200 protein-coding genes, 5 tRNA genes, 3 rRNA genes, 4 pseudogenes and 1 riboswitch (2 of these 213 only partly in view) are annotated in these 230,686 nt (G+C 44.6%); of the genes and pseudogenes, 83 read left to right on the plus strand and 129 right to left on the minus strand.

All coding sequences use genetic code 11. The features are described from left to right. The 5 genes from vsple_RS16245 to vsple_RS16265 all read right to left on the minus strand — a co-directional run. On the minus strand, positions 1 to 379 hold the start of the coding sequence (locus vsple_RS16245) for a hypothetical protein (RefSeq protein ID WP_261883866.1). 599 nt of this gene lie to the left of the window's left edge; the window shows 379 of its 978 coding nt (coding positions 1–379); it begins with the start codon at positions 377 to 379; its stop codon lies off the left edge, out of view. A 138-nt stretch (positions 380 to 517) separates the two neighbouring features. Beyond that, positions 518 to 652, minus strand: a complete 135-nt coding sequence (locus tag vsple_RS16250; protein ID WP_261883867.1) for a hypothetical protein — start codon at positions 650 to 652, stop codon at positions 518 to 520. Between the two features lie 106 nt (positions 653 to 758). Further along, positions 759 to 1,655, minus strand: coding sequence for a YjjW family glycine radical enzyme activase (locus vsple_RS16255; protein ID WP_261883868.1), 897 nt, complete (start codon positions 1,653 to 1,655; stop codon positions 759 to 761). 22 nt (positions 1,656 to 1,677) lie between these two features. Then, positions 1,678 to 3,237 (minus strand): YjjI family glycine radical enzyme, encoded by a 1,560-nt coding sequence (locus vsple_RS16260; protein WP_261883869.1) that lies wholly within the window; start codon positions 3,235 to 3,237, stop codon positions 1,678 to 1,680. Between the two features lie 188 nt (positions 3,238 to 3,425). Then, positions 3,426 to 4,025: a class I SAM-dependent DNA methyltransferase gene (locus tag vsple_RS16265; protein WP_150868751.1), complete on the minus strand. Its 600-nt coding sequence runs from the start codon at positions 4,023 to 4,025 to the stop codon at positions 3,426 to 3,428. Between the two features lie 162 nt (positions 4,026 to 4,187). On the opposite strand from vsple_RS16265, the gene vsple_RS16270 reads away from it, so the two are divergent. Both vsple_RS16270 and vsple_RS16275 read left to right on the plus strand, forming a co-directional pair. Beyond that, positions 4,188 to 5,066 (plus strand): LysR family transcriptional regulator, encoded by an 879-nt coding sequence (locus vsple_RS16270; RefSeq protein WP_255232572.1) that lies wholly within the window; start codon positions 4,188 to 4,190, stop codon positions 5,064 to 5,066. 336 nt (positions 5,067 to 5,402) lie between these two features. Continuing rightward, positions 5,403 to 6,299, plus strand: a complete 897-nt coding sequence (locus tag vsple_RS16275) for a cation diffusion facilitator family transporter (RefSeq protein WP_255232571.1) — start codon at positions 5,403 to 5,405, stop codon at positions 6,297 to 6,299. Positions 6,300 to 6,317: 18 nt separating this feature from the next. Here the strand turns inward: vsple_RS16275 and yddG are convergent, their stop codons facing one another. Together yddG and yjjG are read right to left on the minus strand one after the other, a co-directional pair. Continuing rightward, positions 6,318 to 7,259 (minus strand): aromatic amino acid DMT transporter YddG, encoded by a 942-nt coding sequence (gene yddG / locus vsple_RS16280; protein WP_261883870.1) that lies wholly within the window; start codon positions 7,257 to 7,259, stop codon positions 6,318 to 6,320. Between the two features lie 36 nt (positions 7,260 to 7,295). Next, positions 7,296 to 7,973, minus strand: a complete 678-nt coding sequence (yjjG, locus tag vsple_RS16285) for a pyrimidine 5'-nucleotidase (protein ID WP_255232569.1) — start codon at positions 7,971 to 7,973, stop codon at positions 7,296 to 7,298. A gap of 191 nt (positions 7,974 to 8,164) precedes the next feature. Between yjjG and vsple_RS16290 the strand changes: the two genes are divergently transcribed. From vsple_RS16290 to vsple_RS16300, 3 genes are all read left to right on the plus strand, one after another. Further along, complete coding sequence (locus vsple_RS16290) at positions 8,165 to 8,326, plus strand: hypothetical protein (RefSeq protein WP_255232568.1); 162 nt, start codon at positions 8,165 to 8,167, stop codon at positions 8,324 to 8,326. Positions 8,327 to 8,579: 253 nt separating this feature from the next. After that, entirely contained in the window at positions 8,580 to 9,728 is a 1,149-nt protein-coding gene (gene yiaY, locus vsple_RS16295; RefSeq protein ID WP_261883871.1) for an L-threonine dehydrogenase, read from the plus strand. A gap of 423 nt (positions 9,729 to 10,151) precedes the next feature. Continuing rightward, on the plus strand, positions 10,152 to 13,688 hold the full coding sequence (locus vsple_RS16300) for a hypothetical protein (protein ID WP_261883872.1): 3,537 nt from the start codon (positions 10,152 to 10,154) through the stop codon (positions 13,686 to 13,688). A gap of 105 nt (positions 13,689 to 13,793) precedes the next feature. Here vsple_RS16300 and vsple_RS16305 read toward each other — a convergent pair whose 3' ends face one another. The 3 genes from vsple_RS16305 to vsple_RS16315 all read right to left on the minus strand — a co-directional run bounded on the left by vsple_RS16305 (position 13,794) and on the right by vsple_RS16315 (position 15,098). Further along, positions 13,794 to 14,117 (minus strand): serine protease, encoded by a 324-nt coding sequence (locus vsple_RS16305; RefSeq protein WP_261883873.1) that lies wholly within the window; start codon positions 14,115 to 14,117, stop codon positions 13,794 to 13,796. After that, complete coding sequence (locus vsple_RS16310) at positions 14,104 to 14,427, minus strand: hypothetical protein (protein WP_261883874.1); 324 nt, start codon at positions 14,425 to 14,427, stop codon at positions 14,104 to 14,106. Before vsple_RS16310 ends, vsple_RS16305 begins: the two co-directional genes overlap by 14 nt. A gap of 236 nt (positions 14,428 to 14,663) precedes the next feature. After that, the gene (locus vsple_RS16315; protein WP_255232564.1) at positions 14,664 to 15,098 is read right to left on the minus strand and encodes a YccF domain-containing protein; all 435 of its coding nucleotides are present in this window, start codon (positions 15,096 to 15,098) and stop codon (positions 14,664 to 14,666) included. 586 nt (positions 15,099 to 15,684) lie between these two features. On the opposite strand from vsple_RS16315, the gene vsple_RS16320 reads away from it, so the two are divergent. Both vsple_RS16320 and vsple_RS16325 read left to right on the plus strand, forming a co-directional pair. Continuing rightward, the gene (locus tag vsple_RS16320) at positions 15,685 to 16,299 is read left to right on the plus strand and encodes an NAD(P)H-dependent oxidoreductase (RefSeq protein WP_255232563.1); all 615 of its coding nucleotides are present in this window, start codon (positions 15,685 to 15,687) and stop codon (positions 16,297 to 16,299) included. Positions 16,300 to 16,302: 3 nt separating this feature from the next. After that, on the plus strand, positions 16,303 to 18,228 hold the full coding sequence (locus vsple_RS16325) for a monovalent cation:proton antiporter-2 (CPA2) family protein (protein ID WP_261883875.1): 1,926 nt from the start codon (positions 16,303 to 16,305) through the stop codon (positions 18,226 to 18,228). A gap of 109 nt (positions 18,229 to 18,337) precedes the next feature. On the opposite strand, the gene vsple_RS16330 is transcribed toward vsple_RS16325, so the two are convergent. Next, positions 18,338 to 18,718, minus strand: a complete 381-nt coding sequence (locus tag vsple_RS16330) for a hypothetical protein (protein WP_261883876.1) — start codon at positions 18,716 to 18,718, stop codon at positions 18,338 to 18,340. A gap of 234 nt (positions 18,719 to 18,952) precedes the next feature. On the opposite strand from vsple_RS16330, the gene vsple_RS16335 reads away from it, so the two are divergent. Then, a complete protein-coding gene (locus vsple_RS16335; protein ID WP_261883877.1) occupies positions 18,953 to 19,750 on the plus strand; it encodes a hypothetical protein in 798 nt (265 codons plus the stop codon). A gap of 109 nt (positions 19,751 to 19,859) precedes the next feature. Here vsple_RS16335 and vsple_RS16340 read toward each other — a convergent pair whose 3' ends face one another. The 4 genes from vsple_RS16340 to vsple_RS16355 form a co-directional block, all read right to left on the minus strand. Beyond that, positions 19,860 to 21,398, minus strand: a complete 1,539-nt coding sequence (locus tag vsple_RS16340; RefSeq protein WP_255232559.1) for a bifunctional GNAT family N-acetyltransferase/carbon-nitrogen hydrolase family protein — start codon at positions 21,396 to 21,398, stop codon at positions 19,860 to 19,862. A gap of 261 nt (positions 21,399 to 21,659) precedes the next feature. Next, on the minus strand, positions 21,660 to 22,691 hold the full coding sequence (gene tdh / locus vsple_RS16345; RefSeq protein ID WP_032550347.1) for an L-threonine 3-dehydrogenase: 1,032 nt from the start codon (positions 22,689 to 22,691) through the stop codon (positions 21,660 to 21,662). A gap of 82 nt (positions 22,692 to 22,773) precedes the next feature. Continuing rightward, a complete protein-coding gene (locus vsple_RS16350) occupies positions 22,774 to 23,967 on the minus strand; it encodes a glycine C-acetyltransferase (RefSeq protein ID WP_261883878.1) in 1,194 nt (397 codons plus the stop codon). A 234-nt stretch (positions 23,968 to 24,201) separates the two neighbouring features. Beyond that, positions 24,202 to 25,446: an MDR family MFS transporter gene (locus vsple_RS16355; RefSeq protein WP_261883879.1), complete on the minus strand. Its 1,245-nt coding sequence runs from the start codon at positions 25,444 to 25,446 to the stop codon at positions 24,202 to 24,204. A 240-nt stretch (positions 25,447 to 25,686) separates the two neighbouring features. Here vsple_RS16355 and vsple_RS16360 point away from each other — a divergent pair, with 240 nt between their 5' ends. Together vsple_RS16360 and gloA2 are read left to right on the plus strand one after the other, a co-directional pair. Next, the gene (locus vsple_RS16360; RefSeq protein ID WP_255232556.1) at positions 25,687 to 26,625 is read left to right on the plus strand and encodes a LysR family transcriptional regulator; all 939 of its coding nucleotides are present in this window, start codon (positions 25,687 to 25,689) and stop codon (positions 26,623 to 26,625) included. Further along, a complete protein-coding gene (gloA2, locus tag vsple_RS16365; RefSeq protein ID WP_261883880.1) occupies positions 26,619 to 27,002 on the plus strand; it encodes an SMU1112c/YaeR family gloxylase I-like metalloprotein in 384 nt (127 codons plus the stop codon). Before vsple_RS16360 ends, gloA2 begins: the two co-directional genes overlap by 7 nt. Positions 27,003 to 27,087: 85 nt before the next feature. Here gloA2 and vsple_RS16370 read toward each other — a convergent pair whose 3' ends face one another. From vsple_RS16370 to vsple_RS16390, 5 genes are all read right to left on the minus strand, one after another. Beyond that, the gene (locus vsple_RS16370) at positions 27,088 to 28,512 is read right to left on the minus strand and encodes a PepSY-associated TM helix domain-containing protein (RefSeq protein WP_261883881.1); all 1,425 of its coding nucleotides are present in this window, start codon (positions 28,510 to 28,512) and stop codon (positions 27,088 to 27,090) included. Between the two features lie 113 nt (positions 28,513 to 28,625). Next, a complete protein-coding gene (locus tag vsple_RS16375) occupies positions 28,626 to 28,976 on the minus strand; it encodes a hypothetical protein (protein WP_032550338.1) in 351 nt (116 codons plus the stop codon). Positions 28,977 to 29,207: 231 nt separating this feature from the next. Then, positions 29,208 to 29,603 (minus strand): cytochrome b562, encoded by a 396-nt coding sequence (locus vsple_RS16380; RefSeq protein WP_261883882.1) that lies wholly within the window; start codon positions 29,601 to 29,603, stop codon positions 29,208 to 29,210. A 130-nt stretch (positions 29,604 to 29,733) separates the two neighbouring features. Next, complete coding sequence (locus vsple_RS16385; RefSeq protein WP_261883883.1) at positions 29,734 to 30,480, minus strand: phosphatase; 747 nt, start codon at positions 30,478 to 30,480, stop codon at positions 29,734 to 29,736. A gap of 252 nt (positions 30,481 to 30,732) precedes the next feature. Continuing rightward, on the minus strand, positions 30,733 to 31,707 hold the full coding sequence (locus tag vsple_RS16390; protein ID WP_261883884.1) for a DMT family transporter: 975 nt from the start codon (positions 31,705 to 31,707) through the stop codon (positions 30,733 to 30,735). Between the two features lie 91 nt (positions 31,708 to 31,798). Here vsple_RS16390 and vsple_RS16395 point away from each other — a divergent pair, with 91 nt between their 5' ends. Beyond that, positions 31,799 to 32,704 (plus strand): LysR substrate-binding domain-containing protein, encoded by a 906-nt coding sequence (locus vsple_RS16395; protein WP_261883885.1) that lies wholly within the window; start codon positions 31,799 to 31,801, stop codon positions 32,702 to 32,704. Positions 32,705 to 32,724: 20 nt separating this feature from the next. Continuing rightward, positions 32,725 to 33,045, plus strand: coding sequence for a heavy metal-binding domain-containing protein (locus vsple_RS16400; RefSeq protein WP_261883886.1), 321 nt, complete (start codon positions 32,725 to 32,727; stop codon positions 33,043 to 33,045). Between the two features lie 47 nt (positions 33,046 to 33,092). Here vsple_RS16400 and vsple_RS16405 read toward each other — a convergent pair whose 3' ends face one another. From vsple_RS16405 to vsple_RS16425, 5 genes are all read right to left on the minus strand, one after another. Further along, positions 33,093 to 33,935 carry a tetratricopeptide repeat protein gene (locus vsple_RS16405; protein WP_255232548.1) on the minus strand — a complete coding sequence of 281 codons (843 nt, stop codon included), beginning with the start codon at positions 33,933 to 33,935 and terminating at the stop codon, positions 33,093 to 33,095. A 206-nt stretch (positions 33,936 to 34,141) separates the two neighbouring features. Then, positions 34,142 to 34,564: a hypothetical protein gene (locus vsple_RS16410; RefSeq protein ID WP_261883887.1), complete on the minus strand. Its 423-nt coding sequence runs from the start codon at positions 34,562 to 34,564 to the stop codon at positions 34,142 to 34,144. 51 nt (positions 34,565 to 34,615) lie between these two features. Further along, on the minus strand, positions 34,616 to 34,900 hold the full coding sequence (locus vsple_RS16415; protein ID WP_261883888.1) for a hypothetical protein: 285 nt from the start codon (positions 34,898 to 34,900) through the stop codon (positions 34,616 to 34,618). Between the two features lie 285 nt (positions 34,901 to 35,185). Further along, positions 35,186 to 36,970 (minus strand): ABC transporter ATP-binding protein, encoded by a 1,785-nt coding sequence (locus vsple_RS16420; RefSeq protein WP_261883889.1) that lies wholly within the window; start codon positions 36,968 to 36,970, stop codon positions 35,186 to 35,188. Further along, a complete protein-coding gene (locus vsple_RS16425; RefSeq protein WP_261883890.1) occupies positions 36,964 to 38,727 on the minus strand; it encodes an ABC transporter ATP-binding protein in 1,764 nt (587 codons plus the stop codon). Before vsple_RS16425 ends, vsple_RS16420 begins: the two co-directional genes overlap by 7 nt. A gap of 324 nt (positions 38,728 to 39,051) precedes the next feature. Between vsple_RS16425 and vsple_RS16430 the strand changes: the two genes are divergently transcribed. After that, positions 39,052 to 39,924 carry an aspartoacylase gene (locus vsple_RS16430; RefSeq protein WP_261883891.1) on the plus strand — a complete coding sequence of 291 codons (873 nt, stop codon included), beginning with the start codon at positions 39,052 to 39,054 and terminating at the stop codon, positions 39,922 to 39,924. Between the two features lie 152 nt (positions 39,925 to 40,076). On the opposite strand, the gene vsple_RS16435 is transcribed toward vsple_RS16430, so the two are convergent. From vsple_RS16435 to vsple_RS16445, 3 genes are read right to left on the minus strand one after another with little or no spacing between them, the layout of a single operon-like run. Further along, a complete protein-coding gene (locus tag vsple_RS16435; protein ID WP_261883892.1) occupies positions 40,077 to 41,075 on the minus strand; it encodes a CobW family GTP-binding protein in 999 nt (332 codons plus the stop codon). Next, positions 41,065 to 41,625, minus strand: coding sequence for an LbetaH domain-containing protein (locus vsple_RS16440; protein ID WP_261883893.1), 561 nt, complete (start codon positions 41,623 to 41,625; stop codon positions 41,065 to 41,067). The genes vsple_RS16435 and vsple_RS16440 overlap by 11 nt, the downstream gene beginning before the upstream one ends. A 36-nt stretch (positions 41,626 to 41,661) precedes the next feature. Further along, positions 41,662 to 42,996 carry a dihydroorotase gene (locus vsple_RS16445; protein WP_261883894.1) on the minus strand — a complete coding sequence of 445 codons (1,335 nt, stop codon included), beginning with the start codon at positions 42,994 to 42,996 and terminating at the stop codon, positions 41,662 to 41,664. Positions 42,997 to 43,383: 387 nt separating this feature from the next. Between vsple_RS16445 and vsple_RS16450 the strand changes: the two genes are divergently transcribed. Further along, on the plus strand, positions 43,384 to 44,391 hold the full coding sequence (locus tag vsple_RS16450; protein ID WP_420833823.1) for a polysaccharide lyase family 7 protein: 1,008 nt from the start codon (positions 43,384 to 43,386) through the stop codon (positions 44,389 to 44,391). Positions 44,392 to 44,485: 94 nt separating this feature from the next. Here vsple_RS16450 and vsple_RS16455 read toward each other — a convergent pair whose 3' ends face one another. From vsple_RS16455 to vsple_RS16465, 3 genes are all read right to left on the minus strand, one after another. After that, positions 44,486 to 45,946 (minus strand): sucrose-6-phosphate hydrolase, encoded by a 1,461-nt coding sequence (locus vsple_RS16455; RefSeq protein WP_261883896.1) that lies wholly within the window; start codon positions 45,944 to 45,946, stop codon positions 44,486 to 44,488. Positions 45,947 to 45,969: 23 nt separating this feature from the next. Further along, complete coding sequence (locus vsple_RS16460) at positions 45,970 to 46,902, minus strand: aminoimidazole riboside kinase (RefSeq protein WP_261884043.1); 933 nt, start codon at positions 46,900 to 46,902, stop codon at positions 45,970 to 45,972. Positions 46,903 to 47,072: 170 nt separating this feature from the next. Continuing rightward, positions 47,073 to 48,512, minus strand: a complete 1,440-nt coding sequence (locus vsple_RS16465; protein ID WP_261883897.1) for a sucrose-specific PTS transporter subunit IIBC — start codon at positions 48,510 to 48,512, stop codon at positions 47,073 to 47,075. Positions 48,513 to 48,746: 234 nt separating this feature from the next. Between vsple_RS16465 and vsple_RS16470 the strand changes: the two genes are divergently transcribed. Continuing rightward, positions 48,747 to 49,733, plus strand: a complete 987-nt coding sequence (locus vsple_RS16470; RefSeq protein ID WP_261883898.1) for a LacI family DNA-binding transcriptional regulator — start codon at positions 48,747 to 48,749, stop codon at positions 49,731 to 49,733. A gap of 102 nt (positions 49,734 to 49,835) precedes the next feature. On the opposite strand, the gene vsple_RS16475 is transcribed toward vsple_RS16470, so the two are convergent. The 3 genes from vsple_RS16475 to vsple_RS16485 all read right to left on the minus strand — a co-directional run bounded on the left by vsple_RS16475 (position 49,836) and on the right by vsple_RS16485 (position 52,970). Beyond that, complete coding sequence (locus tag vsple_RS16475; protein ID WP_261883899.1) at positions 49,836 to 51,209, minus strand: carbohydrate porin; 1,374 nt, start codon at positions 51,207 to 51,209, stop codon at positions 49,836 to 49,838. A gap of 412 nt (positions 51,210 to 51,621) precedes the next feature. After that, complete coding sequence (locus tag vsple_RS16480) at positions 51,622 to 52,128, minus strand: DUF2059 domain-containing protein (protein ID WP_261883900.1); 507 nt, start codon at positions 52,126 to 52,128, stop codon at positions 51,622 to 51,624. 323 nt (positions 52,129 to 52,451) lie between these two features. Beyond that, on the minus strand, positions 52,452 to 52,970 hold the full coding sequence (locus vsple_RS16485; protein ID WP_261883901.1) for an NUDIX hydrolase: 519 nt from the start codon (positions 52,968 to 52,970) through the stop codon (positions 52,452 to 52,454). A gap of 249 nt (positions 52,971 to 53,219) precedes the next feature. Here vsple_RS16485 and vsple_RS16490 point away from each other — a divergent pair, with 249 nt between their 5' ends. Further along, a complete protein-coding gene (locus tag vsple_RS16490) occupies positions 53,220 to 53,474 on the plus strand; it encodes a putative hemolysin (protein ID WP_255232542.1) in 255 nt (84 codons plus the stop codon). Between the two features lie 11 nt (positions 53,475 to 53,485). Here the strand turns inward: vsple_RS16490 and vsple_RS16495 are convergent, their stop codons facing one another. Continuing rightward, positions 53,486 to 54,358, minus strand: a complete 873-nt coding sequence (locus vsple_RS16495; RefSeq protein ID WP_261883902.1) for a YdcF family protein — start codon at positions 54,356 to 54,358, stop codon at positions 53,486 to 53,488. Positions 54,359 to 54,665: 307 nt separating this feature from the next. Between vsple_RS16495 and vsple_RS16500 the strand changes: the two genes are divergently transcribed. Then, positions 54,666 to 56,036, plus strand: a complete 1,371-nt coding sequence (locus tag vsple_RS16500; protein ID WP_255232540.1) for an L-serine ammonia-lyase — start codon at positions 54,666 to 54,668, stop codon at positions 56,034 to 56,036. Positions 56,037 to 56,269: 233 nt separating this feature from the next. Then, positions 56,270 to 57,055, plus strand: coding sequence for a siderophore-interacting protein (locus vsple_RS16505; protein WP_255232539.1), 786 nt, complete (start codon positions 56,270 to 56,272; stop codon positions 57,053 to 57,055). A gap of 91 nt (positions 57,056 to 57,146) precedes the next feature. Here vsple_RS16505 and gntR read toward each other — a convergent pair whose 3' ends face one another. The 10 genes from gntR to vsple_RS16555 form a co-directional block, all read right to left on the minus strand. Continuing rightward, positions 57,147 to 58,148: a gluconate operon transcriptional repressor GntR gene (gntR, locus tag vsple_RS16510; protein WP_255232538.1), complete on the minus strand. Its 1,002-nt coding sequence runs from the start codon at positions 58,146 to 58,148 to the stop codon at positions 57,147 to 57,149. A gap of 145 nt (positions 58,149 to 58,293) precedes the next feature. Next, a complete protein-coding gene (gndA, locus tag vsple_RS16515) occupies positions 58,294 to 59,817 on the minus strand; it encodes an NADP-dependent phosphogluconate dehydrogenase (protein ID WP_261883903.1) in 1,524 nt (507 codons plus the stop codon). Further along, the gene (locus vsple_RS16520; RefSeq protein WP_261883904.1) at positions 59,817 to 60,323 is read right to left on the minus strand and encodes a gluconokinase; all 507 of its coding nucleotides are present in this window, start codon (positions 60,321 to 60,323) and stop codon (positions 59,817 to 59,819) included. The genes gndA and vsple_RS16520 overlap by 1 nt, the downstream gene beginning before the upstream one ends. Before the next feature lie 85 nt (positions 60,324 to 60,408). Then, on the minus strand, positions 60,409 to 61,731 hold the full coding sequence (locus vsple_RS16525) for a TRAP transporter large permease (protein WP_261883905.1): 1,323 nt from the start codon (positions 61,729 to 61,731) through the stop codon (positions 60,409 to 60,411). Continuing rightward, positions 61,724 to 62,281, minus strand: coding sequence for a TRAP transporter small permease subunit (locus vsple_RS16530; RefSeq protein ID WP_261883906.1), 558 nt, complete (start codon positions 62,279 to 62,281; stop codon positions 61,724 to 61,726). The genes vsple_RS16525 and vsple_RS16530 overlap by 8 nt, the downstream gene beginning before the upstream one ends. A gap of 84 nt (positions 62,282 to 62,365) precedes the next feature. Next, a complete protein-coding gene (locus tag vsple_RS16535) occupies positions 62,366 to 63,382 on the minus strand; it encodes a TRAP transporter substrate-binding protein (RefSeq protein WP_255232533.1) in 1,017 nt (338 codons plus the stop codon). Positions 63,383 to 63,584: 202 nt separating this feature from the next. Beyond that, positions 63,585 to 64,487 (minus strand): EamA family transporter, encoded by a 903-nt coding sequence (locus vsple_RS16540; RefSeq protein ID WP_261883907.1) that lies wholly within the window; start codon positions 64,485 to 64,487, stop codon positions 63,585 to 63,587. 104 nt (positions 64,488 to 64,591) lie between these two features. After that, on the minus strand, positions 64,592 to 65,296 hold the full coding sequence (gene phnR, locus vsple_RS16545) for a phosphonate utilization transcriptional regulator PhnR (protein WP_032550290.1): 705 nt from the start codon (positions 65,294 to 65,296) through the stop codon (positions 64,592 to 64,594). Between the two features lie 77 nt (positions 65,297 to 65,373). Further along, a complete protein-coding gene (locus vsple_RS16550; RefSeq protein WP_261883908.1) occupies positions 65,374 to 67,083 on the minus strand; it encodes a putative 2-aminoethylphosphonate ABC transporter permease subunit in 1,710 nt (569 codons plus the stop codon). A gap of 20 nt (positions 67,084 to 67,103) precedes the next feature. Then, positions 67,104 to 68,213, minus strand: coding sequence for a putative 2-aminoethylphosphonate ABC transporter ATP-binding protein (locus vsple_RS16555; RefSeq protein WP_261883909.1), 1,110 nt, complete (start codon positions 68,211 to 68,213; stop codon positions 67,104 to 67,106). 389 nt (positions 68,214 to 68,602) lie between these two features. Between vsple_RS16555 and vsple_RS16560 the strand changes: the two genes are divergently transcribed. Then, positions 68,603 to 70,786, plus strand: coding sequence for a TonB-dependent receptor domain-containing protein (locus tag vsple_RS16560; protein ID WP_261883910.1), 2,184 nt, complete (start codon positions 68,603 to 68,605; stop codon positions 70,784 to 70,786). A 122-nt stretch (positions 70,787 to 70,908) separates the two neighbouring features. Here the strand turns inward: vsple_RS16560 and vsple_RS16565 are convergent, their stop codons facing one another. Together vsple_RS16565 and vsple_RS16570 are read right to left on the minus strand one after the other, a co-directional pair. Continuing rightward, positions 70,909 to 72,330, minus strand: coding sequence for an FAD-dependent oxidoreductase (locus tag vsple_RS16565; protein WP_261883911.1), 1,422 nt, complete (start codon positions 72,328 to 72,330; stop codon positions 70,909 to 70,911). 142 nt (positions 72,331 to 72,472) lie between these two features. Then, positions 72,473 to 73,483, minus strand: a complete 1,011-nt coding sequence (locus tag vsple_RS16570) for a putative 2-aminoethylphosphonate ABC transporter substrate-binding protein (RefSeq protein ID WP_084181834.1) — start codon at positions 73,481 to 73,483, stop codon at positions 72,473 to 72,475. A 299-nt stretch (positions 73,484 to 73,782) separates the two neighbouring features. On the opposite strand from vsple_RS16570, the gene phnW reads away from it, so the two are divergent. The 4 genes from phnW (at position 73,783) to vsple_RS16590 (ending at position 78,662) form a co-directional block, all read left to right on the plus strand. Then, positions 73,783 to 74,889: a 2-aminoethylphosphonate--pyruvate transaminase gene (gene phnW, locus vsple_RS16575; protein WP_261883912.1), complete on the plus strand. Its 1,107-nt coding sequence runs from the start codon at positions 73,783 to 73,785 to the stop codon at positions 74,887 to 74,889. Then, entirely contained in the window at positions 74,886 to 76,292 is a 1,407-nt protein-coding gene (locus vsple_RS16580; RefSeq protein ID WP_261883913.1) for an aspartate aminotransferase family protein, read from the plus strand. Before phnW ends, vsple_RS16580 begins: the two co-directional genes overlap by 4 nt. 75 nt (positions 76,293 to 76,367) lie before the next feature. Beyond that, the gene (gene phnX / locus vsple_RS16585; RefSeq protein ID WP_261883914.1) at positions 76,368 to 77,186 is read left to right on the plus strand and encodes a phosphonoacetaldehyde hydrolase; all 819 of its coding nucleotides are present in this window, start codon (positions 76,368 to 76,370) and stop codon (positions 77,184 to 77,186) included. Positions 77,187 to 77,591: 405 nt separating this feature from the next. Then, the gene (locus tag vsple_RS16590; protein WP_261883915.1) at positions 77,592 to 78,662 is read left to right on the plus strand and encodes an OmpA family protein; all 1,071 of its coding nucleotides are present in this window, start codon (positions 77,592 to 77,594) and stop codon (positions 78,660 to 78,662) included. 89 nt (positions 78,663 to 78,751) lie between these two features. Here vsple_RS16590 and vsple_RS16595 read toward each other — a convergent pair whose 3' ends face one another. After that, positions 78,752 to 79,150: an OsmC family protein gene (locus vsple_RS16595; protein WP_261883916.1), complete on the minus strand. Its 399-nt coding sequence runs from the start codon at positions 79,148 to 79,150 to the stop codon at positions 78,752 to 78,754. A 219-nt stretch (positions 79,151 to 79,369) separates the two neighbouring features. On the opposite strand from vsple_RS16595, the gene msrB reads away from it, so the two are divergent. Then, a complete protein-coding gene (msrB, locus tag vsple_RS16600; RefSeq protein WP_261883917.1) occupies positions 79,370 to 80,512 on the plus strand; it encodes a peptide-methionine (R)-S-oxide reductase MsrB in 1,143 nt (380 codons plus the stop codon). 64 nt (positions 80,513 to 80,576) lie between these two features. On the opposite strand, the gene vsple_RS16605 is transcribed toward msrB, so the two are convergent. Then, positions 80,577 to 81,944: a TrkH family potassium uptake protein gene (locus tag vsple_RS16605; protein ID WP_261883918.1), complete on the minus strand. Its 1,368-nt coding sequence runs from the start codon at positions 81,942 to 81,944 to the stop codon at positions 80,577 to 80,579. Between the two features lie 8 nt (positions 81,945 to 81,952). Continuing rightward, entirely contained in the window at positions 81,953 to 82,612 is a 660-nt protein-coding gene (locus vsple_RS16610) for a potassium channel family protein (protein ID WP_261883919.1), read from the minus strand. Positions 82,613 to 82,878: 266 nt separating this feature from the next. Between vsple_RS16610 and vsple_RS16615 the strand changes: the two genes are divergently transcribed. Then, positions 82,879 to 83,994: a mechanosensitive ion channel family protein gene (locus tag vsple_RS16615; RefSeq protein ID WP_261883920.1), complete on the plus strand. Its 1,116-nt coding sequence runs from the start codon at positions 82,879 to 82,881 to the stop codon at positions 83,992 to 83,994. A gap of 190 nt (positions 83,995 to 84,184) precedes the next feature. Here the strand turns inward: vsple_RS16615 and aroG are convergent, their stop codons facing one another. Both aroG and vsple_RS16625 read right to left on the minus strand, forming a co-directional pair. Beyond that, positions 84,185 to 85,237 carry a 3-deoxy-7-phosphoheptulonate synthase AroG gene (gene aroG / locus vsple_RS16620; protein ID WP_255232518.1) on the minus strand — a complete coding sequence of 351 codons (1,053 nt, stop codon included), beginning with the start codon at positions 85,235 to 85,237 and terminating at the stop codon, positions 84,185 to 84,187. Positions 85,238 to 85,699: 462 nt separating this feature from the next. Next, positions 85,700 to 86,737, minus strand: a complete 1,038-nt coding sequence (locus vsple_RS16625) for a helix-turn-helix domain-containing protein (RefSeq protein WP_261883921.1) — start codon at positions 86,735 to 86,737, stop codon at positions 85,700 to 85,702. Between the two features lie 187 nt (positions 86,738 to 86,924). Between vsple_RS16625 and vsple_RS16630 the strand changes: the two genes are divergently transcribed. Together vsple_RS16630 and vsple_RS16635 are read left to right on the plus strand one after the other, a co-directional pair. Further along, the gene (locus tag vsple_RS16630; protein ID WP_261883922.1) at positions 86,925 to 87,260 is read left to right on the plus strand and encodes a DUF805 domain-containing protein; all 336 of its coding nucleotides are present in this window, start codon (positions 86,925 to 86,927) and stop codon (positions 87,258 to 87,260) included. Continuing rightward, entirely contained in the window at positions 87,257 to 87,757 is a 501-nt protein-coding gene (locus tag vsple_RS16635) for a hypothetical protein (RefSeq protein ID WP_261883923.1), read from the plus strand. Before vsple_RS16630 ends, vsple_RS16635 begins: the two co-directional genes overlap by 4 nt. A gap of 771 nt (positions 87,758 to 88,528) precedes the next feature. Here vsple_RS16635 and vsple_RS16640 read toward each other — a convergent pair. The 8 genes from vsple_RS16640 to vsple_RS16675 all read right to left on the minus strand — a co-directional run bounded on the left by vsple_RS16640 (position 88,529) and on the right by vsple_RS16675 (position 94,274). Continuing rightward, positions 88,529 to 89,266: an SDR family NAD(P)-dependent oxidoreductase gene (locus vsple_RS16640; protein WP_261883924.1), complete on the minus strand. Its 738-nt coding sequence runs from the start codon at positions 89,264 to 89,266 to the stop codon at positions 88,529 to 88,531. A gap of 176 nt (positions 89,267 to 89,442) precedes the next feature. Continuing rightward, positions 89,443 to 89,676 (minus strand): hypothetical protein, encoded by a 234-nt coding sequence (locus vsple_RS16645; protein ID WP_261883925.1) that lies wholly within the window; start codon positions 89,674 to 89,676, stop codon positions 89,443 to 89,445. Between the two features lie 41 nt (positions 89,677 to 89,717). Then, the gene (locus vsple_RS16650) at positions 89,718 to 89,933 is read right to left on the minus strand and encodes a DUF3820 family protein (protein ID WP_255232512.1); all 216 of its coding nucleotides are present in this window, start codon (positions 89,931 to 89,933) and stop codon (positions 89,718 to 89,720) included. A 134-nt stretch (positions 89,934 to 90,067) separates the two neighbouring features. Beyond that, the gene (locus tag vsple_RS16655) at positions 90,068 to 90,418 is read right to left on the minus strand and encodes a helix-turn-helix domain-containing protein (protein ID WP_255232511.1); all 351 of its coding nucleotides are present in this window, start codon (positions 90,416 to 90,418) and stop codon (positions 90,068 to 90,070) included. A 412-nt stretch (positions 90,419 to 90,830) separates the two neighbouring features. After that, a complete protein-coding gene (gene cyoE, locus vsple_RS16660) occupies positions 90,831 to 91,754 on the minus strand; it encodes a heme o synthase (RefSeq protein ID WP_261883926.1) in 924 nt (307 codons plus the stop codon). Beyond that, positions 91,747 to 92,796, minus strand: coding sequence for a COX15/CtaA family protein (locus tag vsple_RS16665; RefSeq protein ID WP_261883927.1), 1,050 nt, complete (start codon positions 92,794 to 92,796; stop codon positions 91,747 to 91,749). Before vsple_RS16665 ends, cyoE begins: the two co-directional genes overlap by 8 nt. Before the next feature lie 52 nt (positions 92,797 to 92,848). Next, the gene (locus tag vsple_RS16670) at positions 92,849 to 93,421 is read right to left on the minus strand and encodes a hypothetical protein (RefSeq protein ID WP_261883928.1); all 573 of its coding nucleotides are present in this window, start codon (positions 93,419 to 93,421) and stop codon (positions 92,849 to 92,851) included. Further along, the gene (locus vsple_RS16675; RefSeq protein ID WP_261883929.1) at positions 93,411 to 94,274 is read right to left on the minus strand and encodes an SURF1 family protein; all 864 of its coding nucleotides are present in this window, start codon (positions 94,272 to 94,274) and stop codon (positions 93,411 to 93,413) included. The genes vsple_RS16670 and vsple_RS16675 overlap by 11 nt, the downstream gene beginning before the upstream one ends. On the opposite strand from vsple_RS16675, the gene vsple_RS16680 reads away from it, so the two are divergent. Continuing rightward, positions 94,273 to 94,503: a DUF2909 domain-containing protein gene (locus tag vsple_RS16680; RefSeq protein WP_261883930.1), complete on the plus strand. Its 231-nt coding sequence runs from the start codon at positions 94,273 to 94,275 to the stop codon at positions 94,501 to 94,503. The genes vsple_RS16675 and vsple_RS16680 overlap by 2 nt on opposite strands. Positions 94,504 to 94,529: 26 nt before the next feature. Here vsple_RS16680 and vsple_RS16685 read toward each other — a convergent pair whose 3' ends face one another. The 4 genes from vsple_RS16685 to coxB are packed head-to-tail and all read right to left on the minus strand — an operon-like array spanning position 94,530 to position 98,885. Further along, positions 94,530 to 95,414: a cytochrome c oxidase subunit 3 gene (locus tag vsple_RS16685; protein WP_261883931.1), complete on the minus strand. Its 885-nt coding sequence runs from the start codon at positions 95,412 to 95,414 to the stop codon at positions 94,530 to 94,532. Positions 95,415 to 95,453: 39 nt separating this feature from the next. Then, entirely contained in the window at positions 95,454 to 96,059 is a 606-nt protein-coding gene (locus vsple_RS16690) for a cytochrome c oxidase assembly protein (RefSeq protein WP_261883932.1), read from the minus strand. Between the two features lie 7 nt (positions 96,060 to 96,066). Further along, complete coding sequence (ctaD, locus tag vsple_RS16695) at positions 96,067 to 97,713, minus strand: cytochrome c oxidase subunit I (RefSeq protein WP_150868644.1); 1,647 nt, start codon at positions 97,711 to 97,713, stop codon at positions 96,067 to 96,069. Beyond that, a complete protein-coding gene (gene coxB / locus vsple_RS16700) occupies positions 97,710 to 98,885 on the minus strand; it encodes a cytochrome c oxidase subunit II (protein WP_476723332.1) in 1,176 nt (391 codons plus the stop codon). The genes ctaD and coxB overlap by 4 nt, the downstream gene beginning before the upstream one ends. A 437-nt stretch (positions 98,886 to 99,322) precedes the next feature. Between coxB and vsple_RS16705 the strand changes: the two genes are divergently transcribed. Further along, positions 99,323 to 101,029: a phospho-sugar mutase gene (locus vsple_RS16705; RefSeq protein ID WP_261884044.1), complete on the plus strand. Its 1,707-nt coding sequence runs from the start codon at positions 99,323 to 99,325 to the stop codon at positions 101,027 to 101,029. 109 nt (positions 101,030 to 101,138) lie between these two features. Here the strand turns inward: vsple_RS16705 and vsple_RS16710 are convergent, their stop codons facing one another. The 4 genes from vsple_RS16710 to yegD all read right to left on the minus strand — a co-directional run bounded on the left by vsple_RS16710 (position 101,139) and on the right by yegD (position 105,807). After that, positions 101,139 to 101,768, minus strand: a complete 630-nt coding sequence (locus vsple_RS16710) for a LysE family translocator (RefSeq protein WP_261883934.1) — start codon at positions 101,766 to 101,768, stop codon at positions 101,139 to 101,141. A gap of 226 nt (positions 101,769 to 101,994) precedes the next feature. Next, positions 101,995 to 102,627, minus strand: a complete 633-nt coding sequence (locus vsple_RS16715; RefSeq protein ID WP_261883935.1) for a fumarylacetoacetate hydrolase family protein — start codon at positions 102,625 to 102,627, stop codon at positions 101,995 to 101,997. A gap of 259 nt (positions 102,628 to 102,886) precedes the next feature. Next, positions 102,887 to 103,951, minus strand: coding sequence for a porin (locus vsple_RS16720; protein ID WP_261883936.1), 1,065 nt, complete (start codon positions 103,949 to 103,951; stop codon positions 102,887 to 102,889). 503 nt (positions 103,952 to 104,454) lie between these two features. Continuing rightward, positions 104,455 to 105,807, minus strand: coding sequence for a molecular chaperone (yegD, locus tag vsple_RS16725; RefSeq protein WP_261883937.1), 1,353 nt, complete (start codon positions 105,805 to 105,807; stop codon positions 104,455 to 104,457). A gap of 136 nt (positions 105,808 to 105,943) precedes the next feature. Between yegD and vsple_RS16730 the strand changes: the two genes are divergently transcribed. Further along, on the plus strand, positions 105,944 to 106,252 hold the full coding sequence (locus vsple_RS16730) for a DUF1289 domain-containing protein (RefSeq protein ID WP_261883938.1): 309 nt from the start codon (positions 105,944 to 105,946) through the stop codon (positions 106,250 to 106,252). Between the two features lie 78 nt (positions 106,253 to 106,330). Here vsple_RS16730 and vsple_RS16735 read toward each other — a convergent pair whose 3' ends face one another. Continuing rightward, complete coding sequence (locus vsple_RS16735) at positions 106,331 to 106,675, minus strand: HopJ type III effector protein (protein ID WP_255232497.1); 345 nt, start codon at positions 106,673 to 106,675, stop codon at positions 106,331 to 106,333. A gap of 245 nt (positions 106,676 to 106,920) precedes the next feature. On the opposite strand from vsple_RS16735, the gene vsple_RS16740 reads away from it, so the two are divergent. Then, positions 106,921 to 107,580, plus strand: coding sequence for a PilZ domain-containing protein (locus vsple_RS16740; protein WP_261883939.1), 660 nt, complete (start codon positions 106,921 to 106,923; stop codon positions 107,578 to 107,580). A 54-nt stretch (positions 107,581 to 107,634) separates the two neighbouring features. On the opposite strand, the gene luxQ is transcribed toward vsple_RS16740, so the two are convergent. The 5 genes from luxQ to vsple_RS16765 form a co-directional block, all read right to left on the minus strand. Beyond that, positions 107,635 to 110,217 (minus strand): quorum-sensing autoinducer 2 sensor kinase/phosphatase LuxQ, encoded by a 2,583-nt coding sequence (luxQ, locus tag vsple_RS16745; protein WP_261883940.1) that lies wholly within the window; start codon positions 110,215 to 110,217, stop codon positions 107,635 to 107,637. Continuing rightward, positions 110,217 to 111,311, minus strand: a complete 1,095-nt coding sequence (locus vsple_RS16750) for a substrate-binding domain-containing protein (RefSeq protein WP_255232494.1) — start codon at positions 111,309 to 111,311, stop codon at positions 110,217 to 110,219. The genes luxQ and vsple_RS16750 overlap by 1 nt, the downstream gene beginning before the upstream one ends. A 249-nt stretch (positions 111,312 to 111,560) precedes the next feature. Next, positions 111,561 to 111,884: a GIY-YIG nuclease family protein gene (locus vsple_RS16755; protein ID WP_261883941.1), complete on the minus strand. Its 324-nt coding sequence runs from the start codon at positions 111,882 to 111,884 to the stop codon at positions 111,561 to 111,563. Next, positions 111,885 to 112,538 carry a YceH family protein gene (locus vsple_RS16760; protein WP_261883942.1) on the minus strand — a complete coding sequence of 218 codons (654 nt, stop codon included), beginning with the start codon at positions 112,536 to 112,538 and terminating at the stop codon, positions 111,885 to 111,887. 60 nt (positions 112,539 to 112,598) lie between these two features. Then, positions 112,599 to 112,799, minus strand: coding sequence for a hypothetical protein (locus vsple_RS16765; RefSeq protein WP_255232491.1), 201 nt, complete (start codon positions 112,797 to 112,799; stop codon positions 112,599 to 112,601). 195 nt (positions 112,800 to 112,994) lie between these two features. Between vsple_RS16765 and vsple_RS16770 the strand changes: the two genes are divergently transcribed. Beyond that, positions 112,995 to 113,309 (plus strand): DUF496 family protein, encoded by a 315-nt coding sequence (locus vsple_RS16770; protein ID WP_032550242.1) that lies wholly within the window; start codon positions 112,995 to 112,997, stop codon positions 113,307 to 113,309. A gap of 133 nt (positions 113,310 to 113,442) precedes the next feature. On the opposite strand, the gene vsple_RS16775 is transcribed toward vsple_RS16770, so the two are convergent. After that, the gene (locus vsple_RS16775; RefSeq protein WP_261884045.1) at positions 113,443 to 116,010 is read right to left on the minus strand and encodes a hybrid sensor histidine kinase/response regulator; all 2,568 of its coding nucleotides are present in this window, start codon (positions 116,008 to 116,010) and stop codon (positions 113,443 to 113,445) included. Positions 116,011 to 116,799: 789 nt separating this feature from the next. On the opposite strand from vsple_RS16775, the gene vsple_RS16780 reads away from it, so the two are divergent. Further along, a complete protein-coding gene (locus vsple_RS16780; RefSeq protein ID WP_255232490.1) occupies positions 116,800 to 118,236 on the plus strand; it encodes a glyceraldehyde-3-phosphate dehydrogenase in 1,437 nt (478 codons plus the stop codon). A 203-nt stretch (positions 118,237 to 118,439) separates the two neighbouring features. On the opposite strand, the gene vsple_RS16785 is transcribed toward vsple_RS16780, so the two are convergent. Both vsple_RS16785 and hcp read right to left on the minus strand, forming a co-directional pair. Further along, the gene (locus tag vsple_RS16785; protein WP_261883943.1) at positions 118,440 to 119,489 is read right to left on the minus strand and encodes an FAD-binding oxidoreductase; all 1,050 of its coding nucleotides are present in this window, start codon (positions 119,487 to 119,489) and stop codon (positions 118,440 to 118,442) included. 94 nt (positions 119,490 to 119,583) lie between these two features. Beyond that, a complete protein-coding gene (gene hcp, locus vsple_RS16790) occupies positions 119,584 to 121,245 on the minus strand; it encodes a hydroxylamine reductase (RefSeq protein WP_261883944.1) in 1,662 nt (553 codons plus the stop codon). A gap of 279 nt (positions 121,246 to 121,524) precedes the next feature. Between hcp and vsple_RS16795 the strand changes: the two genes are divergently transcribed. Then, entirely contained in the window at positions 121,525 to 121,755 is a 231-nt protein-coding gene (locus vsple_RS16795; protein WP_261883945.1) for a hypothetical protein, read from the plus strand. A gap of 89 nt (positions 121,756 to 121,844) precedes the next feature. Continuing rightward, positions 121,845 to 123,026 (plus strand): alpha/beta hydrolase, encoded by a 1,182-nt coding sequence (locus vsple_RS16800; RefSeq protein WP_261883946.1) that lies wholly within the window; start codon positions 121,845 to 121,847, stop codon positions 123,024 to 123,026. Positions 123,027 to 123,130: 104 nt separating this feature from the next. On the opposite strand, the gene vsple_RS16805 is transcribed toward vsple_RS16800, so the two are convergent. Continuing rightward, positions 123,131 to 123,745 (minus strand): LysE family translocator, encoded by a 615-nt coding sequence (locus tag vsple_RS16805; RefSeq protein ID WP_261883947.1) that lies wholly within the window; start codon positions 123,743 to 123,745, stop codon positions 123,131 to 123,133. 87 nt (positions 123,746 to 123,832) lie between these two features. Continuing rightward, on the minus strand, positions 123,833 to 124,780 hold the full coding sequence (locus vsple_RS16810; protein WP_261883948.1) for a LysR family transcriptional regulator: 948 nt from the start codon (positions 124,778 to 124,780) through the stop codon (positions 123,833 to 123,835). A 306-nt stretch (positions 124,781 to 125,086) separates the two neighbouring features. Here vsple_RS16810 and yjeH point away from each other — a divergent pair, with 306 nt between their 5' ends. Further along, positions 125,087 to 126,346: an L-methionine/branched-chain amino acid transporter gene (gene yjeH, locus vsple_RS16815; RefSeq protein WP_261883949.1), complete on the plus strand. Its 1,260-nt coding sequence runs from the start codon at positions 125,087 to 125,089 to the stop codon at positions 126,344 to 126,346. Between the two features lie 35 nt (positions 126,347 to 126,381). Here the strand turns inward: yjeH and pdxR are convergent, their stop codons facing one another. Continuing rightward, entirely contained in the window at positions 126,382 to 127,827 is a 1,446-nt protein-coding gene (gene pdxR, locus vsple_RS16820; protein WP_261883950.1) for a MocR-like pyridoxine biosynthesis transcription factor PdxR, read from the minus strand. 90 nt (positions 127,828 to 127,917) lie between these two features. Here pdxR and vsple_RS16825 point away from each other — a divergent pair, with 90 nt between their 5' ends. Then, complete coding sequence (locus vsple_RS16825) at positions 127,918 to 128,598, plus strand: pyridoxamine 5'-phosphate oxidase family protein (protein ID WP_261883951.1); 681 nt, start codon at positions 127,918 to 127,920, stop codon at positions 128,596 to 128,598. 12 nt (positions 128,599 to 128,610) lie between these two features. On the opposite strand, the gene vsple_RS16830 is transcribed toward vsple_RS16825, so the two are convergent. Further along, entirely contained in the window at positions 128,611 to 129,618 is a 1,008-nt protein-coding gene (locus vsple_RS16830; RefSeq protein WP_261883952.1) for an AraC family transcriptional regulator, read from the minus strand. Between the two features lie 156 nt (positions 129,619 to 129,774). Between vsple_RS16830 and vsple_RS16835 the strand changes: the two genes are divergently transcribed. The 6 genes from vsple_RS16835 (at position 129,775) to vsple_RS16860 (ending at position 136,353) form a co-directional block, all read left to right on the plus strand. Further along, positions 129,775 to 130,125, plus strand: coding sequence for an MFS transporter (locus vsple_RS16835; protein ID WP_261883953.1), 351 nt, complete (start codon positions 129,775 to 129,777; stop codon positions 130,123 to 130,125). Beyond that, a complete protein-coding gene (locus tag vsple_RS16840; RefSeq protein ID WP_261883954.1) occupies positions 130,119 to 131,342 on the plus strand; it encodes an HlyD family secretion protein in 1,224 nt (407 codons plus the stop codon). The genes vsple_RS16835 and vsple_RS16840 overlap by 7 nt, the downstream gene beginning before the upstream one ends. A gap of 607 nt (positions 131,343 to 131,949) precedes the next feature. Continuing rightward, on the plus strand, positions 131,950 to 133,188 hold the full coding sequence (codB, locus tag vsple_RS16845) for a cytosine permease (protein WP_261883955.1): 1,239 nt from the start codon (positions 131,950 to 131,952) through the stop codon (positions 133,186 to 133,188). Between the two features lie 9 nt (positions 133,189 to 133,197). Continuing rightward, a complete protein-coding gene (locus tag vsple_RS16850; protein ID WP_261883956.1) occupies positions 133,198 to 134,475 on the plus strand; it encodes a cytosine deaminase in 1,278 nt (425 codons plus the stop codon). A gap of 355 nt (positions 134,476 to 134,830) precedes the next feature. Further along, positions 134,831 to 135,043, plus strand: a complete 213-nt coding sequence (cspE, locus tag vsple_RS16855; RefSeq protein ID WP_004740083.1) for a transcription antiterminator/RNA stability regulator CspE — start codon at positions 134,831 to 134,833, stop codon at positions 135,041 to 135,043. A gap of 293 nt (positions 135,044 to 135,336) precedes the next feature. Beyond that, positions 135,337 to 136,353: a GGDEF domain-containing protein gene (locus vsple_RS16860; RefSeq protein ID WP_261883957.1), complete on the plus strand. Its 1,017-nt coding sequence runs from the start codon at positions 135,337 to 135,339 to the stop codon at positions 136,351 to 136,353. 182 nt (positions 136,354 to 136,535) lie between these two features. Here the strand turns inward: vsple_RS16860 and vsple_RS16865 are convergent, their stop codons facing one another. Then, positions 136,536 to 137,129: an aldolase/citrate lyase/malate synthase family protein gene (locus vsple_RS16865; protein ID WP_261883958.1), complete on the minus strand. Its 594-nt coding sequence runs from the start codon at positions 137,127 to 137,129 to the stop codon at positions 136,536 to 136,538. Positions 137,130 to 137,299: 170 nt separating this feature from the next. On the opposite strand from vsple_RS16865, the gene vsple_RS16870 reads away from it, so the two are divergent. Continuing rightward, the gene (locus tag vsple_RS16870; RefSeq protein WP_255232474.1) at positions 137,300 to 138,832 is read left to right on the plus strand and encodes a DUF3612 domain-containing protein; all 1,533 of its coding nucleotides are present in this window, start codon (positions 137,300 to 137,302) and stop codon (positions 138,830 to 138,832) included. A 476-nt stretch (positions 138,833 to 139,308) separates the two neighbouring features. Here vsple_RS16870 and vsple_RS16875 read toward each other — a convergent pair whose 3' ends face one another. Next, positions 139,309 to 140,907: a DEAD/DEAH box helicase gene (locus vsple_RS16875; protein ID WP_261883959.1), complete on the minus strand. Its 1,599-nt coding sequence runs from the start codon at positions 140,905 to 140,907 to the stop codon at positions 139,309 to 139,311. A 150-nt stretch (positions 140,908 to 141,057) separates the two neighbouring features. Further along, entirely contained in the window at positions 141,058 to 142,410 is a 1,353-nt protein-coding gene (locus vsple_RS16880) for a sensor domain-containing diguanylate cyclase (RefSeq protein ID WP_261883960.1), read from the minus strand. 313 nt (positions 142,411 to 142,723) lie between these two features. Here vsple_RS16880 and vsple_RS16885 point away from each other — a divergent pair, with 313 nt between their 5' ends. Then, positions 142,724 to 143,869 (plus strand): DUF3541 domain-containing protein, encoded by a 1,146-nt coding sequence (locus vsple_RS16885; RefSeq protein WP_261883961.1) that lies wholly within the window; start codon positions 142,724 to 142,726, stop codon positions 143,867 to 143,869. Positions 143,870 to 143,979: 110 nt separating this feature from the next. Here the strand turns inward: vsple_RS16885 and vsple_RS16890 are convergent, their stop codons facing one another. The 4 genes from vsple_RS16890 to vsple_RS16905 form a co-directional block, all read right to left on the minus strand. Then, the gene (locus vsple_RS16890) at positions 143,980 to 144,588 is read right to left on the minus strand and encodes a class I SAM-dependent methyltransferase (RefSeq protein ID WP_261883962.1); all 609 of its coding nucleotides are present in this window, start codon (positions 144,586 to 144,588) and stop codon (positions 143,980 to 143,982) included. After that, positions 144,588 to 144,860, minus strand: coding sequence for a hypothetical protein (locus tag vsple_RS16895; RefSeq protein ID WP_255232469.1), 273 nt, complete (start codon positions 144,858 to 144,860; stop codon positions 144,588 to 144,590). Before vsple_RS16895 ends, vsple_RS16890 begins: the two co-directional genes overlap by 1 nt. Before the next feature lie 252 nt (positions 144,861 to 145,112). Continuing rightward, complete coding sequence (locus tag vsple_RS16900; protein ID WP_261883963.1) at positions 145,113 to 146,321, minus strand: NupC/NupG family nucleoside CNT transporter; 1,209 nt, start codon at positions 146,319 to 146,321, stop codon at positions 145,113 to 145,115. 360 nt (positions 146,322 to 146,681) lie between these two features. Continuing rightward, the gene (locus tag vsple_RS16905) at positions 146,682 to 147,962 is read right to left on the minus strand and encodes an HD-GYP domain-containing protein (protein WP_261883964.1); all 1,281 of its coding nucleotides are present in this window, start codon (positions 147,960 to 147,962) and stop codon (positions 146,682 to 146,684) included. A 224-nt stretch (positions 147,963 to 148,186) separates the two neighbouring features. Between vsple_RS16905 and vsple_RS16910 the strand changes: the two genes are divergently transcribed. After that, on the plus strand, positions 148,187 to 148,717 hold the full coding sequence (locus tag vsple_RS16910) for a GNAT family N-acetyltransferase (RefSeq protein WP_261883965.1): 531 nt from the start codon (positions 148,187 to 148,189) through the stop codon (positions 148,715 to 148,717). 163 nt (positions 148,718 to 148,880) lie between these two features. Here the strand turns inward: vsple_RS16910 and vsple_RS16915 are convergent, their stop codons facing one another. Together vsple_RS16915 and vsple_RS16920 are read right to left on the minus strand one after the other, a co-directional pair. Further along, complete coding sequence (locus vsple_RS16915) at positions 148,881 to 150,206, minus strand: sensor histidine kinase (protein WP_261884046.1); 1,326 nt, start codon at positions 150,204 to 150,206, stop codon at positions 148,881 to 148,883. A gap of 31 nt (positions 150,207 to 150,237) precedes the next feature. Next, positions 150,238 to 150,924 (minus strand): response regulator transcription factor, encoded by a 687-nt coding sequence (locus vsple_RS16920; RefSeq protein WP_255232464.1) that lies wholly within the window; start codon positions 150,922 to 150,924, stop codon positions 150,238 to 150,240. Positions 150,925 to 151,584: 660 nt separating this feature from the next. Here vsple_RS16920 and vsple_RS16925 point away from each other — a divergent pair. The 6 genes from vsple_RS16925 (at position 151,585) to vsple_RS16950 (ending at position 157,200) form a co-directional block, all read left to right on the plus strand. Next, complete coding sequence (locus vsple_RS16925) at positions 151,585 to 153,531, plus strand: putative bifunctional diguanylate cyclase/phosphodiesterase (protein ID WP_261883966.1); 1,947 nt, start codon at positions 151,585 to 151,587, stop codon at positions 153,529 to 153,531. 93 nt (positions 153,532 to 153,624) lie between these two features. Next, positions 153,625 to 153,996 carry a GntR family transcriptional regulator gene (locus vsple_RS16930; protein WP_261883967.1) on the plus strand — a complete coding sequence of 124 codons (372 nt, stop codon included), beginning with the start codon at positions 153,625 to 153,627 and terminating at the stop codon, positions 153,994 to 153,996. Then, complete coding sequence (locus vsple_RS16935) at positions 153,993 to 154,847, plus strand: ABC transporter ATP-binding protein (protein WP_261883968.1); 855 nt, start codon at positions 153,993 to 153,995, stop codon at positions 154,845 to 154,847. The genes vsple_RS16930 and vsple_RS16935 overlap by 4 nt, the downstream gene beginning before the upstream one ends. Next, on the plus strand, positions 154,848 to 155,705 hold the full coding sequence (locus vsple_RS16940; protein ID WP_261883969.1) for a hypothetical protein: 858 nt from the start codon (positions 154,848 to 154,850) through the stop codon (positions 155,703 to 155,705). 753 nt (positions 155,706 to 156,458) lie between these two features. Next, positions 156,459 to 156,905, plus strand: a complete 447-nt coding sequence (locus vsple_RS16945; RefSeq protein WP_261883970.1) for a hypothetical protein — start codon at positions 156,459 to 156,461, stop codon at positions 156,903 to 156,905. A gap of 7 nt (positions 156,906 to 156,912) precedes the next feature. Next, positions 156,913 to 157,200, plus strand: a complete 288-nt coding sequence (locus vsple_RS16950; RefSeq protein WP_261883971.1) for a putative quinol monooxygenase — start codon at positions 156,913 to 156,915, stop codon at positions 157,198 to 157,200. A gap of 50 nt (positions 157,201 to 157,250) precedes the next feature. On the opposite strand, the gene vsple_RS16955 is transcribed toward vsple_RS16950, so the two are convergent. Further along, entirely contained in the window at positions 157,251 to 157,703 is a 453-nt protein-coding gene (locus vsple_RS16955) for an NUDIX hydrolase (RefSeq protein ID WP_261883972.1), read from the minus strand. A gap of 458 nt (positions 157,704 to 158,161) precedes the next feature. Between vsple_RS16955 and vsple_RS16960 the strand changes: the two genes are divergently transcribed. Together vsple_RS16960 and vsple_RS16965 are read left to right on the plus strand one after the other, a co-directional pair. Then, a complete protein-coding gene (locus tag vsple_RS16960) occupies positions 158,162 to 159,874 on the plus strand; it encodes an RluA family pseudouridine synthase (protein WP_261883973.1) in 1,713 nt (570 codons plus the stop codon). After that, positions 159,871 to 160,170 (plus strand): annotated as a pseudogene (locus vsple_RS16965) (hypothetical protein); the annotation flags it as partial. The gene vsple_RS16960 and the pseudogene vsple_RS16965, both read left to right, overlap by 4 nt. Positions 160,171 to 160,262: 92 nt before the next feature. On the opposite strand, the gene vsple_RS16970 reads toward vsple_RS16965, so the two are convergent. From vsple_RS16970 to vsple_RS16980, 3 genes are all read right to left on the minus strand, one after another. Further along, positions 160,263 to 161,636, minus strand: a complete 1,374-nt coding sequence (locus vsple_RS16970; protein WP_261883974.1) for a Na+/H+ antiporter NhaC family protein — start codon at positions 161,634 to 161,636, stop codon at positions 160,263 to 160,265. 148 nt (positions 161,637 to 161,784) lie between these two features. Next, a complete protein-coding gene (locus tag vsple_RS16975; RefSeq protein ID WP_261883975.1) occupies positions 161,785 to 162,549 on the minus strand; it encodes a hydratase in 765 nt (254 codons plus the stop codon). Between the two features lie 222 nt (positions 162,550 to 162,771). After that, on the minus strand, positions 162,772 to 164,529 hold the full coding sequence (locus tag vsple_RS16980) for an SgrR family transcriptional regulator (protein WP_261883976.1): 1,758 nt from the start codon (positions 164,527 to 164,529) through the stop codon (positions 162,772 to 162,774). Positions 164,530 to 165,132: 603 nt separating this feature from the next. Here vsple_RS16980 and rimK point away from each other — a divergent pair. Then, complete coding sequence (gene rimK / locus vsple_RS16985) at positions 165,133 to 166,038, plus strand: 30S ribosomal protein S6--L-glutamate ligase (RefSeq protein ID WP_032550186.1); 906 nt, start codon at positions 165,133 to 165,135, stop codon at positions 166,036 to 166,038. Positions 166,039 to 166,100: 62 nt separating this feature from the next. After that, positions 166,101 to 166,526, plus strand: a complete 426-nt coding sequence (locus tag vsple_RS16990; RefSeq protein WP_255232451.1) for an ATP-dependent zinc protease family protein — start codon at positions 166,101 to 166,103, stop codon at positions 166,524 to 166,526. 124 nt (positions 166,527 to 166,650) lie between these two features. Here the strand turns inward: vsple_RS16990 and vsple_RS16995 are convergent, their stop codons facing one another. Then, positions 166,651 to 167,421 (minus strand): MBL fold metallo-hydrolase, encoded by a 771-nt coding sequence (locus vsple_RS16995; protein ID WP_255232450.1) that lies wholly within the window; start codon positions 167,419 to 167,421, stop codon positions 166,651 to 166,653. A 291-nt stretch (positions 167,422 to 167,712) separates the two neighbouring features. Between vsple_RS16995 and vsple_RS17000 the strand changes: the two genes are divergently transcribed. Together vsple_RS17000 and vsple_RS17005 are read left to right on the plus strand one after the other, a co-directional pair. Then, entirely contained in the window at positions 167,713 to 168,315 is a 603-nt protein-coding gene (locus vsple_RS17000; RefSeq protein WP_261883977.1) for a 2OG-Fe(II) oxygenase, read from the plus strand. 191 nt (positions 168,316 to 168,506) lie between these two features. Then, positions 168,507 to 169,223, plus strand: coding sequence for a glycerophosphodiester phosphodiesterase family protein (locus vsple_RS17005; protein ID WP_261883978.1), 717 nt, complete (start codon positions 168,507 to 168,509; stop codon positions 169,221 to 169,223). 33 nt (positions 169,224 to 169,256) lie between these two features. On the opposite strand, the pseudogene vsple_RS17010 reads toward vsple_RS17005, so the two are convergent. Both vsple_RS17010 and vsple_RS17015 read right to left on the minus strand, forming a co-directional pair. Continuing rightward, positions 169,257 to 169,676 (minus strand): annotated as a pseudogene (locus tag vsple_RS17010) (L,D-transpeptidase family protein); the annotation flags it as partial. Between the two features lie 119 nt (positions 169,677 to 169,795). Beyond that, positions 169,796 to 170,278: a GNAT family N-acetyltransferase gene (locus vsple_RS17015; protein ID WP_261883979.1), complete on the minus strand. Its 483-nt coding sequence runs from the start codon at positions 170,276 to 170,278 to the stop codon at positions 169,796 to 169,798. A gap of 495 nt (positions 170,279 to 170,773) precedes the next feature. Here vsple_RS17015 and vsple_RS17020 point away from each other — a divergent pair, with 495 nt between their 5' ends. The 3 genes from vsple_RS17020 to grxB all read left to right on the plus strand — a co-directional run bounded on the left by vsple_RS17020 (position 170,774) and on the right by grxB (position 172,962). Continuing rightward, positions 170,774 to 171,757 (plus strand): Gfo/Idh/MocA family protein, encoded by a 984-nt coding sequence (locus tag vsple_RS17020; RefSeq protein WP_261883980.1) that lies wholly within the window; start codon positions 170,774 to 170,776, stop codon positions 171,755 to 171,757. 158 nt (positions 171,758 to 171,915) lie between these two features. Continuing rightward, entirely contained in the window at positions 171,916 to 172,074 is a 159-nt protein-coding gene (locus vsple_RS17025) for a hypothetical protein (protein ID WP_261883981.1), read from the plus strand. Positions 172,075 to 172,329: 255 nt separating this feature from the next. Beyond that, positions 172,330 to 172,962, plus strand: coding sequence for a glutaredoxin 2 (gene grxB, locus vsple_RS17030; protein WP_261883982.1), 633 nt, complete (start codon positions 172,330 to 172,332; stop codon positions 172,960 to 172,962). Positions 172,963 to 173,093: 131 nt separating this feature from the next. Here grxB and ppsR read toward each other — a convergent pair whose 3' ends face one another. Continuing rightward, positions 173,094 to 173,927, minus strand: coding sequence for a posphoenolpyruvate synthetase regulatory kinase/phosphorylase PpsR (gene ppsR / locus vsple_RS17035; protein ID WP_255232443.1), 834 nt, complete (start codon positions 173,925 to 173,927; stop codon positions 173,094 to 173,096). Positions 173,928 to 174,105: 178 nt separating this feature from the next. On the opposite strand from ppsR, the gene ppsA reads away from it, so the two are divergent. From ppsA to vsple_RS17050, 3 genes are all read left to right on the plus strand, one after another. Next, positions 174,106 to 176,478 carry a phosphoenolpyruvate synthase gene (gene ppsA / locus vsple_RS17040; protein WP_032550171.1) on the plus strand — a complete coding sequence of 791 codons (2,373 nt, stop codon included), beginning with the start codon at positions 174,106 to 174,108 and terminating at the stop codon, positions 176,476 to 176,478. Positions 176,479 to 176,716: 238 nt separating this feature from the next. Continuing rightward, positions 176,717 to 178,051: an MATE family efflux transporter gene (locus vsple_RS17045; protein ID WP_261883983.1), complete on the plus strand. Its 1,335-nt coding sequence runs from the start codon at positions 176,717 to 176,719 to the stop codon at positions 178,049 to 178,051. A 225-nt stretch (positions 178,052 to 178,276) separates the two neighbouring features. After that, positions 178,277 to 180,322 (plus strand): hybrid sensor histidine kinase/response regulator, encoded by a 2,046-nt coding sequence (locus vsple_RS17050; RefSeq protein ID WP_261883984.1) that lies wholly within the window; start codon positions 178,277 to 178,279, stop codon positions 180,320 to 180,322. Positions 180,323 to 180,629: 307 nt separating this feature from the next. Here vsple_RS17050 and vsple_RS17055 read toward each other — a convergent pair. The 10 genes from vsple_RS17055 to vsple_RS17100 all read right to left on the minus strand — a co-directional run bounded on the left by vsple_RS17055 (position 180,630) and on the right by vsple_RS17100 (position 188,549). Continuing rightward, a protein-coding gene (locus tag vsple_RS17055) for an IS630 family transposase (RefSeq protein ID WP_420833782.1) occupies positions 180,630 to 181,653 on the minus strand; the annotation gives its coding sequence in 2 pieces (ribosomal slippage) (positions 180,630 to 181,200 and positions 181,199 to 181,653; 1,026 coding nt in all). Positions 181,654 to 181,744: 91 nt separating this feature from the next. Continuing rightward, positions 181,745 to 181,835 (minus strand) — tRNA-Ser (locus vsple_RS17060). Between the two features lie 71 nt (positions 181,836 to 181,906). Beyond that, a 5S ribosomal RNA gene (gene rrf, locus vsple_RS17065) occupies positions 181,907 to 182,022 on the minus strand. A gap of 119 nt (positions 182,023 to 182,141) precedes the next feature. Further along, positions 182,142 to 185,032 (minus strand): 23S ribosomal RNA (locus tag vsple_RS17070). Positions 185,033 to 185,444: 412 nt separating this feature from the next. Next, a tRNA-Val gene (locus tag vsple_RS17075) sits at positions 185,445 to 185,520 on the minus strand. Between the two features lie 41 nt (positions 185,521 to 185,561). After that, a tRNA-Ala gene (locus vsple_RS17080) sits at positions 185,562 to 185,637 on the minus strand. A 48-nt stretch (positions 185,638 to 185,685) separates the two neighbouring features. After that, positions 185,686 to 185,761 (minus strand) — tRNA-Lys (locus vsple_RS17085). Positions 185,762 to 185,763: 2 nt separating this feature from the next. Further along, a tRNA-Glu gene (locus tag vsple_RS17090) sits at positions 185,764 to 185,839 on the minus strand. 122 nt (positions 185,840 to 185,961) lie between these two features. Then, a 16S ribosomal RNA gene (locus vsple_RS17095) occupies positions 185,962 to 187,516 on the minus strand. The 16S, 23S and 5S rRNA genes sit together here with 5 tRNA genes alongside, the layout of an rRNA operon. A 508-nt stretch (positions 187,517 to 188,024) precedes the next feature. Then, positions 188,025 to 188,549 carry a DUF3087 domain-containing protein gene (locus vsple_RS17100; protein ID WP_261883985.1) on the minus strand — a complete coding sequence of 175 codons (525 nt, stop codon included), beginning with the start codon at positions 188,547 to 188,549 and terminating at the stop codon, positions 188,025 to 188,027. A gap of 242 nt (positions 188,550 to 188,791) precedes the next feature. On the opposite strand from vsple_RS17100, the gene trmY reads away from it, so the two are divergent. Further along, positions 188,792 to 189,391, plus strand: coding sequence for a tRNA (pseudouridine(54)-N(1))-methyltransferase TrmY (gene trmY, locus vsple_RS17105; protein WP_261883986.1), 600 nt, complete (start codon positions 188,792 to 188,794; stop codon positions 189,389 to 189,391). Between the two features lie 156 nt (positions 189,392 to 189,547). Next, the gene (locus tag vsple_RS17110) at positions 189,548 to 189,859 is read left to right on the plus strand and encodes an ArsR/SmtB family transcription factor (RefSeq protein WP_255232437.1); all 312 of its coding nucleotides are present in this window, start codon (positions 189,548 to 189,550) and stop codon (positions 189,857 to 189,859) included. A gap of 104 nt (positions 189,860 to 189,963) precedes the next feature. On the opposite strand, the gene vsple_RS17115 is transcribed toward vsple_RS17110, so the two are convergent. Beyond that, the gene (locus vsple_RS17115; protein WP_255232436.1) at positions 189,964 to 190,584 is read right to left on the minus strand and encodes a YitT family protein; all 621 of its coding nucleotides are present in this window, start codon (positions 190,582 to 190,584) and stop codon (positions 189,964 to 189,966) included. 353 nt (positions 190,585 to 190,937) lie between these two features. On the opposite strand from vsple_RS17115, the gene vsple_RS17120 reads away from it, so the two are divergent. From vsple_RS17120 to vsple_RS17140, 5 genes are all read left to right on the plus strand, one after another. Continuing rightward, positions 190,938 to 191,159, plus strand: a complete 222-nt coding sequence (locus vsple_RS17120) for a hypothetical protein (protein ID WP_172974291.1) — start codon at positions 190,938 to 190,940, stop codon at positions 191,157 to 191,159. Positions 191,160 to 191,174: 15 nt separating this feature from the next. Further along, positions 191,175 to 192,395 (plus strand): MFS transporter, encoded by a 1,221-nt coding sequence (locus vsple_RS17125; protein ID WP_261883987.1) that lies wholly within the window; start codon positions 191,175 to 191,177, stop codon positions 192,393 to 192,395. 152 nt (positions 192,396 to 192,547) lie between these two features. Beyond that, on the plus strand, positions 192,548 to 193,273 hold the full coding sequence (locus vsple_RS17130; RefSeq protein ID WP_255232433.1) for a sulfite exporter TauE/SafE family protein: 726 nt from the start codon (positions 192,548 to 192,550) through the stop codon (positions 193,271 to 193,273). 186 nt (positions 193,274 to 193,459) lie between these two features. Then, positions 193,460 to 193,626, plus strand: a riboswitch (FMN riboswitch). A gap of 147 nt (positions 193,627 to 193,773) precedes the next feature. Then, entirely contained in the window at positions 193,774 to 194,430 is a 657-nt protein-coding gene (ribB, locus tag vsple_RS17135; RefSeq protein ID WP_150868561.1) for a 3,4-dihydroxy-2-butanone-4-phosphate synthase, read from the plus strand. A 251-nt stretch (positions 194,431 to 194,681) separates the two neighbouring features. Next, a complete protein-coding gene (locus vsple_RS17140) occupies positions 194,682 to 195,530 on the plus strand; it encodes a hypothetical protein (protein ID WP_261883988.1) in 849 nt (282 codons plus the stop codon). A gap of 133 nt (positions 195,531 to 195,663) precedes the next feature. Here the strand turns inward: vsple_RS17140 and vsple_RS17145 are convergent, their stop codons facing one another. Continuing rightward, positions 195,664 to 196,557 (minus strand): LysR family transcriptional regulator, encoded by an 894-nt coding sequence (locus tag vsple_RS17145; protein ID WP_261883989.1) that lies wholly within the window; start codon positions 196,555 to 196,557, stop codon positions 195,664 to 195,666. A 154-nt stretch (positions 196,558 to 196,711) separates the two neighbouring features. On the opposite strand from vsple_RS17145, the gene vsple_RS17150 reads away from it, so the two are divergent. Continuing rightward, positions 196,712 to 197,344: an NAD(P)-dependent oxidoreductase gene (locus vsple_RS17150; protein ID WP_261883990.1), complete on the plus strand. Its 633-nt coding sequence runs from the start codon at positions 196,712 to 196,714 to the stop codon at positions 197,342 to 197,344. 122 nt (positions 197,345 to 197,466) lie between these two features. Here vsple_RS17150 and vsple_RS17155 read toward each other — a convergent pair whose 3' ends face one another. From vsple_RS17155 to vsple_RS17165, 3 genes and pseudogenes are all read right to left on the minus strand, one after another. Then, positions 197,467 to 198,117 carry a cupin domain-containing protein gene (locus vsple_RS17155; RefSeq protein ID WP_261883991.1) on the minus strand — a complete coding sequence of 217 codons (651 nt, stop codon included), beginning with the start codon at positions 198,115 to 198,117 and terminating at the stop codon, positions 197,467 to 197,469. Positions 198,118 to 198,255: 138 nt separating this feature from the next. After that, positions 198,256 to 198,345: pseudogene (locus vsple_RS17160) on the minus strand (sugar dehydrogenase); the annotation flags it as partial. Positions 198,346 to 198,422: 77 nt separating this feature from the next. Then, a complete protein-coding gene (locus tag vsple_RS17165; RefSeq protein ID WP_261883992.1) occupies positions 198,423 to 199,328 on the minus strand; it encodes a LysR family transcriptional regulator in 906 nt (301 codons plus the stop codon). A gap of 198 nt (positions 199,329 to 199,526) precedes the next feature. Here vsple_RS17165 and vsple_RS17170 point away from each other — a divergent pair, with 198 nt between their 5' ends. After that, a complete protein-coding gene (locus vsple_RS17170) occupies positions 199,527 to 200,246 on the plus strand; it encodes an SDR family oxidoreductase (protein ID WP_032553424.1) in 720 nt (239 codons plus the stop codon). Between the two features lie 102 nt (positions 200,247 to 200,348). Here vsple_RS17170 and vsple_RS17175 read toward each other — a convergent pair whose 3' ends face one another. From vsple_RS17175 to ompW, 3 genes are all read right to left on the minus strand, one after another. Further along, positions 200,349 to 202,262 carry a TRAP transporter permease gene (locus vsple_RS17175; RefSeq protein ID WP_261883993.1) on the minus strand — a complete coding sequence of 638 codons (1,914 nt, stop codon included), beginning with the start codon at positions 202,260 to 202,262 and terminating at the stop codon, positions 200,349 to 200,351. Between the two features lie 74 nt (positions 202,263 to 202,336). Further along, positions 202,337 to 203,269, minus strand: a complete 933-nt coding sequence (locus vsple_RS17180) for a TAXI family TRAP transporter solute-binding subunit (RefSeq protein ID WP_261883994.1) — start codon at positions 203,267 to 203,269, stop codon at positions 202,337 to 202,339. A 398-nt stretch (positions 203,270 to 203,667) separates the two neighbouring features. Further along, positions 203,668 to 204,297, minus strand: a complete 630-nt coding sequence (gene ompW / locus vsple_RS17185) for an outer membrane protein OmpW (RefSeq protein ID WP_255232427.1) — start codon at positions 204,295 to 204,297, stop codon at positions 203,668 to 203,670. A 398-nt stretch (positions 204,298 to 204,695) separates the two neighbouring features. On the opposite strand from ompW, the gene glgC reads away from it, so the two are divergent. The 3 genes from glgC to vsple_RS17200 all read left to right on the plus strand — a co-directional run bounded on the left by glgC (position 204,696) and on the right by vsple_RS17200 (position 207,231). Further along, the gene (gene glgC, locus vsple_RS17190; protein ID WP_261883995.1) at positions 204,696 to 205,913 is read left to right on the plus strand and encodes a glucose-1-phosphate adenylyltransferase; all 1,218 of its coding nucleotides are present in this window, start codon (positions 204,696 to 204,698) and stop codon (positions 205,911 to 205,913) included. Positions 205,914 to 206,358: 445 nt separating this feature from the next. Next, positions 206,359 to 206,715: a ribosome hibernation-promoting factor, HPF/YfiA family gene (gene hpf, locus vsple_RS17195; protein ID WP_032553431.1), complete on the plus strand. Its 357-nt coding sequence runs from the start codon at positions 206,359 to 206,361 to the stop codon at positions 206,713 to 206,715. A gap of 360 nt (positions 206,716 to 207,075) precedes the next feature. Next, on the plus strand, positions 207,076 to 207,231 hold the full coding sequence (locus tag vsple_RS17200) for a DUF3012 domain-containing protein (protein ID WP_150868545.1): 156 nt from the start codon (positions 207,076 to 207,078) through the stop codon (positions 207,229 to 207,231). Between the two features lie 196 nt (positions 207,232 to 207,427). Here the strand turns inward: vsple_RS17200 and phnE (vsple_RS17205) are convergent, their stop codons facing one another. From phnE (vsple_RS17205) to vsple_RS17235, 7 genes are all read right to left on the minus strand, one after another. Further along, positions 207,428 to 208,231: a phosphonate ABC transporter, permease protein PhnE gene (phnE, locus tag vsple_RS17205; protein WP_032553432.1), complete on the minus strand. Its 804-nt coding sequence runs from the start codon at positions 208,229 to 208,231 to the stop codon at positions 207,428 to 207,430. Next, a complete protein-coding gene (gene phnE / locus vsple_RS17210; protein WP_261883996.1) occupies positions 208,231 to 209,037 on the minus strand; it encodes a phosphonate ABC transporter, permease protein PhnE in 807 nt (268 codons plus the stop codon). The genes phnE (vsple_RS17205) and phnE (vsple_RS17210) overlap by 1 nt, the downstream gene beginning before the upstream one ends. Continuing rightward, complete coding sequence (gene phnC, locus vsple_RS17215; protein ID WP_152470206.1) at positions 209,025 to 209,795, minus strand: phosphonate ABC transporter ATP-binding protein; 771 nt, start codon at positions 209,793 to 209,795, stop codon at positions 209,025 to 209,027. Before phnC ends, phnE (vsple_RS17210) begins: the two co-directional genes overlap by 13 nt. Positions 209,796 to 209,900: 105 nt before the next feature. Then, complete coding sequence (gene phnD / locus vsple_RS17220; protein WP_261883997.1) at positions 209,901 to 210,941, minus strand: phosphate/phosphite/phosphonate ABC transporter substrate-binding protein; 1,041 nt, start codon at positions 210,939 to 210,941, stop codon at positions 209,901 to 209,903. Between the two features lie 280 nt (positions 210,942 to 211,221). Further along, positions 211,222 to 212,442 (minus strand): glycerophosphodiester phosphodiesterase family protein, encoded by a 1,221-nt coding sequence (locus tag vsple_RS17225; RefSeq protein WP_255232423.1) that lies wholly within the window; start codon positions 212,440 to 212,442, stop codon positions 211,222 to 211,224. Positions 212,443 to 212,746: 304 nt separating this feature from the next. Then, entirely contained in the window at positions 212,747 to 214,099 is a 1,353-nt protein-coding gene (locus vsple_RS17230) for a sigma-54-dependent transcriptional regulator (RefSeq protein ID WP_261883998.1), read from the minus strand. Beyond that, entirely contained in the window at positions 214,096 to 216,006 is a 1,911-nt protein-coding gene (locus vsple_RS17235; protein WP_420833818.1) for a sensor histidine kinase, read from the minus strand. The genes vsple_RS17230 and vsple_RS17235 overlap by 4 nt, the downstream gene beginning before the upstream one ends. Before the next feature lie 470 nt (positions 216,007 to 216,476). Between vsple_RS17235 and vsple_RS17240 the strand changes: the two are divergent. Then, positions 216,477 to 218,538, plus strand: a pseudogene (locus vsple_RS17240) (alpha-amylase family glycosyl hydrolase). A 156-nt stretch (positions 218,539 to 218,694) separates the two neighbouring features. Here vsple_RS17240 and vsple_RS17245 read toward each other — a convergent pair. Together vsple_RS17245 and vsple_RS17250 are read right to left on the minus strand one after the other, a co-directional pair. After that, entirely contained in the window at positions 218,695 to 219,537 is an 843-nt protein-coding gene (locus vsple_RS17245; RefSeq protein ID WP_261884000.1) for an SGNH/GDSL hydrolase family protein, read from the minus strand. 98 nt (positions 219,538 to 219,635) lie between these two features. Next, on the minus strand, positions 219,636 to 220,148 hold the full coding sequence (locus tag vsple_RS17250; RefSeq protein ID WP_255232420.1) for an RNA methyltransferase: 513 nt from the start codon (positions 220,146 to 220,148) through the stop codon (positions 219,636 to 219,638). Between the two features lie 349 nt (positions 220,149 to 220,497). On the opposite strand from vsple_RS17250, the gene vsple_RS17255 reads away from it, so the two are divergent. Then, positions 220,498 to 222,159, plus strand: coding sequence for a methyl-accepting chemotaxis protein (locus tag vsple_RS17255; RefSeq protein WP_261884001.1), 1,662 nt, complete (start codon positions 220,498 to 220,500; stop codon positions 222,157 to 222,159). A 131-nt stretch (positions 222,160 to 222,290) separates the two neighbouring features. Here vsple_RS17255 and vsple_RS17260 read toward each other — a convergent pair whose 3' ends face one another. Then, complete coding sequence (locus tag vsple_RS17260) at positions 222,291 to 223,160, minus strand: LysR family transcriptional regulator (protein WP_255232418.1); 870 nt, start codon at positions 223,158 to 223,160, stop codon at positions 222,291 to 222,293. Positions 223,161 to 223,434: 274 nt separating this feature from the next. Between vsple_RS17260 and vsple_RS17265 the strand changes: the two genes are divergently transcribed. Further along, positions 223,435 to 223,782, plus strand: coding sequence for a DUF3316 domain-containing protein (locus tag vsple_RS17265; protein ID WP_255232417.1), 348 nt, complete (start codon positions 223,435 to 223,437; stop codon positions 223,780 to 223,782). A 411-nt stretch (positions 223,783 to 224,193) separates the two neighbouring features. Next, entirely contained in the window at positions 224,194 to 224,622 is a 429-nt protein-coding gene (locus vsple_RS17270) for a DUF3010 family protein (RefSeq protein WP_255232415.1), read from the plus strand. A gap of 96 nt (positions 224,623 to 224,718) precedes the next feature. Here the strand turns inward: vsple_RS17270 and vsple_RS17275 are convergent, their stop codons facing one another. Beyond that, a complete protein-coding gene (locus tag vsple_RS17275; protein WP_261884002.1) occupies positions 224,719 to 225,621 on the minus strand; it encodes a DMT family transporter in 903 nt (300 codons plus the stop codon). A 118-nt stretch (positions 225,622 to 225,739) separates the two neighbouring features. Here vsple_RS17275 and vsple_RS17280 point away from each other — a divergent pair, with 118 nt between their 5' ends. After that, positions 225,740 to 227,164, plus strand: a complete 1,425-nt coding sequence (locus vsple_RS17280; protein WP_261884003.1) for an aminotransferase-like domain-containing protein — start codon at positions 225,740 to 225,742, stop codon at positions 227,162 to 227,164. 132 nt (positions 227,165 to 227,296) lie between these two features. On the opposite strand, the gene vsple_RS17285 is transcribed toward vsple_RS17280, so the two are convergent. Then, positions 227,297 to 229,276, minus strand: a complete 1,980-nt coding sequence (locus tag vsple_RS17285) for a methyl-accepting chemotaxis protein (protein ID WP_261884004.1) — start codon at positions 229,274 to 229,276, stop codon at positions 227,297 to 227,299. Between the two features lie 340 nt (positions 229,277 to 229,616). Between vsple_RS17285 and vsple_RS17290 the strand changes: the two genes are divergently transcribed. After that, positions 229,617 to 229,790 carry a hypothetical protein gene (locus tag vsple_RS17290; RefSeq protein WP_255232411.1) on the plus strand — a complete coding sequence of 58 codons (174 nt, stop codon included), beginning with the start codon at positions 229,617 to 229,619 and terminating at the stop codon, positions 229,788 to 229,790. A 91-nt stretch (positions 229,791 to 229,881) separates the two neighbouring features. Next, positions 229,882 to 230,469, plus strand: a complete 588-nt coding sequence (locus vsple_RS17295; RefSeq protein ID WP_261883175.1) for a TetR/AcrR family transcriptional regulator — start codon at positions 229,882 to 229,884, stop codon at positions 230,467 to 230,469. On the opposite strand, the gene vsple_RS17300 is transcribed toward vsple_RS17295, so the two are convergent. Then, positions 230,462 to 230,686, minus strand: the end of a protein-coding gene (locus tag vsple_RS17300; protein WP_261883176.1) for a putative bifunctional diguanylate cyclase/phosphodiesterase. It continues 1,302 nt past the right edge of the window; only the last 225 of its 1,527 coding nucleotides appear in the window; its start codon lies off the right edge, out of view; it ends in the stop codon at positions 230,462 to 230,464. The genes vsple_RS17295 and vsple_RS17300 overlap by 8 nt on opposite strands.

The following is a 230,686-nucleotide window of genomic DNA, read 5'->3' on the forward strand; positions in this document are numbered from 1 at the left end:
CTGATACTAGGGTAATAGAGTAAGTGAACTTAAGTGTTTTCCCTTCGGGGTCATGTGAGGATAAACGCGCAGAGAACAAGCTACTACTTTTTTCAGAGATAAAATAGTTAACACCTTTCCTTATTGCTTTTGCAGAAATATTACGATTTTCTCCCATAGAATTTTCGATGAGGCGACCAGTTAGTAAGTTTGCAATAGCATGAGAATTCAGCGACAAGTATGTACACTCGTTGTTCTCTGTACATGAAGCTATTGTGGTCGCTGGATAGTAATTCATTACGGATACTTCTCCTGAATTTACTACCTTATACTCTGTTGCGTTTACTTTAAGCGCAACTAATCCAAGTAAAATTAACCTTATTACATTGTTTTTTGTCAAAGTTTTCTCCACACATTAGCTGCATAACAGCCATATTAGACAGAATAATTCTGCACTTAAATATAGAATTAATCTGTTTAGTATCTCAATGACGTAAACGATACATCTTTTTTACTATAACTAACAATTATTTAATATCTACAGCTCTCTACCGGCATCCCAAAATACAGATTTTTCTGTAAAACATGAAATTGATGCGCCATATATATCAACCTGCTGCACAAATAAGTGTTGGGCAATTTGCCAACAAGCTGTTGCCAAAATAGTTCCCATGATAGCCTCATGTGCTCTCAAAGAGTTTTGGGGAAAATAAGTTTAAATCTTTGTTGCCACTCACATTAAAGAGAAACGCGTTGTTAGAGTGCTGAACCAAGTGGGTTTAGGTATAGACTTGCGGTCTCAGCATTGGTCGCTGAACATAAGCAAATAACTGGTCATGAAACTCATTCATTTGCTGCTTAGTGCATTTTGACCAGTTTAAGGCTTCCCCTATCACACCGTGATGCTGAAACGCATTGAGACGAATCGCAACGCTTTCTGGCAATGAGCTAAGGTAACGCCCTACTTGCTCGACTTCCGTATCTAAATCGCTTTTTCCAGGAATATGCAGTAAACGAACTTCATGCAGCTTTTGATGTTCCGCTAAGAAGTTGATTGAAGCGAGCACGCGGTGATTTTCGCGTCCCACTAACCATTGATGGGTTTCATTTTGCCATGATTTTAGATCGATCATTGCGCCATCAAGGTACGGTAGAACCCTATTCCAACCTTCTGGTGAAAGTGAACCATTACTATCAATAAAACAGGTTAAATGACAAAGCTGAGGATCCGTTTTGATTGCTTTAAAGAGTTCGATAATGAACGGCAGCTGCATTGTCGCTTCACCACCCGAGATGGTAACTCCACTCAGAAAGAACTGATTTTCTCTGACGATTTCAAGAACATCAGAAACTGTCATCAGTGATATTTTCGGGCTCGACTTATGACTGCACACATCAATGCACTTATCACAATGTGTACATTTTTCAGGGTGCCAAGTAACCCTTCCAGAATTGCTATTTAGAGTTAGCGCTTCACTTGGGCATTCAGGAACACAATCACTACAATGGTTGCAGTGATTGATGGTGTGAGGGTTGTGACAGGTGATGCAATCAAAGTTGCACCCTTGCAGAAACAACACCAAGCGATTTCCCGGCCCGTCAACACAAGAAAAGGTCAGCACACGGCTGACCTTCGCTTGTTTTTCTGCCTTTATATTGTTAGTAACCCTAGCCATGTGAGTCGTTAGATCAGAAAATTTATTGTTCGTAGGTAGGTGACATTTCTAAGCTCGCCACACGTGGTTTGCGCTCCAAAATGCCGGTATTTTTTGCCGCCTCTGCGCCCAAGAACGTGGTATTAGTACGAGAACCCTCATCGTCATATTTTGCGATATCAGAGAGCTTAATCATGTACCCCGTCACGCGCACCAAATCGTTAGACGCTACGTTTGCAGTAAACTCACGATAACCCGCTTGAATCGCACCTTTACATAGGTTAAACATCGCCTCAGGGTTGGATTTCACGGTCTCATCAATCGTTAAGATGTCGCTAATGCCTGATGTGTAGAACTTATGATGACCTGCCGTCGCTCGTACGTAAGAGACTGGGTCTGGCTCAGTTCCGTAAGGAATACGCACACCTGGGGTGACATCTTTATCAAGACTAATACCGCCTTGTGCGTGCAGCAGTGCTTTACCGTTTAATCCATATTGAACCGGTGAGGATTCAACAATCTCTGCAAGCTTTTTAGATATGGTGTGACCAAGCGTGTTAGCCGCTTCGTCGTGCCCGTACTTAGCTTCAACCCCCTCTTTCTCCATCAGGATGTTGACGGCTTCTGCCATGCCGTAGATGCCAAACATAGGTGCGAATCGCGCTTCCTCAATCAAGCCCTCTTTTGTTAAGAAGCCTTCAAAGAAATTCGACTCTTCATGAAGGAAACGACTGCGCGCATCCATCAGCTCAACCATAACGTTGGCGTATGTTGGCAGCACTTTCTGTAGAAAGTCAGCGCTGTCTTTAGACTTTAGCGCGACCTCTTTTAAGTTCATGCGAACCAAGGTATTTGAACCACCAGCAAGAGGCAGAGAGTTATAGCAACTCACAATGCCAAAGCGCTTATCACCATAAGCACTCGCATGTGCTGGATAGTTCGCGATATGAGGTTTACTGCATTCACAGATGTTGCTCGCTGCTTGACGTAATAGATCGTCAGGTGTCACTGCAGGGTCGTACATAAAGGTTAAGTTAGGCGCGATTTGCTTAAGCTCAGCGTCTACTCGCAAAATAGTGCGACAGATGATGTTATCTGCTGGGCCGATATTCACATGCATGAACGCATCTGGAAGCGTGCGGTCCAGCATAATCCAGAACAGTTTTAGTTTTTGGTAGATTTGTTCGTCTGTCAGATCGCCAACGAAAGGCATTAACACATCATCCAGTTGACCAAGGTATACAGGGATAGAGGTCACGGATGGCACATGGTGATAGATGATCGTCAACATGTTGAGCGCTTCATCTAAATTGGTCGCCGCGCTAAGTTCTAAATACTCTGAGCCTTGATGTAAGTATTTAGAATAGTCAGGTAAGACGTAGCGCGGCTTAAACGGCGCATGGCCTTCAAACATGTCACACAGCACCCCGTCTTTGAGTGCTTGCTCAGCTTCTTGGCTGATTGGCATATACGGTAGGCTTGCTTCCGCTTCTAGCGCTAAATAGCTCGACTTCTGCTTAGGTGATAAGTTGGCATCCGAAATAATATTGTGGAAACGTTGCTGAAGTTCAGGCATTGGTGATGACGTTGTTTGGTGGCTCATGATAAAACCCTTTATATTTATATGGTCTTATTTTAAAAGTGTAATCATTTTTCCACTATTGAAATTTAATCAATTAAACATTTCCATTATGGAAATACCTATCATCAATGTAACACCCAAAAGAAAACCCACACTGCAAAACAGCATGGGTTTATTCTATCTATTTAGTATCAATACGTTAGCGGGATTTAGTACGGATGGTAAGACTGCTTACGACCTACACCCATTAGCACTTTCAACTCACCCTGAGGGGTATCAATCGAGAATGGTACTGAAACTTCTACGTTTGAGAAACCTGCCGCCATTAACACGTTCTCTGAGCGGCTCAGTGTTAAACCAGACGCTTCGTCATCGCTCTCTACACACCAATCCCAGTGAACAAACAGTCCATCTTCTTCTAACAGTGTGTAAATCAAACTCACCGTATCTTGCAGATTCGGGATAAAGCCACACACAGACGAAGCGACTACGACATCAAATTGCTTTCGAAATGCAGGGTGTTGAGCTGCTAAACCACGAGAAAGAATATCAACAACGGGCTCTACGTTAGGTAGCTCTTTTTTGTCGAGTTCTTCAATCATGGCTTCAGAGAAATCTAAAGCAATAATCTCTTTTGCAAAAGGGGACACTTTTTGGCTAAGCAGACCTGTGCCACAACCAAAATCAAGGACACGGGTTCCGTCTAGATCAACGAGCTGGCTTAACTGGTCAAATACGGCTTTTGCGAATTCAGCCGTTGCAGGTTCTTTATCCCAGTCTTTTGCGTACTCGTCCCATTGTTTCGCCATCATGGCCTCCATCTTTACTTCTTGTACGTTCGGAACCCTCTCAGATTAAACTAAATTGACCCGTTCGTCATAGAGTTATCATGCAATGATGGACTATTTCTAAGAGAATCAGCACAATATTCACATATAAACCTTACGATCCTCGCTCATTCTGGAAAATCTATGAACTTGTCTCAAATCCAAGCGTTTTGTTCCGTTGCAGACCTCGGCTCAGTATCAGAAGCTGCGCGCCAGCTCGAATGCAACCGAACCAAGCTCAGCATGTCGATCAAAGCTCTTGAGAAAGAACTGGATATCGAGCTATTCGTTCGCAGTGGCAACCATGTTGAGCTGTCAGAAGCGGGAAAAGCGATCTACAAGGATTGTGAAGGCATGTTGGTCACAGCTGCGCGTATAAAGCAGACTTGTTTGCATGTTTCGGGTGAGTTTAACGCCGAGATTTGGATAGCCCGTGATGATTCATTGCCCGATGAGATGTGGCAAGACCTATCGCATAAACTGAACAATCGCTACCCTTCCACCTCATTCAATATTGTTTTAGCGTCTAGTGGCGATTTGGCCAACCTTGTTGAAACCCAGCAGGTTGACTTCGCCTTTGGTGTCGACTACGAGAGTTTTGATGATCCTAGGATCCTCTACAACCCTCTCGGGAAGATTCGGATGATGTCGGTTTGCCAGAAAGGACATGCACTGAGCCAGATGCGTCGAGTCTCTGACGAAGTGCTACGTAACTCGATGCAGGCGACCATGGTATACCTCAACGAGAAAGACAACCCAGTACTTGATCCGTTCTCACGCCGTTACATTGGCTTTTCAAGCTTCGATTACATGCTCGATACCATTATGCGTGAAGACGCGTGGGGCGTAATGCCAGAACCTTTGATTCGTCACCTACTCCGCGAGCAAAAGCTTGCCGTGATTAAGCATACTTACGGTTTAACTCAAGAAGATTACTGTATGTTTACTGCTGCAGGTATGGCCGAGCACCCGGGCATGAATTGGTTAGCGGATAAGATCAGTGACTATCTGTTCGATTTTTAGATACTGGATGATACCTCCAGCCCTCTACCTATTGTCTATTTGATGTCGGTGAGCACCTTTAACAGTGAGTGCTCATCACCACCATCAATATGAGCGTTTTAGCTATTTACTACACCTGATATTTAAAGCGCATCTACCTTCACGATTTCTCAAACTCTCTTTAATCAATGTCAGTCAGTGTCAAAAAAAATGACAGACAAAACCACTCATAAGACATTGATTTAATTGAATAATTAATTAAAGCCGCATTTTCCACCTCAGGCAATGATAGATTGAGTTTGTAAAACTCGTTCAGTATTAGAACAATGGAGGTATCGAAAACACTTGGAAATTATTATGTGTGACAGGACAAACCAAAACGAAAATCGAGTATTAATGTTCTCAGCCCTTCTTGCATCTGGCTTTGCATTGGGAGGCTTAGCACTAGGCTTAATTGTTGGTTCCCTCGTCATCGTGTTCGACGGTGTTTATTCATTAGTAAGTTTACTGTTAACTTTATTGTCACTAGCAGCATCGAAGTACATTAATCGCCCGTCGGACTCTAACTTCCCATTTGGTCGAGCGATTATTGAACCCATCGTTATCGCGTTTAAAGCCACGGTTATTCTACTCGTCGTCGGTTATTCGCTTTACTCTGCCGTTGGCGCACTCATGACTGGTGGTCGTGAAGTCGACGCTTCAATTGCAACTGTTTTTGGTGCGTTGAATGTACTGGGTTGTGGTTATGCATGGTGGTACATCGCCAATAAAAGTAAATCATTCTCTTCTGGTCTCATTGAAGCAGAATCGAAGCAGTGGCAAATGGATACCTTGTTGAGTGTGGCTGTTACCGCAGGTTTCATTGCAGCCTGGTTAATCACCTTGTCGCCTTACACTGAACTTGCAGTGTACGCGGACCCGATGATGATGGTTCTGATGTCGTTCTACTTCATCAAAGTACCGTTCGATATGCTTAAGCAAGCAATGCGCGAACTGCTGATGATGTCGGCGAACAAAGAGATCTGTGAAAAGGTTGATGAGAACGTCATCGCAGTCGATAAGGAAGCGCAACAAGATCTTGAGTTGAAAGGCGTAACCAAGGTAGGTCAAGAACTGCGTATCAACGTAGATATACATCCTAACAACCAAGGCATCATTGCGGTCAATGATATTGAAAAGACGCGCCGCTTACTGAAGCGACGCTTATCGAAGATGCCTTATGAGCTAAAACTCAATTTGAGTATTGCTAGTTAGATTGGGAATAGTTCAAAACTAAATTTTCGCTTGCTCGATATCACCACTTTCTGATTCAGCCGACGCTTTGTGTGTCGGCTTTTCTCTTGTGACCCACCAGCACGCCAAGGAGCCGATGGTCACCATGCACACGCCTTGCAAGAAAGTGACCGTAAGCGAAAGGCCAAGTAGCATTGAAGAGAATAGAGTTGAAAAGATTGGCGTAAAATAAGACATAGTTGCAAGAAACACCATGTTGCCACCCAGTATCGCGGTGTTCCACAGCGCATAACCCGCTCCCATTGCCGCACCCGCCAACACAAGATCGATAGCCGCACTTGTTGTCATCACCATCGCTGGTTCGTCACTCAGTGCATATTTAATCCATAGCGTGACAGCCGTTGCAATGAAGAACAGCACGATAGCATTCTGACCTTTAGCCACACGCTGCGTATAGTTGCAATACACTGCCCAAATAATCGCCCCAAAGAAAGCCATAGAATAAGTCAGTGGGTTAGTCGCAACGTTTGCAGCAATCTGCTGTACCGAAAGCCCTTGATCGCCACTGATACTCCATGCCACACCATAGAAAGCAAGGAGGATACTCGGGTAAACCAATAAGTTAGTCTTCTTTTTGCTGAGTAAAACGGCAAGCAGTACTGTTAGTGCAGGCCATAAGTAGTTGATAACCGCCATTTCGATAGCTTGATGACGGCTATTTGCCATACCAAGTGCAAGCGCTAAAAATATCTCGTAACAGACGAAAAGTGAGCCGCCGATCAGCAAATACGATTTTGAAAAACGCGAGATTTTCGGTAAACCCATAGTAAACACTAACAGGATCGAGCTCACCGTATAGAGGCTAGCGGCGCCTCCAATCGGTCCTAATTGTTCAGAAACACTGCGTGAAAGCGCGATTAAGCAACTCCACAATAGAATGGCCATGACGCCATAACAACTGTAACGATGACTCTTTAACACTTGATTGCCTTTTTAAAAACCAGCTTAAACAATGACCTATTTGGAGAGTAATAGAGCCTTTAATTCACCTAATGATGCGACTTGATAGTGTGGTTCAATGCCACTTGGTCGTGGTTTACTGTCAACGTTGAGCCAGCAAGTGTCAATACCAAAATCGATGCCGCCAAGAATGTCTGAGTGAGGGTTATCACCCACCATCAACATACGATCTTTGGCAGGAGCGCCACTAATGCGATGTGCATGGTCAAAGATAGCGAAATCTGGCTTAGCGACGCCAACCTCTTCTGAAATCACCACATGGTCAAAATAGTCCGTCATCCCCGTTCGCTCTAAGCGAATAGATTGCAGCTCAGTAAAGCCGTTGGTGATGATGCCCATTTTAACTTTGCCTTGCAGTGCTTCCATTAACTCTTTCGCTCCTGGCAGCAAAGTACAGATATCGGCCATTGCATTCAGGAACGCAGTATTGAGTGCTGCCGTCGTCGTATCGAGTCGCTTCGCCCACGACTCAAAACGCGTGTGCTTGAGCTGATCTGCAGTGATTTTTCCATCTTGATAATCGACCCATAGCGGTAAATTCACCTCTTGGTACGCTGCGTAATCTTGATCATCAAACTCGACGCCAAATCGAGAGAACATCAGCTTCATTCCTTTAAAAGAGTCAAAGTGAAAGAGCGTTTCATCCGCATCAAAAAATATCCAGTCGTACTTCATTACCTATCCTAGTTGGGTCTAATTGTTCTTAAGAGGCAACGCCTCATCTTACACACTTTCAACATAACTGTGAGCTTGTAGAAAGTTCTGACTTTTTATAGAAGCCACGCATCAACTTATGATGTATCGCAAATTTTGCCACATATTAAACTAATAACATACAAGAAACACATCTCAATACCGGAGGTATTATGAAGCACTTCTTACCATCGTCTGTCATGCTCACACCATTTGTTGTTAAAAACTATGATGCTTTCATTGGTGAAAAATCTACACCAGAAACCGAGCAAGAAATCATAGACAACGAAAAAGCTATTGATGAAACCATCGATAAAGAGAAAACAAAAAGCTAATTATATTAGAATCTTATGTGTAGATTTCACATCAACAATATTCATTCTCATTTAGATGGCGCACTTTCGACGTCATCTATAACTATTGAAATTATCATTAGAAACTAATTAACCGTTTGCTTGTTGAAGCACGTCACAATCCCTAACCACAAAGTGGTAGTCAAGTGCGAAAATTGACCCAGATCAATTATTTCGTTGGTCTTTATCGCCAACATAGAACTCAGCAATAATCATAATTAAACTGGAGCAACTCATGGCTAGCGCATTTTTTATCCCTACAATCAACTTCATGGGCACAGGCTGTTTAAAAGACGCAGCAGACAGCATTCAATCACAAGGTTTTAAAAAAGGTCTGATCGTTACAGACAAGATTTTGAACCAGATCGGTGTTGTTAAACAGGTACAAAACCTACTTGAAGAACGTGGTGTCAACACTGTTGTGTTCGATGGCACTCAACCGAACCCAACAACGGCTAACGTAACAGACGGCCTAGAACTACTAACAAACAACGAATGTGACTTCGTCGTTTCTTTAGGTGGTGGTTCTCCACACGATTGTGCGAAAGGTATTGCACTAGTTGCAGCTAACGGTGGCAAAATTGCAGACTACGAAGGCGTAGACCAATCAGAAAAACCTATGATGCCACTGATCGCTATCAACACAACGGCTGGCACGGCTTCAGAAATGACTCGCTTCTGCATCATCACAGATGAAGCTCGCCACATTAAAATGGCAATCGTAGATAAACACACTACGCCACTTATCTCTGTAAACGATCCTGAACTAATGCTTGCTAAACCAGCATCGCTAACAGCTGCAACAGGTATGGATGCACTGACTCACGCGATTGAAGCGTACGTATCTATCGCGGCAACGCCAATTACAGATGCAGTAGCAATCAAAGCGATTGAGCTTATCCAAGCGCATCTACGTAACGCAGTTAGCAACGGTGATGATATCGAGGCTCGCGAGCAAATGGCTTACGCTCAGTTCATGGCGGGCATGGCGTTTAACAACGCATCTCTAGGCTATGTACACGCAATGGCGCACCAACTGGGCGGTTTCTACGACCTTCCACACGGTGTATGTAACGCGATTCTTCTTCCACACGTTCAACGCTACAACGCGCAAGTATGTCCAGAGCGTCTACGTGACGTGGCTAAAGCGATGGGCGTTAATGTTGAAGGAATGACGGCAGAGCAAGGCGCTGAAGCGGCTATCGCTTCTATCGTGACTTTAGCGGCTGATGTTGGTATTCCTGCAGGTATTGCTCAACTGGGTGCAAAACTTGAAGACATCCCAACCCTGTCAGACAATGCGTTGAAAGATGCGTGTGGTTTCACTAACCCGAAACAAGCAACGCACGAAGAAATTTCGGCCATTTTTGAAGCGGCAATGTAACCCTTCCGTTTTTAGAGCCTTAAACCTTAAATGTTAGTTTGAAAGTGGACTTGCCGTTGGTGGGTCCACTTTTTTATCGAGCAAAGTCACAATAATTTTCAGTAAAGTCGCCAAAATCCTCAGCAAAAACCAGCCTCACAGAGTGAAACAGATCACATATTGAAACAATCGCTCAAATTGTTTTCAGACACCAAAGAAGACATTACCCATCCTCACACCCACTCATAGAGCCCGTCATTCTATAAATTACCCGTTATTTGTCTTAGTGTTATTAACAACAAGATCAATAAACACAATGAATGCATACCAAACCTTGTTATTCATATGAGAAAACTGAGCATTTTGCCTGCCTTGCACAACTGAATTTCATTTCCTAGTTTTCATATGCAACAACTCTATACAACGTCAGTTTAGGATAAACTAATGAAAAAGAACCCACTCACTATTGTGCTGGGGCTGACTGCTAGTGTGGGTCTGGTCGGTTGTTTTGACGATTCCGATTCAGACTCCTCTAGCGGTTCCACTTCCAGTACATCTTACAGCGTCACGGCCATTGATGGATATTTGAATGGTGCCCAAGTTTGGCTAGACCTAAATGCAAACTTCCAGTTGGATTCTAATGAACCTTCTGCCACCACGGGAGAAGGAGGCAAAACTAGCCTAGATGTTACTGGTATTGCTAATCCAGAAACTTACCCTCTTGTCGTTAGGTCGATAAAAGGACAAACCATTGATGAAGATACTGGCAATACCGTCGCATCTGACTATGTGATGTCAGCTCCTGCCGGAGAGCAAGAAGTTACTCCACTCTCCACTTTAGTCCATGTCCAACTTGAATCAGGGCAAGCCTCCAGCAAAGAAGAAGCGATTACAAATGTCGCACAAGAAATGGGGTTAGACGCTGGAGAAGTTCTTGGTGACTACAAAGAAAAAAATAACGAGAAAGCCGCCTTTGGTGCAAGAAGCCTAGTTGCATCAGGTAAATTACCTGAAAGCCCAGAAGAACTCGAATCTGCTGCCAAAGATGATGATGGCAGTAACGATCTTTTAGCGGCCATCAGCATTGTAAACTCCAAAATCAAGGAAATTGTAGAAGACAATGAAGCAGATTTAGACTCCATTGTCTTTAATAAATCGGGGGTGGCGGACAAAGATACCGACAAAGACGGCGTGGCTGATGCGGATGACGCTTTTCCAAATGATGGTACAGAATGGCTAGACAGTGATAACGATAACATTGGTGATAATGCTGATACCGATGACGACGGAGATGGTGTTTCCGATACGGAAGATGAAATGCCATTAGATCCGAGCGAGACCAAAGATTCAGATTCTGACGGCAAAGGTGACAATGCCGATTTAGATGACGATAACGACGGAGTTCCAGACACAGAAGACGCATTCGACTTCGACCCAACAGAGACAGTCGACACTGATAATGACGGTATCGGCAACAATGCTGATGAGGACGACGATGGTGATGAAGTCAATGACGAAGAAGACGCATTTCCACTTGACCCATCTGAGAGTGTTGACACCGACAAGGATGGAACTGGTAACAACGCTGATACTGATGATGATGATGATGGCGTTTCCGACGAAGAAGATGACTTCCCACTAGATGAAAACGAAACTCTCGACACTGACAAAGATGGCATTGGTAATAATGCAGACCCTGATGACGATAATGATGGGGTCGACGATGAAAACGACCTAAATCCAACTGATCCAACGGTGGGGTTATCCGATACAGCAAAAGCCATCGAGTTTATAAAATCTGAAAGTGCTATTTATTCTCTTTGGGAGGATGATTACAGCAAAATCACCCAACTGTTTATCGACACCTTTACTCCAAATGGTGATGTTGCTCCATTAACCCAAATCCAACGTGTTAAATCTGACGGAACGCTAATAGCAGTGCCTAGTGATTCTGAGTCCGACACACAACTCACTGAACAGGGTTGGACCTCTATCCCCGAAGAGTACGTGTTGGATATCAGCGATAGCAAAATCATGGCTTACCCGGTAGATCAGCCGACGTTGACTTACCGTGCAACAGCTATCTATAAAGATCTATCCGGCGTCTCTGTTTCCTCTTACAACCTTGGTTTAGAGTTGCTGGAAGACAGTCAAGATAGCTACCCTGACGGTTCAACCGCCATAGTTCTTAACTTCACTCCGGTCAACGACGCGTACTATCTGTGGACAGACTGGACACCGTGGATTTTTGACGGCCTCGATGGCAAAGACAATGCAACATTAGACGAGTTAATCGTCGACACGAGCGTTGGTGAAGTTGGTCAGACATCAATGTACTACGGTGTATCAATTGGATGGGATGTGAGTGCCGAACTCGTCTCTGATAATACCGTCAACTTCTATTCTTTAAATTGGAATGATGGAGAAGCGGTAAGGGTATCGTCAGCCACTTGGTCTCGTTCAACGATGAACAATGAAGACATTATTGTGTTTACGGTTCCCGAGGAGGCAATCACTGAGTGGGGCGAAAGCTTTGATCAAGACTCTCCGCATGTCTTATTTAGTGTTGTTGACGGACAACTCCATCAGGGATCACTTGAAAAGGCAGGAGAGCCAGAAGTTGATGAAAGCATCTTCATAAATACCACCACGAGAGATGCCGTCTTGAGTATTGTTGATGTACCTGTTTCCACATGTAGTACTGGCGATGACGAAGACGATACAGCGACAACAAAAGAGTTTGAAGCCGCAGTTTCAGCTTGTGGAGGAAAAATCACCATCACGGAGCAGATGATTGTCGACCAAAACTTCCATCGTGTTAAAGGCAACGGTGATACCCGTGACTACTTCTTTAACGCTGATGGGACGGTAGATGTCTCTAAAAATGGTGAATACGGATATACAGACAATTGGGCGATTGACAATGGTGAAGTTGTTGTCACTTATACTGAGGAAGACTATAGCTCATCATGGACTTGGGCATTAGTTGAGCAATCACAATCTGTGTGGTCGTTGAAATTCTATGAATCCGAGGTTCAAGGTGAGCAGTCGAAGCAACTGATTTGGTCTGATACGGTCGAGCTTATACAAGGTAATGTTAGCTGCAGCTTCCCTGAAAACGCCAACGCATCATTGGATAGTTTTAAAAATGACCTCTCAGATTATTTAGCTTGTTCTGGCGAGCCATCAACCTCTGAGCTATCTGGTCTGCAACTTGGCCGAGTGAAAAGTAATGGTGAAACTCGCGGATATCAATTTAGAGACGATGGTACGGCCATAAATTACCGAAACGGAATACCTAGACATCGGGTATGGGAGTTTGATACCGATAACAACATGTATGTAGTCTACTATGACGAGGAAAAAACAGAGTTAGCTGAGTACATTACTGTTTTGTACAACAGCGAGGGTTCGGTCAGTCTCGCTTTCTATGAGCCAGACGCATCTGAGTCTTGGGCTTCAACCTACGAAGACATATCGACTAGCAACGGCATTTTCCATTGCGATGTAGGCAATACTGATTTGAATATCGAAGATAACGTACCAAATTATGGTTCTTTCCAAGACTACAAAGACAGTGTGGAGTCTTGTATCGGCCAAAGCGACTCTAACGCAGCGTTTAGTACAGAGTACTTCGATAGAACAATCAGCTTCACAAGCAGTTCAGATGACGATGGAGAGTTCGAAACTTTCGTATTTGAAGTAAATGGCACGGGCTCTTATATCGTTTCGCATGTCACTGAGGGTGACAAAGAAAACTTCACCATGACTTGGACTGTTAATGATGACACAAACTTGGTGGATGTGGTTATCGATGCAGGAGAAATAACCGCAAGAGATACTCTGGCGATTGTTGACAGCAATAGTGTCGAGTTTTCCATCAAAGGTTTCTCAAGAGCAAGCGATTGGGATGGCGTGGAAGATGACGACGGGGGGGACATTTGGTCCCGAGTTTTCACCGCGAGTCAACCCGATGACTGATTAGCGAAACTCACCGAGTAAATCAATGCCCCCTTATCTTTATAGAGTCAGTGAAGGGGGCATTATAGTTTCAACCTTCATAGTAGCCACTTTGTAGAAGCGTTCTTAATCAAAAAATGATTTTCCTGTAACTTCGGTTAACCAATCACTGACAGCGAGCAGAGGTACAAACACCGAAGGCTGATGATATTCAAAATCGTGCCACCTTACTGTCTCTGGAATGTAGCCATGATTAACACCAACGAGTTCACCAGATTGGTTATACACTCCACCGCCAGACATTCCAACACGAACTCGTCCAGTCGTTGCCGACATTGTGCATCCCTGCCAAGTAGCAATATTGATTTCACCTATGTAGTGGCCCGCGTTGAAGGTCGGCCCGCGCGTCATCGGGTAGCCAACGTGAGTAACAGGTTCACCTATAAACACAACACCGAGTTTTGATGTCTTGGTGCCTGGGGCGTTTGATTAACGCGACATCACATTCAGGATGATAAATCACGTCAAGACCCAACTTATCTAATAGGTGTTTATTGTGTTTAGCCGTTAACTCCCACTCCTCATCTAATCTAACCGTACTTGCTTCAGTGGTTTGAATAAACGGGATACCATAAATAATCTTCTGATTTTGTTCAATAAATCCCTCTTGATGGGGAGTGCTAACAGAAGATAAACCATTACTACAGCCAACCGACGCACTACATAAAAACAACATGAGTACGTTCGATTTTGTAGGCATATCGCCCTCCTTCCCTTCGTGCTATCGAAATTCAAGGGTGCAGACCTACTAATGCTAGACGAGTAATAATACGGTAACTAAACAACAAAACACTGATAAACATAAGACACACAAACTGCGCGCATATTGAGAATTCAAGGAGTAATGAGGATTAACTTAGAAGAAGTGAAGAGATTTAAAAACCAAAAGAGCATGCTTAATCGCGCGCTCTTTTCCAATCAAAACCGAATGAAACTTTAGCCTTTGTAGTTCCTTACACGAGCGGCTTCTGCCTCTCGCTTATCAACGACGGTTTTGCCTATAGGCGCTAGGGAGATCACGGCTAATTTGAGGTGCTGAATGGCGAATGGAATACCGATAATAGTAACAAAGCACGCCACAGCAGATAGCACATGTCCAATCGCTAGCCACACACCTGCGAATACGAACCAGATAATGTTGCCCAACATACCCAGTGGACTGGTACCGATATCACCCTCGTTAGTCAGTTCATCACGTGAGATAGCTTCTTGACCGAATGGAAAAAATGAGAAATTGCCCATTACGAAGCACGCCCTGCCCCAAGGGATACCGACAATAGTGATGAATGCCAGCAGTCCGAAGAACCACCACGCCAATCCCATAAATACGCCGCCGAACAAAAACCAAATGATATTGCCGATTGTTTTCATTAAGTGCACTCCAGAAATATTAGGTACGGCATTACACTGTGTAAGCCGTGGTTAGGGTTATTATTTCAAATCAAAGATGAACCGCCAATGAACCTTTGATATTAAAGATCATTTGATACTCACCACGATTCTCTTACACAAATCCTAGCAAGTGTTAGCTTCTTTGTTACTATAGCGGCAAGTTAGTTAACGAATAGACTGTTCAGGTTTAAAAGTAAGCGCAAAGGTCAAGCTTTATGAGCAACAACGAGCAACCAAAAAAGAAAATGAAAAACTGGGTACCTATCGTTTTTTTCGCCGTACTCAGCACCATTCCAGTGTTTATGTTTTTAGTTGATGTCTACATAAACCAATACATGTAGACAAACAGCAGCAATGGAAAGGCAGTGGTCGATAGCCACTGCTTTTTTGTTTTAAATTCCTATTGAACAACTCTTATCACTCAACATACGACAAAACCAAAAAACATCTCTGCTAATTTTCCTAACGTTATCTTGATTCAAATCCCAGCTATTTCATTGTTCTTCAATTCCTCTTCTATTATTGTAACGAGTAGATATTGTTCGAAATATATAAAGAGGGCCATATGCCGAAGAATCGAGTTCTGGTGTTGTTTGCGCACCCATCTCAACACCGCTCAGAAGCGAACAAACCACTGTTTAACCAAGCCAAGAAAATTGAAAACGTCACATGTGTCGATCTTTACGCTGAATACCCAACCTTTAATATCAATATTGATCGTGAACAGAAACGCCTTCTTGAGCATGACATTATTATCTTTCAATTCCCTCTCTACTGGTATTCGACCCCAGCCATTCTTAAAGAGTGGCAAGACTTAGTTCTAGAGTACGGTTTTGCTTACGGCGCAGATGGCCATGAACTAGAAGGTAAGAAGTTTCTCTGTAGCATTACTGCAGGCGGCAAAGAAGATGCCTATCAAACCGACGGCTACAACCACTTTACGATACGCGAGCTACTTCATCCTCTTGAGCAAACTGCATCTTTATGTGGCATGGATTACTTAGCACCATACGCTCTATTTGGCTCACGTACCGCGTTGGAAGAGAATCGTATCGTTGGCCACGTTGAACGCTATAAATTCTTATTGGAGTCATTGGTTGCCGGCAACATCGATTATAGGAAAGCGAGAAAAGCTGCCAAGTTAAACCACTACCTCGACGAAATCATCAACAAGGACTAAAGAATGACAGGATATTTTCTACAAGCCTTTATCTACTTAGTCGCCGCCGTGATCGCGGTTCCGATTGCCAAACGCCTAGGCTTAGGCTCCGTATTGGGTTACCTAATTGCTGGTGTGGTGATCGGCCCTATTATTGGCCTTGTTGGTGAAGAGACAACCACCATCCAACACTTTGCCGAATTTGGCGTGGTAATGATGTTGTTTTTAGTCGGTTTGGAGCTTGAGCCCAAAATGCTGTGGGCGATGCGCAATCGTCTAATGGGGTTAGGCGGCTTGCAGGTTGGCGGGACAGCAGCGATTGTCATGGGCATCGCACTTGTATTTGAACAGCCTTGGACCATTGCATTAACCATCGGTCTGATCTTTGCGCTCTCTTCTACTGCTATTGTTCTGCAAACCTTTAATGAGAAGAGGCTGTCAAAAACCGAAGGGGGCCAAAATGCCTTTTCGGTGTTGCTATTCCAAGATATCGCCGTTATTCCGATGTTGGCTTTTATCCCACTCTTGGCACTGCCAGAACTGGTTGAAGCGGCGCAAAATGCAGTGTCGGCTGCAGCTGGTCACCATGATGAACTCAGTTTAGTCGCAGGGCTGCCGGGCTGGGCATATGGGCTTGTGATTACCACCTCTATCGCACTAGTGGTGGTCGGTGGACACTTCTTGAGTCGCCCGCTTTTCCGCTTCGTTGCAAGCTCTGGATTACGTGAAATTTTTACAGCAACCGCTCTCATGCTGGTGATTGGTATCGCAGCATTAATGAGTCTGGTTGGCCTATCGCCTGCATTAGGTACTTTCCTTGCAGGTGTGGTACTTGCTAACAGTGAATTCCGTCATGAACTGGAGTCCAATATAGACCCGTTTAAAGGGCTACTACTTGGCCTTTTCTTTATTACGGTAGGCGCGGGAATCAACTTCGATGTTCTGTTTAATGATTTCATCCTAGTCATCGGCTTGACTCTGGGCGTCATGCTATTGAAAGCAGCGGTGCTATTTGTCTTGGCACTGATTTTCAAGATTAAGAACAGCGACCGCTGGCTATTTACACTGAGCTTGGCGCAAGCCGGTGAATTTGGTTTTGTACTATTGAGTTTCTCTGCTCAAAACCATGTATTGCCACCTGACATCGTGCAAATCCTGTCTCTGGTTGTCGCGTTATCGATGTTCCTAACGCCAGGCCTCTTTATCTTGTTCGACAAAGTGATCCTTCCTCGTTACGAACAGAAATCTAACGATAGAGAAGAAGATACTATTGAAGAGAAAGGCACAGTGATCATCGCGGGTATTGGTCGTTTCGGTCAGATCGTGAACCGTCTGCTGGTGTCGAATGGCGTAAATACAGTAGTACTAGATCACCAAGCCAACCAAGTGGATGTGCTGCGATCAATCAACATCAAATCGTACTTCGGTGATGCGACTCGACCAGATTTACTGCACACTGCAGGAATTGAAGATGCGGCGCTCTTTGTGGTAGCTATCGACAATCAAGATGCCAGTGTCGAGCTGGTGAAATATGTCAAACACACCTATCCGAAAGTAAAGATACTGGCGCGCGCCTACGACCGTGGACACGGTTATCGTTTGAGAGAAGTGGGAGCCGATTATATAGAGTCAGAGACGTATCACTCTGCCTTAGAGATGGGTGCCGAGGCACTTCGCTCACTAGGTCACCATCAATTCTTTGTTGAGCAGCAAAAATCGACTTATATGAGAGTGGAGAACCGCAAATCAGAGAAGCTATATCAAGCTTGGGCTGCGGCTGAAGATAACCCTCGTTACGACAACAACTATCGTCAAATATTCATTCATCTAGAAGAAGCAATGAAAGAAGATATGAAGAAAGACCGTTCAGACAAACACACTCGCTCTGAACGTGGTTGGACACCACCACCGAAAGGTTATGCGGACGACTTTGAGGAAGAAGAGACATAAAGTATTCCCAACACAAATCAAAACGCGGCTCAATTAGCCGCGTTTTTCATTTCGATCAGAAGCCATATACCGGAGTTACGAGATACCTCGGCAAGTACTTATCAACTCACTACTTCAGGTTCTCAAGCCCAGATGTATCAACACCTTTAACCGCGTCACGTGCAACTTGGTCAAAGTCATCTGATTTCCCCTTGGGCGGTGGAGAGGAAAGTATTCCTTTAGAAATGGAATCATTCTGGCTTTGCAGTGATTTTCCTTCTTTCTCACCCGCTAACCAACCCCGTCTGTAATCATCATCGGTGTCATATCGTGCGTTATCTTTCACGTACGATTCAAAGTCGTTTCCACCTTCGTACAACCCACTATGGCGTCCATCATGGAAGCCTTGAATATACGAATCACTGCGGCCTTGTTGCTGGAGGTCGCGATCTGTCGTACCACAACCAAACAAGATAAAAGGTACCAGTAAAATGAATATTCGTTTGATCATATTGATCACCCTCCTCTAACACTCAACCTAGAGATCATGTCATTACACATGAGCTCTCGCCTATTAGTAACCCTAGCACAAAACGACTAATCTAGACTTAGAGGTGAATTTTATTGGCTCTCGGTTACTAAAACATGAACACCTCAAAACAAGGTGTCACCTTTTTCGCAGCAATTTTGATCCATAATCTAACTCCACATTTGCTAACAACTTACTCTTATAGGCGGATAAATAATGAACAAAGGTCTACTTTTGACACTGGCCATCCCTTTGATCCTTACAGGTTGCGGTTCAGATAGTGATTCGCCAGAACCAAAACTCACCCAACAACAAAAAGAGAGCCTAAAAAATTCCGTTGAGATTTTAGAAAAGAAGGCAAATCAAGAGCTAGAAGCATCTGATGATCTCTCACCTCAAACTGACTATGCCCAGTTACTTGTAGATGCAGGGTTGCCACCGATGACAGCCAATAGTTTGTGTTTACCTAATGAAGTGGTTGCTATTCAAGATGACGGGGTAGTGTTAACCATCAACTCAGAATGCTCAGTTGATAGCGATGTGTTACATAGTACCTATGTTGTATCATCAAACAACGACCAAGCTGAAAAAACGCTATTTCAAGCGAATACATCTATCGACCTAAATAGTCACAACGTTGACCTTCTACTTTCAGCCCAAAATAACAACGTTTCTGATGCTTCAACACACGAACTACTTCATCGAGACTTTGGGTTTGGTAGCCCGTCTGATTCAAATGCTGAATCAACTTATCGCCTAGACGTAATGCCTAACGGACTTGTTAACTTAAGCATAGAATTTGAGTTTATGGCCCCTGTCGACCAAGAAAGACTTGTACAGATCAGTGAACCGGGAGAAGCGACGAGTTTCTATCAAATAATGATGCTCGAACCGAGTGATGAAAATACGAGTGGCAATACTCAATATGATCTACCAACACAAATGGCGATCAACTCGTACTATCCCACTTTCAAATCCATTCTGTCGACTTTCTCAAGCGGCTTGGGCTCTTAAATCATGTTAAAGCGCCAAACCGCGTAAGTCGTTACCGCTCAACCAAAGCACTGAATCAGGCACACCTCCCCTAGTTAGCTTTTTCAGTGCTTTTTCTTGAACCTCACATTCAGGCTTTGTTTGTTTTAGTAAATCCACCGTACAAGTCGAGTCGGCGATGGCGTAAGTTAGTGACTGAGCCTTCGGTATTAAGCTGTTTAAGCTTAGTTAAATCAACATCCGCAAAAATGATCATTTCGGTATTGGCGCTGGCTTCTGTCAAGGTTGCATCGTGTGGGAAGTAAATGTCAGAAGGCGAGAACACCGCTGACTGTGCATATTGAATATCCACGTTATCGACTCGCGGGAGGTTGCCCACACTGCCACCAATCGCCACATAACACTCGTTCTCAATGGCCCGCGCTTGAGAACAAATACGCACGCGCTGATATCCATTTTTAGTATCAGTCCAAAACGGCACAAACAGTATTTGCACGCCTTGATCGGCCATCATTCGGCCCAACTCTGGAAACTCACTGTCGTAACAAATGAGTATTCCCACTTTACCTGCATCTGTATCAAATACCTGTACCTTATCGCCACCGTCAATCACCCAATCTTTTTGCTCATGAGGGGTGATATGTACTTTGTATTGAGCATTAATGCTTCCATCACGCTGCAATAGATAAGCGACATTATAAAGCTTACCATCCTCTTCAATAATCGGCATACTTCCGGCAATGATATTGATGTTGTAAGTCACGGCTAATTGAGAGAAACGAGACTTGATCTCTTCAGTGAAACTTGCCAGAAAACGGATCGCCTCAACCGAGCTTTGTTCCTTTTTTAGTCCCATAAGCGGGGCGTTGAAAAATTCAGGGAAAAGCGCAAAATCGGCTTGATAGTTGGCAAGAGAGGAGATAAAAAACTCAGCTTGATCGAGCAAATCTTCTAAATCGTTCATGGCACGCATTTGCCATTGCACCACACCTATGCGAATGAGATTCTTCTCGACATCGTGAACCGATTGTATGTCTTCCTCGTAGAAAAAATTGTCCCATTCCAAGAGTGTGGCATACCCTTTAGAGGCATCATCCTCAGGCAGATAACCGCGCATAATTCGTTTCACATCGAAGTCGTTGGCTAGCTGAAACGACAAAATAGGATCGTGCAATTCGCGGCGCTTTACCTTATCGATGTATTCCGCCACACTCAACTCATCCGCGTACTTATGGTACTCAGGGATTCGCCCGCCCGCTAATATCGCTTTAAAGTTTTTGCTTCGGCACAACTCTTTTCGGGCGTTGTACAAACGACGTCCCAAACGCAACCCTCGATAATCCGGATGCACAAATACATCCAAACCATACATAGCATCACCGTTTGCTTTATTCTGGATCACGTTGTTTTCACTAATGATGTCCGTGTAAAGGTGAGGAAGCGAAATGCGGTTGTAGTTGACTTTAATCGTCAAGGCAGCGCCGATGATCTTGCCGTTATCTTCAATGCAAATTTGCCCATCAGGAAACTGATTAATCAGATCCAGAATGGTCATGCGTGGCCACGCCCCCCCTACATCTGGGAAAACGAGGTTCATGAGTGCTGCAAGCTCGGTATAATCCGATGGCTCAATTGTACGTAGAGAAAGCTGATGTGAGTTGGTATCCATATCCGACGGTCCATGTGTCCTTTTTTGAACGATAGAAATTAGGATGCCACATTTTGATTCATACATACACCTCACCGATGTAAGGCGATAACGTTATTGTGTTATTTTTCAATATCAGCGAGGGCTAAAAACTAAAAAAGCCACTTTATATACTAAAGTGGCTTAGTTTGATTACCGTGATGGGACAAGGCTAATCTTTGATGATGGAGAAGTTACCTTCTAACACATCAACATGATTGGCTTCTTACAAGAAATCCAACCCTACTCCCAATCAAGGATTACTTTACCCGACATACCAGAGCGCATCATGTCGAAGCCTGCTTGGAAGTCGTCCACTTTGTAGTGGTGCGTGATGATTGGTGTTAGATCTAGACCAGACTGGATCAGTGAAGCCATCTTGTACCAAGTTTCGAACATCTCACGACCGTAGATACCTTTGATAACCAAGCCTTTAAAGATTACTTGGTTCCAGTCTACTGCCATGTCTGATGGTGGAATACCTAGTAGAGAAATCTTACCGCCGTGGTTCATGTTAGTCAGCATGCTGTTGAACGCAGATGGTACGCCAGACATTTCTAGACCTACGTCGAAGCCTTCTGTCATGCCTAGATCCGCCATCACGTCTTCAAGCTTCTCTTCCATCACGTTTACCGCGCGCGTTACACCCATCTTCTTAGCTAAGTCTAGGCGGTATTCGTTTACGTCAGTGATCACAACGTGACGAGCACCCACGTGCTTAGCAACTGCTGCAGCCATGATACCGATTGGACCAGCACCAGTGATTAGCACGTCTTCACCTACCAGGTCGAAAGAAAGCGCTGTGTGTACTGCGTTACCAAACGGGTCGAAGATAGATGCTAGATCGTCAGAGATCTCTGCTGGGATCTTAAACGCGTTGAACGCTGGAATCACAAGGTATTCAGAGAACGCACCCGTGCGGTTAACACCAACACCTGTTGTGTTACGACAAAGGTGAGTACGACCACCACGACAGTTACGACAGTGACCACATGTGATGTGACCTTCGCCAGATACACGGTCGCCGATTTCAAAACCACGAACTTCTTGGCCGATGCCAACAACTTCACCCACGTATTCGTGACCTACAACCATAGGCACTGGAATTGTGTTTTGTGACCACTCATCCCAGTTGTAGATGTGTACGTCTGTACCACAGATTGCGGTTTTCTTAATACGGATAAGAAGATCATTATGACCCATTTCAGGTTTTTCAACCTCGGTCATCCAAATGCCTTCTTCAGGCTTAAGCTTAGAAAGTGCTTTAATTTTCATAATGTTACCTAGTTCATCTCGCCTAACTATAAGGCGAGAATCAAAAAACTTTTTTATCTATATTCTGAGTAAAACCTCAGAATTAGATGATTTCCATCTCTTTACCCACTTCGATGAATGCATCGATAGCGCGATCTAGTTGCTCACGTGAGTGTGCAGCAGACATTTGAGTACGGATACGCGCTTGACCTTTTGGTACTACAGGGAAAGAGAAACCTACAACGTAGATGCCTTTCTCTAAAGCACGCTCAGCAAAATCAGCCGCTACTTTCGCATCACCTAGCATGATTGGAATGATTGCGTGGTCAGCACCACCCATAGTGAAACCTGCGTCTTCCATACGAGTACGGAAGTGTGCAGCGTTTTCCCATAGACGGTCGCGAAGCTCGCCGCTCTCTTTTAAAAGATCAAGAACACGGATAGACGCGTTAACGATCGCAGGAGCCACTGAGTTAGAGAATAGGTATGGACGAGAACGCTGACGTAGCCAGTCGATCACTTCTTTCTTACCAGATGTGTAGCCGCCTGAAGCGCCACCCATTGCTTTACCTAGCGTACCTGTGATGATGTCGATACGATCAACAACGTTATGGAACTCGTGAGTACCAGCGCCGTTTTCGCCCATGAAGCCAACTGCGTGAGAATCATCAACCATCACTAGCGCATCGTACTTGTCTGCTAGGTCACAGATAGCGGGAAGGTTTGCTACTACGCCGTCCATAGAGAATACGCCGTCAGTTACGATTAGCGTGTGACGAGCGCCTGCTTCTTTAGCAGCGATAAGTTGCTGCTCTAGCTCTTCCATGTTGTTGTTCGCGTAACGGAAGCGCATTGCTTTACATAGGCGGACACCATCAATGATTGAAGCGTGGTTTAGAGCATCAGAGATGATTGCATCTTCTTTGCCTAGGATAGTTTCGAAAAGACCTGCGTTCGCATCGAAACAAGATGTGTAAAGAATCGTGTCCTCTTTACCAAGGAATGTAGACAGTTTGTCTTCTAGCTTTTTGTGGATGTCTTGAGTACCACAGATGAAACGTACAGACGCCATACCAAAGCCGTGTTGATCCATACCTGCTTTACCAGCTTCGATAAGCTCAGGGTGGTTAGCTAGACCTAAGTAGTTGTTTGCACAGAAGTTAAGCACTTCTTCGCCTGTTGAAATTTTAACAGCTGCTTGCTGCTGAGAAGTGATTACACGCTCAGACTTGTAAAGACCTTCAGCCTTTACTTCTTCAATTTGTTTTTCAATCTGTTGGTAGAATGCAGAAGACATTGTCTAATTCCTTCCTAGTTATTATTCACAGCGCATTCGCTGCTTATTTATAGGGGAAGTGTAAACGGTGACAGGAGCGCCATTTACACTGTAAAACTAATGCCTATATTCTAGTAGAACATCTCGGTATCGATTATCCCTCTAGTTGGAAAAACATTAATGAATCTGAGGCATCAATAAAATACCTTAACTATGAAGATAGTCACAATTCTGTGTTCGTGATTTCGGCATCGGTTAACTCTGGGTAACCGGCGCTCTTTCGACACTGTCTTCGGTATGCTCAGCCAGCCAGTACAACCAAATCATCACCAAACATAGGATAAAGCAGAGCACAAATAGCCAGTAAGCGCTGAGCACCTCTATCACCACACCGCCAAGCAGCGGTGCAATAGCGAAGCCAAGAGAATAAAGAGCAGCCGCACCGAAGTAAGAACCTCTTAGATGTGGTGGTGCCATTCTATCGATTTGTACATTAAGGGTTGGGAAAGCAATTACTTCTCCTAGGCTTAATATAAAGCAAGCCATTCCCCAGCCTAGAGGCCAATCATTTGGTGTAAAAAGAAAGCCAATTTGAGCAATCGCCATCAAAATCATGCCAATTCGGGTTCTTACGAACAGAGGCACGTGCTCGAGCCATTTAAGCATTGGGAATTGAAACACAATAATCGTCAGCGTATTCACCAACACTAACCCAGCAATAAGTTGCGCGGCATCAGTGATGGAAGAGCGCACGATGACTTGAGGAATTGACGACTCAACCTGCGCGTAAACAAACATCATGATGAAGTTGGCGACCATCAGTTTTACAAAAATATTGTCTTTACGAATCACATTAAGCGTCGCGGCAAAATTAGGCAGTTGAGAGGGATCTGGCTTGGTAAAAGTACCTTTGCGTTCGATTCCTAACAGCAGCCAGAAACCGTAAACGACATAAGTACCACCAGCAACAAAGAACAGGTTCTGTGGCTGAGAAAGCGCCAAAGTGATACCAATTAGTGGGCCAAGTGCGCCACCCAAATTAAGTAAGAAGTAACGAATGTTCAGTGCTAGCTCACGATCTTTCAAATCTTTGAGGTTATCGCCTATGACTGCCTTAGCTGGAGCTTCGATCATTGGACGCATTAGACCTGTCATCATGATCAGCACATAGAACTGCCACACTTCACTCGCCAATGCGATACCGGTGTAGGATATCGAGGCAATCCAACTGCCTAACACCATTACCCATTTGCGCCCTAGCTTATCCGAAAGGTAGCCCGAGTAGAGCCCTGTTCCCGCCCCAACAACAGCGGACACCGCAAGCATGGTGCCGACTTCAATTGCAGACGCACCGTAATCTTCATAGAGAAAAACAATCAGAAAAGGCCATGCCATAAAGTAGCTTGTTCGGGCGAGTAACGTTCCAGTCAGAACTGTCCATACTGAAAAGTTAAACCGTTTTATACGCTGCTTTTCAAACAAGCTTTCCGATCTATCCATGAATATCTTTCCTTTAACCAACTGATTTAATTATGACTATTCAGCCAGTATATGTATTTGATTGAATAAATACATAGGCAGGAATTGTTTTTATAAAACACGGAATCTTGTGCTTAATCTTCCATCATTATTTGATACAAGCCACACAAAACACTGCGCTTAATATTGAATGGAGTTTGACGTATGATGCTGATTGTCAATTTCTAGAAATATCAGCCCACTGGCCGAGTACCTAACGTTATGATCAACCCAAAACTGATAGCCCTGCTTCCTGATCTTGCCTCCTTTATTTTGGTGGTTAATGAGGGCAGTTTTACCGCCGCAGCTAAACAACTTGGTGTGACGCCATCGGCGCTGAGCAAGCTCATCACCCGTTTGGAAAAAGCCCTGTCAGTGAAGCTATTTGAGCGTACTACGCGAAGCCTTATCATTACCCAGGCTGGTCAACTGGTGTACGACCAGAGTGTAGTGATGATTAATGCGGCACAACAAGCGGTTGAGCTCTCGACATCTGATCATACTGAGCCCGCAGGTTCTCTGATTGTGGCAGCGCCCGAAGCTTTCTTAAACTCAGTTTTACAGCCCTTTGTTGTCCCTTTCCTAAACCAATACCCAGAGATTCAGCTCAAACTGCGCGCTGCCGATGGTGATATCGACATTCTGCGTCAGGGGATTGATATCGCGTTTCGCCTCACTGATAAACCCGATGAGAGCTTGGTGCTTAAGGAGCTCGGAAAAACCAACCTCGTGTTGTGCGCAAGCCCAGATTACCTTGCGAATAAGGGAACGCCGTCACACCCGACCGATCTTAGCCAACATGACTGTCTGTACCTTGCAGAGACCGACAAAGACCATATTTGGGATTTCCTTAAAGATGATGAGTTCCACACGGTATCGGTCAGCGGACGTTACGCAGTAAACCACTCGCAAATGCGTTTAAAGGGTGTGCAGGAAGGCTTAGGAATCGGGATCTTCCACGACTTCGTGATTCAGGATGCGCTCGCTGAAGGGAGCGTCGTTCAAGTCCTCAATGACTGGACAATCAAAAGTAACTACCACGGCGCAATCGCAATGCAGTTTGCTCAAACGAAATACATGCCAGCGCGACTTCGCGTTTTCATTGATTACGCCATGAAACACTTAAGCGACAAACTGGCAGGAGAAACAAAACAGTGCTGAAAGGAATCCACCATGCGGCAATTATCTGCTCTGATTATCAAGTCTCGAAACGCTTCTATACCGAGACTCTAAAACTGGAAATTGTTGCCGAGAACTATCGAGAAGCACGCCAATCTTACAAACTCGACTTAGCATTACCGAATGGTGCACAAATTGAACTGTTCAGCTTTCCCAATGCTCCCGAAAGGCCAAGCTTTCCAGAAGCTCAAGGGTTAAGACATTTAGCTTTTTGTGTCGATGACGTTCAACAAATGAAAGGCTACCTAGAAAGTAAAGGCGTGGAAGTCGAACCGATTCGAGTGGATGAGTTCACCGGTCGAGAGTTTACCTTTTTCGCAGACCCCGACGGATTGCCTCTGGAACTTTATCAGGCGTAAAAAACCAACAAATACATAGCATTATCCGTTTAAATCAATATACCGCCCCTCGATAAGCAGTACGCATCGAGGGGCGGCGTTCCATCTAGCTCAGAGCCATCCTTAATCTTTCAACACGAGAGAATAGCAGCCAGTCAAGTAACATCGCGACGACTATCGTTGCTCCGGCTAACGGGAACAGTACAGAGATAAGAACGACAGTCATCAAGCCTACTTTCCAAATACCTGCGTCTTCAAACTTAGGCGGCACTCCCAACTTTCCTTTACCCGCGGGACGGCGAACCCACCACATCACCGCGCCAGTGATTGACACTGTGATAAAGGTTAAGCAGAACAGAACGTTCAGAATTTTGTTAACGACGCTGATGTCACCTTGGTGAAGAGAGATACCAACAGCGAGCGTCTTTGCCATCACGTTGTAATCGTTCCACGTCACCTCTCCGAGAATACGGCCTGAGTACTGGTCTAAGTGAGTGGTTCGGTCTGTTCTCGGGTCGACAATATCGCCACCCATGGTATTAGCGGTGATGGTATACACCCCTGTTTCTGAGCGCGGGAAATTGACGCGATAATAGGTAAAGCCCAATCTAGATGCAGTTTGCATGACCTCCTCAAGTGAGATGCTCTCTGTGGAGACATCATGGTGACTATGCTCGTCTGTCATTGCGGAGTGATCGTGCGATTCCGGGAGTGGCGTTTGCTCTAAATTCCAAGGTAATTCTTCTTCAGAACCATGGTTCAGAGAAGCATGCGTTTTATCCGACAGCGGTACATCATCCCACATTTGCGCAGGAAAACTGCTCCAAGCCTGAACCATTTTACCGCCCCAAAAACCAGCCCAAGCAAGACCGGAGAGAAGGAACAGCAACAGAACCAGAGACAGAGTACCACCAAGGTTCGCGTGTATATCACGCATCAGAATACGAGTTCCAGATGAGAAACGAATCTTTAAGAATCCAGCTTTAGTTGCATTGTCACGCGGTAGCCATAAATAGATACCCGAGACTAAAAGAAGGATAGAGAGACTCGTTGCCACCTCGATCAAATAGTCGCCCCAATCCCCTACTAGCAAGGTGCCATGTATTTCATTTGCGAGCTGATACCAACTATCGCTGCGTGGGATCTCACCAATGACGTCCCCAGAGTATGGATCGACAGTGGCGAAAACCGAGCGGCCGTCTGACAAGTTGACCGAGAAACGATTTGGTAAGCTTTCAGACTTTGCGGTAATGAACTGAGTGACTGTTCCATCAGGGTATTGCGCTTTGACCGCATTTAACTGGTCGCTAATCGTTACCATAGCGTCACTGGCACGGCTTTGAACGATAAGTGCTTCTGGATAAAGTGCACTTTCAAGCTCGTCATCAAGTAGCATCACCAGCCCGGTTATACTCAGCATCAACATAAATGGGATTACGAATAGGCCCGCGTAGAAGTGCCATCGCCAAGTGAGAAAATAGAGGGTTTTACTTCGAGCCTGAGTAGCAGGTTGAGATTCAATTCTCGACATTGATATTTCCTTTTGCACACACCAAAGCACCTTCTAAGGTCATCAGAAAGTGGGAAAGGGTGTGAGCAGATTAACTTTACTTAATTATATTGTTTTGGTTTTTGTTGTTTGAGTTAGGAAATAGCTTGAGGTGGGCCTCTAGGAGAATGTCTCTTAAAAGCCTCGCTTAGAGCCAAAAAAGCGTAGCTGTCTGAGACAATCAAACTCAGTCGAGTTGTTAGTAGTGCAGTTGGAATTTCATCATGATGGAAACTAGAAAAGTGGCTAAAGGGACACGGCTTACCATTGTGTGTTTGCGGCTCACCTTCTTCAACTTGTACTAGCTCAAACCCATTTACGGTACATAACGTCGCCCACACTCCCGCGCTGTTACCGTGAGCATTGATAACAGGCATCAGTGTAATGAGCGTCCAGCTTAAAGCGGTAGCCCATAGCATGGAGTAATTGAACGACGTTTGACGCATCTAGTACGAATCTATAAATAGGGTTTATAAATTTCTAACATTATGAATCAGCTAACTAGGCGTTTAAACGGATTAATTAACATTATGTTAAAAACCTAAGCTAACGCACATTATTGATATTATTCACATAGTCAGTTTGCTCGAAATAAAAACGCCACACCAACAAAAGCCGGTGTGGCGTTAGAGTTCTGAATGACCTAAAGGACACTCTCATAACGGAGCATCAAAAGGTTAACCGAATAGCTTGCTCCAGATGCTTGGGTTACGCTTCTCGTGGTATTGCTCACGTAGGCCATCAATCGTGCGTAGCTCTTGCTTCGCTTCTTCGAATTGGCCTTGTTCTAGTTTCTGTTCAATCGAGTCAATGGATGCTTGGATCTTAGAGAAACCTTCCATGAAGTTTTGCTCTTTCTCCGCAGGGTAAGAACCCGTTTGCAGCTCAGCAACCAAAGTATCTAGACGTACCATTGGTTTTTGCATCTCTTCAATGCTTTGAGCTTCTGCAGCTTGTTTGAACGCAAGCTTCATCTCTTGCATGTTTTTCTTAAGATCTACGCTTGCAAACGCTGATGCCGACATCACCGAGGCCGCAATCAGGCCAGATAAAAGAATTGAGCGAGTTTTCATTGTTTCTCCAGTTGAAGATACACCTTTTTGTTTACGGTGCTTATGACTTTATTTGTGAGCGCTAGTTTATACAAAAATGTCGCACACACAAAAAATGATTGTGACGAAATGCAAACCCGCCGACATTCTCTTAAACAAGACCTGAATATTCAGGGATCTCATCGCGCCCACGCAGTGCTAAAAAGCGCAGAAACTGGCTAGGCGAATGCGTAATCACTTGCTCAGGCGGCATACCGACTTCATCAAGCAGTTGAGAAACGAGGTCTAAGCCCCCGACATCCGCACAAAAGTGTGCATCACTACCGGTTGTGATGTATGCCCCTTTTGCCTTGGCAATTTTGGCGATTTCATAACAACGCTCAACACTACCAATACGGCTATTGCCTTTCAGCGTAGTGTTATTGATCTCGATAGCGACATTGTGCTCAACCGCACAATCAATCACGGCTTCAAAATCAAAGTCAAAGTTCGGATTACCTAAATGTCCAAGCGCATCAATACGGCCAGCCTTGATCACGTTAATCAGCGCCAAAGTATGAGCCGCTTTATCTGCAGGCGGGAAAACAGGTTCATGAAAGCTTGCGATAGCCCAATCGAGGTTCTTGTCTACACTCGGGTGTACGTCAATCTCACCCTCCGTGTTCATGATGTTCGATTCAACGCCGCGAATAATGGCGACGCCTTCGATAAAACGAGGGAGTATGCGTTGATTACTGAAAAACCAGTAGTGTGGCGCGCCCGGCATAGACTCTGAGTGATCCGTTGTACAAAACATCGCAAGGCCTCGATCACTGGCAGCTTTAGCATTCTCAATCAAGGTGCTGTATGCATGACCACTGGCGTATGTATGAGTGTGGGTATCAACTTGTAATTTCATCTCTGCGCTTTCACTCCGAACTTTTATCTTGATGCTGTAACCAGTCTATCAGCTCAAAGTGACAATTAGCATACCGAAGACGCCTAAGTTCAGTCATTTTTTGCAACCTTTACGGCTTCATGATCTCCAAACTCGTCGCTTAATTGGTTACTACCAACAAGGTAAAAACATAACACCTAGACTTTTCCCCCGAACAACACTTTTTAGCTGGAACAATACTAGCCGTTGATACGCTAGCACATATCGAGAATTTTACGGTCTGCATTCATTCACCGCTTTAGGGTTTTCCGTATCTAACGTAAGAGCAAGCTTGTGCTTTCGGTGAGACAAGAAAGTATTGACCATGCTAGCAAAAATAATCAGCCCAATACCAAATAGCTTTTGATTCGAAAATGTGTCGTCGAACAACAGAGCTTGCCAAATCGCACTGAACAAGAGTGTGGTGAAAATCAGCGGAGCCAATTGAGAGCCACTGCTTACCAGACGATAGGCTTTGGCGCGACATATTTGTGTGTTGATGGTGAACCCCGCAAACATCGCCAACACCAACCCTACCCAATAATAATTCGATAGCGTAAACCCTTCTCCCACATTGGTAATGAGTGGCTGATCGAGCGATACAGTATCCAGCAAGCTATAAATCATGATCGGTGAAGCCAACAGAGCGGCGATCAAGAAGGTCCACGCATTCATCTCTGCAGCTGATAATTCCCCCTTAGATGCTCGATACAAACTCACTTGTGAGCCTGAGTTAAAGAATCCTGCCATTAAGCCAATTAAGATCGCGGGTTTAAAGTCGAACTCCGAGAGATTTCCCGCCATCAGTACAACACCGGTAAACGTCATCCCTAAACAAACTAAAGTCCTTGGGTTGAATTTCACGCCAAATATTAATTTTTCTAACACTGGGATAAACAAAGGGCCAGTGCTAAACAAAACGATACTCTCAACCAAAGTTAAGCTCTGCAGTGATGATAAAAAACAGAGCTGACAAGCCGTCATGCACAAAGCTCTAGAGACAATGGGCTTGAGTAACGTGCGACTAGGTTTACGCAATCGTACGAAAACTAAGAAAGACAATAAAATCAGACTAGGAAAGAAGAATCTAGAAAAAACGAGCAAGGTTACTGGCATGATCTCAGCGAGGTATTTCGCTGCAAGCCCGCCAACTGACAGACTAAATGTAGACACCACCATAAACAGGGTGGCCTTGGTAATATCAGACATAATTATCACCTCCTATGCGCTTTATTTTAGAAGGCTGACACAACAAAAAATAGCGAGTAATATTAACCATAACTGTAAGGAAAACTTACTTATGAAAAAACTCGTTCCATTAAAATCAATCTACGCTTTTGTCGCTGTTGCAGAGACAGGTAGCATGACCGAGGCAGCTAAAGCTCTGTTTGTTAGCCACTCTGCAGTGAGCCAAGCGATCAAGTCGTTAGAGCAGCAAGTTAATAAACCTCTATTCCAGCGTGTTGGACGACGTGTCGTTCTCAACACTGATGGTAAGCGCTACTATCGAAAAGTCGCGCCCGCGCTTGAACAAATTGTCGATGCGACAGATCAGCTAGCCAACACACCTAAAGAGAACAGATTGACCGTCAATATGGTCAACTCCTTGGCGCTACACTGGTGGATACCCCGGGTTCCTATGTTGCAACACAATTCACCGAGCCTAGATATTCGACTCTCCAACCGAATTGGTTATTTCGACCTCGAGCAAGAGGGAGTCGATATTGCCTTGGTACATGGAAAACCGAGAGAGTGGCAAGATTACTACTGTGAAAAACTTGGAGATGATGAGCTGGTGCTAGTAGCCAGCCCTAATTTAGTCAGTGAACAGGGTTCGCAATCGATGGAAGATCTGATCAAAACCTACCCCGTCATTGGCGTTTTTAACCCACGTAGAGAGCACGATTGGCAAGTATGGTGCGATGCACACAGACTGCCCATGCCACTCTTCAGTACTAACCTCTCCTTCGATGTGTCGATTCAGGCGGTACAAGCCGCGACACGCTCTCTTGGTATACTTGTCACTCACCGACTATTTGTGCGTGACGATATAAAGCATGGAGCCTTAGTCGAAATTAGCGCACCCGTTTCAAACCCGCATCAGGACTATTATTTTGTTTGTTCCGATAACAAACTTAAAAATGAAAGTGTGCTAAAACTAAGAGCATGGTTAAGGGAGCAATTTAGCTCTAATCACACAGATTAAACCGATAAGGAAACTGCATTATGATCGTGACAACAACTCAGTCAATTGAAGGAAAACGCATCGTCGCATACAAAGGGGTGATTGCCGGAGAAGCCATCCTCGGTGTTAACGTGTTTAAAGATATGTTTTCAGGCATTCGAGACTTCGTAGGTGGTCGCTCTGGCACTTATGAAAAAGAGCTCGAAAAAGCGCGCTCTTATGCGTTCCAAGAACTAGAACTAAAAGCCCAAGAGCTGGGTGCAAACGCTGTTGTCGGTGTCGACATTGATTACGAAGTGTTAGGTCAAGGCAACGGCATGCTCATGGTTTCAGCCAGCGGTACCGCTGTCGTCGTCGATTAATACAACAAAGCCCTTTGATAACATCACCAAAGGGCTAGTTTACAGCACTATTGCTCTTCACGTAGCGCTTCAAACCCTTCCAAACCTCGCAACATTTCAAAGTCGGTTTCATCCGAGATAAGGTCACGCATTGAAGCACTCGCTTCTATTGAACGTTTAAGATCTTCAATAGCTTGGACTTCAGAACCTAAACGCGCGTATGCACAAGCACGTTGGTATAGCGCGTGCGCGTTTTGGTGGTCCACTTCTAATACACGGTTACACAAGCTCATTGCCCAATGGAATTCTTGCATCTCCATCGCTGCATCCGCTTTATAAGTCAGAGCTTCTAAGTCACCAGGACGAATCTTAAGAATATCATCATAGATCTCAAGTTTCTGCTCAGGAGTCTGCTGGTTCTGGGCTCTCAACCAAAGGTTGTGTACTTCATTGATGATCTCAATCTCGCGATTGTTTTCAGAGATAATGCGAGTTTTACGTTTTAAGTCTCTCTCGAGTGCGACAAACTTCTTCTCGTACTCTTGAGCAATCTTATCCAACCGTTGATCGGCCATCTCTTTAGTGTTGTGTTTGATTTCTTTGAGCGATTGCCAACCAATCAAAGCGATCAAAGAAGCAACACCCGCGATGATATAGAAGAAATAAGTTACGGTGACGTTTGCATAGTTGAGCGACTTGTCCGCCACCTCTAGCTCACGATCGGTGATTTGAATGGTCATTCTGCGCTCAAGGTCTTGCTGGTCAATTCGCAGAGACTTGAGTTCGTCTAAGATGTAACGTTCCATCAACGGTCTATCTAGGTACTCCTGTTCAGAGTATCGTGTCTCTTCAGACGCAGAACTCATCATAGGCAAAATAGCCATTATCACTAACCAAACCACTCTTAGCATTGCTTATTCCTTTATACATCTTGATATTAGGTCACTCTATATGGAAATGGTGTAATTCGCTAGTCGAGAAGCCAAGTCAATCTAATTTTTAACATACGCCTTAAGCCGCTCAGAAAATAGCCTCTCTCTTAGATTTCAGGTACAAAAAAACCACGCCTCCGTGGTTTTCTTTAACTTCAATTCGCGTAAGTAGACTTAAAACAGAGTTAAGCGAGTTTGTGTAACCAAGCTTCGCATTTAGCGACAAACTCAGATAAGTAGAGCTCTGGGTTACCTAACTTTTCTCCACACTTGACGTTCGCGCCAGTAGCACGCCAGTAGTTTCGCGAAATAAGGTTACGATTAAAAACAAAATCACTCACTTCTGCCTTCGTAAGCGGTATTTTGTTGCCAAATACTTGATAATAAAGATCGAGAACTAATGACAAGTCACTGCTGCTGCCTTTCAAAAAAGTATCGGCATTAAGTTCAATCGCTTGGCGTTCATGATCATTGCTATCACTGGTAACCAATTTAGCAATCACGGTATAAAGTGAGAACTCAACCTTTTGCGCTGCAAGCAGTGCTGCACCCAATAAGGCATGCTCGTTAGACAGATGTTCAGTTGATGAAGTAGTCGCTGTTGTCACTGTGTTAACCTCAAATAATGATAAAAGTCCTGCTTTGTCGTTCAAAAAGACTTAAGCACTCTTGCTCCAATTGACTGCACCCTCTGACTCGGTACGATCAGCGTCAAACACAATATAATCCGATGCACCTTCTGCTTTCACAATCTCAACTTTACCCTTAAAGCCAACTTGAGAGAGCTTCATAGCTAAGTGCTCAGGAGCAGTATCAAACACTACCTTCATAAACGGCAGTTGCTCAGCATGAACAAAACCATGTTCATTAAACAATTCCATTGCTTGAACTAAATGATCTGAATCGGTCAACTCAATAATTTCTACAACTTCTTCCAACAACATTTTCTATTCCATATTCGCCAGAAAGTGACTGACACGAGCATTCGGTTGTCGCTCGTATACATTTCAGTGTTTTAAAAACACTCCTTTAGTAGTATCGAGAGAATAACATATTTCCCGAAGTAAAATATGTTTATTTCGGCCATTTCCTTGATACAAAACTGGGTGCTTTTTCTTGCTTGTTAATGATAAATCTATCGTTTAACGACCATCAGCTCAACTATTTAACCATAAGTAATGCTCTGCAATCCTTTAGGTTGATTGCATTTTTATAATGTTGGGGAACTATTACGCTCCAACCACTTGTTGATCGCTGGTTTCTACGATGGACTCATTGAGTAGCCCTGCATATACACCATTGTGGTCAACCAATTGTCTGTGATTACCTCGTTCAACGATCTGACCCTTCTCTAACACCAAAATTATGTCGGAGTGACGAACGGTACTCAGGCGGTGTGCAATGGCAATCACTGTCTTCTCTTTGAACAGCTTTTGCATTGCTTTTTGGATCAGATTTTCCGTTATCGAATCAACCGAGCTGGTTGCTTCATCGAGCATCATTACCTGCCCACCTTGCGCTACCGCACGAGCAAATGAGAGCAATTGTGTCTGACCCACAGACAGATTCGAGCCGTTCTTATCAAGCTGGAAATCATACCCATCAGGCAACTGCTGAATGAACTGGTCCGCATACACATAACGCGCAGCTTGCTCAACTTGTTCACGCGAAACATGTGCTTTACCTAGAGCGATATTGAAATGAACACTCTCTTCAAAAAGATGTACGTCTTGCATCATCAATGAAAACAGGTGCGCTGAGTCTTCCATTGAAATATCTGACAACTCGATGCCGTTAAGCAGAATGCTGCCTTCATAATTCTGATAGGTTTTCGAAATCAAACGCATGATCGTCGACTTACCAGAACCTGTCGAACCTACTAACGCAATCTGATGGCCTTTCTCTAAAACGAAAGAGACATCCTTGAGTACATATGGTGCGTCCGGCTTGTAACGGAAGCTGACATTCTTAAATTCCAAACTCACAAAGTCACGTAGTTGCTCTTCAACTTGATGTGACGGCAGCAGTTTGCTCCCCTGCTCCTCTGTCGGCTCAACAAACAGCTCTTCAATGTGGTCAAAGGCTGCAAACGAGCTCTGAATTGAGGCGATTTGCGAGGTAAAGTCACGAATCGGAACAAACACTTTCTCTAAAGTATTGATGAAAGCGATCAATACACCCAGAGTCAAGCTGCCTTGTAGAACTTGCTCTGAGCCAAACCAAATCATCAATGCAATGGTTATCGAGGTGACACCGGAGATCACCGAGAATAGAATCGCATCGTACTTATTGATCTTCTTCTGCGCTCTCAAAAACTCGTCGGTATAGCCTTTGAATCTTTTCTCGACGGCTTCTTCAGCACGATACAGCTGAACGGTTTTCATGCCTAACAAGGCTTCTTGTAGAAAACCAATTCCGCGTGCCAATGTCGAACGGGTAATCAGATGCATCTGACGCAGCTTGTTTCGGACAAACACCGTCAAGTACATCACCGGTGGCATCACCACTAATACGATCAGGGTGAGCTTCCAATCGATGTAAAACATCATCCCAATCAGAGCGAGCGTATTCAGCGTGTCTTTTACCAAACCGACCACAGATTGAATGAAGGTTTCACCAATGGTTTCAAGGTCACTGGTTAGACGTGATAGCGTGATGCCAATCGGAGTGTTATCAAAGTAGCTACGTGGAAGCTTGAGAACACGAGCAAACAGCACCGAGCGCATATCTGTGATGGTCAGCTGCCCTGTTTTTCTAAGGTTGTACGAGTATGTCGTATCAACCACATAGCTGACGATAAGTACTACTACCAGGTAGAACACATATTCCAGCAAGCCATCGATATTACCATTACTCAATTGAACGTCGATGACTTGAATGATCAGCCACGGAAACAGCAAACTCGTCATAATGGTGAGCGGCAGCATCGCAATACCGATAAATGCGGTGCGCTTGTACTTCTTCGCAAACTGCAGGAAGTGTTTGAGATATTGAATATCAACGCCTTTTAACATACCGCTGCCTCCGCTTCATTTTGCTGTAATTGCCAGGTCTCATAGTAGTAAGGACATGTTTTTAGCAGAGTTGAATGATCGCCTTTAGCAATCACTTTTCCTTGATTTAAGACGATGATCTCATCCATATACTCTAATGCGTTGACACGATGTGAAACCACCAGCACCGATTGATTCTCTAAGCGTTTAAACAACCCTTCTAGAATCTTTCTTTCGGTTTCATAATCAACAGCTGAGAGGACGTTATCCATGATGATCAAGTCTGCAGGTTCTAATAGTGCTCGCGCAATACTCAATCGTTGCTTCTGCCCGCCAGATAGCATGATGCCCTTCTCTCCCACCAAGGTTTGGTCGCCCATTTCAAGACGTGCCACATCATTCGCAAGCTGGCTAAGGTTCAACACTTCATCCACTTGTTCTTTAACAATATCGGCCTGAGTGCTGCCAAATCGAATGTTCTCTTCTACGGTTGCTGAAAACAGGTATGGGTCTTGAGTCACGGTTTTAACGTAGCGGCGCAAATCGTTGCGCGAAAACTCAGTGATGTCTTTATCACCCAGAAACACGCTCCCCGCTGTCACATCTAAATGATGATTCAAGCAGTTAACCAGTGTCGTTTTACCTGATCCAATACTACCGAGTACCCCTACTTTTTTACCTGCCGGAATATCAAAGCTGATGTCATTCAACACTAAACGCTCTTCACCTTCGTATTGAAAACTGAGGTTTCTTACTGACAGCGTTTGGCCTTTCAGTGCTGCAACTTCATCGGTAGTTAACGTCGTTTCATCCCGTTCAGGCACCTTCGCATTCAAAATGGTTTGTGCACTGGTGATGCCCACAATGCCACGCTGGTAAATGGTCGCAATACGCCCTAGCTGCATCAGTGGCATGGCTAACAGTACCGAATAAGTTAAGAAAGCAGTGATTTCACCTAGCGTAAGTTCTTGATTAACTAACATGTAGCCACCTAAACCAAGAATCAGGATCTTCATTAGGTCATTGGCATAATCTAAAACAGGCATAAAGAATACTTGGATGCGTGTGATCTTCATTCTGCACTGCAACAACATCTGATTAAGCTTCTCAGTCTCTGCTCTCACCCACGGTGACATTTGTTGACTCTTTATCAAATCGATGCCCGATAGGTAACTCATCAACTGTGCAGACAAGTTCTGTAATCGCTTCATATGCTCCATATGCAGTGATTTCATTCTCACAAAACCCACGCGGAAAACAACAAACGCGATAATAATCGGAATCACTGAATACATCGTAAGTTCGGGAGAAATGCGCCACATCCACAACGGCGTTAAAGACAACGCTAATAACGCGTTGAAAAACTGCAAAAATCCAACACCAAACAACAAACGTACACCTTGCAAGTCGTTGTTAATGATTGAGATTAAACGTCCAGAGGCAAACTGAGAGTGGAAACTGTTTGGTAACCGATTGAGCTTTTCTAGCAGTGTGTTTTTGAGAGAAGCTTCGGTTATTCGCCCTGGATTAAGCGCATAGATACGCGACCAAGTCCGCACAATGATCATCGACACCGACATCACCACTATGATCGCAATATACGTTTTCAACTGATCATGACCTGCCACCGACGCATCATCGATAAGATCAATCGCTAACTGGATGTAGCGAGGGATCTCGACCTGCAGCCAGTTAACGAGGAATATGAAAATAATCGCAAGCAGGTAAGACTTACGATTCAAACGCAGGTAGTGCGCGAAAAACTGAGACTTAGTCATATAGGTCTTTCTTTGAGCCTTTTGGGGAGCGTTATCAACCAGTGTCGATGAGGGTTAACATTTACAGTACAAAGGTAACCCAAAAGCAACTAGTTGACAAGGTCAACTATAATTGAAATCCAAAATAGGCTAAAGATGATGCAAGTTCTGCTTTTCATCGCGACATGTTCAGCAATGACGTTAAGCAGCTGCCAACAAGCGTTGAACTCATACAAAAGACTCAGTTGTTATGATATAGCATTACCAAACATTATTATCCCACAGTGCTGGCCTATCTTGGTCAATACTGTTTTCAAACGCAGTAACATTTGGAACATCACGCTCATGGACAAACTAAATCGCGTTCTACTGGTTGCGGGTACACATGGCAACGAGTTAACAGGAATCTATCTACAAAAGCTCATCAAAGACCGTTTATATAACGCAGATCGTGCGACATTTTCGGTGTTATCGATGACAGGAAACCCAGAAGCCGTTAAAAAGAACGTGCGTTTCATTGACGACGACCTCAATCGTCAGTTTGCAGTAAAGAACAGCGATGACAGCGAAGCGAATGCTGAACAAACACTTGCGCAGAAAATCACTTCGATGCATTCAGACAACAATAAGCAACTGATTGTTGATCTTCACAACACCACCAGCAACATGGGGGCAACCTTAATCTTGCTTTCAAACGACCCTTTCTATGAAAAGATGGGCGCGTATGTGAAACAACGTATGCCAGAATCTAATATTCTGTTTGAAGATCGCAAACCTTGGCAGGATCAACCATACCTTTGCACCACAGGTCAGCATGGCATCATGATTGAAGTTGGCGCTCAAGCACATGGCTCGTTAACCTACAACTCATTAGAGCTAATGAAACAGATGCTTACCTTGGTACTAGACTATGTCGAAAAACATAATTTGGATCAGGTTGGAGAAGTCGAAAATTACGATGCCTATTACTATCTCGAAGAAGTTCAAATCCCACTCGATCACGACGGCATGCGCGCAGCAACGGTACACCCAACAATATGCGGGCGTGACTTTGAAGTAGTTAAGCAAGGTGACCCGATACTGGCTACCTTCTTCGGATACGATGTTCTTTGGGAGAGCGAAAAAGAGGTCTACCCGCACTTTATTAACGAAAGTGCCTATAGCGCAGCGAACATCGCAATGGCATTGGCGGAAAAGAAAAAGGTCATTGTGGCCTAATATGTACCAACCACACGATACTCTGACGAATACCGTTGCTGGCCAGCCTCAAGCTCGAACCTTCTAAAGACAAAGCCCCTAAAACACAATGAAGCATTTAAGGGGCTCATTTTTAACCACCTCACAATAGGCAGTTTGGCAAACTATTGGCTCTAAGCACTCAAGCAGCTCAGCAATTTGCTCTCTAATTCTGTATCAATTTCTGTCGCTATCACCTCTATACGGCTTTCGCTGCAATCATCCAGCTCGGTCTCCGTTAGGCCATCTGCTGTTTGGTTATAACCAAAAATGCCGTCTTGGGTGATAAACACAGCTTTCATACGCTCTGCATCGATCGTCAATAACAGTTTAGCTACGGCTTGGCGCTCAAATACCTTGTCTGCAGAGAAACGCCATCCCTCACTGTGAAAACCTTCACCACTGTTGCTGGCTTTAATAACACCCTCTTCTGGCATTGGTAGTTCCGATGCTAATGTCTTACTGTGGCCGTGATGATGGTGATGTTGATGAGTATGTGCTTGAGTATCGCCATCAAATTCATGCTGAGCAATCTCACCGTGCTCCGCAAAAACGACTCTGGTGTTAGGTTTTGCCACCTTAGCGACATATGCCTCTAGCTTCTCTTTATCGCCGTCTTGGTAGAGGTCAATTTTATTACCGACAACGGTATCAGCGATGGCAATTTGCTGATTGAAGGTATCGTGCTCGGTGTAACGAGGATCTACAAGTTTACGTGCATCAACCAAGGTAATGTTCTTTTTAAGCGATAGCACTGTGCGATAGTGCTCAGATGATAAGACCTGCAATACTTCTTTTGGATGACCCAAACCAGTCGGTTCAATCAGTAGGCGATCAGGCTTGGCTTCAGTGAGCAGTTGATTAAGCGCTATCTGCATAGGTAAACCAGCCGCACAGCACATACACCCACCTGGGACTTCACGAATAAACACCGATTGAGCGTCAGGCTTCTGTCCCTGTATCAGTCTGCCATCCACACCTATCTCACCAAACTCATTAACCAGCACAGCCCATTTCTCACCTTCCGATTTGTGCTTCATTAAGTTAAGAATGGCAGAGGTTTTTCCCACCCCAAGGAAGCCGGTAATAATATTGGTGGGCACTCCAGAAATAGAAGCTTGTTTAGAGCTCATTGGCGATTCTCCTATAGCCTTGAACAAGAGTGTGATTCGCTGATACAACCGATTCAGAAAACGCCGAATACTCTGGCGGCACTTTAGAGATACTATTTAAGTCAAATTCAGCACCAATATTGGTCATCGGAGGCACATGGAAACTCTCTGGAAGGTCTCTTCCATCAACCACACAGTTATGGCGGATCACACAGCCTTTACCAATAACAGTATTGAATACCACGGAGTTGAAGCCAATAAAAACGTCGTCGCTCACTTCACAAGGTCCGTGAATAATTGAGCGGTGGGCAATAGAAGAGCGTTCGCCAATGGTGACCGCCGCACCTGCTTTCGAATGAATCACCACCCCATCTTGGATGTTGGTATCGCGCTTAATAACAATTGCTTCCATATCGCCCTCTTCATTCACCTCGTCAGCACGAATAACAGCGTATGGGCCAATAAATACATTCTCTTCGATAATAACCTTACCGCAGATGATGGCTGTAGGATCGATAAATGCCTTTTCAGAGACTTGCGGCATATGACCGCTTGGATTTTTTCTTAACATACTACTTACTCACAACAACAGGTTTTGAAACTTAAACTATTTCTCAAATGCTAGGCGCATCGCTTTAACTGGTTGGTCAGTCACGGTTTGGTTCTCATACACAAGTTGACCATTGACCCAAGTGCCATCAATACGTGAAGAGAAAGTATGTCCAGCGAAAGGTGTCCAACCACAATGATATAAGCTGTTTTCGTGAGTCACTTCTGTAGAAGATTCTGTATCGACTAGCACCAAGTCGGCAAAGTACCCCTCTCGGATGAATCCACGATCTTTAATACCATAACGGATAGATGGGTTGTGAGCCGTTTTTTGAACGACCTGTACAATCGTCATACGCTCGCTATTGACGTGATCGAACAGAGTCAACAATGCGTGCTGTACAAGCGGTAAACCCGCTGGCGCTTGTTCATAAGGGACCTGTTTTTCTTCCCAAGTGTGAGGCGCGTGATCAGTCGCAATAATGTCGATTTGTCCCGTTTGAAGAGCCGCTAAGATCGCGTCTCGGTCGCTAGGGCATTTCACAGCAGGGTTACATTTGATCTGGTTACCTAAGGTTGCGTAATCTTCGTTGCTGAACCAAAGGTGGTGCACACACGCTTCAGCAGTGATGCTCTTGCTCTCAATCGGTCCTTTGTCAAACAGAGCGAGCTCTTTCTCAGTCGTAATGTGTAAAACATGCAGCTGACTGTTGTGCTTCTTAGCTAAACCAACCGCATAAGAAGAAGATGCATAACACGCCTCGTCATCTCTTAGCACTGGATGATCGTCAATTTCCAGAGTTTCTTTTGACTGCTTAAGTCTATCTAGGTTTTGCTGGATTACCGGACCACTCTCACAGTGGGTGACGATAAGCACAGGGGAATCACGGAAGATCGCTTCTAGAGCATCCGGATCTTCAACCAATAAGTTGCCCGTCGATGCCCCCATAAATACTTTCACGCCACAGTGAATCGCTGGATCTAATCGCTTGATCTGCTCTAAGTTGTTCTCTGTTGCACCCAAGTAGAAGGAGTAGTTTGCTAACGAGCGCTCTTCTGCGATAGCGAATTTTTTCTCCAGCGCTTCAATCGTCGTCGTCGCTGGGTTTACATTCGGCATCTCCATGTAACTGGTGATACCTCCAGCTACCGCAGCGCGGGATTCTGATGCAATGGAGCCTTTATTGGTTAAGCCTGGTTCGCGAAAGTGCACTTGATCATCAATCATTCCCGGAATAAGAAAACGACCTTTTGCGTCAACAATCGAGTCATCAGGATGCGCCTCAATCTCCTTTGCAATCCTATCAATGCGTTGACCAACAATTCTCACGTCAGTCTCAATGACCACCCCTTCATTCACCACTAGTGCATTTTTGAACAACGTTACAGACATAGTATTTAACAAGCTCCTTTTCTTTGTTAAAGGTTGGGTTGCAGTGACCACTAGACTATTGATACCCCTCTCCGAGACAACAAAGGTGCTAACGCTCAAAATTGAGCTACGTTATAACATAACAATATGTGAGTTGTAACTCTTTGCACGGTTTATTGATGAACGTGTTAGTGAGCTTTAACAGTAATCCCAATCGAGAGTACTCACAGTCAGACATCTCTCACAGTGAGTACATCAATTTCAAAAAAATATGTGATCTTATTTACACATAGGACGATCAAGTCTTTTTCTTAACTCAATGATAACTATTATGTATGACAATATTACATAATAAGAGTACCAATAATGAACAAAAGAACCCTAATTGCCGCATCTATCCTACTATCTATGCCTTTAACCTCTATGGCTGAAATAGTTAACAATGGCGTATCCCATGCTGTCCCTGCCGATAAGTTTGATATGCGAAACTGGAAGATCACGATCCCTTCTGACATCAATGAAGACGGGCGCATCGACGAGATCGAGGGTGTCGCCATGCTAAGCTACTCTCATGAGGACTTTTTCTTCCTAAACGAAGATGGGCACCTTGTATTTGAGGTACATAACAAGGCGATCACGACTAAAAATTCGAAGAACGCACGCTCTGAACTACGCCAAATGCCGCGCGGCGCTAACTTCGACAACATCCTTACTGACGGCAAACTAAATCAATGGGCGCTGTCGAGCCATCCTCAAGCAGATCAATACAGCGCCGTTGGCGGAACGCTCGAAGCGACCCTCAAAGTCGATCATGTCTCAGTCAATGCTAAACACCCAGAGAAATACCCGGCACACTCTGTCGTCGTGGGACAGATTCACGCGAAAAAACACGACGAGCTCATTAAAGCAAAAACAGGCTATGGACACGGTAACGAACCATTAAAAATCTTCTATAAAAAATTTCCGGGCCATGAGTACGGCTCGGTATTCTGGAACTACGAGCGTAACTTAGCTAAGAAAGATCCAAACCGTGAGGATATCGCTTACCCAGTTTGGGGCAACACTTGGGAAAATCAGCAAGAACCAGGCAAGGCAGGCATCAAGTTAGGTGAAGAATTTAGCTACCGTGTCGAAGTCAAAGAGACCATGATGTATCTAACTTTTGAGACCGCACGTCATGACACGGTGAAATACGAAATTGACCTGAGTAAAGGTATCGACGACAAGGATTTTCCAACCGGTTATGCAGAAGATGACTTCTACTTCAAAGCAGGCGCGTACGGTCAGTGTAGCGTGAACGATTCTCACCCAATTTGGGGGCCAGGCTGCGCGGGTACGGGTGACTTCGCAACGGATAAGAAGAATGGTGACTACAACAGCGTGACATTCTCAGCGTTGAAGTTAAACGGAAAGTAACGCTCTGTTTAATACCATTGGACAAAAATGACCTTCAAGCACAACGGCTTGAAGGTCGTTCTCCATACGATTATATTCGCGAATACTGAAGGCTCTAGTCGATTCTTTCTTGATCGAACAACCCGGTCACAGGTTGCATAGAGTAGTAACAAGCTCGCTTTATACCTTGTTCAGTGACCAACTGTAGATCATCAATGAAGAAGCGACTGGTCATGGTATGTTTACCACCATTGATGAAAATTTCCATCACTGAATTATCAACGTAGACATCAATCACTTGTCTTTTGCTCAATCTCGGTGCTTTTCGCACATCTCCAAATTCTTGAGCATAGTTCTGAGACATTTGGCTACGGTCCAGAGTAAACTCATTTTCGTCGGCACTAAAGGTTACCTTGTCGCCACGCTCATTTCTTAACTCTAAAGCAAACCCATCACTTTCGAATTCCAAACGAAGCATAAAGCTTGTTTGATTCAACACATGTGTTCCAGAGAAGACTTCTCCCTCCCCTTTCAACTCATCGAGTTCAGTGAGAGGTGATTGAACTAGGTAACCCTCTTTCAAACGCAACTCACGTGGTAGTGAAAGCATACCTGCCCACTGATTCTCAACCGATGGAGTATCAATATCAGGTAAACCAACCCAAGCAATCAAAATACGGCGACCTTGTTCGTCCAAGTAAGTCTGGGGAGCATAGAAATCAAAGCCATAATCAGGTTGAATGATATCTTGGTGGCCCTCAAGCTCCATTGAATCTAGGTTTAATTTGTCGCCAACGATGTAAGCGACCGAGTAGATGTTTTTAAAATCATAGGCATTGGAGGATGACACACCTTGCGGAGAAAACAGCATGATTGATTTATCACCAATTTCAAAAAAATCTGGGCATTCCCACATGTAACCGAAATCTTGGTAACGGGTTTTGATCGGCCCTTTATGCTGCCAAGTTTTTAAATCTAGACTTTGATATAACACCATTGAGCCGCGTTTATCTGGTGTTTGAGCACCCACAACCATGAAATACTGGTCATCTTTTTTCCATACTTTAGGGTCACGAAAATGCTCTGTATAATGCTCATTTTCGATAATAACGCCCTGCTTCTCAATGCAACCTGTTGTTGTCATAGTTGCAAAACACTGAGTCGACTCTCGAACCCAATTTTGGTCGCGTTTGTTGCCGGTAAAGAAAAGCAATACTTGCTCATTATCAACAAGCGCCCCACCTGAATAGAGCCCGTGAGAGTCGTAATCGTCACCGGGCTTTAGCCCAACTCCATGATCGGTGAAATGTATAAAGTCTTTGGTAGAGACGTGGTACCAGTATTTCATACCATGTACTGGACCCACCGGAGTCCATTGATAGAAGATATGGTGTTCATTATTAAAATAACAGAGTCCATTTGGATCGTTAAGTAACCCAAACTTTGGCGCTATGTGGTAACTAGGAAAACCCGGGTCAGCGATTCGAGCGCTCTTCATTTCAGCCACTTCTTGCGATGTGAGTTGTTCTAAGCGGCGATATCTTTGTTCTAAAGTCCAATTACTATTTACGTTCATGCGTTGCTCTCAATTCTCGTTGACTACGATTGTTCGCAGTGGATGAACTGAATAAGTTCTTCTTGGGTAGGGAGTGCAGTCATGGCACCTTTTTGCGTTGTTGCAAGTGCACCGCAGCCATTTGCCCACTCGATCGCTTTATCGATCGTGGCGAGATTATCCCAATGTTGCTGTTGAGAAAGTCTTGCGAGCAGGCCTCCGACGAAGGCGTCACCAGCACCAGTCGTATCAATTGGTTGTACGACTTGACCTGTTACTCGTTTTCCTGAACCTTCAAAGATTCGCCACACTCCCTTGGCACCTTGCGTAACCAAAATGAGCGTGTTGTCAAAATCAGCGATAGCATTTAGACCTTGTTCAACCGATTGAGAACCAGTCAAAAGCACTAATTCCTCTTCAGAGAACTTGACGACATCAGCCAGTGCCACAGCTTTCATTACAGTACTTTTTATTTCAGACGGATTCGCCCATACCTCTTCGCGCAAGTTTGGGTCGAAACTCACATAGCCACCGATACGTTTGATCCTATCAATTGCTTCAAATGTACTGCTTCTGCTTGGTTCATTAGCCAGAGAAATAGAACAAACATGTAACCAATCACCTTTTTGGAAGCTTGGAATATCGTCATTAATCATAAACTGATCGGCACTTGGCTTAACCATAAAGGTAAAGCTACGCTCACCATCATCATCCAAATCAACCACCACCGTTGATGTTCTGTGCGTCGGGTCCTGAACCAAAAAATCGGCGTTTACTTTTTCGTTGGTCAGAGTTGCTTTCATAAAACGACCGAAAGGGTCATCTCCTACCCGACCAAAGAAGGCACTTTTGCCAGACAGACGAGAAACGGCAACCGCGACATTAGCAGGCGCACCACCTGGACATTTCAATAGTGTCGAGTCGGAGTCGGGAATTAAGTCAACAACGGCATCGCCTGTTACCCATACTTGATTCATCATGCTTACCTTAAAACAAACATATTGATAATTGAGCGGCCATGATCAGTTGCTCCTATCAATGAAAAAAAATACAAAAAAGGCTAGCCAAAATAACGCTCTTGGCTAGCTCCCCAACAATTTAGGAAAAAGGTGGAATTGGGGGAATCCCACCTTTAAGGAGTTCAAATTTAAGCCGTCACCTTACGCTTTTGCTTTACTTGTTCACGCATACCAAGAACCACTGTCAGTACAAACGCCGTAATAAACGCGATGATCATACCAACGATGTAGTAACCAATATGCTCAGGAGAAATTGAGATAATACCCGGTAAGCCCGCTGCACCTAATGCCTGCGCTTTCACGTTGAACATTGTAATAAAGGCACTCGATAGAGCAGCAGCACACACAGCGGCGATGAACGGGTAACGCAGTTTTAGGTTTACCCCAAACATAGCAGGCTCGGTAATACCTAGTAGGCCAGTAACACCAGATGGAATCGCAATCCCTTTCATCTTTTTGTCTTTGCTCATGACGCCAACCGCAAGCGCTGCTGCACCTTGAGATACGTTTGACATAGCTGCAATTGGGAAGATAAATGTACCACCGGTGATTGCTATATCGGCTAGTAACTGTGTTTCAATCGCGATAAAGCTGTGGTGCATACCCGTAATAACGAACGGCGCGTAAATCAAACCAAATACCGCACCTCCAACAAAGCCAGCCGAGTTGTAAAGCCAGTTTAGCCCATCACCTAATAGGAAGCCGATATCACGCGTGAATGGACCAACAACGGTGAACGTCAGTAGACCCGCAATAAAAATAGCCAATAGCGGTGTTAAAAGGTTATCCAGCACCGAAGGAATCACCTTTCGTAATCCTAGTTCGACCTTAGCCAGAATGAACGCTGAAACAAGAACCGGAAGTACTGAACCTTGATAGCCAACCTTCTGGATTTCAAAACCCATGATGTTCCAAACAGGAATATTCCCGGATACAGCAGCACCGCCGAAACCCCAGCCATTCAGCAGCTCAGGGTGTACCATCAACATACCTAATGCAGCTCCTAGATATGGATTACCACCAAACTTCTTACTTGCCGAGAACGCTAATAGAATAGGTAAATAAACAAAAGGCGCATTAGCGAAAGTATTGATCATATTCGCAAGGTCAGTTAGCCCAGGATTAGCATCAATTAAAGATTGCCCATCAATAAACAAACCTTGTGCTGTCAATAAGTTATAGATACCCATCAACAAACCACCAGCAACAATTGCTGGAATAATCGGAACGAAAATATCAGAGAGTCCTTTTACTGCTCTTTGAACAATATTCTGTTTGTTGGCACCCGCAGATGCGACATCATTGGTCGACATCTCACTCATGCCCGTCAACTTAGCCAACTCGGCGTAAACTTGGTTAACAATTCCCGAACCGAAAATGATTTGGTATTGACCTGCTACTTTGAACTGACCTTTTACCCCTTCAAGATTATCGATAGCTTGCTCATCGATTTTTGTTTCATCTGCTACAGCTAGGCGTAAACGCGTTGCACAGTGTGCGAGAGCGGTAATATTGCTCTTGCCACCTAGTAAAGTGATTAGCTCTTTTGCTACTGCTGGATAATTCATTTCATACCCCATTGGATTACTAATTTGAGCCTTGTGATATTTTCGGGAACGTTTGCAAAAAGAATTTTTGCTGATTAGTAACAAATGATCAAAGATATCTCCTCAAGAGTGTGAGAAAGATCTTCAAATTATCTCCCCAAATGACTCAGGCAGGGTTAAAATCCCTATTAACCTAAGCAACGAGTCTCATCTCTTTGCAAACAATCCCAAAAAATAGATGAATGGATAGTGTGAATGGCAAGTCTGCACGATGTTGCACTTCTAGCTGGCGTCTCAAAGTCGACAGTTTCACGTGTTATTAATGATGAATATGGCGTAAAAGAAGCGACGAAGATCAAAGTGCGCAAAGCCGTAGAAGAGTGTGGCTATGTTCCGAATCAAGTCGCTAAAGACCTTAAATCTCGCAAAACAAACCTTGTTGGAGTCATTGTTCCACGCGTTTCTTCTCACGCAACATCACAGGGCGTTGACGGCTTAACGGCGGTGCTTGAACAAGCCGGCAAGCATGTTTTGTTGGCCAGTACTCATCAAGCGCATCAAAAAGAGTTGGAGTACATCCATATCTTCAATCAAAAGCGAGTGGAAGGGATCATTCTATACGCCACTCACTTAGATAAAACGCTAGTAAAAGCAATTCAAGGCTCAGCTGTTCCAGTGGTGTTGGTTGGTCAAGATGGTTCAATGTTCAACATACCTAGCATCGTTCATGACGATACTCGTGTTGGCTTTGAAGCTGGAAATAGACTGGTTGATAAAGGGTGTCAAACACTAGGCTTTATTGGCGTTCAAGGCGACGATATTGCCGTTGATAAGCAAAGATCCCAAGGTTTTAAAGATGCCCTCAAACACAATGACCTTGAGTTAAAATTCCATGCCCGAGGCGATTTTACGATTGAGTCAGGTTACGACCTAGCCAAGGAACACCTCAAGAAGTTCCCGAAATTAGACGGACTATTTTGTGCAACTGACCGTATAGCGATTGGTGCCATGAGGGCCATTCAAGAAGCCAAACTTGAGCCTGGGAAAGATATTTTCGTACTTGGTGTTGGTGACGATGAACTCGCGTCAGTCTGTACTCCTACCCTGTCTACATTCAATTATGCTTTTGATAAAGCAGGAGAAAATGGCGCAAAACTGCTGTTAGAGAGAATTTCAAATAAAGGATTCGAGATGAGTAAGATGGTGCTTACCTTTCAAAGTATTGATAGGCAGTCTTGCTAGTAAATTTAACAAAGGTTGAACCCAAAAACGCTATTCTTTTTATTTATAAAAAATGCCAACCTCTACGGTTGGCACTTTTACCTTAATCATTAATCGCTACTATTAGAACCAAGTTTCCATCTGAAGTGCGAACAACACTTCACCACCATCCCCCATCGTTGATGCATCTGGTTCCTGACTGATCGCATAACCATTTAGCTCATCACTCCAGTCAACATAGCTCACAGCAAAACGTAGTTCGGGACGATCAAAAAAGCCAGTACTGGTTGAAAGCTTCAAAGTCGGAGCAATGGTCGCTTTGTAAAACCCACCACTCGCTTGTTCGACAGAATTATCAAGATCCATAAATTGGTATGAACCCTCATACACCATTTCAAAGTTCTCATTAAACTCTTGAGCCAATCTAACGTTGAGTGATGCCCATGTATATTCATCATTTTTCTCTAAGCGATCTTGACTGCGTTCAGCCATAAACGCTGGAGCAATGCGCCAATTATCAGCAAAGCGTGTGACACCATAACTGAATAGGCGTACGGCTTTCGCATCATCTAACAGATCGCCATTTGACCCGATGCCCTTCAACTCAGCACCCAAACCGCTACCAACAATGAAGCCAGTTTTTGAGAAGCCTTCGCTCATTCCATAGAAGGTCTCTGCGTGAAAAGCGAGCATTGCGTGCTCACCGTGATCAGCGGCGCCATCAGTACGATCACTGTTGTCTGCCGAGGTCATTGCACTCAACATAAATTGCCACTGCCCAATACGATTGTTCATTGTCGCAATGTAGTTTTCAACATCAGTTGATGAACTATCTATCTCGCCAAAATCACGACCATAAATCGAAAAGTTAGTCTTCCAACTCTCATTCAATTGAACGTCGTAAACACCTGCACCAGTACCCGATAGGAATACGATATCAGAGTCAAAGAAGTGAATATCAAAGTTATCTCTGTCGAATCGCTTACCCGCCCAGAACGTCGCCTCAGAAAATGCCTCTGAGTCAGAGAACATCGCTAAGTTGTTCAATTCAGAATAAACCTGACGTACGTTCAATTGGCTTTCGGTGGCCGTCCATTCATTATTTGTTTCAGTGCTATCCGCAAGCATGATTCTAAATAACGCACTTGAACCATCCTCAGCAAAGCGCTTGTGAATCAAGTTCGCTTCTACGTAGTGGTCGTCCTCAACTCCCAAGCGACCTATTGGTGCACCAATAGCTCCTGCTGCTGTCATGTATGGTCCTGTACCTGTCGCGCCATTTAAATCATCATTAATTAACAGTCCAGAGCGTGCATAGCCGTGAAACTCAAATGTCGACGCCTTCTCATCGGCTGCCACTGCGACCTGTTCAGTTTGTTCGATTCTTTTCTCTAACTCGTTGATTCGCTGTTCTAATTCAGAGACCTCTGTTGATGCCATCGCTGGTAAAGCTATCAAGCTGATTGCTACAGCCATTGCTAAATTATGTTTTTTCATATCCTTTGTCCCACGTAATAATATTAAGAATAGTTGCAAACGTTCCCAATAAAATTTTCAGGCTATTTACGAATAGAAAACGGATGATATTCCGATGTTTTGTTGCATATTAATAATAAAAAACATCAGAATTGTAACCTTGAGACGGATAGTATCTGACATTATCGGGAACGTTACCGAAAATGTCAGATTCTGTTATACGCATCACGATAAAGATAAGAAAAGAAAATGTGATTGATAGCAAGCGCACAAAAAACCTTGGCACAGAAATTCGATACAAGGAAAAAGATTTGCTTTCTAGTCAGCGGCACTGTAGAGCACCAAATCCATATGACCTCCTAGCTATTTCCAACGTAGTTGTAATACTCACCAATAGTTTTGTTCCTTGGCGATCAATTCACCGCTGAGGTTATTATTGAGTCTGCTGTTCTTGCTTGCGGTGCTCTTGCAGTTTCTTGTGAAACTCTTCAGTAAGTGCTTGAATTTCAGGCATCATTCGCTGTGCCATCTTTTGACTCGTGACCATGGATTCTTGCATGACCACCGGCATCTTGTTGAGAATACTTTGTCCCATTTCAGAGCGATAGAAGTCTAGCATTGCGCTGATCTCTTCCTCAGAAAAGTGTTGGTTATAGATGTCCAACATCATTGGTTCAAACTGCTCCCAACTTAGCTGCTCTTGCATCACTACACCCACTTTTTGGTGATACTCGTCAAACAGTGGTCTCTCTGATTCTTTAATTTCTAACTGTTGGTGCATGTTGTTGATCATGTTCTGAACTTGAATGTGCATTGAATCTAACAACTCGTTCATATTCATGACTTCAATTAACGCATCCACTTTTTCTTGCTTTGAAGACTCACTTGCTGATAAAGGCAATGGTAACAACAACATTAACGCAATAACGACTTTCTTCATTTTGTTCTCTCTCATATGCAATAACGCATAACCCTAACGGTATTAACCAAAACTTCTTTACGAAAACCACCCAATGTTTACCGGATGATTATCACTTAATTCATTGACATAAAAGGCAATGTTGAGAACTTATATCATTTATCGTTATAAGATCGAGCGAATATCGCTAAACATTACAAATATGCGACATGAGGAGTAATAGAACAGAGGTTGAAGAAGTTCAGGAGATAGGTTGGAAGACAATAAGAGGAGTCGGAACGTAAGCTAAAAAGTAGTGATATTTGGGGCAGCACTATAACAGCTACCCCAAGTAAGCTTGTGAATTACAGCATATCTTTAGCAACCAAATGCAGTAGAAAGGTCTCACGCTCAATACTCATGCCTTTCTTAGGGCTTTCTGCCATGGTTTTTTCGTTATGAGCGATAGCGTCATGGATGTTGATCCAAACCGGCTTCATTCCGTTCTTCACTTCATAATCTTCGTACGCTGTATCACCCAATTCGCTATCAATTTTACAGGTGTAGCAGTAAGAGATCATATGCATGATGTCGGCATCATCTTTATACCAAGGACGAAACTCTTCAAAAATACCAAATGGCTTAATACCATGAATATTCTGAGCACCTGTCTCTTCTTGCAGCTCACGAACCATGCCCGCGATAACGTCCTCACCTTCATCTAGGCCGCCCCCAGGAATGGTGTAGTCGTGGTAACGCTCTGTATATAGCATCAGAATCTTCTCACCATCCAGCACAATAGCGCGAGCAGCGTTACGCTTGTACACGGTTTGGTCGTCTAAGTGCTCAATGTCAGGATGAATCGTTGTTTTTAGGTGTCTCATTATCGTTATAGCTCTGCAAAATTTGGCGGCATGATATCACAATCAGGTATGGATTGAATTTCGCCCTAATTCATAGGAGTCAGTCCAAAAGAAATAGTTGGTATTTCAAGCTTGATCCAACACTCAAAATAGATCGAAACTTGTCGAATTATCATACCAATTCAATCTGTTGCTTCAAAAATCACGGATTTTTCCTGATTCTAAAATATACTCATTAAAAGAGCTTCCTAACCTTGCTAAGGAGATAGCATGAAAATAATTGGCTTGATGGCAATGTTCACTTTGGTTTTAGGGGGTTGTGCAAGCGAGTACGACCAGTACAGTGAGTCAGAACGTGTTTCAATGGCTAACCCAGCTGCTGTGTATTGTGTTCAGCAAGGGGCTGAGCTTGATAGAGTAACAGAAAATGCTCAGCGCACGACTTACTGTGTCTTTGAAAATGGCGACCGTATTGAACAGTGGGAATATTACCGCCAACATCATGAGCAAGAAACAGAAAGCTAGCCTCTCTATCTCTAGTGGCCTGAGCGCCACCAGCGAGTATCCAGGTCTTGTTCTGGATCCAAGTAACGATTCAGCAAAGTCAGATTTGTATCCAGCAACGCGAGATACTCTCTGACTTTTTCTTTGTCTGTCCCTACTGGAGTCTGCCTAATACAGTTTTGCAACAGAGGTAATAGCGAATGCAGCAAGCTAAACTGAGCAGTCGCTGAAAGTTGTACAGCTTTGTCGATCGCTTCTAGCCCTAACTGAGCAGGTGCTTTGCGGGTCTGCTCTTGTTGCCCAACAAAGCGACCTGCGACTATACCTTCAAGATAGACACGGTACGTCGTTAAGCTATCAATTAATAGAAATAGCTGTGCTTGAACTGTCGTATGCGGGTATGCCACCACAACATGCTGTTCAATATTTCGATCAATCTTCAGAGCTACCCCCAATTGACCACAGCGCTCTTCGAGCACTTTAAGTAGCCCTTGTTCATCCATTAACGATTGAATCTCAAAAATGCGCTGCAAGTGATAGTCATTGGACACAAATACCACATTCAGTTGCTGGCTATTTTCCAACAAGCCGCTTTCAATAAGCTCCAACGCCAAATTGTGGATGTTTTCTATCGTATTGGTTGATTTTTTCTCTAATAACCGAGCTTGGATGCTCAAAGGTGATTCAAGCTGACTCTCGAGTTGCAAGAAGTACTCATACATCACTTCGGCTTCAGACAGAGCTTGTCCCGGTGTGACACCACCACAAAACGCGACCGCCACTTTGTCATTTGAGCGACTTGCCAAATAATCGATGGCAGCTTCAACTCTACTCCGCCCTTCTGCAGTCAATTCATTCTTATTTAGCCGTTTACCCAGAATAACTACAAGGTTTTTAATGCTCATTTAATGTACAAGTCTCGTTTTCGCAATTAGATAGAGTGAATTATGTATACAATAGTTGTTAACAAAAGTATTTTTAAATTCTCATGAGTTGCTCGCAATAACGCTCACTATTGATGACAACTTTATAGGTAGCAAATCGTGTGGTCGCATTAAGAACATTTTTCTGAGTATCGCATCCATACGTATTCAATGCCCATGAGTATAAAACAGAACAATGTCATTCATACACTATGCTCAAGAGAAGCGAGGTATGTAAAAACAGTTACACCAGAGTTCGCACCAAGCGAACCCTTCACAGGAAGTTATTATGCTGTCTATTTTTGATATCTACAAAATTGGTGTTGGCCCATCCAGCTCGCACACCAATGGACCAATGATCGCAGGGTTTCAGTTTACTCAAAAAATCGCCTCTAAACTGGAAGAAGTGGCGAGAGTGCAAATTGACCTTTATGGCTCTCTTTCTCTAACGGGTAAGGGGCACCACACCGATCGCGCTACGATTTTGGGACTACTGGGTAATAAGCCAGATACGATTAAGATCAGCAGTGCCAATCAAGCAATGCAAAAAGCCATTGAAGACAAGAGCCTGGCCCTTAGCGGTCACCATAATGTTCATTTCGACGTTGAGACAGATATGCTGTTTCACAACACCAACTTACCCCTACATGAAAATGGCATGACCATCTCTGCATTCAACGCAGACGGTGCGCTGATCGATATGGAAACCTACTACTCGATTGGTGGTGGCTTCATTGCCACAGAAGACGAGCTCCAAAACGGTAAGAAAGAGCAAGAAACTCATGTCGAATTTCCGTTTAGCTCTGCTGATGAACTGCTTGCCCTAGCCGAACAGAACGGTCTTAGCTTAGGCGGTTTGGTACTGCGTAATGAGACCTCATTCCAAGACATGGAAGCGATCAATCAGCGCACAGAGCAGATTTGGAAAGTGATGTCACTCTGTATGGAGCGTGGTTTTGAAACGGAGGGGATTCTTGACGGTGGCCTTGAGGTGACTCGACGTGCCCCTGCTCTATTGAAAAAACTGGAAGCCAATGCCGCGATTGAAAACGATCCGATGGAGATCATGGATTGGATTAACTTATTTGCTTTCGCGGTAAGCGAAGAGAATGCTGCAGGCGGACAAGTCGTTACCTCACCAACAAACGGCGCTGCTGGTGTTATTCCAGCGGTTCTGATGTACTACCATCGTTTCATCAAAGAGCTCGATACTAAACAGCTCAAAGACTTCCTTGCAGTATCCGGTGCGATTGGCATCTTGTACAAAACCAACGCGTCCATCTCTGGTGCTGAAGTAGGCTGTCAAGGCGAAGTCGGTGTCTCCTCTTCAATGGCGGCGGCAGGTCTTACTGCACTGCGTGGTGGTAGCAACGAGCAAATCTGTATTGCGGCTGAAATCGCGATGGAGCATTCACTAGGTATGACCTGTGACCCAATTGGTGGCTTAGTACAAGTGCCATGTATTGAACGTAATGCAATGGGTGCCATGAAAGCCATCAACGCGTCTCGAATGGCATTGAAGCGCACCAGCAAGTGTTTAATCTCTTTGGACAAGGTAATCGAAACCATGTATCAAACGGGTAAAGATATGAACAAGAAGTATCGTGAAACGTCTTTGGGCGGTCTTGCTGTGATCCATATGGCGCCACCTTGTGAATAAATAGCGTTGATGGTCAGCCTCATTCATTTGAAATGAAGCCACGCCTCATAACGGAAGTTAATACAAAGCCAGCCTCCGCGCTGGTTTTTTTGTGCTTGGCCTACCGAACATAAGAAAATACAAGGTTATGCTAAAAGTGCATGATGTAAATTCATGTAAATGATAACCATTTCTATTGAGTCATTTGGTGAAGGCTACTATGATAGTTAGCTTATAGAGAAAGAGAGTTCATTATGAGTAAGCCTAGTCCTATCCAAGTTACTGTTACAAGTACCCAAACCATCACACCCAACATGCAGCGCATCACCTTAAGCGGCGACGGGCTCAGTCGCTTTCCTAATGATTGTGAAGGCGGTTACATCAAGTTGATGTTTAATGAGTTGGGTGGAACAGATTTGACGACTCTTGAGCAGGGCAAACGCCCAACCATGCGAACTTACACGATTCGCGAATTCAACCCTGACGTGCCATCAATTGAAGTCGACTTTGTTCGCCACAACACCGTTGACCTACAGTGTGGTTTCGCTGCGCGCTGGGCAATGAACGTTGAAGAGGGTGAAACTATCACCATTGGTGGTCCGGGCCTTATCCAAGGCTTAAATAAGGACGCTGATTGGTTTTTCTTGGCCGCTGATATGACATCACTACCTGCTCTTTCTGCAAAAGTAAAAAGCCTACCGCGTGACGCAAAAGGTTACGCTGTTATTCAAATCGCCTCAGAGCAGGACAAGCAACCATTGGACGCACCAAGTCAGCTTGAGGTCATCTGGTTGATAGAATCGGAGCAAGCGTCATCACTGTCCGATAAGGTTCAAGAACTCACTTGGCTTGAAGGTACTGCTGCAGTATGGACAGCGTGTGAATTTGAGAACATGCGCGCGCTGCGTCAATACTTTCGTAACGAGAAAGAAGTGGCTAAAGAGAACATCTATATCAGCAGCTATTGGAAACGTGGCGTGAGTGAAGATGGCCATAAAGTGTTAAAGCAAGAAGACGCGAAAGCGCAAGCCGAAGCTTAAAATCCGATTTTAGCAACTGGTAGCCTGAATATGAAAAACACCCTTAACCGAGAACGGTAAGGGCGTTTTTTTTAATGATTAGAATAAGCAGCTAGATACTTTCACCAAGCTCAATCGCATAGCCCAGATCCAATTTAGCCGTCCAATCGGTTCTGCCTTTTAAACGCGAAACTATTTGTTCAGCTGCGACCTTCCCTATCTGCTCCCTCGGGGTTATTACCGTAGCCAAGCGCGGTGTCATGGTCATCGTAATATCGTGGCCGTGGAAACCCGCTATCGCCATCTGTTCAGGCACCTGAATACCACGACGGACACATTCGTAAAAGGCACCGATGGCCAAGTCATCGTTGGTGCAGAAGATACCGTTAGCCTCAGGGTGCGTTTCTAGCAGCTCACCGAGCAGCTTTGCACCCAATGTAAATGAAGATGCCTCTTCGGTTTGAATAGTCAACGGCGTGAGTGCGTGCTCTTCCATCGCATGCTCATAACCCGCCATCTTTAAACGAGTACGTTCATCCATTCGAGCCGCAAGATACGCAATGTTTTGACGGCCTCGGGTGATCATCACTTTGGTCATCTCTCTCGCGGCATCAAAGTTATCAAAACCTACGGCTTGCTCGATGCGCGGTGACACAGAGTCCATAATCTCGATAACGGGAATTGACGCAGTTTGCAGCATCTTACGAGCTCGATCTGTATGAACATTTTCAGAGAGGATGATCGCATCCACATTGTAAGACAATAGCGATGCAATACTCTGCTCTTCAAGTTCCTCGCTATAACCATAGTGAGCAATCATGGTTTGATAGCCCGCAGGCGCGGTGACTTGTTCTATCCCACGAATGACCTCGGCAAAAACTTGGTTTGTTAACGACGGGACCAGCACACCGATGGCATTACTCTTTGCGTTTGAGAGGATATCGGGGGCGCGGTTTGGGATGTAACCCAGCTCTTCAACCGCTGAATTGATTTTGTCTCGTAGTGCTTCAGAAACCTGTGAAGGGTCTCTTAAACAGCGACTTACGGTCATCTTGGTGACGCCAACTAAATTGGCAACATCTTGTAACGTAGGACGTTTTTTCTTATTTGACATAGTAAGTAGTTATTATTGTTATTGATTATGTTACTGGTAACAGTGTATCCAACTGACTTAAGATTTGAAGCCTTATCTAACGAAATATTGATACAGTCCCACAAACAAAAACGTCCCCATAATGAGGACGTTTAAATGCTTAGGGCTAAGCTTCAATTTCTACGCGAGGCGTATCACTCCAAGTGATATGAAACTTATTTTGCTCATCTCTATCAATGCGCGAATAGGTGTGAGAGCCAAAGTAATCACGCTGTGCTTGAAGCAGATTGGCCGGTAGCACTTCACAGCGAAGTGAATCGAAATAGCCCAACGCGGAAGTAATTGCTGGCATTGGAACGCCTGTTAATGCCGAATTTGCAACGACTGCGCGCCAGCCACAAGAACGCTCATGAACCTCTTCAACAAAACGGTTTGCAAACAGCAAGTTGCTCAGTTCTGCATCGCTTTGGTATGCCTTAGTGATATCCTGTAAGAACGCAGCTCGAATAATACAGCCTGCGCGCCAAATCTTGGCAATATGAGCAAAATCGAGGTTCCAACCCTCTTTGATTGAGGTTGCTTTCATTAAGTCAAAGCCTTGCGCATAAACCGAAAGCTTAGCGCAGTACAGTGCATCATGTAGCTCATCGATGGTCTCTTGTTTGGCCTTGCCGCAGTTTGGTTGGACGTGCGTTCGCAACACCTTCACACCTTGTACTCGTACCGCTTTCTGGCTACTTTGAGCGCGAGCGAATACAGCTTGAGCAATGGTTGGCGCTGGCGCCCCTTCTTTAAGACTATTTACTGCAGTCCAAAGCCCCGTGCCTTTCTGCCCGGCTTTATCAAGCACCACTTCAACAAACGGCTTCTGTGTTGTTGGATCTAACGTCTGTAAAATATCAGCACTGATCTCCATCAGATAGCTGTTGAGTACACCTTGGTTCCACTTAGCAAAGACTTCACCAATCTCTTGCGCTGACATAGCCAACACATCAGACATAAAGTGGTAGACCTCACAAATGAGCTGCATGTCCGCATACTCAATGCCGTTATGCACCATTTTCACATAGTGACCAGCACCGGCAGGGCCTAGATAGGCCGCGCAAGGTTCGCCCTTATCGAATTGACCAACAGGCAAGCCATTGCCGTCAACCTTGGCTGAAATAGCTTCCCACATTGGTTGAACGTAATTCCAAGCCTCTCTATCACCGCTAGCCATCAGTGCAGGGCCTGTACGCGCCCCTACTTCTCCACCGGATACCGCCGTTGAGAAGAATCGTAATTTGCCACGATACTTCAACTCACGCGCTTCTGTATCGGTCCAAAGGCTGTTACCCGTATCAATAACAATATCGTTTTGCTCGAGGCCAGCTGCTAGCAGATCGTCAATCACTGCCTCAACAATCCTGCCAGCAGGGACAGACAAGGCAATAACGCGTGGCTTAACCAGAGAATCAAGAACTTGGTTCAGGTCAGCAGCTTTAAAGAAGCTACCTTTATCAGCTTTTTGCGCGAGTGCTTTTGCTTCTGATTCAGCACGCTCACGATGTGCTTCGCTGATATCAAAGCCAATCACGTCAAAGCCTTGATCAAGTAGGTTCAACGCCAGGCTTTTGCCCATAACACCAAGGCCAATCATCGCAATGTTGGATTGAGATTTACTTGACTGAGAAAGTTCTGAAGTGCTCATTAGTTGTTCTCCTCAAGCTGCTTAATTGCTTGTAGCGCATCAGCAACAACACCTTGGACATCTTGCGAAATATCGATAAACAGCGCCTCACTTTGTTGTGGCTCAACCAATGCTTCAAACTGGCTCTTTAACATCGCTTCGCCATTAAAGTAGTGGTTTTCACGCGACTGATGACGATTCCAAATAGTGTCAAATGAGCCTTGTAAGTAGATGATCACTAACTCTTGATTGTTGTTTCGTAGAATGTCGCGGTACGCTGGTTTTAGCGCTGAACAGGCAATCACTGCTGCTTCATTCTCAACGTAAACCTTGTTTAGAGTTTCCAACCAACCTTGGCGGTCATCGTCGTTTAAAGGAATGCCTTCTGCCATCTTGTCCACATTTGATTGTGGGTGGTAATCATCACCATCATGAAAAGGCAGATTTAGAGCGTTGGCAATTTCGCTACCAATCAAGCTTTTACCGCAGCCTGAAACGCCCATTACTAAGATTTTTTTCGCTTTCATTGGGCAATACTATCCTTAGCCTCCAACTCACACTGGAGGCTGTCTATATAATCTGAGGGTTCTTTAGGTTTTTAAAAGAGGTGGATTATTTCCACCACATCGCGAGCTCAGGGAATGCAATCACCATCCCTAAAACCAGAACCTGTAGGCCGATGAATGGCAGTAGTGAACTGAAGATCTCGCCTAGGCTGATGTCTTTTGGTGCCACCGATTTCAGGTAGAAGGCTGCTGGGCCAAACGGAGGTGATAGGAATGACACCTGCATGTTTAGACAGAACACCACACCGAACCATACTGGGTCGTAACCAAGACTTGTGATGATTGGTACGAATATAGGCATAGTTAGAAGCGCTACACCAACCCAGTCAAGGAACATACCTAGAACCAATAGAATAACCATCATGATAAGCAGTGTTGCAAGCGGGCTACCGCCACTTAGGCTTAGAATCACCTCTTCAACAAAGTCGATACCGCCCATTAGGTTGTATATACCAACCAGCGCGCTTGCACCGATACCGATCCACATGATCATGCCGCAGGTACGCATAGTTGCGATGGCACTCTCTTTGAGCATATTGAAGTTGAGCTCACCACGAATCGCAGCGGAAATCATGATACCCACAACACCCAGAGCCGACGCTTCTGTTACTGACGCGATACCTGTGTAGATACTGCCCAAAACGGTTGCTACTGAAAGCAGTGGGAAGAACAGTGCTTTGAAGTAGCTCGGTTGATTTGCCATGTCTTCTTCGATCTCTTCATCACTTGGAATTGGAGCCAACGAAGGATTTAACTTACAACGAATGAGAACATAACCGATGTAGCAGCCCGCTAGGATAAACGCCGGAAGGAATGACGCTTTAAACAAGTCACCAATCGAGACACTCGCCGTCATACCGTAGATGATAAGTACGATAGATGGAGGCAGCATGGTACCTAGCGCACCACCCGCACAAGTTGTACCGATAGCTAACTTGCGGTCATAACCAAGGCGTAGCATTTGTGGCAATGCCAAAATACCCAACAGCACTGTCTCACCACCGATAACACCTGACATTGAAGCAAGCAGTACCGCAACCAAGAGGGTCTGGACGGCAACACCACCACGAACTCTTCGGCCTACCGACTTCATTGCATCAAATAAGTCGCGTGCAATGCCTGAACGGTCAAGCAGCGCGGCCATCAATACAAACATCGGAACCGCGAGGAAAACGTAACCTGACGCAAAACTGTAAGTACGGCTAGCAATTAGAGGCAGTGCGTCTGGGCCAAACCAAAACAGTGTGAAAAAGATGGCTACGAAGCCTGTTACGAATGCCAGCTGCATACCCGTCAGTAACAAACCGATCATCATAACCAGCATGAGGACACTGCCCCATGCGATGCCAATAGAGGATAGATCAAACATCGTCTTTCTTCCCTAGCCCTACAATCTCTTGGATTAGGTGCAATACAAACTGGACAACAAGAACACAAAGACAAACAAAGATGATGCCTTTAAGAAGCGCTGGGTACGGAGCATTCAGTACCGAGCCTGATGTTTCAAGACGAAGGTCACCCCAGGGTGTAAACCAAGACTCTTGAACCATGAAATAAGAGGCGTAAGCCAACATACCAGCGAACGCTAAACCCACTACGTGGTGCACTAGGTTGAGGTATTTTCGAGTTTGAGAAGAAACTGCATCGTAAATAAGAACAACTCGAACATGTTTGTTAGCAGCAAAGGCGTAAATACCGCCCACGATAAATAGCGAGCCACCAACGAAAGAAGCGGTTTCGTGCACCCAAGTCGTTGGGGCATCAAACGCGTAACGCATCACCACTTCATAAAAAGAAATCAATACTGTGAAGATGAACAAACCACTTAGAACATTGCTGACCTTGATGATCGCGCGGTCGAGAATGTTTCTTGGTTGCTCTTCTTGCTCTTGGGGCGCATGAGGCGTTTTATCTGTCATAACGTATTACTCAAAAAAGCGGAGGGCAATTGCCCTCCAAAAGAGAAGCTAAAATAGCTATTTAGCCTAGATAATCGTTGTGAATTAAAGTAGACCGTTTGCCTCTAGGAAGCCAGTTACAGAGTCGTAGACTTTCTGTGCATTTGGAGAACGTTCAGCAAATACTTTCCATTGACCTTTTGCGATTTCACGGAACTTCTTGCGCTCTTCATCAGACCAGTTATGAATCGTGATTTCTGGGTTTGCTTGCGCTTCTTTCACTGCTGCTTGGTCAGCCATTTTCAACTGAGTTGTCATGTCGTAAGAGAAGTCACGAACAGACGTTTGTAGAATGGTTTGTAGGTCCGCAGGCATCTTGTCCCACTTCTTCTGAGAGATAGAGATATCGATCAGAGGCAGTGAGTGGAAGCCCGGTTGAACTGGGTGTGTCGCAATGTCATTCATGCCCGCTTTTTGGTTGGTAGAGAATACCGTGTAGTCAGCCGCATCAATAACGCCTTTGCTCAAACCAGTAAATACCTCAGAACCTGGTAAGTTAACGGGTGTCGCACCTGCCGCTGCAAATACTTGTTGTACTAGACCTTCAGGAGCACGCAGTTTAAGACCTTTAAGATCATCAACACCGTCTACTGGTACTTTCGAGATGAACGATTCCACACCCGTAGTTGAAGCACCAACAAACTTAACGCCGTAAGGAGCGTAAAGTTCAGTCATTAACTCGTTACCACCACCGTAGTTCATGTATTGCAGCAGTTGTGTTGTATCAGACCAAGCACCAACCATGTTACCGATAAGACCAAATGCTGGATCTTTACCTGAGAAGTAACCTGTCGCCGTTACTTGACCATCAAGGATACCCATTTTGATCGCGCCTAGTGTCTCTGTGTGTTTAACCACAGCACCTACTGGCAGAAGATCGATATCGATACGACCATTAGACATTGTCTCAACACGCTCAGCCCAGTTCTGTTGAACTTTGAAGTTCAAGTCACCAGATGGATCTGAAGATTGGATTTTCAGTTTGAAGTCTGCAGCCATTGCAGAAGTCGCGAATAGACCTGTTAGGGAGGCAGCAATCAGCGTTTTAGTCATAGCTTTCATTCGGGGTATCCTTATGGGTTTCACTTAATCCGGTTTGTTATTTTATGTTACCGGTAACGTTGAGTGCGATGTTACCGGTAACTTTACCGAACTGTCTATGAGAGAGATCACATCTTTAACATCAGTAAAACGTTTGCTATCAATAAGGAAATTACGTGTAAAACGTGACAGTTCAAGAATGACTGACTATGTAATAGTCATTCTAAAACAATGAGATAACTAATCCTGACAGAATAAATAGAACACCTACACCACGAGTTATGTGCCACTTTTCCTTTAAAAAGTAGATCCCCATCACAACACCAAAGATGATACTTACCTGCCTTAAAGCCACAACCAAGCTGACATTTTCAGTCATGGTCATTGCGAACAGAACCAACCCATAAGTCGCGGCCATCATGACTCCAGCCGTTGCGGCTTTTTTGCGAATGCGCCATGCGTTTGCAAATTCAATACGCTGATTAGAAAGCAATAACCACATACTGAGCGGCAAAGCTATCGCCCAGAACTGCATACCTAGGTAAAAGACAGATGCATCTCTATTCGTAACATTATTGGATGCTAAGTTACCGAGCAGTAATAAGGCTTCTTTATCGATGATTGAATAGCCCGTTGTGCCAATCGCTGCGATCAGTGCCCAAAGTACCCCAAGATTGAAATAGGCTCGTGGTCTTAGATCGTTAAAACTCTTAAGGGGTACAACGAGACAGCCCAAGGTAATAAGCGTAAATCCAAACCACTGGTTGTACGTCAACGAATATCCCAACAGCAAAGTGCCAAATCCCACCATCAATACAGGCAGAGCACGAGCCATTGGATATATCACACCGATATCAGCTTGTTTATAAGCAACCCCCAACCCCACTAAGTAGATCACCTGACAGATTCCACTCAGCAGTAACAATTGCCAAAACGGTAGACAGATATTAGAGAAGCCGACCGTGTTGATATACCAAATCAGGTAAGGGGTGAGCAAGCTGGCAGCAGCAAAGCTCGAGGCTAAGAAAAAAGCCGATCCAGAGCTCTGGTTTGATTTGCCCAGCACATTCCAGCCTGCATGAAGTAGCGCTGAAATTATCACTAAGACAATGGCGGACAGTTCCATGTTCGTTCCAATTTTGAGGATAAAAAGGCCTCTAATGTAGAGACCTGATTAGGGGGTTAGCTTAATTAACCGACGTGTACCGAGACCTTCTATCAGCTCACCGTCTAGCGTTCTAGATGAGCTACGGATTCGATACTGATGGCATCATGTCGCCAATATTCAATGTCGCAGTCAATTAACTCACCATCTTGGTTATAATTGATCCTCTCAACCACCATCGCCGGTGAGCCCGACGTCGCTCGAAGTGCCTGAGCCGTCTCTCCCAGCAGTGAAGTCGTACTCACTCGATAACGGATCGTCTGGTAGACAACGCCAAAGTGCTCTCGATAAATATCGGTAAGTGATTTAGAGAGATCATGCTCCAACAAGTTTGGGAACAACTCAGGGCGAATATAGTTGGTCACATACACCACTGGCCTGTCTTCGAGATAACGAACTCGGTCAACTCGGTAAACATCAGAGAAAGGAGCCAACTTTAACAATCGAGTCGCCTCTTTCGTCGCCAATATGCCTTTAGCTGCAATCAATTCCGTCTTAGGCTGACGATTTTGCGACAACGCCATGTTGGTAAAGTTAAGTGTTTGAGTCGGATCGTAACGCAGTGGCTCCGGTGAAATAAACCAACCTCTGCGATCTTCTCGATAAATGCGCCCTTCCGCTTCTAATGAAGACAAGGCTTCACGCAAGGTAACGCGAGTCGTATCGAAAGACTCCGCCAACTTACGCTCTGCAGGCAGCTTCTGTCTTGGAGAAAGCATCCCAGACTCAATCTGCTCAACAATGACATCTTTAATTTTTACGTACTGCACCCATTTTCCTTTTAATTATTCTATCTGGTGGCCGCTCCATGGCCCCGCATATAAATTCTTATTCGCCAAGCCGCGAATTATCGCTTACGCCACGCCTGTGTGCGCTTTTCAAACAGCTTATTGATAACCAAGTGAACCACTTTAGCACTCGCTGCCGACAGCATAATCATCACCGCCATCGCTGCAGCTGCTCCAGTCTGTCCAGCATCATCCATGTTGAGAACCGAAACTGAGGCTGGAATGGTATCCGTTGAATATAAGAATACTACCGCAGAAGTCGTAGTTAGTGCATTAATAAACAAGTAAGTCGCGATGTCTAATATAGCGGGCAAGCATACCGGCACCGTTACTTTAAAGAACAGCTTGTATTGAGGAAGGTTGACCGAGGCAGCTGTCGCTTCAATCTCTGTGGGGAGCTGTTTCAATGCCGTAAGAGCTGTCATATGACCGACCGTGTAATAGTGCACTACGGTATTGATCACAAGGAATGTCATCGTGCCATACAGGAAGTTCAGCGGATTGTTCAGGTCATTAAAGTAAAAGATATAACCTAAGCCTAGAACCATGCCTGGAACCGCCATCGGAACTACGCTCAACATCTGCATGACTTGGCGAATTGGAGCAAATGCGCGGCCTTTCTCTATGCCGTATGCACCAAGGAAAATCAGTACGGTACCAATGACCGCCGCCCAAGCACCCAATGTTAACGAGTTGAAAAACGGCGTCCAACCATAAGTACTCATTTCAGCGAAGTTATAGTTGTTAAGCGTCAGTGCTTTGTTCCAAGGCCAAAAAGTCACCATAGAGCCGTAGATCGCCATACCTAAGACAACCACGACAGCAGCTGAAATCATCAAACAATAGATAAAGCAAACACTGTCTCGAACCATACTAGGCTTTGGCTGATAGGCGACAGAACGTGTATCGAATAGACTTTTCTGTTTCTTTTGCACCCAGCGATCCACACCAAATGCCAAAGCCGCTGGCAGGAGTAACAAGATACTGGTAACAGCGCCCATAGAGAAGTTCTGCTGACCAACCACCTGCTTAAAGATGTCAGTAGAAAGAACGTTGTAGCTGCCACCAATTACTTTCGGCACACCGAAATCACACACCACGAGTGTAAAGACGACGATCAATGTACTGATCAAACCGTATTTGGCTGCGGGCAGAGTCACCACAAAAAAAGTTTTTAGAGGAGAAGTATTAAGCGCTCGTGCTGCTTCGTACAAGCGAGCATCTGACGTGCGCAATGAGGTAGTCAAAATCATTAATGCGTGAGGGAAGGTCCAAAAAATCAAACCTAATGAGATTCCTATCAAGCCATAGACTGAGTGTCCACCAAGCATTTCTTTTGCGATACCCTGATTACCGAACAGAAAGATTAAGCTTATCGCAGGGAGCAATGAAGGCGCTAAAATCGGCGCAGAACCAAGGACTTGGAACAACCCTTTCATCGGCATACAAGATCGCGTTAGAGCATAAGCATAACCAAATGCGAGTACACCTACGACAACCGTCACCAACACTCCAAGAGTAAATGTGTTACCCACCGATTGCCAAAGGCTTGCTGAAGAGAAATACGTCGCGAAGTTTTGCAGGCCAACAAACTCCCCTTCGCCATTCTGAACACTTTTTTTAAGCATCGCCCATAATGGCATCAAGATGAAAAGCACCATCACCACAGACAAAAACGCGAGTAAGCTAAATAAGATGACATTGTCTTTACTTACCCGCGCAAGAAGCGGTGTTACGCTCTGCTGAATTCGTTGTTTAGATTGCATCATTTGTGTCGATTCCATGACAGTTACGCTGCCTCATCTTTAGATATAAGACGCTCATTGCTTGGATACGCGCGCAGCCCATCCTGATCGAGCGCCACATAACGAATGTCTCCACGACGCAGCTTCATGTCACTAAAGGTTTTGACTGGCACATCAACCACAATCTGCTTCGCTCTTGGGTCATGCTGAAGTTCACACTCAACGCGATAAAATGCGCCCAAAAATTCGCTCGACACAATACGAACAGGAAGAGATTCACTAAAACGATCGACAAAGTGGAGCTGCTCGGGTCGTACAGCAATATCAAATCGCTCACCAACCTTGGTATCTCGATTATCTAACTTTGGCAAGGTTAGAATGGACTCTGCAATACGCATCTTAGAATCTGCAATCACTGAAGTTTCAATGAAATTCATACAGCCAACAAACTCAGCGACAAATCGAGTCGCGGGCTTTTGGTAGATCTCTTGTGGCGCGCCAACTTGCTCAATAACACCATGATTCATCACCACAATGCGATCAGCCATAGTTAACGCTTCATCTTGGTCGTGCGTCACCATGATAGTGGTAATACCGAGTTTTCTTTGTAACTGGCAAATCTCGTCTCGTAGGTGTGTTCTTACTTTGGCATCCAACGCCGAAAGTGGCTCATCAAGCAGCAGAAGCCCCGGAGAGAGCGCTAACGCACGAGCAAGCGCCACACGCTGTTGCTGGCCACCAGATAATTGGTTTGGGTATTTCTGCCCAGATCCAGGCAAACCAATGGTCTCTAGCCAGCTCTCAACCGCTTCCAACGCCTCTTTGTTCGACATACCTTGATTTTTTAAGCCAATCGCAATGTTCTCTTCAACGGTCAGATTAGGAAAAAGCGCATAAGACTGAAATACAATGCCGAAATCACGTTTCTCAGGTGGAAGAAAGGTTGTATCAACTTGGTTCTGCTCAATACGCCCAGAGGTTGGAAGATCTAAGCCCGCAATGGCACGTAAAAGGGTCGTTTTTCCACAACCAGACGGTCCCAAGAAGCAGACAAACTCCCCTTTTTCGATCGACAAGGAGATATTTTTCAACGCCGTAAATTGACCAAACTGTTTTACAACGTTTTCTATATTCAGATAGGTTGAATTGCTCATTTTCTGCAGCACTCTTTAAATGGTATATACCAAATCTAAACTCTGAATATTTCAGTTGAGTGACAAATTTATAGAAGCTAAATGACAGTTATATTGCGTTTGTATAACGGTTCGGTTTCGTGTTCGAAAAGCATTGGAGGTTTACGAAAAACACTTCCCGTGACAGATACCAAAGGTTACTTCTACTGTGTACATACAGGCTCAACGCCTTAGAACAATTTAGATGGATTAACTAAATAGAAATCACATAGCTAGGCAATAATTCCACATTTTTATCCATTGGCAGCAATACAAACCAAACATTAATGATAACCAATATCATTAATGTTTGTGTAATTGATAAATATTCATATAATCCTCACTCCAAGAAACTACTATAAGTCATTGTTATGAGTATTTACTCTAGCCCCATTTTTAAGTTAAGCCTGCTCTCAATTGCTGTCTTTCAATCGTTTAACGCAGTTTCGTCTGAAGCTGCAGATGAGTCTGTTGAAGTGATTGGTGTTCAATATGCCAAACCCATTACCGTATCGGAACCAGGACAAACCACCATCGACTGGCAAGAAGTAGAAGAACAGCAATATTCTAACTTTGCGTCTCTTGTCGACTCTGTGCCCGGTGCACACCTCGACGGAGGTGCACGTTCCGGTGGTGAGCGTATCAATATCCGTGGTTTTTCTGACCCAAGCGATATAGCCGTATTCGTTGATGGCGCACCGATCGGTTTTCAACAATACCGCTACGGCACATTTTTCTTCGACCCATTTTTGATTGGCGAAGCGGAAATTATTAAAGGTGCACATGACTATCGAGCACTCAACGGTAAGTTTGGTGGCACTATTCACATCAAAACCAAAACGGTTGATGACTTGCTAACACCGGGAGAAAACTTCGGCTTCCGTGCCAATCAGAGATACAACACCAACGGCGACTCGATGGCATACAACCTGAGCGTCTATGGTAAAAGCGACACTGGGTTTTACTATATCGCTAATGGCTCGGTGACAGACTCTGACGATATCCATGTCGGTGGCTCAGATAGTGGCTTGGATTATTCTGGGTATGAGCAAGAAAACATGTTGTTAAAGTTCGGGTACGAAAACAACAACCATCAATTTGAACTAAGCCACACTCGCTATAAAGACGAAGGGCGTAAACCGTGGGCTAACCGACGCGGCGAGATGCCAACGATTAATCAAAGAGCCATAGAAAAATATGGTTCACTAGAGGCGGCAAAATACGCATATACAGTCTACAACGAATACACCGACAACACGACGACAGCTTCATATCATTACTCACCATCTAGCCCTTACATTGATTTCAACATTAAGGCTGCAAGGTCTGAGAATGATCGTCATTGGGTACGTCCAGATATTGCCTTTGAGAAGATGTGGGTATCCGTTGCAAGTTACGGGCACGAATCTTGGCTTAGCTACAAGCGAGATTTTGTCGATATCTATAACACCGCGATTCTTGGTAACCACACTTTAGTCACGGGTCTCCAGTATCAAAAAACGGAACGTGATTCATTGGTTTTCAATGCGTCAAATGACCATAAACCAGGAAAAAACTATGGTTGGTACACACCGTATTATGAACCTTCTGGTACGCAAAAAACCTATGCGGTCTATATTGCAGACCACTTCCAAGCGACACCTAACTTTACCATCACTCCGTCTTTAAGATATGAGTATATCGTCAGTGAAGGTAAAGGTAATGCGGCACCAGATTACAACGATCCAGCTACAGGGCACGACTACAGTGAAACAACACATGAAGGTTTCAGCCCTCGTATCGACCTTGACTACGAAGCAACAGATCGCACGCGTTTAAATTTCTCATACGCTTATGCTCTAAAAGCGCCAACAATAGACAACTTGTATTCGGTACAATTTGCTCGTGCAAAAGCACCATCGACATCTCGCAACCTTGAGGTATCACGAATCCATGCTTACCAAGCCAGTGTAATCAACATCACTGACGGGCTATTAAACGATAGTGATTCTATCGGCACTGAATTCACGATTTTCTACAATGATGTGAGTGATCACGTACACAACCGAGTGGGCGCTAATTTAGATAAGGAAACGGATGAAAATCAAAGTTGGTTTACTAACCTAGATGGCTACCGTAATCACGGCTTCGAACTCATCAGCCAATATCGTATTGCTGATTTCTTTAGCGACTTTTCAGTGGCTTACGTTCGTGGCAAATACAAAGGAAGTTTATCTGATTCGACAGGCAGTGATGAAGATTTCCCAAGTACACCGCCACTCAACATAAACCTTGGTTTAGGCTATGAATGGAGTGAAGGCTTAACGACTGGTTGGAAGGTTCGTTGGTACGACGCTCAAACGAAAACGGGCGAGACCAAAACCTACAGCTACCCAGCGAGCCAGCAATATACACTTCAAGACATTTATGCGACTTGGGAAGTTCAACAAGTCAAAGGGCTCTCGTTCGGTGCAATTGTGACTAACTTGACGGATCGCTACTACGAAGCTTATCTATCTAAAGGGATACCTTCGCCGGGTCGAGAAATTAAGTTAAGTGCCGCTTACCAGTTCTAAGCAAGCATTTAGTTCATTTGAGACGACGGTCATTTACTGAATGTCGGCCAATATTTGGTGCTAGCCAAAGGTAACCAACAGAGCGTTTGGTTACCTTTGGCTGGGTCAATTTTTGGTGTTTATTAACCCGCAATTTTATCCGCTTTGCCAGCAGCACCAGCCAACTTGGAAAGTTGCTTGTCTACCCACATCGGCTTTTGGCCTGCATCTTCAGCGTTCTCTTTGCGACGCACCGCATCACGCACCATCATCGCTCCGAGCCAACGAAATGGCTCTGGTGGAAAATGACCGAGCGGGCCTTTTGTCATGCCGCTTCTTGTCCATTCATTGTCCAATCCCAAAACCATCGACGAAAGAATCTTACCTCCCATACGAGTTTGAGCAACACCGTTACCTGAGTAACCGAGCCCATAAAAGATGTTCGATTGATTTTCAATGTTGCCGAAGAAAGGTAATCCGGTAACGGAACGATCAGACCCGCCAGACCAACTGTAAGCAAAGTCTTGCTGCTCAAGCTTTGGAAATAGGTTATTAAATGACTCTTTCAGCAGTGGCAGATACTGCGTCTTCTGGTTGAACATGTTATCAACCTGATTGGCAAACGAGAACTTGTTACCTCCTTTACCAAGCATCAGCCGGCCATCTCGAGTATCTCGGTAATAGTGAACAAAGATTCTCGAATCAACCACCGCTGCACCTTGCTCTGGGCCATATGCTGCAAGCTTTTCTGGGATTGAATCAGTAATAACCATGTCCGAAGAGACAACCACAATACTTCTTTTGAAGGCTTTGAAGTGATCAAGCATCCATGCATTTAATGCCAGCACCACTTTTTTGGCCGTAATGGTTGCCGCAGGTGTGACGACCTTAGCTGGCTCCCCGTACTTCAATTCAAGCATCGGGGAATTTTCGTACACTTCAACACCTAATTTAATAGCAACGCGGCGAAGACCTCGTGCTAATAGCGCGGGTTGAACACTACCAGCCGCTTCAGAGTAGTAACCTTCAATGTGACGCTCAGATCCAGCTTGACGACTTAGGTTGTCGCCACACTCCTGCCAGCTATTAATTCCTTGCTTTTTTAGCTCATTGACGACGGGCGCCATGCCGCCTTTTTGAGCTTGGTTGGTCGCCGTGTAATAAGTGCCACTGCGATAGAGGTGGGCGTCAATATCATGCTCTTGGCAAAACGCTTCAATCTCAAAAATGACCTTTTCTGATTGCTCCACCAGCCATGTCGCGTGTTGCTCTCCATAAAGTCGTTTGAGTGTTGGGTACTTAGTCGACCAAGTGAGCATACACCCACCATTGGCACCCGACGCGCCACTGCCGCACAAACCTTTATCAATAACCACGACACGCTTTTGTGGCTGCTGCTGTTTGATCAAAATGGCGGTCCATAAGCCTGTGTAGCCTCCACCAACGATAGCAATGTCTGTTTCAAGATCTTGGGTCAATGTTTTCCCTGCATCAGTCGGTGGAAAGTCTTGACCAAACTCCTGCTGCAGCGCCTGTTTGAACCAGTATGAGTAGTGTTTTGACATAAAAGAGTTACCTAGCGAAATCGACACCAAAATGCACGGTGTGATTAATATTGAGAGTTATTAGAGAGCGAGCATTAAAGGGCTGCTCTGATTGATCAAAAAAAGGAAGACCTAAGCCTTCCTTTGATTGAGAGGGGTAAGACTAAGATTTTGGTTCAGACTTTGCGTCAAACTTATCAGACCAAGTTTTCAATACGTCTGCACGCTCACTACCCATACGAGCAAAGTCCATCTTCGCCATGTTCTTTTCAACATTTGGGAAGTTTTTCACTGTCGCCGTTACGTCTTTATGACCAACGACTGGGTACATCTCAATGTAGAGTTCATTTGCTGCTTTAGAAATCGACCAGTCCACAACACGTTTTGCCGCTTCTGATGATTTAACAAGACCAACCGCTTCAGATTCCCAGCCGATGCCTGCAGGGGTGATTACGGCCAATGGAGCACCTTGCGTTTTCAACTTAGCGCCACGGCTTGCCATAGAAATACCGATAGCGACTTCGCCCATACCCGCCTGCACACATGGCTTAGAGCCAGAATGCGTGTAGTGTGCAATGTTCTTATCCAACTTTTGCATATAATTCCAGGCTTGGTCTTCGCCCATGTTCTGTAGCCATGCTGAAACTTGCATGTAACCCGTACCAGAAGATGCAGGGTTTGGCATTGCAATGTGACCTTTGTAGATAGGCTTGGTGAGATCTTCCCAAGATTGAGGAGCAGGCAGGTTCAACTGTTTTGCAACAGCTTCATTAAAACAAACCGCGTTGAAAAATGCGTCGTTACCGTACCAAGCTTGAGAAGATTGAGGATCATTCAGATTTGAGCGAAGTGCGTCAACACCTTGAGGCGTATAAGGTTGAAGAATGCCCTCTTCTTTCAACAATGCCATTGATGAACCCGCAAGCCCCCATACAACTTCTGCTCTTGGGTTGTTTTTCTCAGCCAATAGCTTAGCCGTCATAATACCCGTTGAGTCACGTACCCATTTGATGCGAATGTCTGGGTTTTCGCTCTCAAATGCATTCTTGTACTTCGCCAAAATATCTGTTTCAAACGCTGTATAAACCGTCACTTCCTCGGCCGCAAATGCGTTGGTAGCCAGCAGTGACACAAGTGCAGCAAGTGATCCTTTCATAAAACGGTTTTTCATCATGTTCTCCAGTTGAACTGTCTAGCAAGAGTGGAGGCAGCCAAATCGACTTACCCTCTCTCATTTCCATTAGTGAGCACAAACCAATTTGGTATGTACCAGATGACAAGTATTAACCTATTCGAGTTTTATGACGATTAAATGAACAAGAAATGGCATTTTTAAGATCTCTGTTCATGAAGCGTTCACCATGAATTTTGAATATGAAGCTTTTGTGAATCTGGCGCTTTTGCTCTTTACCTCCATCAGATTCGATTGCTAGAGTAACTGCAAATATTGGTATAGTCCAAATGGAAATAAAGATGAAAAACGAATACTTGCTCTTAACCCCTGGCCCTCTTTCCACTTCTGAATCAGTTCGCCAAGCGATGCTAAAAGATTGGTGTACATGGGACGATGAATACAACAAAGACATCGTACAGGTCATCCGCCACAAGCTGGTTCAGCTTGCAACGCAACAAACAGGCTATACAAGTGTATTAATGCAAGGCAGTGGCACTGCTTCTGTTGAAGCGACGATTGGCAGTGTAATCGACACAGGAGGCAAATTACTGGTAGTCGATAACGGTGCTTATGGCGCTCGCATCACACAAATAGCGCAGTATTTACATATTCCATGCTATGTCGTTTCACCAGGCGAAACATCACAACCTGACTTGAACGAAATGGAAACGGCATTGGCATTGGATCCGACCATTACCCATGTTGCAATTGTCCATTGCGAGACCACAACAGGGATGTTGAACCCAGTTAAAGAGATTGCTCAACTGGCTAAGCAACATGGCAAAGTCGTAATTCTCGACGCCATGTCGAGCTTCGGTGGTATCCCAATGGATATCGCTGACCTGGGCATCGACTTTATGATCAGCTCAGCGAATAAGTGTATTCAAGGTGTGCCAGGGTTTGGTTTTGTGATCGCTAAACAAGACGAGCTTGAGAAGTGTAAAGGACAGGCTCGTTCGTTGAGCTTAGACCTATATGACCAATGGCACTGTATGGAAGTGAACCATGGAAAGTGGCGATTTACTTCACCAACACACACCGTGCGCGCTTTTTATCAAGCACTTATCGAGCTTGAACAAGAAGGCGGTATTGCCGCGCGATTCCAACGCTATTCAACCAACCAGAAGACACTGGTGGTAGGAATGCGCTCTCTGGGGTTCGAACCGTTACTCAGCGATGATCTCCACTCTCCGATCATCACCTCTTTCTATTCTCCTACTCATAGCGATTACCAATTCAAAGAGTTCTATGAGCGCCTTAAAGAGCAAGGCTTCGTTATCTATCCGGGTAAGGTGTCCAATGCTGACTGTTTCCGCATTGGCAACATTGGTGAGGTTTACCCCGCTGACATTGAGCGTCTAATCGGCGCGATCAGCAAAGCAATGTATTGGGAAGTGAACGCATGATGCAGTGTGAATCAAAAGAGAACCTCTCTCACACTCACTTTCGCAGTGAAGGAGATGTCAATACCACGCCAGCGCGACGGGAGTGGAACGCATCTCTAAACGATAAAGCCACTCAAGCGCTTTTGAAGAGAGATTCAGAGGTGTTTCTTCACCAAGCTATGTCGACGCCGTGCTTAGACACCTTGCAACATGCAGAAGGTATCTACATAGAAGATGTAACAGGTAAAAAGTATATGGACTTTCATGGGAACAATGTCCATCAACTGGGATACGGTCACCCTGAAGTCATCAAGAAAGTAACCGAACAAATGGCGTCACTACCATTTTCGCCACGACGCTTTACCAACGAGACCGCCATCGAGTGCGCAGAAAAGCTAACGCAAATCTGTGGTGGCGATCTTAATCGAGTGTTGTTCGCACCCGGTGGCACCTCTGTGATCGGAATGGCACTGAAGCTAGCAAGGCACGTAACCAACAACTTTAAAGTCGTTTCATTATGGGACTCTTTTCATGGAGCCTCTCTTGACGCCATCTCTGTGGGTGGAGAAGCATGTTTTCGTGAAGGTATGGGGCCGCTTATGGCTGGCGTCGAGCGCATTCCACCAGCGGTGTCGTACCGAGGAGCTTTCCCAATGCGCGATGGCGACCAAAACTCAGATGTCCATTACGCCGACTACCTTGAGTATGTGATTGAGAAAGAGGGAGGCATTGGCGCATTCATTGCTGAAGCGGTTCGAAATACCGATGTACAAGTGCCAAGCAGAGCTTATTGGAAACGAATCAGAGAGATCTGCGATAAACACAACGTGCTACTGATTATTGATGATATTCCTAACGGTATGGGACGCAGTGGCGAATGGTTCACCCACCAAGCTTATGACATCGAGCCAGATATTCTCTGTATTGGCAAAGGCTTTGGCGGCGGTTTGGTTCCTATTGCAGCAATGGTGACCAAAGACAAGTACAACACAGCAGCTCAAGTCTCGCTTGGACATTACACTCACGAAAAAAGCCCAATCGGGTGCGCTGCTGCACTGGCAACCATGCAGGTCATCGAACAGCACAACCTTTTACAAAAAGTGAAAGACGACAGTGAATTCGTAAAACAGCGACTGCTTGATATGAAAGCACGTTACCCCGTGATCGGCGATGTACGCGGAATTGGCCTTTTGTGGGGAGTCGATCTTGTTACTGATCCACTCACCAAGACTCGTGCATATGACGAAGCTGAAGCGCTGCTCTATCAATGTTTAAACCAAGGTCTGAGCTTTAAAGTTTCACAAGGCAACGTCGCACAACTTAGTCCTCCATTGATCATCGGACGCAGCGACCTCAATGCCGCTCTCGATATCTTTGAAGCGGCTATCGATCATGTATGCCGAGACTTCGGATACCCAATTTAACCTCATTGAACATTAATCATCATCTTAGCAATAGCCTTAAACGTTAATAACAAGGCTCATTAAGGACAGACTATCATGACCAAACCATCCGTAATCCAAGCAGTAATTTTTGACTGGGCTGGCACTATCGTAGACTTCGGCTCATTCGCTCCAACCAGCATTTTTGTAGAAGCGTTCAAACAAGGCTTTGATTTTCATATTTCGCTTGAGGAAGCTCGTGAACCTATGGGACTCGGTAAATGGGACCACATTCAAGCTGTGGGTCAATTACCTTCTGTGAAGGCTCGCTGGAATGAACAGTTCGGTAGAGAGATGAGCTCAGAAGATATTGATGCTATATATGCGGCATTCATGCCGTTACAGAAAGCGAAAGTTGCCGACCACGCCGAGCCGATCTTAAATGCCATCGAAGTGGTTAATAACTTGAAATCGCGAGGCGTGAAAATTGGCTCATGTTCTGGTTACCCGCGCCAAGTGATGGACGTCCTTATCCCAGTAGCAGCCGATTATGGCTATCATCCGGACTGTGTGGTTGCCACTGATGACCTTCCACAAGGTGGGCGCCCTGCACCATTCATGGCACTCAAAAATGTGATTGACCTTGGTGTGACCAATGTTGCCGCGTGTATCAAAGTCGATGATGCCGCCCCGGGGATAGACGAGGGCCACAATGCAGGCATGTGGACTATTGGCCTTCTTTTATCCGGAAATGAAGCAGGCCTAACCTTTGAAGAGTACCAACAAGCAGATGAGGCAACGCTTGATGCTGCTCGTACTAAAGCAAAACTAAAACTCGGCAAGTCTAGACCACATTATCTCATTGACACGATTGCCGATCTTCCGAACGTTATCGAACATATTGAAGCTCGAATCTTACGTGGAGAGCGCCCTTAGTTCTGTCTTGCGAAAACCATCCGTTGCATACTCGCCAACACATTCCCGAAGTCAATTTTTTGACTTCGGGAATGTTCATTTTATAAGCATGAAGTGGCGCAAGCTTTTGAACTCTTTTTAAGAATAAAATTTGTAAAATCAAAACCTTGAGCTATATCTTTATGAGTAACAAACTATTTATTATTGATACCTTAACAATTACAAATTAGTTAAATGCATAATTTTTAACAATTTTGTTGACTCTCATGTGCAATAAGATTAACAATAGATTTACCGCTCATATAGATAGATTCCAACTGGATCAGCGCCTCCAGTTTTCGTCTGCAAGCAGTGTGTCACAAACAGTCGATGACGATTTAATGGCAGATTCAGGTAAGAATAAAATTCAATCACAAGGATAATATTATGAAAAGACTGTCAAAAATTATGTGTGCACTTATCGCAACCTCTGGTCTTGCGGCAGCGCCATCTATCGCAGCAACAACTTACGTTGGTGCTAAAGTTGGTCTTGGTTGGTTAGACAGCGCTTGTGTAGATGGCCTTGAGTGCGATGATGATGCAGTTGGAGCCGGTATTTACTCTGGTTACAACTTCACAGATCGTTTTGGTGTTGAACTAAGTTCAGACTTCCTTGGTGACTACAAAACAAGTTTTGCTAGTAGTGGTACAGCTGCACAATTTAGTGATCCTCTAATCGCTATTTCTCTAACGCCTATGTACCGCTTCCCAGTAGAGCAAGAATTTGACTTCTTTGTGAAGGGCGGCCCAGCATACATTTCTCACGGTGGTGAAGACGCTTTCATTTTATCTCTAGGAGCCGGCGTAGAGAAACAATTCTCAGACACATGGGCTGTAAGGGTTGAATACCAATACTTTGATGATTTCGACGACAATTATATCCAAGATCTTAATGCAAACCTGCTATCTGTTGGTTTCAGCTACAACTTTGGCACAGGTGCAACAACAGCTTCTGCGGCAGCCGCAGCAGCTACCGCTGCAGTAGTAACGCAAGCGCCTTCTGAGCCAATCGTTGAAGAAGTGGTAGTAGAAGAGAAGACAACTGTTGTTGTCACAAAAGAGCAAACAGAGAGCTTCTCTCAAGAGATGTTCGCGACTAACAGCACTGAGCTATCAGCAGACGGTAAAGCGGCACTTGGTCCTCTAATTGCAGTACTACAAGCTCACCCAGAATCTAATGTCGAAATTGTTGGTCACACTGACTCAACAGGCGCAGCAGAGTACAACATGATGGTATCGAAGAAACGTGCCGCATCAGTTGCCGCGTACTTCGAAGAGCAAGGCATTGACGCTAGCCGTATCACAGCGACAGGTGAAGGTGAAGAAAACCCTGTAGCATCAAACGACACTGCGGAAGGTCGTGCCATGAACCGACGTGTAGAGGCGACTATCCCTGCCTTTGAATACACTGAAGAAGTTCAGGTTGAAGAAGTAATCGTTGAAGAAGCGACTCAATAGTTTTTAGCTATACAACTTCAAGTCACTGACGTAATCACTCTTTAAATTTAAGGCCATGTATCTCAGATACGTGGCCTTTCTTTTTGTTGTTAAACGATTTCCCAGCTGTGGGTCATTTCAACGCCCGCACCCAACATCAAACAAACTGAGCAGTATTTTTCTAATGAATCTGCACATACTTGAGCAACAAGCTCTTCATCTAAGTTGTCACCAGACACTTCAAAGTGAATGTTGATTGCAGTAAAGATCTTTGGCGCGGTTTCACGACGCTCTGTCGAAAGCTTTGCGTTGCAGCCTGTAATCGCTTGTCCTGCTTCTTTAAGGCCATCGACTACGTCAACAGAGCTACACCCCCCAGCCGCCATTAATACCATTTCCATTGGGCTAGGCGCCGTTGCACCCCCGCTTCCATCCATAACAATCGAATGCCCTGATTGAGATTGACCTAAAAACTTAAAGCCTTCTACCCATTTAACTTCTGCGTTCATGTTTTTCCTTAAGCGAGCGACAAGCACTCATCATGGTTATAAAACTATATAGGCGTCACCCTACTACTGGTCGTTTCGAAGAGCAAGTTGCGCTGTACCAACATGACCAACTTAACCTTCAAAGTATTTTTTTAATCAATAATGTAATTTTTTTCATCAAAGTCCTGTCTCTATACGTACATTCAGCAACGAATGAACAAACGTCAAGATGAGGTATCTATGAAGAAATTATCTAAAATATTGGTTTCACTCGTGGTCGCACTGCCACTGATTTCGTTACTTGTTAGCCAAACAGGCACAGCCAATACAATGGATAAAGCGGCACACTCAGGTAAAACCGAAGTGGCGACTTTAGCTGGGGGGTGCTTTTGGTGTACTGAGTCTGATCTTGAAAAGCTTGATGGCGTGATCGATGTTGTCTCGGGTTATTCAGGTGGTAAGCTGGAAAACCCAACATACAAGCAAGTCGCGTCAGGAAAGACTGAACACATCGAGGTTATCAAAGTGGTTTATGACCCGAGTGTGGTTAACTACGAGCAAGTGCTCGATCAGTTTTTTCGTCATATCGACCCAACCGACGACAAAGGCTCGTTTGTAGACCGAGGTCCCCAATACCGTCCAGCCGTGTTCTATCATAACGCTAAGCAGAAAGAGATCGCCCAAAACTTCATGAATGAAATAGAAGAAGCAAACCTCTTTGGTGCTCCTCTAAAAACTGAGTTAATTGAGTTTAAGAAGTTCTGGCCGGCGGAAGATTATCATCAAGATTACTATAAGAAGAGCAAGGTTCGTTACAACTACTATCGCTATGCCTCTGGTCGTGATCAGTACTTAGACAAAATCTTTGGTGATGATCGCCAAGAAAATCCGCAGACAATTCGTCAACTCTTAGATGGTAAAAAGCAAGCTGCAAACGTGAAAGTTTACACTAAGCCTTCACAATCCGAGATAAAACAGAAGCTGACTTCGCTTCAATACAACGTGACTCAAAAAGATGCAACGGAGCGCCCTTTCGATAACAAATATTGGGATAACAAAGAAGAAGGTATCTACGTTGATATCGTCACTGGTGAGCCGCTTTTCTCATCGAAAGACAAATATAAGTCAGGGACAGGTTGGCCTAGTTTTACACAACCGATCAATGATAACTACATTGTGACAACAACCGATTACAAACTGATTTATCCACGAACTGAAGTGCGCAGCCGTTTTGGTGATTCCCACCTTGGTCATGTGTTTAAAGATGGTCCAAAACCAACAGGGTTGCGTTACTGTATGAATTCTGCAGCTATGCGATTCATTCCAGTCGAGAAATTGGTTGAAGAGGGGTACGAGGATTACCTAGAGCTGTTTGAAGGCTAAATGCGAAAGTCAGACCAAAGCCAGCTTAGGTTACCATCAAGCTGGCTTTATCATTTCTATCTAACTAGCCCGTCAATACTGTATCTTCTGGATATTTTACCAACGAGGGTTCTGGTCTCGCCAACATGTAAGCCAGAGTTAAAGGCCCTATTCTGCCAATAATCATGACGACCACCATGATGTATTTACCCGGTTCTGATAAGTTCGCTGTTAGCCCTGCGGTTAGACCAACAGTCGCAAAGGCTGAAATCACTTCAAACACGACACGGTCAAATGGGGCTTTCTCCGTCAGCATCAACAAAAACATCGCGGTTGTTAACATGGCTCCACTGACCACTATGATGGCTAAAGATTTAGTGACCGCTTGCCACGACACGGTTCGTTTAAACATTACGACATGCTTTTTCTGGCGTAAAAAGCTCCACGTAGCCACAAAAGCCACTGCGAATGTTGAGACCTTAATCCCTCCCCCTGTTGAGGTTGAACCGGCACCGATTAGCATTAAAACGATCATAACGAGCAAAGCGGGATGCGTATAGTGTGTAAGATCAACACTATTAAACCCTGCAGTACGAGCACTAGCTGATTGAAAAAACGCGGCTAACCATTGACCATTTGTAGTGAGTCCTTGCATCGTTTCACTGTTATTTCGCTCTAACAACCAGAACAATAGAGTTCCAACTAAAAGCAGTGTCGGCGTTGCTGTTAACATGATTTTGGTATGTAGGTGCAAGTGATTGAAACCGCGACGCCAATTTGTCGCTAAATCACCGACCACAGTAAATCCCAACCCTCCGAAAATAAATAACCCTGCCAGAGTGAAAATTACCAAAGGATCATCAACGAACGTCATCATGCTATCTGAAAAGAGCGCAAAGCCGGCGTTATTAAAAGCTGAGATTGCATGAAACAGAGCGTAGAAACTCCCGGTCTCCCACCCGTATTCAGGAACCCACCGAAAACAGAGCAGAGTAAAACCGATAAATTCAGCGATTAACGCAAACGCAATGATCTTTTTAACCAAGTCTCTCAGGTTAACTCGCCTGTCTTGCCCTAATGCCTCTTTCGCGAGCGCTTGCTGCTTCAAACTCAGTCGCACTCCAAACATATATAGGAGTACCGCAGATAAGGTCATTTGCCCAAGGCCACCGACCTGCATTAGAAACATTAATAGGACTTTACCCGCCAAGGTAAAGTGGGTCCCAGTATCCACAACCCCCAAACCGGTTACGCTTATGGCAGAGGTCGCAGTAAATAGGGCATCAGTGAAAGAAAGACCCGTAACCGAAAATACGGGCAAAGTGAGAAGAATCGCAGAAGGAACAAGAACCCCAAGAAAACTGGTGAGGATGATCTTGGGTTCAGATCCTTTCTTTGGCTTGTTGTCTGGCTTTAAGGTGTAGAATAGCCCCTTTCTTTGAACTGAGTACATAGGTCGCCTTATGAGAGTGATTTAATTCGATTCGCCAATAACTCTTTAGGACCAGCAATAATCACTACATCACCAATCTCTAAACTGATGTCCAACTCTGGCGCTTTAACCAAGTTGGGACCACGTTTGAAGCCCAGTACATGCACATCACTCTGCTGACACAGTTTAAGATCAGAAAGGGGTCGCCCAAGAAGATTATGCCCTATCACAATTTCAGTCAGTGCAAGTTCACTGCCTAAGTCGATAAACTCTAAGACGCGTCTATCAAGCATCTTTCTCGCGACTCGGATACCCATATCGCGCTCGGGAAGAATGATATGATCCGCTCCGATCTTGGATAGAATTTTAGCGTGAAACTTATCGTTCGCCTTCACCCATACCGCTTTAGAACCGGCCTCTTTGACAACCAATGTGGTAAGAATGCTCGCATTCACATCAGAACCGATTGAAACCATGACCATATCGTACTCATCTAATCGTAGCTCCTTTACGGTCTGTTCACCGGTGCAGTTCGCGACAATGCCTTGAGATACAAAGTTGGCTGCTTCTTTAACCCGCTCTTCGTTAATATCCACCGCTAACACCTGCGCACCGGAACTTTGAAGTTCTTTGCATACAGAGAGCCCAAAACGACCCAATCCAATCACAGCAAACTGTCTATCTGTCATAATTTCCTCTATCCTCACAGCCTGAGGCTAAGTAACAACTCTTCATTAGTCCCGCGGATGACTAAAGATATTCATCATCCCACTTAGAAGTTTCCTAATCTCTTGATTTTAAAGGTAGAGAACAAATTCGATTTCTGCTAATTTCAGGCCCATTATTTTCTGTCATAGCACACAATTGCATAAAGCTCCCCAAACGTAGTTATTTCATATCTTTTAGGGACAACACTTGCTATGACGTCAGCGTTATCATCGAGTGAATTCAAAACATGAACGAATTAATTCAACAAGTTCAGACCTACGTAAATGCAAACCATCATGAATGGAGTAGCAGTGTCTTATTTATCACTATTGCTAGCTTTTTTGCATGGGCAGCCTGGCGAATCCTTCACGGTCGATTGGAAGTATTAACCAAGAAAACCTCTTTCTACTGGGATGATTTATTGCTTGATGCATTGAAAACACCAGTCAGTACCTTGCTTTGGTGCTGGCCGGGCACGGTTTCTCTTGGGCTAATTCTCCAAGGAGAGTTCGGTGGTGAGATCAACTGGCTTAGAACCCTCAAGCACATATTACTTATCTGTACCTTCGTTTGGTTCACGCTCCGAATGATCACTAACAGTGAGGATTACATCCTCGCTCAGAATAAACGTGACGAGACAACCGTTCAGGCTGTAGCCAAAGTATTCCGGCTTTTCTTTATGGTGATGGGAGCACTCACCATCATGCAGAGCTTTGGTCTAAGCCTTTCTGGTCTGCTTACTTTTGGTGGTGTGGGTGGCTTAATCGTCGGTTTGGCTGCCAAAGATCTACTTTCAAACTTCTTTGGTGGAATGATGATCTACTTCGACCGCCCATTCAAAGTGGGTGATTGGATTCGCTCTCCAGACCGTAAAATCGAAGGAACAGTAGAGCGTATTGGTTGGCGTATGACCATCATCAGAACCTTCAGTAAACGACCAATCTATGTTCCAAACTCAGTATTCAGTAATATTGTGGTAGAAAACCCATCGCGAATGCTCAATCGTCGTATCCATGAAACGATCGGACTGCGTTATGAAGATGCGGATAAAATGCAGTCGATTGTAGATGAAGTGAAAACAATGCTAGAGAACCATCCAGATATTGATTCGAATCAGACGCTGATCGTTAACTTCGATAAGTTTGGTGCTTCATCCCTTAATTTCTTTATTTATACCTTCACAAAAACGGTCAACTGGATTCGTTTCCATGAGGTAAAACAGGATGTGTTACTGAAAGTGCTCGAGATAGTGCACGCTCATCAAGCTGATGTCGCGTTCCCAACACAAACCATTCATCTTCAGCAAGGTAATTCGTTACTACCAGAGCAAGCAGCCTCAATCACACCAGAGGGCAGCCTTTAAAAACCACGAGAGCCATACATGATGTATGGCTCAATACTATCTGAATCTCTTTACAACTTCTGAACGCTACATGTTAGATACGTTTTAGTGATTCGCTCTCCATAAGAAAAGAGTCGCTCGAACTCTTCTCTTCGAAACAAAAAAACCTTGCTGCAGAACAACAAGGTTTTTATTCATCAGTTACGCTAAATTACTGGTTGCGACGACTTTCGACAGCATCCGCCAACTGACGTAGAACCGTTTCAGTGTCTTCCCAACCGATACATGCATCAGTGATTGATTGACCGTAAGTCTCAACCTTACCATCAACAAGATCTTGACGCCCTTCAACTAAGTGTGACTCAATCATTACACCGAAGACAGCTTTATCACCACCAGCGATTTGTGCACTCACGTCGTCTGAAACGTTCAATTGACGTTTAAACTGTTTAGAACTGTTTGCGTGGCTAAAATCAATCATTACTTTTTGTGGCAAGCCTGATGCTTCAAGCTCTTGTTTGATCTTAGCAACGTGCTCTGCACTGTAGTTTGGCTCTTTACCGCCACGCAAAATAATATGACAGTCTGGGTTACCAGCCGTTTCTACGATCGCAGAGTGGCCGTACTTAGTTACTGACAAGAAGTGGTGAGACGAACTCGCCGAGCGAATTGCATCCGTTGCAATTTTAATGTTGCCATCCGTACCATTCTTAAAACCCACTGGGCAAGACAGACCTGAAGCCAGCTCACGGTGTACCTGAGATTCCGTAGTACGAGCGCCAATAGCACCCCAGCTGATCAAATCCGCAACGTATTGTGGGGTGATCATATCTAAGAACTCACTAGCCGTTGGCATACCCATGTCGGTTAGATCGAGCAGTAGTTTGCGCCCCATACGTAAGCCATCGTTTAGCTTGAATGTATCATCCATGTACGGGTCGTTGATTAGACCTTTCCAACCTACAGTAGTACGTGGCTTCTCAAAGTAAACACGCATTACGATTTCTAGACGATCGCCTAGTTCATCACGCAGCACTTTCAAACGCTTACCATACTCAAGTGCAGCTTCTGGATCGTGAATAGAACACGGACCGACGATCACCAGCAGGCGGTCATCTTTGTCTTCCAAAATATTGTGAATCGCTTTACGGCTTTCAAAAGTTGTAGAAGAAGCAACTTCTGTCGCAGGGAACTTCTCTAGTACTGCAACAGGGGGTAATAACTCTTTTACTCTATTAATTCGTACATCATCTGTTTGAAACATTGCTTACTTCTTCCTATTTCTATCCTTGAGCTGAGAGTGCTTATTGTTTGTACAATTTTCACATCAGCACTTATCGTCTTGTTCCCTGTAACTTATCTAGGAAAAACGAGAGTTTCAATCACTAATTTAAAATAAAGGCAATTTTTTTTGTGTTTTACATAAAAAACACTTCGTAAAATAAAATTTACACCAAATAAAATCATCAAAATTACAAACAGTTAGGGTCATGTTGGCTTTATTTTTTCGCGATTCAAATAAAAAAACAGCTGACATTTTGCCTGCTGTTTTACGCTTTACATTCTGTTCCGAAGCTTACAACACAGCCCCGCCCCTTAATTTTCAATGACAAACAGAGCTCCAATGGGTCTTTAAGTACCCCATTTGAGACGTGAGGCGCAGTACATAAAATACGCCTCACGCCTTTAGTTCACTTTTGGAACTTTCCAAATTAGCGAACCATACTTAGAGCGTTGAAGCTGTTCGTTTACGGTATTCGCTTGGAGTCATTCCCACGACTCTTGAAAACTCGCGATTAAAGTTAGATTTGGTCTGAAAACCTGAGTTCATAAATATTTGTGTAATAGTATCTTGTGATGTATCCAAGGAGAGCTTGGCATGCTCTATGCGATACTCATTTATGATCTTAGAAATGTTCTTTTCATGTACCTGATTAACGGCAATTGAGATTTGCTTTGCTGGTATACCTAACTTTCGTGTTAGTTTTGAAAGGGTTAGCTCCGGGTCTAAGTAAAGTTTGTTTTCGCGGATTTTGGAGTCTAGTAGAGAAGTGATCTCTTGCGCCCTCTCACTGGTCATTACTTGAGAACTATTTGTCTCGTCATTAGAGCTGATTTGTTTAGATTTTGACTCTTCTGGAACGGGTGTATTAATACCCACGACAACCACAGCTATCGATAACACGGGTAGAAGAATCAAATGTGCCGCAGTAAGGATATACCGTGAAAATCCACCTTGATTAAAAATAAAATCCAACGACATAAGCGTGTCCACACACGCTGAAAATATCAGCATCCATCCCGCAATATTCTCTGCTTTCTTTACTCCTTCCCAGTTCCCTAACGAGACATTAATCAGTGCTGTTTCTTTTGACGAGAAGCGGATTAGTGCAACTCCATAGAAAGCGTAAATTAGAGTAAGTAGAGCATCTAGTGGAAGAGCCAACCAAGATTGGGATACCGCGCTGATAACAACGAACAATGGCGCAACAAAATGCTTAGTAGGCAAAATACCTAAATCACGATTGGCATGTGCGAACGCATACCACGCTGCAACAGGAATAATAGAGGCAAGAATAGGTTGTGCGATGGCGAAAATGCCAAGCCCAAACGTCCAACGTAAACCAACCATTGAGGTTGTCAAAGCGCATAACCCTAAAAAAATGCTAGCGACTTTGGCCTGCTGAGAAAGCTGGCTATAGAGTGATATCGCGAGTAATCCAAGTAACATGGAAACAACAAACGGTACGGGGATAGCAAGCATAGCAAGTCCTAGATTGATAAATGAGTTCTCACCTTCAGTAAGATCAAGGATAACTCGATGAAATGTAATTGAAAATGCAACATAGACCAAAATAGGTTTAAGAACGACCTAAAACCTGTTTTGAGACGAATACATCGCTTGTTCCGAGGGAAAATATCATCGTCAATCAAACATTGAGGTGATATTTATGAATTACTACTTTTTAGCTTGGAAGCGAAGTTTAGACTTTTCTGGTTGTTCGTCGCGCAAAGAATGTTGGATGTTTCTTTTAATACACACATTGGTAGCGATAGGATGCATTGCGGCAGATATAGCTTTGAATATGACAACATGGTTCGACTCGATTTATAGCGTTATAAGCTTCATCCCTATGCTTTCAATCATTATTCGTAGGCTGCACGACATCAACAAACCCGGTTATTGGGTTCTGGTCTTTTTCATACCGATAATAGGACCGTTTTGGTTAATATATTTATTAGCTCAAACGACCAATACTTTCGTCGACGGGGAGAATTTGGCATGAAGAACGGAATCATTCTACCTATTCTTTTATCGGTTTTTGTTTCTACATATAGCTGGGCCGAAACTCTATCTCCCACAGGCGCTTTGGGGACTCTGTCAGTCGATAAAATGACTCAAGGACAACTCTTTTGGCTTAAGGGTCGAGTTGGAGGCGCAATCTACTCATTTACTCGTCAGGATGGAAAGGCTTGTACTTTAAAAGTACCAATTGCTGTGGGTCGTATCTCTGAGTCAAATTTTGGTATCAGTGAAACTGAAGGTCTAAACATCGTTGTTATGAGCCAACGCCTTAATAACGCTCTTCTTCAGGGAAAGCGAATAAGTAGTGAAGAGTGGCATTTCACCACTAAAGCGTATAGTGAAGACATCGATGGGTTCATTGTCAATGGAATCGGCTCTGAGGAGGGATTCGTTTTAAACTCCAAGCGAAGGTGGATTTCTTGGTTTCTAGGAGACAGCCAAAACCTTGATTGTCATTCATCTAGCTCGAGTCAATAAAAGAAATGGGGGCAGATTTAGCGCTCTGACAAACGGCTTTGTCATCTTGCTGGCTGCCTTTAGTTGGTTGATGAAGGTAACCCCCTTAATGGCCCATCTTCGACCAGTTGATGGTGTTTTAGGACTTAAACACTGTCTATCCCCTCAATTTTAGTGCCAGTCAGGTCCTCACCTGGCCTCCAAGCTCCAGCTCGGAAAGCTTTTTTGTCGTAGAAAAACAATACAGCTGGATTCTGGAAATGAGGCATAATTCACACATGAGTCTAATTTCTTTAGCTTAATTTTGGACATAAACGCGCTAGATTAATGATCTCTAAAGTGCTTATCAGAGATTAGATAAAGTATCTTGAAACCTTAAACACTTGTTATGAATAAGACGCTTACAACTCACATGTTAATAGATGATAGTGGGCGCTCAGGACGCTGTGATGACTTACCACAAAGCTTACACTTAAAGACTTCTTCATATTTTATATAGCCAATAGATAACATTATCTGGGGTGGGAATGCAGCCTTTCCAATCACAGTTCAATTAGCAATCAATACATTAATGAGAGGTATTGGACATTAGATTGCAAAATAACGCATAGTTTTTTAACAGCTTACTTCGACACTCCTTCGGATAACTACAGGTAAGGCAAACGTACAATCACAGATTGTGAGTGAATTTTCGCGCTGAGAAGGAATGGCGCGTTTTCGTTTTTCATACCCCGTCAGCGAGACGTTGGAAGATTAACCGACTTATCTTAAGCCCTAAACGCTCGTAGGCCATCATGCCAGCGATAACCCACCATCAACGACCAAGGTGTGACCGACGATGTAACTGGCTTTATCTGATAATAGAAACTCAATGGCATTGACGATTTCTTCAACTTCCCCAAATCGATTGATTGGTACTAATTCAGAAACATCCGCACGGATGTTAGCGTTTTCGAGTTGCTTTTCTTCCCATCGGGGAGTCCACGTCACACCGGGAGCAACCGCATTGATTCGAATTCCAGACTTGATGCTCTCTAGAGCGACTGATCTCGTTAACCCTTCAAGTGCATGTTTCGCAGCACTGTACATTGACGCATTAGGTGTTGGTCTAAGACCGTTGATAGAACTTACATTTACGATGGATGCTCCTGCTTCCATTAGTTTCAGTTCAGACCTTAAACACAAAGCTTGGCATAAAAAGTCCACATGAAGTGTTTCTTTGAGAAGTTGAACATCGACTTGAGGTAGGAAACCCCTAGAGACAAGAGCTGGTGAAGCGTTATTGACTGCTACATCTAACTTTCCGTATTGAGCTTCAATGTAGGCAAATAAATCATTTAATTGTTGCTCATCTGCAATATCAACCGACTGGTAATCAACTGAGTCTAGCTCCGGATGCTTTTGCACGACATCAAGCCAAACATCCTTAGAGCGCGAACACGTGATAACTTGGTATCCCTGCGCCACCAGTCGAATGACTGAATACAAACCGATACCTTTTGAGCCTCCGGTGACCAGTGCAATTTTCATTTTAGGACTCCTTTCCTATTTAGGTGCGTTGACGCTGTGCCGCAAACATTTATGCGAATTGAAACCAGAAGTTCAAGTAATAGCGACGTCGCGTCTTTGTGGCGACCCACATTGCATTGTTAAGAGACATCGCATAGAAATACGAAGCACAAGTCGCTCCGTAATAGTGATTTCGATTAACGCCCAGTCTTCTTTACAAGTTGTTGCATTGCCTCGGCAAACGTTGTTGTTCTGCCTTTTGCTTGAACCTGCACTACCTTAAATCCCATTTTTTCTAAGGTTCGGCGCTCTGACAAAACGGCTTTGTCATCTTGCTGGCTACCTTTAGCCGGTTGATGAAGGTAACACCCTTCTAGTGGGCCATCTTCAACCAGTTGATGGTGTTTTAGCGCTTCAATATCTAGGTTCATAGTCAATCTTTCGTGTATCAATGATGAGTTTGCGTAACAGGTTACATGCGCTTTAAGGGCTTAACAACACTGTCTAGCCCCTCAATTTTGAGTGCCAGACAGAGCTTCAACAGATCTCCAAGCTCCCCATTCGGGAAGCCTTTTTTGTCGAACCACAACAAATACTCTTCAGGTAAATCAATGAGTACACGTCCTGCGTACTTCCCAAATGGCATCTGTACCCGCGCCAGTTTCAACAGATTCTCTTTGTCTAACATGCTTTCTCTTGTTTAGGGTTGATTCTTATTCTGCAGAGTAACACCTAAACGTTCCACTCAGTAGCAAATGGTGCCACCAAGGGAGTCAATTAATATCGATAACGCTTGTCACGAATTTACAATCCGTGTCTAAGTTAACTTGGCTTTACGGTATGTGCATATTCTACAACGACTTGATTCCCTTCTATGTAAGCGTTTTGGATCTCACCATCAACACTCATTCGGCTTTGTAAGTAGATGATTTTAGGCCCGTCACTGCCCTCTTTGAGTGATGGCAAAATATTCTTAGGTTCAAGGTGCAACAAACGACAAAACTGGCTTACAAAAGACATCGTTAGTGGGGTTTCACCTCTTAGGACTCGTGAGAAAGCGAGTTGATTCATGCCCAGCTTTTTTGAAAACTCCATTTGGGTAAGACGCATACGCGACTTCTGTGACATCCAAGTTTGATAAAGCGCGTCTCTATCTAGGTCGGTAAATTCCATTAGGTTCCCTTTGTATAATTCAGACCTATTAATTGTGCGATTTTCTATAAAAATAATGTCAACGTAAGGTTAGTGAAAACCAAAGGTTTGGTTGTGTTATGAACCCAATTTTGTACTAATTTGGGTAGGTAATAGAACCATAACCTCAATTCAAAGGTTACGTAGACACCCACTGTGTATTCACACCGGGTGTATCAGTGTTATTGGTAAACATTAAGCGTTGAAGCAATGTTGTTTAACCATTGGTACTTATACCAATCGTAGTAATTAATTGCTCACCCTAGCTTGTTAAAACGCTCGATAACTGCGTTAGAATTTTTGATTGTAGAATAACTACTTATCGAAAAATTCTGCCTTGCTCTCAAGCCTTTTTCCTGCGCTATTTTTGATCACTTACTTACTGTGATTGGTATTACAACAAATAGTGGTCAAGTAGTAACGCGGCAAACAACACCATTAGGTGATAGATAGAGAATTTGAAGGTTTGCATCGCGCTCGCGGCATTGCTGCGATACTTCAGAACCCAAGCGTGGTAAACAAAACCGCCATTGAGCACTAAAGATGCGCTGAGGTATATCCAGCTACTCATGCCCACCAACACAGGGAGAATACACACCACGCTAAGTAAAAGCGTGTAGAGAAGGATTGATGTCTTGGTGTACTCAATGCCATGAGTAACCGGCAACATCGGAATATTTACCTTAGCGTACTCATCTCTACGGTGAATCGCCAACGCCCAAAAGTGAGGCGGTGTCCAAATAAAGATAATCATCACCAACAGCCAAGCATGAGAGTGCAGCTCGTTAGTGACAGCCGTCCAACCGAGCAAAGGTGGCATAGCTCCAGCAATACCAGCGATAACAATATTTTGAGGCGTCGCGCGCTTGAGATACATAGTGTAAACCACCGCGTAACCTAACAAGCTTGCGAAGGTTAACCATGCTGTAAGTGCGTTCACCCACACAACTAATGCGACAAAGCCAATAACACCGATCGACGCTGCAAACATAAATACACGAGCACTGCTTAGCTCTCCTGACGGTAATGGTCTTCGACTTGTCCGGCTCATCTGCCCATCAATTCTTCGGTCGATCAAATGATTGAATGCCGCAGCGGACCCAGCCATTAACCCGATGCCGAGCATCCCGACCACAGTTTGTTGAAATGGTAGGCCGTTGGGCACAGCAAGACACATCCCAACCAACGCCGTGAGTAGCATCAATGCGACAACCTTAGGCTTAGTCAAAGTAAGATAGACTCTCCATGCTGCTTTTTCTCGTGTAGCTGTGTTAGACGATGGTACAAATTGATTATGAGTATCCGTTCCACTAGCCATGCTTGCCTCCGCCTAATGCGCTTCCCTTCAATAAAAAGTCTCTTGTCTGGCGCTGCCAAACCAAAAAGTTGGTCACGACCAATGTAACCAGCAATAGTGCCGCGACCAGATTGTGCATTACTGCCACTGAGATAGGTAAATGGAACCAGACGTTACTGATACCGAGCCCCACCTGACATAACAGTACAAATGCTAAAATAACGCCGAGCTTTCTTTGTCCATGCCCCGCTTGAGACCAGAGCTGATAAACCGTAATTAACACCACTAATACCGCGGCCATAGCGCCAAATCGGTGCATGACATGTATGGTCAAGCGAGCTGGGTATTCCAATACACCAAACTCGTAGTTGTCGTGCCCGCTTTGCCAAAGGTCAAACGCCTTATCAAAGTCTAAATAAGCCAGCCAGTTACCTTCACAAATTGGCAGTTGCGTACACACTAGTGCTGCGTAGTTTGATGAAGTCCAACCTCCTAGTAAGATCTGTCCGACCACAACCACAAGGCTGACGCTCGCCCAAAACCTTAACCACAATGATTTAAATGGTGCGAAGCCCTGCCCTATGTTGTTTAAACGGCAATACAACAAGCTGAGCAAAGATAAAAGCGTGAAGCCTCCCATCAAATGCGCCATTACGACGACTGGCATTAGCTTTAGTGTCACCGTCCACATCCCAAGCAGAGCTTGAAAGATAACGGTAGCGGCAATAAGCAACGGCAACCCTATCGGGGTTAAGCGCTTAGAGACACTCCAAGCAACGATTGCAAAAATAAACAGCCCAAGCGTTCCGGCAAAGTAACGATGTACCATCTCAATCCATGCTTTATCCGCTTCTAAAACTCGTTCTGGGTAGGACAAATTTGCATTCGCGACCGCCGACTCACCCGATGGAACGACAAGCTTGCCATAACAACCCGGCCAATCTGGGCAACCTAGTCCTGCATCAGACAAACGAGTATATGCGCCCAACACAATCACGATGAGCGTTAGAATCAGGCTCACTTTAACCAGTAACAGCAATGTTCTAGGGGTTGAATTCATCATCAATACCGATCTCCCTATCCGTTGTGAAACAACTCGCTACTCTTATAGAAACTCACCCGACCCGAGACAGCTTCAGTAGCTTTCTCAAATCATGAATTAGGCCTTTTGACTGAGGTACTAGCTCTTCTGACTGAGCAACACTCTCATACACCATGACGAGCTGCCCCAGAGGGTCGATGACAACAATAGAAGCTTCACCAAGCCTATTAGTAAGCTGTTGATTGCTAATCACTTGTGTGAAAGCCTCTTGGTCAACCGTATTGTTGCCTTCATAACTCATAGCGAAGATCACTGGTGTCACACGTTCACGATTTTTACCCAAGGCTAAATAGCTCTGTTTAATGTAATGAAGCTGCTGCTCGCATAATTGGTTGCAATTTTGAGGGGCGACATAGCCAATCAGCCATCCCTGATTTGGATCTTCAAAATCTATAGAGAGATCACTGAGCGTCACTCTAGGTTCAATAAGTAAACCAGTGTTGGTTGCCCCTTCGTTGTACCAGTGTTGGTCTAAAACGGTTTTCGCAATAATGGCTGGCAAAGCAAAAATAATCACAAGCCCGACAAGTAGCCATCGTCCTTTGCGGCGTCTTTCCTCAAATGCCATTTGCTCATCACTGTTCATCGTGATTCTCCCTTTTGTCGCGCTTGCTAAAAAAACGGTAACCTATGAGCAACATCAATCCCGACAATACAGCCGCCATAGCAAACCACTGCACTGAATAACCAAAGTGTTTTTCCGACTTCATCGCTGTTGGCCGCCAAAGCAGTTCATAAGGCCAAGTTTCCTCCTGAAACGGTTGAAACAAAACAGGCAGAATATCTGTAGCGGTATAGTCGGATATCGCTGTGATATTCAAGTTTTGAATACGCTTCGGCTTGGTCTCTTCTAAAGCCAAATCAGAACTTAGTGGGTTAGTAGAACGAACATACAAACGACCTGAAACTTGTTGAGGTATCGAAGGCAGTTCAATTACCGGAAGCTCACTACGCTTTTTGCCAGCTTTGACAAACCCTAAATCTACTAACATGTGCTTTGGCTCAGCGAACCCAACGACAGGCATTAACTGATACAAGATGTATCCAACACTGCCTTGATGCGTTTGATTATCCAGTAAGAACATCAACCCGTGATCTTCGGCAAAGTTCACCGTTACTTTGGTACCATTCAGCATTTTTAAGTATTCACTGCCTTCAGATTTGCTGCTTAAAGCCGTTGTAGAAGCAGCATCGCGCTCAATACTATTTGCCCAATTTCCCCAGTCCGTTAACACAGAAACCAGTGGCTTACTTGGCTGAGTTGCTCTCATTGCCAAGTGTTGTTCCAGCTGCTGCTTCTCCAACCCACGCTCTCTTTGCCATAACCCCAACTTGATTAATAAGCTGACAGAAACCAAAGTTAAAAGAGCAACCACCCACACGCCGATATTTCGACGTTGATTGTTTTGATGATTTGCTTCGTTAGGGGTTAACACCATGGTTTCATCGACATCCGTAATCTTGTTTAAAGTCCTTCTGGTCGCCCTTCTGTTTGTTATTGCTTTCAACCTGATGAAAGCGTTATTTCAGTTTTCATCGAGCAAACACAATGGCAAACAGCTGAGTCATTTCCTCGGGCGACGTGTGTTTTTTTCTGCCATTGTAGTGATCCTATTGCTACTCGCGATGGCGACTGGTTTTATTACGCCTAATCCGCGCCCTTACTAGTTGCTCCAATGCCATTTTTAGAGCAATCACAACACGTAAACGAAGATAAATAGACCTAACCAAACCACATCTACAAAGTGCCAATACCAACTTCCCGCTTGGAAGGCAAAGTGGTCTTTAGGCGTAAAATGATCTTTGGCTACACGCCCTAATAACACGATCAAAAAGATGGTTCCTAAACAGACATGCAATCCATGAAAACCAGTTAGTAAAAAGAAAGTGTTACCGTAGATGCCTGATTGCAAAGTCAAATTCATCTCTTGGTAGGCGTGGATATATTCTTCTACTTGAAAGAAAAGAAAGAAGCCTGCGAGCACTATCGTAATTTCCAACCAAACCGTTAGCGCCATACGTTGGTTCTTTTCAAGGCTGAGATGCGCCATGTGCAGTGTCACGGACGAGAGCAATAAGATGACGGTATTTTTCAGTGGTAACCCCTGCCAAGACATCGCTTGCGTAGTGACACCATCTGGCGTTGTAGTTAGTGGCCACATCGATTGGAACATCGGCCACAACACCTCATGTGTCATTTCATTATTCCCAGCACCACCTAGCCAAGGGACAGAGATCATTCGTGCATAGAAAAGTGCGCCAAAGAAGGCACCGAAAAACATCACTTCAGAAAAAATAAACCAGCTCATACCTTGTCGGAAAGAACGGGAAATTTGCTCGGAATAGAGGCCGCTTAACGACTCGGTAATCACATTACTGAACCACCCTGCCAACATGTATAGCAGCACCGCAAAGCCAAGTACCAAAGTCACTTTGCCAAATACTCCATCCACTGCGTCAGTTCCCATATTTTGCACCGTTAAGCCTGAGCCCAACGCAACAAGAAACAGAGCGACAGCGCCAACTAAAGGCCAGTGACTCTGATGCGGAACAAAGTAGATTTCCTTTTTAGAACTCATTGCTCAACTCCTTTTGTTGATACAGGTTCTTGCGACGGCTCAGTTTTTCGCGACTACATCCTGCTCTGATGACGTCCCATTAGTAATGTTAAATAAGGTATAAGAGAGTGTGAGTGTGTGAATAGAATCTGGGATATTAGGCTCGATATAGAATATTAGCCCCATCTCGGTACTCTGCTTAGCGTTCAGCGGTTGCTGATTAAAGCAAAAACACTCCATTTTATTAAAGTAAGTGGCACCATTGCCCGGAGACACCGACGGCACCGCTTGACCAACCAAATTCAGCCCAGACATATTGGTGGCGATGTAGTTAGTCTGAATGACTTCGCCAGGGTGAACATCAAGCACTCGCTTCTCTGGCTCAAATTGCCACGGCATATCCGGCTTTATGTGCGACATAAACTCTACCCTTACAGTGCGACTGTAATCGGGCTGCATACCTTGAGGCTGAACTGCAGACACAGTATTAGTCTTGCCATTGATACCCAAAGCTTCACACATCACGTCGTACAGAGGCACCAAAGCAAACCCAAAGCCAAACATACCAATCACACTCAATACCAAATAGGCCGTCAGTTTCTTGGTTGACCGCTTGGTAGTGTTATTTTGAGCTTGTGTATGTTCGTTTCGCGATTGTTTGTTCATACTCACCTCAATCCACTTTCGGTGGGTGTGTAAAGGTATGATGCGGTGCCGGACTTGGGACAGTCCACTCTAACCCTTCCGCTCTCTCCCAAGGTTTGCTCTCTGCTGGCTCTCCACCTTTGATGCATTTGATGACCAGCCATAGGAAAATCAATTGCGATAAACCGAAAGCAAAACCACCAATCGATACCACCTGATTCACATCAGCAAACTGAATCGCATAGTCAGGAATACGACGTGGCATCCCTGCTAAACCAAGGAAATGCATTGGGAAGAACAGAACATTCACGGAAATAACCGACGTCCAGAAGTGCCACAAACTCAATTTGTGGTCATACATGTTGCCCGTCCATTTGGGCAGCCAATAGTACGCTGCCGCCATGATGGAGAACACCGCGCCAGTCACCAGAACATAATGAAAGTGCGCGACCACAAAGTAGGTATCGTGATATTGGAAGTCTGCCGGAACAATCGCCAGCATCAATCCAGAGAAGCCACCGATCGTGAAGAGCACTATAAAGGCGATAGCAAATAGCATCGGGGTTTCAAAGGTCAGCGCCCCTCGCCACATGGTCGCTACCCAGTTAAAGACCTTCACACCTGTGGGCACCGCAATCAGCATAGTGCAATACATAAAGAACAGCTCGGCGAAGACTGGCATCCCGGTAGTGAACATATGGTGTGCCCATACCAAGAAAGACAAGATTGCAATACTGCACGTTGCATAAACCATTGAGTGGTAGCCAAATAAACGCTTACCACTGAAAGCCGGAATAATCGCAGAAACGATACCAAACGATGGCAAGATCATGATGTACACCTCTGGGTGCCCAAAGAACCAGAAGATGTGTTGGAACATCACAGGGTCTCCCCCACCAGCCGCATCAAAGAAGCTCGTCCCGAAGTACTTATCGGTTAGCACCATAGTTACTGCGCCTGCAAGTACCGGCATCACCGCGATTAACAAAAACGCAGTAATCAACCATGTCCAAACGAACATTGGCAGCTTGAACCAAGTCATACCCGGCGCTCGCATATTGACGATGGTAACAATGACGTTGATAGCGCCCATGATCGAGCTGATACCCATGATATGGACGGAGAAAACAAACAGCGCCGTACTATCAGGCCCATAAGTTGTCGATAGAGGCGCGTAGAAAGTCCAACCAAAGCTCGGTCCACCGCCTTCAGTAAACAATGATCCAATTAAAATGAGGAAAGCAAAAGGAAGGATCCAAAAACTGAGATTGTTCATACGAGGCAGAGCCATATCTGGCGCACCGATCATCATCGGTATCATCCAGTTAGCAAGGCCAGTAAACGCGGGCATAACAGCACCAAACACCATGATCAACCCATGTACGGTTGTCATCTGATTGAAAAAATCAGGCTCGACCAGCTGCAGCCCAGGCTGAAACAGTTCAGCTCGGATGACCATGGCCATCGCGCCACCCGTCAGGAACATGGCAAAACTGAACCATAGATAGAGTGTGCCTATATCTTTATGATTAGTGGAGTAGAGCCAGCGAGCCCAGCCCTTAGGCGCTTCGTGATGGTCATGCTCAGGCACGTCGATTAGGTCATCAGCAGTATGACTGGCCGCTAAATCTTCAGCCGGAGCAGACTTCACCGGCTTGTTAATTGGTGAACTCATATCGCCTCCTTGCTATTCGGCGTTGCATTCGAGTTGGTGGCTGCATCCTCACCCCCACCTTCAACTTGCTGCTTGTAAGTGTTGATGTCTGATGCTTGAACAACGTCACCCGTATCGTTACCCCATGCATTTCTTTGGTAGGTAATCACAGCGGCGATCTCTTTTTCTGTGAGTTGGTTGTCAAAAGCCTGCATCGCGGTTCCAGAACGGCCATAGACGATAACATCGATGTGTTCCGATACATCTCCAAGTGCCACTGGACTGCCCTTAATCGCAGGGAACGCACCCGGAATCCCCTCGCCGTTTGCTTGGTGACAAACAGCGCAGCGAGATGCATAAACTTGCTCACCAATCGCATTCAATTCTTCTAAAGAAAGTGACGCATCTAATGCTTCCTTCGCAGCTTGAGCCTCAGCAATCGCAAGCACTTTCTGATCAGCCAGCCACACATCGAATTCATCTTCTTCCATGGCTTGAACTACAATCGGCATAAAGCCGTGAGCACGACCACATAACTCGGCACATTGACCACGATAAACACCGGGCTCATCTATTTTTGTCCAAGCTTCGTTGATAAAGCCCGGAATGGTGTCTTTTTTCACTGCAAATGCTGGCACCCACCAGGAGTGAATCACATCGTCCGAGGTCATTAAGAATCGGACTTTACGATTGATCGGCAGCACGAGTGGTTTGTCTACCTCGAGCAAATAGTGCGCGCCTTTCGTTTCAATACCTTCTATCTCTTTGTCACTGGTCGCCAGTAAGCTGAAATACTCGACATCTTCCCCGAAATAGCTGTAGTGCCACTTCCACTGCGAACCCGTAATCTTGACTGTGAGATCCGATTGAGAGGTATCTTCCATCGCAATCAAGGTTTTAGTGGCAGGGATCGCCATTGCGATAAGGATAATGATAGGAATGATGGTCCAGATGATTTCTACTTTGGTGCTCTCGTGAAAATGGGCGGCAACGGCTCCCTTCGATTTCCTATGCCTCAATATCGAATAAAACATGACACCAAACACAACAAAAGCGATCGCACAACATATGTAGAAGATCAGCATGTGCAGCTCGTAGACTTTGCCACTGATCTCCGTTACCCCTTGCGTCATGTTGTACTCGCTCGTTGCTTGAGCAAGCGGGACCATTAGCAGTGAAGCACCACTGACCATTAGCAGTACATACCTCAGAAATAATCGTTTCAAAAGATCTCTCCTCTATCCATCCGTATTGGATATGTGCGAGCTATCAAACGGCAACCGCCGTCTAAAAAATGAAAGACTTGGAAAAAACCGACAAACAACCTTTACAAGCAGGTTGCTAACACCGTTCTACGACCCGTTAACAGCCACGAGCAAACTCGATAAAAGGTTCAAAAACAGCGAAGTTGTTACTTTTTGTTATATTTATGTAAAAGGCTAGTTATCGATACTCAAATATTCAAGGTCATATGAGTTACAAAATGCTCAATTATTTAATTTGTGCCTTAACAAAAAAATCGAACCTTTATCACTGTTTGCACAAGTTTTACGATTGCCTTCAAGGTAATGCGAATGAATATCAATTAGATTGATTGCAACGCCGATTTAAAACGAGAAGGTTAATGAATATGCAAGATGCCATGAACTGGTTGGCGCGAGACCCAGATCCAAGAACTCGCGAAGAACTTCAACAACTGATTGACGAGAAGAATCACGATGAAATTGATGATCGATTCAGTCAAAGACTGGAGTTTGGTACAGCGGGGTTACGCGGCAAAGTGGGTTGCGGCCCTAACAGAATGAATCGTTTGGTGATTCAAGAAACAGCAACAGGTTTAGGCCACTACTTAGCTGACCATGTCCCGCAAGCACTGCAGCGTGGCGTTGTTATTGGTTATGATGGACGACTGGATTCAAAGCAGTTTGCTGCCGATACTGCATCTGTTTTGTGCGCGCTTGGCTTTAAGGTTTACCTGACGAGTAAAGTAGCAGCAACGCCTATCGTCGCCTTTGGTATTGAACGTTTTGGGGCGGCAGCGGGTATCGTTGTTACCGCAAGTCACAATCCACCGGAGTATAATGGCTTCAAAGTGTACTGGGAGAATGGTGCACAAATCATCCCACCGCACGACAGTGGTATTGCTGCAGAAATCGATATCGCAGCAACCAAACCCATCCCGCTAATGAGCTTGAGTGATGCAGAGAAAGAAGAGAAGCTGGTTTGGCTAACAGAAGAGTACTACCAAGCTTATCGACAAGCTGTAAATCAAGCGTCTTTCGTCAGCAAACAAGGTTCCGATCTAGAAACAGTTATCGCCTACACCGCGATGCACGGCGTCGGTGCACAAATGGCAGAAGACCTTCTCCACGACAATGGGTTCCATAGGGTCTTCAGTGTTGCTGAACAACGTGAACCGGATGGGCATTTCCCAACAGTTAATTTCCCTAACCCAGAAGAGAAAGGGGCTATGGATCTGGTTGTCCAATTAGCAGAGAGTGTCGACGCAGACATCGCTTGCGCTAACGACCCAGATGCAGACAGATTTGCCGTGGCGGTTAAGCTTCCTGACGGTGGCTACAAGATGCTGACAGGTGACCAAGTTGGTGTACTCTTCGCACACTATTTGTCAGCCAAAGCACGCACGAAAACGCAACTGATTGGGAACAGTATCGTCTCTTCAACCCTGCTAGAAAAAGTCGCAAACTCGAACGGAGCGAAATACTTCCAAACCTTAACAGGCTTCAAATGGCTGACTAACGTCGGTATGCAGTTAGAAGATGAACACAATGAATTTCTGTTTGCCTATGAAGAGGCACTTGGCTACACCATAGGGACTTTAGTCCGCGATAAGGATGGCTTGTCCGCTCTGGTAGTATTTGCTCAACTCGTTGAGGAGCTCAAATCACAAGGCAAAACCGTGTGGGATCTGCTGGCTGATATCTACATGCAACACGGCCTTTATACTAATGCTCAGCGCAGCATTGCGCTTGACCCAACCGCCCCTTCGATTGGCTCTAAATTGAGAAGCCAGCAGCCAACCTCCATCAATGGGATTGCGATAAGAGTTATTGAAGATCTTCAATCATCTATACGTGTTACGGTTGGTGGCGCTACGGAAGCGATCAACCTCCCTGCAAGTGATGTCCTTATTTATCACCTTGAAGATGGTTCCCGTATTATTGTTCGACCTTCAGGCACAGAACCTAAAGTGAAGGTGTACTATGAAACGGTCACTGCTTATGAGCAGGGTGAAAGCTACTCTGAAGCGATTCAACGTGGTGAGGCATATATGAGCCAGCTTATCGAACAGCATCAGAGCGAACTCAACCAATAGTGCTTTGAAGCCCGCGTGTTAGAGAGAAATGAGACTCTCGGTCACTGCTATTTCGATACAAAAATGGACGCTTGAGCGTCCATTTTTATTCCATTGAATTGATTTTCGCTTAACCAAAAAATGAGGAAAGCATCCACAGTGACAAGATCACAAACACACCACCCATCACTTTTTGCTGATACGTTCTAAACTTCGCATTTTCCAGCAATGGTTTACCCAAAGTTCCTGCCAACGCAACCAGCAAGAAATTAAAGGTTAAACCTAATAAGTTAAGCAGCAAGCCTAACACCAGCATTTGTTCACCCGATGTCGCTTCAATGTTAGTTGAAACGAACTGAGGGAGAAACATCACAAAAAACACCAATGCTTTTGGATTGAGCAAATTACTGATCAACGCTCTTTGGTAGTACGCTTTAGCTGCCGAATTATCACTCAGCGCAGGAGCATCACCTTGATCAGAGCGAAGACAGTCCCATCCCATTTTGAGCAGATAAGCTCCGCCTAACAGATGCAATGCTTTTAGAGCAAGCGGGCTCATTGCTATCAACGCCGATACGCCCATCGCCGCTAAAACAGTAAGAATGATCCCTGAAGTCGCGTTACCTAAACTCGCAAACAAGCCTACTTTGCGCCCGTAGCTCATACTAGAGCTGGCGATCAGTAACATGTCAGGGCCAGGAAGAAGAAGCAGTGCAACAACGGCAGTTAAGTAAACAGGAAGTATGGCTAAATCGATCATTAAATTGTGCGTTGATATAAAAAAGACGGCGAATTTTATACCAACCAGACAGTTTACACTAGATGCAATTTACTGAAACATTGCTAATTTGACGAATAAAAAACCACTACAAAGCAATTAATCAACCTAACCCTCTAGTCTAGCTCCGGTAACTGGAAAGACATTCGTTTTCGGCAACCCTAAATTCAGAGTCACTGATTCATTCGATATCTTACTTAGCTATCCGTTACTTAGCCACCCACTCTATCTCGACCAAAGTCTGCTCACCACATTTCAAGCGCCCCAAAAATAGGTCACCCTGATGAACCTCACCCACACCTTTTGGCGTGCCGGTCATAACCACATCACCATCAAGCAGCGTGGTGTACGAACTCAGCTCCTCAAGGATAGTTTGCGGTGGATAAAGCATCTGTGAAACGTGCCCTTTCTGAACTCGAACGCAGTTAATAAAGAGTTCTAAGTGAAGGTCCGATAAATTCAGTCCTTCTGTCGAGACAAAACGGCTGAGCACAGCAGAACCATCGAATGCTTTAGCTCGCTCCCAAGGCAAACCCTTCCCTTTGAGGTAGCTCTGCAACTCGCGCTTAGTCAAGTCCAGACCTAAACCGACAGCAACATATCGCCCTTGCTCGACAATAAAACAGATCTCCGCTTCATAGTGAAGCGCTTCTTGATGGAAAGAGGTTAAGGTCGAGGTCACACAGGTACTTGGTTTATTAAAGACCACCATATGTTCAGGAATGGCGTTGTTCAACTCTTCAATGTGATCAACATAGTTACGACCTACGCAAAGAACTTTGCTTGGTGCTGCGGTAATTTTGGAGTCCTGCCACTGCGGTTCTACGTGAGTGTTGCTCATTGTCTTTCCTTGACCATTAATCGAGCAAAGAGTTTAACTGATCAATGATTGAGAATCTTTGACAACCTAACACCTTGTTTCAAATATCTGATCTTTAGCGCAGTCTAGATAGGATGGATAGAAGAGAAGTTTTTGGAATACAAAATAAAGCAGCCCCTTCAAACCTTTCGGTTAAAAGGGGCCTAGCCAGTGTTTAGGACAGTATCCTAAGAGGGGAAATACTCTTGGGAGTAAACACTATGCTAAATTATGGTTTGGCTTATAGGTAGTAACGAGCACCAAGTAGCCACTGGTCATCAGCTTTTGCTTTGTAAGTACCAGAGCCTTGTAGATCGAACTGGTAGCCAGCAAAACCAACGAACTGAGACGTGAAGTTGTATTCAGCTTGTACAGCAGTTGTGCTAAATACAGTTTCGTTTAGCTTCTCGTCTTCTACCGCTTCGTAGTTAACGCTTAGGTTTAGGCTGTTAGATAGCGCGTAAGCCGCAAGTAGTTCAACCGCAGTTGTCTCTTCTAAAGGACCCGCAGAAGTCTTGTTCATGTAGTTGTTCATTGCGTAAACACCAGCTAGGTATAGACCTGAACCGTATGAGCCGTAAGTTGCACTTACAACGTTAGAATCTGCAGTCTTTGAACCAGAGATGCCTTCAAAGTTCACGTCACCAGTGTTGTATGCGTAGTTCACTGAGAAATCAGCGATGTTGTAGTTTAGAGCGATTTGAGCGCGGTTGCCGTACTCGTTATCTAAAGTAACAGCGTCGCCGTATTTAACTGAGTCAGCTTTGCGACCTTGCCATGCAACACCAAGACCTAGTGAACCAGCATCACCAAAATCTAGTGCGTTAGAGTAGCTAACCATCTCTTCACCACGACCTGTACCTAGGTTACCGTGATCGTCGTAGATGAAGTCGTTTGCAAATGCGATTGGCATATCTGCAACACCCGCTACGCTGTAATATGGTGCCCACTGAGTACCAACAGCTGCGCGACCAAAGTCATCATGAGTTAGACCAACGTAACCAAGACGAGTAGAAAATGCATTATCGCCACCGTCAAGCATGTTAAGCGCCCACTCACCTTTAGCGTCAGCAGTAAAGCCATTGCCTAGATCGTGAGTTGCATTGAAGTTGATGCGTGGAGATACAGTTTCAACGCCAATATCGTCGCTGCCGATGCGATCGCCACTGTTTACGTCGCCAACAGCAACTGATACGTGACCACCAACAGAGAATGTTGTGCCATCTTCGTTGTAAAGTTCTACTGCAACTGCCTGAGTACCAAATACAGCGCCAGAAACAGCAAGCGCTAAAAGTTTCTTATTCATTGTCATGTCCATTTGTAACTTAAGGGTGTTTACTCACTAACAACCTCTAGATAAAACCCGAAGTTGTTACCTTCATTTAACAAGTGAGGCAACCGTAAGCGATGAATGACAAAAAAGTTGCATTAAAATATATAAAATAAAACAAAGAGAACTATAGAAAACAAAAAAACATTTAAAAACAACACATTAAAAAGAAAAACAACCCGAAGAGCTAAAAAACATTTATAGTTATAAAAATACATATGCGACTTGAAATTCATTAATATTAAATAAAAAGTCACAATAAATTTTACGCTGTCAACCTCACTTTCCACCGAGAAATACTTAGTAACATTATGTAACATGACGAATTTTTTAGCGGCACGTAATTTATTGGCTCACTATATCAATCAAAAGTGACTACCATGTTTGAATATCAACCAGAAGCAATACAACGCGAATAAAAAAAGCAACCTCTGGTAAAGGTTGCTTTTTCGCTCTCAATCCGACTAGTTTTTTGTCGCTTATTTAAAGCAGGTCTCTGCCCAACGCGCTAGCCCTGCAGTAACAGAACCAAAGTAGTTACCACATACAAGGGGTACATTCGGCACGGCTTGTTCTACGGCTTGACGAAGAATCGGAGAGCGTGCAGAACCACCTGTCATGTAGATAACGTCTGGCCTTTTCTGCCCTTGTTGTATCGCTTCCTTAACCAATTCAATCATCTTGGCTTTTGGTGCATCAATTGCTTCAACCATTTGTTGAACTGAGATATCCACTTCAACCAATTCAGACGCGACCTGAATTGCAGTTCGATACTCACTACTGTTGGCAAGGGCAATCTTTGCTTCTTCGGCACGCCTTACAATGCTGTAGCCTAAGGTGTCGTGATACACACGCATTAATCTATCCAGCTTTGCTGGCTCAGCCGCCTCTTTGCGCAACAATTTCAAAGAAGAAAGATTTTCTCGAGAATAGAAGTTCTTCTGAGCCTCAACATTGTTGATCGCAATTGGGTTCCAGAACTGCGTTAATGGCATATCGATCCCTGAGATACTTTTACTCGTCATCCCAAAAGGGTGCATCAAACGTTTAAAGGCAAGATAGATATCTAAATCATTCCCCCCCACTCGTTGACCGCTATGAGCCAACAAACTTGCACTTCGATCCGCGTTTCCAGCCCATGTCGGCCCCATTTCAAGCAGTGAACAGTCGGTAGTACCGCCACCAATATCGACCACAAGAACGGTTTGGTTCTGAGTGAGCGTACTTTCGTATTCAAGCCCTGCCGCCACGGGTTCAAACTGAAAGGCGATATCTGAGAAACCCGCACGCATAGCCGCTCGAGTTAGAATACGCTCAGCTTGTTGGTTCGCCTCTTCACCACCACGGCCATGAAAGTTGATTGGACGGCCGATAACCGCTTGTTCAATCGCACACTGCGTAGAGCGTTCAGCTTGTTGTTTAATGTTCGCCATCATGGCGCACACCAAATCCTCAAAAAAACTTACTTGAACGTCATGTAAACCGCTCGCGCCCAAAAACGACTTGGGGGACTTTACGTAGTAGACATCTCGAGGGTCTTCAAGATACAAGTCCAGCGCTGCCTGCCCAAACGCCATATCTTCCGGCACCAAGTCAATACTCTCCTCGCGGTTAGCCGCAATCGCACGACGCAGTACCTGCTCGCCAATCGCATCACTTGGTTTGATGTTTAGGTGACGGAACAAATGTTCAGAGACACTCTCGCGTGTTGGGGCGAAAACCGTCGAGGGAATATAGTGGTTGTCACCTTCAAGAGGCAATAGGCGAGGTGCCCCCTCGATCATTGCAGCAACTGAGCAGTTTGCCGTTCCATAGTCAAATCCGATGAACATCAATCATATCCCCCAAGCTAGAAAAGGGGCGAGATGCTACCTGAAATGCCTTTCGATCGCTAGGTTAAACAGAACTATTCTTAACTTCTATGCTCAGTATGTTACATTGCCACGCAAATGGCTCAGGAATTAAAAAATGAAAACACCTTGTATCGCAGCTTGTAAAAATAATGGCGGTATTTGCGGCGGCTGCCATCGCACCATCAATGAGATCATCGGCTGGAAAAACCTTTCCGATGAACAAAGAGAGCAAGTGATGCAGAACCTTTCGGCTGAAGGGGCAACACACCAATGTCCTCAGTGTAACGAAACAGCGCAATGCGATATCAGCGCGGGTAAAGAGACATGTTGGTGTTTTGAACTAGAGAAGAGAGATACAAGCAGTGTGACCAAGCAAGGCTTATGTATGTGTCGCAAATGTCTCTCTGCATTACCTATCGAGTGACATCAAGCATGACTTATCTATATGACAAGAGGGCCCAATGCGCCCTCTTGTTTTTTGTCTCAATCGAATAGTAAATTGCTATTTTTTAGCCAATGCTGGTGCGGAAAAACGAATACCCTGCCAACCATGTTTAATAAAATTACGAATGTTTTGGTGATCATCGTTTTCAGGAAACTCAAGAACATCATGACGGTAGTACTGACCAAAGCAGGTCAAGGTTTGCTGCTCAGATAGCCCTTCCAATTGACCAAACGCAAAGATTTTACACGAGCCGTTGTTCTGCCCGGCTGCATTCACCACATCTCCGTTGGCAAATTCACGTTCTGTGAACAAGTAGCCATTTTCAATAACTTGCATTGTATCTTCAAACTGAACGCTTTCTGGCTCGTTGTCTAGTTTAGCCAAAAAAGTTGATAGTTCCATTGCTCTTTTCTCCATTTAAATCATTCTTTGGCAGTGTACCGAGTTTGATTGCAGCTGCAAGATGACAGCGTCCAGTTGAGCATAAAATAAACACAGTTTTCTGAACTTGCTGACTTACGCGTAAAACCATATGACCTGATTTTCGGTATCTAAATATCATCAATTAATATAATGAAACTAATGACATAAAACGATCAGAGCGTTATATTGCTTCAATAATTGTTTAACACTGCTTATATGGAAATATGCCAAAAGATACCAACCAAGAACTGTTTAGATATCTGAAATCAGGCACACGTACGGCAGGTGTCCTTGAATTTGGCCCACAAGATTCTATCCAAGTAAGTACTCTTTATATCGGTCACAAGGAAGATCAATACTTGGTGCTTGAGTTGTCTCAAAAATCGACCGAAGCTTTAACCCTCAGAAAACTAAATAATGTTGATATTATTATTAGAGCAATTACTGACACTGAGTTAGGCCATATTGTGGCCTTTAAGACCAGTATTATCTCCCATATCACTCAGCCAGCTCATCTCATTTTTCTGAGACCACCTTCCAACTTCGCAACGAAACCAATTCGCGAACATGAGCGCTATAAGATAAACCTTAGCTGTGAAGTCTCCCTCGATACACTAAATCTTGATGCTACGCTTATCGATTTTTCTATTTCCGGATGTGGCGTGTACGTATCGCAGCAATCCGACATCAATATTGATATGAAGATTAAAGTATCCTCAATATTAGATGAACACCTACCAGAGAGCTTGGTGTATAAAGTAGTGAGTAAAAAGCGGCATGGTCAAGGTTGGCTTCTTGGCATTAAATTCCCAGATCATCTTGATCTCGACGAAGAGCTAAAAAAGCTTTTACTAGAGTTGGCGTTCAATGCAGGCAACCTCTAACGTAATTTGTGATAAAAAAGGCGCATAATGCGCCTTTCTTCTTATTCACTGAGCTTATACATTACCAGCAACACGTCGATCTGGCAGGTAATGCTCCTTGAAATGGAGGAAAGCTCGATGCAGTGACTCTTCTTTGATTGGTTTCACAATCACATAGTTCGCTCCGGCTTCCATAAATCGATCTCGCGTAGAAATTTGCGCATCCGCCGTACAAGCATAGATTGGGGTTTGCAAATTCAACTCCTCTCTGAGCTTAATCGTAGTCTCTACTCCATCCAAATTGGGAAGTTGGTTGTCCATTAAGATCAGGTCATAGGGTTGAAGTTCAGCATACGCCACAGCCTCTAGACCATCTTTGGCCCACGTCACCGACATCCCATATTTTTTGCAAAAGGCTTGTGCAATGAAAGCGTTGGTATGATTATCTTCGACCAACAGTACCTTTAATGCTGTGTCAAAGAGATCCCTTGGTGCTACAGACTCACCCTGTAAAGGGCCTGCGATGGGTTCAGTTCGGTAAGTCACTGGGATATCAATAACAAACTCAGATCCAGCATTTTTACGACTTCTGACTTTGATATCACCTTCGAGCATGTCCACTAAATTCTTAACAATCGCCAAGCCAAGTCCAGTACCGCCATATTCACGTGTAGTGGTTTCCTCCGCTTGAACAAAAGGTTCAAACACCTCATCTAGCTTCTCTGGTTCAATACCGATTCCACTGTCTTTTACAGTCACAACCAGCCCGGCTTGATTGGTGTTAATGGTGGTTTCTAAATCAAATAACACCGATATCCCACCAGAGTGCGTGAACTTCAGAGCATTACTTAGTAGATTAAACATGATCTGATTCAGGCGAACCTGATCCGTGTAGATCTCAAGCCCTTCAGGAAGTCGACTTTCGATATCAAAACTGATTGACTTCTCGACGCAGAGCGGTCTGTATATGCTATCTAACGTATTGATGAGCTCTGAGAGGCGGAACTCTTTCTTCTGGATATTGAATTGACCTTGTTCGATCTTCGAAAAATCTAGAATGTCATTAAGTACAGCAAGTAGATGTTCCGCACTGTTACATAAAACATCGACTTTTTCTCTATTGCCTTCGCCAGTCATCGAGCGCTTTAAGAGTTGCGACACACCCAAAATACCGTTGAGTGGTGTTCTAATTTCGTGGCTCATTTTAGCAAGAAAATCCGCGCGAACATTGGCGAGGTGCTCAGCTTCTTCGCGTGCGCGATCGGCTTGACGCTCAGCCTCTACCAGTTTAGTGATGTCTTGCCCCTGAACAACCACGCCGGTAATGCCATGCTCAACACGTATCGCTGACATGTTCCAACGGAATACCTTGTCACCAATAGGCACATTAATACCGGTTAGCTTCGCGCCCTGCAGAACCATCAGTACATTGGGCTTTATATTTCTCTCGAACTCCTTGGCGAGCTCGCCTTTAAAATCGTCATCTGCGAACATCGCCATACGAGCAGCAGGATTCATCTGAATTAGAGTGCCCTTTTCAGACCAAACCAAAATGGGCGAGTGCGCAAAATTGAACAAGTCTTGGAATTTTTGACTCTGCTCTGCGAGCCGCTCAAAGGTGTCTTCTAAGGTGCAACCAATATGATGAAATTCATAAATATTTGAGCCATCGAATCTATTTCTCTCGTGGTTGTCACTCGCTGAACGAGTAAATTCCATCAGTTTATTCAGCTCTTTAGACACGCGTTTGTGGATCCACCCTCTTGCAAAAAATGACATAGCAATCAAAACAATCACCACTGCCGCGATAGCACGCTCATAATTTTTTTCTAGCGCAACAAAATTACTGTTCTTCTGCACAGCACGAATCGTAAGAGGTGTATCAACGGAATTGATCTTGATGCGTGCAACAGTCACGAAGTGTGCAGGTATCTGTTCGTGAAAACCGTCAGAGATAACATCGCTAAGGGAGTAAGGTTCATCACCGCTGAATGTCGATGTGACAGGGTCGCCATGAGCTTCAATGACGATATTCTCGCTGTTGCTTCCCTGTTGAATAGACTCGGCTAAGGAAAAATTATTGTCCAATACAATGGTGATATAGAGTTGCCCAAGTACCTCACCGGTTTTGTTATCGACAATAGGGTTTCTTCGCGCTAACAGATGTCGTTTGCCAATATCGGTATCTAAATCCAGGAAGTGCCAGTTACTACTAAACGCAACCTGAGAGGATATGTACTCTAAACTGCTCTCGTCAAAACCATAAAACTGACCATTGCCGTCTTCCCAAGCCACACCATCATGCGTAGTAACAAAACGCATATCTGGTGCGTGGTTGGGCTCTCGTTGGTCAATACCAAAGAAAAAATAGCTTAGCTCTTCTTTATTACCGCTCTCGAAGTACTCTTTGAGCGTGGCACTGTGAGAGCTACTATCTTGGTGGATTTGAAGGACTGACAAGCGGTAATCAAACATGTTCTGTATCAAGCTCGATGTTTGCTGAACCGTTCGTTTAGTTTCTTGCTTTACAATACTACTACTGGTTTCATAGTTATGAATCAGCACACCAATTGCCATCACACCGATCACCAGAATAATAATTCGAGTGATGAGTTTAGCGAGTGTATTACGTGGCGTGTTGGCGTAGCTTTTCTTCATTATTTTCCTGAGTATCTAAAAGCACGCTGTTTAAGCGACTCTATATGTTCTTGGCTATCTTCTTTGGTCACAACCTCAAAGTCTCCAGAGTAGACGGTAGGTACAGCAAAACCCTCTAAATCCCACTTAATCGCTTCTGCCATCGCGATACCAGTGTCGTCATTCATTCGCATCACAGTAACATCTAGATCACCACGAGCCAACGCTTCCAATTCTGCAGAACCGCCGCCCCAGCCATTGAGTTTAATATCCAAACCAGATTCACGAATGGCTTTAGCGGCACCTAATGCGACATCGGTAGCACATGCATAGATAAAATCGAGATCCTGATTGCGCTCAATGCTGATCTTGGCCGCTTTATAGCCGCTCTCCATATCAGATTTGGTATAAAAGGAGGATTTGAGTTTGAAGTCTGTCTCTTCGCTGATTTCGTGTATAAAAGTATCACCACGAGCATCACTGATGTAGCCTTCTGAACGATAGAGGACCGAATATTCACTCTCATCTCTAGAGTGAGTTTTAAAATAGTCCGCCAACTTTAGGCTACCCGTAGCATGATCGAACCCGACATACATAAACGGCTGTCGCTCTTGCCAAGCTCGAACTGGTGTTGTGATATTTTGCAAAATCAGCTTGGTATTGGTTGAGCTCAAAACATGCTCAATAAATTTACGATGGCGAGTTGTATCAAGTGTGAAAATCAGATAATCGGTCTTATTCTCTATCGCTTCTTGAAGAGAAATACTTTGCTGCGTCAAATCTGCATTGACACGCGTAAATACTTGGTTGATTTGGTAGTTGATTCTAAGCTTATCCAAACGCTTTTCGAACGCTTGAATATTTCTTACCCAGTAATCTGAGATCTGTTGACCAGGATAGACAACCGATATGGTGATAGGATCAAGCTGTTTAGCCTGCAAAGGAACAGGCGGACTCAACACAGCTTGGTTCATCTGTTCAGTGAGTGCTTTTTGTGCTGGAAACTTATCCAAAAATTCTTGGTATTCCCAATAACCGTTGAGCACGTGAGTGCCGTGAGAAAAGGCTGGCCCTGACAATAGCGAAGCCCCTAGCAACATAAGTGAACGTTTCATTATTTTCTCATTTTTTATGAGCTACTTTGGCTCATTTGTACCTAGCTTGACGTCATATCGCCGTATGACTTTCAATACATTATGTAGGACAACCGTGAAAAATGATAGGTTCAAACAATAGTTAGAACACCATTCCCATCAACAAAATATGAACTTAATTTTGAAATGATAAAGCGGATTCAGGGTCAACCAAAAACACATTCAAGCAAGTAATACAGAGAAAATAAAGCTTCCATAGAACGAAATCAACTAAGATTTGAACGATGGTTCAAAATAAACAACTTTCTCATCCTTAATGTCGACGAATAACCGCTGTTTAACCAAAGACTCTTTGCGCAGCTTAGAGAGTTGCTTAATAGCGTATTCAATTCGAAGCGCTGAACTTTTTGAATCGACGATATGGGTCCATTCCAGAGACAAAGGACCTTTTCCTTTGAGAGCTTTCGCGCCTTTACCTTGCTGATGCTGGTCAAAACGACGAGTCAGATTGTTAGTGATACCACAATAGAGGGCGTCATGACGAGTGCGGATCAGATAAACAACCCAATCCGCATCGGAATTTTTATCTGTCATCTAAATCAGAGATTCAACCAGAGCCTTTAACTCGGCTAGCTCTTTTTTCAAGCTCTCCACCTCGGCCTCTAGCGCTTCAACGCGTTCGTTACTAGAACCCGATACCATCGCTGGCGCAGCGGATGCCAATGCTTCTACATCAACTTCACCGCTCAGCAAGTGTTGATAACGAGACTCACGTTTGCCAGCTTCACGAGGCAGCTTAACCACAAGAGCGCCCTCTTCACGAGCCGCTAACTTGTCTAAAACCGCTTCTACCTCTTTTACGTCCGTGAAATTCGCCAAACGACCAGTGCGCGTTCTTAGCTCGCCAGGGGTCTGAGCACCGCGTAATAACATGCAGCAGATAATTGCGCGTTCTTGATCTGTAAATTGCAGATCACCAAACTCGGTATTACAAAAACGATGTTGGTACTTACTCACACGGCTATTAAAGCCACTTTCATCACTCACCAAACGGCGTGAAATGAGCCCATCAACAGCGTCAAGTACATCCGATTCAGACAAAGAGAGAACAGGCTCACGATTGCTCTTTTGGTTGCACGCGGTTGTTAAACTATTGAGAGTAAGAGGATAGTGATCAGGGGTCGTCACCTCTTTTTCAATCAAACAACCAATAATACGAGCTTCTATTGCGGAAAGTTGTGTGTTCATTATTTTTCCTTTTTATTATTTTCAACTCCGTCTGTACACATTCAAAGCTAACCTAACCGGCTAGTGCTCAGACAGAATCGGGACTCTTCGTTTTCGGCCTTGTTCATCAATCACCATGATCTTAGAACGATTTAATTCAATTTCCACCACCTCTAGGTTGGTACGCTCTTTTACATAGGCGGTTCGAAGCTTGTCTTGGTCACTACAAACTTCTTGAGAAATCACTTTCGACTCCTCACTATTGGGTTCTGATTGGTTCATCTCACATTTCATATAATGCTTACGTCTAAGCAAGATACTATCGTGAACTGTCAGAGAAAAACAATCAGCTGAGCAGCAGAGTGCTGAATTATTAAACAACCTTACTTTTGCTTTGATCTAAAGACTGTTACAACCGCATTCGATGTGCTTTAATCAGAATCAGACAACGTATATGACGATTAGGAAAAGGAATCTATGAGTAGCGTATTTGAAATTGTTAACCAGGCACGTCGTAAGAACAAACTTAAGCGTGAACTTCTAGACAACGAAAAGAAAGTTCGTGATAACCGCAAACGTGTAGATCTTCTAGACAACCTACTAGACTACATCAAGCCAGAAATGTCTCACGATGAAATCTTAGGTATCATCAAAAACATGAAAGCGGACTACGAAGATCGTGTTGATGACCACATCATCAAGAGTGCTGAAATCTCTAAAGCTCGTCGCGACATCAGCCGCCGCATCCGTGAACTCACGGAAGAAGACAAGCAGACTCAAGGCAAAAAATAGTCCCTTGTTGTCCAACGAATGATAGTAACCCACTTTAATAAGTGGGTTTTTTAACTCTAAATTGAATGGCGATGTACAGATAACTGTTGCCCTATATCCATGAATAGCACAGTACGTACAGGGACGATTGTCATTAAACGATTCCCAAGCTATCGAAAAGTTCATACAGCTGGTGAGATTTGTAAGGCTTGGGAAGATAAGCATTCATGCCTGCTTCAAAGCAGTCTTTAATATCTTCATCGAGCACGCTCGCCGTTAGTGCGATAATAGGTAGTGATGAGATCCCCAGCTCTTTCTCCCAAGCTCGAATTGCCTTAGTGGCAGTGATGCCATCCATTACTGGCATCATACAATCCATAAGTACTGCATCAAACTGTGCGCCTTGAGTAACCACGTCCACGGCTTCTTGACCGTTACTTGTGATCGTATATTCATAGCCTGCTTTTTCTAGAAAGAAACTCGCTATTTTCTGATTCATTAAGTTATCTTCTACAATTAATATCCGACGATTGAGTTGATGGACATCCTCAGATTTCGTTGGCTTTTCGCTCACTTGATTTGCTCCAGTATCGAGCGCCAAGAGACTATTCGAAAAACGCTTACCTAAGAAAGGAACAGTATGTGTCGAATGAACAGGTTCTGTGATTTGATTGGTTTTAAACAGATGATGCTGACAAACAATCACTTTAGATAGTGGGTAGCGCTGCTTCAAAGACGCGAGATCTTGTTCCATCGATTTATGTAACGTATGACAATAGAGCAAGACGTGACAGTCGAGCTGAGCATTGGATATATCGTCGATAGACGGAACAACTTCAGGCTGAATGCCAAAACGTTCGCACTCTTTGCTCAACTGAGCCACGTAGTTGAACCCATTGGAAACAATTACAGCATTCTTCAAGTTATCAAATGTTTTGGGTTTACTCTCTACGATATCGACGTAAAAACTGAAGCTAAAAATTGACCCTTCACCCTTTACAGAATGTGCCGTGATACGTCCGTCCATCAAATCAACTAGTTGTCGACAAATTGCTAAGCCGAGCCCGGTGCCCCCAAACTGACGCGTGATGCTACCGTCTTCCTGTGTGAAAGGTTCAAATATTGAATCAATTTTACTCTCTTCAATGCCTATCCCGGTATCGGCAACATGACACTCGATCATGCCTCGGCTCATTGAACCCGGTGTGAAGGTTACTGTCGTACTTATCGCGCCAGAATCAGTAAACTTGATCGCATTCGACAGCAAATTAGTCAGAACTTGGCGCAATCTATGTTCATCAAACAGCAGCTGATGTGGGGTATTCGCATCAATGTTAATATCGAGTTCAACATTCTTACTGATTGCTTTGGATAATATGACGCTAACAGAGTCGTAAACCACTTCACGTAGGTCTGCCGCCTGAGGTGAAAGTAACAAGTTACCTGATTCAATCTTAGACAAATCGAGAATGTCATTAAGTAACACGAGCAGGGTATGAGAAGAGGACTCAATATCTGAAAGTACTTCTTGTTGATTTGCATTCAATTGGCTTTGTGAAAGGATTTCAGCCATACCGATAATGCCATTGAGGGGCGTTCTTATTTCATGAGACATATTCGCCAAAAAAGCACTCTTAGCTCGATTAGCTGAAATAGCGTCCTCTTTAGCTTCAACCAAATCTCGGTAGTGTTGTTGATTGTCACTCATGATCTCATTGACCTTTTCTGCAAATTGCGTCAATTCATCATGCCCTTCTGTCTCAATAGGCTTATGCTCCCCAGTCCCGCGATTTTGATCAGACATTCCATCTAGGATATAGGAGAGGTTTCGATTGAGACGCAGTGACGTGGTCGATGTCAGCCAAAAAACCAAGGTCGCAAGTGTAATAACCAACATCGTTGTCAGCGTGGTACTAATCTTCTGTGCTTCAATGCGCGAAGCCAGCTCTGCTTGCAGCTCAGCGGTATAACTATCCACCACTTGTAAAGTCACGATATGGCGCTGCTCTAACCCAGAGACATACTGTTTGACCTCTTGCGAGTTGAACTGCCGTTTGAAGATTCGCTCGCGAAAATCAACGCTATCTTGATAGTCTTGGCTCGTAAACACATCCAGTAACTGCCCCAACCGAGTCGATGAATCACTCCTTCTCAACAGGGCATTTAAATACAGTGATTGACGGTGAATGGTACTCAAATAAAGGTCGAGGTTGCCGTCTCTTAGGTCGGGATAGAGATAAAGTTTATAACCCACCCACGCTTCTTTCTGTGTCCAAAACACAAAATTGTTGAGGTCGCTGAAAATCTTACCTGCCGTATTGATACTGTCATCGGCAATAAAGATATCCACATCGTTCAGCTCGACCAATATTTCTTGTAATACGTCAAAAGCCCAGATGCCAAGAGACGGTTTTTGCTCAATAGAGGGATTCGATAGTTGTTGTAAGATCTGGTCGAGATCATCGAGCTCGTCAATAATGTCCCACTGTGCTGATAACTCTTCGAGTTGCTTATTATACTGGAGAATGCTCCCAAACTGCTTGGCAGCTGACGCGTATGCACTTTTTCTGATGGGAGAAGAATTGGGCAGGCGCAATAGACGATAAATATCTCCAGACAGCGCACTAAAGGACTGTAGCGCCTCGATCTTCACTCGAGTCGCCTCCAAGTTCGTCACCTGCTCTCTGTTGTTCAAGGCTTCGTTAATCGTAAAACCGAACATAAAGAGAATCGAAATAGATGACAGAAGAATCAATCGCCACCTAATTGATATATTTATCATTTTAAATCCAGTTACTCCCTTTCATGCAACTCATTAGGTGCTTTGTTTAATAATAGGACACTCACGGAATTTAATTTATCAAATATGCAACTTGTACTCGCTGATTCCTTAGCTGTCATTTATAAATTATGTCAAATTTATAGATTTCATCGCAATTGATCACCTTTTAGGTTGCTATTATGAATATTGTTAGTATCGAAATTGAGAACGGTAAGGCGTCAGGAGCCGATTCATATAGGAAAATAGTCGAATGTTTTTCTTTCAGAATATACAAAATTCATTCGAAATAGGTTGATAGAGAAAGGCAATAGACGTAGGTGGATACATTTCCACCAAGATGTTAACTCATTTCATTTATACACATAGTTAGATCACACTTTACACATCAACAAAGCAACCGTTTGCATCTTGTTTTTGATCTGAGTATTTTTTGACGAAAAATAAGTGCTACAAATCGACAAAGTCAATAGTGTTGCATATCACAAAACTCGACGTTATAACCAAAAATTCTAGGTATATCAGCCAATATAGCTGGATTTAATTTTACTAGCAGAATAACAGACCGTACCTTACAATCCCGCCACATAAAAATCACAACTTAAATACAAGCCCATACGTGCCATTAAAAGTGACAATTTAAGATCACAGCACAACGGTTTATCCCCAAGCAGGTAAGCACCCTACACTCGCCAAGCCTGCAAAACTTAACGTGAAAGGTCCCAAGTAAAGATGAGCCCTGAAAAGCACCTCCTAGACTGGCAAACTAGTCAAACTATTGCTGAATCTATCGCCCCAACTCTTGGTCAGCTATATCGTCAAAAAGGCGTTGAAGTCATTCTTTTCGGAAAGACGTTAGTTAACGCAACAACCATTGACATCATCAAAGCTCACCGACTTTCAAAACACTACACAGGCTCCCCGCTTACCCCTTCACAGACACAACCAATCATTCAGCACCTACTATCAATGCGCCTGTCTCCTTGCCGCGTTGATGTTGGCCGCCTAGCGTATGAATACTGGGAAAACCACGATGATGTAACGGCACTGGATGACTTCCTTCAAACGGCTCTTATTGAGTCTCTAGAAGGCGAAGCGATGACTAAGCCTCGCGATGTTGTGTTGTACGGTTTTGGTCGCATCGGTCGACTACTGACTCGTATTCTTGTTGAAAAAAGTGGTCCAGGTTACCCTCTTCGTTTACGTGCTATCGTGGTTCGTGGCGGTAAAGATGGTGACCTAGAGAAGCGTGCAAGCCTACTGCGTCGTGACTCAGTACACGGTCAATTCAACGGCAGCATCGTTGTTGATAGCGAGCGCAAAGCGATCATTGTTAACGGTAACTTTATTCAAGTAATTTACGCGAACAAGCCTGAAGATGTCGATTACACAGCTTACGGTATCAACAACGCACTGGTTGTTGATAACACAGGTGTATGGCGTGACGCTGAAGGTCTTGGTAAGCACGTAGCTTGTAACGGTGCAAGCAAAGTACTGCTTACAGCGCCAGGTAAAGGCGACATCAAAAATGTTGTATTTGGTGTTAACGAAGACGTTATCAAGCCAGAAGATACGATTATCTCTGCAGCAAGCTGTACGACTAACGCAATCACTCCTGTACTTAAAGCCGTACACGATAAGTTTGGCGTAACATCAGGTCACATTGAGACTGTTCACTCATTCACAAACGACCAAAACCTGATTGATAACTTCCACTCAGGCGATCGTCGTGGCCGTGCTGCTTCACTAAACATGGTTCTAACGTCAACAGGGGCTGCGAAAGCTGTAGCGAAAGCGATGCCAGAGATGGCTGGTAAGCTAACAGGCAACGCAATTCGCGTACCGACACCAAACGTATCCATGGCGGTAGCAAACCTAAACCTTGAAACAGGTACAACAAAAGAAGAGCTAAACACATACCTACGTGAAATGGCACTTTCTTCTCCGCTTTCAGCTCAGATCGACTACACAGACTCAACGGAAATTGTTTCTACTGACTTAGTCGGCTCTCGTCACCCGGGCGTTGTTGACGGCGTTGCTACAATTGCACAAGACAACCGCGCAGTTCTATACATTTGGTACGATAATGAGTTCGGTTACAGCTGCCAAGTCGTTCACTGTATGGAACAGATGATGGGCGTACGCTACAAAACTTACCCAGCGGTTTAATCCTCTAGGTATAACAAGCTCCACAACATAATAATCATATAAGCGAAGTTCGTATGAGCTTCGCTCCCCCCCTTTCCTCGAGAACTTTACGGTCAATTCTAGGAAAGTTGCCACTTGGTTCTGCTCTCTCTAACTGAACTAAGTGGCCTTTTTCATTCTAGTAATTCGTCTCATTGAATGCGCAGAGCAGATCAAACAGAAAATTACCCAAGTTCGACTTCCAGTTCGCTATCAATAGTGCTTGAACATGCCAACACATAGCCTTGCTCTATCTCCTCTGATGTCAGAGTTTCTTGGCTACTGGATCTGACACTGCCTTTGGTCACTTTGCATTTACATGATCCGCAAATACCACTGCGACATGCAATGATGATTGGAACGCCCGCTTTCTCTAGTGAGTCGGCTAACGGAGTTCCTAATTCTGCTTCAACCTTGGCACCAAACGCCGGCACAAATACTTCAACAGGTCCGCTCGTTTCATCGACTTCTACTTGATTTGCTGTCTCCAGCTTTGAGGTTGGTGTGAAGCTCTCTTGGTAAAAGTTCGCCATGTTAAATTCAAGTTCAGTTAGGTAACGTTCTACGTCTTCCATGAATCCAACTGGCCCGCATAAGTAGACGGTTCTTTCTAGAATGTCAGGAGATAGGCGAACCAGCCAACTCTTATCTAAACGCCCTTGAGGTGCCGTGGTTCCTTGATTATCTTTTAGCAATAGCTTGAGGTTGAAATTCTCATGCATTTCATCCAACTGATTAAGCTCTTCAAAATATATGGTTTCTTGCTTGCTGCGTGCCATGTGGATGAAATCAATGTCAATCGCAGGATCATGTTTTAACCAGTACTTCACCATCGAGATAACTGGTGTAATACCGCAGCCCGCGCTTACCAAAGTAACCTTCTTAGTCGTGCTAGGCTTGCAATCAATGCAGTTAAACTCACCCGCAGGCTTCAGTACCGTGACTTCATCACCTTCGTCCAGTTCATCCACAATAAAGTTTGACACTAACCCGCCATCGACACGTTTGACTGTCAGTTTCAAACGGTTGTCATCCGTATCTGAGGCAATCGAATAAGCTCGATAGTCCATTTTCTGTGGCATGTTCAAGCCTAGAGTGATGAATTGACCCGGCTTGAAGTTGAAATGGAGATCTTGCGGAATTGAGCCCAGCTCAAAGCTAACCGTATCTGGTGTTTCATGCCATTTTTTAAGACAAACCAAAGAGATTGAATCGCTATCAGACCACGCGTACATAGTAATACTCACTTTTTATAATTTGGGATGAACGACAAAAGCCTCGGGCCTTAAATAGATTCAGTCTATTAGGCACGAGGCTTAGTTAGCGAGATTAAGCCGCTAAGATTGTTTTAAGATCTTGTTCAGGCGTAGAAATAGCACGCATGTCGAACTCGTCTTGAATGATCTTCAACAGGTTCTCGGTTAGGAACGCAGGTGCGGTTGGACCTGTGTAAATACCTTTCACACCCAGTGCAAACAGAGTAAGCAAGATCACAATTGCTTTTTGCTCAAACCAAGAAAGGACCAGAGTCAATGGAAGCTCATTGATCCCACAATCAAACTCTTGAGACAGAGCTAAAGCAAGCTGAATTGCAGAGTATGCGTCATTACATTGGCCAACATCGAGAAGACGTGGAATACCGTTAATGTCGCCAAATTGGTTCTTGTTGAAACGGAACTTACCACAAGCCAAAGTCAGAATAACCGAATCGTCAGGAGCTTGAGCAGTAAAGTCTGTGTAATAGCTACGTTCCGCTTTATCACCATCACAACCACCCACTAGGAAGAAATGTTTGATGTTGCCCTCTTTCACTTGCTCAACCACCGCTGGAGCCGCTTCCATAAGTGCATTGCGACCAAAGCCTACAGTGATCATCTGTTCGATCTCGTCGTGCTTGAAGCCCTCTTGTGCTAATGCACAATCGATAACGGCGCTGAAGTCATCACCTTCAAGATGCGCGACACCCGGCCACCCCACGATACTACGGGTAAATAAGCGATCGGCATAAGCACCAACATCTGGGTTAAGCAGACAGTTAGACGTCATCACGATCGCACCTGGGAAATTAGCGAACTCTTTTTGCTGGTTTTGCCATGCACTACCGTAGTTACCTGCTAAATGCGGGTATTTGCTGAGTTCAGGGTAACCGTGAGCAGGAAGCATTTCGCCGTTAGTGTAGACATTAATGCCCTTACCTTCTGTCTGTTGCAGGATCTTTTCTAGGTCGTGTAGATCATGACCAGAAACAAGAATGCAATGACCTTTCTTCGTTTTAACATTAACGGCTGTTGGCTGTGGGTGACCAAAAGTATCCGTCTCGCCTTTGTCCAACATCTCCATGACTTTGTAGTTCATCAAGCCGATCTGCATTGATGTATCAAGCAGCTGTTTCAGATCCGTAGGATCTGTACCCAAGAACGCCATGATTTGGTGGTATTCAGCATGAATGTCTTGGTTTGTTTGACCAAGAACACGTGCGTGTTCCATGTATGCTGCCGCGCCTTTTAAGCCGTATAGACAAAGTAAACGCAAGCCAATCACGTCCTCATGTTGAGAATCATGACCACGGTTAACCGCAGCTTGTGGTGCAAGTGCAAGCAACTGACTGCTATCTGTTGGAAGATCAAATTGAGCGGCTGGTGACAGTGCTGGAATTTCAAAACCAACCACCAGCGCAGCAGCACGAACTTGTTGCTCTAAACGCTGCTTATATTCGTGTGACTGTTGAGCAAATTCAATGATTCGCTCAGGGTCAAAGTTCACGTTAGTTAATGTCGCGAAAAACGCTTTTGGTGCCCACTCATCGATTTCCGTATCAATGATGTTGCAAGCGCGGCCTAAATTGGCCCAAAAAGAAACCCCTTGCAGTGAGTACACCAACACATCTTGCAGATCAGAAACTTCAGAAGTTTTACCACACATACCTTGTGCGAATGAGCAGCCTTTAACGGTTGGCGTTTGAATAGTTTGTTCACATTGAATACAGAACATATTGGGCTCCAGTCATAGTCGTTTGTTGTAAGTTCTTGGCTCACAATGATTTATTTTTCCTACTCCCTAGAGCACCTTCCATGCCAACTTTTAACTTACTGTTTTATATAACAAAAAACACAAAGCCATATTTGAAGTGCGTATTTATGACTACAAGATTCTACTGAAAATAAACACACTCAGGTCAATATGACTTCCAAAGATTTTTTTGAACACCGTTCATGTTTCGTTCAGAAAAGCTTTGTTAGAGTGACAACATAGAAAAAGAGGAAATGAATTATGAAAAATATCTTAGTTACTGTTGCAGCGCTCTTCACTGGTCTTATCGCACTATTCACCAGCTTGCTACTTGCTATCCCTCTAACGATTGCAGCTCTAATCACAGGGAAAAAAATTCAGAAGCAAATGACCCAACATGGCTTTACATCACGTATGAATAACCACTTCTCTCCGAATCGAGATGCTGGTGTTATCGAAGGCGAGTATGAAGACTTGTCGAACAAACGATAAGCGCAAGATTCGTTAGCATGAGCACAACACAGTGGGCTTGGTGCTCACTGTACAAGCAACATCAAATAAACCCGATTACTAAGTGCAACATGAAGAATATCATTACATTAAGCTTGCTAACGCTAACATTGATGGGTACATACGGCTGCTCCAACGAACCTATTATCCCCGCATATCAAGCGTCTGGTGAACTCCCTGATTATCAGCAAGATAGCTTCGAGCGCTACAAAGCAGAAACACAACAGTGGTTAGCTTCACACCGTATTTTTGTCTCAAATGATCACTTAAAAGAGATTGAGCTAAACTCTCCGACCGAATACCGGCCAGACGCTCCAAACGGCGAAGCTGTTCTGCTTGTGCACGGCCTTGGTGATTCTCCGTACTCATTCCATGATGTGGCCACTTACCTTGCTCAACAAGGCTACCTGGTGCGTACTGTATTGCTGCCAGGCCACGGCAGTCGTGTTGCAGATCTAATGCTGCCTAGTATTGAGGACTGGCAAGGCGTTGTGGATCATCACACCAAACTGCTTCAACAAGAGTTTGACTCTGTCTGGCTCGGAGGTTACTCAACCGGTGCCAATCTCGTCACCTCACAAGCGATAAAGGACCATACGATTTCCGGTCTACTTTTGTTCTCTCCGGCGTTCCAACCGAACTCTTCGGTCGTACAATTTGCTGAGCTAGCAAGCTACTTTGTCACATGGGCGGATCAAGATCCTGAGGACAATATGCTGCGTTACAACTCGTTACCAATGAACGGCGCATCGGTTTACTACCAAACTTCTGTCAACGTGCGCAATGACCTCCAACAAGGGCAATACGACAAACCAGTATTTGTGTTAATGAGCGAAGGTGACAGTGTGATTGACACTCAATATGTGGAGAGTGTCTTTAGCCAATTGATGCCTAATCCAAGCAACGTGATGATCTGGCAAGGGGAGCGTGATTTAAGTGATCCAAGGGCTGTGCGTTATACCATGAAACTAACAGATCAACGTATCTCTAACGGCTCTCATATGGGGCTTCTCTTCTCTCCACAAAATCCTTATTACGGAGTCAATGGTAGCGAAAAGATCTGCTCTAATGGTCAAGTTGAGGGACGAGAAGAAGAGTGCCAAGCCGGTCAAGAAACTTGGTATTCCGCTTGGGGTTATCAAGAGCCGGATAAGAACCACGCTCGCTTAACTTTCAACCCATATTTTGAAGACAATATGCACAAGCTTAGTGAAGTGATGGCGTCTGGTAACGTTATGGCAAACTCAAAGTAGTTTTATAGCCAGTTATCCTAGTTAACAATCCAGTTATCCTAGTCAATAGTAAAAAGGCTCACCACGAAACACGGTGAGCCTTTTTGGTTTCTACAACGTGTTTGCTAGATTGTCCACACCACACGTGCCGCCAATAGGATCAATACCACACCCGATAGCCTATCTATCAACTGGGCTTGAGAACGGATGCGGTCAACAATCAGCGGGCTCGATAATACCAGTGTAATGAAGGTGTACCATAGGCCGTCCACAATCAACGGTGTCGACACAATGATGACCTTGTTCATCAGCTCATTACCTAAAGCGACAAACTGGCTGAACAGAGCGATAAAGAACAACGCGATCTTTGGGCTAAGAATTGAGATAAGAAAGGCCTCACGAGCAGACTGCATGTAAGTGACAGGCTCCCCACCTTCTAATTTTTCCGCAACACCCCCTTTCGAGCGAAGCGCATTAACTCCAAGATATGCCAAGTAAGCGGCACCGGCTAAGCTAATGCCTTTAAACAGCATTGGCGACTGTTCTAACACGACCGCCAAACCGATAATAGTGGCAAACGCATAGATACCTATCCCTGCTGCATGTGCCCAAGCCGCGATCAGACCATTCATTCGTCCACCAGCTAAGCTGTGTTTTGCAATCATTGCCAAACTTGGTCCCGGAGACATCGCACCCAATAAGCAGATAGCTAATAAAGAAAACCAAATCGTTATTGTCATTATTCCATTCCTACACTCAATTACTGCGAGCAGACTATCCTCGCTGACTATGTTGTCACCTTAATTTGAACAAGATATAAATTGAAATCAAAGATAATCATCATTGCTATGATTTGAAATCATACTGATATTGTAACTGGATTTCTGCATAGCAAGATACGCCTTCTCACGTACCCACTTATGAGCAGAATCATTATCAAATTTAGGGTGCCACATCAGCCAATAGGTATGGCTATCGGTCTCAAAAGGTAAGGAGCGGTAAGTCAATGGTTGATGACGAGCTAAGTTATAAGCAATATGCTCTGGCACAATCATCAGATAATCATCTTGGTTTAGTACGTTACACGCGGCTGAGAAAAACGGTACTTTCAAAGCCACTCTTCGAGTACGCCCTAGCTGCTTTAAAGCGATATCAGCTTGAGTGTCTTTGTCTCCACCTCCCGTCACTTTAATATGTGCAAAGTTAACAAGATCATCGATACTCAATTTTTTTTGCTGCGCCAGTGGGTGTGAGCTTCTCATCAGACATACCGATTTGTCTTCACCAAGCTTCATGCTTGAAACATGCTCAGGTTTTTTTGGAAACATGCTAGATGCCAAATGAATGCCCATGTCATGAAGGCGTTCAAGGTAACTGGGATCCCACAACCGGTAAGCGAGATTGATATGCGGCGCAACTTCAGAAACATCGGCAACAATATTAGGCAGTATGTACTGAGCAACATAATCACTCGACGCCAGAACTAACTCCCCTTTCCACTCTTTAGGATCAAAAGGCTGATCATCAAGAAGGTGGTCAAATTCACCTAGCAACGCATCCAATTTATCTTTGAGCAACAAAGCGCGTGAAGTCGGAATGAGTTTATTGCCATCTCTGACCAATAAGGGATCATTACACAGCTCTCTCAATTGTGAGAGCTGACGGCTAACCGCTGATTGAGTGATATGGAGTCGCTCCGCAGCTCGACTAACATGGCACTCTTCAAGCAAAACATGCAGTGAACGCAGCAGATTAAGATTAATATTGCCTAGCATGCGAGCCTTACTGAGCTGCGCCCATCATTGTTTAGAATATCGACGATTTGACGATCAAACTTATCCATTATGCTTACGACTTCCATTGCTATCGTTATTTCAGCGTTCTAATTTGACACAAATTTCGACGTTAGAACAGCCGACACTTTCACCTCTAAGATACAAAACACCGTTAAAATGACACCAAGTTAAGACGTTTCTCTAGCTGCATTCTCAGTAATGAAAGGGTATGCTTTTGCACTAAAACATAGCGCTAGCGAATCCCAATAAGCACGTTAGCGAGAAAAAGAGCTTCAAGGACGGCGCATGACACAACTCAAACAAGAAATTACCCTGCTTTCCGGTATCGGGCAGCTTTCCACTACCCTACTCGGAACTGGGTTGTTTATGATCCCTGCAATAGCAGCAGGTATCGCAGGACAACTATCGCTACTGGCTTGGTTACTGCTATTTATTGCCATTTGCCCAATTGCCCTCACTTTCGCCGCACTTGGAAAACGCTACCCCAATGCCGGGGGGACTGCCTATTTTGTGCGTCAAGCGTTTGGGCAACGTATGGAGACGGCGGTCGCTTGGTTATTTGTAAGTGTCATTCCTGTGGGCATCCCTGCGGCGATCGCTTTGGCCGGTGGTTTTGCTCAACAACTACTTCCCGTACCGCTAAACGCACCACTCAGTGCCCAGTTTTTGACTGTCGTACTGCTGATCATTGTCAACCTTTTAGGCAGTAAGTCCTCAGGTCGGCTACAAACTGTCATTGCACTCTCTATTCTTGCGCTCGTTGGTGCTTTTATTTGGAAAGCAGATATCGGTATGGCTGACGTCGCGATTCCAAATGTCGATTCAAATTCAATGTGGGCTATCGGGTCTGCCTTGGCCGTGATGTTTTGGTGTTTTGTCGGCATTGAAGCATTTGCGCATATGGGAGAAGAGTTTAAGAATCCGCAACGCGACTTTCCCCTAGCCATTATCGCAGGTTGCTTTGTCGCAGGTTTGGTTTACTGGGCATGTTCAGTGGTGATTTTAAAATTGGGCGCATATGGTTCCGCTGAATTTGATGCGACGGCGATTCCTTGGGTCACAGAGCAACTGTTTGGTAATGGACTCAAAACTGTGATCAGCATTCTCGGCTTCTTTGCCTGTTTTGCCAGCCTCAATCTGTATACGCAGAGTCTATCACGCATGATTTGGGCGCAAGCTCGTCAACACAATCCACTTGGTAAAATGGCTCAACTCAATACTCGCGGCGCTCCACTTTATCCAACCATTGTTATCGGTGTTGTCGCACTGCTGTCCTGCGTGATTGGTGAGCTATCTTCGTTAGATCTTGAGTTTTTCCTCAAACTTGCCAACGGGATCTTTGTGTTGGTTTACCTATTGGCAATGCTCGCAGCCTGTCGCTTGCTGTCAGGTTCGGGCCAATACATCGCAATCTTATCGCTGCTATTGTGTACCTTAGTTTTCATCTGCCTAAGTTGGTCAATGCTCTATGCATGCTTCGTGTTTGTTGCACTGTTGTTACCTTGGCGTCGTTGGCTAGGTCGACCTCGCGTGTCGTTAGAGTAATCACCGGCTCGTAGCCAGAGATATTTTCTGCGCCATTACTCACGATAAAAAATTTGAGCAATGGCGCGCATTTTCTGAGGTATTCGCTCCAAAGGAACATTTCCAAAGCCCAAAATTACAGCGCGCCAGTCACGGTCACTGTTTTTCGTGTATTCGTAAAAGCTAAACGGACGCACGACAATGTTTTCTTTCTCCGCCCTTTCACTCCAATCTCGTTCCGAAATCCCGTCATACCACTTCACCGTCACATGCAGACCAGCCGCTTGGCTTATCACTTCAAGATCTTGACCAAACTCATTCTCCAACGCTGCTAACATCGCTTCATGCTTCTGTTTGTAAAGGCGTCGCATTTTTCTAATGTGTCTTAATAGATCACCTTCATTGATAAAGTCTGCCAACGCTTCCTGTGTATGCGTGGGTGAGTCGCCAGTAATAGCGTCTTTAATTTCTAAACAACGAGGGACCAACTGTTTGGGTACTACCATGTAGCCAATTCTCAAACCGTTGAACATCACTTTGCTGAGCGAACCCACGTAAATCACCCGTTCGTCTTGCTCTAGCTTGCCTGCTAAGCCTTGCATACTGGTGTAAGGACGGTGTGCAAACTGAAATTCACTATCGTAGTCATCTTCAATGATCCAAGCCCGATTCTGTTTTGCCCAATCAATGATCTTCAGTCTCTGCTCTATGGTAAGCGTAGTACCCATTGGGTACTGATTACTTGGTGTGACATAGAGTGCTTGAGCTTTACTCGCCAGTACTTTGTCCAAACACAACCCCTGCTTCTCACGCACCGGAACAGGCTGCATCCTGAGTTGTAAAAGGTCGATTATTTTATGTACTTGACGGTATCCAGGCTCCTCCATCAAGACCCCATCTCCCGCCTTAAGTGTCGCCATCAACGCGATTGAAAGCGCCTGTTGTGCACCAACCGTAATAATGATTCGACTGGAATCACAATGAACAGATCGGCTACTCGCCAAGTAATGACTCAAGGCCTTACGAAGTGCAATCGATCCTTGAACCTGTTGATTTCCCGCAAGGTTTAATCGCGTCACATGCCTCTGCAATAAGCGCTGCCATTTAGCGAATGGAAAAGCTTGAAGATCGGGAACGCCGGGAGCAAAGCCATGATTCACATCAAAAGCCGGCTTTCCATTCACGTCATGTGATTCTTTGCTTACCGTTTCCGATGGAGCATCTAACGCCCCTAGATAGTATTCGGGCTGTTCTATCGAAACAAAATAGCCTGCTCCTTTTCGGCTCTCTATATAACCTTCACTCATTAATTGCTCGTAAGCAAAAATCACTGTGTTACGGCTGACATCAATCTCCAGAGCTAACTTGCGAGTAGAGGGAAGTTTATTCCCTTTGCTCCAAAAACCACGCACGATCTTTTCCCGGATAGCATGAAATAAGGCGTTCTGACGTGTTGTTGTACTGAGATCTAATGACAGGTCTCCGATATCTATTGGCTGCATAACTGGATCTAAACACTCTTTAAAAGTGGCTCTATTTATGTATCCAGTTAACCGTTAGATTGAATAAAAAGCAATCATGGAGATGTCATTATGTTATCGAGAACCAACAGAACAACGATTAAGAAAGGAACTCACAAAGCAGAGTTCGAACAGCACAAGCTATACGACATCATTGATGAAAGCCTCATTGCCCACATCGCCTTAGACGGAGATCAAGGTCCGGTAGTGATCCCTATGTTGGCATGGCGTGTTGACAACCATGTCTACATCCACGGCGCAAAAAACAGCCGTCTACTAAAAGGGCTAAAAACAGGGGCTCAGACTTGCCTAACCTTCACCCTGTTTGACGGCTGGGTATTAGCACGTTCGGCTTTTCATCACAGTGCTCACTATCGTTCTGCGGTGGTATTTGGATCATTTGAAATCATTGACGACGCCGACGAGAAAGACAGACTACTCAATCATTTCATTGAACAGATAGCGCCAGGTCGAACAAAAGAAGTGCGTCTGAGTAGCCCGAGAGAACTTGCGGCCACAGAGCTACTCGCCATTCCGTTGACAGAGGCCTCGGTTAAAATTGGTAAGCACGGCGTTAACGACGATGAAGCTGACCTCGACATTCCCGTTTGGGCAGGAGTACTGCCTTATAGAACCGTCGTAGGTCCACTCGAAACCGTACCTGAACTAGAAGGTAAGATAGATCTGCCGGACTATTCAGCAGCCTACGGCTCTCGTTGGAGTAATGCGCCGAACAGCAGTAACAGCAAGTAGCACTGAAGCCACTTAGAAATGAGCTCGAAAACGATCGCGATACTGCCTGGGTGTTAAGCCTCTATGTTTTTTAAACATGCGGTTAAAGCTCGCTGTATTGGTGTAGCCAAGGCGTGTCGCGATCTCATTGATGGGTGTGGAATACCGCAATAGTTCAACCGCCACGTTACTCAACACATAACCGGTAATGGTTGAGAACGTGACGCCTAGACGATTCAATCGCCTCTGAAATTGCTGCTCAGATAACCCAAGCAAGGAAGAAACCTTGGCAAGCGTTGGTAAACCAAAATGCCGACTGTAATTGATCATTTCGTAAATCACCTTATGCTCATCTTCAGCATCAGGCATATTTAGGTAATTATCCAAATCATGGTAATTCATGGCTAAGTTAGCACGCCCGGTAGAGCGAACTTGATTGACAGATAACCTCAGATTACTAGGCAACCACACTTCGGTTCTCGGTTGTCCCCATTGAATTGGGCAATCGAAGTAAGCTTGATAAACCTCGACATTTTTACGATGGCCAGCAATACACACTGCCGCAGGCTTGAAATCGTGACCAAGATACATGCGCAATATCTTCGTCATGAAAATAGCGACTCGAATGGAGTCGTGAACCTTACCCTTATCACTGTATGCCGGGTTCTCGTAACACCATTTAATCAGAGGTCCTACTTCCGCTCCATAGAGATACGCACCAGACTGTAAACAATGAAGGCTTAGATTTATTCTGCGAATAGTCGAAGCCAAATCATGCCCAGAGAAGAACCAATTCGCCAGTGGTCCCGCCTTCTCAATATCAACCTTTTGTCCTATTTGTAAAATGATGTCTGGGTTTTGTGTCCGTTGCTCTAAGTTGTGATACCACTCATCCACTTCTCTCACTGGTATCAGGTTCATCGGATTATCAAACACCGATCTAGGAATACCTAAGCTCTCAATGTGTTCTACCTCATTTGCTGCGACTTGCTGATAAATACTGAATATACCCAGAGCACGCAAAAAGTTAACGTTATGCACTAAACCACCAACCCATCAGAGAAACGAAACAATTTTAATATCATAAATTACAGATCTCATCAAAAGAACGCACATAGAGAAATAATCTGTATCTTTACAACCGTATCATCTGACATAGCTCACAATTGCGTGTCTTAGTTAACATAGGGTTTATCAATGAGTCTTCTTAGTGTCCCGTTTGTTGGAACCAGTGCCGATACAGCACTTCACGTTGTAGCCGGAATTGTGCTTATCGCGACGATTGCTGCTGCAGGTTACGGTTTCTGGCGAGTTCATGAATTGCCAATTAATAAAGCGCACAGTAAAGAACATCACCAACTGGGGCTGATCACTGCGCTCACCTGGATCGGGTTTATCTGGCATTGGGTATGGGTACTGGCTGTGATCCTCGCATTTGTCGACATGGAAAAAGCAATCATCAATTTGCGGGATACTTGGCGAGCACCCTCGCCAGAGAAAACAGCAGATCAAGAGAATGAGAATAACAAGGAGACACCAGCATGTTAGAAGGTTTAGCTATTTGGGCTCTTTTCATTTATCTGCTTAGATTAGTCGGTATGCCTTGGAACAAGGGAACCAAAGCGTTCGCTTACTTAGGGGGTACATCGTGGTTGCTGTTTGTATGGGTTGGATTGATTAACTATACCCCGATGGATCTGTCGGGCGGCTCAGTGGTTCAATCACCACATATTCAATTGCGACCAGATTCGACTGCAGTGTCTGGTAAAACAACTAAGGTTCATATCACGCCAAACCAAGATGTAAAAGAAGGTCAGCTAATCTATGAAATTGATGACACCAAATATGTTATCGCTCGTGACAAGGCAAAGATCCAACTTGAATCTGCGCAGGTTGCTCTAGAAACTGCTCATCAAGAAGTCGATATCGCGAAGATTTCGTATCAGTCGTCACTTGAAGATATCCATTCAACTGAAGCAAAAATTGAATCTGCGAAAACCGACCTTGTATTGCAAGAAAAGACTCTTAAGCGTTATTTACGCCAGAACAGCGTGGTAGAGCATACGATTACGGAATCGGACATCGATCAACAAACCGCTACTGTCGATTTGGCCAAACACAGCCTAACCACATTGAAGTCTGAACTTAGTAAGAAAAAGGTCGATGCCGAAAACGCTAAACTCAATATTCAAAAAGCAGAAACCAATGTCACTAAAAAGCAGACTGATGTGGACACAGCTAGCTCTACATTAGCTCAAGCGGAATGGGATCTAAAAAGCACTAAGGTGACCGCCCCAACAGACGGCTTTGTTACCAACTTTATTCTTCGTGAAGGTCAACGTGTTTCGATGATGCCACGTATTCAGATGTACACCGAAGAGAAGTACGTACTGATGCGAGTGAATCACCAAGCGATTCGGAACATTAAAGTGGGTCAGCCTGCGGAGTTTGCGACAGCGGTATACCCAGGTAAGATCTTTTCGGCAACCGTTGAAGGCATTGTCGAGGCGACTGGCGAAGCGCAAGCAACGCTATTAGGTATGGACGAATCGGTTAGAACAACGACAGGCAAGAACCTACAGAACAAGCATCATTTCGTTCGTTTGAAGATTGAGGAAACGGAAGGCTATGACATCCCCGTCGGATCAGTTGGCCTTGCATGGGTAAGTGGCGAGAAACCCATTAGTTTTATGGCATTCTTAGACGCCATACGTGGCATCATTATTCGAATGAAATCTCAGCTGTACTTCTTCTACTCGATATAACGGACCAGTACTTCCAAACTAAAGAGTAACAAGGTCAATATTTGACAGGCATTTTCCTACTCAACACATTGCATTTGTAAGCTATTTGCAATTTGGAGTTGCAAATTGCAAAATCCAAGGTCAACTACGCATCAAATTGATATAAAACAGCCGAAAATGGGCCTGTAAAAGTTGGCACACTATCTGCATATCATATAGCGACCCTTCTTAAGCCGAGGGTCACCTAGCCAACTGACGTTGTTAGTGAACCTTTATTGTTCACACTATATATAAGCCAATTGCCATTTTGCAGTTGGCTATTTTTTTATCTAAAACCTTGCAACAATTTACAGACATCCGTTCATTCCAATAACAAGTTATTTTTATAACCAATCCCTTCCAAAAGAAACATAACTACTAGTAGAAAACGTTTTCGTTATAAATAATTCAAAAAAACAAGAACCACTAACTAATTGTTTGTATTGAAAATAAAAACACCACGCTGATTTTTAAACAACTTAATGACAAAAACATCATTGACTCTGTGGTTTATATCACCATAATGCGCACGTTTGTCTGAAATATGACGGGCGTAATTAATTTAATTGATCAATTGCGGAGGTAAAATATGGCTGCGGATAACAACTACAGTCTAGGGCCGGTTCCAACATCGGCTAGGAAAGGAGTCGCTTCATTAACAATGGTAATGTTAGGTTTGACTTTCTTCTCCGCAAGTATGTGGACAGGCGGTTCACTCGGTACTGGTCTCACCTTCAATGATTTCTTCCTCGCCGTTCTCATTGGCAATCTAATCCTTGGTATTTACACTTCTTTTCTTGGCTACATCGGCTCTTCTACTGGCCTCTCAACTCACCTTCTCGCTCGATTCTCTTTTGGTACTAAAGGCTCTTGGCTTCCTTCTGCTCTCCTTGGCGGCACACAAGTAGGCTGGTTCGGCGTTGGCGTAGCAATGTTCGCAATCCCTGTACAAAAAGCGACCGGCATCGATACCAACACCCTAATTATCGTTTCTGGTTTATTGATGACGGCGACAGTGTATTTTGGTATCAAAGCATTGATGGTCTTATCGGCAGTTGCTGTTCCTGCAATTGCAATCTTAGGTGGCTACTCAGTGATGACGGCTGTAGATAGCGTTGGCGGCTTGGAACAACTTCAGCTTATCAAACCAGAAACACCAATGGACTTCTCAATGGCGCTCGCTATGGTTGTAGGCTCTTTCGTTAGTGCAGGTACGCTCACTGCCGATTTTGTGCGCTTTGGTAAAAAACCTGCAAGCGCAGTGCTGGTTACTATGATCGCTTTCTTCATCGGTAACTCGCTAATGTTCATTTTTGGGGCAGCGGGTGCGGCGGCAACAGGCCAGTCTGACATCTCTGATGTGATGATCGCTCAAGGTCTACTGCTTCCTGCTATTATCGTGTTAGGTCTGAACATTTGGACGACCAATGAAAACGCGCTGTATGCATCGGGTCTAGGTTTCTCAAACATCACAGGTCGCTCTAGTACACTAATGTCGATCATTAACGGCATCATCGGTACGATTTTCGCACTCTGGTTATACAACAACTTTGTAGGTTGGCTAACGTTCCTATCGTTAGCGATACCACCGATTGGTGGTGTAATCATCTCCGATTTCTTTGCTAACCGTAAACGCTACAAAGATTTTGCAAAAGCAGAGTTCCAAACCGTGAATTGGGCTGGCATTATCGCGGTTGCAATTGGTGTTGCTGCAGGTCACTTCCTACCAGGTGTTGTTCCTATCAACGCTGTATTAGGCGGTGCTATTAGCTACCTAGTGCTCAACCCTTTTATCAACAAAAACGCTATGAAATCTCAGACGGCTTAAGGAAAAACTATGACTACTTTATTGATCAAGAACGCGAAGCTTCAAGACCAAGATGGCTTGAAACAAATTCTGATTGAAAATGGTCAATTCAGTCGCATTCTAGACAATGATGATCAGATTGCTCATCAAGGCGACACTCTCGACGCTCAAGGTGGCATTGCGGTTACTCCTTTTTGTGAACCACACATCCACCTTGATACGACTCAGACAGCCGGTGAACCAAACTGGAATATCTCAGGTACGCTTTTTGAAGGTATCGAACGCTGGGCGGAGCGCAAAGAGTTACTGTCAATCGAAGACGTAAAAGCGCGCGCGAAACAAACACTGAAATGGCAAATTGCTAACGGTGTGCAACACGTTCGAACTCACGTCGATGTTTCAGACCCGACACTTATCGCGCTTAAAGCGATGATTGACGTTCGTGAAGAGATGAAAGAGTGGGTTGACATCCAGATCGTTGCATTCCCTCAAGAAGGCATTCTTTCTTACCCGAACGGCAAAGAGCTGCTTGAAGAGGCGGTTCAGCTCGGTGCCGATGTCATCGGTGCGATTCCTCATTTCGAATTCACTCGTGAATACGGCGTTGAGTCTCTCCATTATGTATTTGAACTTGCACGTAAATATGACCGCCTAATTGACGTTCACTGTGACGAAATCGATGACGAACAGTCTCGCTTCGTTGAAACCTTAGCCGCTCTTGCACATAAGTTTGACATGGGTGACAAAGTTACGGCGAGCCACACGACCGCAATGGGTTCTTACAATGGTGCTTACGCCTCTCGCCTATTCCGCCTCCTACGTATGTCAGGGATCAACTTCGTAGCAAACCCATTAGTGAACATTCACTTACAAGGCCGATTCGATGATTACCCGAAACGCCGAGGTGTAACACGAGTAAAAGAGATGCTCGCTTCAAACATCAACGTCTGTTTTGGTCACGACGATGTTTTTGACCCGTGGTATCCACTGGGTACAGCGAATATGCTGCAAGTACTGCATATGGGTCTGCACGTAACGCAGGTGATGGGTTACGATCAAATCAACCAATCATTAGATTTGATCAGCAAGAACTCAGCTCGCACACTGAATATCCAAGATCAGTTTGGCATTGAAGTGGGTAAACCTGGCAGCCTGTTGATTCTTCCTGCTGACAATGGTTTTGATGCTGTGCGTCGCCAAGTACCGGTTCAGTACTCTGTGCGACATGGTAAGGTGATCGCAGAAACACAGCTTGCGCAAACCAAAATCAACCTAGATAAATCAGAAGCAATTAACTTTAAACGTTAGTATCGTCTACACTGATAGGAAAGGAGCGGGTGCGCTTCCTTTTTGTTTGTCGATTAGAGTGAAAAAGTAGCCGCTGAAAATGCAGCAAGCCCTTATTTTTTCGGCCCTAAGAGGCAAAAAAGTCGCCAAATTCGTAATGAATGTGTGTACAAAGATGCAGACTGTGTTAACATGCTCTTGCTCTGTTAGCCGGAGTTATTTAAGTTAGAACCAAAGTAAAATTGACAAGTAAAATCGTTACCCGTTTTTGTAAGTAGTTTTTCCTTATTTCTTAGCAATATTAAATAATTCAATTATCAGCGCATTGCATTAATGCAATCAACAATTTAGTAATTTTTTGAATAAGGGACAAATTATGTCTAACACAAATACTGGTACTGTAAAATGGTTTAACGAAGAGAAAGGTTTCGGCTTCATTTCTCAAGATAACGGCGGTGCTGACGTATTCGTTCACTTCCGTGCTATCGTTTCTGAAGGTTTCAAAACTCTGAAAGAAGGCCAAAAGGTTTCTTTCGAAGTTGAAAACGGTCAAAAAGGCCTACAAGCAGCTAACGTTGTTGCTCAATAATAGCTTTTAGCTAAAAAGATTTTAAAGCGCTGGTTTCTACCGGCGCTTTTTTGTTTCTGCTCGCCCCCTTTATCACTCTCGCCCAGATCTACTTGTTGCGCCAACATCTCATAGCCTCGTTTGGTGATGCTTTACTCAACAAACACTTAAAAACATAAAAGCCTCAAAAAAATAGGGTAATTTATATAACCCGCATCCATTAATTGCATAATTTTTAAAGCAAATAGAGTGAAAATCCGCTAGTCTTGAATCCACGTTAGATTTAGCTGGTTTACATATCTGCAAGTAAGATAATGAAAAAAGACGAATTTCAGAAATCCACCGCAAATTTAAAGAAAGCGGTGCCACTTATGATGAAAAATAGAGTGTCCACCACACCTGCGAACTACGCCCTGTGGTACACCTATGTCGACAACGCCATCCCACAACTCAACAAAGATATGGACGGCGTACTAGAACATTATGGTATCTGTCCACCGGCACTGGGTGAACAACTCTACAACGAATATGTTGCGAGTAAGTCCGAAACTACCATCAATGATTTGCGCGCCAATCTAGAGCTGTTGGTTTCTGAAGTATCGAGTTCAATGAACGACACACTGACCGATACATCTGCATTCTCTGAAATGATCGACAAGAGCTTTGAAGACTTATCCCAAGTCGAGAACAACAGCATGTCGATAGATGAGGTTATGTCTCTTGTTCGTCAGTTAGTTTCTGAGTCGCAAAATATCCGTCACTCAACCCAATTTCTTAATTCTCAGTTAAATGCCGCGACTTCCGAGATCAGTAAACTAAAAAATCAGTTAGTTGAGGTTCAAAAAGACGCACTTTTTGACAGTCTAACCACACTTTATAACCGTCGCTCCTTCAATAAAGATCTGCAGATGTTGTGCGAGTCCGATCAAGCACTGAGCTTAGTACTGCTGGATATTGACCACTTTAAAACCTTTAACGATACCTATGGTCACCTGTTTGGCGATACAGTTATAAGAGGCATTGCTCGTAAACTAAAAGTCGCTTGTCGTGACGGCATCTCAGCCTATCGCTTTGGCGGTGAAGAATTCGCAATGATCATTCCTAATAAGTCACTGCGCATTGCTCGTCAAATTGCTGATACCAGTCGCCGTTCATTAGAGAAGCTTTCGATTAAAGATCGTCGCAGTGGTGAGCAGGTAGGTAATATCACCGCGTCATTCGGTGTGGCGGAGCTACAGCCCAACGAGACGGCTGACTCATTAATCGAGCGTGCGGATAAGCTTCTATACGAGGCCAAATCTCTGGGTCGAAATCGAGTGATGCCACTGTAAGTCATCAGTATCACTCGAGAAGCCATCACTATCGCTCAAGCGCTTTTTATAAGACGACACTGGATGAGCTTGCCTCAGTATTAGACAAAGCCCCGCTGCGTTAAACGGGGCTTTGATATTTTTGTCGTTGCATTCTACACATCAGTCAGTTGGTATCATCTCGTTGTGAGCATCTAATACACTTATATGTTGTAGCAGTAATTTAGGCAGTAATCCTCGCCACTTTTTGCACGAAACTCTTTGTCTTCACTGCTTGCTTTGGGTTTACCCTTCTCATCGCCTTGAACCAAACTGATCCAGTGACGTAATGCTGACGTCTCACACTGTTCATCTTGAGCCGCTTCCATTGGTGAATGACCGAAAGTCGTACAAGTTTCTAACTGAATATCATCAATATCGACCAGCTCAATACGCCCTGTCCCTTTGTGGCAACCAAGCATGACTTCAAGGTGGCTGCCACTTCCATCGCGGAACAAAATTGAATCTGGGTCACATTTCTCACCCATGTAAGCAACAAACTGCTTAGGATGTTTAAGCCCACTATGTCGGCCGTCTTTGAAATATGCCATGATATGATTGTAATCGATTACATAGCTGGTTACATCCTGATGGGAACCATTCTCCAATGGAAATAGACGATCCAAAAGCTGTTTCGCTTTGATCTGTTTTTCCGTTTGCTGGTTTGCACTGATCGTCTCTACGGCAAAGACAGCTTCAGCGATAAATGGCTTGGATTGTTTTTGGATTTCAGTTTTATCGAATGTCAGCATATTCATAGTCTTTCCCTCTTGACCAGTCCGATGAAAAGTCATCGATTTTCATAGCAAATGTGTGTCCTAGAGCAATTATTCCAAACAAACGTTTAATTTCTTCGTCATTTTGTGAATTGCTTAGTTTGTAGACTAGCGCTTTTTTACCTACAATTTCACAACAAAAATTTTACAATGTGAATTTTACAAATATGGCCTTGTCAAAAAGTTTAGTTCGTCAATCTCACTTCCTAGGTACAAAGATACGTAACCTACGGAAACGCAACCATTTAACGATGGAAGATCTCTCTGCGCGTTGCATTAGAGTGAACCCTGAGTACGCCCCTTCGGTCTCTTATCTCTCGATGATTGAGCGAGGAAAGCGCGTCCCGAGTATCGATATGCTCGAAGTGATCGCAGAAGTGTTTCAGAAAAATCCCACTTGGTTTTTGGACGATGAACCAGAGCAACAAGCGATAACGCCAGACAAAGGAAATCGCGGCGGAATAAACGGAATGGCTTTAGAGCCTAGCTTTTTGTTCTCTAACGACATTCTTCAGATTGCCATTCCAGAAATGCTCTCACAAACGGGCATTTCTGGACGGCAATTTGCCCACCTACTCATTCGAGCGCATCAAGAAAGCAACCAAAACCACTTTCCAGACTTGGAACGCGCAGCCGAAGAGGTTGGGCTAAAACGTCTTAATTTGAGTGTTGAAGACCTAATCGATATTGCTCGCAGCTTGGGGATACAGATTCGCTGGGTAACGCGCACCCCGCAGGATGTAGTGGACGAGCTAGGGATAAACGCAAAACAGTTGGTCACATCATTTTTCGAGCCTCCAGGCACCATTTACCTCAATGAGATCCTCAAGGAGTACCCAACCCGCCTCAAGTACGATCTTGCTGTTTATATTGGACACTGCATTTTGCATAGCAAAGAAGGGCTAAAGAGCGTGCTTTCTGTAGGCAATAACAACACTTGGGACGATGCCCAAAACAAAACCTCTTCCCAGCTTAACTCACAAGATATTCTGCAAGCATGGCGAGACTTCGAATCAAGCTTCTTTGCGGGTGCCCTGCTTTGTCCAAAAGTTCCCTTTCGACAACTCCTAGACAGAACTGGCTACGAGATCGATGTACATAAAAGAGCGGGGGTTTCCCCCTCTGTTGCGATGCGAAGAATGACGGTAGTATCACCTTACCCTCATTGGCACTACTTTGATGCTTATGGACCGGGCAAGCTCAAGGCAGTATATCGTGGAAACGGAATCCCGCTTCCGTGGGGCAATATGCGAACGGTCGCAGACCCATGTCAGCACTGGGCAGTGTTTCGTCGATTATCAGAGCCTAGAGATGGCAGTTCAGCTCAAATTTCAATTTTAAATGTGGGTGACGAACCAAGAATCTATTGTTGTGAATCCATCAATATGACTGACCCAGCGGGTAACAACCGTGTATTGTGTGCAGGTATCGACCTAAACCCTGCTATTGATGCGCAAGGCGGTAATTCGCGAGAAATAGCTGAACAGCTTAAAGCATCCTGTGTTAACAATGGCGGGTCAGTTGCTATTCCACGTAACATCAAGAAAGACCTTACGACTATAGCTAAGATTCTTAACATTAACTGGATTGAACGTGGGATTGAAGCAGAAGCGAGACTTATTTGTTCGCGAGGTGGGGAGTGTCCACGTCAGCCAAGCTGTTATTCAAAATGCGGGGAACGTTAATTATAACCAAAGCATTAACATAAAAACTGCAGGCAAAAAAAAACCAACCACAATAAACGTGATTGGCTATATATTTTATGTGAACAATAAAGGTTCACTAACAACGTCAGTTGGCTAGGTGACCCTCGGCTTAAGAAGGGTCACTATAAGTAATGCACTATGTGTGCCAACTTTTCAAAGCCCCATTTTACTACGCATCCGCACACTTATTAGTCGTTTATAGCTTAGTAATTTGCAATATGAAATTGCATTTTGCAAATTACACTAATTACGCTAGTGATTATGTTATTATTACTAAGAATCAATAGCCCCTCTTGATAAACAATTTTTCAACGACCTCTCACCTAAAATAGATACAGCTTACGTAATATATTGAAAACAAAAGCCTATTTCTTAAGACCAAAAAAAACGCAAACATGATTAAATCAGTTTGCGTTGTTGTTTCTTAGGCTAGCACCGCGTCATCTGAGAGCTTATTACTTGTTGTGCGTTCCAGGTCTTGGCTTGCTGCGACTACCGGTGTTCGATTTATTCGTAGATCCCTTAGGACCATAGCTTGAGCCATAGCCAGACTTACCCTGACCAGATTGGTTAGCTTTGCCACCGCTGCGTTTCGCTGGAGACGGCTTTTTTCCGACTGATGCAGGCTTAGCATTTGCTTCTTCACCAGTCGCTGGTTTTCTCCCTTTTCTGCGCTTAAAATTGCTCCCATTATTCTTAATAGAGTCATCACCACCTTGCGCCTTTTGAGCGGCAGCCGGCTTGCGCGTAGGCGCTGGGCCTGTACCAGGTGCATGGCGTTTGTTTTTACCTACTGGCTTATGACCACGTGCGTTGTCTGATGAGCGTTGTCCGTCCGCATGCTCTGTCTTTGGCTTCTTAGGCTTTTTCGGTTTCTTCGCCTTAATCGGACGCGTATCTAACTTAGATTCTGGCAATGTGTTTACCGGGCTGAAACCTTCTAACTCACGACGTTCTAAGACTTGCTGAATAAGTCGCTCAATACCAAATAGCTCTGAAGCTTCATCTGCACATACTAAAGAGATCGCCTTGCCCACTTCACCCGCACGACCTGTACGTCCAATACGGTGTACATAGTCTTCAGAGACATGAGGAAGATCGAAGTTAACCACTTGAGGAAGCTGCGGAATATCGATACCACGCGCCGCAATATCCGTTGCAACCAAGACTCTCACCTGACCCGTTTTAAAGTTATCCAACGCTTTGGTACGAGCGCCTTGGCTCTTATTGCCGTGAATTGGCGCAGCTGTAATACCTTGGTCGCCAAGAAAACGAGCCAGTTTATTTGCTCCGTGTTTTGTTTTGCTAAACACCAACACCTGCTGCCAATCATTATCTTTAATAAGCTTAGCCAGCATTGGCGCTTTCTTTTTCTTGTCGGCAGGGTAAATGCTCTGCTCTACCGTTTTCGCCGTCGAATTCGCAGGATTAACTGAGATCTCGACAGGGTTATTTACGAGCCCTTTCGCTAAACTGCGAATGTCATCTGAGAATGTTGCTGAGAACAGTAAGTTTTGACGCTTTTTGGGCAGAAAAGCTAAGATCTTACGAATATCGCGAATAAAGCCCATATCTAGCATTCGATCAGCCTCGTCTAAGACTAAGATTTCTAGCTGATCAAAGCGCACTGCATTTTGATTATAGAGATCAAGCAAGCGTCCCGGAGTCGCGACTAGCACGTCGCTACCTTTGCGAAGCTTCTGCATTTGGGGATTAATCTTCACTCCACCAAATACCACCGATGAGTTCAAAGGCAAGTTGATGCCATATTTAACAACGCTTCCGTTAACTTGTGCAGCGAGTTCGCGAGTCGGGGTTAGAACTAGGGCGCGAACTTGATTCGCTCGTACACGTGGACCTTTAGAAAGAAGCTCAAGAATAGGCAGCGTGAAGCCAGCTGTTTTACCTGTACCAGTCTGAGCGGCGGCCATGACATCCTTTCCTTTCAAAACGGCTGGGATCGCCTTTTCTTGGATAGGTGATGGCTTATCATAACCTTGTGCTTCAATCGCTTTTAAAATAGGAGCAGAAAGGCCTAGGGAGGTAAAACTCATAGAATAATGTCTCAGTTAACGAAAAGGTAAGCTCAGTACGGAGTTCGCATGGGCTGTGTAACGCTAAATCGTGATCAACATGGCGCTACAAAGCGCGGTATTCTGAGGCTTTTAACCCAATTCAGCAACTAAATTCTAATTCGACTTGTATTAACTTGCGCGCTTTCTCTGATACATTTTTTTATCTGCGGCTTTTAGTAGCTCATCGACATCGTTAAACGTCTCTGTGTACGCTGCCCATCCGATACTGGCATTCAGAGCAATATTTTGCCCATCAAACTCCACCGGGCGCAGACAGATATCTTGTTCTAACTTACTGCGGATTGATAGTAGGTTCTGGCCATCATGCACTCGCGGAAGTAGAATCAGGAACTCATCGCCCCCCATACGTGCCACGATATCAGAGCTTCGAAGTACTGCGCGAATACGTTTCGAAACCTCAACCAACACCTTATCGCCCGCAGCATGGCCATAGGTATCATTGATTGATTTAAAGCCATCAAGATCAATATTCATCACCGCAAAACGTTCTGAGCCACTATGCTTAGCCTCTTTGAAAGCCAGGTTGAGGCTGTACATGAAATAACGTCGGTTTGGCAACATCGTCAGGTCGTCGTGCATTGCGCGACCGTGAGCGACGGTATAAAGCCGATAGATAGTAAAAAAGGCTAACGAAGCCAAAAGAAGTGCAGAATAGCCGATAATACGCATAATATTTACGCGCCCCCATGACACATCCGCCAGTGCCTTTTCTTCACCTGACAGAGCTAAAAACCAGCCACCATATGGGAAACTTGCCATTTCTGTAGCGAATGCGGATTCAAAAACGGCCTCGTCACCGTAGAAAACGTCGCCATCTTTACCTGCACTGTTAGAGCCTCGGATGGCGAAGTGATAACGCTCCTCTAATTGCTCTGCGCCTGCATCTTTTAACAAGGAATCCAAATCTATAACTGCGCTGGATACCCCCCAATACTCATGATTAAACGGAGGGTCCATAAAGATTGGAGTTCGGGTAATCAATGCCCATCCTCCTTGAAAGAGTTCAAAAGGCCCTGAGATAAAGGTTCTTTCCAACTGACGGGCTAAGGCGACCGAACGCCATTGGTCTGGGTGGTCTCGGTAGTCGATACCCAAAATGCTTTCATTCCCTTCTTTTGGGTAAACAAAGCTCAGTACATCGTTTTTTGCTAACCCAATCAATTGAATATGAGAACCATCTCGAATGATACTTTCGGCGATCTTGTTCCACTCATCGACATCAGCTCGCGGAGCAATAGCAACCTGAGTGGACATGCCATTGAGAAGATACATATCAGTAACGATCACCGCCTCAATGCGTGATCGTACGATCGCCAACTGTTTTTGAGCCTCTGCAAAGGCTTCATTTTTTAAGAAGGTTACCTGCTTTCTGTGAAAAAACTCAACGGCACTGATGGTCGTAATCAAAAATAAACAAGATAACATCCTAGCAGACCACTGCTTACCTGAACGATTCGTCATAATTCGTTCTCTCCTGCTCTGTCTATTTTTGTAATTTTACTGACGTAAGATGAGGCTCAATTAACATCAATCACTACTTTTGGCTCTAGTTTGCTTTAAGTATGCATTTACTAGATTAAAAATCCATAACTTGTAAACAACACATGTAAATATTGAGCTTTTCATCAACAATAAACCTTGATCAAATTTATCACGTTGCCTTAATTGACATTTCCAAGCTATAAAAGATAACAACAAGTTGACTAAACACTTACATTCACTATTTAGCTCAGTGCTATTTTTGAACTATCCTCCCTTGCTCGGTAACTTTGATATGAAGCTAAAAACGATAACACTGTGTATTTTGCTATCGGCCTCCACTATTGCTTGTGCCTATGCTCAGTCTAATGCTCTCGTTAAGGATGCAACGCAAGAAAGAGTCCTCCAAAGCAAGCTCATAGGATCACAAAAACAAAGCTTCAAAGCCTCAGCAGATCTCATTAAACACACATACGAAAGCCAACTTTACACGCTGTCTGCATTTAAAGAGGGACATTACGGCGTTCGTATGTTTCGTCAAACGCAAGATGAAAAATACACGGCAGCTGTTTGGAGTGACATGGCACGTGTTGCCAGCAAACTGAGTCGACTTTCTAACGATGTTTACTCCCAAGAGCAAATTGTTCTCTACTCTGAGAAGCGCATCGCATCGTATGTTGATGATGAAGATGAGCGCAGTGTTCGACGCTACAACATCACTAAGCACATGCCAGAATATCTATTCTTAGGGGTTGATCTACTTGGTTCAATGGCTCGTGCTAACGAGTACGGGTTAGAGCATAAAAATGACGCCAAGCTGCGAGAAATTATCCGTCGCTATGACTTCTCTAAATACGTGACCAACGAAGAGATGATCAAAGCTTGGGCTGCACAACTCGCAAATCAAGTGTATTGGTTGCGTCAGTTAGGTGAACAAGATGTCGTTGACGAGTTTGTTAAAACGTTCAGGGCCACTTACCCTGACAGCCAGGACAAGAAACTCTCGACTCAGCAGTTCGGTAATAAGATCTACGGAATGACGCATATCATTTTCGGAGATTCAGAGTATTACCAACATCAAGTCAGCGAAAAAGAACATCAATGGATTTATGATTACTTCCGACAAAACATCGACACAATACTTCTGCGTGCCAAAGAAGATGTGATTGCTGAAGTAGGTATAACCTTCTTACTGGCAGGCTTAGAAAATGATCCCGTAGTAGAAAAAACACGCCTTGCCATTCAAGCCTCTATCGATAAAGAACAAGGCATGATTCCATCTATAACGGGGGATTTTGATTTAGAGTATGGTGAGCATCGGAACGTTCTCGCTATTATGCTGCTCGACTGGCAACAGGTGAATGAAGCGCCAACCTTCCAAAAGCATCCGGAAGTATTCAAAAGTCTGCCTTATGGTTTAGTGGAGAACAAGTCAAACTAAGGACTCGAATTACAGTTGCTCAGCACTCAACTCTATACAACAAAGCCAAGCTTTCTCTGCTTGGGTTTATTTCATTGGGTGATTGTTTTTACGTTACTTCCGCTTGCGGTTCACTTCGCTTTGTTCATTACAATCGTAAAGTCACCATCGCAATAGCCTTCGACTAGCCTGACATCTTCACACAGTGTTTTACAGAATCGATAAACCCCTTGTGGATGATAGCTGACAAGCAACTGCCGAGTTGGATAATAATCTTTGTCTAGCAGGTTAAACACCAGCGTTTTATTCGCCAACGCATACATTCTTATGATCATCGAGGTAAGATAGTGTTCATTTCTTGAGGCATAATTCAATGAACCACTCGCCACAACCACATCATAGGGTCTCAAGGAAATTGTACTGATGTCACCGCGCTTAAAGGCACAGGTGGCATTTTGATATCGTGCTTTGGCCTGCTGATAAAACGCCGAATGCTGTTCCACCCCAAGATAAGACCGAATTGCATATTGCGCCGTCAAGAACGGATACAAGTCGCCATACCCGCAACCTAGATCAAGTACGGTCTGCCCATCAAACTCGACATGATTAGCTATAACGGAAAAACGAGCATATTGAGAAGCTCTATCAGTCCAACCAAGAGAACGAGCGCCATTTTCAGGCCAGCATTTGGATTGCTTTCTGTGATACCAATATATTCGGAGTCGATCTAACCAGTGCATTACTTCGTGTCGCTACAGGTTGGTAAATAACTGCCAACCTTGTAGCCAATGGCATAGCCCACCACAGCTACCGTGATAAAAACCATCGCAGAAAAAACGTAAGCGACACTTGCCATTACACCGCCACCCCAGACCACGCTAAATACCAAACCTAGATACGCTTCTTTAGGCCACTGCGTCACTGGAAAATGGCTATCACCCGCCAACAAAAAAATCAGAGCTGATATTAATGAAGTAGCAAACAGCAAGCCAATACATACTCTTGTTTTCATAAAAAGCCTTTCTTAAATAGCAGGATAAAACAGCGCTTCTAGGGTTAAGCACCTTCGAAGTATATACGAGATAGATTGACCTCACTATTCCCCTTATGAGCGATACTGATTTTTCCATAGTGAACAACGCAAAAACAAAAAAACGGGCACTTAAGGGGAGAACCCAAGTGCCCGTTAAATAGATATATGGTTCTACTCTGCTGCTCTCGCATCGTCATAAAGACGGCAACTGAGAGAAAGAGTAACCGCAGGTTATAGCAAGATAAAGATACCCGCTAAGCATGCGCTCATTAGGTTAGCCAATGTACCTGCTGCAACCGCTTTAAGACCAAGGTTTGCCACCTCAGCACGACGCTCAGGAGCGATAACACCGATAGAACCTAATTGAATCGCAATAGAACCGATGTTCGCAAAGCCACACAATGCAAACGTGATGATCACTTGGCTGTGCTCTGAAAGTAACGCTTTGTTCTCGACGAAATCGATGAAAGCAACAAACTCATTCATAATGATCTTTTGACCAATGTAAGAGCCTGCCATTAGCACTTCATCACTTGGAATGCCGATAACCCACGCCAATGGTGAGAATAGGTAACCAAATACCGCTTGTAGAGTGATACCAGTAAAGCCAACCGCTTCACCTAAGCTCTCAAGACCTGTGTTCACCATCGCGATAACACTAACGAAAGCAATCAGCATAGTACCAACCGCAACCGCCACTTTCATACCGTTCATTGCGCCACTTGCTAACGCGTCGATCACATTACTTTGGTCAGCTTTGTCTAGTTCAATATTGTCGTAACTACTTGGTGTATCAAGTTCAGGCACAATAATTTTAGCCATTAGTAGACTACCCGGCGCGGCCATAAAGCTTGCTGCAATAAGGTACTTAAGTTCAACACCTAGACCAGCATACCCCCCTAACACGCTGCCCGCGACCGATGCCATACCACCAGCCATCACTGCGAATAGCTCTGAACGAGTCATTGATTTTAAGAAAGGACGAATAAGAAGTGGCGACTCGCCTTGAGAAAGGAAAATATTACCAGTAGCAACCAAAGACTCTGCTTTACTCGTACCCAACAGTTTCTGAACAGCACCACCTAGAACTTGGATTACTTTCTGCATCACACCCAGATAGTAAAGTGCAGAAATCAGCGCGCTAAAGAAGATGATAATAGGAAGTACACGCACTGCGAAGATAAACCCTTCAGTAGCAAGGCCACCAAAAAGAAATGAGATACCCGCATCTGCAAAGCCAAGTAAGCTTGATACGCCGCTACTTAAACTTGTTAACGCCATTTGTCCCCAAGGAAAATATAGCACTAAAGCAGCAAAACTAATTTGAAGTAGAAAGGCACGAATTACCGTTTTCCAGTTGATCGCCGAGCGGCTCTCAGATAGCAAATACGCGCAAGCGATTAGTGCAAAAACACCAACAAAACCAAATAAAATATTCATAAAATTGTCCTAGAAATCCTTAAAGAGTGAGCATGAGCCAAGCGAATGACATCAAAGGAAAAGGACAAAGAATCGCAAGCAATACGCTACGCGAAGAGGGTGTTAACAACGTTAACGAATGTAACAACGAATTGTTCATGTAAGATCACCTTATACAAGCAGTGGAACGCAGCTGGTCCGGTCCGTGGGGTCATTCACATATCCATGTGACGGCTTGTATTGGCTAAGCACCGGCTTAAAACCGGAAGAGAAGTATAAACAACTCAATGAGACTTTCATCACATTTTTTAACGCAAACGATCGCGCGATTAAAATTGCATCAATTCGTTCAAATTTGATGAGCTTTGTAAAAAAACATCGTTAAAAAGTTGCGCTAACCTGTACATCACGACACTTGTCAGTTGACAATTCAAAGCAGTATTGCGCGTGTTTTTTTAAGCAGTTGAAAACTTCTGCATCGAGTTTGTGGTTTTGCACATGATCCTCCAATATCGCCAACGTTTGCTCTAAGCTCATTCCTGGGCGATAAGGACGAGATTGTGTTAACGCTTGAAATACATCAACAACCGCCACAATCCGACTTGGCCTATCAAGCTGCTCGGCCGTTTTACCCATCGGATAGCCCGAGCCGTCAAGACGCTCGTGGTGGTTGGAAGCCCACTCACAAATTTGCGGCGAACTAAATAACTCATGCAGAGCAAAGCGCGAGTCTGTCGCATGTCGCTTAATACAACAGTATTCTTCTGGAGTAAGAGGCCCCGGCTTATGTAAGATCTCTCGTGGCGTTTGCAGCTTACCGATATCGTGCACGAGTCCAGCCAGATATAGTTTTCTCTGCGTTGTATAGGAGTAACCTAACTGTTTCCCTAGGTACTCTGACAACTGCCCTACTTTCAACGAATGCTTAAACGTAAAAGAGCTCTTAGCATCGACCACGTTGGCAATGAACTCTGCGAAAGCGACCGTCTCATCTAGTGACATTTGCTGAGAAAAGAACGGGACTGGCTCAAACCTGTCGCTCATGATCTGAATGTAGGACACATCCATAGAGAACCAGAAATCATCAGTATCGACCAACTCACACATGTGCTGAACCAGGTTGGTCTCAAACAAAAGGTCTGCCTGTTCAGTTAAGCGCTCAATAATGTAAGTCTTGCCAGCAGGCGTTAGGTTACCAAAACGGTCTGCAGACGCGACACCGCATAGGTAATCGACCCGATCCGCTAGCATCACAACGGCTGCTAGCTCTTTCTCTAGTTGACTAATTGGTAAATCTTTCAGTTCATTCCACGGAGTATGGTGATATAGCACAGGTTTAGCAAAGATGGAGAGTACCGGACACTCTTTGAGTATCTGATAGCCCTTCTTACAGTGGTGATGCGTAGAGTCTGGTATAAATTCAGCGATGAGGCTGAGCTGTTCATCTATCTGAGACACTCCACAGTCGTGGATAAGCCCAAGCGAAAAGGCAAGTTGGGCTTGCTCTTCTTCCCAACCTACACTCAGTGCACATCGATACGCGATGTACCCAACTCTTTGTCCGTGATGTTTACTCTCAAAACCGACATTATCCAAAGCCTTAGCAATACCAAATAGCGCTTTACGCAAATCTACCGTCACGTTCTGGCAGTACAAATTCATAAATTAAGCCTAGTTTTTATCATTTTTATATTTATTGGAGGCAATACTAATCGATTACTTGAATGCATAGTCACAAATTATGTAAGGTTTATTGAGTTTCGTGACATGAATAACGTATAACAAACTTTTCGTGCCACAGATTGCATAAAAATTAGACAGGTAAGGGTATAAAGAGCAAACTAGTACCAAAGTATAATGACCTTAACGCTGTTAATGAGGACACGATGTTTCAAATAAAAATCAACGACGATATTTCAATTGCGCTAATACAGGAAAGCTTTGCTTCTCATTATGCAGAGCTGGTATCAACACAGTCTGATTATTTAGGGCAATGGCTTGCTTGGCCAACTCATTGTAAAACCGAACAAGACTTTCGTATATTTATACAGCGCTCGCTCCACGACTATGCAGAAGGAAAAAGCATGACCTGCGCGATTGTTTACCAAAATAACATCGTTGGTAATTGTAGCTTTAATACCATCAGTCACGATCTGAAAAAAGTCACTGTCGGTTATTGGTTGTCCGAGCATCAACAAGGTAAAGGCATTGTCACGCAGGTCGTTCGCAAACTCATTCAGATAGCGTTTGAAGAGCTAGGGATGGAGAAAGTAGAGATCTCGGCAGCCGTCGAGAACAGCGCAAGTCGAGCGGTTTGTGAACGACTTGGATGTAAACTTGAGGGAATCATTACTCGAAGCGAAAATTTAAATGGTCGAGTTGTCGACCATGCTATTTACGGATTAACACGCGAATAATAATCTGCTTTGAATAATTGAAGCTTAGGAGGGGTAAATATTCCCCTCCTGTTTTACTATCGAAATCGAAATATTAATTCCGATCACGAAAACTTATACTTACACGAATGAAATAAATTCAAAGAAAGACTGAACAGCACTTTATTTGTACATTAACTCTAAATCAGGAATTACTGTCGGCCTTACGTTTAGGAACAATAATAATGAACTTTGCTCCACCGTGAACACTGTCCTCTAATTTAAGCTGCCACCTCATCTTTTTCACTGCAGCATTTGCGATAGCTAACCCTAGACCAAACCCACCTGTTTTAGCTGTTCGACTTTGATCAAGACGCGCAAAAGGCAATAGAACTTCATCACGCTTGTCTTCAGGAATTCCATCACCGTTATCTTCGATTTGTATCAGCCAACTTTCGGAGTTTTCGTCCAGCGTCACCCAAACTTTATCGCGCGTATAATTTCCTGCATTTTTTAGGATGTTGTCCAGCACCAATCGAGCCATAGTACAGTCGCACTTAGTGGCAAAACTATTGATAACAAACGACTCAAACTCAACATTTTCAATCTCTGAGTAACGAATGCGATCCAAACAGTGGTCAACTAAATTACAACTCGTCGTGATTAAATCGAAATACTCGTTGTCGATAACGTTCAACTTAGAGAGCATGATAATTTCAGACGTAAGCTGATCAATATCACCAATATAACCATCAATATCATCGAACAAAAGTTGCTGTTCAGCCGGCGCCCCTCTGCGCAAAAGATCAGTCGCAAGTTGAATCCGACTCAAAGGCGTTCGCACTTCATGAGGAATAGCTTGAGCAAATATATGATTCTGCTTGACCTTACTCTCGATCTCCTCAGCCATCAGATTAAAACTGTTGGCTAATTCTGATATAGGGTGAATATCATCTATATCAGAACGGGTACTCAGTCTACCTCGACCAAATTGCTGCTGTTTTTCTACCAAAAGCTCTATCCGCTCTTGAAAACGGCGAACAGGTATATAGATACTTGCCCCAATAGCGATAATGACAGCAATAAGCAATGCGATCAGAAAGTTTCTTTCTGAATCTTCATACCACTCTATGGCGGGAGAAAAAAAGTCACCGACCTCACTAAACACAAAGCTGTGCTTTGAATTAGGAAGCTGAAATACCGCAGAGTAGAGATTCCGATCACTGAGGTAAATTGGCACGCCATTCAGTGTCGTGAAATGAGTACAGCTCAAACATGGAGCTTGGCCATCCCAATTTTCAATAAGACGAAGATTAAAAATGTAGAATTGCTGATAGCCGGTTTTGTCTAACTCTCTGTATAGTGACGTAGGATGATTATGTTGATGAATATACTGCTCAACAAAATAGGATCCGTCATTAAGAAACGTTTCAATCTCTGTCCGGCGCATATGTCCTTCACCTAAACTGAGAAACAGGTAGATCGTTGCAATAATCCCTGTCACGATCCCAATATAGAGCCTAGCGAACATCGAAACATTTCCTAGCTTGCGGACAACACCTTTACGAAACAAGCATGTACCCCTTGTTTCTTACTGTTCTAATCAGTTGTTTGTCTTTAGCATGATTACGCAATTTACGTCGTAGACCAGAGATTCTCATATCAATCGAGCGATCGTTGAACGCATAATCAATCCCACGAAACAGCTGGCAACATTGATCTCGTGTGACAACTTGACCAAAATTATTCACTAACAAGTTTAAGATTTCGAACTCAGCGGAAGTGAGCTGTAAATCCTGACCATACAAGGTTGCACTTTGAATTGTCGGATTAACGACGATATCGCACCTCTTCTCAGCATTACTCTCCAATTGAGAGCTAGATGAAGCTCGGCGCAATAATGCTTCAATGCGCGCCAACAAAGCATGACCTCGAATCGGCTTTGTTACGTAATCATCGGCACCAAACTTAAACAAGCTAACTTCACTCATCTCGTCAGCAGATGCTGTCAGTACGAGAATAATACCGTTATAAAACTCACGAGCTTGTCGACAAACCTGTGCACCACTTAGTCCAGGTAGCATCAAGTCTAAAAGCACTAAATCTGGCTCTACGTCTCGAATCACTTGTACTGCCAAGTTACCTTCATTAACCACCTCAACCAGATAACCTTCAGCTTCAAGATATAGAGTTGTTAAACGTGCGATCTCTTGGTCGTCTTCGACTATGAGCACTTTTGCTTTAGACATTTCCATCACCAGTGTTTATTAATGCGCGGGCAGTATATAGAATGGAAATACATCATCAATACTGTAACCCAACTCACCATTTTACAGTATGCAAAACAATTTATTCATTGATGTACAGCTATTTTTACGGTTTAACGTCCCTGCTCCCCCTTGTTGCGCCTTCATCAATACCCTTTAAAAGTTAGTTTTAAAATTGACAACATAGTAACGTGCTCGTCTTACATCTCCTTTATTTTCTTACCCTCTCTTACATAACTATCATTTACAACAACCCAGAAGTTTATTCAGTCAAACAATCCTATCGATACAACACATACACCCACAAAAGTGAAATAAATAAGCACAAAACACTACCAGACAAGCGGAAAAATGTAACAAAAGCGGAAATCTTGAGTAACAGGTAGTGAAATCAACCTAACATCGAGATTCACCCTATATTTTTAATCTCACCGATTGAGTAGCATTGACTCAAGTTGTCTATTTAAGATCATGTTACCTATGAAAAGAATGCTCTCTACTAAGCTGCGTGTCACTGACTCCTCCTTTCTGAGTTCAGCGATCGCTGCGCAAACAGATAAGACAGCTCATCCATTTGAGAAATTGTGTAGTCATCCGTTGCGATTGCTACAGCCTTTTTACTCCACACATTAAGCCTTGATTATGCAGAGTTATTTACCATTTGAGCATCTAAAATGTCCTATTTGGGTGTACGACATCGACAACAAATTGATCATTTGGGCGAATAGCAGCGCACTACCACTCTGGGAGACAGATTCGATTCAAGAGCTCACTTCGCGCGATCTTGGAAAAGAGATGTCTAAGGCTATTGAGGCAACACTCGAAGAGTACCAACGACAATTCCACCTAAACCAGACCATTAAAACATGGTGGAACTTCACTCCTAAGCACATAGCCAAAAGGGCATTGTGCCAATTTTCAGGCATCCCTCTACCAGACGGTCGGATAGGTATGTTGGTGCAGGTTGTTGCTGAAGAAAATAGTTTGAAGCACGACTTGGCTTGTTCAGACGGATCTAACCTTTCTTTGCTTTTCGATAAAACTGGCCAGATATTAAGTGTCAATACGGCTTTTTATCAAAGCTATGGGAAACCATTTACTCAGTTGATCGATTTTCTCGGCGACGATGAAACCGTTGACCTGTGGCTATTTTCAGCTATGCGCGGGCAAGAGATCCTAGAAGAAGTGAGTTGTCAAATTGGCGATAAAACCCATTACTTTGATGTACAAGGCAAGTGGTTATTCGACAAAAATCAGTTGTTGCTTAATCTGACATGCACCACTCAACAAAAAGAGCGTCTTCTACTCGCCAAATACAATGCAGAACATGATTGCCTAACCGAACTGCATAATCGCAGAGGAATCACAAACCTATTGCAAACGAGCATTGAGTACCGCTCCCCATTTGAACTGATGTTTGTCGACCTCGACGGCTTTAAGTTAGTTAACGACACCTATGGGCACAATGTTGGCGACCAACTCCTTAAACAAGTAGGTATAAGACTTAAAGAGCTGGTTGATGATACTTGTATGATTGGCCGCTTTGGTGGTGACGAATTCATAATCATTGCTCACACCTGTCGAAATCACAACATCCCTCTATTATGCTCTCGCATCATCAACGCGCTTAACAAGAGCTTTGACCTCACTGGTATCGGCGCCCTATCGGTAGGGTGCAGTATCGGAACGGCACACTTTCCAGACAACGCTATGGATCAAGAGTCGTTGCTTAAGCAAGCCGGAATGGCAATGCATATGGCAAAGACAAATGGAAGAAACCGGTACCAAACCTTCACTCCAGATCTTGCCAAAGCACTGCATCGAAAGGTCAATATTCGACATCGACTTGCACGTGCAATAGAGAACGATGATTTAAAGCTGCATTATCAGCCCATCATTCATAATGATCATAATCGAATCAAAGGCTTTGAAGCATTACTGCGTTGGAAAGATCATGAACTGGGTGACATTGCACCGCGAGAATTTATCAATCTAGCCGAAGAGACTGGTCAAATCGTACCGCTTGGGCGTTGGGTGTTGAATGCTGCGCTCAAACAGCTCGCGAAATGGCACAAAAAATACGGCCCAGAGCTGACTCTGAGTATCAACATCTCTGGAAAACAGATCCATTCAGCATTTGCCGACCAACTGTCTGCGATGCTCAAATTTTATCAACTACCAGCAAACAAGGTCGCACTTGAGATCACGGAGTCTTCAATGATCTTCAAACATGGGGAAGTTGAACAGGCGCTTTACGACATAGCGGATCTTGGAGTTGAGCTCCACCTCGATGACTTTGGAACGGGTTATTCATCTCTATCCATGTTGCATGACTTGCCCATCAGCACAGTAAAACTGGATAAGAGTTTTGTTCACGGTTCACATCAGGGAAGTAAAGCCATCGTAAAAGCAACACACGCCATTTGTGAAAAACTAGAGCTCAAAGTAGTAGCCGAAGGTGTAGAAACCGAAAGCCAAAAGCAATTTCTCATAAATTGCGGCTACCAATATTTTCAAGGGTTCTTATTCAGCAAGCCAATCCACCCTGATGAAATTGAAGAGTATTTTTTAGGCCCGACTTATCACTAAAATAAAAAATAGACACCACGATAAAAAACAGTTGATTATTTTTGTAACAGGTTTAGTGTTATACCTATATATAACACCATACAGATGAGCGATATGACAGATTGGAAAGATGACCAACCCATCTTCCGACAACTGGCTAGCAAAATCACAGAACAGATCATTCAAGGGGTCTGGAGAGAGCAACAACCACTACCTTCGGTGAGAACAATTGCATCTGATCTCAAAATCAACCACCTCACTGTGATGAAAAGCTATCAGTTATTGGTCGACGACGGATTAGTCGAAAAAAGACGCGGGCAAGGAATGTTTGTCGCACAAGGTGCAGAAGCAAAGCTGAAACAGAACGCCTACAGCGACTTTGTCACCAACAGAGTGCCTGAGATTGCAAATACACTTAAGAATCTAGACATGAGCATCGATGAGCTCGTCTCTTTGTTAGAACAACACAGAAAGGAAAAGTTATGAAGACATTACTTTCCGCTAAGAACGTCACCAAACGCTATACCAATAACACTGGGATAGAAGAAATCAGTTTTGAGCTCAAAGCCGGACAAGTCTTAGGACTGTTAGGCCACAATGGTGCTGGCAAATCAACTTTAATCAAATCGCTGCTCGGTGGACATCGCTTCCAAGGAGAGATTGAGATAAATGGTTGTCACCCTATCGAACAGCACGCCGAACTGATGCAGCACCTCTCTTACATCTCTGATGTCAACGTGCTCCCAGAATGGATGAGCGTCAAACAGTTACTTAAATACACTGCTGGCGTCCACCCAAGTTTCGACCGCTCACACGCCGAGCGCCTGCTTAACGGCACAGACATCAAACTTACCTCTAAAATCAAACAGCTTTCTAAAGGAATGAAGGTACAACTTCACCTTTCTATCATTATCGCCACCGACACTAAGGTGCTGATCCTAGATGAGCCAACCCTAGGGCTTGATCTTATCTATCGAGAAACCTTTTATCGCCACCTATTAGAGTGGTTCCACGATGGTGAGCGAGCCTTGATTATCGCTAGCCACGAAGTGTCTGAGATCGAACACCTACTTACCGATGTATTGATCATTAAACAGGGCAAATCTGTTCTGTACAAAAGTATGGAACAAGTTGAGAGCGACTACTTCATTCTTGATGCGTCAAATGAGCACAGCTCAACCATTGCACAACTCAAGCCTCTCAGCTCTCAAGCTGGCCTTGGTAGTACCAAATGGCTTCTTGAGAGTCAATACAAGCCGCAAACTGAGGAATTTGGCCAAAGATTCAATGTCGGGCTATCGGACCTTTTCCTTGCCACACAGAAGGAGGCTATCTAAATGCACTCTAGCGTTTACATGATTGAAAAAGAGCTCATCGAACATAAGGTGATCATTCGTCTTCCTTTATTCATTGCTCTGTTTGGCTTAGTAGTTGGCGTCGGCTTAATGTTTAACGTCCAAGCTCAACATGATTTCTTCTTTCAAATGGAGGTCAACGGTGACATCAGCGAAATCCATCAAGAGATTGCACGTGACCTTAACTCTCTGATTTTCGCCATTGCGGGAACAGTGTCACTGATCTTATCGACACTATTTATACCTAAAACACTACGAAAAGAGCGTCAAGAAGGTAGCTCTATGTTTTGGCGTAGTATGCCTGTATCAAACCACCTGACTCATGCAGTAAAACTCGCTGTAGGTTTGGTCATTATCCCGCTGATCTGCGCCCTACTGGTGTTGTTTACTGATGTGATGTTATGGATGCTTCAAACATTCAGTGATAAACCGTTGGCCCTCCTAATTGAACAACAATCACTCTTTTATGTGTTCACTAACTGGCTCGTTTTCCTCGCGAAAATGCTGTTGGTGTCTATTGTTCTGTTGCCTCTATCCTTGGTCGCGTTGGCGATCTCACAAATTGTAAGCTCACCCTTACTGGTCATGTTTATCGGCGGTTACGTAATAAAATGGCTGTCACTGACCCTACTAGCTAGCGATGGGATCAGCCAGTTCTTAGCTCACGTTGTCTCCCTACCCATTGATGTGCTGTTTGAACCAAATCCATTCCGGGCGATTGTAGAAGCACCAGCACTATCGTTAATGGTTTATGCTGCCATCGGGGTTCTCGCTTACCTCACCAGCGTTAGGCTGAACCGAACTGAAGATGTGACGTGGAGAAACCTCTTTCAACGCTAGATCGTCTTTAACCGATAACGTAGAGCCTCTGAAATTCAGGGGCTTTTTATCGCTTACGATTAAACTAATGGATTCGGTTGAATAGACCTTTAGGGTGAGTAAAAAAAGATAATCGTTAAAGGGAATAATCGAGCTGGCATTATTGAATCTTTGTATAGATTTACCAGCTCTGGGTTGGTTATGTGCTTAGGTCACGAGTCGCCTATCTGCGCACAAGGGGAAATGCCAATATGGCTAATTTAAGCTGTCATTGACAAGCTTATTTTTTTGACGCTTCTTTCGCTGTGTCTTTCCAGTATTGAATACGAACGCGATGAAGCTGTGCTCTTCTCATTTTTTTCATAAGGGTTATATCCTTTCCGTTTGACTGCTCTTCATGAGCTTTTCTTATTTGCCAACTATTCGAATCTAACGGTGTTTCATGGTCAGTTCAACGATACACATCACAAAATAATAAGACTTTATCGTACCTGTTGCATCAAAACATGACACTGTTATCAACTATAGCTCAGTTCAATCCATTGAGCTAAGTTTCATATCTAACACTAAATTCGCTGCGTGACAAATATATTTCAAACGCACTACGATTTAATGAAACCAGAATTGATCTTGATCTCTTTTTAGCTCCCAATTCGCAAAGCCAGTCGCATAAGTCAGCTATATCATTGCTAAATACGAAATTTACCCGCCTAATCAAGCATTAACGTCAAATTATGTAAGCCTCCTAAGTTTGGATTATCCTAGGGTCTGCCAATGAAGAAACCTTTATTGTTAGCTTTTACCGCCGGTTTTATTCTGTTTGTCGTCGCCGGGCAGAAAATGGGTTGGTTCAAATCCGGTAATTCAGAGTCCTTCCCCAAATTCCCAAAGATACCAGGTTACAGCGTCACTAAAAACTTCGACGGAGAATGGGTCGGCAGCCGAATAAACACCACTAACAACAACCTTTGTGAGCGCACTACCATCACTGGCCGTATCGAGAATGGCAAAGCCACATTGCGCCTCACCTACAATGGCACTTCACTTAAAGGCTGGGTGGCCGAAGACACCCACATACTCACCTTATATGCTAATCACAGGCAGTGGGACTACCGCTTTTCAGGAAAAGTCTCTGCTGATAAGGTGACAGGTGATTGGTATCTCACCAACGGCCCGTGTCGAGGCCATTGGTATTTAGAACGCGTAACAGGGAAGAGTTAAGTGAATTATGTCTAAGATTGTTTTAACAGGGTACATTGAGGTTCCAACGGAAGACCTTGAAGCCGTGCTCACTGCACTACCAATTCATAAAGCCCTGACGAACCAAGAACCAGGCTGCTTGATCTTCGAGGTCACTCAAGATCAACATATCCCAAATAAATTCAGTGTTTACGAAGAGTTTGTTGATCAACAAGCTTTTGACACACACCAACAACGTGTTAAAAGCTCTGAATGGGGAAAAATCACTCACAAGGTTGAACGCCACTATCAAATCATTGGTAGCAGCTCATCGTGAGTGAGGTTGAGGTCAATACTTTTTGAGGTCTAAGCTAACTTAACGCGATCCTAAACTAACTTAACGCAATAAAGCGGATTAGGCGCTTTGTTAACGAAATACTCCCAGATATGGTCATAGACTGCATGTTGATTTGGGAACGGCGCTAACTGTTTCGCTTCTTCCAGCGAGCACCAACGAAACTCTGTATGCTCTTCATTCAACTGCACATTTTGATTGGGTGGGCACACTACCGCGAATACTGGAATCAACTGTATAACGTTAACATGATGCTCATAGAACTGCTCCAAGAACTGCGCGTTATACAAGGCTTGCACATCAATTTCTGTCTCTTCTTTGAATTCACGAACAATCGCCTGCCAACCCTTCTCACCGCTCTCAATAGAGCCCGCCACATGACACCAAAAGCCCCCCTTCACACGCTTCATCAATAGCATTTTCATCTGGCCATCGATTTCAGAAAGAGCCACACCGGAAACGATCGAAGTATTTAGCGGAATCATAAGCTTACCTGTTCATATAAAACACGAAAGCATATCACGTTCATTCCAACTTGTTACTAGGGCGTGTTGATCTTTCGAGCTGATTTTTGCAGCGAGTTGCTGGGTATTTCTACAAGGCAGAGGTTTTGATGTGTAGCTAGCCTACATGAAAAGCCGATAACGCAGTAGAAATGACCAGCAAACGCTGCCCAAAGGGTTCGGCTAAAAGCGTTTTACTCTTTGTTGAGGGGGATTTGCTTAGAATGACTAGGCTACTTCCCCCTCGCCGCGATTAAAACGCTTTTATCTCGAACAAAACTTAACCACGAAAGGTCAACACGCCCTACTTAAACAGCCCATGCAACAAAAATAACAGTGTTCTCATTGAACAGATTTGAGGCGTGTATCGATAAGGAGTAGAATCGGCCGCCTAACATCGAACTCCTTGCGATTTCATCCATTAGATAAAAAGACACACTATGCACTCATCGACTTCTTTGCACGCTTCAGAATTTCTACACACACCTGAAAACTGCTTTACCCGATTCAACCAATCGATTGAGTCATACACGCTTCCAGAACGCTTTACGTTTCCTTTTTACTACGAGCCCCACCCTCTTTGTGAACTGGCCTCAGAGCAGCTCCAGGCTCACCTGGAAACACAGACCGATTGGTACCACGATTTCGGCCTAGAGTCGGAAGAGGGTCGTGGAAAAATGTTTGGGGTGCTTATCGTTCGCAGCCCACAAAGTGAAATTGGCTACTTTTCTGCATTCTCTGGCAAGATCGCAGACCAAAACCTGTTGCCGCACTTCGTTCCACCAGTATTTGATATGTTAAACAGTGAGAGCTTCTTTCATCAAGATACAGCCGACATGATGGCGGTAAATGCAAAATACAAGGCTCTGAAATCAGATGAGACTTACCTAGCACTGTGTGAGCAAATGGCGAAAAACAAAGCGCAAGCGGAACAAGAGAATGAAGACCAGCGCCAACAGGTCATCGAAGGCCGTAAGCTTCGTAAACAGCAACGTGAACAAGGTAAGCTAGAACTTGATGAAGCCGCGTTTGAACAGCTAAGTATTGAGCTAGGTAAAGCCAGCGTTGCAGATAAAAACCAGCAAAGGCACCTTAAGCTCGCTTGGGAAAAACGCCTAGCTGAATTGCAATCTAAAATTGATGTCTATACCGAGCAACTGGATCAACTAAAAGAGCAACGCGCAACTCTCTCTCACCAGTTGCAACATAAACTTTTCGCTCAATACGCGTTTCTAAATGCTGAAGGAAAAACGGAAGATCTAAACCATATCTTCGCACCATTGACGAACCCAGTACCACCAGCGGGTTCTGGCGAATGTGCTGCGCCTAAGATGCTGCAATATGCCTACCTACATGGTTATACACCATTGGCTATGGCCGAGTTTTGGTGGGGGCGGTCACCAAAATCAGAGGTGCGTAAACACAAGAAATACTACGCGTCTTGTCAAAGTAAATGTGTACCGATCTTAGGTCACATGATGAAAGGGCTAGAAGTCGATCCAAATCCGTTACTCGAGAACCCAGCAGAGGGCAAAGAGCTAGATATTCTATTTCAAGATGAACACATCGTTGTGGTGCACAAGCCATCTGGATTCTTGTCAGTACCTGGAAAAACCATCAAGGACTCAGCATACACTCGCGTTCAGGAAATGCATCCCGATGTTGAAGGGCCTTTCGTTATTCACCGCTTGGATATGGCAACCTCGGGGATACTGGTTTTCGCACTCACTCGCCGAGCGAACAAGAGCCTACAGAAGCAGTTCATCACTCGAGAAGTTAAGAAGCGTTATGTCGCTCTGATTGAAGGTAATCTAGAACAAGAAGAGGGTTACATTCGTTTGCCGTTGTGCGGAGACCTTTATGATCGCCCACGTCAGATCGTCTGCTATGAGCATGGCAAGCCTGCAGAAACCAAATGGGAAGTGATTGAGCGTCGTGATGGCAAAACCAAGGTTTATCTCCATCCGAAAACAGGTCGTACTCATCAATTAAGAGTGCACTGTTCTCATGAGGAAGGTCTGAATATGCCGATCGTAGGTGATGTTCTCTATGGGCATAAAGCGGACAGGCTTCACCTCCATGCTGAGAAGCTGTGCTTGAGTCATCCAATTACCAATGAATGGATGACGTTCCAATTCGAGGCTGAGTTTTGAAAACCAAAAAGCCCGACCTAACATCTGCAATGTTAAGTCTAATTGAAGACGTAAAACATGAATTACCACTATACGAGTCAGACACTTTTGTATGCGGTCCAAAAGGTGACTGTCTTGGTTGTCCGAAAAAATTGTTAGAGATGGTTGATGGAGAGCTGATGTATTGGGAACACCAGATCAAAGTGGGACGTGTACCTAATTTTGAAGAACTGCGCCGTTTCGGCAAGATGTGCAGCAGTGTAAGGCGTGGCCTAGAGCGCAATGGACTGGTAGAAAAACAGGTTCGCTCTCGATAGACAACATCTCTTACAAGCGCACTTAAATCGAGAAGTTAAACCCATTAAAAAAGGCTCATGCGAGCCTTTTTTGTTATCTATCCATCAGAGCATTATCCATTGTCTGCTGTATCAAGTTTAGCGGTTCGGGTTGGATGCTTAATAAACACAGCAATCACCGCCACGATAGCCAATGCGAAACAGTAATACGAATTAGATACGATCTCTAACGGCGATAGCTTAAAAACAGAGCCTAGCAGTAAAACCTGAGCGCCGTATGGCAGAACACCTTGAACCACACATGAGAAAATATCCAACAAACTCGCCGCACGACGAGGTGAAACATCATTCTCTTCGGCTAGTTGGCGAGCGACACTGCCCGACACAATGATCGCAACTGTGTTGTTTGCAGTACATGCATTGACCATTGAAACCAGACCTGCGATACCTAGCTCACTGGCACGCCCATTGGCTTGCTTCGAGTGTTTAGAGCCAAAGGCACGAATCACGCTGCTCACTAGGTTAGTTAGGTAAACAAGACCACCCTGACGGCGCATCAACTCACTCAGACCACCAATCAGCATCGACAATAAGAAGATCTCTTGCATGTTACCAAAGCCCGAATAGATATCTTGTGCGTAGTCAGTCAAGCTGTAGCTATCGACACCCACTAAGCTCACACAACCCGCCAACAAGATACCCATGGTCAGCACCACGAACACATTCATCCCAGAGACAGCGAACACCAAAATTGCCATATAAGGGAGCACTTTAAGCCACTCGATATCGCCAGTTTCCGGCACTTGTGTTGGCGTACTGTTCATCGCAAAAATAACGATAGCAATAAAAGCCGCTGGTAAAGCAATGCGGATGTTTTCCTTGAACTTGTCACGCATTTCACAGCCTTGAGAACGCGTCGCTGCGATGGTGGTATCAGAGATAATCGATAAGTTATCACCGAACATTGCACCACTAAGTACCACGCCAGCAGTCAACGACAAACTCATTCCAGAAGAATCTGCAATCCCGAGAGCAACTGGCGCAACAGCAGCAATTGTCCCCATAGACGTACCCATCGCGGTTGCGATAAATGCTGAGATCAAAAAGATCCCCGGTAGAATCATGCTTGTTGGAATAGCAAACAAACCAAGGTTTACCGTCGCGTCTACTCCACCAGATGCTTTAGCCACCGCTGCGAATGCACCCGCTAATAGGTAGATCATACACATAGCAACGATATCTGGGTGTCCGACACCACGCATAAAGTGCTCAATGGCTCGGTTGATCTTCTCTTTACTGATCAACAAAGCAACCATAATCGCTGGCAGTGTCGCAATAGGCGCCGGCAGCTGATAAAAGGCAAAGTCAACGCCTTGGTAAGATAGGTAGCTGCCTACTCCGATAAACAGAGCAAGAAAGATAATGAGCGGGATCAGAGCAACCGCACTCGGAGCGATTTGTGCATTTGAGTGTTTAGAATTAGACATTGAACAAACTAGTATAGAAAAGAGGACAGCAGACTAATCTGACTATAAAGACTTGTCAACGTCTAGACGTCTAAATGTCCAACAATATAGCGTTCAGTGGCTTAACTCAGTCGGTTGCTTTCTCATTGAGTGTCGGGCGGCTCAGGGTCTAGTTTTTCTCAAAGAAGGTAACCTGATACTCACCTAAACCCGCATACGTGATAGTTGTTGGTAGATCGAACTCAACTTCAACGACTCCGCAATATGAGCCCGTAATGATCGCCTCACCCGCTTCAAAATCGACACCACGACGCGTCATGTAATTGATCAACCAGTAAATTGGAGTTTGCGGCAGACCATTTGGGTGTTTACCGTCGAACTGCTGAATATTTTCGTTCTGAGTCACAGATACATTCACCGTCGAGGCCTTGTACGCCTCTTCACGCTCAAGCTGCGGACCGAGGTACAGTCCCTGATTCACTAGACAATCTGCTAGATTCTCATAGAACTCAGCACCACTGTCATCAGAATAACGAGACTGTATTAGCTCTAACGCCATATGACAAGAACCGATCGCGTCATCAATTTGCTCTTCAGTGTAACCGTCGGAACTTGCTGGTAAGTCGCTTTTTAGTACAAAAGCGATTTCCGGCTCAATACGCACAACACCATTGTCTGCATGGAGCTCACAAGATGCACCCCGCTGAACAGTGTCAGAGAAGATAGGTGCAACAACAAACTTATCTTCAGCAAGAGGCAGCAAGCATTTCCAGCCAGCAACCTTATCTGAACGTAGGTCGATAATCGACGACTGTACTTGAAGAGCATCCTCAAGATTTAACGGGCGTAGAGTTTCATCTAGGCGAGGCGCTTTAGTGCCTGGTGCTCTGCGGTTCAACAGCTCTTGTGCTGCTTGATTAAATATAATTGTCATACAATATCACCTTTGTGTTTTTGGGGAGCATCATATCTAAGTTTTATTTCTTTGAATAGCGATAAAAGCACAATAAAAACAGCAGATCACAAAGGCTTAGGCACGAGCTCGCGAACCGCGACCGGAATAGTGTTGAGTCGGAGTAAACCACATCGATACCACTATGATTGCAAGCTCTTACCTGTTCAGAACAACGCTTTTCTCTTGAGCCATACTTAGTTGCTAATCGACCGACCACACATCCTTAAACTCAGGCCATCCCCAGTTAGTAATCGCTACATTCTTGAGAATACCTTGAAACCTCACCGTTTGAAGGTGGTGGAACAGCGGTAATAGCCAATAGTCCGTGACGAGGCTAGTCGCAATCGGCTCAAGTTGTTCTAGGTAGTCTTCTAGCTTGACCGATGCTTTGTGTTGATCAAGCTGCAACTTAAGCCACTCACTGCGATCTTGTCCAAGCGCAGAATGCAAAACGGGATCATTCATCAGCCATGAAAAAAGAGAAGATGGCGCATTGTCATCGAGATTCAGGTTACACAGAATCAGGTCTTCACTAAGCTGATTGGTTTGCGAACGCAGAGTCAAATCACGGAAGCTATAAGTATTGACCTCCACTTCAACACCTTGGAACCTCAACAAATCAGCAATGCTTACAGCGCAGCGATACAGAGCATAGTAATCATAAACTGCGATAGTAAGTTTACGTGGCAACGCGCAAGGTGGATTTGGCATGCGATACACTGGGTTCCAGCTAGGTAAGATATTCTTTGCATACTGCAAGCCAAACATACCGCGGTTCGACTCTAACTGCTCATGGACAAGACTCGGCTTAAAGCAATCGGCGAGAAATTTTCTCTGCTCTATGGTCAATTCTTGCTGCAGTGCATTGTGGTTATACAACACGAACAGGCAGCCATCTTCAACACGGCTGTGCTGCTCATCGGTTTCATTAGCAGTAATTTCCCGCCCCAACTGATGAAAACAAGAGACGTCCTCTTCAGGTGCGACGTGAATTTCACTCTGGTCAAAATTGGTGACTTTGGCAAGCTCTTCTTCAAATTGCCAAATCGTAACTTCATCCGTGAGTGAACGTGTACTAAAAAAGTGCTCAAACGCTTTCAGCTTGATCCGCTCTGAATCATGTTCAGCAATCATAAATGGCCCGCTTCCGACAATGTTTTGGGCAATCAATCCTTGTAGCTGTGCTGGAGGTTGAATCGAATACTTCACTCCCGCCAACAGACCCGCAAACCCGGTATCTGCTTTTGAAAGCTTAAAACAAAGATGAAGTGGCTGTTCGCTGTAGACCTGTTCAACATGTTCTAGCTCCGATTGATAGAACGAGTGCGTTTTCAACTGTTCAAACAACTGTACTAACTGTTTACCATCAATAAGCTGACCGTTATGAAAAGTTAAACCAGGTCGAAGATAGAAAGTCCAAGTTTGCGTCTCTGCGTTGTAGTCCCAGTGATGTGCCAACTCAGGTTTGAGTACACCTCCACTACTGCAACTGACTAAACAGCTGAAAACTTGCCGGAGAAGAAAGCGTTCGCTACTACGGTGAACGTGATGAGGAAAAAGCGCTTCAAATCGACGTTTGTACGTCAGTTGAACATGCAGTAAACCTTGGCGTAAGGTTGCACCGGATGTCTCTTGCAGCAAAGAGCCAAAGACTGTGCGGTCATCATCAAGTACCGCCAACGCTTTTTCATACTTACCTTCGGCGATCAATTTACTAGCAATATGTCGATGAAGCCCTTGTACATCGTAGCGCAGGGTTAGATTAGAACGCTGGTTTCTGCCTGCTTTAGGCTCCCACACTACCCATTGTGCCTGATGCATTCGTCCCAGCAAGGTTCGAGCATGTCTAACACTGGTAAACATCAAATCGGCCAATTCAGCTAAGGTGACAGCATGTGGGGTGTTGGCATCAAATGATGTCAGCCTTGCGTAATAACGCATCATATTTACATCAGACAAAATTAGAACCTTTGTTTTATTCGTTTTCCTATTAAACCCCAATTATATCGATTTTAAACAATAAATCTGCCACTCAAGCCAAAAACAGGAACACTCACAAAATAGCCCATCTGTTTATTAGTTCCTTATTATCGACAACAATAGCATTGCGCAATTAAATAGTGCTGTACTAGATACCCACTAATCTGTGGCGATGATATGCATGCAAAAAGGCGATTTATCTCAGTGTTTACCTACAACAATCTAGATCGAAAAAGGCGCACTCCGTACACTCATACCGCTATCTTAATCCATTAAAAAGTACATATTCTTTTACCAAATTACGCGAGTCGAATGCCACTTAAACAGCTCCTACCCCCAATCAGAGTTTGGTTTCGGCTCGCTTTCTCCGCTCAAACAAGACCTGCACCCCTTACGTACCAATAACTCGAACCATTAATAAAATTCTATTGTCGACTCGACAAATTTAATTCGTTTTCCTAGTCATCCTAAAAGCCTTAAGGTTCGCCCCTAAGCAAACAAGGCCCCACTACAAATCGACCGGGTTCTTAAAACAACTTAATAATTTGCACATACCAATCAGGTATTTACTAAGGAAACGCCATGCGTATCGCAATTCTTTCTCGCAACGAAAATCTATACTCTACCGCTCGTTTAAAGCAGGCTGGAGAAGCTCGTGGTCACCAGGTCGATGTTATTGACACGCTGCACTGTGATATAGATATTGCGAGTAACAATCCGAAGATTCGCTACATGGGTGAAGAGCTACCACAATACGACGCAGTGATCCCACGTATTGGCGCTTCCATTACCTTCTACGGTACGGCGGTTGTTCGTCAATTCGAGATGATGGGTACTTTTTGTATCAATGAATCCGTAGCGATCAGCCGCTCTCGCGACAAACTACGCTCGCTGCAGCTTTTATCTCGTAAAGGTGTCGGTCTGCCAAAAACGGGCTTCGCTAGCCGTCCTGATAAGATCCAAGATCTGATCAAAAATGTAGGTGGCGCTCCTTTGGTTATCAAACTGCTTGAAGGCACCCAAGGTATCGGGGTGGTGTTGGCAGAAACCAACAAAGCAGCAGAAAGCGTAATTGAAGCATTCATGGGCCTTAAAGCGAACATTTTAGTTCAAGAGTTCATTGAAGAAGCAAAAGGCGCAGACATCCGTTGCTTTGTGGTCGGTAACAAAGTGATTGCCGCAATGAAACGCCAAGCAGGTGAAGGCGAATTCCGCTCTAACCTACACCGTGGCGGTACTGCTCAGTTGGTTAAACTCACCAAAGAAGAGCGTGCAACAGCAATCAACGCTGCAAAAATCATGGGATTAAACCTATGTGGTGTCGATATCCTACAATCTAAGAATGGTCCTGTGGTGATGGAAGTCAACTCTTCTCCAGGTCTAGAAGGTATCGAGAAAGCGACGGGTAAAGATGTTGCTGACATGATTTTCGAATTTATCGAAAAAAATGCAAAACCAAACGCGAACCGTACTCGCGGTAAAGGTTAATGTTAAAAAATCAAAACGGTTAAGATAACCATGTAAGCCGTTAACTAATGATTGGAATAATTATGAACAATAAAATGATCATAGGGAACACTGAAGCACTCTGCTTACCTGAGTTAGGGATAACAGGATTGCACACGCGCGTAGATACCGGAGCTAAAATCTCCTCTTTGCACGTAGACAACCTAATTTGCTTTAAAGAAGACGGGCAACGTTACGTCGAATTTGACCTACACCCTGATGTGTACCACCTAGAAGAGACGGTACGTTGCACTGCGAAGTTAAAAGCGAGAAAGAAGATCAAGTCTTCGAATGGTGAAGTAGAGACTCGTTGCGTGATTGAAACCCTACTTCGTATGGGGAGTCAGGAGTGGAAAATCGACCTAACGCTAAGCAACCGTCAGGATATGACTTACATGATGCTTCTAGGGCGTCAAGGCATGAGTAACAAAGTGATCGTTGACCCAAGTAAATCTTTCTTACTGAATTAATCGTATTAAGCACAAGATAACCCAGTAACGCAGGCAAGCAAGCACACTAATTTGCCAAACACGCTTGTACAATTCACTACTCGCTCAATTCAGAGGCCAGTCACTACGACTTGGCCTTTGTCATTTAGGGCTTCTTTTTATCCCGCCAAATTGATTTCAGCAGACTCTTACATTTAATTTTGGTCACACGCCAATGAGTCACAGGCCTTTGCGGTGCTCTCATCAACAGATGTTCGAAAGCAGACTGATCGAAGGCCACCTGCCCTCCATGTGCCACCAGCAGAGTATCTAACTGGAGATCGTAAATACGCTCTACCGAATGACGATACTGATTAGGGTGGAAGATAGGAAATGGCGGTATTAACTTCTGTTTCACTTCCACCATCAGATCTGCCACATACGCTAAACGTTCAGATGGGCAATAGACGGACAGATCTCTGTCTGTATGACCTGGTGTTTCCAATATCACCCAATCATCAAAACCTGGAATGGCCTCGCCATCCGATAGCTTGTAGTCTGGCTTTAACTTTCGGGAGTACCAAAGATTGGCTTTTGGTCGCCCCAAACGGTTTGCCATCCAACGAGCCAGTGCCAAATCCGTCAAGTGCATCAGCATTCCGTCCCAGCGTGCGTACCAATCAAAATCCCGGTCCGCCGACACCAACTTACAGCCCGTTAAGGCTCGCAGCTTATGTGCTGCCCCAGCATGATCTGGGTGCATGTGCGTGACCACAACAGTATGTAAGTCACTAAAATCGCGACCAAGATCTCGTTCGATAAACGACTTTAAATGTGGGATGTCTGCTCGGCATGCGCCATCAAGCAATAACAAACGATCAGGGTACTCCACCAAATACATGTCTTGGATATACCCCTTTATAGTGTGCAGTTGCAAAACGACTCCTTGTTTATTGCTAACTGGTCAGACCTATACAATAGCAAAACCAACCCTAAATGTGATCATTTTGTTAAATCAATAGTGCTGCACTCGAAGTCAGCAATTAATGAGCTGAACCCTACTCTGAGACCCAAGCCCACTCAAAAACCGAGCTCTAAGTAACGCTGTCATTTACCACGATCTCAATCCATAAAGCCGAGGTTATCGTAACGACAAACAACCTGATTTGTTAGCTTGAGTTATTACGACTATATAAATGCCCTTAATTTATATATCCGAGTGCTTTACATGAACCAACTGATCGATGCGTTATCTACCCAAGGCTATTTTGTTTGGGACGACTTTCTCACTCATGACGAAGTTACGGCATTGAGAGACTGCATTCCTGACAATTGGAAAAAGGCGAGGATTGGCCGCAATGACGAAGTGATGCGTGAATCGCGCATTCGCAGTGACAAGATCCAATGGCTGAGCCGCGACATGGGGCAGCCCACTTCGCAATTTTTAGATAAAATGGAACAGATCCGTCTGGCCGCAAATCAAGCTTTTTTTCTTGGCTTATTTGAGTACGAAGCGCACTTTGCAAAATACTTCAAAGGGGACTTCTATCAAAAACATCTCGATTGCTTTAAAGGCAATGAAAACCGCCGACTCACCACCGTATTCTATATGAACGACGAATGGTCAGAACAAGATGCGGGAGAGCTAGTCGTGTATGATCTAGAAGACAATCACGTCGCCACTATCGCTCCAAAAGCAGGGCGTCTTTGTGTGTTCTTCTCCGAGCAATTTCCGCACGAAGTGCTTCCAACCAATACCGAACGGTTTAGCATTGCAGGCTGGTTCCGTATTAATGGTGTAAGAGATAATCAACTGGATATTGCGCGCTAGCCGACAACGTTACTCCCAAGAAGCGACTCAATTGATAAGCTTCAACCTGCTCTTACTATTAACGTCAAAGCCCGTGACACTATAACGCCACGTAACAAACTCAATATGTGTATCAAGATAACGACGATAACTCGTTTATCCTTTAGACTTGATTTAAGCATGAATAACAATGTGTTGAAAAAGGAAACAGTATGCCTCCTATGATTGTTGGTCACCGTGGTGTTGCAGGTACTCACCCTGAAAACACCAAAGCAAGTATTGAACAGGCAGCGAAACTTGGCCTGAAATGGATTGAAGTCGACATTCAGCCTACATTGGACGATCAATTAGTGGTGTGTCACGACCATACGCTTGAGCGCTGTAGTGACGGACATGGTCGCGTTGACGAGCATACCTTGGCAGAGCTAAAGCAGTTCGATTTTGGCTCGTGGAAGTCATCAGAGTTTGAAGGTGAGAAAATTCTGACTCTCACAGAGATGTTGGCTTTGGTTGGAGCACTCGATCTGAGCGTCAATTTAGAGGTAAAAGTCGATACCCGCCACCAGCCCGCGCACGTTGTTGAGATGCTTCATGAAGAGCTGATCCGCTGCTCAATGGATACTGACCGCATCCTGATTTCCAGCTTTAGTCATCGAGTGGTTGAAGAGGTGAAAAAGCACCTTCCTCAATACCGAGTCGGCATGATCACCGAGCAGTTAGCACAGGAAGATAAAACCACGATAGAGAACAGTGATGCCTTCAGCTGTCATTTGAATTACGCCAACCTGACTCAATCTGACATTGATTATCTAAAACAAACAGGGCGAAAAATTTGGTGCTATACCGTTAACCACAGTTCAGAATTTGACTATATCAACCAGGTCGACGCTATTTTTACAGACTTTCCAACACGATTCTTAGCACTTTAACGACACGGGCTAGGCATATCATACTGGGCACGACTACCATTCAATATCAATAGGCGTGCCCATTTGAACCAACTCAATGAACTCATCCATCTCTTGGTTGGTAATAGCGATACAACCGTCTGTCCAATCGAAACTCTGGATGTACCGCGAAGATCGAATCTCTTCGTTCTTTAAACCATGTATTTTGATATTACCACCCGGATCAATGTCGTATTTCTCTGCCCACTTGCGATCCGATGGCGCCGGATAGCTAATATGTACAGAACGATAGAACTCTGACTCCTCAAGTACATAGTCTAGATAGTAACGACCTTCAGGGGTTCGGTTGTCACCCTCAAAACGTTTGTGTCCCTTAGGCTGTTTGCCTAATGCGATTCGATATTCGCGTACTAATGTGTCTCCACTCATTAAGTACATACGTCTTGCAGACTTATCAACCTTCACCATGGTGACAGCTAACTGAGAATACAACGGGTTAGATGTTGGAAAGCTCTCAACAACGACAGGGGTTCCAGCCCAACTTAACGTGAGAGACGAGCAGGTGAAACACATTAATGCAGCAATGAAACGACTCATACATCCTCTAACGACATAGACATGATTCGCGATTGGGTCACCATTCCCAAAGACTCATAGAAACGTTGTGCATCCTGATTAAATTCCATTACCTCCAAGCGCAGCTCTGTAGCACCATTGGCGTGCGCCCATTGATTGAACGCGCGCATCAACTTTTTGCCTACTCCTTGGCCTTGAACATCGTCCCCGACCACAATGGTGTTTACTCGAGCAACCTTATGGTCTTGAATAAAACTCACGCCGTTATTCTGCGTAATTTTTCCAGCCAGAAAAGCGACGACCTGTTCATCTTCTTCAGCAACTAAAAAGTGCCCTTCCGGATCTAACATTAAGCCTAACCAATACGCTTCAGAGCCGCTATCTGCTTTTTCAGGGGAACTAAAAACCGAAGGAGCACCTTGATGATGTTGGCGATTGATCTGGTGAGAGAGCTTTAATATGAATTGAATATCGGACACTTTGACCGCGCGTATACGCATAATAACTACCTTGTTTGCAATTAGGGCGTGTTGACCTTTCGTGGTTAAATTTTGTTCGGATGGGGACGCCTAGTCAAAAGCGTTTTAATCGCGGCGAGGGAGAAGTAGCCTAGTCATTCTAAGCAAATCTCCCTCAACAAAGAGTAAAACGCTTTTTGCGGGGACGCCCAGCTCGAACCCTTCGGGCAGCGTTTGCTGGTCATTTCTACTGCGTTATCGGCTTCTCATGTAGGCTAGCTACACATCAAAGCCTCTGCCTTGTATAAATACCCAGCAACTCGCTGCAAAAACCAGCTCGAAAGATCAACACGCCCTAGTATTACCTTAACAAAATCCGCCATTCACTGCACAAGCCACAACAGGTAAGCATGGCCTGAGTAACATTAATAATATTAGGCTAACTACAACAATAATTTGTTCCGCAATTAAGGTCCTTTTCGTTTTAGCCCAGTGCTACTATCTCAACACACCAACAAGAAGGACGGAAAAACCGATATGATTAAGTTTGCTGTAATTGGCACCAATTGGATTACTCAAAAATTTGTACAGGCTGCACATGAAGTTAACGCCATGCAATTAACCGCCGTCTATTCTCGAAATCTAGAGAGCGCAGTTGAGTTTGGCAAAGAGTTTGGCGTAGAGACTCACCACACAGATATGGATCAGCTTGCAAACGATCCAGCCATTGATGCAGTTTACATCGCCTCACCGAATTCGTTCCATTGTCAGCAAGCGATCATGTTGATGGAACACAACAAGCACGTGATCTGCGAGAAACCTATTGCTTCGAACATTCGCGAAGCAACCAAGATGTTTGAGGTCGCTAAAAACAACAATGTTGTTCTCTTCGAAGCATACAAATCTCAATATCTACCTAACTTTCAAGCCGTTCAACAAGCGCTTCCTAAGATAGGCAAAATCCACAAAGCGCACATCAGCTACTGTCAGTACTCGTCTCGATATCAACGATACCTAGATGGAGAAAACCCAAACACTTTCAACCCGGTTTTCTCAAATGGGTCTTTGGTGGACATTGGTTTCTATTCTGTGGCCGCAGCGGTCGCCCTATTTGGTAAACCTCAAAGCGTTCAAGCATCCGCTCACCTTCTAGAGTCTGGGGTTGACGGTCATGGCAGCGCCATCTTCTACTACCCAGAATTCGACGTTACGTTAGCACACTCAAAAGTCAGTGACTCTTACGCATACAGCGAGATTCAAGGCGAGCTCGGCGCGATTTTAATTGATCATATTGCTGAGTGTACGCACGTTAAGATTCAATACCGAAATGGCGATGTAGAAGAGTTGAATCAGCCGCAACGCGAAAATTCAATGTGCTACGAAGCCGAGATGTTCGCACAAGTGCTGAAAGGCAATAGAGAAGCGCAATCACAGGCGCAACAGCGTGCGATCACAGTTTCAGAACTCATAACAGAAATGCGTCATCAGGTTGGTGTGCATTATCCGGCGGACGAAATCTAAACCGTTTCTCTCGCTTTATGATTGAGCAATTTCGACTTACCTTAAATAACCGTTGCTTGTCTTAACGACAAATTACCTGATTAGTCGATCTCTGAATCATCTGATTAAATCCGCCTTCGAAAAGCAAAGTTAATTTTAATTTATTGAAGGTGTTTAAGATGTTTTCAATCGAAGATCGTGTTGTCGCAACAAAAGGTGTCGAAGTAAGTGAAATGGTAGTAGCTGGTCTAAGCGCAGGCGGTTTCTATGTTCACGTTACAACTACCGAGGGTGGTCTGACACTGACATACCCTATGCAAGATCTTAAAAAAGCATAATTCGACGTTTTTAGCTCGCGATAATGCGCAGTTAAACACATCACCCTATTAGGGCCTTGGTAAAGACACTCTTCTGCATTGGAGTGAATTGCCTGGGCCTTATCTCTTTCTGCGCCCCAAGACAACTTATCCTCTACTCCTTGCAGGTTGTAAAATTTCTATTACATTTCAATACAAGTACTTATGGTCTTAAATAAGTTCTGGTACATTAGCGTTATCTTATGCTTGGGTAACTTATACATTTAAGGGGAAGCCATGAAGCTTTATATCTATGATCACTGTCCATTCTGTGCTCGTGTCGCTTTTATTGCACGCTCGCTAGGAATCACTCTGGAGCTGGTCTCTGTGGACTACCACGATGCACAGACCTTGGTTGATCTTATTGGTAAAAAAATGGTGCCTGTTCTTGAAAAAGATGACGGCTCTATCATGGCGGAAAGCCTCGATATCATTGCCTATTTTATGGATCTTGCGAACAGCGATGAACCTCGAGAGCCTGCAAATCCAGTGACTCAGTTCCAAACTCGCGCTTTCCCGCTCACTCAGCGTATTGGTCGCCCACGTTGGTGGAAACTAGACCTGCCTGAATATCGTAGCGAGGAGAGCAAAGTAGCTTGGCGCGAGAGTAAAGAGACAGAAGAGTTCAACTTTGACAAGCTGATTGAGCAAACTCCTCAATTCGTACAGTTGATCAACCCATTGTTAAAAGACGCAGAGCTATTGCTTGACTTTGACAAGGGCGAATCCACTCTGCCGCTTATCGACCAAGCGGTTTACTTCTCAATGCTTCGCGGTTTCTACGTAGAGCCAAGTATCGAATGGCCACCAGAACTTGACCGTTGGATGGAACGCAAAAGCAAAGAGCTTGGTGTTGGGCTCCTTGAATAGACTGATAACCGAAGCCTAGTGCTTCGGTTTAAATAGGAGCTAATGGTTCAGTTTAGCTGGCACTTTTCGTTTTGAATTGACCGACGATACTCTTTGAGCTTCTCTGGTAGATCGCCTAAATCAGCAAAAGATCACAAAAGTCGGCGTCTCAATCCTGTTCGCTCTAAAATGCGTGTTGAGATCTCCTCAACCGACAGTGAAGAGGTATTGATGTATGGGATCGCTTCACGTCGGAACAGTCCTTCTACCGTTTGCAACTCGTAGACACACTGCGAATCACTCGCGTATTCACTTCCCGCTAAACGGTTTTCACGAATCTCAGTTAAACGCTCTGCATCGATCGTCAAACCAAATAGCTTATGGCGGTGGATCTCAAACTCAGGCAGCAGTCTCAGCCTCGCAATGTCGTCGTGAATGAATGGGTAGTTAGCCACACGCAATCCAAATTGCATTGCCATGTAAAGGCTGGTTGGGGTCTTACCGCTACGCGATACTCCAAGTAGAATAATATCGGCCTCTTCCAATCCTCTCAATGTAATCCCATCATCATGCGCTAGCGTGTACTCAATCGCCGCAATACGATCGAAGTACTTGTCTGAATCCTTATTCACGCTACGAGAACGCTGCAGCTTGGGTTTGGGGGCCATTTGAGTGTCGTCTTGCACTTTCTGCACAATACTCTCCAACACGTCGTAACAATGTGCAGGAGCGGCTAACAGTTTCTGTTTGATATCAGGAATGACAATCGAAAAGAACACCAATGGTTCGTTGCCTGTTTCTCGGTAGGAAATCTCGATCTCTTTTAACAAATCACTCAATTTGTCTTCGCTTTCCACAAACGGAAAGGTTTTTTCGTTAGCTTTGAAGGGAAATTGACCTAGAACAACGTGCCCTAAAGTCTCACATGTTATGGCCGTTCCATCAGAAACATAGAATACATCACGACTTTGAATATCAATTTGCATTTTTTATTTAATGTTTAAAATTATTTTGAGTAGGATGGTCACCATAATATATATAACAAAAGCCTGCTGACTATTACGTACCCCACAGGTTTGAAAAATTTTTAACATTTTTTTCAACTCTGACGTAATCGTTTGCCTTTAAATCCCTACAAAACTTGCTATGTTTCTGGAGAAATAAATGCAAAATAATACCCTATGGTTCAATGGCCTATCCATGGAAGATGTCGACAAGGTCGGCGGTAAGAACGCCTCACTTGGCGAGATGGTTTCTAACCTATCCAATGCTGGTGTTTCTGTACCAAATGGTTTTGCTACCACTTCTTATGCGTTTAACGAGTTCCTAGACTACAAAGGTCTTGATGAGCGCATTCACCAACTACTTGATGAACTTGATGTCGAAGACGTTGAAGCGCTGCGTAAGACAGGTGCGACGATTCGCCAATGGGTTCTTGAAGCCCCTTTCCCAGAATCCCTAGAGCAAGATATCCGCGATAACTACCGTGAGCTAATCGAAGGCAATGATGAGTTGTCTGTAGCGGTTCGTTCATCGGCAACGGCGGAAGACCTTCCTGATGCTTCGTTTGCTGGTCAACAAGAGACCTTCCTAAACGTAAAAGGCATCGATGCTGTTCTAGAAGCAACAAAACACGTATACGCGTCTCTGTTTAACGATCGCGCTATCTCTTACCGTGTACACCAAGGCTTTGACCACCGCGGAATCTCGCTTTCTGCAGGCATCCAACGCATGGTTCGTTCAGACAAAGCCTCTTCAGGTGTCATGTTCACCCTTGATACAGAATCAGGCTTCGATCAAGTGGTATTCATCACTTCATCTTGGGGTCTGGGTGAAATGGTCGTTCAAGGTGCGGTGAACCCAGACGAGTTCTACGTTCACAAGCCGATGCTTGAAGCGGGTCAGTACCCTATCGTTAAGAAAACGTTCGGTTCTAAACTGATCAAGATGATCTACTCAACTAACCAAGAGATCGGTAAGCAAGTTGATATCATCGACACAGATACTCAAGAGCGTAACGAGTTCTCACTGAACGATGAAGAGATCAAAGAGCTAGCAAAACAAGCGATGATCATCGAGAAGCACTACCAACGACCAATGGACATTGAGTGGGCGAAAGATGGCATCGACGGTAAGCTATACATTGTTCAAGCACGCCCAGAGACCGTATGTTCTCAAAGCGAGCAAAACGTCATTGAGCGTTACGAACTAAGCAACAAAGCAGACGTAGCGGTTGAGGGCCGTGCTATCGGCCAACGTATCGGCTCTGGCCCTGTACGTCTGGTTGATTCATTGGATCAAATGTCTTTGGTTCAAGAAGGTGACGTTCTAGTCACTGACATGACTGACCCAGACTGGGAACCCGTGATGAAAAAAGCTTCTGCGATTGTCACCAACCGTGGCGGTCGTACTTGTCACGCAGCGATCATCGCTCGTGAACTTGGCATCCCAGCGATTGTTGGTTGTGGTGACGCAACAAGCCGCCTAGAAGATGGTTCTACAGTGACGGTATCTTGTGCAGAAGGTGAAACAGGTTACGTTTACCAAGGCGAGCTGGATTTCGAAATCAAGCGTTCTGCCGTTGACGAACTACCCCTGCTTCCAACCAAAGTGATGATGAACGTCGGTAACCCTGATCGTGCATTCGACTTCGCTCAAATTCCGAACGAAGGTGTTGGTCTGGCTCGTCTAGAGTTCATCATCAACAAGATGATCGGTATTCACCCGAAAGCGCTACTGAACTTTGATGCGCAGAGCGATGAGCTTAAAGCGGAAATCACTGAGCGTATCCGTGGTTACAAAGATCCTATCGATTTCTACGTAAGCAAGCTAACAGAGGGCATCGCGACTATCGCTTCTGCGTTCTGGCCTAAGCGTGTGATCGTACGTATGTCTGACTTTAAGTCTAACGAATACAGCAACTTAGTGGGCGGTAAAGAGTTTGAACCGCATGAAGAGAACCCAATGCTGGGCTTCCGTGGTGCTTCTCGTTACATCTCTCCAGTATTCGAAGATTGCTTTGAACTAGAAACTCAAGCGATCAAACGCGTACGCAACGAGATGGGCCTTAAGAACGTTGAAATCATGATTCCTTTCGTGCGTACCCCGAGCGAAGCGGCATCGGTTATCGACCTGCTGGCGAAATTCAACCTACGTCGTGGCGACCAAGGACTGAAAGTGATCATGATGTGTGAGCTGCCATCTAACGCGGTATTGGCTGAAGAGTTCTTGAAGTACTTCGATGGCTTCTCTATCGGCTCTAACGACATGACTCAGCTAACGCTTGGTCTTGACCGTGACTCTGGTGATGTTGCTCATCTATTTGACGAGCGTAACCCAGCAGTGAAAGCGATGCTGAAGATGGCAATCGATGCTGCAACCAAAGCAGGCAAATACGTAGGTATCTGTGGTCAAGGTCCATCGGACCACGATGACCTAGCAGAGTGGCTAATGGAGCAAGGCATCAGCTCTGTATCTCTAAACCCAGATACGGTTATCGATACATGGTTGAAGCTAGGCAATGTTGCTAACAAATAACCTTCTCTAATCGAAAAACGAATATAGCCAGTCATTATGAACTGACCCCCAATAGTTGGACACCAATTATTGGGGGTCTTTTTATCTCCAAATATCACTGCACCACAGTATTGTCGCAATTAGCGCAACACTGAATAGACAACACGGTCTATTGGTATCTGCTAGACATTACGCTATCCTTTAGCCGTATCCATATTAAACGGTTAACCGCCGTCCTCTCAATAATGCTAAGACCAATATGACTTCAACAACTGGAACGCCCTCTCCTTCCCTAAGTAAGCAACTTTTTACTATGACGTGGCCAATGCTGTTCGGCGTACTCTCGCTGATGAGCTTTCAGCTAGTCGACAGTGCTTTTATCGGTCAACTTGGTGTTTTACCCCTTGCTGCTCAAGGCTTTACACTTCCAATACAGATGATCATCATTGGGATTCAAGTTGGGCTTGGCATTGCTACCACGGCAGTGATCGCACGAGCGATAGGAGCCCAAAAGACTCACTATGCAAAACAATTAGGGGGGTTAGTGGTTGTAATGGGAGGTGTAGGTGTCGCACTATTCTCGATGGTCATTTACCTACTCCGCACCCCTATTTTACAACTCTTAGATGCTCCAGAATCGGTCTTCCCAATCATTGATGCTTACTGGGTTTACTGGTTGGTTAGCTCGTGGACAGGTGCAATGCTCTATTTCTTCTACAGCGTCTGTCGTGCCAATGGCAATACCATGCTTCCTGGCACCATGATGATCGCTACTAGTTTGATTAACCTCGCACTCGATCCTATCTTCATTTTCACTCTCGACTTAGGCATCAATGGTGCAGCTATTGCGACGATCATCGCCTTTGGGATAGGTATTTTGATCGTGGCACCTAAGGTTACCAAAAAACACTGGCTCACTTTCGACTGGCAAGACCTAGACATAAGCAAAAGTGTTCGTTCTATTGGGCGCATTATGGGCCCTGCGATGATCAGTCAATTACTGCCACCCGTCTCTTCGATGCTGGCAACCAAGCTACTAGCAAGCTACGGTACAGCGGCTGTTGCAGCGTGGGCATTGGGCTCTCGCTTTGAGTTTTTCGCCATTGTTTCAGTACTTGCTCTGACCATGTCTATGCCGCCGATGATTGGTCGTATGCTAGGTGAAAAGAACCTGATTGACATTCGCAGTTTAATCAAGATTGCCGCTACCTTTGTGCTCGGTTTTCAAGTTGTGATTGCGCTCGTTACTTGGCTGTTTTCAAATGGCTTGGCTGGATTGATGACCAGCGACAGTGATGTGACCACCATCCTAAATTATCATCTAATGATCGTGCCAATCAGCCTTGGCCCTTTAGGTATTTGTATGTTGATGGTGTCGGTATCAAACGCTCTGGGTAAGTCATACACCGCACTAACGATTTCGGCACTGCGCTTGTTTGCTTTCTTCTTGCCATGTCTATGGATTGGGTCTCAAGTAGCGGGTATCGAAGGTCTGTTCTGGGGAGCGATGCTAGGTAATATATTTGCAGGAACTTGTGCTTGGGTACTGTCTCAGCGCGCTCTGAAGCAAATCGAGCACAAGTTAGCCACCTGACAATCGGTTTACCATATTTTCGTAATCAAAAAAGTAGCCTCATAGGCTGCTTTTTTGTTCTTTAGGTCATAAGGAAATGGGGTGGGCCTGTTATGTCACAATCCTACTTAGTGCGATATTTGATCGAACTTTAAAAGCTTACTAACCACAAGTGATATATAATTGATAGAAATATATAAAATCAAAACCCTTATACGTCTTAGGCTCGGTAAATAACTATTCAATATGGATGCTATTCGCAAGGTTTATCAATACGCTGAACCAAACCTGACCCTTGTTGGGTGGATGGGCTTTGTAGGCTTCCCAGTCTATTACATTGTCTGGGATTTAATGTTTCCTCAACCCTATGAAAACCTACCACTGCGTGTGTTCTGTTCCACGCTGTTTTTCGGCATCATATATCGACATCGCTTTCCACTGCGTTGGAAAAAATACCTCCCAGCTTACTATCAGGTCGTGACTACATTATGTTTGCCCGGCTTCTTCTTTTACATGTTGCTAATGAACAGTTGGTCTAATGTCTGGGTAATGTCTTTTATGGCAGCGATATTCCTGCATATCCTGCTTGTTCACATCACAAAAATAATGTTTGCTCAAACCTTCGCTGGGATTGGGTTAGCGAGCTTATGTGCTTGGGTTGCTCAAGGTTTTCACCTCGATATAACAATGGACTGGACACACGTTCCAATTTTCTTGTTTATCTATCTATTTGGTAATCTATTCTACATACGTAACCAAGTCGAGCATGAAGCTAGAGTGTCCCTCGCTAAATCATTCGGTGCGGGTATTGCTCACGAAATGCGTAACCCTTTAAGTGGTTTGCTCTATTCGATTGATCTTATCCAATCGATACTTCCTGACCCCAAAAAAGCGCCTCAGGGAGAGTACACTTTAACTCATGATGATGCCGTACAACTAAAAAAAGTCAGTGATGATGCAATGGACATCATTCGTATCGGCAACGAGACAATTGATCTGCTTTTAACTTCGATTGACGAGAACCGTATATCCCGCTCAACATTCAAGAAACACTCAGCGAAAAACGTTGTAACCGAAGCTATCGATAGCTTTAGCTATAAACGTTCAACTGACAAGGATGCGATCTCACTGGATATTCAAGATGATTTTGAATTTCTCGGTAGTGACACTCTATTCAAGTATGTCATGTATAACTTGTTTAAAAATGCTTTCCATCATCGTAATACTGAAGATTTTCACATTCATATCACTATGTCTAAGGAAGGAAACAATAATAGTATCTCAGTGACAGATAACGGCTCTGGTATCTCAAATGAAACCATGCGTAATATCTTCCTAGATTTCTATACCACAGGTAAATCGGGTAGCTATGGGTTGGGATTACCTTTTTGTCGGAAAGTTATGCACGCCTTCGGAGGGGATATTCAGTGCAAATCTGAACTGGGTGAGTGGTCTCAGTTCACACTATCATTCCCATTAATGAGTTCAAATACTGTGACTGAAATACTGAGTGAGTTGACCAAACTGAAATCTGTATTAATGGTTTGCGAGCAAAACGTGCTCACAAAAAAAATGACAGAAATCAGCCGCCTTATGGGGTTCGACCTAACGATCATTGACATATCAACAGCACTCAATCGCGAAGAGTACGAATTTGAGTTCAACTCTATCTTTGTAGATATAGAAGCGTTTTTTGAACGACCAGAAAAATTGACAGCGATTGAGTCACTGTTGTCATTTACGGAAGCGAACATTGCGTATCTATATGAGAATTCCACAGCTAAACAAATCCCATCGGTAATTTCCAATGCCAAGTGGATTGAGACTCAGGCTTGGCTTCTTAATACCAAAGTGATTATTGAAGACCTATTCTTCGATATCGGCAATGTGGCTCACTCTTCTAAATTGCGTCCCCTTGGAACATCTAAAAAAGGAACAATCATGGTGGTTGACGACAACGAATCACTGCGACGATTTACTGCAATGCTGATTGCTAAGCAAGGATTTGAAGTCATTGAAAAAGCAGACGGCCAGCAAGCAATAGATGCTCTAGATAGAAACAATATCGACTTAATTCTAATGGATCTTGAAATGCCCGTAATGGGAGGTGTTGAAGCTTCTCGTCGTATTCGAAGTTCCAACAAAAGATACTCTTCTATTCCTATTATCGCGCATACGGGAGATAGCTCTCCTATCACGCTTGAACAGATTGGTGCTTCTGGTATGTCTGACTTCATCGTTAAACCGGCTGACAAAAACCGCCTCTTCGATAAGATTGCCAATTGGATATAGTGACTTTCAACAAGATCTCAGAGCAAGACTAACGATCTGTCATTCACCTTCTAACGTCACCTAAAACCAATCCGCTATATCCCCTTTAGCTAGAGTAATACCAATCGTAGTAAATAATTGCTCACCCTAGCTTGTTAAAATGCTCGATAACTGCGTTAGAATTTTTGATTGTAGAATAACTACTTATCAAAAAATTCTGCCTTGTTCTCAAGCCTTTTTCCTGCGCTATTTTTGATCACCTATTTACTGTGATTGGTATAAACTCTTGCTCAAAGGGCTGATACGCTTTTTATACCAATCGCACTAATTAATAAGTCAGATTAACCCAGTCCCTAAAACAAAGTGAAATGACTCTATTCTTATCTTCACAGAACCGATTCCAAGCGTTACAGAGCTTGTCTACGATATCCTCGTAGCTATTAAAGCAACGATTGGCAATTTCATGCTGTCGGAGCCAACTCCACACTTGTTCAATAGGGTTGAGTTCGGGTGAGTATGGAGGAATATGGATGATGGTTAGATTCTTGAACTCATCGGCAAGATAGCTTTGATGCCAACTGGCTTGGTCCATAATAATTACAGCATGCTTGCCGCAAGGAGTCGCTGACGAAATGAGCGCTAAATGTTTCTGCATGGCCTCCATGTTGCTCAGCGGAGAAACTATTGCTTCGGTCTCACCAGTGTTAATACATACGGCACCAAATAAATACGCCGACTCAAACTGTTGCTGCTGAATCGCTAAAGGGCGAGTGCCCTTCTCAGCCCATATTCTTGTCGTTGTATTCCGTTGACCAAATCTCGCTTCATCTTGAAACCAAATTTGGACGTCATTTAATGGAATGTGGCCAGGGATCTTATTGATCGTTTCGATTAGGAATTTTTTTAAAAGCTTCTTGTGCTTCAAGTGACTGTTTGGGGTGCTTAGACCGAGTAGTAATCCACACTAAGTTTAGCTTTCTCAATAATTTATATACACCAGATAGGCTATAAACGAGGTCAAACTCTTGTTTTATATACTCAATAATATCAGTGCCTTGTAGTCTTCCTCCATCAGGTTTGATTGCATTGTCACTGATATATTTTTTTAGTTGAGAGCGTTGTCCTTCAGAAAGGCGGGAAGGTCTGCCTGTATGCTGCTTTTCTACCAACCCATCGAGTCCGTTTTCTAGGTAGGCACTGACCCAACGATTCACACTGCCTCGGCTGACTTTTAGGTATTGGGATATCTCAGTACGAGTCTTCCCATCAATGAAATGCGAAATAGCAAGAAGTCTAGTTCGTTTTCTCGCGTCAGATGTTGCTTGGATAAGCTTAGGAAAATCGTGTGTCATATCAGCTCCTTTTGAAGCTGATATTAGATCACAAAATTAGTGCGATTGGTATGAAAAAAGCCCGCTGATTTCTCAGCGGGCTTTTCAATGGTGGTGGAGGGATAGGGATTTGAACCCTAGAACCGCTATTAACGGTTGCCGGTTTTCAAGACCGGTGCTTTCGACCACTCAGCCATCCCTCCAACAAATTTTCATCAACAGATTAGTACACTGTTGAAGTTGTTATTTGCACATAGCAAATAACTAAATTAAAGCCTGGCGATGTCCTACTCTCACATGGGGAAGCCCCACACTACCATCGGCGCTATTGCGTTTCACTTCTGAGTTCGGCATGGAATCAGGTGGGTCCACAACGCTATGGTCGCCAAGCAAATTCTTTCTTCTCTGATTTTCTTTCAGAAAAGTAATCTGGAAAGCTGTTTCTTGTTCTCTTCAAACTCATTCAAGCGTTTGTATCTTTGAGTCCATCAAAACCCCTTGGGTGTTGTATGGTTAAGCCTCACGGGCAATTAGTACAGGTTAGCTCAACGCCTCACAGCGCTTACACACCCTGCCTATCAACGTTCTAGTCTTGAACAACCCTTTAGGACGCTTAAAGCGCCAGGGAAGACTCATCTCAGGGCTCGCTTCCCGCTTAGATGCTTTCAGCGGTTATCGATTCCGAACTTAGCTACCGGGCAATGCCATTGGCATGACAACCCGAACACCAGAGGTTCGTCCACTCCGGTCCTCTCGTACTAGGAGCAGCCCCCTTCAATCTTCCAACGCCCACGGCAGATAGGGACCGAACTGTCTCACGACGTTCTAAACCCAGCTCGCGTACCACTTTAAATGGCGAACAGCCATACCCTTGGGACCGACTTCAGCCCCAGGATGTGATGAGCCGACATCGAGGTGCCAAACACCGCCGTCGATATGAACTCTTGGGCGGTATCAGCCTGTTATCCCCGGAGTACCTTTTATCCGTTGAGCGATGGCCCTTCCATTCAGAACCACCGGATCACTATGACCTGCTTTCGCACCTGCTCGAATTGTCATTCTCGCAGTCAAGCGGGCTTATGCCATTGCACTAACCTCACGATGTCCAACCGTGATTAGCCCACCTTCGTGCTCCTCCGTTACTCTTTGGGAGGAGACCGCCCCAGTCAAACTACCCACCAGGCACTGTCCGTAATCCCGATTCAGGGACCAACGTTAGAACATCAACACTACAAGGGTGGTATTTCAAGGACGACTCCACCACATCTAGCGACGCGGTTTCAAAGTCTCCCACCTATCCTACACATGTAGGGTCAATGTTCAGTGCCAAGCTGTAGTAAAGGTTCACGGGGTCTTTCCGTCTAGCCGCGGGTACACTGCATCTTCACAGCGATTTCAATTTCACTGAGTCTCGGGTGGAGACAGCGTGGCCATCATTACGCCATTCGTGCAGGTCGGAACTTACCCGACAAGGAATTTCGCTACCTTAGGACCGTTATAGTTACGGCCGCCGTTTACCGGGGCTTCGATCAAGAGCTTCGACCGAAGTCTAACCCCATCAATTAACCTTCCGGCACCGGGCAGGCGTCACACCGTATACGTCATCTTACGATTTTGCACAGTGCTGTGTTTTTAATAAACAGTTGCAGCCACCTGGTATCTGCGACTCTCGTCAGCTCCATCCGCGAGGGACTTCACCGATAAGAGCGTACCTTCTCCCGAAGTTACGGTACCATTTTGCCTAGTTCCTTCACCCGAGTTCTCTCAAGCGCCTTGGTATTCTCTACCCGACCACCTGTGTCGGTTTGGGGTACGATTCCTTACAATCTGAAGCTTAGAGGCTTTTCCTGGAAGCATGGCATCAATGACTTCACCACCGTAGTGGCTCGACATCGTATCTCAGCGTTAAGAAAGTCCGGATTTACCTAAACCTTCCGCCTACGTACTTGAACCTGGACAACCGTCGCCAGGCCCACCTAGCCTTCTCCGTCCCCCCATCGCAATTGTAAGAAGTACGGGAATATTAACCCGTTTCCCATCGACTACGCCTTTCGGCCTCGCCTTAGGGGTCGACTTACCCTGCCCCGATTAACGTTGGACAGGAACCCTTGGTCTTCCGGCGAGGGAGTTTTTCACTCCCTTTATCGTTACTCATGTCAGCATTCGCACTTCTGATACCTCCAGCAGCCCTTACAGACCACCTTCAACGGCTTACAGAACGCTCCCCTACCCCGCACACTAAAGTGTGCAGCCGCAGCTTCGGTGTATAGCTTAGCCCCGTTACATCTTCCGCGCAGGCCGACTCGACCAGTGAGCTATTACGCTTTCTTTAAATGATGGCTGCTTCTAAGCCAACATCCTGGCTGTCTGAGCCTTCCCACATCGTTTCCCACTTAGCTATACTTTGGGACCTTAGCTGGCGGTCTGGGTTGTTTCCCTCTCCACGACGGACGTTAGCACCCGCCGTGTGTCTCCCGGATAGTACTTACTGGTATTCGGAGTTTGCAAAGGGTTGGTAAGTCGGGATGACCCCCTAGCCTTAACAGTGCTCTACCCCCAGTAGTATTCGTCCGAGGCGCTACCTAAATAGCTTTCGGGGAGAACCAGCTATCTCCAGGTTTGATTGGCCTTTCACCCCTAGCCACAAGTCATCCGCTAATTTTTCAACATTAGTCGGTTCGGTCCTCCAGTTGATGTTACTCAACCTTCAACCTGCCCATGGCTAGATCACCTGGTTTCGGGTCTATATCCAGAGACTGAACGCCCAGTTAAGACTCGGTTTCCCTACGGCTCCCCTAAACGGTTAACCTTGCCACTGAATATAAGTCGCTGACCCATTATACAAAAGGTACGCAGTCACACCACGAAGGTGCTCCTACTGCTTGTACGTACACGGTTTCAGGTTCTATTTCACTCCCCTCACAGGGGTTCTTTTCGCCTTTCCCTCACGGTACTGGTTCACTATCGGTCAGTCAGTAGTATTTAGCCTTGGAGGATGGTCCCCCCATATTCAGACAGGATATCACGTGTCCCGCCCTACTCGATTTCACTGATTATGATGTGTCGGTTACGGGGCTATCACCCTTTATTGCGGCACTTTCCAGAGCCTTCACCTGCATCATTAAAAGCTTAAGGGCTAATCCAATTTCGCTCGCCGCTACTTTCGGAATCTCGGTTGATTTCTCTTCCTCGGGGTACTTAGATGTTTCAGTTCCCCCGGTTTGCCTCTTGTTGCTATGTATTCACAACAAGATACTTACTTATGTAAGTGGGTTTCCCCATTCGGAAATCCCAGACTCAAAAGGTTTTTACTACCTAATCTGGGCTTATCGCAAGTTAATACGTCCTTCATCGCCTCTGACTGCCAAGGCATCCACCGTGTACGCTTAGTCACTTAACCATACAACCCGAAGAAGTTTCGAGTTGATGACAGTTTGCTTTCACTTGCTTATTTGATTTCACTTTAAAAAGTGAAGACAAATTGCAGTGAAGACAAAATAGCAACCAAGGTTTTTGGTTGTAACAAGAAGGGTTAGTTCTTATTACGTGTTTGCCGGACTCAATTTTTGCTCTTTATTTTCACTTTTAAAAAGTGAAGACAAAAAGCCAAGACACTTGAATGTGTTTGTGTTGTGTTTATACCATTCTTATTAACTAAGAAGGGATAAACATTGAGAACTTTTAATTTGATTTAAATAACTCTGTTATTTAAATCAGTCAGCTTTCCAAATTGTTAAAGAGCAGATTTCTTTCGCTAATGACTAGCTAATGAAAACCATTTTTAAAAGCACTATCGCTAATGCACTTAAAGATGGTGGGCGATACCGGGCTCGAACCAGTGACCCCCTGCTTGTAAGGCAGGTGCTCTCCCAACTGAGCTAATCGCCCACATTAGTTTTAATTCCTCGTGGAGAAGAATTCCTCAAGAATGGTGGAGCTAAGCAGGATCGAACTGCTGACCTCCTGCGTGCAAGGCAGGCGCTCTCCCAGCTGAGCTATAGCCCCATCTTGAGTTTCTTTTTCGAAAACATATAAGCTTTCTAAAGGAAGAAATGGTGGGTCGTGCAGGATTCGAACCTGCGACCAATTGATTAAAAGTCAACTGCTCTACCAACTGAGCTAACGACCCAATGGTATCCCGTAGGGGAGTCGAACCCCTGTTACCGCCGTGAAAGGGCGGTGTCCTAGGCCTCTAGACGAACGGGACACTAAGTTTGTTTCCACTTTAAAAAGCAGAAGCAAATTGCTTGAAGATATTGGGATATCTTCATCTCTTTACTTTCTAAACCGTATCAATCTGTGTGGACACTTATCGTGAATGTCTTCGTATAAGGAGGTGATCCAGCCCCAGGTTCCCCTAGGGCTACCTTGTTACGACTTCACCCCAGTCATGAACCACAAAGTGGTGAGCGTCCTCCTCGAAAGGTTAAACTACCCACTTCTTTTGCAGCCCACTCCCATGGTGTGACGGGCGGTGTGTACAAGGCCCGGGAACGTATTCACCGTAGCATTCTGATCTACGATTACTAGCGATTCCGACTTCATGGAGTCGAGTTGCAGACTCCAATCCGGACTACGACGCACTTTTTGGGATTCGCTCACTCTCGCGAGTTGGCTGCCCTCTGTATGCGCCATTGTAGCACGTGTGTAGCCCTACTCGTAAGGGCCATGATGACTTGACGTCGTCCCCACCTTCCTCCGGTTTATCACCGGCAGTCTCCCTGGAGTTCCCGACATGACTCGCTGGCAAACAAGGATAAGGGTTGCGCTCGTTGCGGGACTTAACCCAACATTTCACAACACGAGCTGACGACAGCCATGCAGCACCTGTCTCAGAGTTCCCGAAGGCACCAATCCATCTCTGGAAAGTTCTCTGGATGTCAAGAGTAGGTAAGGTTCTTCGCGTTGCATCGAATTAAACCACATGCTCCACCGCTTGTGCGGGCCCCCGTCAATTCATTTGAGTTTTAATCTTGCGACCGTACTCCCCAGGCGGTCTACTTAACGCGTTAGCTCCGAAAGCCACGGCTCAAGGCCACAACCTCCAAGTAGACATCGTTTACGGCGTGGACTACCAGGGTATCTAATCCTGTTTGCTCCCCACGCTTTCGCATCTGAGTGTCAGTATCTGTCCAGGGGGCCGCCTTCGCCACTGGTATTCCTTCAGATCTCTACGCATTTCACCGCTACACCTGAAATTCTACCCCCCTCTACAGTACTCTAGTTTGCCAGTTTCAAATGCAGTTCCGAGGTTGAGCCCCGGGCTTTCACATCTGACTTAACAAACCACCTGCATGCGCTTTACGCCCAGTAATTCCGATTAACGCTCGCACCCTCCGTATTACCGCGGCTGCTGGCACGGAGTTAGCCGGTGCTTCTTCTGCAGCTAACGTCAAGAAATGCCGCTATTAACGACACCCCCTTCCTCACTGCTGAAAGTACTTTACAACCCGAAGGCCTTCTTCATACACGCGGCATGGCTGCATCAGGCTTGCGCCCATTGTGCAATATTCCCCACTGCTGCCTCCCGTAGGAGTCTGGACCGTGTCTCAGTTCCAGTGTGGCTGATCATCCTCTCAGACCAGCTAGGGATCGTCGCCTTGGTGAGCCATTACCTCACCAACTAGCTAATCCCACCTAGGCATATCTTGACGCGAGAGGCCCGAAGGTCCCCCTCTTTGGCCCGTAGGCATCATGCGGTATTAGCCATCGTTTCCAATGGTTATCCCCCACATCAAGGCAATTTCCTAGGCATTACTCACCCGTCCGCCGCTCGACGCCGTTATCGTTCCCCGAAGGTTCAGATAACTCGTTTCCGCTCGACTTGCATGTGTTAGGCCTGCCGCCAGCGTTCAATCTGAGCCATGATCAAACTCTTCAATTTAAGATTTTGTCGACTCAATGAATACTGATTCTATCTAACGATAGTGAATTGACTGTGCTAAGACCGAAGTCTTAATTGGTCACTCAGTTCATTGAAATCATTTTGATTCCGAAGAATCTGTTTGCCTTTGCTTTTAAAAGCGAAAACAAACTTAGTGATATTCATCAACGAGTGCCCACACAGATTGATAGGTTTAAATTGTTAAAGAGCTTTTGCTTATCGAAACTTTCTTTTTACAAAGATACCTCTCAAAGCGGACGTGCATTCTAGCGATTTAATCTTCAGTGTCAAACACTTTTTGAAAATTAATTTCTTTCGAATTTTCGTCTTACTGATTACTGCTGAAGCCTTGTGGCGTCTGCCGTGTCAGTGAGGCGGCATTATAGAGATCATCTAAAACTTGGCAACCCCTTTTTTAATAAAAAATCGAAAAAAGTGCTTACACGATTATTTTTAACCCAAAAGCCATTAATTTTGGCTATACATTCACCGAAAACGCTCTCTACAACTAAAATTCGGCCACTAATTCTTTGCTAAAATCAGACAGACTCAGTTCAAAGCTCCATTTTTCTGCTTCTCTCTTAATATGATCTATCGAAGAATCAACCGAATTCATTGTAAGTGTGTTGTTATCGAGATCATAGACTTGCTTTTGCGTCGTATAGTAGAAGTAAAGAACGGTAAGTGCGTTTCGATTACCCTCATCTGCCGCGGCTTTAATCTTCTTCAGCTTTCTATATATCTGGTTGTGTATCTGTTTTAAGTTCCATACGTACACGGCTTCATTAAGGTAAGGATGGGTTTTGATCTTCGATGCAATGAAGGCATTTAACGCAATCGCCAGAACGACCCCAAACAGGTTTAAGTGAAAGTTACCTGTCGATTCGCCAGCAATACTCTCCTTCACACCAAACAGCTCAATCAAAAGTGTGCCGAACCCAATCGCACTAATCGCAAGAGACGCTACTAATCCAATTAGCAGTACGTTCATCTTCTTTCTATATTCTTCTTTATTGATTTTCTGCAGTTCCATTGATAACTCCTTGATATCAGATGATGGCCATTCTCTATTTCTCCTGACACGTTCTCAACTGGTTAGATGTTTAAATGTGTTAACCATCTATTTACTACGTATAAAAACAATAAAGGTACTTAAAACTGCTCTGGCTAATTGACTTAGCTTAGAGAAAGGAGTTACATACCGCGACAAGTTAGTTAATCATTGATACGGACTCTACCCTCCTACAGCTCCGTATAACTAGAAAGGTACATTCCATGCGTTCATTCGTATTGCGTGCTCGTGCAGCACCAACTGAAAGCAAGTTGATTTTAGAAGGCGTTGGTCAAGAAGCTCATACTGAAATATTGGCTCACACGTTGATGAACACCATCTTCGTAGCTCAATCTCATCGTGAAGATGTTACCGTTCATCTTGTGTTGGAAAGTACCAAAGACTTTTCTCGTACTATTACCGTAGATTCAAACGCCATCACGAATATTGGTGGTTTCCACGAGAGCGCACTCTTAGCCGCGGTTGTTCGTGCTGTTGATGCATCTCAAGGCATGGGTAAAGAGGAGACTCGTCAAGTTGAGTCGGGGATTACCGTTCGAACTATCAGTTTCGAGAAGCTAATAAAAGAATTGGCCGAAGACCACCAGCTTTACATGATGGATAAGAAAGGCGAATTTATCCGCGATGCAGAGATTGCGGAAAATCCTTGCTTCTTATTGACTGACCACATCCCAATGCCAAAGAAGAGTTACAACAGCTTAAAACGCTTAGGGACAGAGAAAATCAGTCTAGGTCCAAACATGCTGTTTGCTTCCCAATGTGTTGTGTTGATTAATAACGAGTTGGATATCCGCGGTTTTTAATTCCACTGAATTTATCAAGAGCGCAGCCCAGGACAACATAGCCCTTAGTTGAGCTGAATTGGGACTCCAGAGCAATGACGTAGTCAACACTGCATGTAGTGGTTTGATATGAAGTTTCATTTCGATTAGTATCGAATTAAATTTTAAGGAGCCAGCATGGACTTGGAAACTGTAGCGAAAGCACTGAAAGAGCTAGGCCACCCTATTCGGCTATCTATCTACAAAACCGTTGTAAAAGCGGGTCATCACGGTATCGCTGTCGGTGGCTTACAAGAAGAGCTCGGTATCCCGGGCTCCACTCTTTCTCACCATATCTCTAGCCTTGCATCCGCTGGACTAATCAGCCAAAGACGTGAGGGACGCACACTTTTCTGTGTCGCAGAGTATGAATGCCTTGATGGTGTTATCGACTTCTTAAAAGATGAGTGTTGTGTCAATGAGCAGTGCGAGTCCGCTCAAAGTAGTTAACTTCAAGCAGATACACCTAAAAGAAAGGCACAGAAAACGAAAAAAGCCAGCGATTGGGGTAGCTCACTCCAATCGCTGGCTTTTTCTTGTCTACGGCGTTCAGTTTAATTACTGTTTGCAGGCTGTGGCGCCACTGGTTGGTAGCGACCCGGCTTATGGTTCATAGCCAAAATCAGATTGGTTACCACCGCACCTACAACCGACAGAAGAATTAGAGAAATGTCGACGATAAACAATGACAGGATAACAATAGTACAGTCCAAGCCCATTTGCACCTTACCTGCGCGAATACCAAAACGTTCTTGAAGGTATAAAGCCAAGATGTTGAAGCCGCCTAAGCTCATCTTGTGTCTGAATATCACTAGCATGCCTGTACCGATGAGTCCGCCACCAAGCATTGCTGCGTACACCTTGTTGATCTCTGCAATCTGAATAACGTGATACAGATGATCAACCGCGAACGAAACGATAGAGACAGCAATAAAGGTATTGATCGTGAAGCGCCAGCCCATACGGGTAACAGATAAAATATAAAAAGGTAAGTTAAGAGCGAAAAAAACCTGACCAAAGCTAAGCTCTGTGATCTTGGTAATGAAGATAGCTAACCCTGCAGTACCACCAGTCAGCAACCCTACTTGATTGAAAAAGATAACACCGAGCGACACCAATGCACTACCTAGGGTTAATGCAAGTAGATTCTCTCTGAGGTTATGATCTTTGTCCATTTGGATGACTCTCCCTTAAATTCCGAAAATTTTCTCGCTCATCCTGAAGCGATTTCGGCACTAGGGTCACGATTTTTAAGGAATATGTCGAGTTTATAGAGTGTGATCAATGTAACTCAAATCGTACTGTTTTGTTTACAACCCAATAAATAGTCATTGATTACAATGCGTTATGCATTTGCTCTATGTAACAAGCTGGCAGGTTTAAGGGCTCGATTTCACTAAGCAAGTTTAACGCTCTCTTATCTATGCATGAAACGCATAGATTGAATCACAAAGCGTCATTTGTCTCATGTGCAGACTCTCTTTAAGATGCGCGCCTTCTTACAACATTGAGCGCATGTAAAACCCTTATGTTTTCACAATCTCTTTTTGCCCAGCTCGCCAGAATGACTCTGTTTTTGGTCATCAGTTTAGTGGTGGTTCATCATAGCCAACCATTGATCGATCTTTTGGCTCAGCACGCTGTAAGTAGTGGGTGCCACCAGCAGTCTGCGCATGAGCATTCTGGGCACGAACACCACCACGACATGGGTGAACATGACATGTCTGCACATCACTCACATCATCATTAATTTAAGAGTATTAGAATGAGTATTTTCCGCTTTCCCTTACTGGTATGGCTTGGGATCGGCACATTAATCATCAGTCTAGGGATCAGACAATCGTTCGGCATTTTCATGATGCCTATTTCCGAACACTTCAACACTGGTCGTGAGTTCTTTAGCTTTGCTATCGCACTGCAAAACCTGTTGTTTGGTGTTTTTCAGCCGTTTGTTGGTATGGCTGCTGACAAATGGGGCGCTCGACGCATTATCATCGCAGGCGCATGTGCTTATGGCGTAGGTCTGCTTCTTACTTCCATTTCTACCGAATCGAGCATGCTATACATCTCTCTCGGCGCGCTGATCGGTTTAGGTTTGAGTGCTACAAGTTATGTGATTGTGCTTGGTGCTGTCGCAAAGGTCGTCCCAGCGGAACACGCTGCAAAAGCCTTTGGTTTAACAACCGCTGCAGGTTCATTTGGTATGTTCGCGGTAATTCCCGGCGCGCAGTACATGCTTAACGAGTTTGATTGGCAGTCGGCAATGCAAGTATTCGCATTACTATGCTGCTTAATGATTTCGTTTGCTCTGTTCATACGAGCTCCTAAGTCGAAAAACGCAGCAAAAACACAAACTGCTAATGCAGAAGATTCACAGACACTGAAACAAGCATTGTCTGAAGCCTTTGCTCACAAAGGATACTGGCTTATCCACGCAGGCTTCTTTGTTTGTGGTTTCCACGTGATGTTTATTGCAACTCACTTACCAAGTTACTTGGCGGACAAAGATCTACCCGCTAGTAGCGCAGCAATGGCTCTTGCGTATGTCGGTATCTTTAACATCTTTGGCTCATATTTTTGGGGCGTAATGGGTGACAAGTTCAGCAAGCGTCATGTGATGTCGGCTCTTTATCTGGTGCGAACTGTGGTTATCGGCGCATTTGTAACGCTACCAGTGACAGAATCTACAGCAGCGATTTTTGGTGCTGCGATTGGCTTTTGTTGGTTAGGTACAGTGCCACTGACATCAGGCTTGGTTCGTCAGATCTTCGGTGCGCGTTACCTATCTACCCTGTATGGCTTGGTTTTCTTTACTCACCAAGTAGGTAGCTTCTTAGGGGCTTGGGTTGGCGGTCGAATCTACGATTACTACGGTTCTTACGAACCAATTTGGTGGTCGACAGTCGTGCTGGCTTTTGCTGCTGCCCTTATCCATTTACCAATTAATGACAAGCCAATTGAGCGTCTTAAGATGGCAAAGGCTTAATGAAAGCAAACGGCTACTCTTAGTGAGTGGCCGTTTTTCTATCCGTCTCGACAAGCTACTCTTTAACAGAAATTTTGCCGACATATGGGACAGGCAAGGCTATTTTAATTTATAGTATTTATCTTCTTATCCAATTTGCAGATTGATAGCACATGGAACTGTTCGATCAGACAGTCATTATCGCAATGGCACTCATTTTTGTTGGCTCTTTCGTTCAAACCGCTATTGGTTTTGGCTTAGCTATTGTCGCGGCTCCGTTACTATTTCTTGTTTCACCAGATTATGTCCCTGCCCCAATCTGTTTAGTCGGTTTGTTTATCTCTATCTTCAATGCCATGAAGCACCGCAGCAATATTTCGATTGGTGGTCTCAAGGTGGCACTGCTGGGTCGAATTCCGGGTTCACTCGCAGGCGGTGCACTGTTAGTGATGGTATCAACCAGTGTCTTATCTTTATGGCTAGGCTTGTTGGTTGTGTTTGCTGTCATCGTGAGCCTACTTCCATTCAGATTAGAGCCGACACCAGCGAAAATGGGCATTGCAGGATTCTTCTCTGGCTTCTTTGGGACCAGTTCAGGCATTGGTGGTCCGCCAATGGCGCTATTGCTGCAACACCAAGATGCTAATCAACTGCGCGGTAATCTGTCTGCCTTCTTCGTATTCAGCTCAATTATCTCGCTGGTTGTTCAGATCCCAATTGGCTTTTTTACGTTGCATCATTTGGTGATTACCTTGCCACTGCTCCCAGCTGCTTGGTTAGGCTATAAACTTGCGTTGATGACGACACAAACTCTGCCTAAAGAACAGATTCGAATCGGGGCACTTTTGCTCTGCTCAATTAGTGGTGTCACAGCAATATGGCAAGGGTTAGCGAGTTGACTTGTCGAGAGGTAAAGCACGTCACTTAGCCCAAACTCGGAACACTTATGTTGCGAAAACGGGTAATTAATCAGCAAACTGTTTGCTAATTGCGTAAAGTTTGCGGGCTATCCTTTTCATATGCCCATGAAAGGATTACCATTCCCGTGCTTTTGAAACCAACCTCAAAAGCCAATCAAATTTATTTTTTATTCTCAGGGCGGGGCGAAATTCCCCACCGGCGGTATGTCCTTAGTAACACTATGTAATTAGCAAAACTATAGATAAGCCCGCGAGCGCTCGATTCGTCGAGGTCAGCAGATCTGGTGAGATGCCAGAGCCGACGGTTATAGTCCGGATGAGAGAGAATGGAAACACACCACTCATACTATTGAGTTGGTGTATTTCGTTTTGGATAAAGCCATGCGAGCGACGAGCTGTCTTAGTGATAGGTCGCGCCGTCGTTTGGTTGTCATCCCTCATACAAGCCCTGATTCTGGTGATATTTTAGGAGTTAAACCATGAATCAGTCTTCAATTTTGGCCGAATTTGGCGAACCAATCGAGCGTGTTGAAAACGCACTACAAGCACTACGCGAAGGTCGTGGCGTTCTTCTATTAGACGATGAAGATCGTGAAAACGAAGGCGACATCATCTACTCAGTAGAACACCTAACTAATGAGCAGATGGCACTGATGATCCGCGAATGTAGTGGTATAGTTTGCTTGTGCCTAACTGATGAACAAGCAAACCAACTTGACCTACCGCCAATGGTTGTTGATAACAACAGCGCTAACCAAACCGCTTTCACAGTGACTATCGAAGCGAAAGTGGGTGTAACAACTGGCGTTTCTGCAGCTGACCGCGTAACCACGATCAAAACTGCCGCTAACCCAAGTGCAAAACCAAGTGACTTAGCGCGCCCAGGTCACGTATTCCCACTGCGCGCTCGTAAAGGTGGTGTTTTGGCTCGTCGTGGTCACACTGAGGGTACCGTAGACCTGATGCAAATGGCTGGTCTGCCTTCTGCAGGCGTACTATGTGAAGTGACTAACCCAGACGGCACAATGGCGAAAACGCCAGAGATCGTTGCTTTTGGTAAACTGCACAACATGCCTGTATTGACTATCGAAGACATGGTTGCTTACCGCAATCAATTCGACCTAAAACTGGCATAAAAGAAATAACACATTTAAAGATCAATTCAAGCCCTGCTCCGTGAGTGGGGCTTTTTCGTTTATAACGACCACCTATTTCATTGATATCCAAATATATCTCATCAAGCTCTCCCTATTTTAGGGCTAAATTGCACCAAGTTAGACAGCCTCGCATACACATAAAAACCTAACCAACTGAATATTAATAACTTTTCATTCTGGCACGTTTAGCGCATACCACTAAGGAGGTATTCACATGCAAGGGGTGCGTTATGTTTATGCTTATTTCAACTATCGTGGTTTTGGCTTCAGTTTATGCTCTGTTTCACTATTCACAGAAACGCCAAAAGTCTAACGACCAAAAATTCGAAACCTTGGTCTTGCTTCGAGAGCTGTTGCAGCTTTCGAGAAAGCACCGCGCGGCGACTCATTATGCGCTGACCTGTAAGCTTTCGACTGAATCGGTACAACGAGTCAACACTCTGTATCAATCCATGATGACCGCATCCAACAGGCTCATCCAAAAAAGTCCATTTGATGGGCGCCCGATGTACCGTATTTATCAGCTCAAAATTAAGGCGATGCATAACGATTGGCAAACTCGAAGCTTGGTACGAAACCAATTCATTCATGGCAAAACCATTCGTCACAATATGTTGTTAATGGACGAGTTGATGATCACTTGGTTGACGGAATCAGAGCAGGCAGAACTAGTTGATGATTACCACATGGAGTGGCTACAGGTTTTGGATGCCATGGAGACACTCACTAAGCTAAGAATGTGTATTCCTGATATGGACAAGCAAGATGAGTTTCTACGCGCTAAGTTCTACGCCGATCAAATTCATAGACACTTAAACCGCTTGGCGCTGATCTGTCCTTTGAGCTTAGGCTCTCCAACGGGAGCACGTGCTTTGCAAACACTTGCCGACATTCATGATAGTGAGCAACGCGTGATCACAGCCACAGCTATGTATGAGTTAACCAGCGACATATCCACCATTATCGCGCAAGTGTATGACCAGATATTGTCTCGAATGACTGAGACGCTTTATCTACCTCTTCCAGAGATTTCATTGAGGCTGGCAGACGACCATCAAGGTGTACACGGTTCCGTGTAAAGGCAGCACATTCAAAGTCGTCGTCCTATAGAACTCCCCACATTGAGTTCGTATCCGATATCACTTTTGGTATCGGATTTTTGTTTTTGGCGAATAATAAATACGCAGAGCAACTAACGAGCATGGCGGCAAACTAACTCGGTCGAACAATGTCCTGCGACCAAGTGTCGGCCAAAAAATCAATGAACTGACGCACAACTGGCAGTTGGTAGCTTCGCGAAAGATACACCGCCCATAAAGTGTTCGTCGGTATAACATAATCAGTAAGGATCGGGACTAAATCACCCCGTTCAATAATCGGATTAGCGATGTCACAAGGCAATCTCATAATGCCCTTTCCTCGACAAGTGGCTTGAACCAACACTCCTACATCATTGGCTGTAATCGTCCCTGACACATCGACCGAATGCTGCTGGTTGTCTTTCACAAACTGCCACTGCGACACACCTAGATGTCGAAAACAGTTGTGTTCTCTAAGATCTGAAATGTGTTTAATAGGAGTATTCTGCTCTAAATAGCTAGGTGCTGCGCATATTACCGAATCAATCTTCATCAGTTTACGTGCGATGAGGTTCTCATCAGGAGACTCAGTAAAACGCAGAGCGATATCAATTCGTTCATCCACCAACTGCGTAAAACGATCTGAAGCGAACAGCTCAATGGTCACCTGTGGGTGAAGTTCTGTGAAGGCTTCGACCACATCCAGCAGTAGATGTTGTGTCAATGCAATCGGAGCCGATATCCGAATAACGCCCGACAATTGATCTGTCATATTAAGCGCACTGACTTCCAACTCAGCAGCTTCATGCAAGATACGCTCACATCGAATCAACGCTGCCTCACCCGCTGTGGTTAAACTGACTTTGCGAGTCGTTCGGTGTAATAGTCTTTGTTTCAACCAGTTTTCAATCTCTTGAACATGCCTCGAAACCTGAAGTCGACTCATACCCAAGTGGTCAGCGGCTTGAGTAAAACTCGAACAGTTTGCAACTTCTACAAAACTGCGCATCGCATTTAATCTATCCAATGTGTACTCCCTCGTGCCTCATTTCACTGAACCTGAGCTAATTAGTAACTTATATAGATACAATCTACATCAATTGGCGATATTTATCACACCTAAGCAAGCTATTAGACTGCAATGGTTGTCGAAACACAGAATTAATTAACGGAGAATCATTATGAAAGTTGCAGTATTAGGCGCAACAGGTTGGATTGGTAGCCACATAACTCAAGAAGCCACATCACGTGGTCACGAAGTTGTTGCGATTGTGAGAGATACAAGCAAAGTGGAACAGCAAGGTATCGAGGCGCGTAATTTCGATCTGCAAGATCCACAAGCGAAGATCAACGATGTGACGTCGGATGTCGATGTGGTGATTGCTTCAATTGGCGGACGTGCACTTGGCAACCATGAGTTGGTAAAACAGAGTGCAGAAAAGCTACTATCAGAGTTGCCGAGCGGTCGTCGTTTAATGTGGGTCGGAGGTGCTGGCTCACTGGAAGTTGCACCTAACGTTGCTTTAGTTACGGTTCCAGACTTCCCAGAAGAATACAAAGCGGAAGCGCTCGCTCAAGGTGAAGCTCTCAAAGTTTTCAAAGAATCAAACAGCGACGTACAGTGGACTTTTGTGAGTCCAGCAGCGGAGATTTTCCCAGGTGAAACAACGTCTCAATATCGTATTGGTGGTGATCAACTGTTAACGGATGCAGAAGGCAACAGCAAAATTTCAGTATCAGATTACGCTATTGCAATGCTTGATGTTCTTGAAAGCGGCGAACACATCAATAAAAGAATCGGTGTCGCTTACTAAAGCTAATTGGTTCTAAATACTCCAAGCCTAACCCTTGCCGAACTCCCGCTTGTTACTCATTTAAAAGTATCAAGCGGGGTTCTTTGTATCTGCCCTAGCAAAGAGTCTTTATAGAAAAATACTTACAGAGGAAGGTGGCCTGTTTTCACCAAAATCACTGTCTCTTCTTCTACAAATGGAAAGTGCTCACTCATGTGTGGGCTGCGCATCCAAGTGTGTTTAGGATACACGCCATGCTCATCTTGAAAAGTCCCAGATAACACGAAGATCTCTTCACCGCCAAAATGACGGTGCGGCTGAAAGCGTTCACCAACAGGCCACTTAACCAAAGCGACGTGCTCATGCTCAAATTCATGTAGAGGCACTACTTGCAGGCCACCAATACCTGGGAACCACTCGGTTTGGTTGGTATCGATTCTCACCTGAGCCAAATCTCTATCATCGAACTGATTCAATTTAACCAAAATCGTACAGCCATTCTTACTTGATGGGGAGTGAGCGCTGCCTGGAGGATTACGAATATAGGTGCCTGCGGGGAAGTCTCCCGTTTCATCAGAGAATACGCCTTCTAACACAAAGATCTCTTCACCCTTAGGATGAGGGTGTTCAGAAAAAGAGGATTCAGGATCGTACTTAACCACGCTGGTCGTGTGGCCCGACTCTTTAGCTTCGCGCTCTAATGGCTTTCGCCACACGCCTTTGGCAGGGCTTGCTACCCATTCCATAGGGTTAGTTTCAATCACTAACCTTTTCGAAAAATCCATGTTTAACATGATGGTGACCTTACTCTTGCTATCGTTATTATTGTTTTGTCGCGATTTGTTTAACTGCTTTCATTGTACGCGAATAACTGAAGAGGTGACCATTTCCGATTATGTTCGGTATACCGACACCTCTAAAAATTAGGCCTATTAGTTACGCCCTGCAATCACACCGCCATCGACATCCCAAATCGCGCCAGTTACCCAGTCGGCACTGTCAGACAGCAAGAATGAAATAGATAAAATGTAGCTCTAATCTCAACACTACTGGTGTATTCTACATATCCATTAGAACTCACAAAAAGAGGGAGTGTGCCCTAACTCACCGACATCTCTTCAAAACGATTCTTAACAAAGTCTATAAAGGTGCGGATTCGGCTCGGCTGATAGCGATCACGATGATAGATTGCAGAAAAGTCCACGCTCGGTACAACCCACTCATCAAACACTTGAACTAGCTGCTGGTTGTTCAGTTCTTCCAAACAGTAAATTGTAGGAACACGAATAATACCGTTGCCCGCCATCGCCCCTTGAACTAATACTCGGCCATTCTTGCACTGCAAACGCCCATTCACATGAACATCAACGGTTTTCTTACTGTCTTCCAAAGCTTGAAAACTCCATCTACGAACCGAACCCGTTAAACAGTCATGCTGCGTGAGCTCTTTTGGGTGAACCGGTTTACCTTTGCGCTCAAAATACCCAGGGCTGGCAAGTGTACCCATTTCGATATCGAGTAACTTACGGGCGATAAAGCCTGCATCTTCCAAGCTCCCCATGCGAAAGGCGATGTCAAAAGCGTCTTCAATCAGATCCACACGGTGGCTACTGAAATCTAAACTGATACTGATATCTGGATAAAGCTGCATGAACTCATTCACAAGGTCAGCAATGACCACCTCACCAAGATACCCACCAACGCAGTTCACTTTGATATCACCACGCACTTCCTCAACATCATCAACTGCAGCAATCAAGGCTTGGTCTATATTGTCTAAGGCTTGCTCGCAGCGTTGGTAAAGCTCTTCACCAGCATGAGTTAGGCGCAGCGTTCGCGTAGTACGAATAAATAAGGTTACGCCCATCTGCTTTTCTAGGCTGCTTACTTGACGAGAGACATGGGAACGAGAGACACCTAACTCTTCTGCCGCTTTAGTGAAATTGCCTAAGCGCGCAATGAGAACAAATGAACGAATATCAGACAGGTTAATTTGATTGAGCATAGTCGTGATTAAGTCAGAACAAGATGTTTTTATTGTTGCAGTATGACAACAGTGTTTCAAGTAAAGCGCTATATATCAACAATGCAGTTTTCCTTAATATACCTCCATCGCAGCGAAACACGTTAATAACGCCTTGTTTCAAATGCACTTAGACAATACGTCGTCACACGACGACATAAAGGTACAGAGGAAATAAACATGAAAAAACTAATCGTAATCACAGGTGCTAGTTCAGGTATTGGTGAAGCAATCGCTCGTCGTCTAAGCGATGAAGGTCACCCTCTGCTGCTTTTGGCTCGTCGTATTGACCGTCTTGAAGCGCTAAACCTACCAAACTCTCTAGCAGTAAAAGTAGACGTAACTGACCAAGCATCATTCGAAGCTGCGATTGCACAAGGTGAAGAGAAGTTCGGCCCTGTTGACGCACTAATCAACAACGCTGGCGCAATGCTTCTGGGCCAAATCGATACTCAAGACGCATCTGAGTGGAAACGTATGTTCGATGTGAACGTGCTTGGCCTTCTAAACGGCATGCAAGCTGTTCTTGCACCAATGAAAGAGCGTAACAGCGGCACAATCATCAACATCAGCTCAATTGCGGGTAAGAAAACATTCCCGAACCACGCAGCTTACTGTGGTACTAAGTTCGCTGTACACGCTATCTCTGAAAACGTACGTGAAGAAGTGGCTGCAGCAAACGTTCGTGTAACAACAATTGCACCAGGCGCGGTGGAAACTGAACTTCTTTCTCACACAACATCTCAAGAGATCAAAGATGGTTACGGTGAGTGGAAAGAGCAAATGGGTGGCGTACTAGCAGCTGACGACATTGCTCGCGCAGTATCATTCGCTTACCAGCAACCACAAAACGTATGTATCCGTGAAATCGCTCTAGCACCAACTAAGCAAGAGCCATAAGCTTCACGAGATAATAAACATCACGTCATAATTGGATGGAGGATAAAAAAGGGATCTGAACATTCAGATCCCTTTCTCGTATTTATATAACTTTAAGACAGATTAGGCTTGTTGAGCGACCTCACGGCTACGCCATTGAATCACTATTAGTCCGATGATAATGACGATACCCAAAGGACCTAGGCCGAATGGGTTGAGGAGTAACAACGGGATAGCGAGCAATGCCACCAAACGTTCTACCATGTTCAGTGAGCGAATCAGATAACCCTCAATCGCAATAGCGATGGCCACAATGATCGTCAGCGTTTGAACGATAGAGAATAGCAACGCTGGCATGCCATCGTTCGGATTTACGATACTAGTGTATGCCATCATGATTGGGATGATGAACAAGCCACCAGCAAGCTTAAATGCCTCTACCGATGACTTCATTGGATTCGCGTTTGCAACACCTGCACCAGCAAAGGCAGCAAGTGCGATCGGTGGTGTTACGTTAGAAGTCTGTGACAACCAGAATACGATGAGGTGAGCCGTTAACAGAGGCAAACCAAAGTCTGTCAGCATTGGTACCGCCATAACTGCAAGTACGATGTATGCCGCCGTAACTGGTAGACCCATTCCGAGCACCAAGGCCACCAAACTGATTAAGCCCAGTGCGATAAGCATGTAGCCACCAGAAAAGTCCATCACAAACTGAGTGAACTGAAGTCCAATGCCGGTTTGACCTACCACACCAACGATTATGCCAGCAGCACCACAAGCAGCAGAAATTGGTAACGCCATTAACGCACCATTCTTCATACCTTCAATGAACTTCTTTAAACCGATACGGCTGTGCTTACGAAGTGCCGCCGTCATTAGAATCGCACTACAACCCGCAACACCCACCAAAAGCGGTGAATACGCCATCATAAGCAGCGCTGTAATAAGAATAAGCGGAATCAGGTGATGCGCACCATCTTTCATTACTGCAATTACCGCTTCGGTTTTGCTCACCGCTTGCAGATTCAGTTTGCAGGCCATTAGGTGAACGTAGAGCAGAGTACAGAAGAAGTAGAGAATCGCCGGTGCAATCGAGGCGATCATGATTTCGCTATAAGGCACACCGGTAAACTGCGCCATCACGAACGCACCCGCCCCCATGATCGGTGGCATGATCTGCCCACCCGTTGAGGCAGCAGCTTCAATACCCGCAGCTTGCTCTGGTTTATAGCCAAGCTTCTTCATCATCGGAATGGTGATAGAGCCAGTCGTTACTGTATTTGCAATTGCAGATCCTGAAATAGAACCTAAACCTGCCGAAGCCAATACTGCTGCTTTAGCTGGGCCGCCACGGTATTTACCTGCAATCGAGAATGCGAGATCGATAAAGAACTTACCCGCGCCCGTGACTTCAAGAAAAGCACCAAACAACACGAAGATGAATACCGTTGTCGCTGCAATACCGAGGGCCGAGCCAAATACGCCATTCGCAGAATAAATCTGGAACTGGATCAGCTCTTGTAAGCTGTATGCCTTAATTGCAAAACCACTTGGCAACATATCGCCCAATGCACTGTATGCAAGAAACAGAGCCGCAATGAACACCATCACCCAACCTACGGTGCGTCGACACCCTTCCAGTAGCAATGCTAGCAAAGTACAACCTGCAAACATGTCGGCAAACTGAAGGCCATAGAATAGATGGTTGATGTCGTTGTAATCGAAAATCCACAAGCGGTATCCTGCAAAGACCACCACACCACACAAGATCACATCGATCAGCTTACCGACCACAAAGAATTTGTTCTCCCGATTGGCGATCAATGGATAGTGAAGAAAGATCAATACCAACACCCAACATAAGTGGATAGGTCTGAAATAGGTCGCGGAAATGGTTGAGCTAACACCCTGCCAAATTTGAAAAACAGACAATGCCACCGCAACAACCAGTGTCAGGTAGCCCGTAGCATTGACCAATTTTTCATACGGAAGCGGTTGTGAAGAAGGGTGTTGATTATCAGGGGTAATATCCATATTAATGCCTGCTGGATAAGAACGAATTGATAAAAAAGGGTAAGTGAGAGATCACTTACCCTGAGGTAGATCGGTTACTTGCTAACAGAATCTAGATACTTTTGAGCACCAGCGTGTAGTGGTACACCTTGTAGTCGAGATGCATTCTCTGGTGTTGTCATTTCTGCCATTTTTACCACTTTACGAATGTCGCCAATGTTCTCAAATGCAGCCTTAGTTAGGTTGTACGCCATGTCATCGCTCATGTTCGCGTTAACCACCAACACATTCCACACGCTAAGCGTTGATACAGGGTCAACCTTATTGTAAACACCCGCTGGGATGTCATATGCACTGTAAGCAGGGTACTGCTTCATGAAGTTTGCACTCTCTTCCTCAGAGATAGATAGCACTTTAATATCATGAGTAAGAGCAATCTGAGTCACCGCACCTACGCCTTGACCACCAACAATAAAACCAACATCAATTTGACCATTTGCCAGTGCGTTGGTCGTTTCTGAGTAGTTTAGGTAAACCGCATCGATGTCTTTTTTAACGTCAATGCCCATTGATTCAAGTAGTGCCGCCGACGTTACCGCCGTACCACTTGCAGGCGCACCAAGAGAAACACGCTTACCTTTTAGTTGTGATAGAGAGTCAATACCCGAATCTTTAAGAGTGATGGTATGCACTAAGTTTGGGTATAGAGCAAACAGCGTTTTCACTGGCATTTTTTTCGGGAATTTACCCTCACCGTTGTATGCGTCTAGAACAACGTTACCCATAGCGATACCTGCGATCATATCGCCACGCACTACCTTAATGGTGTTCTCGACTGAAGCTGCGGTGACTTCCGCTTTAGCATTCACATCTGGCACGTTTTCAGACCAAACCTTAGCCAGCGCACCACCGAATGGATAGTAGATACCACTTTGACCACCGGTACCAATTGAGTAGTTTTCGGCACTTGCCATTGCAGGCAGAATCGCGAATAAAGCCACTAATAAATTACGTTTAAGCACAATCATCTCCTTGATTATTAAACCGTAATTAGATCTAAACCTAGCTACAGGTTTTATTAACTTTTCGTTTATTGAACCGTTTAAAACATTACTCTGCGACCAAATTTTGTGCAATAAAATACAGTGCAAATGTGAAGCAAGTGTTAAATTGATCACTTATCAAATAAAAGAAAAGATATTAAATTCGACGAGTTTGACAGGCGCCTTTCCATGTACTTTCCATAAATTAGAGTGGCAACTAGTAACAACTTGCATGATGGAGCGCCGATAGAGAGGTTAAATAGATAGCTCTGTGAACTAGATATTTAGTCGCGCCCAAACAAAAAAACGCCCAAGCTGGCTGGTGCTTGAGCGCTTAAAGTTAAAGCGATGGACTAATTAGAACGATTTAAAAGAGCGTCAAATTAGAAATTGTAACCACCACCGATCATGAATACCCACGGGTCGATGTCTACGTCCGTAGAGTAATTTGTACCACCTAGGTTGTATTTCGCAGTCGTATCAATATCTGCGTACCATACAGAAGCGTTTAGGAACCAGTCATCGTTGATCATGTAGTCCATACCAACGTTCGCGGCAAGACCCCAAGAGTCATCTAGAGATACATCGCTTAGGCCAGCAATTTTAGAACCTTCATCGAAGAATACTGTGTAGTTGATACCCGCACCCACGTAAGGGCGGAAATCGCTCTCTGCAGTACCGAAGTAGTATTGAACCATGAATGTTGGTGGAAGGTGCTTAGTATCTGCAATTTCACCAAGACCAGTCGCAGAAATATTGTGGGAGAACGGTGTAGCTGCTAGAACTTCAAAGCTGATGTTATCAGTAAACATGTAACCAAGCGTTAGACCAAGCTGAGTATCCGAATCAACACCAAACTCGATGTTTGAGCTGCCAGCTACAGCACCACTGCTCTCGTTTGGAGATACCGTTGCCGCTCCAACACGAACGATGAAATCGCCTTCGCTGTGAGCAAGAACGTTAGCAGACATAAGGGCTGAAAGTACTGCAATACCACATACTGTTTTTTTCATTATTATTTCCTTTTGTAGGGCTTACTAATTGATGAGTAAGTAATCATTTCTTATTTTGCGTGCAAGGTATCACACAATAACCCTACGTTATTGATGGAAATCAATTTGTGAAAAGTTGTGATTATTTATATAAATTTATTTAACCCCGATCACTCTATTCACTCAATTTATTGACACTTTTGTAATGCAACTTTTCCGTGCATCATTTTGTTAATCAAACCTGCCAGATAAGGCAATGCACAATAATGGTGCAAAAATATGCCTTATCACCATCACCTGTTTCGTATTGGTGCACTCAGCCTTAGAAAGTCATATTCATCACTATAATTCAAAGACTTAAGTATGGCTCAATGCTTGCAACGGTTTTGGCATAATCATAAATACATTGAGGTTCTGACATGCAAGACACTCTAACTATCGTCCTCGCAGGCGGCGTAGGTTCTAGGCTTTCCCCACTAACAGATAATCGCGCAAAGCCCGCTGTCCCGTTCGGCGGCAAATATCGAATTATCGACTTCACGTTAGCAAACTGTTTACATTCTGGTTTGCGACAAATACTGGTGTTGACGCAGTACAAATCGCACTCTCTACAAAAACACCTACGTGATGGATGGTCGGTACTCAACCCAGAGCTTGGCGAGTTCATCACCAATGTTCCTCCTCAAATGCGCACTGGAGACAGTTGGTACAGTGGTACGGCAGATGCCATCTATCAGAACTTGTATCTACTTTCCCGCAGTGAAGCAAAACACGTTGTGGTGCTATCTGGTGATCACATTTACCGCATGGACTATGCACCGATGTTAAAACAGCACAAGCAGACCGAGGCCGATCTCACGGTAGCGTGTATGGAAGTGTCGATTGACGAAGCGAAAGAGTTTGGGGTGATGGAGATTGACGAATCTCATCAGATCCAGAACTTTACCGAAAAACCAAGGTATCCAGCCTGTGTACCGGGTAGGCCGACGAGAAGCATGGCGTCAATGGGGATCTACATCTTTGATAAAGAAGTACTCACGCGCGCTCTATTAGATGACGCTGAAGATCCAAACTCTAGCCATGACTTTGGTAAGGACATCATCCCGAAATTGGTGAACAACCAAAGTGTTTATGCGTATAAATTTGGCAGCGAAGAGGGTCGAGTCACACAAGACGCTTACTGGAGAGATGTCGGTACCATTGACTCCTACTATCAATCCAACATGGATCTACTTAAACCCGTCTCCCCTATCGACCTTTATCAACCTGATTGGGCGATTCGAACCTATGATCAGCAACTTCCCCCAGCTCGAACCATTGCTTCCGTCGAGGGTAATCAAGGTATCTTTATTAACTCAATGATTGCGAATGGTGTGGTGATAGAGGGCGGGTCAGCTCAAAACTCTATTTTCTTCCCAAAGGTAAAAGTCGAGAATGCCGCCATTGTTATCGATAGCATCCTGTTTGAAAATGTGAAGATTGGAAAAAACTGTCACATCCAAAACTGCATCATAGACAAGCATGTCAAGGTGCCCGCCGGAACCGTGATTGGTGTCGATAGCAAAGCCGATGCTGAGCGGTTTCATATATCAAAAGAGGGCGTGATTGTGGTTCCTTCCTCATACCTATTTGACTGATTTAATGCTGTAAACGGAACTTAAATAAGCAAAAATGGCAGCCATGACGCTGCCTTTTATTTGTCAAATCAAAACCATTAGAGTAAAGCGCTAAACTAAAGGGCACATCAACAGATGCGAGGTTGATTAGCAGTTTCCGATCCCAAAGCAAGATCTCAGTACGCATTTGTACAAAAAGTGGCTAATGTTGGAGAGGGTTGTCTGAAGGGAACAATTTACTGCGAATCAGAGGCAGCATAGAGTAATTCGTCATACATGGTGCGAAATTAAACATCTATCAAAATCACGAGACATAATATGCGCACTGTTTTGGTGAGTTTCAAGAGCCAAACAGCAGATTATTTGATAACACTGAACTCAATCACACATGTGTATTTCCGCTGTTGGTTAATCTAACGGATGTTTGCTACGTTTAAACGACACAGTCATTGGAAAGGTATGATTTATGAAAGTAAATGTTCAAACACATCACGTATCAATTAACGACGACTCACGCAAAGACATCGAAGGCAAGTTCGATAAGATTGCTAACCACTTTCCATCACTGATCAGCTGCGACATCATCATCACAAAAGAGCACAACCAACATCAAGTTGAGGTATTCACAAATTACGAAGGTGTACGTGTAACAGCCAAAGCGACAGACGATATTATGTATCCTGCTGTAGCCGCAGCAATCAAGAAACTAGAAGCCGGTCTGAGTAACCGAAAAGGGCAACTGAAAGCTGACCTTCACGCTAAACCGACCAGTACTAAGCCAGAAATCGCATCTGACATCATTCAAGAGATGAAGCTAGTTTAACTCGTACCCTTCTATCTTATAAGGTGGATTGGTAAGAAAAACAGAATACTACGAGCCAGCCAACGCGCTGGCTTTTTTGATCGGGAACGAAAGCAACCCTATATCTTTATACCAATCGTAGTAAATAATTGCTCACCCTAGCTTGTTAAAATGCTCGATAACTGCGTTAGAATTTTTGATTGTAGAATAACTACTTATCGAAAAATGCTGCCTTGTTCTCAAGCCTTTTTCCTGCGCTATTTTTGATCACCTATTTACTGTGATTGGTATTAAATCATACAAAGTATTGGGTGAGTCATGAATTGCAAGTAGTATGGAATCCACTATCGTTATGGAGCAATGCAATAAAGGATGTTTATGATGAAAAAAATCGCACTTGTACTTTTCTTAGCAAGCCAACTGATGGCCTGTACAGAGGTCGGCAGTGAAGCTTGGTGTACCGATATGAAAGAGAAACCAAAAGGCGACTGGACCGCAAACGAAGCCGGAGACTTTGCTAAGCACTGCGTATTCTAGTCCATACAACCAAGATAACCACTTATAGGAAAGCTTATCGCGCTCGATTAAATCCATCTGTGCTGAACTGATGCGCTGAGAATGAATCTAAAAAAACGCCCCTAGGAAGACCGAGACTCCTAGGGTCGTTTGAGCTTCAAAAAAAACTAGACAAAGCTCTCAATCATCACACAGTTTTACTTGGGGGAATATGTGATTAAATCAGTTTGTTACGAATATGAATCACCACTGCTTCCGCGATGATCACGACCGCAAAAATGCTCACCAGTACCATTGATACCTTCTGCCACTCAAATAAGTTTTGAGCATCATTCAGTACCACACCAATACCACCGGCACCAACTAAGCCAAGTACGGCAGATTCACGAACGTTAATATCCCAACGGAACAGAACAATCGAGTAGAAAGCGGGCATGACTTGTGGCCAATAACCTTTTAGTAAAACACTCATCCAAGACGCGCCAGTTGCACGTAAGGCTTCAATTGGCCCCATGTTCACTTCGGCAATGGCTTCCGCTAACAGCTTCCCTACAAAGCCTACACTGCGGACGGCAATTGCCATAATGCCTGCAAGAACACCGGGGCCAAACAGGGCGATGAATAGCAGAGCCCAAACCAGTGAGTTCACTGAGCGTGAAGACACTAGAAAGAACTGAGCAATCCAATTCAAGCTTTTGTTTGGCGTAATATTTGGCGCATTCAACAGCGCTAAAGGTATCGCAAAAATAAGAGTAAACAGCGTGCCGAGCGTTGCGATGTGCAGCGTCTCGATCATCGCGTCATGAATGGTGGTTGGATAAAACCCATAATCCATCGGCAGCATGCGTTGGAACATATCCGCAAACTGCGCAGGCGCGTCATACAAAAACTCAGGAATCACTTCCACTGTTTGCCAAGACCACACAATCGCGCTCACCAAACTCAGATAAATGGCAAATCGAGCGATGCGTTCATTAGGAGTAAATCGCTGCCACTCTCTATCAATAGATGCTGTTGTCATCAGAAAATTCTCCTAACGATGTTGGAAAGAAACTCACCTACAAGAATCAAAGCGATAATGGTGATCAAAATAGCCGCTACAAAGTCGTAATCGAAGCGCTGGAATGCCGAGAACAGTGTGCCACCCAGACCACCCGCACCAACGATACCAACCATGGTCGAGTTACGTAGGTTCGAGTCGAGCTGGTAGCTAGCAAAGCCAATAAAGCGAGTGAACACTTGCGGCATTACCGCATACAGAATCACACTCACAAAGCTTGCCCCAGTCGCTTTAATGGCTTCGACTGGTTTGAAAGAGATCTCTTCAATTGCTTCTGCAAACAACTTGGCAATGAAGCCAATGGAAGCGAAGACCAGGGTCAAGATCCCTGCGAGAGCACCGAAACCCACCGCTTTTACGAATAGAATCGCAATGATGACTGGGTGAAAAGAGCGACATAGCGCGATAAAGCCGCGAATTGGCGTTGATACAATCGATGGCATCATGTTTCTCGCAGCTAACAAGCCCAAGAATAGAGAAATAACGATGCCGAAGAAGCTCGAAATAATCGCTATCTGCAAGCTCTCTGCCAACCCACTTAACAGTAAGTTAGTGCGTGAAAAATCGGGCGGAAACATGCGCGATAGTAAACGCTCACTCTCGCCAAAACCGATAATTAGTCGGTCAAAGGTCAAACCCAAGGTCGAAAAGCTATAGAAAAGATAAGCGACGATCGCCACGACAATCGCACGGTTTGTCCACGATGCCTTAAAAGGGTTCTGATATTGATTCTGCGAAGTCGATGAGTTTGTGGTTAGTCCAGCCATGACTCACCTCCGTAGATGATCTTAAGGTCATCTTCTGAGATACCTTCAGGGCTGCCATCGTAATGCACCTTGCCATTACACATACCGATGATGCGTTTCGCATAACGCTTCGCTAGGCTCACATCGTGAATGTTAACCAGTACAGGGATATTTTTCTGCTGTGCGAAGGTTTCCATCAATTCCATGATTTCTACCGCTGTTTTAGGGTCAAGAGATGACGTTGGTTCATCAGCCAATAAGATGTATGGGTCTTGCATAACAGCACGAGCGATACCCACACGCTGTCTTTGACCACCAGATAAGCTGTCTGCACGCTGATTAGCGAAATCTTGAAGGCCAACAAATTCTAGTAGTTCGAAGGCTTTTGCAAGATCCTGTGAAGAGTAGTTACGACGCCACGCATTCCAAGCCGTCATATAACCTAAGCGGCCACTCAATACGTTCTCAATAACAGTCAATCGCTCTACTAGGTTGTACTCTTGAAAAACCATACCGATGTGACGACGCTGTTTACGCAACGCTTGTCCCTGCAGTTTTGTCAGGTCAGAACCATCAAAGATAATCTCACCTTTACTTGGATCATTTAGACGGTTGATGCAACGAAGCAGTGTACTTTTACCCGTACCTGATGGGCCAATGATGGCGATGATCCCAGGTTCATCGATATCGATGTTAATTCCTTTAAGGATCGGCTTTCCTGCTACGTATTCGTGATACAGGTCGTTGATCTTAATTCCGTCATAGCTAGCTACGGCCATACTGCGTTTCCTTGTGCAAATTTAAAATGAGCGATGCCCTACCCGTGAGGGCATCGACTTAAAACAACTTATTCAGCGAATAAGTGAAAAGGGTATTAGAGAGAGTTACTGACTGTTTGCTTGTTTCGCGAGCTCAGCTGCTTTTTTCTTCGCGCGTTTCGCCGCATCTTTTTCCGCAAGCTTTTTCAGACCCGCTTTGGTGTAAGCAGTACCGGTTGCATGAGCAATGTCACGAATCACGCCCCATTCTTCTTTGTAAGAGATAGGAGAGAAACGATCAGCGCCTTTGAATGCTGCGCTCATTTCCGGTGTAAAACGATAGCTAAAGAAAGCTTCGTTAATCTTGTCAACAAGCTCTGGTTTCAGGTTGTAAGCGTAGCCAAATGCTGATGTTGGGAAACGTGGGCTGCGGTAGATAATTTTAAGCTCAGACGCATCCACACGCCCTGCTGCAACCATGCGGTCGTAAACATCCGATGCGACAGGTGCTGCATCGTAGTCTCCGTTGTATACACCCAAAATAGATTGGTCATGCTTGCCCGAGTAAAGCACCTTGTAGTCTTGGTCTGGTACTAAGCCTTTTGCAGGGAAAAGTGCACGTGGTGCAAGGTTGCCAGAGTTTGATGACGCAGAAGTATGCGCAACCTTTTTGCCTTTCAGATCAGCCATCGTCTTGATGCCACTATCTTTACGCACGATAGTGATTAGGTTGTAACCTTGGAAGCCTGACTCATCGCCCTTCACTGCGATTGGTACATAACCCGCTAGGTTAACCGCGTAGCCCGTAGGACCTGTTGAGAAACCCGCAACGTGAAGACGACCAGAGCGCATAGCTTCCACTTGTGCAGAGTTTGAGTGCACTGTGTAGTAAATTACGCGCTTGCCTGTGATCTTACTTAGGTGCGCTTGGAAATCAGCAAATGCATCTTTATACAAAGCTGGGTCTTCTACGGGAGTGTAGGTAAACACGAGCGTACTCGGGTCGTTCCACTCATCTGGATTTTTAGGCGAGTCAGCCACTAAATCTTGGTTTTCATCACAGTATCGATCGTCTAGCACACCACGGTTAGAGCAGTCGTTTGCCATAGCCATTGAAGGAAGTAGTAGGGAGCTAGCGATTAACAGTCCTTTAACACTGATTTTCATATTCAAACCTTACTTTTACTTTTTGTTGAGGGTCGAACCTCTTATTGCACCCTTTGTGCCAATTATTATTTTATTTATTTTCAACAACTTAAAACAAACCTCATTTTAAGTGATTAGATTTGAGTCATTTGTGTCCAAGCTATTAATATGAATTTGGGTCACTTTTGTCCCACAGTTATCAAGCCAAAAAAAGAGCCCGAAGGCTCTTAATAAACAGATTGAAATTGTCCAATCATAGAGACAGGCAGCTCACTTCATACCGCCCATCTCACCAGTTCACTTAGGCTTTTGGTGCCATGCAGTTAGCGTAGTACGTCGTTGTCGCAGGCCAGTCACTGAATACACCTAACACTTCAACGTCTTGCGCTAGTACGTCTAGCATCTTCATCATATCGCCATCGTTGTTGATGCCTTGCTTAACGCTTTGGTAATACCAACCACCGCCTTGTGTCAGTGGACCTGAACGCTCAAGTGTCCAAGCAATGATGTCTAAGTCAGCTTGCTTCGCCAGTTTAGCGTAGTCAGACGCAACGATTTGGTTGTCTTTATCAAGCTCAACTAGAGCAAACAACGGCGGTGCGATGATGTTTACACCCGCTTTTTGTAGCTCTTTCATGTTCTCAATCGAAGCGACAAAGTCCGCTTGCTCATACACTCGATCGTCTAGATACACCGCTTGTTCACCAAACTTAGGGTTTTCTTTGATCCAGTATTTAACGTCATCCAAGTTGAATGATTGTAGGTAGGCTTCAGACGCATCAAAACCAGCAGCCTTGACTTCATCCACCAACTTTTGAGCGTACATCTCTTGGCTAAAGCCATTGAATGGCATCTCTACCGCTGCGGATTTCAGCTCTGGTGTCACCTTCACGCCATGTTGCTTGAACAGCGCAGCACTCTCAGCATGAGTCATCAAGGTACCACTTTGACTATAAAGATCAGTTCTCCAACCAGGCGTGCCATTCATGTACTCTTCAACCGTGGTTGCTTTAGGGTTCGCACCGTCCATTTTCCCTTTAAGAGTCTTAAACTCCGCCAAGGTAAAGTCCGTTGTGCGACACTCCACCTGAGCGTCTTCACCCGTGGCAGGGTTAGCTGGTTTAAATGGGACCGTACATTTCTTCGCAAGCTCTGGGTGAGCCAACACGTCCGTCGTGGTGTGCAAATCGTTTTGTGAGTGGCGGCAGACAAGCTCTTTGTCTTTGGTAAAGGTCACATCACATTCCAAGATGCCAGCACCCATTTGAATCGCAGCGAGATAAGACTCTTTAGTATGTTCTGGGAACTGCATTGGCGCACCACGGTGACCAATAGAGAAGTCACTGCGCTGGAAAGGCCCTTCACTACAACTCAATAGCTTAGTTTTCAGCGGTCCTTCGTCCATATTGTTGATTAAAAAGAGGGGACGAGGCCCAAGGTTGGCAGACTCTTGTGCTGCCCATGCTGTCATCGAACTCACGCCGAGTATTAAAGCAATTGAACCTTTCAGAATTTGCTTCATGTTTGTATCTCCTTGCAACAAGCAATTATTTTTTACTTTCCTTAATTTGGCCATTCAGTCTCCACCTTTAACGCTCCCGCTCATCAATAAATGATACGGATGCAATTCGGAGACTGATAGCCTGCTTGCGGCTTTAAGCCGCAATGGTTTAGTGCAGACATTGTGCCAAATGTTAAAATCCTTGTATTACAAACACTTGAAGTAGATATTAATTTATAGATTCATTAAATGGGTCATTACTGTCTTATCAGTTTTATCCCATTTCACACTGACTATATTTGGAACGAACTATGTTTGGAACGAACTATATTTTGAAACTCTCTTTATCAAGCTGATGCTTTTTCATCTTTCGATACAAGGTTTTACGGGGTAAGTTAAGCTTGTTAGACACATCGTTGATGTTACCAGCGCTCTCTATCAAAGCTTCTGTCAACACATTGCGTTCGTACTGCTCCATCTGCTTTTCAAAGGCAAACTCACCACCGGTCGATTCACAGCTTGGTGATTGCAAATCGAAACCATCACCCACAATACCGAGTACGAAACGGTCCGCGACATTGCGCAGCTCGCGTACGTTTCCCGGCCACTCATGTCGACACAACTGCTGGATCTGCTCAGGATAAATTGTCGATGGACGCGTCTTGTATTTGTGACTAGCCTGAACAACAAAGTGTCGAAACAGCAGTTGAATGTCCTCTTTACGATGGCGCAGGGCTGGCAGATTCAGACTAGCGATATTCAAGCGATAGAAAAGATCGGCTCTAAACTCACCCGACTCACTCAGGCTAGCGAGATCGGCTTTGCTTGCCGCAACCACAACAATATCAACAGGGATCAGTTCATTGCCGCCAACACGCTCAATGATTCGCTCCTGAACCACTCGCAGCAATTTGATTTGCACCGCGATAGGCATACTTTCGATTTCATCAAGGAATAGGGTTCCACCACTCGCCTGCTCTATTTTGCCAATGCGTTTTTTATTGGCACTGGTGAACGAGCCTGCTTCGTGGCCAAACAGTTCACTCTCAATGATGCTCTCTGTCATACCGCCACAGTTAATCGCTACAAACGGTTTGGCTTTTCGTCGGCTAAATTGATGAAGCGCCCTTGCTATCACCTCTTTACCAGTACCCGTTTCACCATTAATTATGGTATCCACACCTGTGTGTGCTAAAGCGAGAACCTGTTTGCGAATACTCTCCATGCCCTTTGATTGACCGATAACGACAGACTCAATTGGTAAATCACTCTCTTCACTCTCACCCGAGGTTTGAGAGCTGCTGCTCTGACATTGCGCTAGCGCGAGATTGAGCTTCTCGACCAACTCACTGGTATCTAATGGTTTTTCTAAGAAATCAAACGCACCCAGCTTCATCGCTTCAATCGCCATAGGTATGTCACCGTGACCACTCATCAATAACACTTGTACGTTTGGTGCTCGGTGTTGAATCGCACTGACTAAACTCAACCCATCGATTTTCGGCATTCGAACATCACTCAACACCACAGACTGGCTGCTTCCCTTCAACGACTTAAGTGCCAAATTAGGGTCGGTGTAACTAGTGACATTGAAACCCTCGAGTTCAAGCATTTCACTCACTGCTTCGACAACGTCCAGTTCGTCATCAATCAAAATAATGTGGTTGTCTTGGGTCATGAGTGTGTGCCTTTTGGTAGAGTGACGATGAAAGTTGTACCTTGGTGTTCTTGAGATTCCACGTGAATCGAGCCACCAAAGTCTTTTATGATGTTGTAAGCAATGGACAAACCAAGTCCGAGCCCTTTTCCAGAGCTTTTTCGTGAATAAAATGGGTCAAACAAGTGCGGGAGATCCTCTTGAGGAATACCTAAACCGTTGTCTTTGACTGATACTTCAATGGTCTCGGAGTGCTCAGAGGTAGAAATGATCAACCTGGGTTGTGCTTTGTGCTCGATAGCATCTAACGCATTGCTGATCAGATTCACCAATACTTGTTCTAAACGGATACTATTGGCTCGAACCAACAATGCCCGATTCGGTGAATACTCAATGTTTACCCCGCTTTGGCGAGTTTCAAACAAGTCAATCGCATCGCTAATCACATCGTTCAGTACAACACTGGTTAGCTTGCCATCGCTCTTGCGCGAAAATGCTTTCAGGTGACGGGTAATCGCTGCGACTTTCTCTAGTAATGTCTCGATCTTCTGCAGGTTGTTCACCGCCTTATCTGGGCGCTCTTTTTCCAGCCACAACTGCGCACTGTGAACATGACTATTTACTGCAGTCAGAGGTTGATTGATTTCATGTGTAATGCCGACACTCAACTGCCCCAAAGCCGCAAGCTTACCTGCTTGAATCAGCTCATCTTGGGTCACGCGCAATTTCTCTTCAGCAATAGTACGCTCGATAACCTCAGCTTCGAGCTTACGATTGGTCTGTTTCACAACTTTAGCGGTAGTTTGGAACACTCTTAAATACTTGGCCATTTGCGTCACTTCATCGCGACCGCGAATCGCAACTTCGGTATCCAGATGCCCAGTAGAGATAGCGAACATGTTGTCTTTTAGCTGCAAGAGGCGCTCTAAAACACTCTTTCGTACATAGAACCAAGATATCGCTGCTGCTGCTAATACGCTAAACAAGGATAGAAACAGAGACAGTCGCTGATTTGAAAGTAGAGACTGCTGCGCCTGTTGAATAGATTGATCGATATTGCCATTCACCTTACTAGTGTGGCTTTCAATTTGAACCGTAAGCTGTTTAAGGTGCTCTCGACTATTTTGTAGGAAATACATCTCTTGATAGCGGTGATCAAGCGCTTTATTTTTTAGCTTGTACAGAGTGCTCGTGCTAGACGCCAAGTTATAAATCACCATCAACTGCTCATCCAGCTCAGGAAACTCTCGTCTTAGACCGCCACTCGCCCAAATTCCCCACCACTCTTCACCAATCTGCTCTAGACGGTATCCGGTGTAGTCCAGCTCATTAAAACTTGAATCGTTATATAACTTCTCGACCAAGCCCAATTGGTAATAGAGCAGTGCTTTTAATTGGGCGAAATCTATTTGCCTTTTACTCGATTGAGGGAGTTGATCAAGGGCGTCGCTGGCTTGTTGGAGCAATGGATAGAAACCTTCTAACAGGTTACGTAACTCTTTATTGAGCTGTTGCGACTCTATTTCACTCTGATAGAGCAAGCTCAAGCTATTGTGAACTTGTGAGATCAGATCTTTAAAATAAGAGTGGTAGTCGGGAAATTGAACCATGATGCCTTTCATCTCTGAAATGGCTTGTTCAATTTTGAGCATCGCCTGTTCACGCTCTAGATTGGATTCAGCGCCACTGATTTGGGAAGAGGTTGTAATGACCTCTCTGACTCTGTCATTCAGGCGAGCGGCATTATCGAGCGCAGGGATCTCTTGCTCTTTAAGTTCAACAAGACGTTGATTGAGAATATCAAAAGTGACGCTAGAAAAGGCCGAAAGGAAAATCGTCGTCATCGACAGCATCGCCAACGCCAACACCAAACGCAGTTCAATGCCTTTCCAATTGAACCACCTTCGACGTGAAAACTTCGCCCGCAACGTGGGTTCAAAGCTATATTCATCGTCTACAAATTGGGAAGAATCACTACTCACATTCTTTACTCTTCTTGTCGAACATTTCACAGTAAGTGTCAATGATTCAAAGAGTTAGGATGTTAAATAAGCCACGCCAACCAAGCGTATTGTTTTAGAGAAACAATGAAATCGCCTACAATCATTAACATTTCACATAAAACACCATAACAATTCTTTTATAAAGTACAGACTGTGCATTTTGCGATAACAGAAAGTGACCTCGTAGACAGAACCAAAATTGTGTTAGGCCGAGGGTTATTTGAAAAGCGTTCCAACAAACTATTTTTACTCAACTGCATACCTTTTATCAGTGAATAATTTTGCACCAAATCATATTCTGGGCAGTGAAATGTAAATTTATTGTGACTGAGATCTCTCAGCCCTTTTTCTCATCCTCAGCCCTTTGATTTATGGATGATTTGCCTCTGTTTCACTTGGTCAATAATGAAGCAAAACACAATAATAAGGACTTGAACGTGAAACGCACCCTAACTACGACGGCTTTAGCGGTTTCTTTCGCACTCTTAGCTGGATGCCAGTCTACAACCGAGACCTCTGAGCAGGTCGACCTCAATGCCTACCAATGTCAAACCACACACAGCGCAGAAATCAACGACCTGCGTATCTACCAAGTAATGGTCGAAAGCTTTGTGAATGGCGATGACTCTATCGGTCACGGTACCGGTTACGGCACTAGCCACCATAAAGGCGATATTCAGGGCATCATCGACTCACTCGATTACATTCAATCGCTGGGAATGAATGGTATTTGGCTAACACCTATCTTCAATTCTGAGCCTGTTGCAGGACAAGACCACTGGGCAGATAGACTCGATGCAACGGGCTACTTCGCCACTGACTATTTCAGTATCGACCCACGATTCGGTACGTTAGAGCAAGCTAAACAGCTAGTAGAAGAGGCGCACGCTCGCGGCTTATACGTATTCTTTGATGGCGTATTCGGTCACCACAAAGGTAATGTTGCGCCTTCACCTACTGGTAAACTACCACAAGGCGAAAACAACCCTGTCGCTTACCCAGAGAGTTTAGAGTTCTACAAAGAGGTCGCGACCTACTGGATCAAGGAGCTTAAGATTGATGGTTGGCGTCTTGACCAAGCGTATCAAGTACCAAAAGACGCATGGGCGGAAATTCGTGAGAGTGTCGATGTCGCTTCTGCAGAAGTTGAATACGTAAACTCAGAGGGTGAAACCGTTAATCCACTGGGTTACATGGTTGCTGAGATTTGGGCGGGAGAAAACCGCATTATCGAAACAGGCTATGGTACTAACAGCTCTCCGGCACTCTGCTCAGCGTTTGACTTCCCTGTGCGTTACCGCTTAACAGAGACGCTTGCTGTAAACGAAGCCGGCGTTGGTGGCAAAGGCGGTGAGTGGCTAGCAGAAGGCATGTCATTACACTCACTTTACCCAGACCACGCAAAACCAAACCTTATGATTGGTAACCACGACTTAGTGCGCTTTTGGTGACTTACTGCAACGTGGCGATATCGCTTCACCAGAAGATGATGAATACTGGCAACGATACAAAGCAGCTTTCTCATTCCAAGCCGCTTACACAGGCCCAATCACCACTTACTACGGTGACGAGATTGGTGACCAGTTAGATGGATTTGCTGACAAAGTATGGGAAGATTGTGCTATTCCTGGACTGTGTGACGACCACGTAGCCCGTACCAGCGGTAAAGTGGAAGGGGTAACAGCTGACCTTAATGCCCGCGAACAAGATCTCAAGCAGTATGTGACAACTCTGATGACACTTCGCCAGGACCACCCGGCACTGTCTCAAGGTAAGCGAACTCACCTACTTGCTAACGAATCAGTTTACGTCGACCACAAAGGTGCCGGCAACGAAGCGCTCATCTATGCCATTAACGTCACTGACAAAGCATACACGCTAGAGCTCACTAAGAAACAATCTGGCTCTGACGCTGGACTGAGCGACCTGCTTACTCAAGACAAAATCGCCGCATCCGGTGACAGCTACCAAATTGAGCTAGCACCATTTGAAGGTCGATTCTTGAGCGTAGATAAACCAAGTTCTGCAGGGCCTGTCGCTGCGGCGATGGCGAGCGCGCCAGTCTCTGGCCAAGGCTTTATGGCTCAGTGTGATAACCCTGTCATATCTGAAGCGGGCCCAGTAAGCAGCAAGCTATACGTTGTAGGCAACTTCGCAGACTCTGGCTGGAAACACAAAGAAGGCAGAGCCTTTACCTACCGCGGTGACAATACCTATCAAGTTGTGACTAAAGAGAAACCAGGCAGTTACCGCATGCAATATGCGTCTAAATCTTGGTCTCCGCAGTACACAGCTGATGGTCTGAATATCAAACTTGGTCAAGAGACGGCACTAACCAAAGGCGGCTATGGTAAAGATACCGCTGTTACCATCCGTGACGGTGGTAAGTATGTTTGGAGCTTGAAGTTTGACGATGCAGGTAAGCCACTGCAAGTTATGGCTTCAAAGTGTCCCTAGTCTCAACAACAAGCATCGACGACACGTATTAGCGCCTATTTAGTCGGCTAATCACTGGCTAGTAACGCTGATTAAACGAATCGGCTAACTCAAATATGGTTCCCCGCCATAATGAGTTAGCCGATTTTTTCTGTGCTAAATATTAAGGCTTTCTGCTTAATCGCTGGATAATGATTGATGTACAACCGGTATAAGTAGGCTCGACCATTGTTGATAAGCTTTAGCATTCAGGTGCAGGTCATCGCAGCTGAAATCATCCAATAGCACGCCATTGGGCGCCAAAACTTCATTCACATCTAAGAACTGAACCCGATTCTCATGACAATAGCTTTTCAGCAGACTGTTCAGTTCTTCAACTTGAGTATTCAAACCTTGAAGGCTTTCTCCAACAAAAAGCGTTGATTGAACAACGACCTTAATCCCTTGCTTGAGCCATGTGTCTACGATCTCGACATAGTTTGTGAAAGCTTGATCGACAGAGTAGCCTTGAGCGAGGTCGTTGATACCCGCCATAAAGCAGATCAACTTGGGATTCACGTTCAAGGTCGTGTCTATTCGTCTTAGCATGCCAGCGGTTGTATCTCCGGCTAAACCTCGATTCACCATAGATACGTCTCGGAAGATATCAGCCCAAGGTGCCCACTCCGTAATCGAGTCTCCAAATACCACCAAATCCGCTTGGGGTGCAAAATGACGGTGGTTATCCGACGTCAATACATAGCGGCTCATACTGTGTCCTCGCTGTTGAATTTCAGATTGTCTAATCACGGCTTCCAAGATCACAGCATCCGGTGTTTGGTCGTCAAACTGCGCCAAAACCTTTTCAATATGCGGTTTCAAAGGGCTTAACTGAGTATCGAGTGCGTGTTGGCCTTTGAGTGAAGCGAGTTTTTCAAGCAATGAGTATAAGGTCCCTCTGTGCTCGAGGGATTGATAGAGCGAATAGAGGTCAAGGACAGGTTGGTTTTTTAAAGCCGTAAGAAGTTTTTCATCTTCCATGTGTTATCTAGCCTTTCATCGGAGAAGAGTGTGACCACATCATACCCGCTAAGAAATCACTTAGATAACACATGAATCAACAACAGCTCGAGTTGTTGCTATTTTTCTTTCACTAGAAGGTGATTGCGGTTATCTCGGCTCTTTTTAATAAGTTCGTTGCTTTCGTCCATATCATCAGACTTAGCCAATCTATCGTAAAGAAGTACATTCACCGTTGCCGCTAAGTTCATACAACCAACCGTCGGTACATACACAACATGATCAGCGCGATCTGCAACCTCTTGAGAAATCGAACCGTCTTCTGGACCAAAAATGTAGATCGCGTTCTCTGGGTGTTGGAACCTTGGTAGAGGCGTCGCGCCTTCTGCTAGTTCAACACACACAATCTTTGTCTCTGGGTCAAGGTCATCGAGAAATGAATCCACCCCGACCAGTGGAATATTGCGAGTTGCACTCTTGGTATCGGTATGAAACTTGGCCGCCTTTTCATAACGTTGCCCCGTGTACTTAACCTCATCCACTTGATAACACCCCGCTGCACGCATCACAGCGCCCACATTGGTTGGGCTTTTGGGGTTAGTTAAACCAATCGTTACCTGGCCTTTCTTCATGAATGTACTCACTTAAATCAATAACAACGTGACTGGATTGCCACAGAGCGCCGCATTCTAGCAAAGCATTCAAGCTATCAAAAGTTCTGACACACTCCTCTTCGTTCTCCTGCTCTCAATTATGTTGAGTCGATTACTCACTTATTCAGCCAAAAGTTAACCGCTGTCAAATTTATCGAACAAAACTATGCGAACGTAACGTTTAGACGAATGGCGCATTTACATTTTTTAAACAGGCAAATAATGTAAATCAACATGTGGCATTTTTTGAGCAGCATGCCGAAAATTTCATCTGTTCAACCGGTCCTGTGACCCAATAAAAATAATATCTCTGCAGTAGGAAGTCTTTATGAGTCTAACCATCAGAAACCGCCTCTATATTTTGTCTTTTATCCCTCTCCTGTTTATGACGATCGGAATGATCTATGTAAGCTATCTAAAGACAACCGAACTTACCGCTGAACAGGTCAACTCGACTCGTACCAACATGATGGAGATGAAACAGAAAGAACTGAAGTCTTATCTACAAATGGCGAAGTCGTCAATTACACCATTCCTAGAGCGAGGTGCCACACTAGAAGAAGCCCTACCTACTTTGCGTCAGCTAGAGTATGGAGAGTCAGGCTACATCTTCGGTTACGACTCTAAAGGCGTGCGTGTGGTGGTTGGTCAAAGTACCGATGGTATCGGAAAAAGTTACTTCAACCTGCAAGACAAAAAAGGCAACTACCTGATTCAGGATCTGATCAAGAATTCGAAGGTCGGCAAATTCACTACTTACTACTTTCCTAAGTTAGGTGAGACCGAAGCGCTACCAAAACTGAGTTACTCGATCTTCATTCCGCAGTGGGATTTAATGCTAGGTACGGGGTTTTATACCGATGACATTGATGCAGTTATCGCTGAGATGGAAGCAAGTTCAAACCAAGCATTGCAGAGCACGATCACTGCGATCAGCCTGTTCTGTGGCCTGATCGCACTGATCGTTGCAGTTTTCGCTGTTGGTATAAATCGCACCATTATGAAGCCAATCGAGCAGCTGGATCGTTCAATTAGCTCGTTTGCAAGCGGTGAGGCTGATCTGACAGCTCGTATGGAATCGTTTCGTGCACCAGAATTTGCCCTCCTTAGCGACAACTTCAATGCGTTTGTTGCGAGCCTTCAAACCATTATTCGTAGCGTGAGTGATGTTGGCCAGCAAGTGGTGAACGAGACCAATAGCATGTCAGCTCGTGCCGCTCAAGTCGATGAACTGGCAAACGGTCAACGTGAAGAGACTGAACAAGTTGCTACCGCGATGACAGAAATGACAACCACGGCTCAAGAGATCTCAAGTAACGCGAGCCAAGCGGCGAATTCTGCGAAGCAGGCAGAAAACAACGCACGTGAAGCGCAAGAGATTGTAAATGCCGCGGCGGAGTCTGTGGCTGGCTTAGCCTCTGAGGTATCAGAAGCGAACACTGTCGTATCTCAACTTGAGGGGGATGTACAAAACATCTCATCTTCTCTAGCGGTTATCCAAGACATTGCGGAACAAACTAACCTACTGGCATTGAACGCGGCTATCGAGGCGGCGCGTGCAGGTGAACAAGGGCGCGGCTTTGCGGTGGTTGCCGACGAAGTTCGTAAACTCGCAAGCAGAACTCAAGAGAGCACTGGTGAAATCCACACCATGATCGAACAATTAAAAGCGGCCTCTGATGCGGCTGTCAAAGCAATGGATTCTAGTCAAAATCGCAGCGCTCAAACAGTAGAAGAAGCGAACGCAGCCGCTGAAGCGCTGGCGCGTATTCAGGAGTCAATTGATACCATCATGGACATGAACTCTCTTATCGCCACTGCAACCGAAGAGCAAAATATAGTCGGCCAAGAAATATCACAACGCGTAGTGGTTATCTCTGATTCAAGCTCTCAGTCAGCAACATTAGCCAATGAAAACCGCACGGGTAGCCAAAACTTGAACGATCGTGCGAACGAGCTGTACCACCTAGTCGACCGATTTACTGTTTAGTCTGCTATTTAAATGCGCCCTTATTCAGCTGGATAAGGGCCTTCACCCTTCACCCTCGCGACACCATCACTCAAACCAGCCGTACATTCAAACCAAACGTCTTTTTTCAAGGCATGGAAACCCGTGTTAAATTAATCTAGGTTATCAGCGAGAAAGTCCACCAGCAGGCGAACTTTAGAAGAGAGGTTACGGTTTTGAGGATAGAGCGCCCAGATCCCCTCTTTGTCATCTCGGAAATCCGACAACACTTCCACCAGTTCTCCCGACTCTAGATCATCGCTGACATAGTATTCAGGTAGCTGCACTAAACCAATGCTCTGTTTCGCGGCATCAAGAAGTGCTAAACCGCTATTGCATTTAATTCGCCCATTAACTCGTACCGATCTCGGTTGACCATTTTCTTTAAATCGCCAGTGCTCAAACCCACCAACCAAACACTGGTGATTGGCAAGCTCTGACAAAGTATGTGGTTCACCATAACGTTCAATGTACTTCGGACTTGCACAGACATAGAGCTGCCTCTGAGACAGGCGCTTTGCAACTAGACTCGAATCTTCCAGTCGACCTAAGCGAATCGCCACATCTACCCCCGAATCGATAAGATCTAACTTTTGATTGGTGAGCATTAACTCGAGCTCAACTTGAGGGTACTGAGTCAGAAACTGATGCAGCAAAGGCGCAAGCTGGCGCTCACCATAAGTGACAGGAGCCGTAACTTTCAGCAGACCTTTGGGTGTCGATTGCATCTGGGTTACTGCAAGCTCTGCTAGCTCCAGTCCCTCTACCAACTGCTTGCATTGTTGATAGTAGAGCTGCCCTGCTTCGGTAAGAGACACTTTACGTGTCGTGCGATTCAATAATTTAACGGCTAGTCGCTCTTCCAAGCTGGCGACACGACGGCTAATTTGTGCAACAGAGGTCGATAGTTTATTAGCAGCACCGGTAAAGCTTTCTCGCTCGGCCACCGCGACAAATTCACTGACTCCTTCCCAATTCGCCATACCACACCTGTCTATTTAAAATAATCTGTTTACTAAGGTCTGTTTAGTCTATTGAATTACCCCATTTAAGTCATCTTGATTCATGTATCAACACGATTGAAACTCCACTATTAAGTCGTCTATGTATTGCTTAGACACTCCTCTGACATTCACTAACAAGCCTTACTTTTATCTTACAAATACAGCAATTTCCCTGACACTTCTTACGTCACTTCATTGTTATCTTGGTTGTGCACCGAAACATTGATGTTCATAAACAAAGTAAGGTATTCCTATGAAGAAATTAATCGTACTTGCATCAACACTTGTTCTAAGCACAACAGCGTTTGCAGCAACTAAAACAGCAGTTCTAGAGACAACGCTCAAGTCAGATACATTTGTTACTGAAGCGGAAGCATACGATGCAGGAGCTAACCTTATGGAAGAGTTAAGCACTAAGAGTTCTTTTGAACTTTCAAGAGAGCTGCCTCAGTTTAGAAACACGACTAAATACGATTCGTTTAAGATTGATGATGCCAATATGGAAGTGAAGAAGATCACCAATATGAGTGGTGATGTGCATTATCAAGCGGCGATCACCGTCGACTATCGTTACACCTATAAAGACGGTCGCAGCAGTTAATCTTGCTTGAGGCTAAACAGAAAAGCCCGCATTTACTGAAAAAGTAAGTGCGGGCTTTTGGCTTTAGACCTTCATAACAGATCGCTTAGTCTTTTATCGATAGACTCTCAGCAATGCGTTCAACGTTTTGGTTCACTTCTTCAAACACGTGGAATTGCTGAGAAGCTGCAGTTGGAAAGATTGTTTGTTCTCGCATGTTCTTTCACCGTACAATCCACGTCTTGCAAGTCGATAGATGCTATGAATTTGTGAGGTCTATCTCATGGCAAACGTTACCCTAAAACTGTTTGGTTTCAATTCAACCAGATATGAATAATTACCCGAAATAACACCGCCTAATTCCTGCAATAAGCTGGTGATATTAAGCGAATCAACCCATAATGTACGACTGATAAATCGATAGGTAAAAACATGAAAATTTGTGGCGTTGAAATCAAAGGTAATGATGCGATCATTTGTCTACTTTCTCTTTCAGATGGTGTATTCAACATCCCTGATTGCCGCGTTTCTAAAGTCGCGATTAGCGATGCAAATGACACGCAAAAAATGAAAGATTTCCAGTTCTCTTTCGCCAAACTGATGGAAGATTACCAAGTTGAGAAGGTGGTAATTCGCCAACGTCAAACTAAAGGCAAATTCGCCGGAGGCGGTCACGGCTTCAAACTAGAAGCCGCTATCCAACTGATTGATGGCTTAGATGTAGAAGTTGTAGCACCAGCAACAATCAAAGAGAGCCTAAAGCACAACCCACTGATGATGAAGTTCAAAGAGACTGGACTAAAACAGTACCAAGAAGCGCCATTCACAACCGCTTACGCTTGCTTAATGAACAAAGCGTAACGCAGGCCTCTTAGAGATTTTCCATTGAAACTAAAAGAGCCCTCGAAGGGCTCTTTTGTTTAAGAAATACTATCCACTCTTTTCTGGTGACTTTCTCTAAAGTCTAACTTGTACTTTTCTCTTAAAGCCCAACGAGAGATTTGGCTTTTTCACCACTAAATAAACCGCGATAGCTGCCAGCGCAAAGCCTAACGCACCATAAAAATCAAAAGACTCACCAAACATCAACCAAGCTTGAATGGCCGTTGTAGGAGGTACAAGGTAAAACACAGAAGCAACACTCGATGCTGCCCCGTGTTCCACCATGTAGAGCAACAGCAAAATCGCCACACAAGACAACACGACGACTAGCCAAACCAAGGTTAATGAAAATTCTATTGTCCAGTCGACCTGCATACTCTCAAAACTCATCGCATAGGGCACAAACAAAATGGCCGCTGCGAAATACTGCACCATCGCACTGCCCACCATATCCACCCCTTGGCAGAAACGTTTCTGGTATAGAGTACCGAAGGTAATCCCTATCAAAGCGAGAATACACAATAATACTGCTTCCATTTTGTGCGCATCTGACTGCCATTCGATGTTCCCCATCAGTACCAAACTAATACCAGAGAAGCCGAGTGCTAACCCTACCCATTGAGCCCGATTAAAACGCTCCACAGTGAAAGTTACAATCATGATGGCGGTGAGTATTGGCTGTAAACCAACCAAAAGTGCGCTCAAACCAGCGGGCATGCCCATATCAATCGCCAAATAAGTCCCACCAAGATAGAAGCCATGTATCAGTATGCCAACCACACAACTATGAAAAAAGGCACTACCTCGAGGCACTTTACGTTTGAGTGTCGCAATCAGAAGCACGAACAAGAGGACATTGGCGATCATACGTAGAGACAACAAGGTCGCAGGTTCCGCATATTGCAAACCAAACCGTGCACCGACGAAACCTGACGACCATAAAACGACGAAAACAAAGGGAATAAATTTAATCAACATGACAAAACTCTGGTCAACTATTCAACAATACTGTTACCTTAGTTGGGTACAGATGTAGATTAAAGATACAGTTTTAATGTTTTAGATGGTTACAGATTTTGCGCTCAGGGGGCAATAGGTGGGTATCAACAAATACTTGGCAGTGGAACAACACATTAAGAATCAGATCGAAGGGGGGATTTTACATGTTCATGATCGCCTACCTTCCATTCGACAGCTGAGTACACATCTCAATATGAGCAAAAACACGGTCATTCGAGCCTACCAAGAGCTTGAAGCCACGGGGCTCATCTACTCTGTACCAAAATCTGGTTATCGAGTGCAGGAGATCGCACTCTCTGCCTCCGAAAAAAGTAGCCGCCCACAAAAGGTGGATCTGTTATCAGTCACTCGCTCCGTGCTGTCACGCCCAGATGGAAAACTTAAACTCCTCACGGGCTCAGCACACCCGAATGTCAATAACTCGGCAATACGAAGCCTGTATGCCGAAATAGGCCGACATAGTCGTATTCAAGCTCAGTTACCCGGTTATTACCAGCTCCCTCCAGGCGATGATCAGTTGGTGAAACAGCTCCTCAAGATCACTCAAGACATTGGAGTACCAGCCAGTGCCAATGAAATAGCCATCACGCATGGTGCTCAACAAGCGATCAGCCTCGCACTGAGAGCATTAACCGAACCCGGTGATATCGTAGCACTCGAGTCTCCCTGTTATTTTGGCAACCTACTGCTGCTGGAGTCATTAGGGCTCAAGGCGCTGGAGATCCCAAGCAGCGTTCATTCAGGCATTGATATCAATGCCCTGCAAGATGCGATCGAGAAATGGCCGGTTAAAGCGGTATTAGTAACGCCTAATTTCACCAACCCAACGGGCTCTCGAATGCCTTTAAACAATAGAAAGGCACTGCTAGAAGTTACGAAGCAGCTGCCGATCATTGAAGACGATGTGTTTGGCAGTCTAGCCTATGATTCACCACTGCCAAGTCTAAAAGAACTCGATCAAGAGGGGCGCGTTATCTACGTAAATTCACTATCGAAAACGCTCGATTCGAGATTGCGTATCGGTTGGTTGCTCTCAGGGAGGTATCAGCCACAGATCGAAAAGTTTCTTCTGTGTGACAACATGGGCAGCTCAAACCTGATGCAATCTGCGGTTGGGCAGTTCTTAACCTCAGGCCGATATCGCAGCCATATTGCGAAAATGAAGCGCCTTTATCAAACCAATCATAAACAGTTTCACACAGCGCTCAGTGAATCATTAAACCAATACCCACAACTAAAAGGACGCTATCACTTATCCCGTGCGGAAGGGTCGTTTCTGGTTTGGCTCACCCTGCCCGACTCCTTCGACAGTTATACGCTCTATTTAGACTGCTTGGAGCATAAGCTAGGCATTCTACCGGGAACAGTATTCGGTACACATGAGCAATATAAACATTGTGTTCGATTCAGTGTTGCCAACCTAGAAGAGACCAAAGAGTGGCGAGAAGGCATTGAGATGTTGGCGAGATTGATAGCCAAACAGCTTACGTTATCGCGCTAAGGCAACTGGCGGTTATCAATTATAACGCTACTTTGATACTAGAATGCAGGCCCGCGAGACTTAACGAATCGCGAGACTTAACGAATCGCGGGCCTTTTCTTTATCCATATATACTATTGTTTCTTGCAACACCTATCGCTTAAACACGTTAGACAACGTCTTAAGCGTAGACGCTAATTGTGCTTGTTCACGAGCCGTCACTGCTATCTGTGTTGCCCCTGTGGTTGATTCTGTCGATTTCTGCTCCACAGAGATAACATTTTTCGCGATGTCCTGCGTGACGACCGCTTGCTCTTCAGTAGCCGTTGCGATCTGCTCGGCCATACTGAAGATTTCACCGACTGAATCGGAGATGCTTTGCAGGCTTTGCTCTACATCACGCGAATCTTCTACGGCTTTTTGCGACATCTTTTGACTGTTATCAATAACATCAAATGCGCTTTGAACATCGGTTTGCAGGGCCGTTACGAAGCCTTCGATCTCAGCTGTCGACTCTTGAGTGCGCTGCGCTAGTGTTCTTACTTCATCCGCTACGACTGCAAAACCACGCCCTTGCTCACCTGCTCGAGCCGCCTCTATCGCTGCATTCAGTGCTAATAGGTTAGTTTGCTCAGCCACCGATTTGATCACATCAATGACGCTGTTGATGTTACTGCTGCTCTCATTAAGATGTGCGATCTTGTCGGCTAAGCCATTAATCTCATTCGCTAGATGCTCGATGGAATGATATGAGTGTTGAACCGTCTCTAATCCAATCTTAGCTTGCTGGTCAGCCATTTGCGCTGAAGTCGCCGTTTGCTGAGTTTTGTCTGCCACTTCATTTACTGTTGCTGACAACTCTTCCGTTGCCGTTGCGATTAGACCAATTTGATCTTGTTGCTCGACCAATGCATGAGAATTGTAATCACAAGTCTGCGATGTCTCTTCTGCCGCAGAAGCCAACGACATACTTGAGTGAGACAACTGATCCATCACATCTTTAAACTTCTCTAAAGTCGAATTCAAAGACGCGGCAATTTGGCCAAGCTCACTGCTTCCTTCATATTGAGCGCGCACTGTTAGATCGTTGCTATCGCGAACACTTGCCATCACCGACGTTAAATTAGTGACTCGCGTTGTTAGGTCTCTCACCACTTTGATACCGACAAACAGTGCAACTATAGATACAACGACAAACAGCGCAATACTAAATAGCATCTGTGTTTGTGCTTGTTGTGTTTTATTCGCTGTAAGATTGATCAACGAATCAGCAAGATGGTTTTCTGTCTTTTTGAGTTTAACGATACGACCTGTGGACTGAGCAAACCAATACACCGGGTCCGTATTGAAGCCGCTCATGGTCGATTTCGCCACTTCTCTCAAGCGTGTTACTTCATCCACTGCTTTATCATTAAGCTGCTGTTCGAAGAAAGCCACATTTGCGGGTGTGCTGAGCTCTCTAAAGTTGGAGAAATAAGTATCTTGCTGCGTCACTAGTGAGATGAACTTCACCAACATGCCTTCACCAAACTCATCTTTCGAAAAAGTATTGCTCAATACGGCGCGCTCGATACCAGCTCTCTCTTTCCCTTGAAGGAAGTTGTAGTAAGCGATGGTCTCACGAGTAATGACCGAATCACTACTTAACTCAGCGATCAAAGAAGACACACTCAATAACTTAGCGTTAAGCTGAGTGTAGTAAGCAAGCGCCTGCCCTAAAGGGATTGTTTGAGCATCAACCTGACGACGAATGTCTGTAATCTGGTTGAGTCCTTGAGAGATCGTTTGATTGAGTTGCGTGATCTCTGGCAATTCCACGTCTTGCGATTGCCAAAAGTTGTTGCGAGCAGAGCGTTTTTGATTGGTTAAATTACGTTGATCGCTCAGCTCTTTGCCAAACTTAGTCCCTTTTGCTCCCAAGAAGCCAGCAGTCATACCACGCTCTTTCTGAAGCTCGTGTACCAGTTCACTGTACACAACCGAAAGGCGAGTCAGTTGGTTAAGGGTCTGCATCTCTTGGGATGTATGAATGCTTTGCGATATGGCTGTAGCACTGAGCCACAAAAACCCGAGTATGGGTAAAATAAGTAGGGCAAATATTTTTTGCTTGAACGACATGTCCGTTAGTTTCATAAACCTTTCCTAGCAGCTGACAAATCTCTATATCCCGACTGTGGCACACTTCTTACTTGGTACACCTTTACCGAGATCATCTAATTGTCAAATTAAACAATAAATATGCCATCCTGAGATAACAGTGTTCAAAATAACATCTAAGCACATAAAATATAGGGCTTTATTACGTTTCCAGAAGCTAGACACTACCCAATAAGTCTAGAAGTGACATAGAACATAATCAGTATATGCCCAAATAGACAACAAGTTGCACCTTGCCAGTGCATATTGCGGTAAAAAGCCGTATGGGTATAATGCGCCGCTGAAAAAATTGATGAACTAAAAGTGAGGTAAGCATATGAACTGTCCTTCTTGTGAAGAGCATGTGGGTTGGGATTGGATTGAAGATGAAGCCATTGAGCCTAATGAAGAGTTCGAGTGCCCGGAGTGCAGCGAAACCTTGATGTACACCATAGATGAAGGCACCTACTACGGTGCAGAACACAAAACGGTTGAAGTGGTGGATAGCTAACAGCCACTGCTCCGGCTCGTGAGGTCCTTTACTCTCACGCCGACCATGCTTAAAATGTTGAACACGTGTTCAAAGTCTTTAAGGTTACCCAATGGCAAATACAGCGAAATTCGATAGACAAGAAGTGATCGACAAAGCCACCAATCTCTATTGGGAAAAAGGCTTTCACGCCACATCAATGCGTAACCTGCAAGATGTGATCGACATGCGACCAGGCAGTATCTACGCTACCTTCGGTAGTAAAGAGGGTCTGTTTAAAGAGACACTAGCTCGCTATACCGAATTGGGTAAAAAGAACCTAGCGCGTGCTCGTGAAGAAAACAGCTCCCCGCTTAAAGCACTAGAGAGCTTTGTACGACGGGTTGTCGTCGAATCAAAACAGAGTGCTCCTAATGGCATGTGTATGCTTGCCAAAACTGTCGCAGAGCTGACCAACGAGCACCAAGAGTTACTGGATGAAGCAAAGAAGTGCCTAGTGATCATGGAAGGTGAGTTTGCCAAACTGGTTGTAGAAGCGCAGCAACTTGGCGAAGTAGAGCAAAGCCGCGATGCCAAACAGCTTGCTCGCCATGTACAGGTACAAATTGCAGGCTTGCGTACTTACGCAAAAACGTGCGATGACTTAGATCTGCTCAATAGCATGGTGGAAGATATTTTTAAGCATCACCCGTTCAAATAAAGTCGTTATAGATTGGCTCTACAAGGTCAGATTCTGTTTCAGAGATGATACTTTCTTTTAGCTGTTTAGACGGCATAGGATAACCAAGATAATAACCTTGGGCTTGTTCGCAGTTTAACGTTTTTAAAATTGACAACTGTTGGGCATTCTCAACCCCTTCTGCCACCACATGAATGCCAAACCCACGAGCTATATCAATGATCCCAGATGTAATGGT

It is taken from the genome of Vibrio pelagius (genome assembly GCF_024347575.1).
GTDB lineage: Bacteria > Pseudomonadota > Gammaproteobacteria > Enterobacterales > Vibrionaceae > Vibrio > Vibrio pelagius.

What these genes read in the sequence shown, in the direction of transcription:
- vsple_RS17295 (WP_261883175.1), top strand. Translation starts at nt 229,882, where the DNA reads ATGGCAAATACAGCGAAATTCGATAGACAAGAAGTGATCGACAAAGCC.
- vsple_RS16625 (WP_261883921.1), bottom strand. Translation starts at nt 86,737, where the DNA reads ATGCTTGCTATCCCCGTACCGTTTGTTGTTTCCATGTTACTTGGATTA.
- vsple_RS16320 (WP_255232563.1), top strand. Translation starts at nt 15,685, where the DNA reads ATGCCGAAGAATCGAGTTCTGGTGTTGTTTGCGCACCCATCTCAACAC.
- vsple_RS16970 (WP_261883974.1), bottom strand. Translation starts at nt 161,636, where the DNA reads ATGTCTAATTCTAAACACTCAAATGCACAAATCGCTCCGAGTGCGGTT.
- vsple_RS16315 (WP_255232564.1), bottom strand. Translation starts at nt 15,098, where the DNA reads ATGAAAACAATCGGCAATATCATTTGGTTTTTGTTCGGCGGCGTATTT.
- vsple_RS16465 (WP_261883897.1), bottom strand. Translation starts at nt 48,512, where the DNA reads ATGAATTATCCAGCAGTAGCAAAAGAGCTAATCACTTTACTAGGTGGC.
- phnD (WP_261883997.1), bottom strand. Translation starts at nt 210,941, where the DNA reads ATGAAAATCAGTGTTAAAGGACTGTTAATCGCTAGCTCCCTACTACTT.
- vsple_RS16750 (WP_255232494.1), bottom strand. Translation starts at nt 111,311, where the DNA reads ATGAAACGTTCACTTATGTTGCTAGGGGCTTCGCTATTGTCAGGGCCA.
- vsple_RS16250 (WP_261883867.1), bottom strand. Translation starts at nt 652, where the DNA reads ATGGGAACTATTTTGGCAACAGCTTGTTGGCAAATTGCCCAACACTTA.
- rimK (WP_032550186.1), top strand. Translation starts at nt 165,133, where the DNA reads ATGCGTATCGCAATTCTTTCTCGCAACGAAAATCTATACTCTACCGCT.
- vsple_RS16505 (WP_255232539.1), top strand. Translation starts at nt 56,270, where the DNA reads ATGAGTAAGCCTAGTCCTATCCAAGTTACTGTTACAAGTACCCAAACC.
- gndA (WP_261883903.1), bottom strand. Translation starts at nt 59,817, where the DNA reads ATGAGCACTTCAGAACTTTCTCAGTCAAGTAAATCTCAATCCAACATT.
- cspE (WP_004740083.1), top strand. Translation starts at nt 134,831, where the DNA reads ATGTCTAACACAAATACTGGTACTGTAAAATGGTTTAACGAAGAGAAA.
- vsple_RS17165 (WP_261883992.1), bottom strand. Translation starts at nt 199,328, where the DNA reads ATGCTCAATCAAATTAACCTGTCTGATATTCGTTCATTTGTTCTCATT.
- yiaY (WP_261883871.1), top strand. Translation starts at nt 8,580, where the DNA reads ATGGCTAGCGCATTTTTTATCCCTACAATCAACTTCATGGGCACAGGC.
- vsple_RS16415 (WP_261883888.1), bottom strand. Translation starts at nt 34,900, where the DNA reads ATGTTGTTGGAAGAAGTTGTAGAAATTATTGAGTTGACCGATTCAGAT.
- vsple_RS16850 (WP_261883956.1), top strand. Translation starts at nt 133,198, where the DNA reads ATGACTACTTTATTGATCAAGAACGCGAAGCTTCAAGACCAAGATGGC.
- vsple_RS16555 (WP_261883909.1), bottom strand. Translation starts at nt 68,213, where the DNA reads ATGAGCAATTCAACCTATCTGAATATAGAAAACGTTGTAAAACAGTTT.
- vsple_RS16400 (WP_261883886.1), top strand. Translation starts at nt 32,725, where the DNA reads ATGATCGTGACAACAACTCAGTCAATTGAAGGAAAACGCATCGTCGCA.
- vsple_RS16485 (WP_261883901.1), bottom strand. Translation starts at nt 52,970, where the DNA reads ATGAGACACCTAAAAACAACGATTCATCCTGACATTGAGCACTTAGAC.
- aroG (WP_255232518.1), bottom strand. Translation starts at nt 85,237, where the DNA reads ATGTTTCAAACAGATGATGTACGAATTAATAGAGTAAAAGAGTTATTA.
- vsple_RS16395 (WP_261883885.1), top strand. Translation starts at nt 31,799, where the DNA reads ATGAAAAAACTCGTTCCATTAAAATCAATCTACGCTTTTGTCGCTGTT.
- vsple_RS16930 (WP_261883967.1), top strand. Translation starts at nt 153,625, where the DNA reads ATGACAGATTGGAAAGATGACCAACCCATCTTCCGACAACTGGCTAGC.
- vsple_RS16275 (WP_255232571.1), top strand. Translation starts at nt 5,403, where the DNA reads ATGTGTGACAGGACAAACCAAAACGAAAATCGAGTATTAATGTTCTCA.
- vsple_RS17120 (WP_172974291.1), top strand. Translation starts at nt 190,938, where the DNA reads ATGTTTTCACAATCTCTTTTTGCCCAGCTCGCCAGAATGACTCTGTTT.
- vsple_RS17285 (WP_261884004.1), bottom strand. Translation starts at nt 229,276, where the DNA reads ATGAAACTAACGGACATGTCGTTCAAGCAAAAAATATTTGCCCTACTT.
- vsple_RS16890 (WP_261883962.1), bottom strand. Translation starts at nt 144,588, where the DNA reads ATGCACTGGTTAGATCGACTCCGAATATATTGGTATCACAGAAAGCAA.
- phnX (WP_261883914.1), top strand. Translation starts at nt 76,368, where the DNA reads ATGACCAAACCATCCGTAATCCAAGCAGTAATTTTTGACTGGGCTGGC.
- vsple_RS16385 (WP_261883883.1), bottom strand. Translation starts at nt 30,480, where the DNA reads ATGAAATTACAAGTTGATACCCACACTCATACATACGCCAGTGGTCAT.
- vsple_RS16775 (WP_261884045.1), bottom strand. Translation starts at nt 116,010, where the DNA reads ATGTTCGGTTTTACGATTAACGAAGCCTTGAACAACAGAGAGCAGGTG.
- vsple_RS16805 (WP_261883947.1), bottom strand. Translation starts at nt 123,745, where the DNA reads ATGACAATAACGATTTGGTTTTCTTTATTAGCTATCTGCTTATTGGGT.
- vsple_RS16990 (WP_255232451.1), top strand. Translation starts at nt 166,101, where the DNA reads ATGAACAATAAAATGATCATAGGGAACACTGAAGCACTCTGCTTACCT.
- vsple_RS16615 (WP_261883920.1), top strand. Translation starts at nt 82,879, where the DNA reads ATGAACGAATTAATTCAACAAGTTCAGACCTACGTAAATGCAAACCAT.
- vsple_RS16370 (WP_261883881.1), bottom strand. Translation starts at nt 28,512, where the DNA reads ATGTCGAGAATTGAATCTCAACCTGCTACTCAGGCTCGAAGTAAAACC.
- vsple_RS16780 (WP_255232490.1), top strand. Translation starts at nt 116,800, where the DNA reads ATGAGCCCTGAAAAGCACCTCCTAGACTGGCAAACTAGTCAAACTATT.
- vsple_RS16255 (WP_261883868.1), bottom strand. Translation starts at nt 1,655, where the DNA reads ATGGCTAGGGTTACTAACAATATAAAGGCAGAAAAACAAGCGAAGGTC.
- vsple_RS16350 (WP_261883878.1), bottom strand. Translation starts at nt 23,967, where the DNA reads ATGTCTTCTGCATTCTACCAACAGATTGAAAAACAAATTGAAGAAGTA.
- vsple_RS16655 (WP_255232511.1), bottom strand. Translation starts at nt 90,418, where the DNA reads ATGGAATTTACCGACCTAGATAGAGACGCGCTTTATCAAACTTGGATG.
- yjeH (WP_261883949.1), top strand. Translation starts at nt 125,087, where the DNA reads ATGACACAACTCAAACAAGAAATTACCCTGCTTTCCGGTATCGGGCAG.
- vsple_RS16950 (WP_261883971.1), top strand. Translation starts at nt 156,913, where the DNA reads ATGTCTAAGATTGTTTTAACAGGGTACATTGAGGTTCCAACGGAAGAC.
- vsple_RS16605 (WP_261883918.1), bottom strand. Translation starts at nt 81,944, where the DNA reads ATGTACTCAGTTCAAAGAAAGGGGCTATTCTACACCTTAAAGCCAGAC.
- vsple_RS16920 (WP_255232464.1), bottom strand. Translation starts at nt 150,924, where the DNA reads ATGTCTAAAGCAAAAGTGCTCATAGTCGAAGACGACCAAGAGATCGCA.
- vsple_RS16645 (WP_261883925.1), bottom strand. Translation starts at nt 89,676, where the DNA reads ATGAACCTAGATATTGAAGCGCTAAAACACCATCAACTGGTTGAAGAT.
- vsple_RS16760 (WP_261883942.1), bottom strand. Translation starts at nt 112,538, where the DNA reads ATGAACACACAACTTTCCGCAATAGAAGCTCGTATTATTGGTTGTTTG.
- vsple_RS16440 (WP_261883893.1), bottom strand. Translation starts at nt 41,625, where the DNA reads ATGTTAAGAAAAAATCCAAGCGGTCATATGCCGCAAGTCTCTGAAAAG.
- vsple_RS16270 (WP_255232572.1), top strand. Translation starts at nt 4,188, where the DNA reads ATGAACTTGTCTCAAATCCAAGCGTTTTGTTCCGTTGCAGACCTCGGC.
- hpf (WP_032553431.1), top strand. Translation starts at nt 206,359, where the DNA reads ATGAAAGTAAATGTTCAAACACATCACGTATCAATTAACGACGACTCA.
- vsple_RS16435 (WP_261883892.1), bottom strand. Translation starts at nt 41,075, where the DNA reads ATGAGCTCTAAACAAGCTTCTATTTCTGGAGTGCCCACCAATATTATT.
- vsple_RS16380 (WP_261883882.1), bottom strand. Translation starts at nt 29,603, where the DNA reads ATGAAAACTCGCTCAATTCTTTTATCTGGCCTGATTGCGGCCTCGGTG.
- luxQ (WP_261883940.1), bottom strand. Translation starts at nt 110,217, where the DNA reads ATGAAGAAAAGCTACGCCAACACGCCACGTAATACACTCGCTAAACTC.
- ribB (WP_150868561.1), top strand. Translation starts at nt 193,774, where the DNA reads ATGAATCAGTCTTCAATTTTGGCCGAATTTGGCGAACCAATCGAGCGT.
- vsple_RS17275 (WP_261884002.1), bottom strand. Translation starts at nt 225,621, where the DNA reads ATGTTGATTAAATTTATTCCCTTTGTTTTCGTCGTTTTATGGTCGTCA.
- vsple_RS16495 (WP_261883902.1), bottom strand. Translation starts at nt 54,358, where the DNA reads ATGAGCATTAAAAACCTTGTAGTTATTCTGGGTAAACGGCTAAATAAG.
- vsple_RS17250 (WP_255232420.1), bottom strand. Translation starts at nt 220,148, where the DNA reads ATGAAGAAAGGCCAGGTAACGATTGGTTTAACTAACCCCAAAAGCCCA.
- coxB (WP_476723332.1), bottom strand. Translation starts at nt 98,885, where the DNA reads ATGGTCAGTGGTGCTTCACTGCTAATGGTCCCGCTTGCTCAAGCAACG.
- vsple_RS17115 (WP_255232436.1), bottom strand. Translation starts at nt 190,584, where the DNA reads ATGGACAAAGATCATAACCTCAGAGAGAATCTACTTGCATTAACCCTA.
- gntR (WP_255232538.1), bottom strand. Translation starts at nt 58,148, where the DNA reads ATGTCAAATAAGAAAAAACGTCCTACGTTACAAGATGTTGCCAATTTA.
- vsple_RS17000 (WP_261883977.1), top strand. Translation starts at nt 167,713, where the DNA reads ATGAACCAACTGATCGATGCGTTATCTACCCAAGGCTATTTTGTTTGG.
- pdxR (WP_261883950.1), bottom strand. Translation starts at nt 127,827, where the DNA reads ATGCAGCCAATAGATATCGGAGACCTGTCATTAGATCTCAGTACAACA.
- vsple_RS16460 (WP_261884043.1), bottom strand. Translation starts at nt 46,902, where the DNA reads ATGAATCAAGTATGGGTAACAGGCGATGCCGTTGTTGACTTAATTCCC.
- vsple_RS16290 (WP_255232568.1), top strand. Translation starts at nt 8,165, where the DNA reads ATGAAGCACTTCTTACCATCGTCTGTCATGCTCACACCATTTGTTGTT.
- vsple_RS17270 (WP_255232415.1), top strand. Translation starts at nt 224,194, where the DNA reads ATGAAAATTTGTGGCGTTGAAATCAAAGGTAATGATGCGATCATTTGT.
- vsple_RS17200 (WP_150868545.1), top strand. Translation starts at nt 207,076, where the DNA reads ATGAAAAAAATCGCACTTGTACTTTTCTTAGCAAGCCAACTGATGGCC.
- vsple_RS16880 (WP_261883960.1), bottom strand. Translation starts at nt 142,410, where the DNA reads ATGACGAATCGTTCAGGTAAGCAGTGGTCTGCTAGGATGTTATCTTGT.
- vsple_RS16810 (WP_261883948.1), bottom strand. Translation starts at nt 124,780, where the DNA reads ATGCTAGGCAATATTAATCTTAATCTGCTGCGTTCACTGCATGTTTTG.
- vsple_RS16770 (WP_032550242.1), top strand. Translation starts at nt 112,995, where the DNA reads ATGAGTAGCGTATTTGAAATTGTTAACCAGGCACGTCGTAAGAACAAA.
- vsple_RS16720 (WP_261883936.1), bottom strand. Translation starts at nt 103,951, where the DNA reads ATGAATAAGAAACTTTTAGCGCTTGCTGTTTCTGGCGCTGTATTTGGT.
- vsple_RS16560 (WP_261883910.1), top strand. Translation starts at nt 68,603, where the DNA reads ATGAGTATTTACTCTAGCCCCATTTTTAAGTTAAGCCTGCTCTCAATT.
- vsple_RS16310 (WP_261883874.1), bottom strand. Translation starts at nt 14,427, where the DNA reads ATGCCTACAAAATCGAACGTACTCATGTTGTTTTTATGTAGTGCGTCG.
- vsple_RS16405 (WP_255232548.1), bottom strand. Translation starts at nt 33,935, where the DNA reads ATGCTAAGAGTGGTTTGGTTAGTGATAATGGCTATTTTGCCTATGATG.
- vsple_RS16840 (WP_261883954.1), top strand. Translation starts at nt 130,119, where the DNA reads ATGTTAGAAGGTTTAGCTATTTGGGCTCTTTTCATTTATCTGCTTAGA.
- vsple_RS16940 (WP_261883969.1), top strand. Translation starts at nt 154,848, where the DNA reads ATGCACTCTAGCGTTTACATGATTGAAAAAGAGCTCATCGAACATAAG.
- vsple_RS16875 (WP_261883959.1), bottom strand. Translation starts at nt 140,907, where the DNA reads ATGAGTTTTACCTCCCTAGGCCTTTCTGCTCCTATTTTAAAAGCGATT.
- vsple_RS17140 (WP_261883988.1), top strand. Translation starts at nt 194,682, where the DNA reads ATGTTTATGCTTATTTCAACTATCGTGGTTTTGGCTTCAGTTTATGCT.
- vsple_RS17150 (WP_261883990.1), top strand. Translation starts at nt 196,712, where the DNA reads ATGAAAGTTGCAGTATTAGGCGCAACAGGTTGGATTGGTAGCCACATA.
- vsple_RS16795 (WP_261883945.1), top strand. Translation starts at nt 121,525, where the DNA reads ATGAAAAATATCTTAGTTACTGTTGCAGCGCTCTTCACTGGTCTTATC.
- vsple_RS16355 (WP_261883879.1), bottom strand. Translation starts at nt 25,446, where the DNA reads ATGGATAGATCGGAAAGCTTGTTTGAAAAGCAGCGTATAAAACGGTTT.
- vsple_RS16455 (WP_261883896.1), bottom strand. Translation starts at nt 45,946, where the DNA reads ATGAACGTAAATAGTAATTGGACTTTAGAACAAAGATATCGCCGCTTA.
- vsple_RS17260 (WP_255232418.1), bottom strand. Translation starts at nt 223,160, where the DNA reads ATGGCGAATTGGGAAGGAGTCAGTGAATTTGTCGCGGTGGCCGAGCGA.
- vsple_RS16670 (WP_261883928.1), bottom strand. Translation starts at nt 93,421, where the DNA reads ATGAACAGTGATGAGCAAATGGCATTTGAGGAAAGACGCCGCAAAGGA.
- vsple_RS16390 (WP_261883884.1), bottom strand. Translation starts at nt 31,707, where the DNA reads ATGTCTGATATTACCAAGGCCACCCTGTTTATGGTGGTGTCTACATTT.
- vsple_RS16735 (WP_255232497.1), bottom strand. Translation starts at nt 106,675, where the DNA reads ATGGAACTATCAACTTTTTTGGCTAAACTAGACAACGAGCCAGAAAGC.
- vsple_RS16680 (WP_261883930.1), top strand. Translation starts at nt 94,273, where the DNA reads ATGGTTTCATCGACATCCGTAATCTTGTTTAAAGTCCTTCTGGTCGCC.
- vsple_RS16925 (WP_261883966.1), top strand. Translation starts at nt 151,585, where the DNA reads ATGCAGAGTTATTTACCATTTGAGCATCTAAAATGTCCTATTTGGGTG.
- vsple_RS16895 (WP_255232469.1), bottom strand. Translation starts at nt 144,860, where the DNA reads ATGAAAACAAGAGTATGTATTGGCTTGCTGTTTGCTACTTCATTAATA.
- ppsA (WP_032550171.1), top strand. Translation starts at nt 174,106, where the DNA reads ATGCAAAATAATACCCTATGGTTCAATGGCCTATCCATGGAAGATGTC.
- cyoE (WP_261883926.1), bottom strand. Translation starts at nt 91,754, where the DNA reads ATGGCTAGTGGAACGGATACTCATAATCAATTTGTACCATCGTCTAAC.
- msrB (WP_261883917.1), top strand. Translation starts at nt 79,370, where the DNA reads ATGAAGAAATTATCTAAAATATTGGTTTCACTCGTGGTCGCACTGCCA.
- phnW (WP_261883912.1), top strand. Translation starts at nt 73,783, where the DNA reads ATGAAAAACGAATACTTGCTCTTAACCCCTGGCCCTCTTTCCACTTCT.
- ompW (WP_255232427.1), bottom strand. Translation starts at nt 204,297, where the DNA reads ATGAAAAAAACAGTATGTGGTATTGCAGTACTTTCAGCCCTTATGTCT.
- vsple_RS16475 (WP_261883899.1), bottom strand. Translation starts at nt 51,209, where the DNA reads ATGAAAAAACATAATTTAGCAATGGCTGTAGCAATCAGCTTGATAGCT.
- vsple_RS17225 (WP_255232423.1), bottom strand. Translation starts at nt 212,442, where the DNA reads ATGAAGCAAATTCTGAAAGGTTCAATTGCTTTAATACTCGGCGTGAGT.
- vsple_RS17110 (WP_255232437.1), top strand. Translation starts at nt 189,548, where the DNA reads ATGGACTTGGAAACTGTAGCGAAAGCACTGAAAGAGCTAGGCCACCCT.
- vsple_RS16570 (WP_084181834.1), bottom strand. Translation starts at nt 73,483, where the DNA reads ATGATGAAAAACCGTTTTATGAAAGGATCACTTGCTGCACTTGTGTCA.
- tdh (WP_032550347.1), bottom strand. Translation starts at nt 22,691, where the DNA reads ATGAAAATTAAAGCACTTTCTAAGCTTAAGCCTGAAGAAGGCATTTGG.
- vsple_RS16690 (WP_261883932.1), bottom strand. Translation starts at nt 96,059, where the DNA reads ATGAACAAACAATCGCGAAACGAACATACACAAGCTCAAAATAACACT.
- vsple_RS16865 (WP_261883958.1), bottom strand. Translation starts at nt 137,129, where the DNA reads ATGAATATGCTGACATTCGATAAAACTGAAATCCAAAAACAATCCAAG.
- vsple_RS16430 (WP_261883891.1), top strand. Translation starts at nt 39,052, where the DNA reads ATGGACAAACTAAATCGCGTTCTACTGGTTGCGGGTACACATGGCAAC.
- vsple_RS16375 (WP_032550338.1), bottom strand. Translation starts at nt 28,976, where the DNA reads ATGCGTCAAACGTCGTTCAATTACTCCATGCTATGGGCTACCGCTTTA.
- vsple_RS16710 (WP_261883934.1), bottom strand. Translation starts at nt 101,768, where the DNA reads ATGATCGATTTAGCCATACTTCCTGTTTACTTAACTGCCGTTGTTGCA.
- vsple_RS17180 (WP_261883994.1), bottom strand. Translation starts at nt 203,269, where the DNA reads ATGATTGTGCTTAAACGTAATTTATTAGTGGCTTTATTCGCGATTCTG.
- vsple_RS16860 (WP_261883957.1), top strand. Translation starts at nt 135,337, where the DNA reads ATGAAAAAAGACGAATTTCAGAAATCCACCGCAAATTTAAAGAAAGCG.
- vsple_RS17290 (WP_255232411.1), top strand. Translation starts at nt 229,617, where the DNA reads ATGAACTGTCCTTCTTGTGAAGAGCATGTGGGTTGGGATTGGATTGAA.
- vsple_RS16590 (WP_261883915.1), top strand. Translation starts at nt 77,592, where the DNA reads ATGAAAAGACTGTCAAAAATTATGTGTGCACTTATCGCAACCTCTGGT.
- vsple_RS17020 (WP_261883980.1), top strand. Translation starts at nt 170,774, where the DNA reads ATGATTAAGTTTGCTGTAATTGGCACCAATTGGATTACTCAAAAATTT.
- vsple_RS16340 (WP_255232559.1), bottom strand. Translation starts at nt 21,398, where the DNA reads ATGGATACCAACTCACATCAGCTTTCTCTACGTACAATTGAGCCATCG.
- vsple_RS17175 (WP_261883993.1), bottom strand. Translation starts at nt 202,262, where the DNA reads ATGGATATTACCCCTGATAATCAACACCCTTCTTCACAACCGCTTCCG.
- vsple_RS16265 (WP_150868751.1), bottom strand. Translation starts at nt 4,025, where the DNA reads ATGGCGAAACAATGGGACGAGTACGCAAAAGACTGGGATAAAGAACCT.
- vsple_RS17245 (WP_261884000.1), bottom strand. Translation starts at nt 219,537, where the DNA reads ATGGAAGATGAAAAACTTCTTACGGCTTTAAAAAACCAACCTGTCCTT.
- ctaD (WP_150868644.1), bottom strand. Translation starts at nt 97,713, where the DNA reads ATGAGTTCACCAATTAACAAGCCGGTGAAGTCTGCTCCGGCTGAAGAT.
- vsple_RS16425 (WP_261883890.1), bottom strand. Translation starts at nt 38,727, where the DNA reads ATGACTAAGTCTCAGTTTTTCGCGCACTACCTGCGTTTGAATCGTAAG.
- vsple_RS17005 (WP_261883978.1), top strand. Translation starts at nt 168,507, where the DNA reads ATGCCTCCTATGATTGTTGGTCACCGTGGTGTTGCAGGTACTCACCCT.
- phnC (WP_152470206.1), bottom strand. Translation starts at nt 209,795, where the DNA reads ATGGCCGTAGCTAGCTATGACGGAATTAAGATCAACGACCTGTATCAC.
- vsple_RS16525 (WP_261883905.1), bottom strand. Translation starts at nt 61,731, where the DNA reads ATGTTTGATCTATCCTCTATTGGCATCGCATGGGGCAGTGTCCTCATG.
- vsple_RS16975 (WP_261883975.1), bottom strand. Translation starts at nt 162,549, where the DNA reads ATGACAATTATATTTAATCAAGCAGCACAAGAGCTGTTGAACCGCAGA.
- vsple_RS17125 (WP_261883987.1), top strand. Translation starts at nt 191,175, where the DNA reads ATGAGTATTTTCCGCTTTCCCTTACTGGTATGGCTTGGGATCGGCACA.
- vsple_RS16715 (WP_261883935.1), bottom strand. Translation starts at nt 102,627, where the DNA reads ATGAGCAACACTCACGTAGAACCGCAGTGGCAGGACTCCAAAATTACC.
- vsple_RS16785 (WP_261883943.1), bottom strand. Translation starts at nt 119,489, where the DNA reads ATGTACGCGTGGTCTGATAGCGATTCAATCTCTTTGGTTTGTCTTAAA.
- vsple_RS16910 (WP_261883965.1), top strand. Translation starts at nt 148,187, where the DNA reads ATGTTTCAAATAAAAATCAACGACGATATTTCAATTGCGCTAATACAG.
- vsple_RS16885 (WP_261883961.1), top strand. Translation starts at nt 142,724, where the DNA reads ATGAAGCTAAAAACGATAACACTGTGTATTTTGCTATCGGCCTCCACT.
- vsple_RS16650 (WP_255232512.1), bottom strand. Translation starts at nt 89,933, where the DNA reads ATGTTAGACAAAGAGAATCTGTTGAAACTGGCGCGGGTACAGATGCCA.
- vsple_RS16945 (WP_261883970.1), top strand. Translation starts at nt 156,459, where the DNA reads ATGAAGAAACCTTTATTGTTAGCTTTTACCGCCGGTTTTATTCTGTTT.
- vsple_RS17100 (WP_261883985.1), bottom strand. Translation starts at nt 188,549, where the DNA reads ATGGAACTGCAGAAAATCAATAAAGAAGAATATAGAAAGAAGATGAAC.
- vsple_RS16530 (WP_261883906.1), bottom strand. Translation starts at nt 62,281, where the DNA reads ATGACAGATAAAACGCCTCATGCGCCCCAAGAGCAAGAAGAGCAACCA.
- vsple_RS16330 (WP_261883876.1), bottom strand. Translation starts at nt 18,718, where the DNA reads ATGATCAAACGAATATTCATTTTACTGGTACCTTTTATCTTGTTTGGT.
- vsple_RS16800 (WP_261883946.1), top strand. Translation starts at nt 121,845, where the DNA reads ATGAAGAATATCATTACATTAAGCTTGCTAACGCTAACATTGATGGGT.
- vsple_RS16450 (WP_420833823.1), top strand. Translation starts at nt 43,384, where the DNA reads ATGCCTTTAACCTCTATGGCTGAAATAGTTAACAATGGCGTATCCCAT.
- vsple_RS16300 (WP_261883872.1), top strand. Translation starts at nt 10,152, where the DNA reads ATGAAAAAGAACCCACTCACTATTGTGCTGGGGCTGACTGCTAGTGTG.
- vsple_RS17045 (WP_261883983.1), top strand. Translation starts at nt 176,717, where the DNA reads ATGACTTCAACAACTGGAACGCCCTCTCCTTCCCTAAGTAAGCAACTT.
- codB (WP_261883955.1), top strand. Translation starts at nt 131,950, where the DNA reads ATGGCTGCGGATAACAACTACAGTCTAGGGCCGGTTCCAACATCGGCT.
- trmY (WP_261883986.1), top strand. Translation starts at nt 188,792, where the DNA reads ATGCGTTCATTCGTATTGCGTGCTCGTGCAGCACCAACTGAAAGCAAG.
- vsple_RS16540 (WP_261883907.1), bottom strand. Translation starts at nt 64,487, where the DNA reads ATGGAACTGTCCGCCATTGTCTTAGTGATAATTTCAGCGCTACTTCAT.
- hcp (WP_261883944.1), bottom strand. Translation starts at nt 121,245, where the DNA reads ATGTTCTGTATTCAATGTGAACAAACTATTCAAACGCCAACCGTTAAA.
- phnE (WP_261883996.1), bottom strand. Translation starts at nt 209,037, where the DNA reads ATGGCTGGACTAACCACAAACTCATCGACTTCGCAGAATCAATATCAG.
- yjjG (WP_255232569.1), bottom strand. Translation starts at nt 7,973, where the DNA reads ATGAAGTACGACTGGATATTTTTTGATGCGGATGAAACGCTCTTTCAC.
- vsple_RS16630 (WP_261883922.1), top strand. Translation starts at nt 86,925, where the DNA reads ATGAATTACTACTTTTTAGCTTGGAAGCGAAGTTTAGACTTTTCTGGT.
- vsple_RS17170 (WP_032553424.1), top strand. Translation starts at nt 199,527, where the DNA reads ATGAAAAAACTAATCGTAATCACAGGTGCTAGTTCAGGTATTGGTGAA.
- vsple_RS16665 (WP_261883927.1), bottom strand. Translation starts at nt 92,796, where the DNA reads ATGATGAATTCAACCCCTAGAACATTGCTGTTACTGGTTAAAGTGAGC.
- glgC (WP_261883995.1), top strand. Translation starts at nt 204,696, where the DNA reads ATGCAAGACACTCTAACTATCGTCCTCGCAGGCGGCGTAGGTTCTAGG.
- vsple_RS16535 (WP_255232533.1), bottom strand. Translation starts at nt 63,382, where the DNA reads ATGAAAGCTATGACTAAAACGCTGATTGCTGCCTCCCTAACAGGTCTA.
- vsple_RS17230 (WP_261883998.1), bottom strand. Translation starts at nt 214,099, where the DNA reads ATGACCCAAGACAACCACATTATTTTGATTGATGACGAACTGGACGTT.
- vsple_RS16470 (WP_261883898.1), top strand. Translation starts at nt 48,747, where the DNA reads ATGGCAAGTCTGCACGATGTTGCACTTCTAGCTGGCGTCTCAAAGTCG.
- vsple_RS16595 (WP_261883916.1), bottom strand. Translation starts at nt 79,150, where the DNA reads ATGAACGCAGAAGTTAAATGGGTAGAAGGCTTTAAGTTTTTAGGTCAA.
- vsple_RS16900 (WP_261883963.1), bottom strand. Translation starts at nt 146,321, where the DNA reads ATGAATATTTTATTTGGTTTTGTTGGTGTTTTTGCACTAATCGCTTGC.
- vsple_RS16905 (WP_261883964.1), bottom strand. Translation starts at nt 147,962, where the DNA reads ATGAATTTGTACTGCCAGAACGTGACGGTAGATTTGCGTAAAGCGCTA.
- vsple_RS17130 (WP_255232433.1), top strand. Translation starts at nt 192,548, where the DNA reads ATGGAACTGTTCGATCAGACAGTCATTATCGCAATGGCACTCATTTTT.
- vsple_RS16960 (WP_261883973.1), top strand. Translation starts at nt 158,162, where the DNA reads ATGCACTCATCGACTTCTTTGCACGCTTCAGAATTTCTACACACACCT.
- vsple_RS16685 (WP_261883931.1), bottom strand. Translation starts at nt 95,414, where the DNA reads ATGAGTTCTAAAAAGGAAATCTACTTTGTTCCGCATCAGAGTCACTGG.
- vsple_RS16580 (WP_261883913.1), top strand. Translation starts at nt 74,886, where the DNA reads ATGATGCAGTGTGAATCAAAAGAGAACCTCTCTCACACTCACTTTCGC.
- vsple_RS16730 (WP_261883938.1), top strand. Translation starts at nt 105,944, where the DNA reads ATGAAAACACCTTGTATCGCAGCTTGTAAAAATAATGGCGGTATTTGC.
- vsple_RS16550 (WP_261883908.1), bottom strand. Translation starts at nt 67,083, where the DNA reads ATGATGCAATCTAAACAACGAATTCAGCAGAGCGTAACACCGCTTCTT.
- vsple_RS16765 (WP_255232491.1), bottom strand. Translation starts at nt 112,799, where the DNA reads ATGAACCAATCAGAACCCAATAGTGAGGAGTCGAAAGTGATTTCTCAA.
- vsple_RS16610 (WP_261883919.1), bottom strand. Translation starts at nt 82,612, where the DNA reads ATGACAGATAGACAGTTTGCTGTGATTGGATTGGGTCGTTTTGGGCTC.
- vsple_RS16490 (WP_255232542.1), top strand. Translation starts at nt 53,220, where the DNA reads ATGAAAATAATTGGCTTGATGGCAATGTTCACTTTGGTTTTAGGGGGT.
- vsple_RS16955 (WP_261883972.1), bottom strand. Translation starts at nt 157,703, where the DNA reads ATGATTCCGCTAAATACTTCGATCGTTTCCGGTGTGGCTCTTTCTGAA.
- yegD (WP_261883937.1), bottom strand. Translation starts at nt 105,807, where the DNA reads ATGTTCATCGGATTTGACTATGGAACGGCAAACTGCTCAGTTGCTGCA.
- vsple_RS16740 (WP_261883939.1), top strand. Translation starts at nt 106,921, where the DNA reads ATGCCAAAAGATACCAACCAAGAACTGTTTAGATATCTGAAATCAGGC.
- vsple_RS16835 (WP_261883953.1), top strand. Translation starts at nt 129,775, where the DNA reads ATGAGTCTTCTTAGTGTCCCGTTTGTTGGAACCAGTGCCGATACAGCA.
- vsple_RS16675 (WP_261883929.1), bottom strand. Translation starts at nt 94,274, where the DNA reads ATGGTGTTAACCCCTAACGAAGCAAATCATCAAAACAATCAACGTCGA.
- vsple_RS17265 (WP_255232417.1), top strand. Translation starts at nt 223,435, where the DNA reads ATGAAGAAATTAATCGTACTTGCATCAACACTTGTTCTAAGCACAACA.
- vsple_RS16825 (WP_261883951.1), top strand. Translation starts at nt 127,918, where the DNA reads ATGTTATCGAGAACCAACAGAACAACGATTAAGAAAGGAACTCACAAA.
- vsple_RS17025 (WP_261883981.1), top strand. Translation starts at nt 171,916, where the DNA reads ATGTTTTCAATCGAAGATCGTGTTGTCGCAACAAAAGGTGTCGAAGTA.
- vsple_RS17155 (WP_261883991.1), bottom strand. Translation starts at nt 198,117, where the DNA reads ATGTTAAACATGGATTTTTCGAAAAGGTTAGTGATTGAAACTAACCCT.
- vsple_RS17255 (WP_261884001.1), top strand. Translation starts at nt 220,498, where the DNA reads ATGAGTCTAACCATCAGAAACCGCCTCTATATTTTGTCTTTTATCCCT.
- vsple_RS16360 (WP_255232556.1), top strand. Translation starts at nt 25,687, where the DNA reads ATGATCAACCCAAAACTGATAGCCCTGCTTCCTGATCTTGCCTCCTTT.
- vsple_RS17015 (WP_261883979.1), bottom strand. Translation starts at nt 170,278, where the DNA reads ATGCGTATACGCGCGGTCAAAGTGTCCGATATTCAATTCATATTAAAG.
- vsple_RS16565 (WP_261883911.1), bottom strand. Translation starts at nt 72,330, where the DNA reads ATGTCAAAACACTACTCATACTGGTTCAAACAGGCGCTGCAGCAGGAG.
- vsple_RS16935 (WP_261883968.1), top strand. Translation starts at nt 153,993, where the DNA reads ATGAAGACATTACTTTCCGCTAAGAACGTCACCAAACGCTATACCAAT.
- vsple_RS16420 (WP_261883889.1), bottom strand. Translation starts at nt 36,970, where the DNA reads ATGTTAAAAGGCGTTGATATTCAATATCTCAAACACTTCCTGCAGTTT.
- vsple_RS17050 (WP_261883984.1), top strand. Translation starts at nt 178,277, where the DNA reads ATGGATGCTATTCGCAAGGTTTATCAATACGCTGAACCAAACCTGACC.
- vsple_RS16915 (WP_261884046.1), bottom strand. Translation starts at nt 150,206, where the DNA reads ATGTTCGCTAGGCTCTATATTGGGATCGTGACAGGGATTATTGCAACG.
- grxB (WP_261883982.1), top strand. Translation starts at nt 172,330, where the DNA reads ATGAAGCTTTATATCTATGATCACTGTCCATTCTGTGCTCGTGTCGCT.
- vsple_RS16480 (WP_261883900.1), bottom strand. Translation starts at nt 52,128, where the DNA reads ATGAAGAAAGTCGTTATTGCGTTAATGTTGTTGTTACCATTGCCTTTA.
- vsple_RS16705 (WP_261884044.1), top strand. Translation starts at nt 99,323, where the DNA reads ATGCAAGATGCCATGAACTGGTTGGCGCGAGACCCAGATCCAAGAACT.
- phnE (WP_032553432.1), bottom strand. Translation starts at nt 208,231, where the DNA reads ATGACAACAGCATCTATTGATAGAGAGTGGCAGCGATTTACTCCTAAT.
- vsple_RS16325 (WP_261883875.1), top strand. Translation starts at nt 16,303, where the DNA reads ATGACAGGATATTTTCTACAAGCCTTTATCTACTTAGTCGCCGCCGTG.
- vsple_RS16445 (WP_261883894.1), bottom strand. Translation starts at nt 42,996, where the DNA reads ATGTCTGTAACGTTGTTCAAAAATGCACTAGTGGTGAATGAAGGGGTG.
- vsple_RS16335 (WP_261883877.1), top strand. Translation starts at nt 18,953, where the DNA reads ATGAACAAAGGTCTACTTTTGACACTGGCCATCCCTTTGATCCTTACA.
- vsple_RS16755 (WP_261883941.1), bottom strand. Translation starts at nt 111,884, where the DNA reads ATGACAGATAAAAATTCCGATGCGGATTGGGTTGTTTATCTGATCCGC.
- vsple_RS16500 (WP_255232540.1), top strand. Translation starts at nt 54,666, where the DNA reads ATGCTGTCTATTTTTGATATCTACAAAATTGGTGTTGGCCCATCCAGC.
- vsple_RS16520 (WP_261883904.1), bottom strand. Translation starts at nt 60,323, where the DNA reads ATGAAAGCGAAAAAAATCTTAGTAATGGGCGTTTCAGGCTGCGGTAAA.
- vsple_RS16635 (WP_261883923.1), top strand. Translation starts at nt 87,257, where the DNA reads ATGAAGAACGGAATCATTCTACCTATTCTTTTATCGGTTTTTGTTTCT.
- vsple_RS16640 (WP_261883924.1), bottom strand. Translation starts at nt 89,266, where the DNA reads ATGAAAATTGCACTGGTCACCGGAGGCTCAAAAGGTATCGGTTTGTAT.
- vsple_RS16260 (WP_261883869.1), bottom strand. Translation starts at nt 3,237, where the DNA reads ATGAGCCACCAAACAACGTCATCACCAATGCCTGAACTTCAGCAACGT.
- ppsR (WP_255232443.1), bottom strand. Translation starts at nt 173,927, where the DNA reads ATGCAAATTGATATTCAAAGTCGTGATGTATTCTATGTTTCTGATGGA.